General features: G+C 71.5%; 187 protein-coding genes, 2 tRNA genes, 1 rRNA gene and 10 pseudogenes (1 of these 200 running past the window's edge). 120 read left to right on the forward strand and 80 right to left on the reverse strand.

The annotated features are described in order from the left end of the window. Together clpB and N5I75_RS28495 are read left to right on the forward strand one after the other, a co-directional pair. Window positions 1-11 carry the 3' portion of an ATP-dependent chaperone ClpB gene (clpB, locus tag N5I75_RS28490; RefSeq protein WP_476682357.1) on the forward strand. It extends 2,590 nt beyond the left edge of the window, so the window shows 11 of its 2,601 coding nt (coding positions 2,591-2,601); the start codon falls outside the window, past its left edge; it ends in the stop codon at window positions 9-11. Between the two features lie 183 nt (window positions 12-194). Next, window positions 195-737 (forward strand): YbjN domain-containing protein, encoded by a 543-nt coding sequence (locus N5I75_RS28495; RefSeq protein WP_476681988.1) that lies wholly within the window; start codon window positions 195-197, stop codon window positions 735-737. Window positions 738-747: 10 nt separating this feature from the next. Here N5I75_RS28495 and N5I75_RS28500 read toward each other — a convergent pair whose 3' ends face one another. Both N5I75_RS28500 and N5I75_RS28505 read right to left on the reverse strand, forming a co-directional pair. Continuing rightward, window positions 748-1,950, reverse strand: a complete 1,203-nt coding sequence (locus N5I75_RS28500) for a hypothetical protein (RefSeq protein WP_476681990.1) — start codon at window positions 1,948-1,950, stop codon at window positions 748-750. A 78-nt stretch (window positions 1,951-2,028) separates the two neighbouring features. Further along, window positions 2,029-3,213, reverse strand: coding sequence for a pyridoxal phosphate-dependent aminotransferase (locus N5I75_RS28505; RefSeq protein WP_476681992.1), 1,185 nt, complete (start codon window positions 3,211-3,213; stop codon window positions 2,029-2,031). Window positions 3,214-4,006: 793 nt separating this feature from the next. Between N5I75_RS28505 and N5I75_RS28510 the strand changes: the two genes are divergently transcribed. The 10 genes from N5I75_RS28510 (at window position 4,007) to kynU (ending at window position 13,828) form a co-directional block, all read left to right on the forward strand. Next, a complete protein-coding gene (locus N5I75_RS28510) occupies window positions 4,007-4,528 on the forward strand; it encodes a DUF2617 family protein (RefSeq protein WP_476681994.1) in 522 nt (173 codons plus the stop codon). 98 nt (window positions 4,529-4,626) lie between these two features. Then, entirely contained in the window at window positions 4,627-6,183 is a 1,557-nt protein-coding gene (locus tag N5I75_RS28515; protein ID WP_476681996.1) for a polyamine aminopropyltransferase, read from the forward strand. Window positions 6,184-6,468: 285 nt separating this feature from the next. Continuing rightward, the gene (locus tag N5I75_RS28520) at window positions 6,469-7,284 is read left to right on the forward strand and encodes an SRPBCC family protein (protein ID WP_476681998.1); all 816 of its coding nucleotides are present in this window, start codon (window positions 6,469-6,471) and stop codon (window positions 7,282-7,284) included. A 26-nt stretch (window positions 7,285-7,310) separates the two neighbouring features. Beyond that, window positions 7,311-8,111 carry an aldose epimerase family protein gene (locus N5I75_RS28525; protein ID WP_476682000.1) on the forward strand — a complete coding sequence of 267 codons (801 nt, stop codon included), beginning with the start codon at window positions 7,311-7,313 and terminating at the stop codon, window positions 8,109-8,111. A 23-nt stretch (window positions 8,112-8,134) separates the two neighbouring features. Then, the gene (gene pyrE, locus N5I75_RS28530) at window positions 8,135-8,689 is read left to right on the forward strand and encodes an orotate phosphoribosyltransferase (protein WP_476682002.1); all 555 of its coding nucleotides are present in this window, start codon (window positions 8,135-8,137) and stop codon (window positions 8,687-8,689) included. Window positions 8,690-8,850: 161 nt separating this feature from the next. Beyond that, a complete protein-coding gene (gene fbaA / locus N5I75_RS28535; RefSeq protein WP_476682004.1) occupies window positions 8,851-9,882 on the forward strand; it encodes a class II fructose-bisphosphate aldolase in 1,032 nt (343 codons plus the stop codon). Between the two features lie 85 nt (window positions 9,883-9,967). Further along, window positions 9,968-11,146: a MalY/PatB family protein gene (locus tag N5I75_RS28540; RefSeq protein WP_476682005.1), complete on the forward strand. Its 1,179-nt coding sequence runs from the start codon at window positions 9,968-9,970 to the stop codon at window positions 11,144-11,146. Window positions 11,147-11,192: 46 nt separating this feature from the next. Next, a complete protein-coding gene (locus N5I75_RS28545) occupies window positions 11,193-11,606 on the forward strand; it encodes a DUF3151 domain-containing protein (protein WP_476682007.1) in 414 nt (137 codons plus the stop codon). A 160-nt stretch (window positions 11,607-11,766) separates the two neighbouring features. Continuing rightward, a complete protein-coding gene (locus N5I75_RS28550; protein WP_476682009.1) occupies window positions 11,767-12,645 on the forward strand; it encodes a tryptophan 2,3-dioxygenase family protein in 879 nt (292 codons plus the stop codon). Further along, on the forward strand, window positions 12,638-13,828 hold the full coding sequence (gene kynU, locus N5I75_RS28555; RefSeq protein ID WP_476682011.1) for a kynureninase: 1,191 nt from the start codon (window positions 12,638-12,640) through the stop codon (window positions 13,826-13,828). The genes N5I75_RS28550 and kynU overlap by 8 nt, the downstream gene beginning before the upstream one ends. Here the strand turns inward: kynU and N5I75_RS28560 are convergent. Continuing rightward, a complete protein-coding gene (locus N5I75_RS28560) occupies window positions 13,825-14,433 on the reverse strand; it encodes a TetR/AcrR family transcriptional regulator (protein WP_476682013.1) in 609 nt (202 codons plus the stop codon). The genes kynU and N5I75_RS28560 overlap by 4 nt on opposite strands. Before the next feature lie 195 nt (window positions 14,434-14,628). On the opposite strand from N5I75_RS28560, the gene N5I75_RS28565 reads away from it, so the two are divergent. The 4 genes and pseudogenes from N5I75_RS28565 to N5I75_RS28580 all read left to right on the forward strand — a co-directional run bounded on the left by N5I75_RS28565 (window position 14,629) and on the right by N5I75_RS28580 (window position 18,840). Continuing rightward, the gene (locus N5I75_RS28565; protein ID WP_476682015.1) at window positions 14,629-15,504 is read left to right on the forward strand and encodes an alpha/beta hydrolase; all 876 of its coding nucleotides are present in this window, start codon (window positions 14,629-14,631) and stop codon (window positions 15,502-15,504) included. Between the two features lie 82 nt (window positions 15,505-15,586). Next, window positions 15,587-16,936 carry a sensor histidine kinase gene (locus tag N5I75_RS28570; protein WP_476682017.1) on the forward strand — a complete coding sequence of 450 codons (1,350 nt, stop codon included), beginning with the start codon at window positions 15,587-15,589 and terminating at the stop codon, window positions 16,934-16,936. Beyond that, entirely contained in the window at window positions 16,933-17,598 is a 666-nt protein-coding gene (locus tag N5I75_RS28575; protein ID WP_476682019.1) for a response regulator, read from the forward strand. Before N5I75_RS28570 ends, N5I75_RS28575 begins: the two co-directional genes overlap by 4 nt. 19 nt (window positions 17,599-17,617) lie before the next feature. Next, window positions 17,618-18,840, forward strand: a pseudogene (locus N5I75_RS28580) (cytochrome P450). Here N5I75_RS28580 and N5I75_RS28585 read toward each other — a convergent pair. Next, window positions 18,806-19,051 (reverse strand): hypothetical protein, encoded by a 246-nt coding sequence (locus N5I75_RS28585; RefSeq protein WP_476682021.1) that lies wholly within the window; start codon window positions 19,049-19,051, stop codon window positions 18,806-18,808. The pseudogene N5I75_RS28580 and the gene N5I75_RS28585 overlap by 35 nt on opposite strands. 165 nt (window positions 19,052-19,216) lie before the next feature. Here N5I75_RS28585 and N5I75_RS28590 point away from each other — a divergent pair, with 165 nt between their 5' ends. After that, complete coding sequence (locus N5I75_RS28590; protein WP_476682359.1) at window positions 19,217-19,645, forward strand: MarR family winged helix-turn-helix transcriptional regulator; 429 nt, start codon at window positions 19,217-19,219, stop codon at window positions 19,643-19,645. Between the two features lie 31 nt (window positions 19,646-19,676). Here N5I75_RS28590 and N5I75_RS28595 read toward each other — a convergent pair whose 3' ends face one another. Continuing rightward, complete coding sequence (locus tag N5I75_RS28595) at window positions 19,677-20,540, reverse strand: diacylglycerol kinase family protein (protein WP_476682023.1); 864 nt, start codon at window positions 20,538-20,540, stop codon at window positions 19,677-19,679. Between the two features lie 163 nt (window positions 20,541-20,703). Here N5I75_RS28595 and N5I75_RS28600 point away from each other — a divergent pair, with 163 nt between their 5' ends. Continuing rightward, window positions 20,704-21,987: an adenylosuccinate synthase gene (locus N5I75_RS28600; RefSeq protein WP_476682025.1), complete on the forward strand. Its 1,284-nt coding sequence runs from the start codon at window positions 20,704-20,706 to the stop codon at window positions 21,985-21,987. An 85-nt stretch (window positions 21,988-22,072) separates the two neighbouring features. Here N5I75_RS28600 and N5I75_RS28605 read toward each other — a convergent pair whose 3' ends face one another. Continuing rightward, window positions 22,073-23,914, reverse strand: a complete 1,842-nt coding sequence (locus tag N5I75_RS28605; RefSeq protein WP_476682026.1) for a serine/threonine-protein kinase — start codon at window positions 23,912-23,914, stop codon at window positions 22,073-22,075. A gap of 241 nt (window positions 23,915-24,155) precedes the next feature. Here N5I75_RS28605 and N5I75_RS28610 point away from each other — a divergent pair, with 241 nt between their 5' ends. After that, window positions 24,156-25,511 (forward strand): aminotransferase class III-fold pyridoxal phosphate-dependent enzyme, encoded by a 1,356-nt coding sequence (locus tag N5I75_RS28610; RefSeq protein ID WP_476682028.1) that lies wholly within the window; start codon window positions 24,156-24,158, stop codon window positions 25,509-25,511. Between the two features lie 57 nt (window positions 25,512-25,568). On the opposite strand, the gene N5I75_RS28615 is transcribed toward N5I75_RS28610, so the two are convergent. The 3 genes from N5I75_RS28615 to N5I75_RS28625 all read right to left on the reverse strand — a co-directional run bounded on the left by N5I75_RS28615 (window position 25,569) and on the right by N5I75_RS28625 (window position 27,883). Beyond that, complete coding sequence (locus N5I75_RS28615) at window positions 25,569-26,219, reverse strand: hypothetical protein (RefSeq protein WP_476682030.1); 651 nt, start codon at window positions 26,217-26,219, stop codon at window positions 25,569-25,571. An 89-nt stretch (window positions 26,220-26,308) separates the two neighbouring features. Continuing rightward, window positions 26,309-26,983, reverse strand: coding sequence for a GntR family transcriptional regulator (locus tag N5I75_RS28620; protein ID WP_476682032.1), 675 nt, complete (start codon window positions 26,981-26,983; stop codon window positions 26,309-26,311). Between the two features lie 156 nt (window positions 26,984-27,139). Continuing rightward, window positions 27,140-27,883: an SLATT domain-containing protein gene (locus tag N5I75_RS28625; protein ID WP_476682034.1), complete on the reverse strand. Its 744-nt coding sequence runs from the start codon at window positions 27,881-27,883 to the stop codon at window positions 27,140-27,142. 267 nt (window positions 27,884-28,150) lie between these two features. Here N5I75_RS28625 and N5I75_RS28630 point away from each other — a divergent pair, with 267 nt between their 5' ends. The 7 genes from N5I75_RS28630 to N5I75_RS28660 all read left to right on the forward strand — a co-directional run bounded on the left by N5I75_RS28630 (window position 28,151) and on the right by N5I75_RS28660 (window position 34,692). After that, window positions 28,151-28,501 (forward strand): YbaB/EbfC family nucleoid-associated protein, encoded by a 351-nt coding sequence (locus N5I75_RS28630; protein ID WP_394432073.1) that lies wholly within the window; start codon window positions 28,151-28,153, stop codon window positions 28,499-28,501. A gap of 66 nt (window positions 28,502-28,567) precedes the next feature. Next, entirely contained in the window at window positions 28,568-29,167 is a 600-nt protein-coding gene (gene recR, locus N5I75_RS28635) for a recombination mediator RecR (protein ID WP_018529216.1), read from the forward strand. Then, entirely contained in the window at window positions 29,160-29,822 is a 663-nt protein-coding gene (locus N5I75_RS28640) for a DUF5063 domain-containing protein (protein WP_476682037.1), read from the forward strand. Before recR ends, N5I75_RS28640 begins: the two co-directional genes overlap by 8 nt. A 232-nt stretch (window positions 29,823-30,054) precedes the next feature. Further along, window positions 30,055-31,341: an aspartate kinase gene (locus tag N5I75_RS28645; RefSeq protein WP_476682039.1), complete on the forward strand. Its 1,287-nt coding sequence runs from the start codon at window positions 30,055-30,057 to the stop codon at window positions 31,339-31,341. Next, on the forward strand, window positions 31,341-32,414 hold the full coding sequence (locus N5I75_RS28650; protein ID WP_476682041.1) for an aspartate-semialdehyde dehydrogenase: 1,074 nt from the start codon (window positions 31,341-31,343) through the stop codon (window positions 32,412-32,414). Before N5I75_RS28645 ends, N5I75_RS28650 begins: the two co-directional genes overlap by 1 nt. Before the next feature lie 374 nt (window positions 32,415-32,788). After that, complete coding sequence (locus N5I75_RS28655) at window positions 32,789-33,478, forward strand: SigE family RNA polymerase sigma factor (protein WP_361068843.1); 690 nt, start codon at window positions 32,789-32,791, stop codon at window positions 33,476-33,478. Continuing rightward, window positions 33,475-34,692 carry a hypothetical protein gene (locus tag N5I75_RS28660; RefSeq protein ID WP_476682043.1) on the forward strand — a complete coding sequence of 406 codons (1,218 nt, stop codon included), beginning with the start codon at window positions 33,475-33,477 and terminating at the stop codon, window positions 34,690-34,692. The genes N5I75_RS28655 and N5I75_RS28660 overlap by 4 nt, the downstream gene beginning before the upstream one ends. Before the next feature lie 3 nt (window positions 34,693-34,695). Here N5I75_RS28660 and N5I75_RS28665 read toward each other — a convergent pair whose 3' ends face one another. The 3 genes from N5I75_RS28665 to N5I75_RS28675 all read right to left on the reverse strand — a co-directional run bounded on the left by N5I75_RS28665 (window position 34,696) and on the right by N5I75_RS28675 (window position 39,053). Then, the gene (locus N5I75_RS28665) at window positions 34,696-35,514 is read right to left on the reverse strand and encodes an SURF1 family protein (RefSeq protein WP_476682045.1); all 819 of its coding nucleotides are present in this window, start codon (window positions 35,512-35,514) and stop codon (window positions 34,696-34,698) included. A gap of 65 nt (window positions 35,515-35,579) precedes the next feature. Beyond that, entirely contained in the window at window positions 35,580-37,403 is a 1,824-nt protein-coding gene (locus N5I75_RS28670; RefSeq protein ID WP_476682047.1) for a S9 family peptidase, read from the reverse strand. A gap of 303 nt (window positions 37,404-37,706) precedes the next feature. Further along, window positions 37,707-39,053, reverse strand: coding sequence for a helix-turn-helix domain-containing protein (locus tag N5I75_RS28675; RefSeq protein WP_476682049.1), 1,347 nt, complete (start codon window positions 39,051-39,053; stop codon window positions 37,707-37,709). 139 nt (window positions 39,054-39,192) lie between these two features. Between N5I75_RS28675 and N5I75_RS28680 the strand changes: the two genes are divergently transcribed. Next, complete coding sequence (locus tag N5I75_RS28680) at window positions 39,193-40,509, forward strand: M64 family metallopeptidase (RefSeq protein ID WP_476682051.1); 1,317 nt, start codon at window positions 39,193-39,195, stop codon at window positions 40,507-40,509. Between the two features lie 387 nt (window positions 40,510-40,896). Here the strand turns inward: N5I75_RS28680 and N5I75_RS28685 are convergent, their stop codons facing one another. The 4 genes from N5I75_RS28685 to N5I75_RS28700 form a co-directional block, all read right to left on the reverse strand. Continuing rightward, window positions 40,897-41,697: an SDR family oxidoreductase gene (locus N5I75_RS28685; protein WP_476682053.1), complete on the reverse strand. Its 801-nt coding sequence runs from the start codon at window positions 41,695-41,697 to the stop codon at window positions 40,897-40,899. After that, window positions 41,694-43,373 (reverse strand): FAD-binding dehydrogenase, encoded by a 1,680-nt coding sequence (locus tag N5I75_RS28690; protein ID WP_476682055.1) that lies wholly within the window; start codon window positions 43,371-43,373, stop codon window positions 41,694-41,696. Before N5I75_RS28690 ends, N5I75_RS28685 begins: the two co-directional genes overlap by 4 nt. Beyond that, window positions 43,370-43,978: a TetR/AcrR family transcriptional regulator gene (locus tag N5I75_RS28695; protein WP_476682057.1), complete on the reverse strand. Its 609-nt coding sequence runs from the start codon at window positions 43,976-43,978 to the stop codon at window positions 43,370-43,372. Before N5I75_RS28695 ends, N5I75_RS28690 begins: the two co-directional genes overlap by 4 nt. 151 nt (window positions 43,979-44,129) lie before the next feature. Further along, entirely contained in the window at window positions 44,130-44,711 is a 582-nt protein-coding gene (locus N5I75_RS28700; RefSeq protein WP_476682059.1) for a TMEM165/GDT1 family protein, read from the reverse strand. 673 nt (window positions 44,712-45,384) lie between these two features. Between N5I75_RS28700 and N5I75_RS28705 the strand changes: the two genes are divergently transcribed. From N5I75_RS28705 to N5I75_RS28715, 3 genes are all read left to right on the forward strand, one after another. Further along, entirely contained in the window at window positions 45,385-47,439 is a 2,055-nt protein-coding gene (locus tag N5I75_RS28705; RefSeq protein ID WP_476682061.1) for a flotillin family protein, read from the forward strand. Window positions 47,440-47,542: 103 nt separating this feature from the next. Then, complete coding sequence (locus N5I75_RS28710; RefSeq protein WP_476682063.1) at window positions 47,543-52,453, forward strand: DNA repair ATPase; 4,911 nt, start codon at window positions 47,543-47,545, stop codon at window positions 52,451-52,453. Between the two features lie 83 nt (window positions 52,454-52,536). Continuing rightward, window positions 52,537-53,601, forward strand: a complete 1,065-nt coding sequence (locus tag N5I75_RS28715) for a PucR family transcriptional regulator (RefSeq protein ID WP_476682065.1) — start codon at window positions 52,537-52,539, stop codon at window positions 53,599-53,601. 174 nt (window positions 53,602-53,775) lie between these two features. Here the strand turns inward: N5I75_RS28715 and N5I75_RS28720 are convergent. After that, a pseudogene (locus N5I75_RS28720) lies at window positions 53,776-54,507 on the reverse strand (GntR family transcriptional regulator); the annotation flags it as partial. A gap of 163 nt (window positions 54,508-54,670) precedes the next feature. Between N5I75_RS28720 and N5I75_RS28725 the strand changes: the two are divergent. From N5I75_RS28725 to N5I75_RS28740, 4 genes and pseudogenes are all read left to right on the forward strand, one after another. Then, window positions 54,671-54,931, forward strand: a complete 261-nt coding sequence (locus N5I75_RS28725; RefSeq protein WP_476682067.1) for a hypothetical protein — start codon at window positions 54,671-54,673, stop codon at window positions 54,929-54,931. 270 nt (window positions 54,932-55,201) lie between these two features. After that, complete coding sequence (locus N5I75_RS28730) at window positions 55,202-55,852, forward strand: ATP-binding protein (protein WP_476682069.1); 651 nt, start codon at window positions 55,202-55,204, stop codon at window positions 55,850-55,852. Between the two features lie 81 nt (window positions 55,853-55,933). Further along, window positions 55,934-56,264: pseudogene (locus tag N5I75_RS28735) on the forward strand (LacI family transcriptional regulator); the annotation flags it as partial. A gap of 286 nt (window positions 56,265-56,550) precedes the next feature. Continuing rightward, window positions 56,551-57,777: a TerD family protein gene (locus N5I75_RS28740; RefSeq protein ID WP_476682071.1), complete on the forward strand. Its 1,227-nt coding sequence runs from the start codon at window positions 56,551-56,553 to the stop codon at window positions 57,775-57,777. Window positions 57,778-58,118: 341 nt separating this feature from the next. Here N5I75_RS28740 and N5I75_RS28745 read toward each other — a convergent pair whose 3' ends face one another. The 5 genes from N5I75_RS28745 to N5I75_RS28765 all read right to left on the reverse strand — a co-directional run bounded on the left by N5I75_RS28745 (window position 58,119) and on the right by N5I75_RS28765 (window position 65,218). Continuing rightward, a complete protein-coding gene (locus tag N5I75_RS28745; protein WP_476682073.1) occupies window positions 58,119-62,147 on the reverse strand; it encodes an nSTAND1 domain-containing NTPase in 4,029 nt (1,342 codons plus the stop codon). Window positions 62,148-62,577: 430 nt separating this feature from the next. Continuing rightward, window positions 62,578-63,135, reverse strand: a complete 558-nt coding sequence (locus N5I75_RS28750) for a hypothetical protein (RefSeq protein WP_476682075.1) — start codon at window positions 63,133-63,135, stop codon at window positions 62,578-62,580. A 120-nt stretch (window positions 63,136-63,255) separates the two neighbouring features. Continuing rightward, entirely contained in the window at window positions 63,256-63,816 is a 561-nt protein-coding gene (locus N5I75_RS28755) for a hypothetical protein (RefSeq protein ID WP_476682077.1), read from the reverse strand. A gap of 12 nt (window positions 63,817-63,828) precedes the next feature. Beyond that, window positions 63,829-64,542, reverse strand: coding sequence for a hypothetical protein (locus N5I75_RS28760; RefSeq protein WP_476682079.1), 714 nt, complete (start codon window positions 64,540-64,542; stop codon window positions 63,829-63,831). A gap of 226 nt (window positions 64,543-64,768) precedes the next feature. Further along, window positions 64,769-65,218, reverse strand: a complete 450-nt coding sequence (locus N5I75_RS28765; protein WP_476682361.1) for a DoxX family membrane protein — start codon at window positions 65,216-65,218, stop codon at window positions 64,769-64,771. 178 nt (window positions 65,219-65,396) lie between these two features. On the opposite strand from N5I75_RS28765, the gene N5I75_RS28770 reads away from it, so the two are divergent. Both N5I75_RS28770 and N5I75_RS28775 read left to right on the forward strand, forming a co-directional pair. Further along, window positions 65,397-66,623 (forward strand): amidohydrolase family protein, encoded by a 1,227-nt coding sequence (locus tag N5I75_RS28770; protein WP_476682081.1) that lies wholly within the window; start codon window positions 65,397-65,399, stop codon window positions 66,621-66,623. 99 nt (window positions 66,624-66,722) lie between these two features. Next, a complete protein-coding gene (locus N5I75_RS28775) occupies window positions 66,723-67,643 on the forward strand; it encodes an FkbM family methyltransferase (protein WP_476682083.1) in 921 nt (306 codons plus the stop codon). Between the two features lie 131 nt (window positions 67,644-67,774). Here N5I75_RS28775 and N5I75_RS28780 read toward each other — a convergent pair whose 3' ends face one another. The 5 genes from N5I75_RS28780 to N5I75_RS28800 all read right to left on the reverse strand — a co-directional run bounded on the left by N5I75_RS28780 (window position 67,775) and on the right by N5I75_RS28800 (window position 71,521). Further along, complete coding sequence (locus tag N5I75_RS28780; RefSeq protein ID WP_476682085.1) at window positions 67,775-68,536, reverse strand: glycosyltransferase family 2 protein; 762 nt, start codon at window positions 68,534-68,536, stop codon at window positions 67,775-67,777. 3 nt (window positions 68,537-68,539) lie between these two features. Further along, complete coding sequence (locus N5I75_RS28785) at window positions 68,540-69,328, reverse strand: GntR family transcriptional regulator (RefSeq protein WP_476682087.1); 789 nt, start codon at window positions 69,326-69,328, stop codon at window positions 68,540-68,542. A 157-nt stretch (window positions 69,329-69,485) separates the two neighbouring features. After that, window positions 69,486-69,559: transfer RNA gene (locus N5I75_RS28790), tRNA-Pro, on the reverse strand. 52 nt (window positions 69,560-69,611) lie between these two features. After that, window positions 69,612-70,361, reverse strand: coding sequence for a Pr6Pr family membrane protein (locus N5I75_RS28795; protein ID WP_476682089.1), 750 nt, complete (start codon window positions 70,359-70,361; stop codon window positions 69,612-69,614). Between the two features lie 158 nt (window positions 70,362-70,519). Continuing rightward, window positions 70,520-71,521, reverse strand: coding sequence for a metallophosphoesterase (locus N5I75_RS28800; RefSeq protein ID WP_476682091.1), 1,002 nt, complete (start codon window positions 71,519-71,521; stop codon window positions 70,520-70,522). Between the two features lie 77 nt (window positions 71,522-71,598). Between N5I75_RS28800 and N5I75_RS28805 the strand changes: the two genes are divergently transcribed. Further along, window positions 71,599-72,063, forward strand: a complete 465-nt coding sequence (locus N5I75_RS28805) for a GatB/YqeY domain-containing protein (protein WP_476682092.1) — start codon at window positions 71,599-71,601, stop codon at window positions 72,061-72,063. Window positions 72,064-72,142: 79 nt separating this feature from the next. Here the strand turns inward: N5I75_RS28805 and N5I75_RS28810 are convergent, their stop codons facing one another. Further along, a complete protein-coding gene (locus N5I75_RS28810; RefSeq protein WP_476682094.1) occupies window positions 72,143-74,449 on the reverse strand; it encodes a transglycosylase domain-containing protein in 2,307 nt (768 codons plus the stop codon). A gap of 482 nt (window positions 74,450-74,931) precedes the next feature. Here N5I75_RS28810 and N5I75_RS28815 point away from each other — a divergent pair, with 482 nt between their 5' ends. Continuing rightward, window positions 74,932-75,276: a WhiB family transcriptional regulator gene (locus N5I75_RS28815; RefSeq protein WP_394432008.1), complete on the forward strand. Its 345-nt coding sequence runs from the start codon at window positions 74,932-74,934 to the stop codon at window positions 75,274-75,276. A 61-nt stretch (window positions 75,277-75,337) separates the two neighbouring features. On the opposite strand, the gene bagB is transcribed toward N5I75_RS28815, so the two are convergent. Together bagB and bagA are read right to left on the reverse strand one after the other, a co-directional pair. After that, a complete protein-coding gene (bagB, locus tag N5I75_RS28820; RefSeq protein ID WP_476682096.1) occupies window positions 75,338-76,765 on the reverse strand; it encodes an ATPase BagB in 1,428 nt (475 codons plus the stop codon). Then, window positions 76,762-77,772, reverse strand: a complete 1,011-nt coding sequence (gene bagA, locus N5I75_RS28825) for an ATPase BagA (protein ID WP_476682098.1) — start codon at window positions 77,770-77,772, stop codon at window positions 76,762-76,764. Before bagA ends, bagB begins: the two co-directional genes overlap by 4 nt. 108 nt (window positions 77,773-77,880) lie before the next feature. Between bagA and N5I75_RS28830 the strand changes: the two genes are divergently transcribed. The 4 genes from N5I75_RS28830 to N5I75_RS28845 all read left to right on the forward strand — a co-directional run bounded on the left by N5I75_RS28830 (window position 77,881) and on the right by N5I75_RS28845 (window position 80,472). Next, window positions 77,881-78,045: a DUF4177 domain-containing protein gene (locus N5I75_RS28830; protein ID WP_107498797.1), complete on the forward strand. Its 165-nt coding sequence runs from the start codon at window positions 77,881-77,883 to the stop codon at window positions 78,043-78,045. Further along, the gene (locus N5I75_RS28835; RefSeq protein WP_476682101.1) at window positions 78,042-78,509 is read left to right on the forward strand and encodes a RidA family protein; all 468 of its coding nucleotides are present in this window, start codon (window positions 78,042-78,044) and stop codon (window positions 78,507-78,509) included. The genes N5I75_RS28830 and N5I75_RS28835 overlap by 4 nt, the downstream gene beginning before the upstream one ends. A 197-nt stretch (window positions 78,510-78,706) precedes the next feature. Then, window positions 78,707-79,627, forward strand: coding sequence for an NUDIX hydrolase (locus N5I75_RS28840; protein WP_476682103.1), 921 nt, complete (start codon window positions 78,707-78,709; stop codon window positions 79,625-79,627). Next, a complete protein-coding gene (locus N5I75_RS28845; RefSeq protein ID WP_476682105.1) occupies window positions 79,627-80,472 on the forward strand; it encodes an MBL fold metallo-hydrolase in 846 nt (281 codons plus the stop codon). Before N5I75_RS28840 ends, N5I75_RS28845 begins: the two co-directional genes overlap by 1 nt. Here N5I75_RS28845 and N5I75_RS28850 read toward each other — a convergent pair. Beyond that, complete coding sequence (locus tag N5I75_RS28850) at window positions 80,469-81,395, reverse strand: sigma-70 family RNA polymerase sigma factor (protein ID WP_476682107.1); 927 nt, start codon at window positions 81,393-81,395, stop codon at window positions 80,469-80,471. The genes N5I75_RS28845 and N5I75_RS28850 overlap by 4 nt on opposite strands. Before the next feature lie 129 nt (window positions 81,396-81,524). Continuing rightward, window positions 81,525-82,199, reverse strand: coding sequence for a Crp/Fnr family transcriptional regulator (locus tag N5I75_RS28855; RefSeq protein WP_016642758.1), 675 nt, complete (start codon window positions 82,197-82,199; stop codon window positions 81,525-81,527). Between the two features lie 404 nt (window positions 82,200-82,603). On the opposite strand from N5I75_RS28855, the gene nth reads away from it, so the two are divergent. The 3 genes from nth (at window position 82,604) to N5I75_RS28870 (ending at window position 85,659) form a co-directional block, all read left to right on the forward strand. Then, a complete protein-coding gene (nth, locus tag N5I75_RS28860; RefSeq protein WP_476682109.1) occupies window positions 82,604-83,494 on the forward strand; it encodes an endonuclease III in 891 nt (296 codons plus the stop codon). Window positions 83,495-83,568: 74 nt separating this feature from the next. After that, the gene (locus tag N5I75_RS28865; protein ID WP_476682111.1) at window positions 83,569-84,333 is read left to right on the forward strand and encodes an NUDIX hydrolase; all 765 of its coding nucleotides are present in this window, start codon (window positions 83,569-83,571) and stop codon (window positions 84,331-84,333) included. Window positions 84,334-84,459: 126 nt separating this feature from the next. Further along, window positions 84,460-85,659, forward strand: coding sequence for a MarP family serine protease (locus N5I75_RS28870; protein ID WP_476682113.1), 1,200 nt, complete (start codon window positions 84,460-84,462; stop codon window positions 85,657-85,659). Between the two features lie 405 nt (window positions 85,660-86,064). Here N5I75_RS28870 and N5I75_RS28875 read toward each other — a convergent pair whose 3' ends face one another. The 5 genes from N5I75_RS28875 to N5I75_RS28895 all read right to left on the reverse strand — a co-directional run bounded on the left by N5I75_RS28875 (window position 86,065) and on the right by N5I75_RS28895 (window position 93,809). Continuing rightward, window positions 86,065-87,018: an alpha/beta fold hydrolase gene (locus N5I75_RS28875; RefSeq protein WP_476682115.1), complete on the reverse strand. Its 954-nt coding sequence runs from the start codon at window positions 87,016-87,018 to the stop codon at window positions 86,065-86,067. After that, window positions 87,015-87,533, reverse strand: coding sequence for a phage holin family protein (locus N5I75_RS28880; protein ID WP_476682117.1), 519 nt, complete (start codon window positions 87,531-87,533; stop codon window positions 87,015-87,017). Before N5I75_RS28880 ends, N5I75_RS28875 begins: the two co-directional genes overlap by 4 nt. A 65-nt stretch (window positions 87,534-87,598) precedes the next feature. Beyond that, window positions 87,599-89,002 carry a Na+/H+ antiporter NhaA gene (gene nhaA / locus N5I75_RS28885; protein WP_476682119.1) on the reverse strand — a complete coding sequence of 468 codons (1,404 nt, stop codon included), beginning with the start codon at window positions 89,000-89,002 and terminating at the stop codon, window positions 87,599-87,601. Window positions 89,003-89,232: 230 nt separating this feature from the next. Next, window positions 89,233-91,248: an acetate--CoA ligase gene (acs, locus tag N5I75_RS28890; protein ID WP_476682121.1), complete on the reverse strand. Its 2,016-nt coding sequence runs from the start codon at window positions 91,246-91,248 to the stop codon at window positions 89,233-89,235. 146 nt (window positions 91,249-91,394) lie between these two features. Continuing rightward, complete coding sequence (locus N5I75_RS28895; protein WP_476682123.1) at window positions 91,395-93,809, reverse strand: SulP family inorganic anion transporter; 2,415 nt, start codon at window positions 93,807-93,809, stop codon at window positions 91,395-91,397. A gap of 277 nt (window positions 93,810-94,086) precedes the next feature. On the opposite strand from N5I75_RS28895, the gene N5I75_RS28900 reads away from it, so the two are divergent. Next, on the forward strand, window positions 94,087-95,403 hold the full coding sequence (locus tag N5I75_RS28900) for a polysaccharide deacetylase family protein (protein WP_476682125.1): 1,317 nt from the start codon (window positions 94,087-94,089) through the stop codon (window positions 95,401-95,403). Window positions 95,404-95,409: 6 nt separating this feature from the next. On the opposite strand, the gene N5I75_RS28905 is transcribed toward N5I75_RS28900, so the two are convergent. After that, window positions 95,410-96,396, reverse strand: a complete 987-nt coding sequence (locus N5I75_RS28905; RefSeq protein ID WP_476682127.1) for an ATP-binding protein — start codon at window positions 96,394-96,396, stop codon at window positions 95,410-95,412. A gap of 101 nt (window positions 96,397-96,497) precedes the next feature. Here N5I75_RS28905 and N5I75_RS28910 point away from each other — a divergent pair, with 101 nt between their 5' ends. Next, window positions 96,498-97,322, forward strand: coding sequence for a Fic family protein (locus tag N5I75_RS28910; protein WP_476682129.1), 825 nt, complete (start codon window positions 96,498-96,500; stop codon window positions 97,320-97,322). Window positions 97,323-97,703: 381 nt separating this feature from the next. Here N5I75_RS28910 and N5I75_RS28915 read toward each other — a convergent pair whose 3' ends face one another. Continuing rightward, a complete protein-coding gene (locus N5I75_RS28915; protein ID WP_476682131.1) occupies window positions 97,704-98,555 on the reverse strand; it encodes an HAD family hydrolase in 852 nt (283 codons plus the stop codon). A gap of 658 nt (window positions 98,556-99,213) precedes the next feature. Between N5I75_RS28915 and ssd the strand changes: the two genes are divergently transcribed. The 5 genes and pseudogenes from ssd to N5I75_RS28940 all read left to right on the forward strand — a co-directional run. Continuing rightward, window positions 99,214-100,275 (forward strand): septum site-determining protein Ssd, encoded by a 1,062-nt coding sequence (gene ssd, locus N5I75_RS28920; protein WP_476682363.1) that lies wholly within the window; start codon window positions 99,214-99,216, stop codon window positions 100,273-100,275. A 46-nt stretch (window positions 100,276-100,321) separates the two neighbouring features. Then, window positions 100,322-101,485: a TadA family conjugal transfer-associated ATPase gene (locus tag N5I75_RS28925; RefSeq protein WP_476682133.1), complete on the forward strand. Its 1,164-nt coding sequence runs from the start codon at window positions 100,322-100,324 to the stop codon at window positions 101,483-101,485. A gap of 31 nt (window positions 101,486-101,516) precedes the next feature. Beyond that, window positions 101,517-102,404, forward strand: a complete 888-nt coding sequence (locus N5I75_RS28930; protein WP_476682135.1) for a type II secretion system F family protein — start codon at window positions 101,517-101,519, stop codon at window positions 102,402-102,404. A gap of 406 nt (window positions 102,405-102,810) precedes the next feature. Next, window positions 102,811-103,275: a type II secretion system F family protein gene (locus tag N5I75_RS28935; RefSeq protein WP_476682137.1), complete on the forward strand. Its 465-nt coding sequence runs from the start codon at window positions 102,811-102,813 to the stop codon at window positions 103,273-103,275. A 620-nt stretch (window positions 103,276-103,895) separates the two neighbouring features. Further along, window positions 103,896-104,117, forward strand: a pseudogene (locus N5I75_RS28940) (Rv3654c family TadE-like protein); the annotation flags it as partial. 305 nt (window positions 104,118-104,422) lie between these two features. Here the strand turns inward: N5I75_RS28940 and N5I75_RS28945 are convergent. Beyond that, complete coding sequence (locus N5I75_RS28945) at window positions 104,423-107,164, reverse strand: DEAD/DEAH box helicase (RefSeq protein ID WP_476682139.1); 2,742 nt, start codon at window positions 107,162-107,164, stop codon at window positions 104,423-104,425. Window positions 107,165-107,246: 82 nt separating this feature from the next. Here N5I75_RS28945 and bldG point away from each other — a divergent pair, with 82 nt between their 5' ends. The 6 genes and pseudogenes from bldG to N5I75_RS28975 all read left to right on the forward strand — a co-directional run bounded on the left by bldG (window position 107,247) and on the right by N5I75_RS28975 (window position 113,690). Continuing rightward, window positions 107,247-107,588 carry an anti-sigma factor antagonist BldG gene (gene bldG / locus N5I75_RS28950; RefSeq protein ID WP_003975386.1) on the forward strand — a complete coding sequence of 114 codons (342 nt, stop codon included), beginning with the start codon at window positions 107,247-107,249 and terminating at the stop codon, window positions 107,586-107,588. A 152-nt stretch (window positions 107,589-107,740) separates the two neighbouring features. Continuing rightward, window positions 107,741-108,175 (forward strand): ATP-binding protein, encoded by a 435-nt coding sequence (locus tag N5I75_RS28955; protein ID WP_476682144.1) that lies wholly within the window; start codon window positions 107,741-107,743, stop codon window positions 108,173-108,175. Between the two features lie 324 nt (window positions 108,176-108,499). Further along, a pseudogene (locus N5I75_RS28960) lies at window positions 108,500-110,906 on the forward strand (sodium-translocating pyrophosphatase). A 219-nt stretch (window positions 110,907-111,125) separates the two neighbouring features. Further along, the gene (locus N5I75_RS28965; RefSeq protein WP_476682146.1) at window positions 111,126-111,710 is read left to right on the forward strand and encodes a BAR domain-containing protein; all 585 of its coding nucleotides are present in this window, start codon (window positions 111,126-111,128) and stop codon (window positions 111,708-111,710) included. Between the two features lie 109 nt (window positions 111,711-111,819). Then, window positions 111,820-113,376 carry a DUF7059 domain-containing protein gene (locus N5I75_RS28970; RefSeq protein ID WP_476682148.1) on the forward strand — a complete coding sequence of 519 codons (1,557 nt, stop codon included), beginning with the start codon at window positions 111,820-111,822 and terminating at the stop codon, window positions 113,374-113,376. A gap of 116 nt (window positions 113,377-113,492) precedes the next feature. After that, on the forward strand, window positions 113,493-113,690 hold the full coding sequence (locus N5I75_RS28975) for a hypothetical protein (protein ID WP_476682150.1): 198 nt from the start codon (window positions 113,493-113,495) through the stop codon (window positions 113,688-113,690). 159 nt (window positions 113,691-113,849) lie between these two features. On the opposite strand, the gene N5I75_RS28980 is transcribed toward N5I75_RS28975, so the two are convergent. From N5I75_RS28980 to N5I75_RS28990, 3 genes are all read right to left on the reverse strand, one after another. After that, on the reverse strand, window positions 113,850-114,134 hold the full coding sequence (locus tag N5I75_RS28980; protein WP_476682151.1) for a TM2 domain-containing protein: 285 nt from the start codon (window positions 114,132-114,134) through the stop codon (window positions 113,850-113,852). A 317-nt stretch (window positions 114,135-114,451) separates the two neighbouring features. Next, window positions 114,452-114,853, reverse strand: a complete 402-nt coding sequence (locus tag N5I75_RS28985) for a DUF2752 domain-containing protein (protein WP_476682153.1) — start codon at window positions 114,851-114,853, stop codon at window positions 114,452-114,454. Next, complete coding sequence (locus N5I75_RS28990; RefSeq protein WP_476682155.1) at window positions 114,853-115,314, reverse strand: TM2 domain-containing protein; 462 nt, start codon at window positions 115,312-115,314, stop codon at window positions 114,853-114,855. Before N5I75_RS28990 ends, N5I75_RS28985 begins: the two co-directional genes overlap by 1 nt. Window positions 115,315-115,708: 394 nt before the next feature. Here N5I75_RS28990 and topA point away from each other — a divergent pair, with 394 nt between their 5' ends. Beyond that, window positions 115,709-118,528, forward strand: coding sequence for a type I DNA topoisomerase (gene topA, locus N5I75_RS28995; protein WP_476682157.1), 2,820 nt, complete (start codon window positions 115,709-115,711; stop codon window positions 118,526-118,528). A gap of 143 nt (window positions 118,529-118,671) precedes the next feature. Beyond that, the gene (tmk, locus tag N5I75_RS29000) at window positions 118,672-122,004 is read left to right on the forward strand and encodes a dTMP kinase (RefSeq protein ID WP_476682159.1); all 3,333 of its coding nucleotides are present in this window, start codon (window positions 118,672-118,674) and stop codon (window positions 122,002-122,004) included. 24 nt (window positions 122,005-122,028) lie between these two features. On the opposite strand, the gene N5I75_RS29005 is transcribed toward tmk, so the two are convergent. Further along, the gene (locus tag N5I75_RS29005; protein WP_476682161.1) at window positions 122,029-122,487 is read right to left on the reverse strand and encodes a GNAT family N-acetyltransferase; all 459 of its coding nucleotides are present in this window, start codon (window positions 122,485-122,487) and stop codon (window positions 122,029-122,031) included. Between the two features lie 81 nt (window positions 122,488-122,568). Here N5I75_RS29005 and N5I75_RS29010 point away from each other — a divergent pair, with 81 nt between their 5' ends. Beyond that, window positions 122,569-123,774 (forward strand): DNA polymerase III subunit delta', encoded by a 1,206-nt coding sequence (locus tag N5I75_RS29010; RefSeq protein ID WP_476682163.1) that lies wholly within the window; start codon window positions 122,569-122,571, stop codon window positions 123,772-123,774. Window positions 123,775-123,829: 55 nt separating this feature from the next. Here N5I75_RS29010 and N5I75_RS29015 read toward each other — a convergent pair whose 3' ends face one another. Then, entirely contained in the window at window positions 123,830-124,006 is a 177-nt protein-coding gene (locus N5I75_RS29015; protein WP_476682380.1) for a hypothetical protein, read from the reverse strand. On the opposite strand from N5I75_RS29015, the pseudogene N5I75_RS29020 reads away from it, so the two are divergent. From N5I75_RS29020 to N5I75_RS29050, 7 genes and pseudogenes are all read left to right on the forward strand, one after another. Then, window positions 123,999-125,415, forward strand: a pseudogene (locus N5I75_RS29020) (alpha/beta hydrolase). The gene N5I75_RS29015 and the pseudogene N5I75_RS29020 overlap by 8 nt on opposite strands. A gap of 115 nt (window positions 125,416-125,530) precedes the next feature. Next, window positions 125,531-125,604, forward strand: a tRNA-Thr gene (locus N5I75_RS29025). A 358-nt stretch (window positions 125,605-125,962) separates the two neighbouring features. Further along, entirely contained in the window at window positions 125,963-127,477 is a 1,515-nt protein-coding gene (locus N5I75_RS29030; RefSeq protein WP_476682165.1) for a type I restriction-modification system subunit M, read from the forward strand. A 358-nt stretch (window positions 127,478-127,835) separates the two neighbouring features. Continuing rightward, entirely contained in the window at window positions 127,836-128,684 is an 849-nt protein-coding gene (locus N5I75_RS29035; protein ID WP_476682167.1) for a hypothetical protein, read from the forward strand. Between the two features lies 1 nt (window position 128,685). Next, window positions 128,686-131,760 carry a type I restriction endonuclease subunit R gene (locus tag N5I75_RS29040; protein ID WP_476682169.1) on the forward strand — a complete coding sequence of 1,025 codons (3,075 nt, stop codon included), beginning with the start codon at window positions 128,686-128,688 and terminating at the stop codon, window positions 131,758-131,760. Window positions 131,761-132,415: 655 nt separating this feature from the next. Beyond that, window positions 132,416-132,928 (forward strand): SigE family RNA polymerase sigma factor, encoded by a 513-nt coding sequence (locus N5I75_RS29045; RefSeq protein WP_476682171.1) that lies wholly within the window; start codon window positions 132,416-132,418, stop codon window positions 132,926-132,928. A gap of 43 nt (window positions 132,929-132,971) precedes the next feature. Then, window positions 132,972-134,243, forward strand: coding sequence for a hypothetical protein (locus N5I75_RS29050; protein ID WP_476682173.1), 1,272 nt, complete (start codon window positions 132,972-132,974; stop codon window positions 134,241-134,243). A gap of 16 nt (window positions 134,244-134,259) precedes the next feature. Here the strand turns inward: N5I75_RS29050 and N5I75_RS29055 are convergent, their stop codons facing one another. Next, window positions 134,260-135,963, reverse strand: coding sequence for a bifunctional 3'-5' exonuclease/DNA polymerase (locus N5I75_RS29055; protein WP_476682365.1), 1,704 nt, complete (start codon window positions 135,961-135,963; stop codon window positions 134,260-134,262). A 186-nt stretch (window positions 135,964-136,149) separates the two neighbouring features. On the opposite strand from N5I75_RS29055, the gene bla reads away from it, so the two are divergent. The 3 genes from bla (at window position 136,150) to N5I75_RS29070 (ending at window position 141,155) form a co-directional block, all read left to right on the forward strand. Beyond that, window positions 136,150-137,076 carry a class A beta-lactamase gene (gene bla / locus N5I75_RS29060; protein ID WP_476682175.1) on the forward strand — a complete coding sequence of 309 codons (927 nt, stop codon included), beginning with the start codon at window positions 136,150-136,152 and terminating at the stop codon, window positions 137,074-137,076. After that, window positions 137,073-138,191 carry a DUF2786 domain-containing protein gene (locus tag N5I75_RS29065; protein ID WP_476682177.1) on the forward strand — a complete coding sequence of 373 codons (1,119 nt, stop codon included), beginning with the start codon at window positions 137,073-137,075 and terminating at the stop codon, window positions 138,189-138,191. The genes bla and N5I75_RS29065 overlap by 4 nt, the downstream gene beginning before the upstream one ends. A 462-nt stretch (window positions 138,192-138,653) precedes the next feature. Next, entirely contained in the window at window positions 138,654-141,155 is a 2,502-nt protein-coding gene (locus N5I75_RS29070; RefSeq protein WP_476682179.1) for an FUSC family protein, read from the forward strand. 19 nt (window positions 141,156-141,174) lie between these two features. Here N5I75_RS29070 and N5I75_RS29075 read toward each other — a convergent pair whose 3' ends face one another. Next, window positions 141,175-141,687: a hypothetical protein gene (locus N5I75_RS29075; RefSeq protein WP_476682181.1), complete on the reverse strand. Its 513-nt coding sequence runs from the start codon at window positions 141,685-141,687 to the stop codon at window positions 141,175-141,177. A gap of 143 nt (window positions 141,688-141,830) precedes the next feature. On the opposite strand from N5I75_RS29075, the gene rpmG reads away from it, so the two are divergent. Continuing rightward, a complete protein-coding gene (gene rpmG / locus N5I75_RS29080) occupies window positions 141,831-141,995 on the forward strand; it encodes a 50S ribosomal protein L33 (protein ID WP_324770702.1) in 165 nt (54 codons plus the stop codon). Window positions 141,996-141,997: 2 nt separating this feature from the next. Then, the gene (locus tag N5I75_RS29085) at window positions 141,998-142,246 is read left to right on the forward strand and encodes a type B 50S ribosomal protein L31 (protein WP_398200732.1); all 249 of its coding nucleotides are present in this window, start codon (window positions 141,998-142,000) and stop codon (window positions 142,244-142,246) included. Window positions 142,247-142,260: 14 nt separating this feature from the next. On the opposite strand, the gene N5I75_RS29090 is transcribed toward N5I75_RS29085, so the two are convergent. Next, the gene (locus N5I75_RS29090) at window positions 142,261-143,727 is read right to left on the reverse strand and encodes an aldehyde dehydrogenase family protein (protein WP_476682183.1); all 1,467 of its coding nucleotides are present in this window, start codon (window positions 143,725-143,727) and stop codon (window positions 142,261-142,263) included. 111 nt (window positions 143,728-143,838) lie between these two features. Then, window positions 143,839-144,708 carry a helix-turn-helix domain-containing protein gene (locus N5I75_RS29095; RefSeq protein ID WP_476682185.1) on the reverse strand — a complete coding sequence of 290 codons (870 nt, stop codon included), beginning with the start codon at window positions 144,706-144,708 and terminating at the stop codon, window positions 143,839-143,841. 255 nt (window positions 144,709-144,963) lie between these two features. Here N5I75_RS29095 and N5I75_RS29100 point away from each other — a divergent pair, with 255 nt between their 5' ends. Then, on the forward strand, window positions 144,964-145,446 hold the full coding sequence (locus N5I75_RS29100; protein ID WP_476682187.1) for an ATP-binding protein: 483 nt from the start codon (window positions 144,964-144,966) through the stop codon (window positions 145,444-145,446). Between the two features lie 23 nt (window positions 145,447-145,469). Here the strand turns inward: N5I75_RS29100 and N5I75_RS29105 are convergent, their stop codons facing one another. Beyond that, window positions 145,470-145,712: a DUF397 domain-containing protein gene (locus tag N5I75_RS29105; protein WP_394431909.1), complete on the reverse strand. Its 243-nt coding sequence runs from the start codon at window positions 145,710-145,712 to the stop codon at window positions 145,470-145,472. Between the two features lie 257 nt (window positions 145,713-145,969). On the opposite strand from N5I75_RS29105, the gene N5I75_RS29110 reads away from it, so the two are divergent. Then, window positions 145,970-146,506: a DinB family protein gene (locus tag N5I75_RS29110; protein ID WP_476682189.1), complete on the forward strand. Its 537-nt coding sequence runs from the start codon at window positions 145,970-145,972 to the stop codon at window positions 146,504-146,506. A gap of 26 nt (window positions 146,507-146,532) precedes the next feature. After that, complete coding sequence (locus N5I75_RS29115) at window positions 146,533-147,150, forward strand: PadR family transcriptional regulator (protein ID WP_476682191.1); 618 nt, start codon at window positions 146,533-146,535, stop codon at window positions 147,148-147,150. Between the two features lie 34 nt (window positions 147,151-147,184). Here the strand turns inward: N5I75_RS29115 and gad are convergent, their stop codons facing one another. Then, window positions 147,185-148,603 (reverse strand): glutamate decarboxylase, encoded by a 1,419-nt coding sequence (gene gad / locus N5I75_RS29120; protein WP_476682193.1) that lies wholly within the window; start codon window positions 148,601-148,603, stop codon window positions 147,185-147,187. A 48-nt stretch (window positions 148,604-148,651) separates the two neighbouring features. Then, entirely contained in the window at window positions 148,652-149,953 is a 1,302-nt protein-coding gene (locus N5I75_RS29125) for an ion channel protein (protein ID WP_476682195.1), read from the reverse strand. Window positions 149,954-150,149: 196 nt separating this feature from the next. Between N5I75_RS29125 and N5I75_RS29130 the strand changes: the two genes are divergently transcribed. Together N5I75_RS29130 and N5I75_RS29135 are read left to right on the forward strand one after the other, a co-directional pair. Next, on the forward strand, window positions 150,150-150,911 hold the full coding sequence (locus N5I75_RS29130; RefSeq protein ID WP_476682197.1) for a MerR family transcriptional regulator: 762 nt from the start codon (window positions 150,150-150,152) through the stop codon (window positions 150,909-150,911). 170 nt (window positions 150,912-151,081) lie between these two features. After that, window positions 151,082-151,753, forward strand: a pseudogene (locus tag N5I75_RS29135) (DedA family protein); the annotation flags it as partial. 55 nt (window positions 151,754-151,808) lie between these two features. Here N5I75_RS29135 and N5I75_RS29140 read toward each other — a convergent pair. Then, window positions 151,809-153,473 (reverse strand): threonine/serine exporter family protein, encoded by a 1,665-nt coding sequence (locus tag N5I75_RS29140; RefSeq protein ID WP_476682199.1) that lies wholly within the window; start codon window positions 153,471-153,473, stop codon window positions 151,809-151,811. A 175-nt stretch (window positions 153,474-153,648) separates the two neighbouring features. Then, window positions 153,649-154,140: an inorganic diphosphatase gene (locus tag N5I75_RS29145; protein WP_164303342.1), complete on the reverse strand. Its 492-nt coding sequence runs from the start codon at window positions 154,138-154,140 to the stop codon at window positions 153,649-153,651. Window positions 154,141-154,226: 86 nt separating this feature from the next. On the opposite strand from N5I75_RS29145, the gene dacB reads away from it, so the two are divergent. The 6 genes from dacB (at window position 154,227) to folE (ending at window position 161,934) form a co-directional block, all read left to right on the forward strand. Beyond that, the gene (dacB, locus tag N5I75_RS29150) at window positions 154,227-155,729 is read left to right on the forward strand and encodes a D-alanyl-D-alanine carboxypeptidase/D-alanyl-D-alanine endopeptidase (RefSeq protein WP_476682201.1); all 1,503 of its coding nucleotides are present in this window, start codon (window positions 154,227-154,229) and stop codon (window positions 155,727-155,729) included. A gap of 303 nt (window positions 155,730-156,032) precedes the next feature. Next, a complete protein-coding gene (locus N5I75_RS29155) occupies window positions 156,033-157,178 on the forward strand; it encodes a zinc-dependent metalloprotease (protein WP_476682203.1) in 1,146 nt (381 codons plus the stop codon). A 198-nt stretch (window positions 157,179-157,376) separates the two neighbouring features. Further along, window positions 157,377-158,402 carry a tRNA lysidine(34) synthetase TilS gene (gene tilS / locus N5I75_RS29160; protein ID WP_476682205.1) on the forward strand — a complete coding sequence of 342 codons (1,026 nt, stop codon included), beginning with the start codon at window positions 157,377-157,379 and terminating at the stop codon, window positions 158,400-158,402. A 65-nt stretch (window positions 158,403-158,467) separates the two neighbouring features. Continuing rightward, window positions 158,468-159,007, forward strand: coding sequence for a hypoxanthine phosphoribosyltransferase (hpt, locus tag N5I75_RS29165; protein ID WP_476682207.1), 540 nt, complete (start codon window positions 158,468-158,470; stop codon window positions 159,005-159,007). 195 nt (window positions 159,008-159,202) lie between these two features. Then, on the forward strand, window positions 159,203-161,218 hold the full coding sequence (gene ftsH / locus N5I75_RS29170) for an ATP-dependent zinc metalloprotease FtsH (protein ID WP_476682209.1): 2,016 nt from the start codon (window positions 159,203-159,205) through the stop codon (window positions 161,216-161,218). A 110-nt stretch (window positions 161,219-161,328) separates the two neighbouring features. After that, window positions 161,329-161,934: a GTP cyclohydrolase I FolE gene (folE, locus tag N5I75_RS29175; RefSeq protein ID WP_476682211.1), complete on the forward strand. Its 606-nt coding sequence runs from the start codon at window positions 161,329-161,331 to the stop codon at window positions 161,932-161,934. Window positions 161,935-162,013: 79 nt separating this feature from the next. Here folE and N5I75_RS29180 read toward each other — a convergent pair whose 3' ends face one another. From N5I75_RS29180 to N5I75_RS29210, 7 genes and pseudogenes are all read right to left on the reverse strand, one after another. Next, window positions 162,014-162,496 (reverse strand): DUF3180 domain-containing protein, encoded by a 483-nt coding sequence (locus tag N5I75_RS29180; RefSeq protein WP_476682213.1) that lies wholly within the window; start codon window positions 162,494-162,496, stop codon window positions 162,014-162,016. Between the two features lie 66 nt (window positions 162,497-162,562). Continuing rightward, window positions 162,563-163,162, reverse strand: coding sequence for a 2-amino-4-hydroxy-6-hydroxymethyldihydropteridine diphosphokinase (folK, locus tag N5I75_RS29185; RefSeq protein ID WP_476682215.1), 600 nt, complete (start codon window positions 163,160-163,162; stop codon window positions 162,563-162,565). Further along, window positions 163,159-163,518 carry a dihydroneopterin aldolase gene (folB, locus tag N5I75_RS29190; RefSeq protein ID WP_476682217.1) on the reverse strand — a complete coding sequence of 120 codons (360 nt, stop codon included), beginning with the start codon at window positions 163,516-163,518 and terminating at the stop codon, window positions 163,159-163,161. The genes folK and folB overlap by 4 nt, the downstream gene beginning before the upstream one ends. A gap of 211 nt (window positions 163,519-163,729) precedes the next feature. Next, complete coding sequence (locus N5I75_RS29195; protein ID WP_476682219.1) at window positions 163,730-164,287, reverse strand: nuclear transport factor 2 family protein; 558 nt, start codon at window positions 164,285-164,287, stop codon at window positions 163,730-163,732. After that, window positions 164,284-165,147 carry a dihydropteroate synthase gene (folP, locus tag N5I75_RS29200; protein ID WP_476682221.1) on the reverse strand — a complete coding sequence of 288 codons (864 nt, stop codon included), beginning with the start codon at window positions 165,145-165,147 and terminating at the stop codon, window positions 164,284-164,286. Before folP ends, N5I75_RS29195 begins: the two co-directional genes overlap by 4 nt. A 232-nt stretch (window positions 165,148-165,379) precedes the next feature. Further along, window positions 165,380-166,549 (reverse strand): annotated as a pseudogene (locus N5I75_RS29205) (phosphatidylglycerol lysyltransferase domain-containing protein); the annotation flags it as partial. A 162-nt stretch (window positions 166,550-166,711) separates the two neighbouring features. Then, window positions 166,712-167,881, reverse strand: a complete 1,170-nt coding sequence (locus N5I75_RS29210; protein ID WP_476682223.1) for an ABC transporter ATP-binding protein — start codon at window positions 167,879-167,881, stop codon at window positions 166,712-166,714. Between the two features lie 196 nt (window positions 167,882-168,077). Here N5I75_RS29210 and N5I75_RS29215 point away from each other — a divergent pair, with 196 nt between their 5' ends. Genes N5I75_RS29215 through N5I75_RS29225 form a run of 3 tightly spaced genes read left to right on the forward strand, consistent with a single transcriptional unit; the run spans window position 168,078 to window position 170,493 of the window. Continuing rightward, window positions 168,078-168,839 (forward strand): ABC transporter permease, encoded by a 762-nt coding sequence (locus N5I75_RS29215; RefSeq protein WP_476682225.1) that lies wholly within the window; start codon window positions 168,078-168,080, stop codon window positions 168,837-168,839. Then, entirely contained in the window at window positions 168,836-169,504 is a 669-nt protein-coding gene (locus N5I75_RS29220; protein WP_476682227.1) for an ABC transporter permease, read from the forward strand. Before N5I75_RS29215 ends, N5I75_RS29220 begins: the two co-directional genes overlap by 4 nt. A gap of 17 nt (window positions 169,505-169,521) precedes the next feature. Beyond that, entirely contained in the window at window positions 169,522-170,493 is a 972-nt protein-coding gene (locus N5I75_RS29225; protein WP_476682229.1) for an ABC transporter substrate-binding protein, read from the forward strand. On the opposite strand, the gene N5I75_RS29230 is transcribed toward N5I75_RS29225, so the two are convergent. Genes N5I75_RS29230 through N5I75_RS29240 form a run of 3 tightly spaced genes read right to left on the reverse strand, consistent with a single transcriptional unit; the run spans window position 170,480 to window position 173,729 of the window. Next, the gene (locus tag N5I75_RS29230; protein ID WP_476682367.1) at window positions 170,480-171,856 is read right to left on the reverse strand and encodes a pentapeptide repeat-containing protein; all 1,377 of its coding nucleotides are present in this window, start codon (window positions 171,854-171,856) and stop codon (window positions 170,480-170,482) included. The two genes, N5I75_RS29225 and N5I75_RS29230, sit on opposite strands and share 14 nt — an antisense overlap. Next, window positions 171,838-173,190, reverse strand: a complete 1,353-nt coding sequence (locus N5I75_RS29235; protein ID WP_476682231.1) for a PH domain-containing protein — start codon at window positions 173,188-173,190, stop codon at window positions 171,838-171,840. Before N5I75_RS29235 ends, N5I75_RS29230 begins: the two co-directional genes overlap by 19 nt. After that, window positions 173,187-173,729: a PH domain-containing protein gene (locus N5I75_RS29240; RefSeq protein WP_476682233.1), complete on the reverse strand. Its 543-nt coding sequence runs from the start codon at window positions 173,727-173,729 to the stop codon at window positions 173,187-173,189. Before N5I75_RS29240 ends, N5I75_RS29235 begins: the two co-directional genes overlap by 4 nt. Window positions 173,730-173,760: 31 nt before the next feature. Here N5I75_RS29240 and N5I75_RS29245 point away from each other — a divergent pair, with 31 nt between their 5' ends. Beyond that, on the forward strand, window positions 173,761-174,912 hold the full coding sequence (locus tag N5I75_RS29245) for an NADH-quinone oxidoreductase subunit D (protein WP_476682235.1): 1,152 nt from the start codon (window positions 173,761-173,763) through the stop codon (window positions 174,910-174,912). On the opposite strand, the gene N5I75_RS29250 is transcribed toward N5I75_RS29245, so the two are convergent. After that, a complete protein-coding gene (locus tag N5I75_RS29250; RefSeq protein WP_476682237.1) occupies window positions 174,877-175,908 on the reverse strand; it encodes an SAM-dependent methyltransferase in 1,032 nt (343 codons plus the stop codon). The two genes, N5I75_RS29245 and N5I75_RS29250, sit on opposite strands and share 36 nt — an antisense overlap. 166 nt (window positions 175,909-176,074) lie before the next feature. Here N5I75_RS29250 and N5I75_RS29255 point away from each other — a divergent pair, with 166 nt between their 5' ends. Further along, entirely contained in the window at window positions 176,075-177,217 is a 1,143-nt protein-coding gene (locus N5I75_RS29255; RefSeq protein WP_476682239.1) for a sensor histidine kinase, read from the forward strand. 55 nt (window positions 177,218-177,272) lie between these two features. Beyond that, complete coding sequence (locus N5I75_RS29260; protein WP_476682241.1) at window positions 177,273-177,941, forward strand: response regulator; 669 nt, start codon at window positions 177,273-177,275, stop codon at window positions 177,939-177,941. Window positions 177,942-177,952: 11 nt separating this feature from the next. Here the strand turns inward: N5I75_RS29260 and N5I75_RS29265 are convergent, their stop codons facing one another. Next, window positions 177,953-179,059 carry a DUF5937 family protein gene (locus N5I75_RS29265; protein ID WP_476682243.1) on the reverse strand — a complete coding sequence of 369 codons (1,107 nt, stop codon included), beginning with the start codon at window positions 179,057-179,059 and terminating at the stop codon, window positions 177,953-177,955. A 189-nt stretch (window positions 179,060-179,248) separates the two neighbouring features. Between N5I75_RS29265 and N5I75_RS29270 the strand changes: the two genes are divergently transcribed. Beyond that, complete coding sequence (locus N5I75_RS29270; RefSeq protein ID WP_476682245.1) at window positions 179,249-179,473, forward strand: hypothetical protein; 225 nt, start codon at window positions 179,249-179,251, stop codon at window positions 179,471-179,473. 74 nt (window positions 179,474-179,547) lie between these two features. On the opposite strand, the gene N5I75_RS29275 is transcribed toward N5I75_RS29270, so the two are convergent. Beyond that, window positions 179,548-180,720, reverse strand: coding sequence for a threonine aldolase family protein (locus N5I75_RS29275; protein WP_476682247.1), 1,173 nt, complete (start codon window positions 180,718-180,720; stop codon window positions 179,548-179,550). A 134-nt stretch (window positions 180,721-180,854) separates the two neighbouring features. On the opposite strand from N5I75_RS29275, the gene N5I75_RS29280 reads away from it, so the two are divergent. The 10 genes from N5I75_RS29280 to N5I75_RS29325 all read left to right on the forward strand — a co-directional run bounded on the left by N5I75_RS29280 (window position 180,855) and on the right by N5I75_RS29325 (window position 189,050). Then, entirely contained in the window at window positions 180,855-181,790 is a 936-nt protein-coding gene (locus N5I75_RS29280; protein WP_476682249.1) for a Rossmann-like and DUF2520 domain-containing protein, read from the forward strand. Continuing rightward, on the forward strand, window positions 181,787-182,773 hold the full coding sequence (panC, locus tag N5I75_RS29285) for a pantoate--beta-alanine ligase (RefSeq protein ID WP_476682251.1): 987 nt from the start codon (window positions 181,787-181,789) through the stop codon (window positions 182,771-182,773). The genes N5I75_RS29280 and panC overlap by 4 nt, the downstream gene beginning before the upstream one ends. Beyond that, window positions 182,770-184,506, forward strand: coding sequence for an L-aspartate oxidase (locus N5I75_RS29290; RefSeq protein WP_476682253.1), 1,737 nt, complete (start codon window positions 182,770-182,772; stop codon window positions 184,504-184,506). Before panC ends, N5I75_RS29290 begins: the two co-directional genes overlap by 4 nt. After that, window positions 184,503-185,522, forward strand: a complete 1,020-nt coding sequence (nadC, locus tag N5I75_RS29295) for a carboxylating nicotinate-nucleotide diphosphorylase (RefSeq protein WP_476682255.1) — start codon at window positions 184,503-184,505, stop codon at window positions 185,520-185,522. The genes N5I75_RS29290 and nadC overlap by 4 nt, the downstream gene beginning before the upstream one ends. Further along, window positions 185,522-186,319, forward strand: coding sequence for a type III pantothenate kinase (locus N5I75_RS29300; protein ID WP_476682257.1), 798 nt, complete (start codon window positions 185,522-185,524; stop codon window positions 186,317-186,319). Before nadC ends, N5I75_RS29300 begins: the two co-directional genes overlap by 1 nt. Before the next feature lie 133 nt (window positions 186,320-186,452). Beyond that, on the forward strand, window positions 186,453-187,046 hold the full coding sequence (locus tag N5I75_RS29305) for a hypothetical protein (RefSeq protein ID WP_476682259.1): 594 nt from the start codon (window positions 186,453-186,455) through the stop codon (window positions 187,044-187,046). Between the two features lie 13 nt (window positions 187,047-187,059). Then, window positions 187,060-187,245 carry a hypothetical protein gene (locus N5I75_RS29310; RefSeq protein ID WP_394431838.1) on the forward strand — a complete coding sequence of 62 codons (186 nt, stop codon included), beginning with the start codon at window positions 187,060-187,062 and terminating at the stop codon, window positions 187,243-187,245. 127 nt (window positions 187,246-187,372) lie between these two features. Then, window positions 187,373-187,897, forward strand: coding sequence for a BlaI/MecI/CopY family transcriptional regulator (locus N5I75_RS29315; RefSeq protein ID WP_476682369.1), 525 nt, complete (start codon window positions 187,373-187,375; stop codon window positions 187,895-187,897). Window positions 187,898-187,906: 9 nt separating this feature from the next. Then, the gene (locus N5I75_RS29320) at window positions 187,907-188,467 is read left to right on the forward strand and encodes an amino-acid N-acetyltransferase (protein WP_476682261.1); all 561 of its coding nucleotides are present in this window, start codon (window positions 187,907-187,909) and stop codon (window positions 188,465-188,467) included. A 247-nt stretch (window positions 188,468-188,714) separates the two neighbouring features. Continuing rightward, window positions 188,715-189,050, forward strand: a complete 336-nt coding sequence (locus N5I75_RS29325) for a histone-like nucleoid-structuring protein Lsr2 (RefSeq protein ID WP_394431834.1) — start codon at window positions 188,715-188,717, stop codon at window positions 189,048-189,050. On the opposite strand, the gene N5I75_RS29330 is transcribed toward N5I75_RS29325, so the two are convergent. Next, a complete protein-coding gene (locus tag N5I75_RS29330; RefSeq protein WP_476682263.1) occupies window positions 189,029-189,691 on the reverse strand; it encodes an SCO3374 family protein in 663 nt (220 codons plus the stop codon). The two genes, N5I75_RS29325 and N5I75_RS29330, sit on opposite strands and share 22 nt — an antisense overlap. A 441-nt stretch (window positions 189,692-190,132) precedes the next feature. On the opposite strand from N5I75_RS29330, the gene N5I75_RS29335 reads away from it, so the two are divergent. Further along, window positions 190,133-192,664 (forward strand): ATP-dependent Clp protease ATP-binding subunit, encoded by a 2,532-nt coding sequence (locus N5I75_RS29335; protein WP_476682265.1) that lies wholly within the window; start codon window positions 190,133-190,135, stop codon window positions 192,662-192,664. A gap of 70 nt (window positions 192,665-192,734) precedes the next feature. Here N5I75_RS29335 and N5I75_RS29340 read toward each other — a convergent pair whose 3' ends face one another. Beyond that, a complete protein-coding gene (locus N5I75_RS29340; RefSeq protein ID WP_476682267.1) occupies window positions 192,735-195,743 on the reverse strand; it encodes an NACHT domain-containing protein in 3,009 nt (1,002 codons plus the stop codon). A 482-nt stretch (window positions 195,744-196,225) separates the two neighbouring features. Between N5I75_RS29340 and N5I75_RS29345 the strand changes: the two are divergent. Beyond that, window positions 196,226-196,899: pseudogene (locus N5I75_RS29345) on the forward strand (M23 family metallopeptidase). A 16-nt stretch (window positions 196,900-196,915) separates the two neighbouring features. Here N5I75_RS29345 and N5I75_RS29350 read toward each other — a convergent pair. Continuing rightward, window positions 196,916-197,500, reverse strand: coding sequence for a TetR/AcrR family transcriptional regulator (locus tag N5I75_RS29350; RefSeq protein ID WP_476682371.1), 585 nt, complete (start codon window positions 197,498-197,500; stop codon window positions 196,916-196,918). A 147-nt stretch (window positions 197,501-197,647) separates the two neighbouring features. Between N5I75_RS29350 and N5I75_RS29355 the strand changes: the two genes are divergently transcribed. Then, complete coding sequence (locus N5I75_RS29355; RefSeq protein WP_476682269.1) at window positions 197,648-199,237, forward strand: MDR family MFS transporter; 1,590 nt, start codon at window positions 197,648-197,650, stop codon at window positions 199,235-199,237. Between the two features lie 119 nt (window positions 199,238-199,356). Here the strand turns inward: N5I75_RS29355 and cseC are convergent. From cseC to N5I75_RS29380, 5 genes and pseudogenes are all read right to left on the reverse strand, one after another. After that, a pseudogene (cseC, locus tag N5I75_RS29360) lies at window positions 199,357-200,738 on the reverse strand (two-component system sensor histidine kinase CseC). A 130-nt stretch (window positions 200,739-200,868) separates the two neighbouring features. Then, the gene (gene cseB / locus N5I75_RS29365; protein WP_476682373.1) at window positions 200,869-201,597 is read right to left on the reverse strand and encodes a two-component system response regulator CseB; all 729 of its coding nucleotides are present in this window, start codon (window positions 201,595-201,597) and stop codon (window positions 200,869-200,871) included. A gap of 87 nt (window positions 201,598-201,684) precedes the next feature. After that, complete coding sequence (locus N5I75_RS29370; RefSeq protein WP_476682375.1) at window positions 201,685-202,335, reverse strand: hypothetical protein; 651 nt, start codon at window positions 202,333-202,335, stop codon at window positions 201,685-201,687. 44 nt (window positions 202,336-202,379) lie between these two features. Then, window positions 202,380-202,922, reverse strand: a complete 543-nt coding sequence (locus N5I75_RS29375; protein ID WP_394431816.1) for a SigE family RNA polymerase sigma factor — start codon at window positions 202,920-202,922, stop codon at window positions 202,380-202,382. A 341-nt stretch (window positions 202,923-203,263) separates the two neighbouring features. Next, window positions 203,264-204,175, reverse strand: coding sequence for an HhH-GPD family protein (locus tag N5I75_RS29380; RefSeq protein WP_476682272.1), 912 nt, complete (start codon window positions 204,173-204,175; stop codon window positions 203,264-203,266). A gap of 818 nt (window positions 204,176-204,993) precedes the next feature. Here N5I75_RS29380 and N5I75_RS29385 point away from each other — a divergent pair. From N5I75_RS29385 to N5I75_RS29395, 3 genes are all read left to right on the forward strand, one after another. Then, window positions 204,994-205,203 carry a hypothetical protein gene (locus tag N5I75_RS29385; protein WP_476682274.1) on the forward strand — a complete coding sequence of 70 codons (210 nt, stop codon included), beginning with the start codon at window positions 204,994-204,996 and terminating at the stop codon, window positions 205,201-205,203. 62 nt (window positions 205,204-205,265) lie between these two features. Next, window positions 205,266-206,633 carry a sensor histidine kinase gene (locus N5I75_RS29390; RefSeq protein WP_476682276.1) on the forward strand — a complete coding sequence of 456 codons (1,368 nt, stop codon included), beginning with the start codon at window positions 205,266-205,268 and terminating at the stop codon, window positions 206,631-206,633. After that, complete coding sequence (locus tag N5I75_RS29395) at window positions 206,621-207,313, forward strand: response regulator transcription factor (protein ID WP_476682278.1); 693 nt, start codon at window positions 206,621-206,623, stop codon at window positions 207,311-207,313. The genes N5I75_RS29390 and N5I75_RS29395 overlap by 13 nt, the downstream gene beginning before the upstream one ends. A 154-nt stretch (window positions 207,314-207,467) precedes the next feature. Here N5I75_RS29395 and N5I75_RS29400 read toward each other — a convergent pair whose 3' ends face one another. Further along, window positions 207,468-208,142, reverse strand: a complete 675-nt coding sequence (locus N5I75_RS29400) for a phosphatase PAP2 family protein (protein ID WP_476682280.1) — start codon at window positions 208,140-208,142, stop codon at window positions 207,468-207,470. 240 nt (window positions 208,143-208,382) lie between these two features. Here N5I75_RS29400 and N5I75_RS29405 point away from each other — a divergent pair, with 240 nt between their 5' ends. Then, window positions 208,383-209,246, forward strand: a complete 864-nt coding sequence (locus tag N5I75_RS29405) for a hypothetical protein (RefSeq protein ID WP_476682282.1) — start codon at window positions 208,383-208,385, stop codon at window positions 209,244-209,246. Window positions 209,247-209,383: 137 nt separating this feature from the next. Here N5I75_RS29405 and disA read toward each other — a convergent pair whose 3' ends face one another. After that, window positions 209,384-210,508, reverse strand: a complete 1,125-nt coding sequence (gene disA / locus N5I75_RS29410) for a DNA integrity scanning diadenylate cyclase DisA (RefSeq protein ID WP_476682284.1) — start codon at window positions 210,506-210,508, stop codon at window positions 209,384-209,386. A 99-nt stretch (window positions 210,509-210,607) separates the two neighbouring features. Beyond that, window positions 210,608-212,017, reverse strand: coding sequence for a DNA repair protein RadA (radA, locus tag N5I75_RS29415; RefSeq protein ID WP_476682286.1), 1,410 nt, complete (start codon window positions 212,015-212,017; stop codon window positions 210,608-210,610). A 246-nt stretch (window positions 212,018-212,263) separates the two neighbouring features. Here radA and N5I75_RS29420 point away from each other — a divergent pair, with 246 nt between their 5' ends. Further along, window positions 212,264-214,162: a BACON domain-containing protein gene (locus N5I75_RS29420; RefSeq protein ID WP_476682376.1), complete on the forward strand. Its 1,899-nt coding sequence runs from the start codon at window positions 212,264-212,266 to the stop codon at window positions 214,160-214,162. 9 nt (window positions 214,163-214,171) lie between these two features. Here the strand turns inward: N5I75_RS29420 and N5I75_RS29425 are convergent, their stop codons facing one another. Continuing rightward, the gene (locus N5I75_RS29425) at window positions 214,172-214,975 is read right to left on the reverse strand and encodes a DUF3109 family protein (RefSeq protein ID WP_476682378.1); all 804 of its coding nucleotides are present in this window, start codon (window positions 214,973-214,975) and stop codon (window positions 214,172-214,174) included. Window positions 214,976-215,151: 176 nt separating this feature from the next. Here N5I75_RS29425 and N5I75_RS29430 point away from each other — a divergent pair, with 176 nt between their 5' ends. From N5I75_RS29430 to ilvD, 4 genes are all read left to right on the forward strand, one after another. Then, entirely contained in the window at window positions 215,152-216,081 is a 930-nt protein-coding gene (locus N5I75_RS29430) for a Ppx/GppA family phosphatase (RefSeq protein WP_476682288.1), read from the forward strand. 360 nt (window positions 216,082-216,441) lie between these two features. Beyond that, window positions 216,442-217,266 carry a sugar phosphate isomerase/epimerase family protein gene (locus N5I75_RS29435; RefSeq protein ID WP_398200581.1) on the forward strand — a complete coding sequence of 275 codons (825 nt, stop codon included), beginning with the start codon at window positions 216,442-216,444 and terminating at the stop codon, window positions 217,264-217,266. Further along, window positions 217,263-217,889 carry a TetR/AcrR family transcriptional regulator gene (locus tag N5I75_RS29440; protein ID WP_476682291.1) on the forward strand — a complete coding sequence of 209 codons (627 nt, stop codon included), beginning with the start codon at window positions 217,263-217,265 and terminating at the stop codon, window positions 217,887-217,889. Before N5I75_RS29435 ends, N5I75_RS29440 begins: the two co-directional genes overlap by 4 nt. Window positions 217,890-218,047: 158 nt before the next feature. Further along, on the forward strand, window positions 218,048-219,901 hold the full coding sequence (gene ilvD / locus N5I75_RS29445; RefSeq protein WP_476682293.1) for a dihydroxy-acid dehydratase: 1,854 nt from the start codon (window positions 218,048-218,050) through the stop codon (window positions 219,899-219,901). Window positions 219,902-220,374: 473 nt separating this feature from the next. On the opposite strand, the gene N5I75_RS29450 is transcribed toward ilvD, so the two are convergent. Further along, on the reverse strand, window positions 220,375-222,840 hold the full coding sequence (locus tag N5I75_RS29450) for an outer membrane protein assembly factor BamB family protein (RefSeq protein ID WP_476682295.1): 2,466 nt from the start codon (window positions 222,838-222,840) through the stop codon (window positions 220,375-220,377). A gap of 236 nt (window positions 222,841-223,076) precedes the next feature. Here N5I75_RS29450 and N5I75_RS29455 point away from each other — a divergent pair, with 236 nt between their 5' ends. The 7 genes from N5I75_RS29455 to N5I75_RS29485 all read left to right on the forward strand — a co-directional run. Then, a complete protein-coding gene (locus N5I75_RS29455; protein WP_476682297.1) occupies window positions 223,077-223,391 on the forward strand; it encodes an SH3 domain-containing protein in 315 nt (104 codons plus the stop codon). Between the two features lie 30 nt (window positions 223,392-223,421). Continuing rightward, entirely contained in the window at window positions 223,422-223,961 is a 540-nt protein-coding gene (locus N5I75_RS29460; protein ID WP_476682299.1) for an EamA/RhaT family transporter, read from the forward strand. A 465-nt stretch (window positions 223,962-224,426) separates the two neighbouring features. Next, window positions 224,427-225,089 (forward strand): class I SAM-dependent methyltransferase, encoded by a 663-nt coding sequence (locus N5I75_RS29465; protein ID WP_476682301.1) that lies wholly within the window; start codon window positions 224,427-224,429, stop codon window positions 225,087-225,089. Between the two features lie 35 nt (window positions 225,090-225,124). Then, entirely contained in the window at window positions 225,125-226,012 is an 888-nt protein-coding gene (locus tag N5I75_RS29470; RefSeq protein WP_476682303.1) for an ABC transporter ATP-binding protein, read from the forward strand. 27 nt (window positions 226,013-226,039) lie between these two features. Further along, window positions 226,040-226,777: an ABC transporter permease gene (locus tag N5I75_RS29475; RefSeq protein ID WP_476682305.1), complete on the forward strand. Its 738-nt coding sequence runs from the start codon at window positions 226,040-226,042 to the stop codon at window positions 226,775-226,777. 127 nt (window positions 226,778-226,904) lie between these two features. Continuing rightward, window positions 226,905-227,756, forward strand: a complete 852-nt coding sequence (gene proC / locus N5I75_RS29480; protein WP_476682307.1) for a pyrroline-5-carboxylate reductase — start codon at window positions 226,905-226,907, stop codon at window positions 227,754-227,756. Window positions 227,757-228,432: 676 nt separating this feature from the next. After that, window positions 228,433-228,684 (forward strand): 16S ribosomal RNA (locus tag N5I75_RS29485); the annotation flags it as partial.

A 228,684-nucleotide genomic window follows, 5' to 3' on the forward strand; every position in this document is an offset into this window, starting at 1 on the left:
AGACTCTGTAGTGAACCCCGCCCCAGAGATGGCGCACGAAGTGCGCATCTCGGGGGCGCGGGGAACTGCGCGAGCAACCACAACCTGTCCGCACCCGGCGAACAACGAAAACCCGGCAGACGAGGTCCCGGGCTTGCCCCCCAGGGGCCCCGATGGGAGAGGATGGGCCTCAGCCATACGAAGGGACCAAGCGCGTGAGCATCGACCCGTCCTCGATTCCCAATTTCGGGGGACAGCCCGAACCGCAGCAGGGAGCGGGACCGGCAGGCCCCGTCATCCCCGACCAGGACCTCGTCAAGCAGCTCCTGGAGCAGATGGAACTCAAGTACGTCCTGGACGACGAGGGTGACCTCGCCGCGCCGTGGGAGGAGTTCCGTACGTACTTCATGTTCCGCGGCGAGGGCGACCAGCAGGTCTTCTCGGTGCGGACGTTCTACGACCGCCCGCACGGCATCGAGGTGAAGCCGCAGCTCCTGGAGTCCATCGACGACTGGAACCGCCGCACCCTGTGGCCGAAGGTCTACAGCCACACCCACGACGACGGCACGGTCCGCCTCATCGGCGAGGCCCAGATGCTGATCGGCACCGGTGTCTCCCTGGAGCACTTCGTGTCGTCGACCGTCAGCTGGGTGCGCGCCGCGATCGAGTTCGACCGCTGGCTCGTGGAGCAGCTCGGCCTCGAGGCCGAGGTCGACTCGGCGGAGAACCCGGAGAAGCCCGGGGACGACGGGGAGTAGTCTCCGTCCCTCACAGCGGTTTGTGGACGTAGACCAGCAGGTACGTCCCGTACGCCACCGAGAGCCCGGCCAGCCACCCCACCGTCAGGAGGGCGTGCGCGGGCCGGGCTCTCGCCGTACGGGCCAGCGCGCACGCCACCGGGAGCAGCAGCGGGAACGCGGGCAGCAGGAAGCGCGGCTTGGACGCGAAGAAGCCGGAGCCGCCGAGCGTGACGAGGAGCAGGACGCCGCTGTAGACGGCGAGCGGCAGCGGCGGCCGGTCCAGGAGCAGCAGCCCGTACAGGAGCAGCGCCACCACGACGATCACCAGCGTCATGCCGAAGACGAAGCGGTGCCCGTGCTGAAGTACCCGCCAGGCCATCCGCACCGATCCGGCCCCGTAGTCGAACGTCGAGCCCCAGCCGCGCTGCACCGCGAAGTACCCGCCGAGCGGATCGCCTCTTCTGAGCCCGACCCACAGCACGTACGAGAGCCAGCCGGCCGGTGCGAGGAGCGCGCCCGTCCACAGCCTGTGGGAAACGCGCCCGCGCCGCCGGACCAGCTCGTACGCGGCGGTGACGAGGACGGCGGCGGCGACCGCGACCCCGTTCGGCCGGGCGAGTCCGGCGAGGGCGGCCAAGGACCCCGCCCACAGCCAGCGGCCCGTCAGGACGGCGTACAGCGACCAGGCGGCCAGCGCCGTCAGCACCGGCTCCGTGTACGCCAGGGACAGCACCACCGAGTGCGGCAGCAGGCCCCAGACCACGACAAGGAGCGTCGCCGCGAGGCGGCCGTGCAGCAGTTCGCCGATCCGGTAGACGCCGAGGGCGGCGGCGAGCGCGGCGGTCCAGGAGATCAGCAGCGCGCAGAGCGGGGCCCCGGCCGGCGGCAGGACCATGTGCAGGGCGCTGACCAGCGCCGGGTAGAGCGGGAAGAAGGCCAGGTCGCTGTAGACCTGGCCGGTCCCGAACGGCACGGTGCGGCCGTAGCCGTGCTCGGCGATGTGCAGGTACCAGAACGAGTCCCAGGACCGCCCGAGGAGCGTGAGCGGCTGCTTGCCGGTCGCCCACCCGGCGACGGCCACGGCGAGCGCCCCGGTGAGCCGGGCGGCGGCGAAGAGCCCGAGGGCGCGGGCGGCCCCGGTCGCGAGCGGGCGCGGCAGCGACCGGGGTCCCGGGGCGGGGGCGGTGGTGGCTGAGGGGCCGTCCAGGACGGCGGCGGAAGGCTCGGTCACAACCGAACCCTGCGGCGCACCCGCCGGGCCCGCGAGCGGGGAGCCGCCATCCGGGCGGCCCCCGTCGGGCCGGGCGGGTCAGAGCTGCTTCAGCCGCGCCACGGCGTCCGCGAGGACCTCGTCCCGCTTGCAGAACGCGAACCGTACGAACGGGGCCCCGGCCGCGCGGTCGTCGTAGAACACGGCGTTCGGGACGGCGACGACCCCGCAGCGCTCGGGCAGCGCGCGGCAGAACGCGAAGCCGTCGTCGAAGCCGAGCGGGCGGATGTCGGTCGTCACGAAGTACGTGCCCTGCGGGCGGAAGACCGCGAACCCGGCGTCCGCGAGCCCGGCGGCGAGCAGGTCGCGCTTGGCCGTCATGGCGGCCCGGTAGTCGCTGAAGTAGGAGTCGGGGAGCGCGAGGGCCTCGGCGACCGCGTACTGGAAGGGCCCGGCGGAGACGTAGGTGAGGAACTGCTTGGCGGAGCGCACCGCCGTGACCAGCTCCGGTGACGCCGTCACCCACCCCACCTTCCAGCCGGTGAACGAGAACGTCTTGCCCGCCGAACCGATCGTCACCGTCCGCTCGCGCATCCCGGGCAGCGAGGCGAGCGGCACGTGCTCGGCGTCGTCGAAGGTGAGGTGCTCGTAGACCTCGTCGGTGACGACGAGGAGGTCGCGCTCGACCGCCAGCTCGGCGACGGCCTTCAGCTCGGCGCGGGTGAGGACGGTGCCGGTCGGGTTGTGCGGGGTGTTGATCAGCAGGAGCCGGGTGCGCGGGGTGATCGCGGCGCGCAGTTCGTCGAGGTCGAGGCGGAAGGCGCCCTCGTGCGGGCGCAGCGTCACGGGCACGCGCGTACCGCCCGCCATGGCGATGCAGGCCGCGTACGAGTCGTAGTACGGCTCGAACGCGACGACCTCGTCCCCGGGCTCGACCAGCGCGAGCAGCGACGCGGCGATGGCCTCGGTCGCGCCCGCCGTGACCAGGACCTCGCGGTCCGGGTCGAGCGCGATGCCGTACCGGCGCTCCTGGTGCGCGGCGATCGCGGTGCGCAGTTCGGGGACGCCGGGGCCCGGCGGGTACTGGTTGCCGCGCCCCTCGCGCAGCGCCCGGACCGCCGCCTCGCGGACCTGCTCGGGGCCGTCGGTGTCGGGGAAGCCCTGACCGAGGTTGATGGCGCCGGTCCGCACGGCGAGCGCGGACATCTCGGCGAAGATCGTCGTGCCGAACTCGGCGAGCCGGCGGTTGAGCAGGGGGCGCGCGCTGGAGGTCATGGCGGCCATCCTCCGCCGAACCTCTGGAGTTCCTCAACTCCGGCTTGGCCCGCGGCGCGTTCGGGCATCCCCCTGTCACGCCCGCTCGGGGCGCCCCTCGGGGACCGCGGAACGCACGCGGCCCGGGGGGAACGGGGGACGAGAGAGGAGGGCCGGTGATGGGAGCACTCTTCATCATTGCGGTCTCCGGGATCTTCGTGTTCGTGATCGTCATGACCATCGTGCAGGCGGCCAGGGGAGTCAGCCGGGCCGGAGCGCGTATGGCGCCCCAGCGGGGCCGCCGAGGGGGACGGGGGCGCGGGAGCGGCGACAGTTGGTGGGCTGACAGCAGCAGCAGCGGGGGCGGCGGCGCCTCGTGCGGGAGCGACAGCTCCTCCTGCGGCGGTGGATCTTCGTGCGGCGGCAGCTCCTGCGGGGGCGGCGGCTCGTCGTGCGGCGGCGGGGGCGGGTGCGGCGGCGGCAGCTGACGCCGGGCCCGGGCTGCGGCCCGCGCGGAGGCGACTGACACGGGGCAGTCGGTCCGCGCGGGCCGCAGGCACGTGTGTTCCCCTTGACACCCGGCAGAGGGGTGTGGGGCGGGGAAGCCCGCTAAGGCAGTTGAACAGTTGAACTGGGGAGCCCTCGGGGGGATGGAAACCCTCCGAAGTTGGGTAAAAACGCTGTGAGGGCGACGACGCCCATGATTCCCTTTAACCGTCAACTCAGCGCCCTCGTACTGCGTCTCAACGCGTCCGCGTGGGCACGAGCCGGTCCCATCGACACAGCCGGCCCCACCTCCTTTGCGCGCTTGCGGAGCCGACCCATGCTCACGACCCTGAACACCGCGTACACCGACACGAGTGCGGCCGATCTGGCCTGGGCCCTGGGCCGGGAGCCGCTCCCCGCGCTCGCCACCCTCGACCTCGAACTCAGCGGCGCCAAACTGGAGTTGCGGCTCCTCGGCGCCTCCCACCAAGTCCTGCTCGACGAGGAGCACGGCAGCTGCTCCGAGACCGTCGCCTGCATCCCCGGCAGCAGCACCCCGCTCCCGCTCGGCGTCGCCAAGCGCGTCGGCGACTGGGAGTACGAGTTCGCCGCGCACGTCGAGCACCTGACCGAGGGCCAGTTCGCGGGGCGCGCCCAGGAGCTGCTCGCCCTCGTCGCCGACCATCCGAACGGGCTCGCGGGCGTCTTCCCCGGCTCCCCGCACGCCTTCACGGCGATGCTCGCCCAGTACCACGAGGGCCAGGTGCAATGGCGCACCTGGCACGCCTATCCGCAGGACGGCCAACTCGTCGCCACCCGCAGCCGGGTGGGCGTACGGATGCCGGTCGCCGCGCTGTAGAGCGCCATGCCCACATTGGCGGGAGTATGCGTGCCGTGCGCCCGTTCCACACGTGTGGGTGACGAGGAGCGCTCGGACGGTGACGTAGCGTTCCCACCGTGATCGAACCGCACGTGTCCGCGCCGCCCGCGAGGCGCGGAGTGACGACCCGGCCGCCGGGCGGGCACGGCCGGGCCCCGCTCCCGGTGAAGCCGGGCACCGGCCGGTTCCTCGTCCTCGTCTGCGTCTTCGTCTGCGCGGCCTGCGGACTCGTCTACGAGCTGGAACTGGTCGCCCTGGCCTCGTACTTGATGGGTGACTCGGTCACCCAGGCGTCCGTCGTGCTCTCCTTCATGGTCTTCGCGATGGGGCTCGGCTCGCTCGCCGCCAAGCGGCTGCGGCCGCGCGCCGCCGCCGGGTTCGGGCTGGTCGAGGCGGCGCTCGCGCTCGTCGGCGGGTTCAGCGCGATGGCGCTGTACGCCGTGTTCGCGTGGGCCGACGGCGGGGCCGGTGCCGCGGGGATCTGGAGCGACAGCCCGCGATGGCTGCTCATCGGGTTCTCGCTCGCCATCGGCGTCCTCATCGGCGCCGAGGTGCCGCTGCTCATGGTGCTCATCCAGCGGATCCGGCGGCAGGACGCGGGCGGCGCCGTCGCCGACCTGTTCGCGGCGGACTACGTGGGCGCGCTCGTCGGCGGCCTCGCCTTCCCCTTCCTGCTCCTGCCGATGTTCGGGCAGCTCACCGGGGCGCTGCTGACCGGCGCGGTCAACGCGGTCGCCGGGGGCGCGCTCGTGCTCGGGCTGCTCCGGCGGGACCTCAGCGTGCGGGGGCGGCGGGTGCTGCTCGTGGTGAACGTGCTGGTGCTCGGGGTGCTCGCCGCCGCGTTCGTCCGCGTCGACGACTTCGAGCGGGCCGCTCGGCAGGCCATCTACGGGGCGGACGTCCGGGTCGCCGAGCGGACCGCCGTGCAGGAGGTCGTCCTCACCGGCGGTGAGCGGGGACGGCCGCTCGACCTCTACCTCGACGGGCAGTTGCGGGTCAGCGGGCGGGACGAGGCGCGGCGGCATGCCGCGCTGGTCGGGCCCGTGATGCGGGGCGGGCCCCGAGCGCGGGTCCTCGTCCTCGGCGGGGGCGACGGGCTCGCCGTCCGGGAAGTGCTCCGGTGGCCCGGAGTGCGCCAGGTCGACGTCCTCGACACCGATCCCGGGGTCGTCCGGCTCGCCCGTACGGATCCGGGGCTCCGGGCGCTCAATCGGGGGGCGCTCGCCGATCCTCGGGTGGCGGTGCGGACCGGGGACGTGTTCGGGCTGTTGCGGGGTGGGGGTGTGCCGCGGGGGCGGTACGACGTGGTGATCTGTGATCTGCCCGATCCGGGGCGGACGGGGAGTACGAAGCTCTACTCGGTGGAGTTCTACGGGCTGGTGTCGCGCGTGCTGAGCGCTCCGCGGGGGCGGGTGGTGGTGGCCGGCGGGGCCGTCTCCGGGCGGTTCTGGACCGTGGTGTCGTCCGTTCGGGCGGCGGGTCTGCGTGTGGTGGCGTACCGGGGCGAGCGTGGTCCGGCGGCCTTCGTCGCGGCCGGCCGCGTCCTTCCTCGGCTCCCGTCCGTCCGGCCCGTGCCGGGCCCGGCCCACCCGTATCCACCGTCGACCTTGGTGCACCCGCGCTATGGCGACTGACGGCGCGCAGTTCCCCGCGCCCCTGACAAACGGCATCCCGCCGTGGGGAATGGGTGCGTTGCCGGGTGCGCCGTGCGTCGTGGCTGGTCGCGCAGTTCCCCGCGCCCCCGGGACGCGCACTTCGTGCGCCGTCCCAGGGGCGGGCGGGGCTGCGGCGAAGCCGCATGCACCAGGGGCGCGGGGAACTGCGCGACCAGCCACGACGAAGTTGCAGGCAAAACGAATCCGCATCCGCGCCCCCGAACAAGACGCCCACCCCCGACGGAGTCGCTACGCTCGGGTGCCATGGAGCATGAGGTGTTCGTTCCGGTTCCCGCCGAGTCCCTTCGGGCGGTGCTCTGCGATCCGTCCCGCGTGGAGAGGGCCCTGCCCGGGTTCCAGCGCGACACGGCGGGTGAGGGTGGCCGCCTCAAGGTACGTATCGACGGCCACACCATCACCTACCGCGGAGCGGTCCGCGTCGTGGAGGCCCCCGACGGCTCCTACGCGGTCACCGGCGAAGGCGCGGAGGCGCGCGGCACCGGACGGGTCGAGTTCGCGCTGACCGCCCGGGTCGTCGCGGCCGACGGGGGGTCCCTGCTCACGTTCGCCGGTACGGCCTCCGGCGACGGCCGGGTCGCCGAATTCTCGCAGGAGGCGGTCACCTCGGCGGCCAACCGGCTGCTGAACCGTTTCGCTGGGAACCTCGGCGCGGCAGGCCAGGAGCCCGGCTCGGACGACGAGCCGGACGACGCGATGGACGACGACACGGACGACAGCCTGGAAAGCGGCATCGCCGACGCCGACGACGAGGGTGACGACAGCGTGCCCGCGCGCCCCTCCCTCTACGACACCGACGTCCCCCCGTCCGGCCTCGAACCCGCCCCGGACGACGACGACACCGACCTCCCGGCGGAGCCCGCCGCCGCGCACGCCCGGCGCACGATGATCGGGCGCAGCGCCGAGGAGGTCGACCACGCGCCGCCGCGCGGCCGGTACGCGCCCGTGCCCGCGCCCGAGGGCGTCACGGCGAGCGCCACCCTGCGCTGGGCCGCGCCCGCCGCCGCGCTCGCGCTGGCGTCCGCGATCGTGGTGGGGCGGGCCCTGCGCAGGCGGCACTAGCCACCCGCCGCATAGGGTCAGTCGTCGTGACGACTCAGGAGACGACGCTGACCGCGGGCGACGCGGAAGTGACCGTGGCGCCGGGCAACGGCTGCCGGATCAGCAGCCTAAAGATCGCCGGGACCGAACTGCTCCGGCAGGGGGAGCGGTACGGCTGCTTCCCGATGGTGCCCTGGTGCGGGCGGATCAGGGACGGGCGGTTCCGGGACGGCGGGCAGGTCCACCAGATGCCGCTGAACTCGCCGCCGCACGCCATCCACGGCTTCGGCCGCGACGCCGAATGGACCACCGCGCGGGTCAGCGGCTCGGAGGCGGTGTTCACGTACGACCTGACCGACCCGTGGCCCTACCCGGGGCGCGTCACGCAGATCGTCGCGCTGACCGAGGACTCGCTGACGCTGACGCTCGGCATCGAGACGTACGGCGACTCGTTCCCGGCGCAGGCCGGCTGGCACCCGTGGTTCAACCGGCACCTGGAAGGCGTCGACAACAGCGGTGACGTGCGGATCGCCTTCGAGCCCGCCTGGCAGGAGGAGCGCGGCGACGACCACCTGCCCACCGGGCGCCGCGTGGGCATCGAGCCCGGCCCCTGGGACGACTGCTTCGGCATGCCCGACGGGGTCGATGTGACGCTGACCTGGCCGGGTGCGCTGGAAGTGAACGTCAAGAGCCGGGAGCAGTGGGTCGTCGTCTACGACGAGCAGGACGCCGCCGTCTGCGTCGAGCCGCAGACCGGGCCGCCGAACGGGCTCAACACGGAGCCGCGGCTCGTCACCCCGGTGGAGCCGCTGGAGGCCGGCACCACCTGGACCTGGCGGCGCCTGTAAAAGCAGCATCTAAGCTCGTAGCCATGACGACGAACGACGTGCGCGCGGCGCTGCTCCAGCAGATCAAGGACAAGGCCGTGGTGCACGGCAAGGTGACGCTCTCCTCCGGTCTTGAGGCCGACTACTACGTCGACCTGCGCCGCGTCACCCTCGACGGCGAGGCCGCGCCGCTGGTCGGGCAGGTGCTGCTCGACCTGACCGAGGACCTTGAGTACGACGCCGTCGGCGGGCTGACCATGGGCGCCGACCCCGTCGCCGGTGCCATGCTGCACGCCGCCGCCGCCCGCGGGCAGCGGCTCGACGCGTTCGTCGTCCGCAAGGCCACCAAGGCGCACGGCATGCAGCGCCAGGTCGAGGGCCCGGACATCAAGGGCCGCCGCGTGCTCGTCGTCGAGGACACGTCCACGACCGGCGGGTCGCCGCTGACCGCCGTCGAGGCCGTGCGCGCGGCGGGCGCCGAGGTCGTCGGCGTCGCCACCATCGTGGACCGTGCGACCGGCGCCGCGGAGAAGATCACCGAGGGCGCCGGGGTCCCGTACCTGTACGCGTTCGGCAAGGACGAGCTGGGCCTGGACTAGGCCCACACCTCAGCTCCGGCACAAGTCTGGAAAGATGGGGGCGACGATGATGTCACCCCATGGTGCTTGTCACCCCATGGTGCCTGGTGAGGGTCGGACCACCGGTCGGAACACCTGAACTACCCAAACCCGCAATCGCGCGCTTCACGAGGAGTCGGCAGATGGCCATCGCAACCCCGGATCAGTACAACGAGATGCTCGACCGGGCCAAGGCGGGCAAGTTCGCCTACCCGGCCATCAACGTCTCCTCGACGCAGACCCTCAACGCGGCCCTCCAGGGCTTCGCCGAGGCCGAGAGCGACGGCATCATCCAGATCTCGACCGGTGGCGCCGAGTACCTCTCGGGCCAGGGCGTGAAGGACATGGTCGTCGGCGCCCAGGCGCTCGCCGAGTTCGCGCACGTCGCCGCCGCGCGCTACTCGAACAAGATCGCGCTGCACACCGACCACTGCCCGAAGGGCAAGCTGGACGGGTACGTGCGCCCGCTGCTCGACATCTCCGCCGAGCGCGTCAAGAACGGCGGCCTGCCGCTGTTCCAGTCGCACATGTGGGACGGCTCGGCCGAGACCCTCGCCGACAACCTCTCCATCGCCGAGGAGCTGCTCGCCAAGGCCAAGGCCGCGCACATCATCCTGGAGATTGAGATCACCCCGACCGGTGGTGAGGAGGACGGCGTCTCGCACGAGATCAACGACAACCTCTACACCACGGTCGACGACGCGGTCCGCACCGTCGAGGCGCTCGGCCTGGGTGAGAAGGGCCGCTACCTGCTGGCCGCCTCGTTCGGCAACGTGCACGGCGTCTACAAGCCGGGCAACGTCGTGCTCCGCCCCGACCTGCTGGCCGAGCTGAACGCGGGCGTCGCCGAGAAGTACGGCAAGCCGGCCGGCTCCAAGCCGTTCGACTTCGTCTTCCACGGCGGCTCGGGCTCCACCCTGGAGGAGATCCGCACCGCGCTGGAGAACGGCGTCGTGAAGATGAACCTCGACACCGACACCCAGTACGCCTTCACGCGGCCGATCGCGGGCCACATGTTCGAGAACTACGACGGCGTCCTGAAGGTCGACGGCGAGGTCGGCAACAAGAAGACGTACGACCCGCGCGTGTGGGGCAAGAAGGCCGAGGCGAGCATGACCGCCCGCATCGTCGAGGCCTGCGAGAGCCTGCGCTCCACGGGTACCCGCATCAAGTAACACCCGTACCAGTCCGTGCACGGGCCCGGCGCTCCCGCTTCTCCCGGGGGTACCGGGCCCGTGCCATGCCCGGAGGTGCCTTTCAGTGACGAACGACCACACCGGCCCGTACGACTTCGACATCCCGGTCGACCGGCACGGCACCTGGTGCGTGCAGTGGGACGGCATCACGGACCGCTTCCCGGTCCCCGACCTGCTGCCGTTCACCATCTCCGACATGGATTTCCCGTGCGCGCCCGAGGTGCTCGCCGCCCTGAACGCCCGCCTGGCGCACGGCGTGTTCGGCTACACCGACTGGCGCAACGACGCCTTCCGCGGCGCCATCCGTGACTGGTTCCGCACCCGGTACGCCACCGAGGTCGACACCGACCGGCTCGTCTACGGGCCGTCCGTCCTCAACCAGATATCGCAGCTCCTGCGCATGTGGACCGTGCCGGGCGACGGGGTCGTCCTGCACACCCCGCACTATGACGGGTTCCGCAAGGCCGTCACCGGGCTCGGCCGTGACCTGCGCACCGTCGGCCTCGACGACTGGACCGGCCTGGAGCGGGAGCTGGCCAGGACCGACAGCCGCGTGCTCCTGCTCTGCTCCCCGCACAACCCGACCGGGCACATCTGGACCGACGCCGAGCTGCGCCGCCTCGCCGACCTCGCGGGCACCCACGACGTCGCGGTCATCAGCGACGAGATCCACGCCGACCTCACCCACGACGGGTACACGCACCTGCCGTGGACCCGGTACGCCGACGGGCTGCGCTGGGCGCTCGTCACCTCCGCGACCAAGTCCTTCAACTTCCCGGCGCTGAGCGGCAGTTACGGGTTCGTCGGCGATCCGGACGACCACGCCGAGTTCGTGCGCCGCATGGACACCGGTGAGGGGCTCGCCTCCCCGGCCGTGCTCTCGCTCACCGCCCACATCGCCGCCTACCGCGAGGGCGGCGCCTGGCTGGACGCCCTGCGCGCGTACACGTACGGCAACCTGCGGCTGCTCGAGGAACGGCTCGACGCCGCCTTTCCCGAGCTCAAGTGGCGCCCGCCGCAGGCCGGTTACCTGGCCTGGATCGATCTGCGGCCGCTCGGCGTCACCGCCGACGACGAGCTGCAGCGCGTCCTCGTCGAGCAGGAGAAGGTCGCCGTCATGCCGGGCGGGACGTACGGGGCGCCCGGCTTCATCCGGCTCAACGTCGGCTGTCCGCGGAGCAAGGCGGAGGCGGGCGCGGACGCGCTCGTGCGCGCCCTGCGCACCGTCACGGGGCGTGACTGATCACCGGCGTGGAGGACAGCCGCCCCGATGGCGCAGACTGGAAACCATGAGCCTTCACGAGAACCTGCTCGGGGGACCGCCCCCGACCCACCTGCCCGACGACCCGGAGCCGCGCGAGCTGCTCGCCGGCGGCACGCCCCCGGCCGACGTCGCCGCGAAGTACCCGATCTCCTCGCTCGCCTGGGCGCAGCTCGCCGACGCCGCGTTCGAGCGGGGCAGCGTCGTCGAGTCGTACGCGTACGCCCGTACCGGCTACCACCGCGGGCTCGACGCGCTGCGGCGCAGCGGCTGGAAGGGCCACGGGCCCGTGCCGTGGGAGCACGAGCCGAACCGCGGCTTCCTGCGCGCCCTGCACGCCCTCGCCCGCGCGGCCGGTGCCATCGGCGAGCAGGAGGAGTACGAGCGCTGCTCGCAGTTCCTGAAGGACTCGTCCGAGACGGCGGCGCAGACCCTCGGCTAGGGCGGAGGTTCTAGCGGTCACCGTGTGTGAGGCCCGCCTGTGACCAGGCGGGCCTTGCCGTTCCGGGGGACCATTGTGAAGGATGCGAGGTGGGGACCGGGGCCCCGTGCCGGTAACGGCAGGGCGGACCGCTACCCGGAGTACACATCAGGAGACAGCGATGTCCCACGACGCGGATCACGGAGAGCACGCCTCCACGGCGCCCGGCACCTCCTCAGCGGCGGACACCCCCGACGCGCCGCATCTCGACTTCGCGGGCACCACGCCCTACGAGGACTACGTCCAGGCCGACGTCCTCACCCACCTCCAGCACCTGCGCTCGGACGACCCCGGCGAGATGGTCTTCCTCGTGACGACCCAGGTCATGGAGTTGTGGTTCACCGTCATCGTGCACGAGTGGGAGACCGCCGCCCGCGCGCTCACCCAGGACGACGTGCCGACCGCCGTCGCCGCGCTGAAGCGCTCGCGCCGCGAGCTGGAGGCGCTGAACGCCTCGTGGCGACCGCTGGCGGGGCTCACCCCGGCCCAGTTCAACTCGTACCGCTCCTCGCTGGGCGAGGGCTCCGGTTTCCAGTCGGCGATGTACCGGCGCATGGAGTTCCTGCTCGGCGACAAGTCGGCGTCGATGCTGGTGCCGCACCGCGGCGCGCCCCGCGTCCACGACGAGCTGGAGAAGGCGCTGCACGAGCCCAGCCTCTACGACGAGGTGCTCCGCCTCCTCGACCGCCGCGGCCACCGCATCCCGCGCTCCGTCCTCCACCGGGACGTGTCCCAGCGCTACGAGCCGTCGCCCGAGGTGGAGGCCGTCTGGACGGCGCTGTACGCGGGTGACGAGTCGTCCGAACTCGCGCGGCTCGGCGAGGCGTTGACCGACGTCGCCGAGCTGGTGTGGCGCTGGCGCAACGACCATCTGGTCGCCACGCGCCGCGCCATGGGCGCCAAGACCGGCACCGGCGGCTCCGCCGGAGTGGCGTGGCTGGAGAAGCGCGCGCAGAAGAACGTCTTTCCCGAGCTGTGGACGGCGAGGTCCCATGTCTGACCTGTACGAGCGGGCGCGCACCCTGGACGCGGCCGACCAACTGGCGGCCGTGCGGGCCGACTTCGTGCTGGACGATGTCGTGTACCTGGACGGGAACTCGCTGGGCGCGCTGCCCGTCAACGTTCCCGGACGCCTCGACGACGTCGTGCGCCGCGAGTGGGGGCAACTGCGGATCCGGTCCTGGACCGAGTCCGGCTGGTGGACCGCGCCCGAGCGGATCGGCGACCTGATCGCCCCGGTGGTGGGCGCCGCGCCGGGCCGGGTCGTGGTCGGCGACTCCACGAGCGTGAACGTGTTCAAGGCGCTGGTCGGCGCGGTGCGCCTCGCGGGCGAGGGGCGCGACGAGATACTCGTCGACGCCGCCACCTTCCCGACGGACGGCTACATAGCCGCCTCGGCGGCCCGGATGACCGGCTGCACGGTGCGCGCGGTGGCGCCGGGCGAGGTGCCGGACGCGCTCGGTCCCCGTACCGCCGCTGTGCTGCTCAACCACGTCGACTACCGCACGGGCCGCCTGCACGACCTGCCGGGGCTCACCGCGGCCGTCCGCGCGGCCGGGGCCGTCAGTGTCTGGGACCTGTGCCACAGCGCGGGCGCGCTGCCGGTCGGGCTCGACGAGCACGGGGTGGATCTCGCCGTCGGCTGCACGTACAAGTTCCTCAACGGCGGGCCGGGATCGCCCGCCTACCTGTACGTGCGCGGCGAGCATCAGGCCGCCTTCGACTCGCCGCTGCCGGGCTGGAACTCGCACGCCGAGCCGTTCGGGATGCGGCCGGAGTACGAGGCCGCCGAGGGCGCGGTGCGCGGGCGGGTCGGGACGCCGGACATCCTGTCGATGCTGGCCCTGGAGGCGGCGCTCGAAGTCTGGTCGCGGCCGGACGTGTCCGTCGACGCCGTGCGCGCCAAGTCCCTCGCCCTGACCGACTTCTTCCTGGAGTGCGTCGAGCGTTACGTCCCGGCGGGGCGGGTGGAGCCGGTGACCCCGGCCGCGCACGCCGAGCGGGGCAGCCAGGTGGCGCTGCGGTGCGCGGACGCGGGCGCCGTCATGGAGAAGCTGATCGCGGCGGGCGTCGTCGGCGACTTCCGGGCGCCGGACGTGCTGCGCTTCGGGTTCACGCCGCTGTACCTGGGGTTCGCGGAGGTGGAGCGGGCGGCGAAGGTGCTCGCGGAGACGCTCGGCTAGCCGACGTACACGCCCGCCTCGGCCGCCGTCACCGCCGCGGCCACCGCACGGGCCGCGTCCGCCTCTGTGGGCGCGGTCCCGGTCGTGAGGAGGCGGTAGTAGAGCGGCGCGGACACGGCCCGGACGACCTCCGCCGCGTCCGTCCCGGCGGGCAGCTCCCCGCGCTCCACGGCCTCCTCGACGGACGGCGCCCACTCGGCGACCCGGACCTCGTAGAACTGGCGCAGGGCGTCGGCGGTCCGCTCGTCGCAGGTGGCGGCGGCGATCACGGCGCGGAACAGCGGGCCCTGGCGCGGGTCGGACAGGGTCCGCCGGACGAGTTCCGCGTTCGCGGTGAGGTCGCCGCGCAGGGTGCCGGTCGCCGTGCGGGGCAGCGACTCCTGGGCCATCTGCGCGAGCAGGTCGGCGACGAGTCCGGTGGGGGAGGACCAGCGCCGGTAGACCGTGGTCTTGCCGACGTCGGCGCGGCGCGCGATGTCGGCGAGGTCGAGCCGGTCGAAGCCCTCCTCGGCGAGGACGTCGCCGGCGGCGTCGAGCACCGCCGCGCGGACACGGGCGGTGCGGCCGCCGGGACGGAGCGTGCCGGGTTCGGGGTCGCTGCTCATGACAGGCAGGGTAACGGCACAGCAGGACCGTTTATTCGGTCACTGTACGTGTCGGCGCACGTCATCGGCCTGGTAGCGTCCGCTTACTTCCTGGTGCACCAGGGTTTTTCCCGCGGGTTCTCCTGCGGGTTCCCCTGAGGATTTCTCCTGAGGGTTTTTCTTGCACTCACGTCGCGACGTCGAGAGGTTGGGAGCATGCCGGACGAAGCCGCCGCGCACGACGAGGCGGAGGAGGCGTCGGCCTTCTCGCACCCCGCGGTCCCGCCGGACGCCACCGCCGCCTACGGCGACCACCCCGACCAGGTCGTGGACCTCTACACGCCCCGGAACGGCGCGACCGGGGCCCCGCTCGTCGTCGCCCTGCACGGCGGCGCGTGGCGGACCGCGTTCGACCGGGCGCACCTGAGCCCGTTCGCCGACTTCCTGGCCCGGCGCGGGTTCGCCGTCGCCAGCGTGGAGTACCGGCGCGGCCGGCCGCTCCCCCGACAGGGTGCGAAGGCCCCGGCGGCCGGGCGCTGGCCCGAGACCTTCGACGACGTGGCCGCCGCGCTCGACGCGCTGCCCGCGCTCGTCGCCGAGCACCTGCCCGCGGCGGACGCGCGGCGCACCGTCGTCACCGGGCACTCGGCGGGCGGCCACCTCGCGCTGTGGGCGGCGGCGCGGCACGTCCTGCCCGCGGACTCGCCCTGGCGCATCCCGGTTCCGCCCGCCCTGCGCGGCGTCGTGGCGCTCGCGCCGGTCGCCGATCTCGGGCTCGCCCGGAAGCTCGGCGTGTGCGGGGGAGCCGTCGGCGAACTGCTGGGCGGCGAGGACGAGTTGGCCGATGCGCGCCTTCCGTACGCCGATCCGGCGCGGCTGCTGCCCACCGGCATCGCGACGACCCTCGTGCAGGGCCGTGACGACACGACCGTGCCGGTCGCCGTCGCGGAGGCGTACGCGGACGCGGCGGCCAGGGCGGGCGAGGTCGTCGGCGTCACGCTCCTGGAGGGGGTCGGGCACTTCCCGCTGATCGACCCGGCGGCGGACGCGTGCGCGGTCGTCGCGGAGGAGATCGCCCAACTGGCCTGGTGAGCCGTGTAGTCCTCACGGCGGACCCCCGAGACCCGTCTCGCTGGGGACGACCGGCCGCGCGGCGGACCGTACCGTCGATGACATGACCGAGACGACCACCACCTCAGGGGCGCCCAGAGACCGCAGCCCCGAGTTCAGCCTCGCGCAGTCGGCGCTGCGGGGGCTGCGCGAGGACCTGTTCCGCGACGTGCGCGCCTACCGCCCGCTTCCCAGGTCGGCGGCGGACGGGCCGTGGGCCCGGCTCTGCCCGCCCGGCGTGCGCAAGCACCTGGGGCTCTTCCCGCACGCCGTGGTGCTGGCGCTGGCCCTGCTGACGTTCTTCGTGGGCATGGCGAACGGCAGCATGTACAGCGACATGTCCGTGTCCGTCCTGGCGGGGCTCATCGCGGCGGTGCCGGTGGCGCTCACCCTGCTGCGGCCGGTCCTCGCCTGGTGGGTGTCGCTCGCGGCGGCGCCCGTGCTCATCCTGGTGACCAGCGACGACCTGTACCCGTGGTCGGCGGGCAGCATCGTGGGCCACACGGCCGTGATGATGGTGGTCGCGGCGCGCACCCGGCCCCGTACGGCGGCCTGGATGTGGGTGCTCAGCGCGGTGTACTCGGTGGTCGCGGGCGAGCTGATGGGCGGCCTGGACTCCGGGGTGTCGGTCCCGCTGCTGGTGTTCTCCGGCGTCGCGGTCGCGATCGTCACCCTGGTCCAGGTCAACCGCACCACGCGGCGCCAGGTCGTCCAGGAGCGCACGGTGACCGCCGTCGAACGCGACCGGCGTACTTTGCTGGAGGAGCGCACCAACATCGCCCGCGAGCTGCACGACGTCGTCGCCCACCACATGTCGGTCGTCGCGATCCAGGCGGAGGCGGCGCCCTACCGGGTCGAGAACCCGCCGCCCGAGCTGGAGCAGGCGTTCGTCACGATCCGGGAGAACGCGGTGGCGGCGCTGACCGAGCTGCGCCGCGTCCTGGGCGTCGTACGGGCGGAGGACTACGAGGCCCCCGACGCCCCGCAGCCCACGCTCGCCGACCTCGACAAGCTCCTGGAGAACGTGCGCGAGGCCGGGCTGACCGTCACCAAAACCGTCACGGGGGCGGTGCGCGAGCTGCCGCAGGGCGTCGAGCTGTCGGCGTACCGGATCGTGCAGGAGGCGCTCAGCAACGCGCTGCGGCACGCGCCCGGCGCGGACGCGGCGGTCGAGGTGTCGTACGTGCTCGGCGGCCTCGGCCTGCGCGTCGTCAACGGCGCCCCGAGCGCCCTCGCCAAGCCCTCGCCCGGCGCCGGGCACGGCATCACCGGCATGCGCGAGCGCGTCTCGATGCTCAGCGGCGAGATGACGGCGGGGCCGACGGCGGACGGCGGCTACGAGGTCCTGGTCTTCGTGCCGGTCGCGGCGCACAACCCGGCGCAGGCCGACGACACCACCGGGGCGGACGCATGATCAAGGTCCTTGTCGCCGACGACCAGATGATGGTGCGCGAGGGCTTCTCGGTCCTGCTCAACGCGATGCCGGACATCGAGGTCGTCGGCGAGGCGGTCAACGGGATCGAGGCGGTGGCCAAGGTCCGCGAACTCCGCCCCGACGTGGTCCTCATGGACATCCGCATGCCGGAGCTGAACGGCATCGAGGCGACCCGCGAGATCGTCGCCGCCGACGAGGGCGCGAAGGTCCTCGTCCTCACCACCTTCGACCTCGACGAGTACGTGTACCAGGCGCTGCGCGCGGGCGCGTCCGGCTTCCTCCTCAAGGACGCCTCGGCCCGCCAGCTCGCGGACGGCGTACGGGTGGTGGCGAGCGGCGAGGCGCTCCTCGCGCCCTCCGTGACCCGCCGCCTGATCACCGAGTTCTCGCGCCTGGCCGAGACGCCGAAGCTGCCCGCCGTGCAGAACCCGGGGGCGTACGGGGAGCTGACCGACCGCGAGACGGAGGTCCTGGTCCTCATCGCGCAGGGCCTGTCGAACGCGGAGATCGCCGAGCGGCTCGTCGTCGCCGAGTCGACGATCAAGACGCATGTGAGCAGGGTTCTGGTGAAGCTGGGCCTGCGCGACCGCACGCAGGCGGCCGTCTTCGCCTACGAGGCACGTCTGGTCACACCGGGCTGAACGGGGCTAGCGTCCAGCCATGGATGCCATGGATGGAGCCGTCTTCGACCCGTGGTCCCCGGCCTTCGTGGCCGACCCGTACCCGCGTACGCGGCGCTGCGCGAGGCCGGGCGGGTGCACTGGTTCGAGCCCACGCGCCAGTACCTGGTCCCGCGCCACGCGGACGTGTCGGCGCTGCTGCGGGACCGCAGGCTCGGCCGCACGTACCAGCACAGGTACGCGCACGAGGACTTCGGCCGCACCCCGCCGCCCGCGGAGCACGAGCCGTTCCACACCCTCAACGACCACGGCATGCTCGACCTCGAACCGCCGGACCACACGCGCATCCGCCGCCTGGTCTCCAAGGCGTTCACCCCGCGTACGGTCGAGCGGCTGCGGCCCTACGTGGAGAAGCTCGCCGGGGACCTGGTCGCGGGCCTCGTCGCGGACGGCGGCGGCGACCTCCTCACGGCGGTCGCCGAACCCCTCCCGGTCGCGGTCATCGCGGAGATGCTCGGCATCCCGGAGGCGGACCGCCCGCTCCTGCGCCCCTGGTCGGCGGCGATCTGCGGGATGTACGAGCTGAACCCGCCGGAGGAGACGGCGCGGGCGGCGGTGCGGGCGGCGGTGGAGTTCACGGAGTATCTGCGGGCCCTGATCGCGGAGCGCCGCCGCGAGCCCACCGACACGGACCTGGTCTCGGCGCTGATCGCCGCCCACGACGAGGACGACGACCGCCTCACCGAACAGGAACTGATCTCGACCTGCGTCCTGCTCCTGAACGCGGGCCACGAGGCCACGGTCAACTCGACGGTGAACGGCTGGTGGGCCCTGTTCCGCCACCCGGACCAGCTGGCGGCGCTCCGAGCGGACCACGGCCTCGTCCCGACCGCGGTCGAGGAGCTGATGCGCTACGACACCCCGCTCCAGCTCTTCGAACGCTGGGTGCTCGACGACATCGAGTTCGCGGGCACCACCCTGCCCCGCGGCTCCGAGGTCGCCCTCCTCTTCGGCTCGGCCAACCACGACCCGGCCGTCTTCACGGACCCGTCCCGCCTCGACCTGACCCGCGCCGACAACCCCCACATCTCCTTCAGCGCGGGCATCCACTACTGCATCGGCGCCCCCCTGGCCCGCGTGGAACTGGCGGCGTCCCTGCGCGCCCTGCTCACCCAGGCCCCCACCCTCCACCTCACGGCGGAACCGACCCGCAAGCCGAACTTCGTGATCAGGGGCCTGGAGGGGCTCCCCGTCGCGCTCTGAGAAGCCGGTGCAGCAGGACACCGCCGAGGGCGCCGGCCAGGGTGCCGCCGCCCAGGCACACCGGCAGCGCGAGGTAGAACACCCGCCAGTCGGGCCCCGTCTCGAACCGGTTGACGCGCCCTTGCGCCAGCTCCCACCACACCCACAGCCCGGCCGCGATCCCGGCGAGGACGGTCAGACATCCGAGAGCTGCTTCCCTGCGTTGTCCCATGCCCTGGACGGACGTGCGGTCACGGTCAACGGTTGCGCCGCTTGATATACCTGCTGAGCAGGTACGAGGCGGAGAGAGGCGGGCGGGGACGTGGGCGAGGCGGAAGGGGGCGGCCGGGCGACGGACGGGGACGGCGGGACCGCGGGGCGGGTCGAGTTCGAGACCATGCTGCTCAGTCGGCACGGCTACTTGTTCGGGTCCCGTGCCAGATCCGACCGCTGGCGTCTGGACCGCAGCGCGTACATCCTGCTCAGCCGGATCCAGCTGGACGGACCCATGTCGATCGGCCAGCTCACCGAGGCGTTCGGCCTCGACGCCTCGACGCTGAACCGGCAGACGGCCGCGATGCTCCGCGCCGGGCTCGTCGAGCGCATCCCGGATCCGGACGGCGGCATCGCCCGCAAGTTCCGGGTCACGGCGGAGGGCGCCAAGAGCCTCGACGAGGACCGCGGCCTGAACGTCGAGGTCATCGGCGGACTCATGGCGGACTGGACCGAGGACGAGGTCGCCGGGTTCGCGGCGAGCCTGAAGCGCCTGAACCGGGCGATCGAGGATCTTGAGGGCCGTCCGTGGCCCCGGCCCGACGGATCATGAACCCGTAGAACCCGTAGAGCCTCCGCGAGGATCAGGGCAGCGCCAGCCCCCACGCCCCCACCCGTACCGTCCACATCCGCCGCCGGACCGGGCCCGCGATGGCGACCGTGTCCGTGCGGTAGCGGAAGTCGGGGCCCGTCACCGTGATCGTGCGGGCCGAGGCGCGCAGCGGGGGCGCGTCCGGGGTGCGCTGGATCTCGACGCGGGCGAGGCCCGTGCCGGTCGCCGGGCCCACCGAGACGTGCCGCACCGGCTGGTCCAGGTCGAGCAGGGTCGCGCCGTCCGCCTCGATCCGCAGCCGGGCCGGGGGGCCGGGGGCCTGGCCCGTGGGACGGGCGGGACGCGGCGCGAGCGTGCGGACCAGGGAGCGGCAGGTGCGCAGCCACGGCCGGGTGGCGCCCTCCGCGCCGTCCGCGCCGACGGACGGCTGGGTGAGCGGCGGGATGCGCAGCTCGCCGAGGACCACGCCGTCGCTGTCGTCGACGAGGAGATCGAGGCGGCGCTCCGCCCCGTCGAGCGCGGCGCGCGCCGCGGCGACCGCCCCGGACGGAATCCCGAGGGAGCGCGCGAGCGCCACCGCGCCCCCGACCGGGATCATCGAGAGCACCGCTCCGGACAGCTCACGCTCCCGGTGCAGAAGCGAGACGGCGCGCAGCAGCGCCCGGTCGTCGCCGATCACCACAGGGCGCCGCGCACCCCGTCTGGCCAGCGCTTTCGCGAATTCCTCCGGTCCCTCGGGCAGGCACACGCGGGCCGCCGCGCCCGCGCACAGCACATCCTTGGCGATCCGCACGGACTCCCCGTCCGCGCGCCGGGCGAGGGGGTCCACGAGCACCAGAACCTGCCGCGAAAGACCCTCGCCCGTCCGGTCAGCCGGCTGTTCCAAAGCCGCCACCTCGGCCTTGCCTCGCTTCCTCGGGTAGCATCTTTGTGCAAGAGCCCCTTGCGCTATTGCGCCAGGGGCTTCGTCTATTCCGGGGCACCCCAAGGCTTACGCATTCATCAGTGGCTGCGGCCCCTGACCTTGGACATGCCCCGCCCGGAAGGGGTGTACGCCTGTGCCCGCACTTGTGCTGCTCGGTGCTCAGTGGGGTGACGAAGGCAAGGGAAAGGCCACCGACCTGCTCGGTGGATCCGTGGACTATGTAGTGCGCTACCAAGGCGGCAACAACGCCGGCCACACGGTCGTCGTCGGCGACCAGAAGTACGCGCTGCATCTCCTCCCTTCCGGAATCCTCTCGCCGGAGTGCACGCCGGTCATCGGAAACGGTGTCGTCGTCGACCCGTCGGTCCTGCTCTCCGAGCTGAGCGGTCTGAACGAGCGCGGCGTCGACACGTCCAAGCTCCTGCTCAGCGGTAACGCGCACATCATCACGCCGTACAACGTGACCGTCGACAAGGTGACGGAACGGTTCCTCGGCAAGCGCAAGATCGGCACCACCGGTCGCGGCATCGGCCCGACGTACGCGGACAAGATCAACCGCGTCGGCATCCGCGTCCAGGACCTCTACGACGAGTCGATCCTCACCCAGAAGGTCGAGGCGGCCCTCGAGGTCAAGAACCAGCTGCTCACCAAGCTCTACAACCGCCGCGCCATCGAGGCCCAGCAGGTCGTCGAGGAGCTGCTCGGCTACGCGGACCAGATCAAGGGCTACGTCGCCGACACCACCCTGATCCTCAACAAGGCGCTCGACGACGACAAGGTCGTGCTCTTCGAGGGCGGCCAGGGCACGCTCCTGGACATCGACCACGGCACGTACCCCTTCGTGACGTCGTCGAACCCGACCGCGGGCGGTGCCTGCACGGGCGCCGGCGTCGGCCCGACGAAGATCAGCCGCGTCATCGGCATCCTCAAGGCGTACACGACGCGTGTGGGCGCCGGTCCGTTCCCGACCGAGCTGTTCGACGACGACGGTGAGGCGCTGCGCCGCATCGGCGGCGAGCGGGGTGTCACCACCGGCCGTGACCGCCGCTGCGGCTGGTTCGACGCGGTCATCGCCCGCTACGCGACCCGCGTGAACGGCCTGACCGACTTCTTCCTCACCAAGCTCGACGTCCTCACGGGCTGGGAGCAGATCCCGGTCTGCGTCGCGTACGAGATCGACGGCAAGCGCGTCGAGGAACTCCCGTACTCGCAGACCGACTTCCACCACGCGAAGCCGGTCTACGAGATGCTGCCGGGCTGGTCCGAGGACATCACCAAGGCCAAGACCTTCGCCGACCTGCCGAAGAACGCGCAGGCCTATGTGAAGGCCCTTGAGGAGATGTCGGGCGCCCCGATCTCGGCCATCGGCGTCGGCCCCGGCCGCGACGAGACGATCGAGATCAACTCGTTCCTGTAGAGGGCACGTCCCACAGGGCATGCCCCGTACGCCCCGGTCCGCCTCGCGCGGGCCGGGGCGTACGCGTCGGACGGGCCCGGCCGCCTCAGCCCGCCTGGTCGTACACCGCTTCCTTGCCGGTGGTCATGACGCGGTTCAGCTGCCCCGAGGGGAGCACGGTGAGCTTGCTGGCCGCTCCGGGGGCACAGGTGGGCGCGGCGGGGCCGGACACCACGTCGGTCCGGCCGATGTTCAGGGAATCGCCGTCGGCCGACACCAGGCTGCCCTCGAACAGGCAGCGGTAGGTGGTGCCGGACCCCAGCGAACCGTCCGCCGTCATCGACAGGACGGTGTCGCCGGGCCCGCCCTGCCGGATGGTCAGGCGGTACACGGTGCCCTTCTCGTCCGTCCTGTCCCAGCTGCCGAGGAACTGCGTCGGTATCGCGCCCGAGGCCGCCTGCGGGTCCTGCCCCTGGTCGGTGGAGGGCGGCGGACTGGTCGACGGCGCGTCGGGGCCCGGCTGGGCCGACGCCGTGACCGTCCCCGACGGCGACGCCGTGCCGCCGCCCGCCCGCGACCCCGCGGTGCCGTCGTCCTTCATCAGGGCGAAGACCGAGCCGCCCGCGCCGAGAGCCACTATCAGCGCGACCGCGATCAGCGCCGCCGTGGACCGGCCCCGGCGCGGCGGCTCCTGCTGCGGCGAGACGAGCGGGGCCGGACCGTAGGGCGGGGTCTGGCCCCAGCTCCCGTGCGGATAGCCGTACGCGGCCGGCTGCGGCTGGTACGGCGACGGGTAGCCGTAGGCGGGCGCGGCCGGGGCCGGCGTCGGCGGCGCCGCTTCCTGGCCGACGGCCATCGTGGGCAGATGGTCGAGCTGGGCCCTGCCCGGCTGGCCCGGCGGCGGCACCGGGTCCGGGGTGCCCTGCTGCGTAGGCGTAGGCGTAGGCGTGGGCGTGGGCGTGGGCGTGGGTGTCGGCGTGGGCGCGGGTCCTTCGGGGGCGGCCCGCGTCCCCTGGTCCGGGTCCTCCGAGTCCAGCAACTGCACCGCGTGCCGGCCCAGTTGGGCCACGAGCGCGCCGGGCAGCCACGGGTCGCGGGTGCGGCCGCCGTCGCCCAGGGTGTCCTCGGCGCCGGTGCGCTCCAGGATCTCCCGCAGCGAGGGGCGCGCGGCGGGCTGCTTGCGCAGGCAGTCCCGTACGAGATCCTGCAGGCCCTCGGGGACCCGGTCCAGGTCGGGCTCCTCCTGGGCGATGCGGAACATCATCGCGTGCACGCCGCTGGTGGACGTGCCGAACGGCAGCGCGCCCGTCGCCGCGTACGCCAGGACCGAGCCGAGGCAGAACACGTCGCACGCCGGGGTGATCCGGTCGCCGCGCACCTGCTCGGGCGCCATGAAACCCGGTGATCCGACCAGCGCGCCCGTCCGCGTGAGCCCGCCGTCGGTGACGGTCTCCAGGGCGCGGGCTATGCCGAAGTCGATGACGCGCGGCCCGTCGATCGTGACCAGGACGTTCGACGGCTTGAGGTCGCGGTGGATCAGCCCCGCCTCGTGGATGTCCTGCAGCGCGTGCGCGAGACCGGCCCCGAGGATCCGCACGGAACGCTCCGGCAGCGCCCCGTAGTCGTGCGAGACGACCTGCTGGAGCGCGGGCCCCGCCACATATCCCGTCGCCACCCACGGGATCTCCGCGTCCGTGTCCGCGTCGAGCACGGGCGCCGTCCACGCGCCGCCGACCTGCCGCGCCGCCTGCACCTCCTGCCGGAAGCGCGACCTGAACTCCTCCTGCTCCGCCAGCTCCTGGCGGACCAGCTTCACGGCGACGGTACGGCCGCGCTCGGAGCGCGCCAGGTACACCTGTCCCATACCGCCCGCGCCGAGCCGGCCGAGCAGCCGGTACGCCCCGATGCGCTGCGGATCCCCCGCCCCCAACGGTTCGAGCCTCTCCATGTCGCGCCACCCTCCCCCGTACGTGACCAACCCTCTGAGAATAGTGCGGACATACGACAGAGAGGCCCGGAGCGGCTCACACGGTTCCGTAACGGACGCGGAGAGTGATATACGCGCGGAGAGTGACATGCGCGGGGAAAGTGACCCGCGCGCGGCGCACGACAGGGTGTCGTGTCCGGCGCTGTCCCGCAGACAGGACGCCGATAGTGCGCGGGCGGGCGTCGCCCTTACCCTCGGGCCCATGACCCCTCAGCCGAATCCCCAGGTCGGCGCCGCCGTGAAGGCCGCGGACCGTGCGCACGTGTTCCACTCCTGGTCCGCACAGGAGCTCATCGACCCCCTCGCCGTCGCCGGTGCCGAAGGCTCGTACTTCTGGGACTACGACGGCAACCGCTACCTCGACTTCGCCTCCGGGCTCGTCTTCACCAACATCGGCTACCAGCACCCGAAGGTCGTCGCGGCGATCCAGGAGCAGGCCGCGAAGATGACGACGTTCGCCCCCGCGTTCGCCGTCGAGGCCCGCTCGGAGGCCGCACGCCTCATCGCCGAGCGCACCCCCGGCGACCTCGACAAGATCTTCTTCACCAACGGCGGCGCCGACGCCGTCGAGCACGCCCTGCGGATGGCCCGCCTGCACACGGGCCGCCCGAAGATCCTCTCCGCCTACCGCTCGTACCACGGCGGCACCCAGCAGGCCGTGAACGTCACCGGCGACCCGCGCCGCTGGGCCAGCGACACCGGCACGGCGGGCGTCGTCCGCTTCTGGGCGCCGTTCCTGTACCGCTCCCGCTTCTACGCGGAGACGGAGGCGCAGGAGTGCGAGCGCGCCTTGGAGCACTTGGAGTCGACGATCCAGTTCGAGGGTCCGGCGACGATCGCGGCGATCATCCTGGAGACGGTCCCCGGCACGGCGGGCATCATGCTGCCGCCCGAGGGCTACCTCGCGGGCGTCCGCGCGCTGTGCGACAAGTACGGCATCGTCTTCGTCCTCGACGAGGTCATGGCGGGCTTCGGCCGCACGGGTACGTGGTTCGCGGCGGACCTGTACGGGGTGGTGCCGGACCTCATGACCTTCGCCAAGGGCGTCAACTCCGGCTACGTGCCGCTCGGCGGCGTCGCGATCTCCGGCGCCATCGCGGAGACGTTCGCGAAGCGGCCCTACCCCGGCGGGCTCACCTACTCCGGGCACCCGCTGGCCTGCGCCGCCGCCGTCGCCACGATCGAGGTCATGGCGGAGGAGGGCATCGTCGAGCACGCCGCGAAGCTCGGCGCGGACGTCATCGAGCCCGGTCTGCGCGAGCTGGCCGAGCGGCACCCCTCGGTGGGCGAGGTGCGCGGCACCGGCATGTTCTGGGCCCTGGATCTCGTACGGGACCGGGAGACGCGCGAGCCGCTGGTGCCGTACAACGCGGCCGGCGAGGCCAACGCGCCGATGGCCGCCTTCGCCGCCGCCGCGAAGAAGCAGGGGCTCTGGCCGTTCGTGAACATGAACCGGACGCATGTGGTGCCGCCGCTGAACATCAGCGAGGCGGAGGCCAGGGAGGGGCTCGCGGCGCTGGACGCGGCGCTCGGCGTCGCGGACGAGCACGTGGCCTGAGGGCGTAGGGGTGGTGGGGCGCAGGGGGCCGGTGGCCCCCGCGCCCCGTTCGCCGTCTCAGCTGAAGATGATCATTGAGCCCTGGGCCAGGCTGCGCGTCGCCGCCTGGTGCAGGCCCAGCCACACATGGCGCTCCCGGGCGAACGGGCCCTCGCCGGGGGCGACCGGCGCTGCCGGTTCCTCCAGTTCGGTGGGGGCGGCGGGCGGGGCCGGGGGGCGCGGCGGGTTCGCCGGGTCGATGCCGATCGACGGGGCCACGTACTCCAGTTCGCGCAGAAGTGCGTGCGAGGAGCCCAGCGGGCCGCCGCCTTCGAGGAGTTCGTCGTTGGACAGCGGCGCCGGGAAGTCCACGGGGACGTACGCGCCCGCGTGGTCGTAGTGCCACACCAGGTGCGACGCCTGCGCCGTCGACTCGAACATCTCCAGCAACTGCTCGTAGTCGCCGCCCAGTTCGTCCACCGGCTCCACCGCGAGACCGCACATCTGCAGCAGGTACGCGCGGCGCAGGAAGTGCAGCGCGTCGTAGTCGAACCCGGCCACCGGGGCCACGTCGCCGGAGAGGCCCGGCATGTACGCGTAGACCGGGACCGAAGGCAGGCCCGCCTCGTGCAGGGCCTTGTCGTAGAGCGCGAGTTCTTCCGCGAACGGGTTGTCGGGGCTGTGGCACAGCACGTCGACGAGCGGGACGAGCCACAGGTCACAGGCCAAGGGGGCTCCTTAGGGCTCCGGTTGTCAGGTCAGGGTAGTGCGCGGCGGCCCGGCACAGCCCTGTCTTGCGGGTACCCGCTTCCGGGCTCTCAGCGGCCCGCTTCACCGGCGAGGCGTTCGAGGAGGTGGAGCGAGTCCCGGTTGTACCCCGCGATGATCGCCTGCGCGGCCGGGGCGTCATGGCGGGCCAGGGCGTCCACGAGCGCGCAGTGGCCGGACCACAGGACGCCCCGCAGGTCGTCGGCGCGGCGCAGGAGCGGGACCGCGCACATCCAGGACTGGACGCGCAGGCGGTGGAAGAAGTCCGAGAGGTACGGGTTGCCGAACAGGGCGGCCAGTTCGCGCCAGAACCTCAGGTCGTAGCCGATCAGGACGTTCAGGTCGCCCGCGCCCGCCGCGCGGGCCGCCTCCTCGCCCCGGCGGCGGACCCCGGTGAGGGCGCCCTCGGGGATGTCGGGCAGCGCGCGGAAGATGCCGTCGGCGACCAGGGAGCGGGCCTCGACGATCGCGCGGTAGTCGGTCAGGGAGTACTCGTGCACGCGGAAGCCGCGGTGCTGGGCGGAGTCGAGGAGGCCCTTGGCGGTCAGGTCGACCAGGGCCTCGCGGACCGGGGTCGCCGAGACGCCGTAGCCCTCGGCGATCTCCTTCACCGTGAACTCCTGGCCGGGGCAGAGGCGGCCCGCCAGGATCTCGTCCCGGAGTGCGTCCGCGATCTGCTGGCGCAGGGTGGAGCGGGTGACGGCGGGGCCGTCGAAAGCGGGCAAGGCGGGTCCCTCCGGGTCTACCGGGCCGTCAATGTGCCCCGAACTCTATGTCCCTGTACGGAACCCGGCGTTCCCCGCCCACCCGCCCCACAGGGGTTCGAGGGGACTACGTCCCCTCAGACCCCAGCGCCCCGGCCCCGCGCGGCACCCCCGCCCCTACCGCGGCTCCGGTGGCCGCTGCCGCGGCATGTTCGGGCGCGTTCCCGGAGGCAGGGGAAAGCGGGTCGTCGGAGGGTCCTGGGGCGGGCGGGGCGGTGTCGGGATCAGGGGGTGCAGGGACAGCGGCAGCGGGCCCGTGCGGAATTCGAGCATCCAGTCCGCCGTCTCCGCCCGGACCAGCTCCGTCACGTCCTCCGAGAACCGGCGCAGAACGGAGAGGCACCGCTCGGCGGCCTCCCCGGCGGTGCCCTCGGTCGGGCCGAGCACCTCGCGGACGCACTCCGACGCCCAGTCGAACTGGAGCACCTGGAGGCGGCGCTGCACGGCCTGCGCCGTCGCCACGTCCCGCATCCAGCCGGACGTCAGGCCGAACCAGCGGTCGCAGCCGACGCAGGCCACCGCGAGCAGCAGGCCCAGGTAGCCCCAGACCGCGGCGCCCGCCACCGCCCCCGCCAGATCGAGCAGCGGCAGCGCCCCCGCCGCCAGCGCCCCGAGCACCGCCCCGCCACGCAGCGCCCGCGCCACCCGCCGCTTCCACGCCCGCTGGGCCAGGTACCACTCCGCCGTCCGCAGGGCCCCGCGCTCCACCCACCGGTACAGCTCGTCGAGGCGCTCGGCCGGTTCGCCCCAGTCGCCGAGCGGGAACTCCCGGCCGGTGAGGTCGTGGTCGTCCGAGGTGCTGCGGCCCTCGCCCGGCCCCTTCTGGGGCGGTCCTTCGGGCTGCATGTCCGGCTGACTCACCCGGCACTCCTCGATCGGTCACGGTTGGTACGGCATCTTCGGCATCTTCCTACCGCCCAATGGGTGGCCGACGCCCCGGTTCCGCGGCTTTTCCGCTCAGACGTGGGCCCTCATCAGGTAGGGGAAAGCGGCGCATCTCACTCGAAAGAGTGTGGTGCGAGGTGCCGGGGCGGGCACTCCTCGGACCACGTACGCTCGTTTCAGGGACGCGCCCGCGTCCCTGAAACGACGGATGTCGACGATCTTGACGCGGAACAGGAGCTGATCGTGATCCCCGGTGGTGGCCAGCCCAACATGCAGCAGCTGCTCCAGCAGGCCCAGAAGATGCAGCAGGACCTCGCGGCGGCCCAGGAGGAGCTGGCGCGGACCGAGGTCGACGGTCAGGCGGGCGGCGGCCTCGTCAAGGCGACGGTGACCGGCTCCGGCGAGCTGCGCGGCCTGGTCATCGACCCGAAGGCGGTCGACCCGGAGGACACCGAGACCCTGGCCGACCTGGTCGTCGCCGCGGTCCAGGCGGCGAACGAGAACGCCCAGACGCTCCAGCAGCAGAAGCTCGGCCCGCTGGCCCAGGGCCTCGGCGGGGGCGGCGCGAGCGGCATCCCGGGCCTCCCCTTCTAGCCCCGGCGCCGACTACCGTACGAGCCAGAAGCAGACGAGCAGCACCTACCGGAAGGCATCCGACCCGTGTACGAAGGCGTGGTCCAGGACCTCATCGACGAACTGGGCAGACTGCCCGGCGTCGGTCCCAAGAGCGCGCAGCGGATCGCCTTCCACATCCTGCAGGCCGAGCCGACGGACGTGCGCCGGCTCGCGCAGGCGCTGATGGAGGTCAAGGCGAAGGTCCGCTTCTGCGCGACGTGCGGGAACGTGGCGCAGGAGGAGCTGTGCAACATCTGCCGCGATCCGCGCCGCGACCTCTCCGTCATCTGTGTCGTCGAGGAGCCCAAGGACGTCGTCGCGATCGAGCGCACGCGTGAGTTCCGCGGCAAGTACCACGTCCTCGGCGGCGCCATCAGCCCGATCGAGGGCGTGGGCCCGGACGACCTGCGGATAAGGGAGCTGCTCGCCCGGCTCGCCGACGGGACGGTCACGGAGCTGATCCTCGCGACCGACCCGAACCTGGAGGGCGAGGCGACAGCGACGTACCTCGCCCGGATGATCAAGCCCATGGGCCTGAAGGTCACCCGCCTGGCCAGCGGCCTCCCCGTCGGGGGCGACCTGGAGTACGCGGACGAGGTCACCCTCGGCCGGGCCTTCGAGGGGAGACGACTCCTAGATGTCTGACGCCACGCTGCACGCCACCGCCCCGGATCCGGACAGCTTCGCCGTCCAGATCTCCGACCAGATCGAGTCGTTCATCGTCGCGGTCACCGAGATCGCGAAGGGGGACGAGCCCGACTCCGCCATCCCGTTCCTGCTGCTCGAGGTCTCGCAGCTGATGCTGGCCGGCGGGCGGCTCGGCGCGCACGAGGACATCGTCCCCGACGAGCGCTACGAGCCCGATCTCGGACCGGAGCAGGACGTGGACGAGATGCGGGAGCGGCTCGCCGCGATGCTCGCGCCGGTCGACGTGTACTCCGAGGTCTTCGACCCGTACGAGCCCCGCAAGGCCCGGGTCGCGGCGCGGATCTCCGACGACCTGACCGACGTCGTCGCCGATCTGCGCCACGGCATGGCGCACTACCGGGCGGGCCGGGTCACCGAGGCGCTGTGGTGGTGGCAGTTCTCGTACTTCTCGAACTGGGGCTCCACCGCGTCGGCGACGCTGCGCGCGCTGCAGTCCCTGGTCGCGCACGTCCGGCTCAACCAGCCGCTCGACGACCTGGACGGGCTCGACACGGACGAGGATCTCGCCGGTGAGGACGCGCTCGCCGAGGAGGCCGGGCAGGTCATGGTGGAGGAGATCGCCGGTCCGCTGGGCCTGCGACCCGTCAAGTGAACACTCGTATCAGTACGTGACCTGGCACACTTTCCGCTTGCCCGGGTCGCCGTTGGGCATGTGCTTGATCGGGCGGCCGGACCCCGGCCAACAGTTCCCCGGTGATCACGTCGTGAGCGGGACATCTCACGATGCGGTATCGCTGGGGCGGATTTCGGCCGCTCGTTAAACTGAGCCGACCGCAGTACGCATACGTACATGTGGTGACAGACGGACTGAGCGAGGAGCGCACGTGGGCCTTGTCGTGCAGAAGTACGGAGGCTCCTCCGTAGCCGATGCCGAGGGCATCAAGCGGGTCGCCAAGCGCGTGGTGGACGCCAAGAAGAACGGCAACCAGGTGGTTGTCGTGGTGTCCGCGATGGGTGACACGACGGATGAGTTGATCGATCTCGCCGAGCAGGTTTCCCCGATCCCTGCCGGACGAGAGTTCGACATGCTGCTGACCGCCGGGGAGCGGATCTCCATGGCCCTGCTTGCCATGGCGATCAAAAACCTGGGCCACGAGGCCCAGTCGTTCACGGGCAGCCAGGCCGGCGTCATCACCGACTCGGTCCACAACAAAGCCCGGATCATCGACGTCACCCCGGGCCGCATCCGGACCTCCATCGAAGAGGGCAACATCGCCATCGTCGCGGGGTTCCAGGGCGTCAGCCAGGAGGGCAAGAACATCACGACCCTCGGGCGTGGTGGCTCGGACACCACGGCCGTGGCGCTGGCCGCCGCGCTCGACGCCGAGGTCTGTGAGATCTACACCGACGTCGACGGCGTGTTCACGGCCGACCCGCGCGTGGTGAAGAAGGCGCGGAAGATCGACTGGATCTCCTTCGAGGACATGCTGGAGCTGGCCAGCTCCGGGTCGAAGGTGCTGCTCCACCGCTGTGTGGAGTACGCCCGCCGCTACAACATCCCGATCCATGTGCGGTCCAGCTTCAGCGGACTGCAGGGCACCTGGGTCAGCAACGAGCCGATCGAGAAGAAGCAGCAAGGGGACAAGGCCGTGGAGCAGGCGATCATCTCCGGTGTCGCGCACGACACCTCCGAGGCCAAGATCACCGTGGTCGGTGTGCCGGACAAGCCGGGCGAGGCCGCGAAGATCTTCCGCGCGGTCGCGGACGCCGCGATCAACCTCGACATGATCGTCCAGAACGTGTCGGCGGCGTCGACCGGTCTGACCGACATCTCCTTCACGCTGCCCAAGACCGAGGGCCGCAAGGCCATCGACGCCCTGGAGAAGCAGCGCGCCAACGTGGGCTTCGACTCGCTGCGCTACGACGACCAGATCGCCAAGATCTCCCTGGTCGGCGCCGGTATGAAGACGAACCCGGGTGTCACGGCCGGGTTCTTCGAGGCGCTCACCGACGCGGGCGTCAACATCGAGCTGATCTCGACCTCCGAGATCCGCATCTCGGTCGTCACCCGCGCCGACGACGTGAACGAGGCCGTGCGCGCCGTGCACTCCGCCTTCGGGCTCGACTCGGACTCCGACGAGGCCGTGGTCTACGGGGGCACCGGCCGCTGATGGCCGCAGCCGATCCCGCAGGGCGTCCGACGCTCGCGGTCGTGGGAGCGACCGGGAGCGTCGGCGCCGTGCTGTTGCAGATCCTGTCGCAGCACGCGGACATCTGGGGCGAGATCCGGCTCGTCGCCTCGGCGCGCTCGGCGGGGCGCAAGCTCACCCTGCGCGGTACCCAGGTCGAGGTGGTGGCCCTGGAGGAGTCCGTCTTCGACGGGGTGGACGTCGCCATGTTCGACGTGCCCGACGAGGTCGCCGCCGCATGGGCGCCCATCGCCGCGTCCAAGGGCGTCGTGGTCGTCGACAACTCGGCCGCGTTCCGCATGGACCCGGACGTGCCGCTCGTCGTCCCCGAGGTCAATCCGCACGCCGCGCGCGTGCGCCCGCGCGGGATCATCTCCAGCGCCAACTGCACGACCTTGTCGATGATCGTCGCCGTCGGCGCGCTGCACGCCGAGTTCGGCCTGGACGAGCTGGTCGTCTCCAGCTACCAGGCGGTCAGCGGGGCAGGACGGGCCGGCGTCGAGACGCTGCGCGCCCAGCTCTCCCTCGTCGCCGGTACGGAGCTGGGCACCAGCCCCGGCGATGTGCGCCGGGCGGTCGGCGATCAGACCGGTCCCTTCCCGGAGCCGGTCGCGCTCAACGTCGTGCCGTGGGCCGGTACGCCGCGCGAGGACGGCTGGTCCTCGGAGGAGATGAAGGTCCGGGACGAGACCCGCAAGATCCTCGGGCTGCCCGACCTCAAGGTCGCCGTGACCTGTGTACGGGTGCCGGTCGTCACGACGCACTCCGCCACCGTCCACGCCCGCTTCCAGAGCGAGGTCACCGTCGACAAGGCGCGCGAGATCCTCGCGACCGCGCCCGGCGTCGTCCTGTTCGACAACCCGGCCGCCGGGGAGTTCCCCACGCCCGCCGACGCGGTCGGCACCGATCCCACCTGGGTGGGCCGCGTCCGGCGCTCGCTCGACGACCCGAACGGGCTCGAACTCTTCGTGTGCGGGGACAATTTGCGCAAAGGTGCCGCTCTCAACACCGCGCAACTCGCCGAGCTGGTGGCCGCCGAGTTCACCGGGGCCTGAGAAACCCGCGCATATGCCAATGAGTTGTCGATCTCGCTCTTCACATATGCGGATCGCCTCGTAGGATCTGTGAGAGTTCTGTGGAAGGAAGTGGTTCACACCACTTGACGGCACCTCCTGGGCAGAACCCCGGACCGTTCGAAGAAATCCTCCCCGTCCCGCAACCGCAAGCGGGGCGGGGAGCGTCTCTGCGGGCACTTTCGGGGCGTCGTCTTCAGCCGGGGGCCGAACGCAGAGGGCAAATGGGGCGTAGGGGAAGAGCAGGTACGCATGTCGGCATTTGACGGGGCGTCATCGGTGGGGATGACGGAGTCTGTCGCAAATGAGGCGCCACACGCGTACAACCCTGACGGGGGGAAGCGTGTCCAACAGGCGTGGCAGAGGTACTCGACTTCACAGCGGTACAGGCGAGAGGCACGGCCTTGCGGCCCTCCCTCCCGACCCTCGCGCCCCTGGGGACCAGGCGTCCCCGGGGCGGCGCGGCCGGCGGCATGCCGGTGATCGCCCCCATGCCCGCGGCGCGGCCGGCGCAGCTCCCGGCACAACAAGGCGTTGACGACGTGACGGCGGCGGGCACCACAGTCGACCATCTCACCGAGACGTACCGCGCCCACTACCGGTCCCTCCTGGGGCTCGCGGCGCTGCTCCTGGACGACACGGCCTCCTGCGAGGACGTCGTCCAGGAGGCGTTCATCCGGGTCCACTCCGCGCGCAAACGCGTCCGTGACCCCGAGAAGACGCTGGCGTACCTGCGCCAGACCGTCGTCAACCTCTCGCGCTCCACGCTGCGCCGCCGCATCCTCGGGCTGAAGCTCCTCACGAAGCCGATGCCCGACATGGCGAGCGCGGAGGAGGGCGCCTACGACCTCCTGGAGCGCGACGCGCTGAAGGCGGCGCTGCGCGGGCTCCAGCGGCGCCAGCGCGAGGTGCTCGTCCTGCGCTACTTCGCGGACATGACCGAGGCGCAGGTCGCCGACGCGCTCGGGATATCCCTGGGGTCCGTGAAGGCGTACGGTTCCCGTGGCATCGCCGCGCTGCGCGTCGCCATGGAGGCGCCGGCATGAACCCCGCCCCCCGTGACCCCGCCCCCCATGACCCCGAGGACCGGTCCACGGACGCGGACCACCCCACGCACCACCACGAGCACCACCATGAGCACGACTTCGAGCATGACGCTGAGCACCACGCGCAGGACGAGCACGCAGGGAACGCAACTGTGAACGACGCACCCCGTCGTCCGGCCGATGCGGAGGCCGACGACGCGCTGGAACTGCGGCGGATGATGCGGCACGCCGTCGCCGACATCGCGCCCACGGACGAGGCCCTGGAGCGGCTGCGCCGCGCGGTCCCCGCCCGCCGGGCCCGCAAACGGCAGGCCCTGGTCGGCGCGGTCGCCGCCGGGGTGTTCGTCGCCATGGCGGTCCCCGCCGTGCTGCACGTGACGAAGACGGCCTCCTCCGACCACCCTTCCATCGCCGGCCACAGTGAGGCCTCGCAGGGCGGCACCGGCGCCGGCAGGTCGGAGGGCGGCGGCGGCAAGGACACCGGTGGCACGCCCTCCCACGCGGAGGAGGAGCACGAGAAGGCCGACAAGAAGGACAAGGACAAGGGCGGCAAGGAGAAGTCCGGCGGCGCGAGCGACGGGGCGAGCGGTGGCCCGGACCCCGCGGCCACGGCCGCGGCCAAGTCCCCGGTCTGCAACGCGAACGACCTGAGCGACGCGGTCGCCACCGTCGGCCAGCCCCAGGCCGACGGCACGGTCTACGGCGCGTTCCGGGTGTCGAACGGCTCGTCCGGCAACTGCACGGTCGACAGCCCCGGCGCCGTCGTCACCCTCGCCGAGGGCGCGGCCGACCCCACCAGGGTCAGCGTCGTCGACCACACGGCGGGCGACCGCGCGACCGGTCTGCCCGACCCGTCGACCGAGCCGAGCCAGCTCATCCTCGAACCGGGGATGGCCTACGAGGTGCGGTTCGCCTGGGTGCCGTCGGCGACCTGCCCCTCGGCGGGCGGCTCCACCGGAGGCAGCACCGCTCCCAGCAACGGCGGCGGGGAGCCGACGCCCACACCGACGCCGTCCAGCGGCAGCACGGGCGACACGTCCTCCGAGTCGGCGACCTCCGACTCCGGCCTGTCGGCGCAGCTCGGCAGCGAGGACGAGCCGGGCAGCGTGGTCGTGTCGCACACGGCGGAGCCCGGCGCGCCGAGCGCGGCGGCGACGATCCCGGACGCGTGCGCGGGCACGGTGTACCGGACGGGCGTGCTCCCGGCGTCGTAGCCGTCAGACCGTCTTCGCGGGGGCCTCTGTGGGGGCTTCTGTGGCCGCCTCCTCGGCGGCCTCGTCGGTCAGGCCCAGCTCCGCGTCGCGCAGGGCCTCGGCCTCGCGGCGGACCAGGCGGAACCACATGAACAGCACGAAGCCCGCGAAGACGAACCACTCACCGGTGTAGCCGAGGTTCTGGAACGCCTTCAGGTCGAGGCCGCTGCCTTGGGACATGTCGGCCGGGACGGGCTCCATCCTCCCGTCCGCCGTGTCGAGCGTGACCCAGGCGTCGTACACGTCGTACGGGACGAGGTTCACGAGGGACGCCGCGCTGATCATGGAGACCTGGCCCGAGGGCAGGCCGCCCGCGGTGGTCACGCCGTTCGACCCGGCGGACTCGGAGGCCTGGAGCGCGCCGACCACCGTGACGTCGCCCTTCGGCGGGGCGGGGGCCTTGGCCGCGGACGCCGTGCCGGGCAGCCAGCCGCGGACCACGGGGAGCGCCTTGCCGGTGCCGTCGACCTTGAGGAGCGTCACGACGTAGAAGCCGGTGCGGTCGTCGAGGTCGCGGTCGGGGACCAGGAGCTGCTTGTCGTAGTGGCCGGTGGCCGTGGCGCGCCTGCCGGACGTCTTCTGGTCCACGGGCAGCAGGGAGGCGAGCGGCTCGGCGTCCGCCTTCTGGTTGGCGTCGCTCTGCTCGGACGCGGACCGGTGGTCCTGCACCCGGTCCTCGAAGCGGCTGAGCTGCCAGGAGCCCATGAAGACGCAGAAGGGGACCGCGAGCAGGACGAAGATGTTGATCCCCCACCAGCGGGGAGTCAGCAGGAACCGGTACACACCTACACGGTACGGGTCCGATGTAAGGACCGGTCCTGCGACCCCCGCCGTTCACCCGCGGGCTCTCACGGCCTCGGCGGCAGGTGCCGGTTCGCGAAGTCCAGTTCGAGACGGAGCTGCTTGACACGTTCCTCGACGACGAGGGAGCCGTGCCCGGCGTCGTACCGGTACACCTCGTGGACCGCGTCGCGGGCGGCGAGCCGGTCCACATAGTTGTCGATCTGGCGGATCGGGCAGCGCGGGTCGTTGACGCCCGCCGAGATGTAGACCGGGGCCTTCACGTCGTCCACGTACGTCAGCGGCGACGACACCTGGAAGCGGTCGGGGACCTCCTCGGGGGAGCCGCCGAAGAGCGTGCGGTCCATCGCCTTGAGGGCCTCCATCTCGTCCTCGTACGCCGCCACGTAGTCGGCGACCGGCACCGCCGCGAGGCCCACCGCCCACGCGCCCGGCTGGGTGCCGAGGCCGAGGAGCGTGAGGTAGCCGCCCCAGGAGCCGCCCGCCAGGACCAGCCGGTCGGGGTCGGCGAGGCCCGAGTCGACGGCCCAGGCGCGGACCGCCGCGATGTCCTCCAGCTCGATCAGGCCGACGCGGTGCTTGAGGGCGTCGGTCCACGCGCGGCCGTAGCCGGTCGAGCCCCGGTAGTTGACGCGGACCACCGCGTACCCGTGGTCGACCCAGGCCGCCGGGCCCGCCGCGAAGGCGTCCGAGTCGTGCCAGGTGGGGCCGCCGTGGATCTCGAAGACGGTGGGCAGCGGGCCGGTGGCCCCGGCCGGCTTCTGGACGAGGGCGTGGATCCGGCCGCCGGGACCGTCCACCCACGCGTCCTCGACGGGGACGGAGGCCGGGGCCTTCATGCCGGGCGCGTCGAGGACGACGCGGCCCGTGGTGGAGCGCACGGCGGGCGGCTGCTCGGCCGACGACCACAGGAACTCGACGCTGCCGTCGGGCCGGGCGGAGGCGCCCGAGACCGACCCCGCCGGGGTCTCGACGCGGGTGAGCGCGCCGGAGGCGACGTCGTAGCGCCACAGCTCGGAGCGGGCCTCGAACTCGTGGACGACGAGGAGGGCGGAGCCGTCCGGGTACCACTCGGCGGACACGTCGCCCGGCAGGTCGATGGCCAGATCGGTCTGGTCGCCGGAGACGACGTCCCAGATCATCGGCTCCCAGCGGCCGCGCCGCTGGTGCCCGACGAGGAGCCGGGTGTCGCCCTGGACGGGCGCGAAGCCGAGCACTTCGAGGCCCAGCTCCTCCTCACCGCCCTTCGTGTCGTCCAGCTCGGCGACAGTCGAACCGTCGAGCCGGACCACGCGTAGCGCCGAGTGCATCGCGTCGCCGTGCTCGGTGTGCTCAAGAGCGATGAGCCGCCCGTCGTGGCTGAGGTCGCCGACCCCGGCGGACTCGCGGTGGCGGTAGATCTCGGCGGGGCGGCCGTCGCCGTCCGGCCGTACGACGTGGATCGTCGTGCCGTCCTCGTCCGTGGACCGGCCGATCACGGCGGTCCGCCCGTCGCGGCCGAGCGCGAGCCCGGCAGGGTAGGAGGGGGCGAGCCCCGGCACGGCCTCGGTGTCGGGTCCGCCGGTGAACGGCTGGCGCAGCCACACCCCGAACTCGTCGCCGTCGGTGTCGCTGAACCACCAGATCCACGCGCCGTCGGGGGAGAGGACCCCGTCGGTCGTCCCGTTGGCCCGGTCCGTCGCCTGGCGCTGCTCACCGGTGACGCGGTCCCAGGCGTACAGCTCGTACGTCCCTGTCGCGTTCGAGACGAACAAGGAGCGGTCGGGGGCGTCCTCGGCCCAGTCGGGCAGCGACACCCGCGGCGCGCGGAACCGCTTCTCCCAGTCCGGCATGGACGGGCTGGACGGCGTGGACGGCGTGCTCTCAGTCATGGCCCCATAGTGCCTGGCCGACGCACCTGCCTGAAAAGAGACGGCGTGACCCGGCCGGGGTGGTGCCACCGAGGGGAGTGGCCGGGTCCGCCTCGCAGGTGCTCCCGCTGAGCTGTGCCTGCCGTCCGTCGGCGGGCCGGGACGGGGAGGGGGAGTGGATGAGCTGCGCCGACGCGGCTCATCCGGCGCCCCGGATCGGCGACGGTGAGAGGAATGTACGCCCGGAGGCGGCGCCTCGGAATACCTCGCGCATTTATCTACGTATTTCGGCGTGGCCGGGTCGCGGAGCCGGTCCCGGGGGGTTCACAGCGGCGGTCGTGCCGGGGCCGGGCCGAGGGTCGTCGTGCCGGGGGCCGCGCGGTGGCCGAGGCCCGTGCGGTAGGTGTCCAGGGCCGCCTCGATGCGGCCCGTGCGCCGGTACAGGTCGCCGAGCAGACGGCACAGGTCGGCGAGGTCGCCCGCCGCGCCCGCGCGCTCCAGGAGGCTGAGCGCGTTGACGTAGTGCTCCTCGGCCTCTTCCACGGCGTCCGACTCCTGGGCGATCAGCCCGAGCAGCCGGTGCGCGCCCGCCGCGTGCACGGCCCCGCGCTCCGGGTTCAGCTCGCCGAGCAGGGACCGCAGGAGCTGCGCGGCCTCGCGCGGGCGGCCGAGCCTGCGCAGCACGTCGGCGAGTTCGACCTCGACCTGCTGGGTGTAGAGGGCGGCTCGCTTGGCGGAGAGCATGTCGCGCGCCGTCCGCAGCTCGGACTCGGCGTCGTGGAGCCGGCCCGCCTGCGCGTGGACGTAGCCGCGCATCCAGTGGCAGTGCGCCAGCTCCGTACGGATCTGGAGCTGCTGGTAGAGCTCGGCGGCCTTGGCGAGGGAGGCGTCCGCCTCGGTCACCTTGCCCTCGGCGAGCAGCGTACGGGCGACCGAGCGGTGCATCTGGGCGATCAGCGCCGGGTCGCCGACCTGCGGCGCGAGCGCGAGGGCGAGTTCGGCGGCCTGCGCGGCGCGCGCGTGCGCCCCCATGTCCATGTACGGGGCGATGGAAGCGGTGTAGAGCAGGACGAGCGCGTCCGGGTCGTGCAGGCCGCCGGTGTTGAGGCCGTCCAGGGCGGTCTCCAGGAGGTAGCAGGCGTAGCGCAGGGAGCCGGAGAGGTAGTGGGCGACGGCGCGGGCCCGGATGACGGGCGCGCGCTGCGGCAACGGGGCGCCGGCCTCGGTGAGCAGCGCGTCGGCGGTGTCGAAGTGCGTGCGGGCCAGCGCGAGTTCGCCGGTCTCCAGGGCGCATTCGCCGAGTCCGAGCTCGGCGGCGGCGTGCTCGGCGCCGAGCCCGTGCCGGGACGCCTCCGCGCTCAACTCCCGGTACAGCTCGGCCGCTTCGCTGGCCGCGCCGGTCGCGAGTGCCCGCTGCGCCTCGGTCAGCCGGAGGCGCAGACCGGTCGCCAGGTGCGCGGAGCGCCCGGTGGCCAGCTCCTCGTACGTGACGCCGAGGCGCTCGGCGATGTGGCGCAGCGCCGCCTCCGAGGGGCGGACGCGGCCCGCTTCGAGGGTGGAGATGTAGGCGGGCGTGTACGCGGGTTCGGCGACCTGGCGCTGGGTGAGGCCGCGTTCGGTGCGCAGCCGCAGGACGCGGCGGCCGACGGGTTCCTGCGGTTGTTCTGGCATGACGCGGGACGGCCGCCTTTCGGGTGTGGTCCCTGGAGTCTCGCCTCTTGCCCACGGTCCCGCCAACCCCCTAGGTTGAGCGCTCAGTTAAGGCGAGTTAAGTCCGCTTAATCTTCAACTTACTTACTGCGAGGTACCCGTGCGCGTCCGCACCCCCCTGGTCACCGCGATCGCGGCCGGCTGCCTCGCCACCGCCGCGCTCGGCGCCGCCGGTACGACGGCCCACGCGGGGCCCACCGAGGACAGCCGGACCGTCGAGTACTTCCCCGACGCGGGCGGCCCGGGCCGGCACGCCGAGGTCCCCGCCCGTGCCCCGGAGCGGATCACCGGGCCGCGGAAGGCCCCGGCGCAGGCGCCGGACGCCGCCACGGTCACCCCGGGGCAGCGGACGGGCGCCTCCGACGGCCGCCTCGACCTGGTCGTCATCGGCGACGGCTACACGGCGTCCCAGCAGGCCGACTTCCACGAGGACGCGCGGGCCAAGCTGGACGCCATCTTCGCGATAGAGCCGTACAAGAGCTACCGGGGGCTGTTCAACTTCTGGTTCGTGGACGCGGTCTCGCACCAGTCCGGCGTCTCGGGCGACCCGACGCGGGACGTCGTCCGGGACACGGCGGTGAGCAGCTACTTCTTCTGCTCGGACACCGAGCGGTTGCTGTGCGTGGACGAGAAGAAGGTGGACGCGTACGCCCAGCAGGCGCCCGCCTCCGACATCGTCTTCGTCATCTCCCACTCCACGAAGTACGGCGGCGCGGGCTACAGCGGCCTGACCTCGGCGGCCGGCCACACCGGCATCGCCACCATGTCGTCCGACAACGACCTCTCCTACCTCATAGGCGCGCACGAACTCGGCCACTCCATAGGCCTGCTCGCGGACGAGTACCAGTACGAGGGCTACGGGACCTACACCGGGCCCGAACCGGCCGAGCCCAACACCACGAAGCTGACCGCCGACGGTATGCGCGCCTCCCGGGGCAAGTGGTACCGCTGGCTCGGCCAGAGCGATCCCTCGGGCGGGGCCGTGGGGGCGTACGAGGGGGGCGGCTACTACGAGTACGGCATGTACCGCCCCACCCAGAACTCGATCATGCGGGCCCTGAACACGGACGTCTTCAACCTCCCCGGCCGTGAGGCGATGATCGCGGGCTTCTACCGCACGGCGGATCTCCTCACGGCGGCCACCCCGACGACCCGGCCCCTGCGCCCGACCGCCACCCTCCGCGTGGACCTGGCCCCGCTTCCGGAGGGCCTGTCCGACGTGCGGGTGCGCTGGTCCGTGGACGGCAGGCCGGTCCGCGGCGCGGAGGGCCGGACCGCGCTGCGTCCGGGGTCCCTGAAGCTCGGCAGAGGCGAGCACACGGTGACGGCGACGGCCACGGATCGCTCGGCGGCGCTCCGGGACCCGGCCGCACGCCGGGCGGCGACGAACAGTGTGAGCTGGACGATTGCGCCGTAGGGCGTGCGAAGCGTTCCCGGCCGCGGGTTTCGTCGTGGCTGATCGCGCAGTTCCCCGCGCCCCCTGGGCATGCGCGACGGCCCGCCGCGGAGGGTGCGCGTTGTGGTCGACCACCCGTCGCGTCGTGGTTGCTCGCGCAGTTCCCCGCGCCCCTGAGATGCGCACTTCGTGCGCCATCTCAGAGAGGCGCGCGTGACGCGCGCCCTATGGGGCTGCGGCGAAGCCGCATGCCCCAGGGGCGCGGGGAACTGCGCGACCAGCCACGACGAGACGCGCGCTCGCGAACCCGCCTCGGCAAGGACGGCGCTCCAGGGGCGCGGGGAACTGCGCGAGCAACCACGACGCAGCCGGTGATCGACCACGTCGCGCACCCCCACGGCGGGCCGCCTACCTCAGCCCATGGCGCCGGGCCACCATCGACTCACTCGCCCCGCGCGGCAACACCCTCCGCAACGCGAAAACGACCGGCGCGTTACTCCCCACCGCATAGAACGGCCGAACCCGCCGCGCCTCGACGACAGCCACGATCTTCGCCGCGACCTTCTCGGCAGAGATCCCCCGCGCCTCATTCCGGTTCAAAGCGGAGAGCATCGTGTCGTAACCCGCCCGGAACGGCGACGCCGCCCCCACGTACTGCGTACGCCGCTCACTGATCCCGGTGGCGATGGACCCGGGCTCGACCGTCGTGATGCCGACCCCGAACGCCGCGTACTCCCGCCGAGCCGCACTCGCGAACCCCTTGATCGCGGCCTTGGAGGCGACGTACGACGACCGGTACGCCAGCGGAAAGCTGGCCAGCATGGACCCGACCATGACGACCCGCCCCCGCCCGCGCTCCCGCATCCCGGGAAGCACCAACTGGCTGAGCCGCACGGCCCCGAAGACGTTGAGCTGGAACAGCCGCCGGACCGCGTCCATGGGCAGCTCCTCGAACGGCCCGCTCTGCGATTCACCCGCATTGTTGATCAGCACATCGACGGCCCCCGCCGCAGCGGCACAGGCCTCGATGCTCCCCTCGTCGGCAAGATCGAGCGCGAGGTAAGTGACGCCCGCCACCGGGGACTTGACCTTCTCCGGATCACGGCTGGTCCCGAACACCCCGTACCCCCGCCGCACCAGCGCGGCAGCGACCGCCGCCCCGATCCCCGACGACGCCCCGGTCACCAGGGCCGTCCCGCGCGGGCTCACGCGAGGCTCCTGGCGAGCGCCCGCCCGGCCGCCCGCCCGGAGAAGATGCAGCCCCCGAGGAAGGTCCCTTCGAGCGCGTTGTAGCCGTGCACGCCGCCACCGCCGAACCCGGCGACCTCCCCGGCCGCGTAGAGCCCGTCGAAGACGGACCCGTCGGGCCGGACGACCTGGGAGTCGAGCGTGGTCTCCAGGCCGCCCAGCGTCTTGCGGGTCAGCACATGCAGCCGTACGGCGATGAGCGGGCCCTGCGCCGGGTCCAGGAGGCGGTGCGGCTTGGCGACGCGGGTGAGGCGGTCGGGCAGGTAGGCGCGGGCGTTGCGCACGGCCATGAGCTGGAGGTCCTTGCCGTACCCGTGCTCGGCCTCCCGGTCCCGCGCGACGATCTCCCGCTCGACCTGCTCGTACGCGACGGGCGTCTCGGGCGTCAGCGCGTTCATCCCGGCGACGAGGTCCTTCAGGTTCCGCCGGACGACGAAGTCCTCCCCGCGGTCGAGGAACGCCTGCACCGGCCCCGGCGCCCCCTTCTTCACCCGCTGCAGCACGAGCTTGAGGTCCTTGCCGGTGATGTCGGGGTTCTGCTCGGACCCGGAGAGCGCGAACTCCTTCTCGACGATGGCCCGCGTCAGCACGAACCACGTGTGGTCGTACCCGGTCCCGGTGATGTGCTTCAGCGTGGCGAGCGTGTCGTGCCCGGGGAAGAGCGGCGCGGGCAGCCGCCTGCCGGTGGCGTCGAGCCACAGCGACGACGGGCCCGGGATGATCCGGATGCCGTGACCGGGCCAGATCGGGTCCCAGTTCTTCAGGCCCTCGGTGTAGTGCCACATCCGGTCACGGTTGACGATCGACGCGCCCGCGCCCTCGCTGATCTCCAGCATCCGCCCGTCGACGTACGCGGGCACGCCGGTGACCATCGACTCGGGCGGCTGCCCCATCCGCTCGACGGGCCAGTTCTTGCGGACCAGTTCGTGGTTGCCGCCGATACCGCCCGAGGTGACGACGACGGCCTGCGCGCGCAGCTCGAAGTCGCCGACGGTCTCGCGCGAGGAGGCGACGCCGCGCCCCGCGTCGGAGGGCTCCAGGAGTGCGCCCCGCACCCCGACGGCGGCCCCGTCCTCCACGATCAGCTCATCGACCCGGTGCCGGTGCTTGAAGGTGACGAGCCCGCGCGCGGCCGCTTCGAGCACCGGCTCCCGGAAGACGCGGACGACCTCGGGCCCCGTACCCCACGTGATGTGGAAGCGGGGCACGGAGTTGCCGTGCCCGGTCGCGGTGCCGGAGCCGCGCTCGGCCCAGCCGACGTTCGGGGTGACCTTGAGCCCGAGCCCGTAGAGGTAGTCGCGCTTCTCACCGGCGGCGAACCCCACATACGCCTCGGCCCACTTGCGGGGCCACCGGTCCTCGACCTCACGGTCAAATCCGGCGGAGCCCATCCAGTCGGCGAGGGCGAGTTCATAGCTGTCCTTGATGCCCATGCGGCGCTGCTCGGGGCTGTCGACGAGGAAGAGGCCGCCGAGCGACCAGAAGGCCTGCCCGCCGAGGTTGGCCGCGTTCTCCTGGTCGACGAGCACGACGCGCTTGCCCGCGCGCGTCAGCTCGTAGGTGGCGACGAGCCCGGCGAGCCCGGCCCCGACGACGATGACATCCGCACTGGCTCCGGTGCCCTTGGTCTCGCTCATGCGCTCTCCATGGGGGTGCTGTAGGCGTCGAGTACGTTCATGAACAGGGCCTCGCGACGGGCGCGCACGGCGTCGTCGTCCGGCTGGAGCAGAACCTGCACGGCGGTCCCGTCGTGCACGGCGACCAGCGCGTCCCCGAGGGCCCGCTCGTCGCCGACCTGCCGTCCGAGGCGGCGCAGCGCGCTCACGCAGACCGGCAGGATCGCGTCCCGGATCGCCTGCTCGCGGGCGGCCATCACGCGGCGCAGGCCGGGGTTGCGCAGGGCGTGCACCGTGAACTCGGCGGTGATCCGGTACCAGGCGTCGTCCACCGGGGCCGCGGCGATCGCGGCCCGCACGGCGGTCTCGGGGTCGGCCGGGTCGATGCCGGCAAGGGCGCGGCGCACATCGCCGAGCATCCGCGCGGAGCGCTCCTCCCACAAGGCGAGAAACAGCTCGTCGAGGGAGGAGAAGTTGGAGTAGAAGGCGCCGCGGGTGAATCCGGCCCGGTCACAGACCTGCTCGACGGTGGAGCGGCCGAACCCCACCTCGGCGAACACGTCGAGCGCGGCGTCGAGCAACCGCTGCCGCGTACGGGCACGGCGCTTGGTCACGGTGCCGGGCATCATCGCCTCCTGCGTCGGCCGCGTCGGATACAGGAACGTATTCGATACGTTCCTGTATCGACAAGGGCCGCGTCATACAGGGCGGCGACCTACAGGGGCGGCGACCTACGGGGGCCGCGTCCTACGGGGGCCGCGTCCTGCAGGGGCCGGGTCAGACGAAGATCTCTACGACCGTCCACACGGCGAGCAGCAACATGCACGCCCCACCGATCCGCTGCACGGTCTTCAGCGGCACCCGCTTGGCGATGAACCGCCCGGCGATCAGCGCGAGCGCGGAGACGGACATCAGGGCGGCGGCGGAGCCGATGGCGGTGGACCAAGTGCCGTTGGTCGCGGCGAGGTTGGCGGTGGTGATCTGGGTCAGGTCGCCCCACTCGCTGATGAAGACGGCCATGAACGCGGTGCCGAACACCGGCCAGAACCCGGTGACGGTCTTGGCACCCGCCTCGTCGTCGTCATCGTCGTCGCCCCCGCGCAGCAGCATGAACGCGCCGAACGCGAAGAGCAGCGCCGAGACGACCTTCACGATCCAGTCCGGCAGGAGCCCGAGCAGCGAGCCGGCGCCCACCGCGATGGCCACGTGCACGATGAACGCGGCGGACGTGCCGAACCACACGTACAGCGGCTTCATCCGGGTGCCCATCGCCAGCGAGGCGAACATGGTCTTGTCCGGCAGCTCGGCGAGGAAGATCAGCCCGAAGGCGGTGACGATCGCCAGGGGGTCGAGATGCATGAGCGGGTGCTTTCTGTGCGGGCCGGGGCGTGCAACCCACCCGCCGCGCGGAGAGGACCACTCGACCCGGCAGCGAGACACGTATGACCTACATGCCTGTGACGACACGTATCCCTACGCGTCCGTCGTTCTGCCTGGTCGAAGGTCTCGCCCACCCGAACCGCCACACGGCCCGAGCCCGGCCACCGGGAACCCGGGGGTTCCAGTGTGTCGACGACCGGTTCGCGGGGCTACTCCCCTTCGCTTGCGTGTCCAGGATAACCCGCCGTCCGTGCTCCCCGCCGTCACAGCCAGGCATCAAGAACGCATAAAGATTGCCGTAACCCGGCAATGCGCGGAGCGAAGGCCGTGCGCCAGGATGGCCACGGCAGAAACGGGGGCCAAGCCCCGGTGCCGGGCCCCGGAAACCGGGGGCGGGTGCCGGGGTGGAGCCGAGCCGGCGGCACGGTGGAGGGGGCGGGGACATGGGGAAGCGCCTCGCCGGGCCCGCCGGAACCCCGTACGCGGCCGTGTGCCCTCAGGGCCGGCCGGCCCCTGACGAACGTTAGGCCCGCGCGGCAGCAGACACGCGGGCGGCCGGGCGCGCCCTTCGCGCCCTCCCTTTCATCTTCCTTTTCTTCTTCCTTCATTGGCTCGGGGTCTCGATTCACCCCTGGAACCAGAGGACTTCACCATGGATGCCACCACTGTGGGCATCGGCGTGTCCGTCGCCGCTGTCCTGCTCGTCGCCGTCGTGCTGCTGCTGATCTTCACGCGCTTGTTCCGCAAGGTGGAGCAGGGCAAGGCGCTCATCGTCTCCAAGATGCGCAAGGTGGACGTCACCTTCACCGGGCAGGTCGTGCTCCCGGTGTTGCACAAGGCCGAGGTGATGGACATCTCGGTGAAGGCCATCGAGATCACGCGGGCCGGCAAGGACGGCCTGATCTGCAAGGACAACATCCGGGCCGACATCCGTATCTCGTTCTTCGTGAAGGTCAACAAGACGACCGAGGACGTCATCAAGGTCGCCCAGGCCGTCGGCACGCAGCGGGCCAGTGACAAGACGACGTTGCAGGAGCTGTTCCACGCCAAGTTCTCCGAGGCGCTGAAGACCGTCGGCAAGCAGATGGACTTCACCGACCTCTACACCAAGCGCGAGGAGCTGCGGTACCGGATCATCGAGGTCATCGGCGTCGACCTGAGCGGCTACCACCTCGAGGACGCGGCGATCGACTACCTGGAGCAGACGCCGCTCAGCCAGCTCGACCCGCACAACGTCCTCGACGCCCAGGGCATTCGCAAGATCACCGAGCTGACCACCATCGAGCACGTGCGCACCAACGAGTTCCAGCGCACGGAGGAGAAGGAGATCACCCGGCAGAACGTCGACGCCCGCGAGACCATCCTCGAACTGGAGCGCCGCCAGGCCGACGCCGAGATCAAGCAGAAGCGGGAGATCGACACCGTCCGGGCCCGTGAGGAGGCCGAGACCGCGCGGGTCGTGGAGGAGGAGCGGCTGCGGTCGCAGGGCGCCTTCCTCGCCACCGAGGAGAAGCTCGGGGTGCAGCGCGAGAACCAGGCCCGCGAGGTCGCCGTCGCGCAGAAGAACCGCGAGCGCGTCATCGCCGTCGAGAACGAGCGCATCGAGAAGGACCGCCTGCTCGAAGTCATCGCCCGGGAACGCGAGACCCAGCTGACGAAGATCGCGGCCGAGAAGGAGGTCGAGGCGGAGCGCCGGGACATCGCCGAGGTCATCCGTGAGCGCGTCGCCGTGGACCGTACGGTCGCCGAGCAGGAGGAGTCGATCAAGAAGCTGCGCGCGGTCGAGGAGGCCGAGCGCGGGCGGCAGGCCGTCATCATCGCGGCCGAGGCCGAGGCGCAGGAGAAGCTCGTCAAGGACATCAAGGCCGCCGAGGCCGCCGAGCAGGCCGCCACGCACCGCGCCGCCGAACAACTCACGCTCGCCGACGCCCAGTTGAAGGCCGCCGATCTCGAGGCCAAGGCCAAGCTGCGGCTCGCCGAGGGCATCCAGGCCGAGAGCGCCGCGGCCGGCCTCGCCGAGGTGCAGGTGCGCGACAAGGAGGCCGAGGTCATCGAGAAGGCCGGGCGCGCCGAGGCCGGGGCCACCGAGGCCCGGATGCGCGCCGAGGCGCTCGGCGCCCGCGAGCAGGCCCTCGCCGAGGCCACCGCGATCGAGGCGAAGCTCAAGGCGGAGGCCGAGGGCATCACGCAGAAGGCCGCCGCGATGGCCGCACTCGACGAGGCGTCCCGCGGCCACGAGGAGTACCGGCTGCGCCTCCAGGCCGAGAAGGAGATCCGGCTCGCCGGGCTCGACGTGCAGCGCCAGGTCGCCGAGGCGCAGGCCACGGTCCTCGCGACCGGCCTGGAGAGCGCCGACATCAGCATCGTCGGCGGCGAGTCCGCCTTCTTCGACCGGATCGTCTCCTCGATCGCGCTCGGCAAGGGCGTCGACTCCTTCGTCCAGCACTCCGACACCGCGCAAGCCCTCGCCAAGCCCTGGCTCGACGGCTCGGCGGACTTCACCGAGGACCTGACCACGATCCTCGGCTCGTTCTCCACGGGCGACGTCCAGAACCTCACCGTCTCCGCGCTGCTGATGAAGCTCATGAAGGGCGGGGGGAGCGAGCAGGCGGGCCGGCTGAAGGAACTGCTCGACAAGGCGGGCCAGTTGGGCGTGGCCGACCTGCCTCTCGGCCAGCTGAAGCTGAACGGTTCCGCGCGGGTCTGACCGCACGAGCGCGGCACCGCACAGACCGGCCGGGGACGCCGTACGGGGGTCGGCGGCCCCGGCCACCACATCTGACAGGGGACAGGAGAGGACGTTGGGGGACATGGAGACCGGTGCGGGTACGGGTACGGGTGCGGAGGCCGGCGCGGGTGCCGGGGCCGGTACCGGCCCCGCCCTGGACGCGGGAACGTACGACGTCCTCCGCGCCCGCCTCACCACCCAGGCCCGCCACCTGGCAACGCACGCCGCCGAGCTCAACGCACGCCGCACCGCCGCCTTCGGCTCCGTCGGCCTCACGCTCGCCGGTACGGGCAGGCTGCGCACCGACGAGCCGCGCCTGGCCCGTGACGTCGTGGCCGTCGGCGGCGCCCTGCTGCTCGGCCTGCGCGACGTCCTCGCCACCGGCACCCCCGCGGTCGGCGACATCTTCACCCTGCACACCCCGGACCGGGCCCTGGAGCGCCTGCCCGACAGCGCGGTGCCGGGCCTGCTCGACGACCCGGCGTTCGTCGCCGAGTTCACCGCGCTGTTCCGCTACTACCGGCAGAGCCGCCTGCTGCGACTCCGTGTCCTGGACGGCAAGCTCCTGGCCGTCTTCCAGACCGGCGACCGCGCCACTGACCTGCGCGTCCTGCGTTGGGAGCTGGCCCCGGACGGCAGCGCCGCCCGCTTTCTCGACGCGCGCGGCGACCGCGACGACGTGACCCCGCCCGCGCACGACCTGACCTGGCGGGAGGCGACCCGCGAGGACCACGTCCTGGGCCGCCACCCGCACGTCACCGTCGCCGACGGGCTCTACGTGTCGACGGTCGGCGGCGCCCTGACGGTGAAGCTGGAGAACGACACCGAGACCGCCGACGGCATCCACACGGAGCCCGTCGACGAGCCGCTGCAGTCCCTCGCCGACGCCGACATCGCGCACGCGCGCGTGGGCGCGCTCCTCATCGTCCGGGTCCGCCCGTACAAGGAGGACACCTGGCGCCACCTCGTCTTCAGCACCCTCACGCAGACAGTGGTCCGGCTCGACGGCATCGGCCAGGCGTGCCGGACGCTCCCCGACGAGCAGGGCGTCGTCTTCGCCGGCGGATACTGCCTGGTCACCGGCGCGCACAAGACCTTCGACGGCCTGGACACCACGCACCTCACCTACGAGCGCACCGTACGGTCGCCCAACGGCGAGGACGTGCTCTACGCCTTCCACGCGCGCGTGGAGGGCCGCACGGTCCTCCTGCCGTACAACCTGATCCGCAAAGAGATCACCGCTCCGCTCACCGGCCGCGGCCACGCCCTCTTCGACGACGGCACCCTCGTCCTGCTGCGCGACGAGCCGGCGACCGCCGGGAGCGGCGAGCCCGCGCGCGTGCACCCGGCACAGATCTGGTCGACCCCGTTCACGGCGGACACCTACGTGCCCGAAGCGGGCGCCGCCGCCGACGACGACCCGGACCTGACCCGCATCGGCAACGCCGACCTCGTCCGCGGCATCTCCGACTGCCTGGCCCTGACCCGGACGGCCGAGGAGGCGGCGGCGACCCCGACCACGACGGCGTACGAGGCGCTGGCCGCCGCGTGCGAACGGGCCGCTGACTCCTCCCCCTGGCTCGGCGAGGACGTGGGCGCCGGCCTGCGCCGCGAGATCGACGGGCTGCGGGCGACGGCCGAGCAGATCCTCGCCGAGTACGAGACCGTCCGCACCCTCACCCGCCAGGCCGCCGACGCGCTCGCGGAGGCGGAGGCGCGCGCCAACGCCCTGGTCCGCCGCATCCGCGGGGAGGCGCCCCGCACCGCGACCGAGTGGGTGGAGCGGCTGACCGGGCTGCACCGCGCGCAGGGCCACCTGCTCACCCTCAAGGACCTGCGCTACGCCGACACCGGGCGTATCGACGCCCTCGCCGAGGACCTCGCCGCGGACATCGCGGCGGCGGGCGCCCGTGCCGTGACGTTCCTGGCCCGCCCGGACTCGTTCGCCGCCCACCACGCCGACCTCGCACGGATCGAGGCGGAGGCGGAAGAGACCGGGACGGCCGCCGAGGCCGCCCCGCTCACCGCCCGCGTCACCGAACTCGCCGACCAGCTCGCCGCGGTGACCGACGTCCTGGGCGGCCTGGACATCGACGACGCGACGGTCCGTACGAACGTCCTGGAACGCATCGCGGAGGTCGTCGCGGGCGTCAACCGCGCCCGCGCCACCCTCGACGCCCGCCGCCGCGAACTCTCCGCGCACGAGGGCCGCGCCGAGTTCGCGGCCCAGTTCTCCCTGCTCGGCCAGGCGGTGACGGGCGCCCTCGCGGTGGCCACGACCCCGGACGCCTGCGACGACCAGCTCGCCCGCCTTCTCCTCCAAGTGGAGAACCTGGAGGGCCGGTTCGCCGAGTCGGACGAGTTCCTCGCTGACCTCGACACCAAGCGCATCGCGATCCACGAGGCGTTCGCCGCCCGCAAGCAGACCCTGGCCGACGCCCGCGCCCGCCACGCCGAACGCCTCGCCACGTCCGCGGACCGCATCCTCGACTCGGTGGCCCGCCGCCTGTCCGCGCTCGGCAGCCTCGACGCCATCAGTACGTACCTGGCGTCGGACCCGATGGTCGCGAAGGCCCGCCGCACCGTGGCCGACCTGCGCGAACTCGACGACCAGGTCCGCGCCGAGGAGCTGGAGAACCGCCTCGGCACCGTCCGCCAGGACGCCCTGCGCGCCCTGCGCGACCGCACCGACCTCTTCACCGACGGCGGCACCTCGATCCGCCTGGGCCGCCACACGTTCCCGGTCAACACCCAGCCGCACGAGCTGACGCTGGTCCCGTACGGCGCGGACGGGATGGCGTTCGCGCTGACGGGGACGGACTACCGGGCCCCGGTGGACGACCCGGACTTCGCCGCGTACGCGCCCTACTGGGGCCAGTCCCTCCCCTCCGAGAACGCGGACGTCTACCGCGCCGAACACCTGGCCGCCCGCCTCCTGGCGGAGCACGGCCCGGACCACCTGGCGGCGGCCGACGACCTCTCCGCCCTGGTGCGGTCGGCGGCGGAGGAGTCCTACGACGAGGGCTACGAACGCGGCGTCCACGACCACGACGCCACCCTCATCCTCACGGCCCTGCTGCGCCTGCACGCGGACGCCGGGGTACTGCGCCACACGCCGGGGGCGCGCGCCGCGGCCCAGCTCTTCTGGGCGCACGACACGACGGAGGAGGAGCGCGAGCAGTGGACGAGGCGTGCGCGGTCGCTCGCGCGCGCCCGGGACGCGTTCGGCCCCGCGCCGGCGATCGACGCCTGGTGCGAGGAGCTGGCGCGGCGGGTGGGAGCCGGGGCCGCGAGGTACCTCTTCGAGGAGCTGACGACGGGGCCGGAGGGGTTCGCGGTGTCGGCGGGGGTGCGGACGTTTCTGGACAAGTTCCGCCGGGCGGTGGGCGGTTCGGCGGGGTACGAGGCGGACCTGACGTCCGTCACAGCTCTGCCGGCGCGCAAGTCCCTCGTGGAGGCGTGGCTGTCCGCGTACGCGACGACGGCGGGCGACCCGGGTGACGCGGTGGATCTCGCGGAGGCGGTGGCGGTGGAGCTCTGCCCCGACGTGGCGCACTACGACTGCGAGGCCGAGCTGACGGCGACGGTGGACGGCTTGCTGGGCACGCACGCCAGATTGGACGGCCGCCGCCTGCCGCTCCGCCTGGACGACTTCCTCGCCCGCACCACCCACTTCCGTACGGACGTGATGCCGGGCTTCCGCGCCTACCAGCGCCTGCGCACCGACCTGGCGGCCGCCGAACGCGCGCGCCTGCGCGTGGACGACCACCGCCCGCACGTCCTGCCGTCGTTCGTCCGCAGCCGCCTGATCGACGAGGTCTACCTCCCGTTGATCGGCGACAGCCTGCACAAGCAGCTCGGCACGGCGGGCGGCCTGCTGATGCTGACGTCGCCGCCGGGCTACGGCAAGACGACGCTGATCGAGTACGTGGCGGACAAGCTCGGCATGCTCCTGGTGAAGATCAACGGTCCCGCGCTCGGCCACACGGTCACGTCCCTGGACCCGGCGGAGGCACCGAACGCGGCGGCGCGCAGGGAGGTCGAGAAGATCAACTTCGCCCTGGAGGCGGGCAACAACGTCCTTCTCCACCTGGACGACATCCAGCACACCTCCCCCGAGCTGCTGCAACAGTTCATCTCGCTCTGCGACGCGCAACGCCGCATGACCGGCGTGTGGAACGGCGAGCCCCGCACGTACGACCTGCGCGGCAAGCGCTTCGCCGTCTGCATGGCGGGCAACCCGTACACGGAGTCCGGCGCCCGCTTCCGCATCCCCGACATGCTCGCGAACCGGGCCGACGTGTGGAACCTGGGCTCGGTCCTGACCGGCAAGGAGGACGCGTTCGCGCTCAGCTTCGTGGAGAACGCGCTGACGGCCAACGAGCACCTGGCGCCGCTGGCGGGCCGCGACAGGGCCGACGTGGACACGTTCGTACGCCTGGCGACCGGCGACCCGACAGCCCGCCCGGACCACCTGGCGCACCCGTACGCGGCGACGGAGGTGGAGCGGATCACCGCGGTGCTGCGCCACCTTCTGCGGGCCCGCGAGACGGTCCTGGCGGTGAACGCCGCGTACATCGCGTCGGCGGCGCAGAGCGGCGACGCGCGCACGGAGCCGCCGTTCCAGCTCCAGGGCTCCTACCGCAACATGAACAAGATCGCGGCACGCATCGACCCGGCGATGAACGAGGCGGAACTCTCCGCGCTCATCGACGACCACTACAAGGGCGAGGCCCAGACCCTGGCGACGGGCGCGGAGTCGAACCTGCTGAAACTGACGGAGCTGCGCGGCACGCTGTCGCCTGCCCAATCGACGCGCTGGACGGAGCTGAAGCGCGCCTACGTCCGCGCCCGCACGCTGGGCGGGACGGACACGGACCCGGCGGTACGGGCGGTGGCGGCGCTCGGCCTCCTGGCGGACCGGATGGCGGCGATGGAGGCGACACTGAGGCGAGCGCTGCCCGCCCCGGAAACGGGCCGGCCGTGCCCGTGACCCCCCACACCGGCCCCTTCCCGATCCGTGCGCTAGAAATGCAAGAGGGGCGGCGGCGATATCGGAGACCGGGGGTGACGGCCATGACGGACGAGACCACGGCCGTCGACACCTACCTGACCGGTTTCGCGACCCTGGTGGCGGAGGCGTCGTCGACGGGCCGCCGCCTGACCCGCGACGAACTGGACTCCCGCCGCACGCTCGGCCAACGGGCGGCCGAACGGGGCGTGCGCCTGCGGCCGCTGATGACGGCACACCTGGCGGAGGCCCGCACGAACTGGCCGACGGCGGCGGGCGTGCACGCCGCGAACGTCATGGCAGCGGTGGAACAAGCCCTGGACGCCTTCGTCGAAGGCTACGAACGCGCCCAGCGCCAGGCGATGCGCCAAGAGGTGACGGCCCGCCGCGAGTTCATCGACGACCTCCTCTACGGCCGCAGCGACCTGGGCCAGCTCGCGCAACGCGCCGAACGCTTCGGCCTGCGCCTCTCCCACGCCCACGCGGTCGCGGTGGCCCAGGGGGACGCGGCGTACGACGAGGGCGACGAGGTCCCGAGGGCGGTCGAGAGCGCGATGATCTCCCGCTTCGGCGACAGAGACGTCCTGCTCACGACGAAGGACGGCCGCCTGGTCTGCATCGCCCCCGGCGACCAGCCCGACATCCTCCCCTTCTTCGCCAAGCACGCCCACGTCACGACGGACGGCGGCCAGGTCGCCATAGGCCGCTCCCAACCGGGCCCGAACGGCGTCGTCCAGTCCTACGAGGAGGCCCTGAGCACCCTGGACCTGGCCACCCGCCTGGACCTGACGGACCCGGTCCTCCGCGCCGCCGACCTCCTGGTCTTCCCCGTCCTGACCCGCGACCGCCAGGCACTGATCGACCTGGTGGTGAACGTCCTGGGCCCACTACGGGGCGCCCGGGGCGGCGCGACCCCCCTGCTCTCGACGCTCTCGGCGTACTTCGACGCGGGCTGCGTGGCGGCGGAGGCAGCCCGCCGCCTGTCCCTCAGCGTCCGCGCCCTCACCTACCGCCTGGAACGCATCCACACCCTGACGGGCACGGACCCGTCGGACCCGGGGGACAGATACACGCTGCAGACGGCGGTGATCGGCGCGAGACTGCTGGACTGGCCGGATCAGCCGCTCTAGATCGACTCAGAGCCCGCGGAGCGCCTGGTACAGGTCACTGTAGGCGCCCCAGCAGTCGACACTTCCGTCGTCGTACAGGCTGCCCATGTACCAGTCGTCGTCGTCCACGGGCTTCACGATGCACAGCCCGTGAAACCCGAGAAACGATCTCAGCCGGGACACCGAATCCGTAACGCTCACTTCCCAACGGGCGTCGGGCACGACGACGTCAGCGGTCTCAACGGCCCGCCCTTCGGTGTCGTAATAGGTGCGCTCGACGGTGAGCAGCAGGTCACCCGGACTGATCCCCAGAAGGTTCGCCTGCTCCTGCGTGGCGCGGCCGGGCCGAGGCACCTCGACGACACGCACGACATCGACCCCGATGGACCGCATCCGCGCGACGACCCCGGCCCCGGCGAGCGGCCCCATCTCGGGCAGCACGACGGGAGTCCCGTCGGTCACGGCCATGGGTTCCCAGGACTCGGAGAGCTGGACGGGCTGCCCGTCGGCAAGAAACTCGTAACGCGTGTACACACACGGCTCACCAGACTCAGTCCCGAGTCGCTCGGCGATACCGGGAGGCGCCGGCTGCCGGGCCTGACTGTGCGACTCCCACCCTCCGGTGACACCACGTTCGCGCATATCAGCGCGGAACGGCGACCCACCCCGGTCCTCCTTGCGCCGCGTCCGCACCATGCGCAGACGCTCACGCGGCCGCCGCACATACGTCCCCGACCCGGCACGCCCCTCCAACAGCCCCTCGGTGATGAGCCGGTCCATGGCGCGCTGCGTGACGTTGCGCCCGACCCCGTACTCCTCGGCGAGCCGCGCCCGCGACGGCAGCCGCGCACCGACCTCCCACTCACCCGCGTGGATACGAGCGCGCAGCGACTCGGCGACTTCGAGGTAGGGCGCCTCACGGGGCATGGGCGGCTCTCCGGGGTTCTCGACGGCGTCCAACTACTCAACAGCTCGCTGCCTCAGCGACATTGACAAGCTACTGCATCAGGTAGAAGCTACTGGAGTAGAAATACTCTCCGCGTTCACACGACTACGGAGCACGCCTGTGTGCCTGACGAGATCGAGAGCGGTGTCGCTGGCCGCACGGCTCACGGCGCTGACGGGGGACGAGGCGCACTTCAAAGAGGCGGCCGATCGGATCCGCATCACCTGCGCGCTGCCCCCACGCCTCACAGAACAAAGCCGCCGACTCCTGATGCTCGCTTTGGCCGAGGCGGACCGCTACGGCCACGACGTGACGGCGCGGGGAGCGCACATCTGGGCCGAGATCGCCGCTGGAAGCGATCGGGAGAGGTCCACATCCATGAAGCCGAAGACGAAGGGAAATTGAACCGATGGGCGTGCGACTACGGCGGCTGCTGCAGTGGCCGAGAAGCTTCCTGCACCCGACGGGCCGGCACCGGTTGGGTACCGACCCACCGTCGGCGCCGACGTCATACGAACCGCCACATCTGACGCCGCGCCTTGCTGCCACGGTCCGCGCTTGGCACACGCCCATCGACGGAACAAGTACGCGCCTCGTGCGCCCGCACCTCGTAGCTCACGAACTCCTCTCCGACACCACGCACGGCGACGTGAACGACGTGGCACGGGCGGCCTGATGGACTACAACTCGCTGCCGCTGTTCCGGCACGCCGACGCGATGGACGAAGTGCAACTCGCGCTGGCGAGCCGCCTCCTGGCACGCACTGGAAGACCAACGGCAGCGCGACCAGTAACAAGCGCGCACCGGCCGCCAACGACAACGGACTTGGCGAACGCGCTGAGGGACGTCCTACGCATCGCGAGATCACGCGACACCGAACCACTCTGCCTGGCAGAGAATGTCCGGTCCTGCACGATGATCCGCATCCCGGGCGAGGACTATTCAGCCGCACGAAGCGCCCGCCACCACGTACGCAACACAGCGCACGCATGGCAACTGAGCCCCGCTACCACTGACGACCTGGTGACGGTGGCCGGAGAACTGGTGGCGAACGCACTCGAGCACGGCGGAGGCGGCACGATCACACTGTCCTGCGCCCTGACCGCAGACACCGTCAACCTCACAGTGGCCAACGAGGCCGAGCCCGGTACCCAGCGCCCCTTGCCATCCGCAACGCCGCGCCTCCCCTCCCCGGACGCGGAGCATGGCCGTGGCCTGCTGATCGTGGAGGCTCTGGCAATGCGCTGGGGAAGCGTCCGAGCAGCAACGGGCCTGAGAGTGTGGGCCGAGATTGGCACAGATTGCGAGGAATCCGTTACTGGCTGAGGCGAGTCACCGGCAGACACGCATGACGCCAGCGGACCATGAGTGTGAATCAGGCGTGGCGTCACGCCCGCCATTGTGTAACTCGGCTACGTGCAAGCCAGCCGAGCGGGTACTTCCGCAGCGCGCTGGAGGCGCAACGACTTCGCCACGTGGCTGCTCCAGCCCGCAGCACGGGGTGGTATCCGACGAAGGCGCCGCAAGAGTCGCGTCCGGTACCGGTGAGCGCGAGGCCCTAGCCGGGAAGCCCGGTCCGTGGCAGGGGTGCGACCGGTCGCGCCGAAGCGTGCTGGCTGCCGATCGTCCGTGGCCCACGCCGCACGGACTCGGGCACGCTCACAAGAACGTGGTGGAGGACATGGGCACACCACCGAAGCTCATCAACGAGCGCCTCGGCCGCGAGGACGGCTCCGTTTAGTCCCGATACACGCACATCACGGCCGCCATGCGGCGATGAAAAGGGAAAGGTTGCCCACCAGGTACCGGGTAGCAGCCTCTTCTTGCGTTCTGACCCTACGCACCGCGGCATGGCCGGCCCGGTTGAGCTAGCTGCCCTGAAGCGACGGACGGACTGTTTGACGTCTGCGTACTCCCCAGCAGAGAAGGCCGCTGAGGGAGATCAGCCGCAGGAAATCCTTGTTTGTACTACATGCAACAGCCCGAGGTACCACCATGTACGGATCCCGGAGAGAGGCCATCTCATGACTACTACCCTCGCTAAAGGCGGCAATATCGTCCTGCCTGCCGTGACTTGCCGCGTCACTCTCAGCTCCCCTACGACCGGCATCGATGTGTCCGCTGTCCTGCTCGGACCGGACGGCAAAGTGCGGAGCGACGATGACTTGATCTTCTACAACCATGCTTCGCAGGACGGGGTAAAGCTGAGCGGGCAGACCATCGCTGCCGATCTTGCTGCAATCCCAGAGATGGTTGATCGCGTCGCCATCGTCGCCAGCATCGATCCCGAATTGCGGGTTACTCATTTTGACGCGAGCAACACTCCGCATGCCGTCATCGAATGCGGCAGCGCTCGGATCGCCTTTGAGCCGCCGCCGCTCATGCATCAAGAGACGGTGGCTCTTCTCGTCGAGCTGTACCGCCGTGCAGGAAGCTGGAAGGCGAGAGCGGTAGGCCAGGGATGGGACACGGGACTGGCGGGCTTGGCGTCGGACTTCGGCATCGTTGTTGATGACCCGGGTCCCTCTGCGGCGGCGCCTTCGACCGCCGCACCCGCACCGAGCCGACAGCCGTCAGCTGCTGCGTCTCCGTCGAGGCCGGTAACGGCACCAGTTCAGTCCCGTGTACCGCTGGGCAAGGTAGTCCTCACCAAGGCCGGCCAAGCGACCATCGACATGCTTAAGGAGGACCCGAACCTCGTAGTGACGGCCACGCTTGAGTGGAACGGCGGAAGCGCGGCACGAAGGCAGGCTGGCGCCGACTTGGATCTTTACGCCCTCTACGTCCCCCGAAGTCTGGTCACCGCACCTGGGCAGCGCCCGATCAAGACGGATGAGGTCGTTTACTACCGGGAGCTTGGATCGTCAGTCGCGTATCCGTACATTTCGCTGGACGGCGACTCCAAAGTGCCGGGTCGCGAAACGATCACCATCCGCCGCCCGGACCTTCAGGGCTACGTTCTTCTATGCGCTTACAGCGCGGTGGAGAACGGCACCGGTTCTTTCAAGTCCTACGGTGCTCGAGCAGTCGTCACGGATGGGCGCGGCTCAACCGTGACGGTGCCTCTGTTCAACAACCGCAATCTGTCCTACTGGGTCGCCATCGCCCTGATCGACTTCACTGTTCCGGGCGGTGCCGAGATCCGGCACGTGGAGAAGTACAGCGGGAACCATGTTGAGGCCCGCCCCACGCTGTACTCGAGTGGCAACTTCCGGATGAGCACCGGGAAAGACGAGTTCAAGACGAGGTAAGTCAGACTCAGGCTGGAAGAGTAGGGAGGCGAGCGCACGCCTCTGCCGCTGGAGCCCAGCTGGAGGCCAACGAAGGCGGAGACGTGTAACCGGATACGCCGGCCTCGCCCCGATTTCCGAAGCACATCCCGCAGGAGACGACTCGGTAGCGGGCAACCCAATGATGAAACCGCAGCGAGCCCACGAAAAACCCGACCGCTGACGACGGGGGATGCATCAGCGATCGGGCTGTGGTCAACGGTACAAGCGGTTCCGGGTGTTGCGGCAGGGGTGACCAGCTCGGATGGCTTGATGTGATCGGTATCACCCGTTCTGCGGGGCGGGACGGATGGTGCCGGGTGTCAGTCGTCGCAGGGCGGGTCGAACGAGAGGCGGGGCAGGTACTCGTCCCACTTCTCCCGCGTCAGAACGCCCCGCGTCGTCGTGCAGATGTGGTGGATCGCCGCCTCGGTGTCCAGGTTCCAGAGCCGGACGGTGTCCGTGCCGCTCGACACCCCGAGCATGTTGCTGTGAGGCCGGAAGGAGAGGAAGCTGCCCGTTTTGGCGTTCGGGCTCATCGATTGGCCGATGGGGGACGCTTCCGAGGGGCGCTCGACGTCCCAGAGCCGGACCGAGTTGTCGTTGCCGCCACTTGCGAGGCTGCGGCCGTCCGGGCTGAAGGTCAGGGAGACGACCGCGTCGGTGTGGCCGGTCAGGGGTGAGCCCAGGGGGGACGGCCCACGCGGCTTCGTCACGTCCCAGAGGCGGACCGTGCCGTCGTCGCTGCCGCTGGCCAGCGTGTTCCCGTCCGGGCTGTAGGCAATGGTGTTGATGGCCCCCAAGTGGCCTGTGAGGGGTGCGCCGAGGTGGGTGGCGCGGGCCGGGACCGAGACGTCCCAGAGCCGGACCGTGCCGTCCGCGCTGCCGCTGGCCAGGGTTCGCCCGTCGGTGCCGAACGCGAGGGCGTTGACGTAACCCTTGTGGCCGGTCAGCGCATGGCCGAGGCGGCGCGGGCGCGACGGGTCGCTCACATTCCAGAGCTGGACCGTGCGGTCGGTCCTGGCCGTGGCCAGGGTCCGTCCGTCCGGGCTGAACGCGAGCGCTCGGGGTCCCGCGAACCGTGTCGCCAGTTCCATCGGTGCGCCGTAGGGAACCGGACGCGCCGGGTCCGTGACGTTCCACAGTTGCACCGCGTGCGTGCCGGTCAGCACCGCGAGCGTGCGGCCGTCGGGGGAGAAGACCAGCGAGCGCGGGTCGCCCTCCCCGGGGTTGAACGGCCGGCCCATCGCCACGGGCCGGTCAGGGCGCTCCACGTTCCACAGCCGGACCTTGTTGTCGGCCGCCGCCGTGGCGAGCAGCTTCGCGTCGGGGCGGAAGGCTCCGATACGGCCGATCACGTCCGACGTCGGGACCGACCACAGGCGGACCTTGTTGTCACCGTTGCCCGTGGCGAGGGTCTTGCCGTCCGGGCTGAAACCGAGGGCGTACATCTCCCCGCTGCCGCCCGCGAGAGGCTCGCCCACCTGCGAGGGGCGGGACGGATCGCTGACGTTCCACAGACTGGCCTTACTGTCCGCGCTGCCGACCGCGAGCATGGTCCCGGCCGGGTTGAAGGCGACGGACCATATGGGGCCGGTGTGTCCGGTGACGGGTGCGCCGAGCGACCTCGCGTGGCGTGGGTCGACGACGCTCCAGAGGCGGACGGAGCGGTCCGCGCTGCCGCTGGCGAGGGTGCGGCCGTTGGGGGAGAAGGCCACCGAGTGCACCGTCTCGGTGTGGCCGGTCAGCACGGGGGAGAGTGGTCGTGCGTGACGGGGGTCGTCCGTGTTCCAGAGTCTGATCGTTCCGTCGTCGCCTCCTGCCGCCAGCGTGCGTCCGTCAGGGCTGAAGGCCACGGAGCGTACGGCCGCGGTGTGGCCGGTCAGCGTGGCGAGCGGCTCGGGCCTCCGCGGGTCGCCGACCGCCCACAGACGTACGGTGTGATCTTCGTTGGCGGAGGCGAGGGTGTGGCCGTCGGGGCTGAAGGCGAGGAGGTAGACGGCGCCGCCGTGGCCGGTCACGGGCGCGCCCAACGGCCGGGGGCGGGCGGGGTCCCGTACGTCCCACAGGCGGATCGTGCCGTCCTCGGAAGCGCTGGCCAAGGTGGTGCCGTCCGGGCTGAAGACCGCGGTGCTCACCCAGCTCGTGTGGCCGGTGAGGGGCTCGCCCACCGGCTTGGGCCGCGTCGGGTCCACGACGTTCCAGAGGCGGACCGTCCGGTCGTAGCTGGCGGTGGCCAGGAGCCTGCCGTCCGGGCTGAACGAGGTGAGGTAGACGGCGCCGGTGTGGCCGAGCAGCGGTGAGGCCAGCGGTGCGTTCACGATGGAGAGCAGCCGGTTCTTCGTGTCCTCGTCGTCCGGCCGCAGACGGTGGGCGACCAGGTCGAGCTGCGCGGACAAGGACGGATCGGAGTCCTGCGCCCGGTCGGCTTCCGCGATCACCTGCTGGAACACGGCGTCGTTGCGCTGCTCCCAGGCGATCACCGCCGCGGTGACGGCCAGCAGCGCCAGGGCGACCAGCGCCGACACCGCGCCACGCCTAAGGAGGACCGTGCGCTTGCGCAGCTTGGCCGAAGCCCGCAGGAAGTCGGTCGCGACCCGGGTGAGGTAGGTGTCGCTGGCGGACCGCGCCCAGCCGCGGGCATGGTCGAGCCGGGACCCCCGGTAGAGGAGCGCGGAGTCGCGTGCGGACTCCTCCCAGGCCCGGCCGTCCTCCTCCAGGCGCTGACGCAGCAGGTGATCGCTCTTGCCCTCGTCGATCCAGCCGCGCAGGCGCGGCCAGGCGTGGAGCAGCGCTTCGTGCGTGATCTCGACGGTCTCGGCGTCGAGGGTGACCAACCGGGCGCGCACCAGGGACTCGAGGGACTCCTCCGTCTTCGCGGGGTCCGTCGACTCCTCCGCCAACTGGCGCCGACTGCCCCGCCTCCTGGTGGCCTGCGTGTCCTCGCCCAGCTTCACCAGCCTGAGCAGGAGCAGCCGCGCGGCGGTGCGTGCCGCCGGGTCCAGCTCGGACCAGGCACGCTCGGCGGTCGCCGCCACAGCGCCCTGGATTCCGCCCGCCGCCCGGTAGCCGGCCAGGGTCAGCTTCCCCGACTTGCGCCGCTGCCAGGTGGCGAGCATGGCGTGGGAGAGGAGCGGCAGCACGCCGGCGTCGTGTGCTCCGCGCGGCCGGTCGGCGTTCACTTCCCGGACGATCAACTCCGCGAGCCCCGGTTCGAGCTCCAGGCCCACCGCTTTGGCCGGGCCTGTCACGGCGCGGCGCAGGTCGCCGGTGGTCAGCGGGCCGAGCACCATGTGCTGGTGTTGCAGCGCATGGGCAAGTTCGGGGTGATCGAGGCATTCCTCGTAGAAATCGGCGCGTATGCCGAGGACGACGAGGGCCGGAGCGCTCTCACCGTTGTCACCGGGGGAGCAGGCGGCGTGGAGCATCTGGATGAAGCCGCGCCTGATCCCCTCATCCGGGCAGAGGGCGAACACCTCCTCGAACTGGTCCACGATGATGACCGGCCGGGCCGAGGGGGCTGTCGTACTTCGTGCCCATGCGGAGACGGCCTCGCGCACCGCGTCAGCGAACCGGGCCGGGTCGTTCAGGTCCATGGGGGAGGCCGCGCCCGCCACGGCCACGGCGACGTGCGGCGCCAGCTCGGGGATCCGGTCGGCCAGCTCCGCCAGCGGGTCGGCCCCCGGTACGAGCTGAAGCACGTGGCGGCCCGGAGCGCCCTTGCCGCCGCCCGGTTCGCCGTTCTGCAGCGAGGGTGCCAGGCCGGCGTTCAGGAGCGAGGACTTTCCCGCGCCCGAGGCGCCCACGAGCATGACCAGGCCACCGTCCGAGGCCTCCGCCGCCCGCAGCAGGTCGATGAGGCGCTCGGTGCTCCGTTCCCGGCCGAAGAACCACTGGGCGTCCTGCTGGCGATACGACGCGAGGCCCCGGTACGGGCACACGTTCGGGGTGCTCGACGCTTCGGCCCCGGGGTGGTGGTGGTCGTCGTCGGCCGACGACGCGTCGCGGCGGTCGTCGCTGACCGGGTCGGCCACCGCGCCCTCCCACAGGCGCTGCCAGTGGGCCAGGTCGTACAAGCCGGCGGACACCGGTACGGGCCGTTCGCGCCGTGCCTCGGGGATCAGTACCTGCAGCACCGCCGCCAGGGCGGTGAACTGGGCGGGGACGTTCTTGGCGCGTCGCCAGTCGCTGATCCGCTGCGCGGAGACCCGTACGGGGCGCCCGCGTTCGTCGACCCGCTGAAGCCGGACCACGGCCTCGGAGACGCGCTTGAGCGGCGGGTTGCCGGCTTCTCCGTACAGGAGGGCGAGATGCTCCGCGAAGGCCTTACGGGTCCCTGACTCGGAACTCACGGCCTCCTCCTCTGAACCCTGCCGCACCTGTGCATCCGGACCGGAAAACTCACCTTATCGCCCTGACCAGCGGTTATGTAGTCCGGACGAGAAGCGCTCTCCTCACGCGGGCGACGCGGATGGCAGGATCGCAGAGCAGTAGCGAACCCATCACGCTGCGTCCGAACAGATCACCTTCCCAGTGTTCGGAGAGGCCATTCATGGCGTCGCACGTTCTGTTCTCGGTTCTGGTTCTCGCCGGGGCAGGCGGAAGTGTCGCCTCCGCTGAAGACCTCATGCAGCCATGCGCCGGACCGCTCTCGCACTGACGGCGGATCCGGAGGGTGCTCGTCCCGCGTCGCTGCGCCGATGGACCGCGGGCAGCACAGTCCGCGTCGTTCGGTTCCGGTCCGCACGAGGGGAGGGACCGGCACCGATACGACGCAGCCGCTCACAGGTGCAGCATGGACATCATTTCCGGGCTGCGTACGCCGGTCGCCATGCCAGGGACCTTCTCGCCGGGGACGATCCACCCCGCGTTCTCGGCTGCTGCGACAGCAGCCTTTTCCGCCTCGTCGGCCGCGGCGTTCAGCGCGGCGTCGGCGCCCAGGTGCTCGGCTCCGGCCGCTGCCGCGGCGGCTTGCGAGGCCCGGAGAGCGGCTTGAGCGGCCTGAACGGAGGAGGCGGCGTCGGCATCGACGCCCTGCCCCATCTGTGACGCCTGCGCGGCTGCCGCTGCCGCGTTCCTAGCGCACCGCGCATCCGCGGCCGGGTCGGGGCTGCTCTCCGCGAGGACGGCCAGGGCCTGGGCCGCCACACGGCCGGCGTGAGCGGCTTTCCAGACGGCGTTCGCATCGTCGGCGCCGTGCTTCTCGACGTAGTGGCTGAGGGCCGCGGCCCGGGCGGCGGCGCTCTCGGCGCGAGCGGCGTGGACGTTCTGGAGAGCCGCCTCTGCCTCGGGTGCCTCGTCCTCCTGGCCGTGCCCGTCCTCGTGGCTGTCCTCGTTCACCGGCATCTCCTGTCCGCGTGGGCGACAGACGTGCCGGGCAGGGTGCCACGTCGCCCCACAACAGGCCATAGGCGCGCTCGAAGCCCGGCGCAGGAAACACCGCCGACGCGCGCGGAGCGATCAGGCGTCAGCGGCGCTGCGAGACGGCGGAAGCCGCAGATCCCGCTCCGGGTGTCGCTGCCCGGTGACGCTGCCGCTCACGCCGAGGTCCTGGCGAGCGGAGTCGTGGAAGGCGTTGATGGCCCTGAACACCACTCGATTCCGATCACGCCAGTCGGCGAGCGTGCCTGTGATCTTGCCCATGGCCTGCCAGTCCACCTGTGCGGCCGCGTCATTGAGATGGTGGGCAGCCTCTACGACGTCGTCCTCGGCCAGGAGCATGATGCGCTCGAAGGCGCGACCGCGAAGACGCCCGGCCTCGGTCATCTCGGCGAGGATCTGGCGTTCGTCCTGGTCGCTCTCCCGGAGGCCTTCCTTGACCTCATAGAGCTGGACGGCAAGGAAGATGCAGGTGCGGACCGTGTCGATGTAGTTCTCGTACGCGCTCAGCTTCCGCTCGTCCCAGCGGACGGAGCGCTCGTGCTTCTTGCGGCCGCGCTCCATGAGGAAGTTCGTCAGATGGGTCGTCAGCGCTCCGAGGAGCACGGCCGCAACCGTGACGATCTGTTCGCCCGTTCCCACCGATCCCCCTGGTCAGCAGTGCTCCTGAAGATGACGGGTCGATCGTAGGCGCGACGGCATGTACGTGGGGGAGGAATGCTGGAACATGATCCGACGCTGGACGCCCCGTCCGCGCCGAACGGGCTGCTCGCCGCTGGGCCGCTCGCCGCTGGGCCGCTCGCCGCTGGGCCGCTCGCCGCAGGGCTGCTCGCCGCAGGGCTGCTCGCCGCAGGGCTGCTCGTCGAGCCGGCCGGATGACGAGACCACCACACCGTCGGGGCGCACACTGATCCGCACACTGGAGGACCGCACGGATCGACCGGTCGGCTCCAGATCGGCCTCGTCGAAATCCTCGGTCTCGTCCTGCCCGTCGACATGGACGGCGTAGAACCAGGTCCTGCGGGCGGGATCCACGTCGCCGTCGTAGTCGTGTCCGGCAGTCCTCACCTCCGCGCCGACCAGGCCGAGCCGACGGGCTTCGGCGCAGTCACGGACCCGCACGACGGAACCCCTCTCGAACCGAGGGGCGGCTGCCGCTTCCACCTCGACGGCCTGCGCGCCGTACACGGCAGGGTGCAGAAACACGCCGCCGTTGACCGGACGCTCCCATTCGCCGTCCCAGCCGAAGTCGTCCGACCAAGGGAAGCCGAGAGCGCGAAGGCAGTCGGGTGCGGACCCGTACGGCGTGATGTCGATCTCGAAGTGCAGCATCTCCGGGGTGCGGTGGAAGGGTCCGTGAGCATGCACGACCACCTCCCCGCGCGACGCGAGCGTCGTACGGAAGTGTTCGGAGAGCGCCGCCTCTTCCTGAGGCGTGGCTTCCACCCAAAGGGCCAGCCAGACCCTCCGGTAGGGCGCCGGCCCCAAGGGCACCCGCTCCCTGCCACGCACGTCATCAAGATCACCGGTCATGGGACCGGTGTACCTCATGGTGACCGGCACTCTCCTCCTGGGTCCGCAGGCGGGGAGACCTCTATTGGAACAGCCCGAGCGCGGCGTCCACCGACCAGGCCTGCCACCCCATCCCGAGCAGTGCGACGAGCGCGATCAGGCTCATCATCAGGTTCTGGCCCTGTTCGCTCACGTCATGGATCATCAGCACCAGGTAGATCAGGCTGAGCACGAGCCCGCACACCAGGGCGATCGGCGTGAGGAAGCCGACGATCAGCCCGAGCCCGAGCGCCAGCTCCGCGTACGCGACCACGTACGCCATCACGCGCGGTCGGGGTGTGACCACGACGGCGAAGCCCGACTGTACGAAGGACCAGCGGTGCTTGTCGGCGATGTCGGCGGCCCACTGGATGCCTCCGCCGTCGAACCAGGTCCTCTTGTCCTTGTGGCGCCAACTCTCCAGCCACCACAGACCGAGGCCGATGCGGAGCACGGCCAGCCACTCGGCACCGCTGAGCCACATCGTCCGCATCCGCGCCTCCATGAGCCCGCTCATCGCCTGACGGAGCGTCAGTTCAGCGGACCGCGGTCGTTCCCGCAAGGGGTGCGGCGGCAAGGAGCCCTTGTCGTCGATGGTGTCGGGTTCTACGCTCCATCTGATGGCCCGTCAGATATGGGCCGGGAAACTGGCAGGCAGCAGGGGGTAAAGCGTGACGAGCAGCGAAAGCGGCATCAAGGAGCTACCCCGGGTCATCAGCGTGGACGACCACGTGATCGAGCCCGCGCACCTCTTCGAGACATGGCTCCCGGGCAAGTACCGCGACCGGGGACCGAAGCCGTTCACGGCGGGCATCGGCGACCTCGCCTACGTCGGCGGGAAGTACAAGTTCACCACCGACCCCGAGGGGCAGATCACGGACTGGTGGGAGTACGAGGGCGAGATCTTCCCGTACAAGCGCATCATCGCGGCCGTCGGGTTCTCACGGGACGAGATGACGCTGGACGGCATCACGCGCGAGCAGATGCGGCGCGGCTGCTGGGACCCCGAGGCCCGCCTGGAGGACATGGACCTCAACCACGTCGAGGCGTCCCTCTGCTTCCCCACCTTCCCGCGCTTCTGCGGCCAGACGTTCGCCGAGGCCAAGGACAAGGAGGTCGGGCTCGCCTGCGTGCGGGCGTACAACGACTGGATGGTCGAGGAGTGGTGCGGCGACAGCGGCGGTCGGCTGATCCCGCTCTGCCTGATCCCCCTCTGGGACATCGACCTGGCCGTGGCGGAGATCCGTCGCAACGCCGCTCGCGGCGTGCGGGCGGTCACGTTCTCGGAGATCCCGACGTACCTCGGCCTCCCGTCGATCCACTCGGGCTACTGGGACCCGTTCTTCGCGGTCTGCGAGGAGACGGGGACCGTCGTCAACATGCACATCGGCTCGTCGTCGCAGATGCCGGCCGCGTCCCCGGACGCACCGCCCGCGGTCCAGGCCTCGCTGAGCTTCAACAACGCCATGGCCTCCATGATGGACTTCCTCTTCAGTGGCGTACTGGTGAAGTTCCCCCGGCTGAAGCTCGCGTACAGCGAGGGGCAGATGGGCTGGATCCCGTACGCGCTCGAACGCGCCGACGACGTGTGGGAGGAGCACCGCGCCTGGGGCGGCGTGAAGGACCTGATCCCCGAGCCCCCGTCGACGTACTACTACCGGCAGATCTTCTGCTGCTTCTTCCGTGACAAGCACGGCGTCGAAGCCATCGAGACCGTCGGTGTGGACAACGCGACCTTCGAGACCGACTACCCGCACGTCGACTCGACCTGGCCGCACACGAAGCAGGTCGCGGCCGACCACGTCGGGCACCTCCCCGAGGACGTGGCATACAAGCTCCTGCGAGGCAACGCCATTCGCATGCTGGACCTGCCCTTCGACCGAGCGCCGAGGCTCTGAGGGAGAGCCTGAGGTCCTGAGGGGGAGCCTGAGGGGAAAGGAGGCGTGCCGGGCCCGGGCGGAAGCTACCGTGACCGGGGCCCCACGGAAGGCGAACGCATGACGATCACCGTGTCCGACATCGCGACCACCCTCGGCCGGCGCTACGTCCGCCATGCGCCGGGCAGTATCGGCAAGGGCCGGCTGTCCGCCCGGTACCTCAACCCGCGGTTGCGGGACTTCCCGAGGCAGCGGGTGGTCGAGTCCCTTCAGGGTGACCGTTTCGCGCTGGACACGCGGGACTTGATCCAGCGCTACCTCTACCTCTTCGGTGCCTGGGAACCGCACATGACCCGGTGGCTGGAGACCCGCCTGCGGCCCGGTGACGTGTTCGTGGACGTCGGCGCCAACATCGGCGTCTTCTCCGTGCTCGGCTCCCGCCTCGTCGGCAGCGCGGGCCGCGTCGTCTCCATCGAGGCGTCGCCCGCCTTCCATCGCCGACTTCTGCAGCACGCCGCGCTGAACCACTGCGACAACATCCGCTCCGTCAACACAGCGGTCTCCGACGAGCGCAGGACGCTGACGTTCATCCTCGCCAGCTCACAGAACATGGGCGCCAACTCGATCGTCCCGTACGACGGGCCGGCCGAGTCCACCTTCGAGACGGAGGCGGTTCCGCTGGCGGAGGTGCTGACGCCCGACGAGGTGACCCGTGCCCGGGTCATCAAGATCGATGTGGAGGGCGCCGAGGGAAGCGTCGTCCGCGGCCTGGCACCGCTGCTCGGCGAGCTGCGCCCCGACGCCGAGATCGCCGTGGAGATCACCCCGGAGCGCATGGAGCAGCTCGGCGATTCCGCGGAGGAACTGCTGGACACGATGCGCAAGCACGACTTCCACGTCTACCGGCTGCCCACCGACTACTCGGCGGCCGGATACCCGCGCGCGGTCCGGTGCCCCCTGCCTCCCCGTCGCTGGCGGGAGCCCATCGTCGGCGAGACCGAGTTGGTCTTCTCGCGCATCGACGCCGAGGAACTCGTCTGACGAAGCACTCCTCTGACGAAGCACTCCTCTGACGAAGCACTCCTCTGACGAAGCACTCCTCTGACGAGGCACGGCCCGGGTGCGAGCCGGCGCGGCAGCAGGTCTCCGCGAGATGGTCTACGAGCTCCAGGTCAGCCCCGACCGTCCGGGTACCGCCACTCGAAGTGGTCCAGCGCCCGCGCCCTGGCCTCCACCACGGCCATCCGCGCATCCCGCTCGGCGTCGTCCACGTGTGCCGCCTGCCCGGTGACCTGCCCCTCCCACTTGCGGTAGAGAAGCCCGACCTCGGACGAGAACCAGCCGCGCGCAACGGAGTTGAGAGCCAGGAGGAGGCCCGTGTCCTCCGACGCCGGCAGGGCCATCCAGCCGCCGAGCGCGAGGAGCAGGTCCCGGCGGACGAAGAGGGTCGCGGGGTGGACCTGGGCGCGGTAGTCGTGCGACGCCCAGTACTCGACGACCTCCTGGCGCTCGATCGGCCCGTCCTCGGGGTCTCCGGGGAAGCCCACCGTCGATCCGTCCGGCAGGAAATCGAGAACGCGTGAGGTGGCCCAGCCGATGCTCGGGTCGGCCTCCAGCACCGCCAGATCCCGGGCGAGGGAACCCGGAGCGAGCTGGTCGTCGGCGTCCAGGATCTTGACGTACTCGCCGTCCGCGTGCGCGAGGGCGATGGTGCGCGCGACGCCGGGGCCACCGGGGCGGCCCTGACGGAAGGAGACCCGCTCGTCGTCCGGTACGTGGGGCGCGACCCGGTCGGTCTTGCCGTCTTCCTGGATCAGCCAGTGCCACTCCCAGCCCTCGGGCAACTCCTGTTGAAGGAGCGACTTGTAGGCGTCGGCCAGGAAGTGCGCCGACGGGGCGTGGACGGCCGTGACGATGATGATGCGCCGGCTCACGGCTCACCACCTTTCCAAGTGAGTCGTGAAGAGCAGTTCCGTGCGGTCTCCGGGGAGCGTGACCAGGGACATCTCGACGACGCGGCCCTCAGTGTCGTACTGCGTCTTGCGGAGCACGAGCACCGCGGTGCCGGGCGGCAGGCCGAGCTCCTCGGCTTCCTCGGACGTCGGCGGGCGGGCGGTGACGCGTTCCTCGACACGGTCGACCTCGATGCCCACGGTGTGGAGCTGGTTCTGCGTGCCGCCGGGCCACGGCTCCTTCGTCTCGTCGAGAAGGTCCGGATTGGCCGCGACGAGGCCGTGGACCAGGTACGACGTCACGAGGTTGAAGGGCGCGCGCTCGGCGCTGTACCTGGTCCGGTAGGTGCGTTCGAGGAGCGATGTCCCTGCGGCGACCCCCATCGCCGCGGCGGCCTCGTCGCTCGCCTCGATCTCGCGGTACGAGGCTTCGAAGACGAGGTCGTCGACCTCCAGCCCGGTGTCCCGCTCGGTGACCCCGGTCCTGAGCCGCTGCTGTTCGGTGGCGCGGGCGCGGTTCTTCTCCCACTGGTGCCGTGCGTTGTCGCGCAGGACGGGGGTGCGCGGCCGGCGTACGAAGGTGCCGACGCCGTGCCGCTTCTCGATGAGCCCCTCGGCCTGAAGGACACGCAGGGCCTGCTGGACGGTCGGGCCGCTTCGGCCGCTGCTCCTGATGAGGTCGGCCTCGGAGGGCAGGCGATCGCCGGGCCCGTACCGGCCCGCGCGAATCTGCTGGCGCAGGCCATCGGCGATCTTCTCGTACGCCTTCGCCATCTGTGCCCACCGTTCCGTCCGCTCGACGCGCCCCAGCCTACGACTCCTCAAGAGGACTTGAGGACAACATCTCCCAGGGAGTCGAGTGCCCGGACGCAGAACGGGTCAGGCCCGGTTCCCTCGGAAGGAAACCGGGCCTGACCTGGTGTTTCAGCTGTCGGGGTGGCGGGATTTGAACCCACGACCTCTTCGTCCCGAACGAAGCGCGCTGCCAAGCTGCGCTACACCCCGATGTCATTGCTCCGCTTCCCGGGCCTGTTCGGGCCGGTCGCGGCGACATCGATTACTTTAGCGGACTGGTGGCCTGAGACGAAATCCGGTTTTCGGGGCCCCGGATCTCGGGGCGGAACCGGTCGGCCGTGACGAGGAGCAGGGCCAGGGCGTAGAAGGCCAGAGCGAAGATCACGGCGTTGCCGAGGACACCCGCGTAGCCGTGCTGGTCGACGTCCAGGAACGGGTACGGGTAGCGCGCCGGTGTGCCCGGCGTCATGATCGCGCCGCGGATCAGGGCGAAGCCGAAGTAGGCCAGCGGGTAGATCATCCAGGTTGCCGCGTGACGGAGGCGCAGCGTGCCCGGGCGGGTCAGGAGCAGCCAGTCCAGGACCGCGCCGATCGGGGTCACCGTGTGCAGGAGCTGGTTCGAGAGCTGACGGGCGCCCGTCATCGCGTGGTCCGGGTCGTCCGTCATCGAGAAGCCGCTCGCGTCGTTCGCCAGGATCACGTGGTAGACGAGGCCCGTGATGCAGATGAAGAGCAGCGCGCCGCCCGTGAGGAGCGGAGGGAGGGGGCGGGCCGCCGTCCACGCCCGTACCGCCGATGCGGCCAGGACCACCGCCAGCAGGATGTTCGACTGGATCGTGAAGTAGCTCAGGACGCGCAGCGCGCTGTCGCTGATGGCCAGGTCGATGACGATGCCCGTCGCCGCCGCCAGGGCGATCAGGGCGCGGAAGAGGGCGGCCAGCGGGCGGCGGCGTCGTGGGACTACTGCTTCCGCCGGTACCGAGCGGGCGCTGGAGGCACGAGGGTCGATCATCCACCCACCGTAGGACGGCATACGGGGAGGGGCGAAGGAAGGACCCGCCCCTGCCGCAAGCCGTGCCGCTCGCGCCGCACCCTGCGCCCCGCACCCCGGCCCCGCACCCCGGCCCCGCACCCCGGCCCCGCGCCCCGGCCCCCGCACCCGCGCCCGCGTCAGCGCCCCTTAGGCGCCCCCGCCGGCACCAGCGTCAGCAGCGACGCCTCCGGCGGGCACGCGAACCGTACCGGCGTGTAGCGGTTCGCACCGCAGCCCGCCGAGACGTGGAGGTATGAGGTCTTGCCCTCGGCCGAGTGCGTGGAGAGGCCCTTCACGCGGTCCGTGTCGAGGTCGCAGTTGGTGACGAGGGCGCCGTAGAAGGGGATGCAGAGCTGGCCGCCGTGTGTGTGGCCGGCCAGGACCAGGGGGTAGCCGTCCGCGGTGAAGGCGTCCAGGGCGCGGAGGTACGGGGCGTGGACCACGCCGAGCGAGAAGTCGGGGCCCGGGAGCGGGCCGCCCGCCACCTCCGCGTAGCGGTCGCGCTTGATGTGCGGGTCGTCCAGGCCGGTGAGGCCGATCTCGACGCCCGCCACCTTCAGGACGCCCCGCGTGTTCGTCAGGTTCAGCCAGCCCGCCTCGTCGAAGCCGTCGCGCAGGTCCGTCCACGGGTTGTGGATGGCGTGGACGACGGGCGCGTTGCCGTTCAGGCCGTGCCTGCCGCGCGTCTTGTTGACCAAGTAACGCGCCGGGTTGAGGAGTTTGGGGCCGTAGTAGTCGTTCGAGCCGAAGACGTACGCGCCCGGGAACTCCATCAGCGGGCCGAGCGCGTCCAGGACCTCGGGGACGCCCTCCGTGTCCGACAGGTTGTCGCCCGTGTTGATCACGAAGTCGGGGCGCAGCCCGGCCAGCGAACGCAGCCACCGCTGCTTCTTGCGCTGGCCGCTCACCATGTGGATGTCCGAGACCTGGAGCACGCGCAGGGGGCGCATGCCCTGCGGCAGCACGGGGACCGTCACCCGTCGCAGCCGGAAGGAGCGGGCCTCGAACCCGGCCGCGTAGGCGACACCGGCGGCTCCCACCGCCGCGACACCGGCCGACACTTTCAGGGAGGTCTTCAGGCCCCGCCGGAGAGCGGTCTGGACAGAGGGCTGCACAAGAGCTTCGTTTCGCACGCGCATGTGGCCCATCGTCGCAGACCCGCGGGGCCCCGGAAATCGGCGGGCGCCGCACCCCGCGTACCTGCGACAATCAAGGCATGACCACGCTCAAGTCGAAGCTGCAGGACGACCTCAACGCCGCGATCAGGGGGCGCGACGAGCTGCGCTCCTCGACGCTGCGGCTGACCCTCTCCGCGATCACGAACCAGGAGGTCGCGGGCAAGGAGAAGCGGGAGCTCTCCGACGACGAGGTGCAGAAGGTGATCGCCAAGGAGGCGAAGAAGCGCCGCGAGGCCGCCGACGCGTTCGAGAAGGGCGGCCGCGCCGAGTCCGCCGCCCGCGAGCTCGCCGAGGGCGAGATCCTCGCCGTCTACCTGCCGCAGCCGCTGAGCGACGCCGAGCTGGAGCAGATCGTCGCGCAGGCCGTCGAGGAGGCCAAGGCGGCGGGTGCCGAGGGGCCGCGCGCCATGGGCCAGGTCATGAAGATCGTGAACCCGAAGATCGCGGGCCGCGCCGAGGGCGGCCGCGTCGCCGCGACAGTCAAGCGCCTGCTGGCGGGCTAGCAGCCCCTGAACGGCCCGAAGGGGCGCCCCCTTGCCGAGGGGGCGCCCCTTTCCTGTGGACCGAACGGCTACCGGAACCTCAGCGGCCCCAGCCGCCCCCGTTCCCATTCCCACCGTTCCCGTTGTTCCCGCCGATCAGCCCCGGCGGGATGGAGAACCCGGGCAGCGGATCGTCGTCGTCACCGCCGCCGTTCCCACCGGCGTCGCCACCGCCACCGCCACCGCCGCCGTTGCCGCCGCCCCCGTTACCTCCGGGTTTGCCGTCGCTCCGGCCCTCGTCCCCGCCCTTGTCCTTGTCCTTGTCGTGGTTGGGGATGTCGACCTTGGTGAACTGCGGGGCGGGCCGTCCCGACAAGGCGCCGGTCATGGCGCTGCGCCAGATCGGCCCCGGGGTGTCGGCGCCGAAGACCTTCTCGTGGTAGCGGCCGCCGATGTAGATGTCGGTCATCTCGACGTTCTGCTGCGGGCTGCCGACCCACACCGCGCCCGCGAGGTTCGGCGTGTACCCGACGAACCAGGCGTTCTTGCGGCCGTCGGTCGTACCCGTCTTGCCCGCGTTGTCCCGGCCGTCCTGGAGGCCGGCCTCCTTGCCCGTACCGGAGTCGGTCACCCCGCTGAGCAGCGTGTTGATCTTGTCCGCGGTCTGCGTCGACATGGCGCGCGAGCACTTCGTTTTCGGCACGGCGAGCGACTTGCCGTCGGGGCCCTTGACGGAGTTGATGGCGACCGGCGTGCAGTAGGTGCCCTCGTTCGCGAACGCGGCGTACGCGGAGGCGATCGTGAGCGGCGACAGACCCGTCGAACCGAGCGTCATCGACGAGGGCACCTCGTCGACCTTGGTGCCGTTGCCCTGCACCACGCCCAGCTTGTCGGTCATCTTGACGACGGGGCACATGCCGATGTCGCCGACCATCTGCACGAAGTACGTGTTGATGGACTTCTCCATCGCCTCGTTGAGGCGGTAGGGGCCGACCTCCGACTCGTTCTCGTTCTCCACCTTCGTGCCGTCGGTGTTGCGCCACGGCTTGCCGCTGCACGTCTGCACGCTGCTCGGGTACGGCATGTCGTACGGCGCCGGATACTCCTGGTCGATCGGCGTGCCCTGTTCGAGCGCCGCCGCCGCGAGGAACGGCTTGAACGTCGAACCCGTCGGGAAGCCGTACCCCGACCCGTTGTACGCCGCGTTGACCGAGTAGTTGAGGACCGTCTCGTTCTTGTCGTTGTCGGTGCCGTACGGCTTCGACTGGCCCATGCCGAGGATCTTGCCGGTGCCCGGCTCGACGAGCGTGACGGCGGTCGCGACCTTGTCCGTCTTGTTGACGTTCCCCTTGATGGCGGCCTGCACCGAGGTCTGCGACTGCGGGTCGAGCGTGGTCCGCACCGTGAGCCCGCCGCGGTCCCACACCTTGGCGCGGGCCTCCTTCGTCTTGCCGAAGACCGGGTCCTTGAGGAACACCTCGCGGACGTAGTCACAGAAGAAGGACGCGCCCTTGACCGCCGTGATGCAGCCGTTCTGCGGCGTGCTGACCTTGAGGCCGAGCGGCGTCTTCTTCGCCTTCTCCGCCTCCTCGGGGGAGATGTCGTGCACCTGCGCCATGCGGGTCAGGACCACGTTGCGCCGCTTGGTCGCCTCGGTCGCGTCGTTGACCGGGTCGTAGCGGCTCGGGGACTGCACGATGCCGGCGAGGAGCGCCGACTCCTGGAGGTTGAGGTCCTTGGCGTGCTTGGAGAAGTAACGGCGGGCGGCCGCCTCGACGCCGTACGCCTGCTGCCCGAAGTACGTGATGTTCAGGTAGTTGGCGAGGATCTTCTTCTTGCCCAGCTCCTCCTCGACCTGGATCGCGTACTTGAGCTCCTTGACCTTGCGGCCGAGGGTCTGCTGGGTGGCCTGGGCGACCTTGGTCGCGTCGTTGCCCGCTTCCTCGATGAAGACGTTCTTCACGTACTGCTGCGTGAGGGTGGAGGCGCCCTGGGAAACGCCGCCGTCGCGCGCGTTGGCGTTGATGGCGCGCAGGATGCCCTTCGCGTCGACGGCCCCGTGCTCGTAGAAGCGCGAGTCCTCGATGGCGACGAGCGCCTTCTGCATGAAGGGCGAGATCTTGTCGAGGGCGACCACGGTGCGGTCGCGGGAGTAGACGGTGGCGATCTTGCCGCCCTGGTTGTCCAGGATCGTGGTGCGCTGGCTCAGCGGCGGCGTCTTCAGGTTGGCGGGGATCTCGTCGAATCCCTCGACGGAACCCTTGGCGGCGAGGCCGAGCGCGCCCGCGGCGGGCAGTGCGATTCCGGCGAGCACGGCTCCTGCGAGCACGCTGACGCCGAGGAACTTGGCGGCCTGCTGAGTCGGCGACAGTCCGCCGCCGCTACCGGCCGAGCGCTTCTTTCCCATGCGGGGCAGCCTACGTGTCGATTCTCCGGACAGGCGTATATGCCTTGGCCTAAGCTGCACTCAACTGTCACAGCAGTGCGGTCTCGTATCAAGACGTGGGACGAACCCGAATAGTTCCCGGTGTCTTCGCGAAGCCGTCCGGGACGGTCTGGGACGGGCTGGGATGGTCCTCTAGTCATTCCAGTGCCCTTTGAGGGGCTACCCGCGCGGGGCCCAGCGGGTGTCCGGAATCGCCTTGAGTGTCATCGGCCGTCCCTTGTGGCGCGTGTGAACTGCCCCGCTTTGCCGGGGTTATTACGCATGTCCTTCGGTCACTCCGTCGGGTGATCTGCCGCTTACGCATAGTCCGTTCGGACCATTCAAGATTGGGCCCGAAGGGGGTGTTGCGCTGTGCCCACCTTCCGTAACGTCCTCAACTGGCGGCGGTGAATATGCCGCTGCCGCCGTGGGGGAGCCTCGATTCGGGAGAGGACGGCGCCGGTATGGGCTGGGTAGTCGACTGGAGTGCGCAGGCGGCCTGCCGCACTACCGATCCGGATGAACTGTTCGTTCAAGGAGCAGCGCAGAACCGGGCCAAGGCGGTGTGCACGGGCTGCCCCGTGCGGACCGAGTGCCTGGCGGACGCGCTGGACAATCGCGTCGAGTTCGGCGTGTGGGGTGGCATGACGGAGCGGGAGCGCCGCGCACTGCTGCGCAGGCGTCCGACCGTCACCTCATGGCGCCGGCTCCTGGAGACGGCGCGGACGGAGTACGAGCGTGGCGCGGGCCTGCTGCCCGCGGAGTTCGAGGACGACGAGACGTACGAGCGGTACGCGGCCGTCGGGTAGCCGCGTCGGGCAGCCCCGTCGGGTAGTCGGCCACCGCGCACCACCAGGATTCACGTACGGCTCACGCAGCTCCGGCCGGAGTCTCCCCGGCCGCGAGCCGTTCCCCGATGTCCCTGAGGCCCGCCAGATCGTGTACGTCACCGGGCAGCGCCGCGACCTCGGCCACGGCGACCTCGGGATGCAGCGCGGTGAAGCGGTCACGTGTGCGCTGTTCCCGCGCGACCACCTGCATCCGCTCGGCGTGCAGACGCAGCAGACCGGCGGTCAGCTGATGGGCGGTCGGTGGCCGGCCGGTCGGGTCGGACGGGGTGTCCGCTGACGGGGTGTCCGCTGCGGCGGGGGAGCCTGTCGCGGAAGCAGTACGACGTGCGGAAGTAGTACGACCGTCTTCTTTCCCTCCCGACTGATCCACAATGCGAGCCGCCTCAAGATTTTCGCCGGGAACCTCGGAAAGCCCCTCCCCACGGGCCCCGGCCAGATCGTCCCCACGGGCCCCGGCCAGATCGTCCACGCGAGCCTCGTCCAGGTCGTCCACGCGAGCCTCGTCCAGGTTCTCCGCGGCGGCCAGGGCGCGTTCGGCCGAGAGCGCGTCGGCCCCGCTCCCGTGCACCCGGTTCAGCACCAGACCGGCCAGCGGCATCCGCTCCGCGGCCAGCCGCTCCACGAAGTACGCGGCCTCGCGCAGCGCGTCCCGCTCGGGCGCGGCGACCACGAGGAACGCGGTGCCGGGCGCCTGGAGCAGCTTGTACGTGGCGTCCGCGCGGGTGCGGAACCCGCCGAACATGGTGTCCATCGCGGCGACGAACGTCTGCACGTCCCGCAGGAGTTGGCCGCCGAGCAGTTTGCCGAGGGCGCCCGTCATCATCGACATTCCGACGTTCAGGAACTTCATGCCCGCGCGCCCGCCGACCTTCGCGGGCGCCATCAGGACGCGGATCAGCTTGCCGTCGAGGAACGAGCCGAGCCGCTTGGGCGCGTCCAGGAAGTCGAGCGCGGAGCGCGACGGGGGAGTGTCGACCACGATCAGGTCCCACTCGTCGCGGGAGCGCAGCTGCCCCAGCTTCTCCATCGCCATGTACTCCTGCGTGCCCGCGAAGCCCGCCGAGAGCGACTGGTAGAAGGGGTTGGAGAGGATGGCGCGCGCCCGCTCCTCGTCCGCGTGCGCCTCGACGATCTCGTCGAAGGTCCGCTTCATGTCGAGCATCATGGCGTGCAGTTCGCCGCCCTCGGCGCCTTCGCCGGTGACGATGTCCTTCACCCGGCGGGGCGTGTTGTCCAGCGAGTCGATGCCCATGGACTGGGCGAGCCGGCGGGCCGGGTCGATGGTGAGCACCACGACCTTGCGGCCGCGCTCGGCGGCGCGCAGGCCGAGGGCTGCGGCGGTCGTCGTCTTGCCGACGCCGCCGCTGCCGCAGCAGACCACGATGCGGGTGGCCGGGTCGTCGAGCAGCGGATCGATGGCGAGCGTGCTCTCAGGATCAAGCGTCATCGAAGCGGTCCCCCCATGCTCGTCCCACCCTTCCCCTTGTCGTCCGCGGAGATCCCCTGCCGCCGCAGGTCCTTGGCCAGCTTGTACAGGCCCGCGACGTCCAGGCCCTCGGTGAGCAGCGGCAGTTCGTGCAGCGGAAGGCCCGCCTCGGCGAGCAGTTCGCGCTGGGTGCTCTCCAGCGCGTACCGCTCCGCGTACTCTCCCGCCTGGTCGAGCAGTGGCCCTACGAGCCTGTCGGCGCCGCCGAGACCGGCCGCGGCCAGGGCCTCGGTCACCTCGGGGCGCACGGAGGCGTCGCGGGTCAACGCCAGGGCGGGTTCCCCGAGAAGCGCGGGACGCACCATGTTCACCATGATCCGTCCCACCGGGAGGTGCGCGGCGCGCAGTTCGCCGACCCCGTCGAGGGTCTCCTGCACCGGCATCTCCTCCAGGAGCGTCACCAGATGGACGGCGGTCTCCCGGGACTTGAGGACCCGCATGACCGCCTGTGCCTGGTTGTGTATCGGGCCGATCTTGGCGAGCCCGGCGACCTCGTCGTTCACGTTGAGGAAGCGGGTGATGCGGCCCGTCGGGGGCGCGTCCATGATCACGTGGTCGTAGGCGTAGCGGCCCTGCTTGTCCTTGCGGCGCACCGCCTCGCACGCCTTGCCGGTCAGGAGTACGTCCCTGAGGCCCGGGGCGATGGTGGTGGCGAAGTCGATCGCCCCCAGTTTCTTCAGGGCGCGGCCCGCGCCGCCCAGCTTGTAGAACATCTGGAGGTAGTCGAGCAGCGCCAGTTCGGGGTCGATGGCGAGCGCGTACACCTCCCCGCCGCCCGGGGCGACGGCGATCTTGCGCTCCTCGTAGGGGAGCACTTCCGTCTCGAAGAGCTGTGCGATGCCTTGCCTGCCCTCCACCTCCACAAGGAGAGTGCGCTTGCCCTCGGTCGCGAGGGCTAGCGCGAGTGCGGCGGCGACCGTGGTCTTTCCGGTACCGCCCTTGCCGCTGACGACCTGGAGCCTGCTCACGTATTCGAGCCTAACCAGAGAGCGCCGCGATCACGCAGGAGCCCGGAGATCGGCCGACGCCGGGCCTGGCGAACGGGACGGCCCGCTCCGGCGGATACAGTCGCCCTCATGGCTAAGAAGTGGGAATACGCGACCGTGCCGCTCCTCGTGCACGCGACGAAGCAGATCCTCGACACCTGGGGCGAGGACGGCTGGGAGCTGGTGCAGGTCGTACCGGGCCCGAACAACCCGGAGCAGCTGGTGGCGTATCTGAAGCGGGAGAAGGCGGCGTGAGCGCCGTCGAGGACAAGCTGGCGTCGCTCGGCCTGACCCTGCCGCCCGTGGTCCCGCCGGTCGCGGCGTACCAGCCGGCCGTCCAGTCCGGGGTCTACGTGTACACGGCCGGGCAGCTGCCCATGGTCGACGGCAAGCTGCCGCTGACCGGCAAGGTCGGCGACGAGGTCACCCCCGACCAGGCCAAGGAGCTGGCCCGCACCTGCGCGCTCAACGCGCTGGCCGCGGTGAAGTCCGTAGCCGGTGATCTGGACCGCATCGCGCGCGTGGTGAAGGTCGTCGGGTTCGTGGCCTCCGCCACCGACTTCACCGGCCAGCCCGGTGTCGTCAACGGCGCCAGCGAGCTGCTCGGCGACGTTCTGGGCGACAAGGGCGTGCACGCCCGCAGCGCCGTCGGCGTGGCCGTGCTGCCGCTGGACGCGCCGGTCGAGGTCGAGATCCAGGTGGAGCTCACCGAGGCGTAGGGCTGTGGGCCGGTACGGGCCGGTACGGGCCGGTGCGGGCAGGCACGGCCGTTGCGGCCCGTACGGGCTTCCGGTGGGCGGGTGGGCTCAGGGCTCAGGGCGCAGGGCTTCCGGTAGCCGAATGGGCTCAGGGCCCAGGGCCTCCGGTGGGCGGGTGGGCTCTCGAACATCTGCCCTCCACCGGATAGCCTCCGGCCATGGCAAACGGGCAGTGGTACCCCCCTGAGTGGCCGGAACGCATCCGCGCCCTCGCCGCCGGCGCCCTGGTGCCCGCGGAGCCCCGGCGCGCCGCGACCGTGCTGCTCCTGCGGGACGCCGCCGACAGCCCCGGCGGCCCCGGTGGCCCCGGCGGCGCTGCCGGTGTCGAGGTGCACATGCTGCGCCGCCGTACGTCCATGGCCTTCGCCGCCGGCGCGTACGCCTACCCCGGCGGCGGTGTCGACCCCCGTGACGACGACCGTCAGGTCCGCTGGGCCGGTCCCTCGCGCCAGGAGTGGGCCGCGCGCCTCGGCGTGCCCGAGAAGGACGCCCAGGCGGTCGTCTGCGCCGCCGTGCGCGAGACGTTCGAGGAGGCGGGCGTGCTGCTCGCCGGGGAGACCCCGGACACCGTCGTCGACGACACGACGGGGGCCGACTGGGTCGCCGACCGGCAGGCGCTGATCGCCCGCGACCTGTCCTTCGCCGAGTTCCTGCAGCGCCGCGGCCTCGTGCTCCGCTCCGATCTGCTCGGGGCGTGGGCGCGCTGGATCACCCCGGAGTTCGAGCCGCGCCGCTATGACACCTGGTTCTTCGTCGCCGCGCTGCCCGAGGGCCAGCGCACCAGCGACGACTCCACGGAGGCCGACCGCACTGTGTGGATCCGCCCCGAGTCGGCCCTCGACGCGTACGACCGCGCCGAGTTGTCGATGATGCCGCCGACCGTCGCGACCCTGCGCACTTTGGCGACGTACGCGCGCGTGGACAGCGCGCTCGCCGGTTCGACGCAGCACGACCTGACGCCCGTACTGGCGCGTGCGCGCATGGAGGGCGACGAGCTGGTGCTGTCCTGGCCGGGGCACGAGGAGTTCACCAAGCACGTTCCGGCCGTCTCGCAGCCGCAGACCGGGGGGACCCGCTGATGACCGAAGCCGCCGCCCTGCCGGGGCAGCCGCGCGGCGGGGTGCTCACCGGCCCCGCCACCGCCCGCGCCGTCAACGTCCTGGCGCCCAACGCCTCCGCCATGACGCTCGACGGCACCAACACCTGGATCCTCGCCGAGCCGGACAGCGACCTCGCGGTCGTCATCGACCCGGGCCCGCTGGACGACGCGCACCTGGCGCACGTCATCGACACGGCCGACAAGGCGGGCAAGCGCATAGCGCTCACGCTGCTCACGCACGGGCACCCCGACCACGCCGAGGGCGCGGGCCGGTTCGCCGAGCTGACCGGTACCAAGGTGCGCGCCCTCGACCCCGCGCTCCGCCTGGGCGACGAAGGGCTCGCCGCCGGGGACGTCGTGACGACCGGCGGCCTGGAGCTGCGCGTCGTGCCCACTCCGGGCCACACCGCGGACTCGCTCTGCTTCCATCTCCCCGCCGACCAGGCCCTCCTGACCGGCGACACGATCCTCGGGCGCGGCACCACCGTGGTCGCCCACCCGGACGGCCGTCTCGGCGACTACCTCGACTCGCTGCGCCGCCTGCGCTCCCTGACGGTCGACGACGGCGTGCACACCGTGCTGCCGGGCCACGGCCCCGTCCTGGACGACGCGCAGGGCGCGGTGGAGTTCTACCTCGCGCACCGCGCCCACCGCCTCGCCCAGGTCGAGACGGCGGTCGAGAACGGCCACGTGACGTCCTCCGACGTCGTCGCGCACGTCTACGCGGATGTGGACCGCTCCCTGTGGCCGGCCGCGGAGCTGTCCGTCCTGGCCCAGCTGGAGTACCTGCGCGAGCACGGCCTCATCCAGAGCGGAAGCCTCTAGAGACCGTCCTCGCGCGGCCGCAGGGGCCAGGTGACGCCCATGGCCGCGAGCCGCCGCGGGTCGGCGATGATGTCGACGCCGCTGACCCTGCCGTCCGTGAACGACAGGGCGAGGACCGAGACGACCTGGCCGCGCGGTGCCTGGACGATGCCGACGCCGTCGCCCACGTACGCGGCGGACGCGGTGTCGACCAGCCGCCCGAAGTACGTCGCCTGCCCGGCCACGTCCACCGCGCCCCGTACGAGCTTGGACGCCGTGCCCGGGCCCGCGTCGACGCGCAGCAGCACGTCCGGGTCGAGGAGTGCGAGCAGCGCCTCGAAGTCCCCCGCGCGCGTGGCGGCCAGCCAGGCGTCGACGACCTCGCGCTGGCGGGCCAGATCGGTCGGCGCGGGCACGGTGGAGCCCTGCACGCGGCGCCGGGCGCGGCTCGCCAGCTGCCGGGTCGCGGCGGGTGTGCGCTCGACAATGGGCGCGAGGTCCTCGAAGGGCACGGCGAACATGTCGTGCAGGACGAACGCGAGCCGCTCGGCGGGCGCCAGCGTGTCGAGCACGATGAGCAGCGCCAGACCGACGGAGTCCGCGAGTTCGGCCTCCTGGCCCGGGTCGGCGGGCCGCACCACGACGTCCGGGACGTGCGTCTCGGTCGTCCCCGGCTCCAGCGGGTCCTCGCGGCGGGACGCGCGCGTGCGCAGCATGTCCAGGCAGATCCGCCCGACGACGGTGGTGAGCCAGCCGCTCAGGTTCCGTACCTCCGCGCTGTCGGCGCGCTGCAGCCGCAGCCAGCTCTCCTGGACGGCATCCTCGGCCTCGCTGAGCGACCCGAGCATGCGGTACGCGACCGACCGCAGCCGCCCACGCTCGGCCTGGAACCTGGCCACCAGGTCGTCATCCGCCGACGGCGACTGGGCCTCGGAGTGCGCCATGCGGGTCCCCTCCGGGGTGGTCGAGTGATGGTGGGCGGGCCCGCTACGGGAACGGGTCCCGCCACGATGTCGTGGTGGGACCCGTCTCCGTAACGGTGTGCGGCCCTGAGAACCCGATGGCCCAGCGGCTCAGCGCGAACGCTTGGCCAGGCGCTCCACGTCGAGCAGGATCACGGCGCGGGCCTCCAGGCGGAGCCACCCGCGGCCCGCGAAGTCGGCGAGCGCCTTGTTCACGGTCTCGCGGGAGGCGCCGACCAGCTGGGCCAGCTCTTCCTGCGTGAGGTCGTGCACGACGTGGATGCCCTCCTCGGACTGCACGCCGAAGCGGCGCGACAGGTCGAGCAGCGCGCGGGCGACACGGCCCGGCACGTCGGAGAAGACCAGGTCGGACATCTGGTCGTTGGTCTTGCGCAGCCGCCGGGCGACGGCGCGCAGCAGGGCGGCGGCCACCTCCGGGCGGGCGTTCAGCCAGGGCTGGAGGTCACCGTGGCCGAGGCCGAGCAGCTTGACCTCGGTCAGCGCGCTGGCGGTCGCGGTGCGCGGACCGGGGTCGAACAGCGACAGCTCGCCGATCAGCTCACCCGGGCCGAGCACGGCCAGCATGTTCTCGCGGCCGTCGGGGGATGTGCGGTGAAGCTTCACCTTGCCTTCGGTGACCACGTAGAGGCGGTCGCCGGGGTCGCCCTCGTGAAACAGGGCATCGCCGCGCGCGAGGGTCACCTCACTCATGGAGGCGCGGAGCTCCGCGGCCTGCTCGTCATCGAGCGCCGCGAAGAGCGGGGCGCGCCGCAGAACGTCGTCCACGAGTTTCTCTCCTATGTCGCCTGCACTGTGGGGACGGGTGTTTCCCGCCGCCCATTTTGCCGGACGGTCCAAACAGTGTGATCAGTCACTCAGACACAAGTCTGCCGCACCTGCGTCACAACCCGACGGGGAGGGGGCCAATCGGGGGCCGATCGACCTGCGTCGGGGCGGATGTCAGTACCGGGCTTTAGGCTGGCCGAGTATCCAAAAAGCCGGGGACGACGCAGGCGGAGGGGGCTGGAAGGGTGGCGGCCGACCGGGATTCCGCTGTGGGCGAACACGGCGAAGGCGCTGCCCGCACGGCCCTGCCCCTGCCGCCTGGGTCCGTACCGTTCGGCTCCGGACCGTCCGGGTCCGTACCGGTCGGCTCCGTACCGTCCGTGCAGGGAAAGGCCGCATAGCTCATGCCCGCGAAGAAGCGATCCGCCGCGACGACCGGTACGAGTACAAGTGCGAGTACGACTACGAGTACGGGTGCGGGCAAGGGCACGAGTGCGGCCAAGCCCGAGTCGCGTACGGCGCTGGTCCGCCGGGCGCGGAAGATCAACCGGGTCCTCGCGGAGACGTACCCTTACGCGCACCCGGAGCTGGACTTCGAGAACCCCTTCCAGCTCGTCCTCGCCACGGTGATGTCGGCCCAGACGACGGACCTGCGGGTCAACCAGACGACCCCGGCGCTGTTCGCGAAGTACCCGACGCCCGCGGATCTGGCCGCCGCCAACCCGGAGGAGGTCGAGGAGCTGATCCGGCCGACCGGGTTCTTCCGGGCCAAGACGAAATCGATCATGGGGCTCGCCAAGGCCCTTGAGGAGGACTTCGGCGGCGAGGTGCCGGGACGGCTCGAAGACCTCGTCAAACTGCCCGGCGTGGGCCGCAAGACGGCGTTCGTCGTGCTCGGCAATGCGTTCGGCCGCCCCGGCATCACCGTCGACACGCACTTCGGAAGGCTCGTACGGCGCTGGAAGTGGACGGACGAGACCGACCCGGACAAGGTCGAGAAGGCGGTCGGCGAGCTCTTCCCGAAGAGCGACTGGACCATGCTCAGCCACCACGTGATCTTCCACGGCCGCCGCATCTGCCACTCCCGCAAACCGGCCTGCGGCGCCTGCCCGGTCGCCCCGCTCTGCCCGGCGTTCGGCGAGGGCGAGACGGACCCGGAGAAGGCGCAGAAGCTCCTCAAGTACGAGAAGGGCGGCTTCCCCGGCCAGCGCCTCAAGCCCCCGCAGTCCTACCTCGACGCGGGCGGCAGGCCCGCCCCGCCGCTGGGCGGCACCCCGGGTGACACGACCGGGTGACACATCGTCGGGCCGGAACGAATCGGGGACGGCCAGGCGTTGGGCGAGGGACGGACGGGTACGGGGGCGGCGAGATGAAGCACGTGAGCGAGATCGAGGGTTCGAACGGCGTGACCGGTGAGGCGGCCGGATCCGGTGGTACGGCTCCGGGCGGTGGCATCCCGCACGTCCCGGACGTCACCCTGCGCGCCGACGGCCTGCCCGGCTGGCTCACCCCCGTCGCCGACGCCCTGCGCACCGTGCGCGGCGAGCAGCTCAGCCGCTTCCTGCCCCCGGCGGACGGCGCGGGGCGCCAGTCCGCGGTGCTCATCCTGTTCGGGGAGGGCGCGCGCGGGCCCGAGCTGCTGCTGATGGAGCGGGCCGGATCGCTCAGATCCCACGCGGGGCAGCCGTCCTTCCCCGGCGGCGCGCTCGACCCGGAGGACGGGGACCCGCGGACCGAGGGCCCGTTGCGCGCCGCTCTGCGCGAGGCGTGGGAGGAGACGGGGCTCGACCCGAGAGGCGTGCAGCTCTTCGGCGTGCTGCCACGGCTCTACATCCCGGTCAGCGGCTTCGTGGTGAGCCCGGTCCTCGGCTGGTGGCGGCGGCCCACGCCGGTCACGGCGGTCGACCCGGCGGAGACGGCCCGCGTCTTCACGGTCCCGGTGGCGGATCTCACGGACCCGGAGAACCGGGTGACGACCATTCACCCCAGTGGCCACAGAGGCCCCGCGTTCCTGGTGGAATCCGCCCTCGTATGGGGGTTCACGGCCGGCGTGATCGACCGGATCCTGCACTACGCCGGGTGGGAGCGCCCCTGGGACCGGAAGAAGACGGTGCCACTCGACTGGCGCACATGACAGGGTGGCCCCCGTGCCGTGCCGTCCCGGGGACCGCCCCCGGAACTCCGGCGCGGAAGTGGACCTCACGATGACAGCCGCGACACCCGCGAGGACATCGGCGATGCGAGGCGAGGCAGGAATTCGGTGAACGTGCTGGACATCCTGCTGCTCGCGGCCGCCGTCTGGTTCGCCATCGTCGGCTACCGGCAGGGCTTCGTCGTCGGCATCCTGTCGGTGGTCGGCTTCCTCGGCGGCGGCCTCGTGGCGGTCTACGCGCTGCCCGCCATCTGGTCCGCCGCGACCGGCGACGCCCAGGTGACGACCACCGCGGCGATCGTGGCCGTCGTCGTCGTGATCGTCTGCGCCTCCATCGGCCAGGCCTTCACCACGCACCTGGGCAACAAGCTGCGCCGGTACATCACCTGGTCCCCGGCGCGCGCGCTCGACGCGACGGGCGGCGCCCTGGTCAACGTGGGGGCGATGCTCCTGGTCGCCTGGCTGATAGGTTCCGCGCTCGCCGGTACCGCCCTGCCCACGCTCGGCAGCGAGGTCCGCTCCTCGAAGGTGCTGCTCGGCGTGGCCCGGGTACTGCCCGGGCAGGCGGACACCTGGTTCGCCGACTTCTCCTCCACGCTCGCGCAGAACGGATTCCCCCAGGTCTTCAGCCCGTTCGCCAACGAGCCGATCGCCGAGGTCCAGCCGCCCGACCCCGCGCTCGCGCAGAGCGCCGCCGCGCGCACGGCCAAGCGTTCGATCGTCAAGGTCGTCGGCCAGGCGCCCAGCTGCGGCAAGGTCGTCGAAGGCACCGGCTTCGTCTTCTCCGACCGCCGTGTGATGACCAACGCGCACGTGGTCGGCGGCGTCGAGGAGCCCACCGTCCAGATCGGCGGCGAGGGCGTCAAGTACGACGCGAAGGTCGTCCTCTACGACTGGAAGCGCGACATCGCCGTACTGGACGTGCCGCAGCTCAAGGCGCCCCCGCTGCGCTTCACGTCGACGGACGCGCAGCGCGGCGGCGGTGCCATCGTCGCGGGCTTCCCGGAGAACGGCGCGTACGACGTGCGCCCCGCGCGCTTGCGCGGCCGCATCACCGCCGACGGCCCGGACATCTACCACCGCGGCAAGGTGCAGCGCGACGTGTACTCGCTGTACGCGACGGTCCGTCAGGGCAACTCCGGCGGACCGCTGCTGACCCCGGACGGCCGGGTGTACGGCGTCGTCTTCGCCAAGTCCCTGGACAACGCGCAGACGGGCTACGCGCTGACCGGCGACGAGATCCGCACCGACATCGACCGAGGCCGCACAGCGGTCCAGCAGGTCGACACGGACGCCTGCGCGCTCTGAGGGGCCCCGGAGACTTCCGAGGAACCGGGAGAACTGTCAGCCGCGCCCGCTGTGGCGCAGCCGGGCCGACACCCACCGGGCCCGCCGCCGCAGGATGCGCGAAATGCCCAGATGGGGATCGTGCGTCGCGTGTCCTTGCGGCGCGCCCCTCTGGGGAGAGCCCAGCGTCATCGCTGGGCGGCGATTGCGTGCTGCGTCACTGTAGTCGTGCGTCCAGCCCATACCCCGACGTCTGCCCGGGCCCCATGGTCGGTAACCGCCCCCACAGCCCCAAATTGGCCTATGCGGCAGGCAATTGGCTGTTCGTAGGACAGGTGTTCCCGTCCGGACACCGGACGCTCACCGTCCACGCACCGCCCGCTCACGGACAGCTCCCGACGGCCCCCTTCGCGGCTCGCCGACGGCTCAGCGATCGGGCTCGGAGTCCTTCAGCCAGCTCACCAGTTCCTTGGAGAACGCGGCCGGATCCTCCTCGTGCGGGAAGTGGCCGAGACCGTCGAACAGACGCCAGCGGTACGGCGCTTCGACGTACTCGCCGGAGCCCGCGGCGCTGCGCGTGCGCATCACCGGGTCGAGCGAGCCGTGCAGATGCAGCGTCGGTACGCGGACGGGCCGCTTCATGCGCCGGTTGAACTGGATGCCGTCGGGCCGGGCCAGCGAGCGCACCATCCACCGGTACGGCTCGATCGAGCAGTGCGCGGTCGAGGGGATGGACATGGCGCGCCGGTACGTCTCGACCGTCTCGTCGTCGGGCTGGCGGGGCCCGGACCAGTCCCGGATCAGGCGTCCGACCAACGCCGCGTCGTCGGCCGCGAGCTGACGCTCCGGCAGCCAGGGCCGCTGGAAGCCCCAGACGTAGGACCCGGCGGTGGTCTGCTTGAGGTCCGAGAGCATCGCCGAGCGCCAGCGGCGCGGGTGCGGCATCGAGGACACCGCGAGCCGCCGGACCAGCTTCGGCCGCATCACGGCCGCCGTCCAGGCGAGGTAGCCGCCGAGGTCGTGGCCGACGAGCGCCGCGTCGGGCTCGCCGAGCGAGCGCACCACCCCGGTGATGTCGAGCGCGAGGTTGGCCGGGTCGTACCCGCGCGGAGTGCGGTCGCTGCCGCCCACGCCCCGCAGGTCCATGGCCACGGCCCGGAACCCCGCGTCGGCGAGCGCCACGAGCTGGTGCCGCCACGTCCACCAGAACTGCGGGAAGCCGTGCAGCAGCAGCACCAGCGGCCCGTCACCCGCCTCCGCGATGTGGAACCGCGCGCCGTTGGCCGCGACGTCCCGGTGGATCACCTCTTTGGCACCGGGTACGTCGAGACGTACGACAGAGGAAGGCGGCTGGGCCGAAGGAGTGGCGGGGTCCGTCATGAAGACGAGCGTGCCACAGCCTCGATGGCCTCGGGGACACGGTCTCCGGCCGTCACCGGACGGGGGTGCGGCTTGGCGTTCTGCAGGACGCCCGCGGTCTCCTTGACGGAGGCGGCGACCTTCTGCGGGCCCTTGCTCTTCTTGGCCTTCTTGGCGAAGACCACACCGATCAGGCCGACCAGACCGGCGACGATCAGGCTCGCGGCGAAGGAGAGCAGGAAGCACCAGGCGAGGTTCCAGCCGCCGTTGCCGTTGTGCCCGCCGGTCCAGGCGTTGATGCCGTACGCGAGAGCGAAGCTCAGCATCGGCAGCGAGAAGAGCGCGATCGTCAGCGCCGCCGTGAAGGCGCCGCCGCTCACCGCTCCCTTCTTCACGTCCTGCTTGAGCTGGACTTTCGCAAGGGCGATCTCGTCGTGCACCAGTGCGGACATCTCGGCCGTCGCCGAGGCGAACAGCTGGCCGATGCTGCGCTCGGCGCCGACCGCGCCGACCGTGCTGCCGTCGGGTGCGCTCATCGCGTTCTCCCTGTTCTCCTGTAGGAGCCCTGTGGCTCTGTCGGTTGTGCGGGCTTGCTGTCAGATCATGCCGGACGCTCGCCCTCGCCGCCTTCCCCGCCCGTCGCTTCGGCAAGCCGCCGGTGTTCCGCGGCCTTCTTCTCGTGGAGCGCGGCCATCCGCAGGTGGTACGCCGGGTCGCCCTCCTCGTAGATGTCGGGGACCCCGTCGAGGTCCTCGTCGCGCTCCTCCGCCTCCCACAGGGCGCGGTACTTCGCGTTGCGGACGCGCAGCAGTACGCCGCTGAGCACGGCCGCGATCAGCGAGCCGATCAGGACGGCGGCCTTGACCTCGTCCGTGAGCGCGGCGTCGCCGGTGAAGGCCAGTTCGCCGATGAGGAGCGAGACGGTGAAGCCGATGCCGGCGAGCGCGGAGACGGCGAAGAGGTCCGGCCAGGTCAGCTCGGAGGAGAGCGACGCCCGGGTGAACCGGGCCGTCAGCCACGTACCGCCGAAGACACCGATGGTCTTGCCGACGACGAGACCGAGGACGACGCCGAGCGTCTCGGGCCGGGCGAACACATCGCCGAGCGCGCCGCCCGACACCGCCACACCCGCGCTGAACAGGGCGAACAGCGGGACAGCCAGTCCGGTGGAGAGCGGGCGCACGAGGTGTTCGATGTGCTCGCCGGGGGACCGCTCCTCGCCGTCGCGGCGCGTGCAGCGCAGCATCAGGCCCATGGCGACACCCGCGACGGTGGCGTGGACGCCGCTGTTGTACATCAGGCCCCAGATGACGAGCGCGAGCGGCACGTAGACGTACCAGCCGCGTACGCCCGTCCGCAGGAGCACCCAGAAGACGACGAGGCCGGCGAAGGCGCCCGCGAGCGCGGCGAAGTTCAGGTCGCTGGTGAAGAAGACGGCGATGATCAGGATGGCGAGGAGGTCGTCGACGACGGCGAGGGTCAGCAGGAAGGCGCGCAAGGCGCCCGGCAGCGACGTGCCGAGGACGGCGAGGACGGCGAGCGCGAAGGCGATGTCGGTGGCGGTCGGCACGGCCCAGCCGCCCGTCGAGCCGCCGCCGACCAGGTTGACCAGCGTGTAGACGAGGGCGGGCGCGGCCATGCCGCAGACGGCGGCGACGACCGGAAGTGCGGCGGCCCGTGGATCGCGCAGGTCGCCCGCGACGAGCTCGCGTTTGAGTTCGATGCCCGCGACGAAGAAGAAGATCGCGAGGAGGCCGTCGGCGGCCCAGTGTTCGAGGGAGAGGTGCAGGCCCAGCGAGCCGGGGCCGAGGTGCAGGTCGCGGACGGTCTCGTAGCTGTGGCTGAGCGCCGGGACGTTCGCCCAGACGAGGGCCGCGACGGCGGCGACGAGGAGCAGGACCCCGCCGACGGTCTCGGCGCGCAGCGCGTCGGCGAGGAAGTTCCGCTCGGGCAGGGACAGGTGTCCGAACGCTGTGCGGTCGTTCTTGCGGGGGGCGGCGCTCACGCGGGGGACCTCCGGTCGGGTACGGCTGATCGCTTCGCCGACCAGACTTCCCGGCACACCCTGTGACGTCCTGACGCGTTCTTGACGCGTCCGTCACCCTACCGGGTGGACGCGGGAGCGTGTCTGGTGGTCATCGCCATACGTGCCGCCGTGCGTACCACCACGATACGTACGAAACGGGCACCCGGCGCGTTCGCCGGATGCCCGTTTCGTACGGTGCCGTACCGCGATCAGTCCTCGCTGGGCGCCGCGGGCAGCTTGTCCTGGATCAGGTCCATGACGGAGGAGTCGGCGAGCGTGGTGACATCGCCCACCGCCCGGTTCTCCGCCACGTCGCGCAGGAGGCGGCGCATGATCTTGCCGGAGCGCGTCTTGGGCAGCTCGGCGACCGGCAGGACCCGCTTGGGCTTGGCGATCGGGCCGAGCACGGAACCCACGTGGTTGCGCAGGTCGGCGACGAGCTTCTCGTCCTCGGCGTCCGCCGTGCCGCGCAGGATCACGAAGGCGACGATGGCCTGGCCGGTCGTGGCGTCGGCGGCGCCGACGACGGCGGCCTCGGCGACGGCCGGATGGGAGACGAGCGCCGACTCCACCTCGGTGGTCGAGATGTTGTGGCCGGAGACGAGCATGACGTCGTCGACCCGGCCGAGCAGCCAGACGTCGCCGTCCTCGTCCTTCTTCGCGCCGTCACCGGCGAAGTAGCGGCCCTCGAAGCGGGACCAGTAGGTGTCGATGAACCGCTGGTCGTCGCCCCAGATGGTGCGCAGCATGGACGGCCACGGCTCGGTCAGGACGAGGTAGCCACCGCCGCCGTTGCCCACCTCGTTCGCCTCGTCGTCGACGACGGTCGCGGAGATGCCGGGGAGGGCGCGCTGGGCCGAGCCCGGCTTGGTCTCGGTGACGCCCGGCAGCGGCGAGATCATGATCGCGCCGGTCTCGGTCTGCCACCACGTGTCCACGATCGGGCAGCGGTCGCCGCCGATGTTCTTGCGGTACCAGACCCACGCCTCGGGGTTGATCGGCTCGCCCACGGAGCCAAGGACGCGCAGGCTGCTGAGGTCGAACTTCGCGGGGATGTCGTCGCCCCACTTCATGAACGTACGGATCGCGGTCGGCGCCGTGTAGAGGATCGTGACGCCGTACTTCTGCACGATCTCCCAGAACCGGCCCTGGTGCGGGGTGTCCGGGGTGCCCTCGTAGATGACCTGCGTCGCACCGTTGGAGAGCGGGCCGTACGTGATGTACGAGTGCCCGGTGACCCAGCCGATGTCGGCCGTGCACCAGTACACGTCCGTCTCCGGCTTGAGGTCGAAGACCGCGTGGTGGGTGTAGCTGGCCTGCGTCAGGTAGCCGCCCGAGGTGTGCAGGATGCCCTTGGGCTTACCCGTCGTGCCGGACGTGTACAGGATGAACAGCGGCTGCTCGGCGTCGAACGCCTGCGGCGCGTGCTCGGCGGACTGGCGGCCGACGACCTCGTGCCACCACTGGTCGCGCCCCTCGGTCCAGGCCACGTCCTGCTTCGTGCGCTGCACGACGAGGACCGTGCTGACGCCCTCGACGCGGGTCAGCGCTTCGTCGACGGCCGGCTTGAGCGCGGAGGGCTTGCCGCGGCGGTAGCCGCCGTCGGAGGTGATGACGACCTTGGCGTCCGCGTCCTCGATGCGCTTGGCGATGGCGTCGGCGGAGAAGCCGCCGAAGACCACCGAGTGCGCGGCGCCGATGCGCGCGCAGGCCAGCATCGAGATGACCGCCTCGGGGATCATCGGCAGGTAGACGGCGACCCGGTCGCCCTGCTGCACGCCCAGCTCGGTCAGCGCGTTGGCCGCCCGGCTGACCTCGTCCTTCAGCTCGGCGTAGGTGATGGCCCGGCTGTCGCCCGGCTCGCCCTCGAAGTGGATCGCGACCCGGTCGCCGTGGCCCGCCTCGACGTGCCGGTCGACGCAGTTGTACGCGACATTGAGCTTGCCGTCCTTGAACCACTTGGCGAACGGCGGGTTCGACCAGTCCAGCGTCTCGGTCGGCTCGGTGTCCCAGCTCAGGCGGCGGGCCTGCTCGGCCCAGAACCCGAGCCGGTCAGCCTTGGCCTGCTCGTACGCCTCGGCCGTGACGTTGGCGTTCGCCGCCAGCTCGGCGGGCGGCGCAAAACGACGCTCCTCTTTCAAGAGGTTGGCCAGGCTTTCGTTGCTCACGACATCTCCCTTACGGTGCTTCGCCGGGCGACCGTTGTGTCCCAAACCACAGCTCATCAGACGGCGCCCCCTGGTGACAAGGGGGGTCGGCGAATTGGTTTAGACCTGTAGACGGCCCTGGTGGACGAGCGAACGGTTCCCGGCCACAGCGGCCGGGAACCGTCACGCTCTCACCCGTTGCACGCGGAAGGGTGCCCGCGGGTTCAGGCCCGCGTGGCGGGCGTGTCTCTGACCTCGCCCGCGGTCGCGGCGGCGACGTGCCCGAAGACGGGGTCGGCCTCGGCGGAAGCGCCGGCCACTTGTCCGAAGACGGGATCGGCCTCCGCGGACGCGCCGGCGACCTGCCCGAAGACCGGGTCGGCCTCTTCGAGGAGGTACGCCTGTGCCTCGCCGACGTGGAAGTACATGCCGTGGAGCTGGAGCGTGCCCTCGTCGAGGGCGCGGGCCACCGCCTCGTGCGCCCGGAGATGCTCCAACTGCTGGACCACATTGGTCAGGCAGAGCTGCTCGACCGCGTCGGCGGGTGCCCGCAAGGCGAGCCGCGCGTCAGGAACACCCTGGTCGCCGAGGCGCTCCAGACTCGGGACGCCGTGCCGCAGCCACCGCTTGAGCGGCGTGAGCGCCCCGGCCCCGGACGGCGGGCTGCTCATGAGCGCCTGCATGGCTCCGCACCCGGAGTGCCCGCACACGGTGATCGACTGCACCTTCAGCACGTCGACCGCGTACTCGATGGCCGCCGCGACGGAGTCGTCCCCGCTCTCGGCGCCCGGCAGGGGCACCAGATTGCCCACGTTCCGTACGACGAAGAGGTCGCCAGGCCCGCTCGATGTGATCATCGAGGTGACGAGCCGTGAATCCGCGCAGGTCAGGAAGAGCTGCGTCGGCTGCTGCCCCTCCTTGGCGAGCCGCGCCAGCTCCCCGCGCACCAGCGGCGCCGTATTGCGCTGGAACGCGCTGAGCCCGCTGGCCAGATGGTGCCCGCCGCGCGGCGCGACGGTCTCGGGCGCCGGGTCGGAAGGCCGGTCGCAGTGGTGGTTGCGCCACGGCGTCCAGGGCCGGCAGCACGAGTGGCTCGCGCTCGCGGGCTCGGCGATCCGCTGCCCGCCGCGCCCGGCCAGCTCGACCTCACCACCTTGCGCGGTGTGCGTCTTCTCCCAGTCCTGCAGCGCCTCGTACGCGGCGTGGTCCATGAAGGAGCCGTCCAGCTCGACGACGCACCGCGCCCGGTGCGGGATCTGATGCAGCACCCGGCTGAGCCGGGGCACCGCGAGGAACGTCAACTGCCCCCGCACGCGCACGTGGTGGACGCCGCGAGCGTCCTCCTCGTGCGTGATCCGGGTCCGCGTGAGGCGGTGCAGCGCGACGCCGACGGCCACCGCGACCCCGAGCCCCACGCCTTCGAGGACGCCGAAGACGACGACGCCGAGAGTGGTCACCACGTACACCAGGACCTCGCGGTGGCGGGTGACCGTGCGGATGTGGAGCAGGGAGACCATCTTGAGGCCGACCGCCATGACCAGCGCGGCGAGCGAGGCCAGCGGGATCAGTTCCAGGGCCGGGACGAGCAGCAAGGTGGCCGCGACGACCCAGAGGCCGTGCAGCATCGTGGAGTTGCGGCTGACCGCCCCCGCGTTCACGTTCGCCGTCGAGCGCACCGCCACGCCCGCGACGGGGAGCCCGCCGAGGGTGCCGGACACGATGTTCGCGGCGCCCTGGCCGAGCAGCTCCCGGTCCAGGTGGGAACGGCGTGAGGCAGGCGGCAGTTCGGGCCGCGCGGAGGCCAGTTTGTCGACGGCCACGGCGCCGAGCAGGGACTGCACGCTGCACACCAGGGTGGTCGTCAGGACGGCGGCGGCGATGCCGAGCACCGGCCCGTCCGGCAGCCCGGCCAGCGCGTGGCTGCTCCAGGACGGCAGGTCCACCTTGGGGAGCGTCAGGCCGCACAGCGCGGTGACCGCGGTCGCGGAGGTGACGGCGACGAGCGCCGCGGGCACCGCGCGCGTGAACCGGCCGATCCGGCCCGGGATGCGCGGCCAGCAGTAGAGGAGGGTGAGCGTGAGGGCGCTGACGCCGAAGGCGGCCACGCGCGCGTCGGCGAGCTGGGCGGGCAGGGCCGCCACATTGGCGAGCACCGAGCTCTCGGGCGTGCCGCCGAGCACGATGTGCAGCTGGGCGACGGCGATGGTGATGCCGATACCGGCGAGCATGCCGTGGACGACGGCGGGGCTGACGGCGAGCGCCGTGCGGGCCACCCGCAGGCAGCCGAGCCCGAGTTGGGCGATCCCGGCGAGAACGGTGATCGCGCAGGTGGTGCGCCAGCCGTAGCGCTGGATCAGCTCGGCGGTGACCACGGTGAGGCCCGCTGCCGGGCCGCTGACCTGGAGCGGGGCGCCGCCCACCAGACCGGCCACGAGTCCGCCGACGGCGGCGGCGACGAGGCCCGCTTCAAGAGGGGCGCCGGTCGCGAGGGCGATGCCCAGCGACAGCGGAAGGGCGATGAGGAAGACCGCGACGGACGCCGACAGATCGGCTCCCGCGATTCGGAAGCGGCGACGCGGCGGCGGTGGGGGACTGTGCGCGTTCCGGGCGTCGGGGCGAGTGGGAAGGCAGGCTGTCATGTCCCGTCTCCTTGGCACGTAGCGGCGGGATGAATTGCAACACTCGGTAAATGAACGGTAATGCAGAGTAAAGATTGTGGCTGGATTAAACGGGCAAATAGCCTACTTATTCACCTGGAGGAGTGAATAAGAATATTGGTCGGCTTGTCGTATAAATCAGGGGCGAATCTCGTGCGACGTTGACGGCGGCCGCCCGCGCGCAAGCGGGCGCGCTCGCGCATGCCCGTTGCGCATGCGCGGCCTCGCAGCCGACCCCAAGGAAGCAGGTGGGCGGAAGATGGCCGCCACCCAGAGGACCGTCACACAGACAAGCTCCCCCCGGCAGTTCGCCGCCCTGAGGATCACCACGGCCGTCGCCGCGGCGGCGGCGTGCGCCGCCACTCTCGCGGGGTGCGGACACGACGACACCGGCGCCACCCGCGACCAGGGCGCCCCCGGTGCCAAGAAGGCCGCGCCCGCCGCCCCGCACCGCACGGTCCGGCTGATCGGCGACGGCTCGACCGCGTACACCGGCAGGCAGCCGCACCTGCCGAAGGCGGAGCGTCTCAGACCGGGCCACAGACCCCCGCAGTTCGTGGTCTTCTCCTGGGACGGGGCCGGCGAGGACAGCCAGAAGCTGTTCTCGCACTTCCGCAAGGTCGCCAAGGAGAACGACGCGACCATGACGTACTTCCTCAGCGGCGTCTATCTGCTCCCGGGCGCCAAGAAGGAGCTGTACGACCCGCCGCAGCACGCGCCGGGCCGCTCGGACATCGGCTTCAACGACGCCGAGGGGATCCGCGACACCGTCGAGCAGCTGCGCGGCGCCTGGCTCGAGGGCAACGAGATCGGCACCCACTTCAACGGCCACTTCTGCGGCAGCGACGGCGGCGTCGGACAGTGGTCGGTCGAGGACTGGAAGAGCGAGATCCGGCAGGCCAAGTCCTTCGTGCGCACCTGGAAGAGCAACACGGGCTCGAAGACGGCGGCCCCGCTGCCCTTCGACTACGACAAGGAGCTCGTCGGCGCCCGCACCCCCTGCCTCGAAGGGCAGAAGAACTTCATGCGCGCGGGCCGCGAGATGGGGTTCCGCTACGACACCAGCGGCGTCAACGACCAGGTGTGGCCCAAGAAGAAGCACGGCCTGTGGGACCTGTCCATGCAGCTCGTCCCGTTCCGCGGGCACTCCTACGAGCAGTTGACCATGGACTACAACTTCATGGTCAACCAGTCGGGCACCGTGCATGGCGACCCGGCCAGGCGTACGTACTGGGGCGACCAGATGCGTGACAGCCTGGTGGCCGGGTTCGAGCGCGCCTACAGGGGCAACCGGGCCCCGCTGATCATCGGCAACCACTTCGAGTCCTGGAACGGCGGCGTCTACATGCGCGCCGTCGAGCAGACGGTCCAGAAGGTGTGCGGCAAGCCCGAGGTCCGCTGCGTCTCCTTCCGGCAGCTCGCCGACTGGCTCGACGCCCAGGACCCCAGGACGCTGGAGAAGCTCACCGACCTCAAGGTCGGCGAGGCGCCGAAGCGGGGCTGGAAGTCCTACCTCGACGACGCGCCCGCCCCGGCGCCCAAGGGGGCGCCGGGCGCACCGGCCGACGCGTCGTGAGCCCTCTCAGACGGGCGCGGTGACGCTCTCCCGCAGCACGTAACCGGGGTCGACCTGCGCCACCAGGTCGGCCCCGGTCCGCTCGTTGCCCCAACTGCGCGCGTTCTTCTCGTGGAAGTGCACCATCTGGCGCGTGTAGCGCTCCCAGTCGCGCGCCTCGTACGTGGCGTCGGCGGCGTCCTGGAGAGTCCGCAGGGCGGCCCTGGTGGACTCCTCCAGGAGGTCGAAGCGCGGCGGGAGCCCCTTCTCCATGGCGCGCACCCAGTCCGACTGCCCGACGGTGACGAGCAGGTCGTCGCCCACCTCGGAGCGCAGGAAGTCGAGGTCGGCGTCGTCGTCCCCGCGCACCTTGTTGCCCACGACCTTCAGGGCGATGCCGTAGTCCTGGGCGTACTGCTTGTACTGGCGGTAGACGGAGACCCCCTTCCGCGTCGGCTCGGCGACGAGGAACGTCATGTCGAAGCGGGTGAACATGCCCGAGGCGAAGGAGTCGGAACCCGCGGTCATGTCGACCACCACGTACTCGTCACGGCCGTCGACGAGGTGGTTCAGGCACAGCTCCACCGCTCCGGTCTTGGAGTGGTAGCAGGCGACACCGAGATCGGCCTCGGTGAAGGGTCCGGTCACCATCAGACGCGCGGCGCCGCCGTCGAGTTCCACCGGCCGCGCACAGGCGTCGTACACCGGGTTGTTCTCGCCGACCCGCAGCAGCCGCGAGCCCTGCCCGGGCGGCGTCGTCTTGATCATCGTCTCGGCCGACGCGATCCGCGGGTTCGAGCCGCGCAGGTAGTCCTTGATGAGCGGCAGCCGCGCGCCCATGGCGGGCAGTTCGGCGGCCACGTCGTCGTCGAGCCCGAGCGCGGCGCCGAGGTGCTGGTTGATGTCGGCGTCGACGGCGACGACCGCGGACCCGGTGGTGGCGAGGTGGCGGATGAACAGCGAGGACAGCGTGGTCTTGCCGCTGCCGCCCTTCCCTACGAAAGCGATCTTCATGTTCACCTAGCGTAGTGCGACGACCGCGCAGGGTGTCGTACCCGCGTGAAGAAGACCACTCCATCGTGGGGCGCGGGCCCGGGGCCCGTAGGGTCGTACTCATGAGTACGTCAGCCGATCCCCTTGCCGCCCTCGGCACGCTCCCCGGCGTGAGCGACACCGTGGACTCCGTGCGCAAGGCCGTGGACCGGGTCTACGGGCACCGGGTCATGCGGCGCCGCAGCAACGAGGTCACTTCCGAAGCCGCCCTGCGCGGCGCACGCGGCAGCGCGGCGCTCTCCGGCGCCGACTGGGCGCTCGAAGAGGTGCGCAGGCGCACCGACTTCAGCGGCGCGGACGGTGACGGCGAGGCGCCCATGGTCGGCGCGGCCCTGCGCCTCACCGCCGAGGCCGGGCAGCTACTGTCCATCTGGCGGCAGTCCCCGCTCCGGGTCCTCGCGCGGCTGCACCTGGTGGCCGCCGCCGACCGCGGGGACGCGGTGGGCCGCCCGCGCAGCCCCGGCGAGCCCGTCGACGAGCCGCTCATCGAGCTGCCGCTGCCGAGCGCCGACGAGGTGGCGGGCCGCCTGGAGGGCCTCTCCCAGCTGATCATCAGCGGCAGCTCGGCGCCCGCCCTGGTGAGCGCCGCCGTCGTGCACGGCGAACTGCTCGCCCTGCGCCCGTTCACGTCGCACAACGGCCTGGTCGCCCGCGCCGCCGAACGCATCGTCCTGATCGGCAGCGGTCTCGACCCGAAGTCGATCTGTCCGGCCGAGGTCGGCCACGCGGAGCTGGGGCGGGCGGCGTACACGGCCGCGCTCGAGGGCTACGTCTCCGGTACGCCGGAGGGGATGGCGGCCTGGATCGCGCACTGCGGCAAGGCGGTCGAGCTGGGTGTCAGGGAGTCGACGGCGGTCTGCGAGGCGCTGCAGCGCGGCGCGGCCTGACCGGTGGCCCACGCGGCAGAGTGGCCGCGATTGCGTCTGAAAAGGGTTGCGGCGGTACGAGATCTCGTACCGCCGCTCACATGACGCGCCGGGTTACCAAGCGTCCTCGATATATGCCCATCAGGTCGGGACTTTGCCCGTCACCTGGTGCGGCTGGCCCGTAATCGACGGGTCGACGTCGCGTGGGTGCCCGGTGTTCATGCTTCGGTCCGTGGGGCCTGGTTGCGGTTAAAGGTGATCCTCTCGGATGTCCCTGGTCTCGCGGGCCGTTGACTCCTTTGTACTCCTCCCGTAGGAGAAGCGGAAGCCCTGGCCGCACTTCTTTACTTCTAGGGACGGAAAGGGACTTTCTGGACGGCTCTTTCCAGGCGCCCCCAGGCCCTACCGGGAGGCGGCGAGCGCCCGGCGCCGACTGGCGTACCAGACCAGGCCCGCCGTGGCCGCGGCGGCGCCCACCGCGGCCGCCGCGACCAGAGCGGGGCGCGAGGGCGCGGAGAAGTCCGGCAGCCGCTGCTTGAGCCTGACCGGCTTGTGGAAATCGAGAATCGGCCACGCGCGCGTGAGCGCCTCGCGCCGCAGCGCCCGGTCCGGATTGACCGCGTAGGGGTGCCCCACGGAGCACAGCATCGGCACGTCCGTCGCCGAGTCGCTGTACGCGTAGCAGCGCGCGAGGTCGTACCCCTCGGACCGGGCCAGGTCCTTGATCGCCTCGGCCTTCGTCGGTCCGTACGCGTAGTACTCCACCTCGCCCGTGAAGCAGCCGTCGTCGCCGACGACCATGCGCGTGGCCACCACCCGGTCCGCGCCGAGCAGCTCGCCGATCGGCTCGACGACCTCCGCGCCCGACGTGGAGACGATCACGACGTCCCGCCCGGCGGCGTGGTGCTCCTCGATGAGGGACGCCGCCTCGTCGTAGATGATCGGGTCGATCAGGTCGTGCAGCGTCTCGGCGACGATCTCTTTCACCTGTTCCACGTTCCACCCTCGGCACAGCGCCGAGAGGTACGCGCGCATCCGCTCCATCTGGTCGTGGTCGGCGCCGCCGGCGAGGAAGACGAACTGCGCGTAGGCGGTGCGCAGCACCGCCCTGCGGTTGATCAGCCCGCCTTGGTAGAACGACTTGCTGAAGGTGAGCGTGCTCGACTTAGCGATGACCGTCTTGTCCAGGTCAAAGAAGGCCGCTGTGCGCGGCATGGAGTGGGTCAAGGACTGGATTTCCACGAGTTTGAGCATAGGCGCCCACCATTCGGCGTAAGCTGTGGCGCGTGGGTTTGCTTGAGAAGGCTCTCGGGTACACCATGGAAGTCACGGATCGTTCGCGACCGTGCTAACCCCGGTCTGGCTCCTCCCCCCCCGAGTCAGACTGTGGGGACGACCCCCGCTCTCCCCCCCGGCGGGGGTCGTCGCATGTCCGGACCCGTTTTCGGGTCCATTTTTTGTGCCTTCGCCCACATGATCACGGCCCCGGGCCGCATGCTCTGATCTGCGATGAACCGGTCACCGTGGGTGACTGCCGACTGATGCTGGAGCCATCTTCGGGCTGCCCTGTGGAAGTTCTGACTCAACTTCACTGTGTCACTGGTATGGGTGATGGGGATATTCACAACCCTTCTCAGGTCCACAGTTATTGACCAAGATCCCCACGATTTCCGGGATCGATGCACGGTGATTCCGCAGGCGAAGTTCGGCATCGGTGTTCATGGCCGGTTCGTTATGGCCGAGCTGTGCCGGGGCGGCTGGTATTCGACGCCCCGGTTCCGGACTTCGCGGCGGCCGGTGCGGCCCGCGCTTCCCGTATGCGTACGGCGGATGCGGGCGTGTGCCGGCGGGCCAGGTGAGTCATACGGGTGCGGGTGTGCGGGGAGAAGGGGGCCGGATCGTGGCGGAAACCATGACGTGTGAGGTGCGGGGCGTGCGGCGCGTTCCGTTGATCGTGACGGAGGACGTGGATCTCCTCGACGACCTCCTGCGGCTGTGCGCCGCGGCAGGCGTCCGGCCCGAGGTCGGGCACGGGCCGCCCGCGACGCGGGGCAGTTGGGAGGCGGCGCCGCTGGTGCTGGTCGGGGACGACGCCGCGCGGCGGCTGCGCGGACTGGCGCGAAGGCGCGGAGTCGTGCTGCTGGGGCGCGACCAGGACGACCCCGGGGTGTGGCAGCGGGCCGTGGAGATCGGCGCCGACCACGTCCTGATGCTGCCCGACGGGGAGCAGTGGCTGATGGACCGGATCGCCGATGTCGCCGAAGGCGTGGGGCGGCCCGCGGTGACCGTCGGAGTGATCGGCGGCCGGGGCGGCGCCGGTGCCTCGACGCTGGCGTGCGCGCTGGCGGTGGAGGCGGCACGGGCCGGGCGGCGCACCCTCCTGGTCGACGCGGACCCACTGGGCGGCGGGCTGGACGTCCTCCTCGGCGGGGAGGCGGTGGACGGTTTGCGCTGGCCGGCCTTCGCCCACTCCAGGGGCCGCGTCGGCAGCGCCGCGCTCGAGGAGTCGCTGCCGCGGATGCACGACGTGCGGCTGCTCAGCTGGGACCGGGGCGACCTCGCCGCGGTGCCGCCCGAGGCGGTACGGGCGGTGCTCGCGGCAGGCCGGCGCAGAGGCGGCGCCGTCGTGGTGGACCTGCCGCGCCGCGTCGACGCCGGATCGGTGGAGGCGCTGGCCCAGCTCGACCTCGGGCTCCTCGTGGTGCCACCGGAGCTGCGGGCGGTCGCGGCGGCCCGGCGCGTGGCCGGGGCGGTGGGGATGGTGCTGCGGGATCTACGCGTGGTGACGGCGCCGACGCCCGGCCCGGGGGCGCTGGAGGGGGACGAGGTGGCCCGCTTGCTGGGACTGCCGCTCGCGGGCGAACTGCCGTGGCAACGACCGGCGCTGGAACAGCCCGGCGCGGGCGGTCCGCTCGGGCGGTTCTGCGCGGAGTTCTGGGGGCGGATGCCGGTGGGGTCGGAGGAAGTGGCGTGACCGGGGTGCGCGGCAGGTGGAGCGAGGCGGGAGCGAGGGGATCGCGATGAGTGCGGTGGTGGGGGCGCGGATGCTGGACGGCGTACGCCAGTGGCTCGCGGAGAACGGGGCGGAGGCGACACCCGCCCGGGTCGCCGAGGCGTTGCGGGCCCAAGGACGGATTCTGGGCGACGCGGAAGTGCTGGGCGCGGCCGGGCAGTTGCGGTCGGAGCTGGTGGGCGCCGGACCGTTGGAGCCGCTGCTCGCGGATCCGTCGGTGACGGACGTCCTGGTGTCGGCGCCGGACCAGGTCTGGGTCGACCGGGGCGGCGGCCTGGAGCAGGCAAAGGTGGGTTTCGAGAACGCGGCCGCCGTACGGCGGTTGGCGCAACGGCTCGCCGCCGTGGCGGGTCGGCGTCTCGACGACGCGCGTCCCTGGGTGGACGCGCGGCTCCCCGACGGGACCCGGCTGCACGCGGTGCTGCCACCGGTCGCGGTGGGCTGCACGTGTCTGTCGCTGCGGGTCGTGCGGCCACGGGCCTTCACCCTGGACGAGCTGGTGGCGGCGGGGACCGTGCCGCCGGGCGGCGACCGGGTGCTGCGGGCCCTCCTGGACGCGCGCCTCTCCTACCTGATCAGCGGCGGGACGGGCAGCGGAAAGACGACGTTGCTGAGCGCGCTGCTCGGCCTGGTCGGGCCGCACGAACGCATCGTGCTGGCCGAGGACTCCGCGGAACTGCGGCCGGACCATCCGCACGTCGTGCGCCTCGAAGCGCGGCCCGCCAACCAGGAGGGCGCGGGCGCCGTCGACCTCGCGGATCTGGTGCGCCAGGCGTTGCGGATGCGCCCCGACCGGTTGGTCGTCGGCGAGGTGCGCGGCGCCGAGGTCGTCTCGCTGCTCGCCGCGCTGAACACCGGACATGAGGGCGGCTCCGGAACTCTGCACGCCAACGCGGCGAGCGACGTCCCGGCCCGCCTGGAGGCGCTGGGAACGGCGGCGGGCCTCGACCGGGCAGCGCTGCACAGCCAGCTGGCGGCTGCGGTCTCCGTGGTGCTCCACCTCGTACGGGACCGGAGCGGGCGGCGCCGGATCGCGCAGGTGCGCGTACTGGAGCGGGACGCGGAGGGCTGGGTGCGGGCGGTGCCGGCGTTGGAGTGGGGCGAGCGGGGCTTCGTACCGGGCGAGGGGTGGAGGCGGCTCGGCGAGGTGCTGGGGGTGCGGGCGTTGTGACGCGCGAGGCGACGGGTGAGGGGAGCCGGGGATGCGGGGCGAGGTGTTGATGTCGGTCGGGATGTTCGTCATGGGGGTGGTGGCGGTGTCGGGGGCGGTCATGGGGTTGTGGGCCGATGGGACGTGGCGGGGCGCGGAGGCGCGGCGGGCCCGGGTGGTGCTGGGTGTCGGGCCCGGGAAGGTGCCGGCGTCCGGGTGGCGGCGGGTGGCCGAGGAGTGGTGGAGGCGGGGCCGGGCGCGCCCCGAGTGGGGGTGCGTCGCGGTCGGGCTGGTGATCGGGCTCGTCGGGGCCTCGGTGGTGCCGGTCGTGCTGGGGGTGTGCGCCGTACCGGGCGTGGCGCGGGCGCGGCGGGCCCGGGAGGCGCGACGGGAGCGGGAGCGGCGCGGGGACGCCGTGATCCGGCTGTGCGGGCTGATGGCGGGCGAGGTGCGGGCGGGGAAGCAGCCCGGAGAGGCGCTGGTCGTCGCCGTGCGGGAGTCCGGGGCGTTGCCCGATGCCGGGGGAAGCGCGGCCGTGGTCGCGGCGGCGCGGTTCGGCGGGGACGTCTCCGGTGCGTTGCGGGAGGCGGCGGGCCGGCCCGGGGCCGAGGGCCTGCACGGACTCGCGGCGTGCTGGCGGGTGGCGGTGGACCGGGGCGCGGGGCTGGCGTCGGGGCTCGAGCGTCTGGCGGGCGCGTTACGGGCTGAGCGCGACCAACGGGCGGACCTGAGAGCTCAGTTGGCCGGTCCCTGGTCGACGGTGGTGATGCTCGCCGCGCTGCCGGTGCTCGGCTTGCTGCTCGGCTCGGCGCTGGGCGCCCAGCCGTTGCGGGTGCTGCTGCATACGGGGGCCGGGGTGGGGTGCCTGGTGGTGGGCGGGGCGCTGGAGGCGGCGGGGATGTGGTGGGCGGTGCGGATCGTGCGGGGTGCGGAGGCGTGAGTGGTGCGGAGATGTGAGCGGTGCGGAGGCGTGAAGGGTGCGGAGGCGTGAGCGGTGCGGGACGGGGAGGTGCGGGGCGATGGAAGTTGTCCACAGGGTGGGGGTAGTGCTGTGCATGACCGTGCTGGTCGCGTCGCTGGTGAGCGAGGTCGGGGCACGGCGCCGGGAGCGTGCGATACGGCGACGGGTCCGGCTCGTGTGCGCGGTGAGCGGGGCGCGGGCGAGGCGGCGCTCGTGGGGCGCGCCTGTCGCGGTCCGGCGTTGGGCGCTGGTGGCCGGGGCGGTGAGCGCCGGGTATGTGTGCGTCGGGGGCATGGCGGGGTTGGTGGCCGGTGGGGTCGCGGGCGGGGCCGTGTGGCGGTGGCGGCGAGGCATGGCTGGTGCTGACGTAGGTCCGCCTGGCTCGGTGAGTGCGCGGACGCGCGCCGACGCGGAGCGGCAACTCCCGCTGCTGGCAAACCTGTTGGCGGCGTGCCTGGCGGCTGGTGCGGAGCCGGTGGGGGCCGCGCGGGCCGTGGGCGACTCGGTGGGCGGGCCGGTCGGGCAGGCGATGGCACGGGGCGCCGCGCAGGTGCGGCTCGGTGGTGAGCCCATCGCGGCCTGGCGGGAGCTGGCCGCGATACCGGGGGCTGCGGCGCTGGTCCGGCTGCTGGAGCGGGCCGGGGAGTCCGGGGCGCCGGCGGCGGGGCCGGTCGCACGCTTCGCCGCGGAGTGCAGAGCGGAGCGGGGCCGCAGGGCGACGGCCGTGGCGAGACGGGCCGCAGTGCTGATCACGGCACCGGTCGGGCTGTGCTTCCTGCCCGCGTTCCTCGTGATGGGGGTGGTGCCTGTGGTGATCGGACTGGGGGAGGGGGTGCTGGGCGGACGTTGAGGCCCGTGCGGTCGTACGGGAGCTGTGTGAACAGGGTTCGTGAAAGGGGGTTGTGGTTGTGAGCGGATCACGAGTAAGGCGGCGCGGGTACGATGGTCGGGCGGTCCGGTCGGTGCGGGGAGGCATGGTCAGTGCGATACGCGGGGGTGATCGCGGGTGGGGTTCGCGGGCTCTGTACAGTGGTGCGAGCGATTCGTGCAGCGCGTTGCTCCTGGGCGAAGCGCTCATGGTCTCTGAGGCGCCGCCCGGGCCGTGTGACGGGGCATGACAGCCGAGGCGGCGTAGTACTCCCGGTCCTTTGGCGTACGGGGTCTGGTCTGGGCGCTGCTCGCGGCGTCGGCGCAGATCCGGTGCGTGACGCGCGCGACGGGGCAGCGGTGGCCGGAGAGCCCCGGTACGCCGGGTGCACCGCCGCGGCGCCGGAGGGCCGGCCGGGGTCGATACAGCGACTGTCGGTGACGGTGCGGTGCGCGCCGCCGGACCGGGCCCGCTCGGGGTGGACCTGAGCGCGCAGGCCGTGGCGGCGGCGGAGGAGGGGGAGATGACGTGAGGCGGAGATGGAGGGGCGGCTCGGGCGGGCGGCGCGTTCGGACCGCGGGTCGGCCACGGTGTGGGTGGCCATGGCGCTGGCCGCGATCGGGGTCGTCTTCGGCGGCGTCCTGACCATCAGCCGCGCGGTCGAGGCCCGGCACCGGGCGGGCGGCGCGGCGGACCTGGCGGCGCTCGCGGCGGCGGATCACTGGCTGGAGGGAGACGGAGCGGCCTGCGCGCTGGCGGAACGGGTCGCCCGGGCGCAGGGAGCCAGGGTCACGCGGTGCGCGCTGCAGGCCCGGATCTCCGACGTGACGGTGTCGGCGGGGAGGGGTCCGTTGGAGGCACGGGTCAGATCGCGGGCGGGCCCGGTGAGTTCGGTGGGTGCACCGGGGGCGGTGGGTCCTGTGGGTCCGCCAGGCCCGGTGAGTCCTGTGGATCCGGTGGGTCCACCAAGCGCAATGGGCCCGGTGGGTCCGGTGAGTCTGGTGGGTCCGCTGAGTCTGGTGAATCCGGTGGGGGCAGCGGGGGCGGTAGGGCCGGGGGGTGTGACGGGGCGGTGCGGACATCTCCGGTCACCGGAGCGGCTGCGACGGCTTACCCGTGCCGCGAACGGCTACGACGCCGCCTCCGGCGCCCCAGACGCCGAACCCCGTTCGGGCGGATCCGGAACCGTCACCGCAGGCCTGGTGCTCGTCTCACCCGGCACCGTTTCCCCGGCCGCGCGGTCCCGCCCGGCTTCCGCGGTCGCCTCCGACCCGGAGTTCGTCCTACCCAGCAAAGGCTCCTCGGCCGCACGCTCCCGCCCGGACCCCCCAGTCACCGCCGACCCAGCGCCAGTCCCCGCCGACCCGGCACCCACCCCACCCGCCACCATTCCCTCAGCCGCGCGACCCCGCTCAGACCCAGACATCGCCGCCCCCCGCAACAACACCGACAGCAGCCGTACGGCTCCTCGTTTGTGCAGCGGATCGTTGCCGTTGCCGCACTTGGGGGACTGGATGCAGGAGGGGCAGCCGGCCTCGCATTCGCAGGAGGCGATCGCTTCGCGGGTGGCGGTCAGCCATTCCTCGGCCGTGTGGAAGGCGCGTTCGGCGAAGCCCGCGCCGCCGGGGTGGCCGTCGTAGACGAAGACCGTGGGGAGGAGCGTGTCGGGGTGGAGGGGGATGGAGACGCCGCCGATGTCCCAGCGGTCGCAGGTGGCGAAGAGGGGGAGCAGGCCGATGGAGGCGTGTTCGGCGGCGTGCAGGGCACCGCCGAGGATCTCGGGGTTGATGCGGGCGGCGTCGAGCTGGTCCTCGGTGACCGTCCACCAGACCGCGCGGGTGCGCAGGGTGCGGGGAGGGAGGTCGAGCTTGGTCTCACCGAGGACCTCGCCGGTGATGAGGCGGCGGCGGAGATAGCCGACGACCTGGTTGGTGACCTCGACGGAGCCGTAGCAGAGGCGGCCGTCGCCCCAGGGGACCTCGACGTCCGTCTCCAGGATGGAGATGGCCGTGGTGTCGCGGGCGGTCGTGGAGTAGGTGGGGTTGCCGGGTTCGACGAGGGCCACGTCGTCGTCGAGGTCCAGGTGCTTCACCACGTACGTACGGCCTTGGTGGAGATGGACGGCGCCGTCGTGGACGGTGGTGTGGGCGGAGGCCGCGTCGACCGTGCCGAGGAGCCGGCCGGTGGCGGCTTCGACGATCTGGACGGGGTTGCCGCCCGCGCCGCGGATGTCGGCGAGGTCGGCGGCGGACTCGCGGCGCGTCCAGTGCCAGGCCCTGACCCGGCGGCGCAGCAGCTTCGCCGCCTCCAGCTGCGGGAGGAGGTCGGTCGTCGCGGGGCCGAACAGCTCCAGGTCGGACTCGGTCAGCGGCAGCTCCGCCGCGGCCGCGCACAGGTGCGGGGCGAGGACGTAGGGGTTGTCGGGGTCCAGGACCGTCGACTCGACCGGCTGGTCGAAGAGCGCCTCGGGGTGGTGGACGAGGTAGGTGTCCAGCGGGTCGTCGCGGGCGACGAGGACGGCGAGCGCGCCCTGCCCGGCGCGCCCGGCGCGGCCCGCCTGCTGCCACAGGGACGCACGAGTGCCGGGGTAGCCGGAGATCAGGACGGCGTCGAGGCCGGAGACGTCGATGCCGAGTTCGAGGGCGGTGGTGGCGGCGAGGCCGAGGAGTTCGCCGGAGTGCAGCGCGGCCTCCAGGGCGCGCCGCTCCTCGGAGAGGTAGCCGCCCCGGTAGGCGGCGACACGCCGGGGCAGGAAGCGGTCGACCTCGGCGAGACGTTCCTGCGCGATCACCGAGATCAGCTCCGCGCCCCGCCGGGACCGTACGAAGGCGACCGAGCGGACGCCCTGCACGGTCAGGTCGGTGAGCAGGTCCGCGGTCTCGGCGGTGGCGGTGCGGCGCACAGGGGCGCCCTTCTCGCCCTGCATCTCGGTGAGCGGGGGCTCCCAGAGGGCGAAGACGAGCTCACCGCGCGGGGAGGCGTCGTCGGCGACCTCGACGACCGGCAGGCCCGTCAGACGCCCCGCGGCGACGGCCGGCTCGGCGGCCGTCGCCGAGGCGAGCAGGAAGACCGGGGAGGAGCCGTAGCGGGCGCAGAGGCGGCGCAGCCGCCGCAGCACTTGGGCGACGTGAGAGCCAAAGACGCCCCGGTAGGTGTGGCACTCGTCGATGACGACGTACTTGAGCGCCTTCAGGAACGACGACCAGCGGGGGTGGGAGGGCAAGATCCCGCGGTGCAGCATGTCCGGGTTGGTCAGGACGTAGTTGCCGTACTGCCGCACCCATTCGCGCTCTTCGAACGGGGTGTCGCCGTCGTAGACCGCGGGGCGTATCGCGGAGCCCAGGGGTTGTGAAAGTTCCTTCACAGAGCGGCACTGGTCCGCGGCGAGCGCCTTCGTCGGGGCGAGGTAGAGCGCTGTCGCGCCGCGCCCGTTCGGGGCCTCGGATCCGTCCAGCAATGTCGACAGGACGGGGGCGAGGTAGGCCAGCGACTTGCCGGACGCCGTGCCCGTGGCGACGATCACCGACTCGCCGTCCAGAGCGTGCTCCGCCGCGCGTGCCTGATGTGCCCACGGGTGTTCGATCCCCGCCTGCTGGACAGCGGCGATGACCTCGGACCGGATCCGGTCCGGCCAGACTGCATGACGACCTGGACGACGGGGCAAGTGCTCCGTATGAGTGATGCGCGCAGCCCTGTTCGGCCCCGAGGCGAGCCGCTCCAGAACCGCCCCGGGAGAGGGGCGGGAGGCAGCGGACGGCTGGGGATGATCGGGTCGGTGTTTCTTGGCCATCGGCATCGAGTGTGTCACTGGCGTGACGGACAATGCTTCCAAGGCGTCGTGCACGCCTGCCGGTAAGTGATTGAATGCCATCGCGGCTGGCGAACCGTCCCGGGGGATCAAGCCGAGGTATCCCCAAGGGGCGACCGCTCGATAGCAAGGTGCTGGAGGATCCGTGGACCTGTCCCTGTCGACCCGTACCGTCGGCGATCGTACGGTCGTCGAGGTCGGTGGCGAAATCGATGTATATACCGCGCCCAAGCTGCGCGAGCAGCTGGTCGAGCTGGTGAACGACGGCAGTTTCCATCTTGTCGTCGACATGGAGGGCGTGGACTTCCTCGACTCCACCGGGCTCGGCGTGCTGGTCGGCGGTCTCAAGCGGGTGCGTGCCCATGAGGGCTCGCTCCGTCTGGTCTGCAACCAGGAGCGCATTCTGAAGATCTTCCGGATCACGGGCCTGACCAAGGTGTTCCCGATCCACACCTCGGTCGAGGAAGCCGTCGCGGCCACCGACTGAGCCGACTGAGCAGACGGCGCCGCTGGATCGTGCCGCCCGCCGGGTTCCCGGACCCGTCGCGGCGGCCGGTCCGGCGGGGCCGGCAGATGGTGGGGATCGGTCCTTGGCCGGTCCGGTCCCCGAGAGCACGCCCGTACGTCCGAGGGGGATGCATGGCCACCGTCGAACTCCGCTTCAGCCCTCTGCCCGAGCACGTCAGGACCGCCCGTCTCGTGGCGGCCGCGGTGGCGCGCAGGGCGGGCGTGGACGAGGCGGTCCTCGACGAGGTCAGGCTGGCCGTCGGCGAGGCGTGCTCCCGCGCCGTGGGGCTGCATCAGAGCAGCGACATCACGGCGCCGGTGCGGGTAGCGCTGATCGAGGAGGAGAAGCAGTTCTCCATCGAGGTCGGTGACGAGGCGCCCCGTACGGTCGCCGTCCCCGCCGCGCCCGGCGTCGCCGGCAGCGGTGACGAACTGGAGGCCGAGGGCGAGGACGAGATGGGCCTCGCCGTCATCAGCGGCCTCGTGGACGACGTGGAGGTCACCGCGGACGAGTCCGGAGGTCTCCTTCGGATGACATGGCCCACCACGCCGTTGACGCTCCCGTAGCCGTCACGTCCGGGACAGTCCAGCGCGGCCCTGCTCACCACCCCGGTGAACAGGGCTTTTTTCATGCCTTCTTTTCCGTGATCCGCATAAGCGATCACCAAGAGGGATCTTCGACGTTTTCCCTGTGATCTTTGATAATGCCTCAAAGGCGTTATCCCCATACCCAGTGCGTATGGCGCGAAATGTGTTTCCCGATCATTCGCCGGGTAGGCAGAACACGGCAACAGAAGAACATCGACGGCTGCGGCGTACTGTTTTGATCAGGTTCCGCTCCCTACAATCCGTCCACAATCTTGAGCTCTTCCCAAGCGTCAAGGAGGACGAATGGCGGAGCCCTCAACCATCGCGGCCGCAGTCCTGACGGACGACAACCGTCTGATCGTGATCGTCATCGCCGTCGTCGCGCTCGCGGCGCTCGCCGTCGCCGGAGTCCTGGTGCGCCAGGTGCTCGCGGCCGGCGAGGGTACGGAATCCATGAAGAAGATCGCGGCCGCGGTCCAAGAAGGCGCGAAAGCCTATCTGGGCCGCCAGCTGCGCACCCTCGGCGTATTCGCCGTCGTGGTGTTCTTCCTGCTCCTGCTGCTTCCCGCGGACGACTGGAATCAGCGTGCCGGGCGCTCGGTCTTTTTCTTGATCGGCGCTCTGTTCTCGGCGATCACCGGCTATATCGGAATGTGGCTCGCGGTGCGCAGCAATGTGCGTGTCGCCGCCGCTGCCAGGGAAGCGACTCCGGCGGAAGGCGAGCCGGAAAAGGATCTCACCGCTGTCTCGCACAAAGCCATGAAGATCGCTTTCCGCACGGGTGGCGTCGTCCGTTCACGGTGGGGCTCGGTCTGCTCGGCGCCTCCTGTGTCGTGCTCGTCTACGCGGCCGACGCGCCCAAGGTCCTGGAGGGTTTCGGGCTCGGCGCGGCGCTGATCGCGATGTTCATGCGCGTCGGCGGCGGCATCTTCACCAAGGCCGCCGATGTCGGCGCCGACCTGGTCGGCAAGGTCGAGCAGGGCATGGGCATCCCCGGAGGACGACCCGCGCAATGCCGCGACCATCGGCGGACAACGTGGGGGACAACGTCGGGGACTGCGCCGGAATGGCCGCCGACCTGTTCGAGTCCTACGCCGTCACGCTCGTCGCCGCGCTGATCCTCGGCAAGGCGGCCTTCGGCGACGCCGGACTCGCGTTCCCGCTGATCGTGCCCGCGATCGGGGTCCTCACGGCGATGATCGGCATCTTCGCCGTCGCCCCGCGCCGCGCCGACCGCAGCGGGATGACCGCCATCAACCGCGGCTTCTTCATCTCCGCGGTGATCTCCCTCGCCCTGGTGGCCGTCGCCGTCTTCGTCTACCTGCCGGGCAAGTACACCGAGCTCGACGGGGTCACCGACGCCGCGATCCGCGTCAAAGACGGCGACCCGCGCATCCTCGCGGTCGTCGCCGTGGCCATCGGCATCGTCCTCGCCGCGCTCATCCAGCAGCTCACCGGCTACTTCACCGAGACGACCCGGCGCCCGGTCAGGGACATCGGCAAGACGTCGCTGACCGGCCCCGCCACCGTCGTCCTCGCGGGCATCTCCATCGGACTGGAGTCCGCGGTCTACACGGCGGTGCTGATCGGGCTCGGCGTGTACGGGGCGTTCCTGCTCGGCGGTACGTCGATCATGCTCGCCCTCTTCGCGGTGGCGCTGGCCGGTACCGGGCTGCTCACCACCGTCGGCGTCATCGTCGCCATGGACACCTTCGGCCCGGTCTCCGACAACGCGCAGGGCATCGCCGAGATGTCTGGCGACGTCCAGGGGGCGGGCGCGCAGGTCCTCACCGACCTGGACGCCGTCGGCAACACGACGAAGGCGATCACCAAGGGCATCGCCATCGCCACCGCCGTGCTCGCGGCCTCGGCGCTCTTCGGCTCGTACCGCGACGCGATCCTCACCGCCGCGCGGGACGTGGGAGAGAAGGTCGGCGAGGGCGGGCCGATGAACCTCGTCATGGACATCTCCCAGCCCAACAACCTGGTGGGACTCGTCGCCGGGGCCGCGGTGGTGTTCCTCTTCTCCGGGCTCGCCATCAACGCCGTGTCCCGGTCGGCCGGTTCGGTGGTCTACGAGGTGCGCAGGCAGTTCCGCGAGCGCCCCGGGATCATGGACTACACGGAGCAGCCGGAGTACGGGCGCGTCGTCGACATCTGCACCAAGGACGCGCTCAGGGAACTGGCCACGCCGGGGCTGCTCGCCGTGATGGCGCCGATCGCGATCGGCTTCACGCTCGGCGTCGGCGCACTCGGCGCCTACCTCGCCGGGGCCATCGGCACCGGCACCCTGATGGCCGTCTTCCTCGCCAACTCGGGCGGCGCCTGGGACAACGCGAAGAAGCTCGTCGAGGACGGGCACCACGGCGGCAAGGGCAGCGAGGCCCATGAGGCGACGATCATCGGCGACACGGTCGGCGACCCGTTCAAGGACACCGCCGGGCCCGCCATCAACCCGCTCCTGAAGGTGATGAACCTCGTCGCGCTGCTCATCGCGCCCGCGGTCGTCAAGTTCAGTTACGGGGACGACGCGAGCGTGCCGGTGCGGGTCGTGATCGCCGTCGTCTCGCTCGGTGTCATCGTCGGGGCGGTCTACGCGTCCAAGCGGCGGGGCATCGCGGTCGGCGACGACGAGGACGGGAACGGCGAACAGGGTCCGGGGCGCGTGCCGAAGCCGGCCGACCCGGCTGTGGCACCGTCCCGTACGTAACGCGCGTCTCAGTCAGTCGCGGGTGTGTGCAACGAGTGGGCGGGCAAAGGTTCCTGACACCTTGTCCGCCCACTGACGTGTCCCCCTTCTGCAGGGCTTTGTCCGTGAGCCTTCTCTCCCTTGGTGCAAATGGCTGCTAAACGTGAATAAAGCGGTCATATAGTGCGTCTGACGGGCGAGAGACGTGTGCTCGGCGTGTAAGTTCCGGGGCCGAGAGCCATGGAAGGGACCGATCCGGTGAACAAGAAGCTCGCAGCCGCACTGTCCGGCGGTGCGGTACTGGTACTGGCCTTGTCGGGTTGCGGTGACGACAGCAACGACAAGCTGAACTCCTGGGCCAAGCAGGTCTGCGACGCGGTCCAGCCGCAGGCCAAGAAGATCGAGTCGGCCAACGCCGCGATCCAGAAGCAGACCTCGGACAACAGCTCGCCCGCCGACGTCCAGAAGACGGACTCCAAGGCGTTCCAGGACATGTCCGACGCGTACAAGGCGATCAGTGACGCCATCGACGAGGCGGGCGCTCCGAACGTGGACGGCGGCGAGAAGAAGCAGCAGAACGCCGTCAAGGAACTGGACAAGATCTCCACCTCGTACGCCGACCTGAAGACGCAGGTCGACAAGTTGGACACCAAGGACCAGGGCAAGTTCGCCGAGGGCCTCAAGAGCGTCGCCGGTGAGCTGAGCAAGCTGAGCCAGTCCGGCAGCGACGCGCTGAAGAAGCTCGAGGAGGGCGACGTCGGCAAGGCGATGTCCGAGCAGGAGAGCTGCAAGAGCGCGTCCGCCACGCCTTCGGCCTCCTCCTAGCCCCGACAGGCCCGGGCGCCGACCCGCGTCGGCCCCGGCTGCCTCCGGCTGATCCGACAGGCCCCGGGTGGGGGCGGTGCCGGGAGGCTCGAAGCGTCACAATGGACGCGTGAGTTCTCCCGCCTCCCCCGCCCTGCCCGCCGCCGACCGTGACGACGTCGCCGCCGCGCTGCGCGACGCCCTGATCGCCGCCGAGTTCACCGCCGACGGGCTGCTCGACCTGCTCGGGGCGCCCGCCTACGCGGCGCTCGCGCGCAGCGAGACCGTGCCCGCCCTGCGCGCCACCCGGGGGGACACGCCCCTGGAGACGCTCGTCCGGCTCTTCCTGCTGCAGCAGCCCGCTTCGCGCGAGCGCGTCGCCGCCGTGCTGCCCCTTGAGGCGTGCCTGGAGAGCGGCTGGCTGCGCGAGAGCGGCCAGGACCACACCGCGGTCGTCGCGACTGTCGACGTACGGCCCTACGGCGGGCCCGACGACGAGGACTGGTTCATCGTCTCCGACCTGGGCTGCGCCGTCGGCGGCGCGGGCGGCATCGGCAGCAATGACGAGGGCGTCGTCCTCGGCGTCGGCGGCGCGTCCACCACGCTCGCCGGGATCACCGTCCGCACCCCCGTCGCGTCCGCCCTCGACCTCGGCACAGGATCCGGGATCCAGGCGCTGCACGCGGCACGGCACGCCACCCGCGTCACCGCGACCGACCTCAACCCGCGCGCCCTCCACATCACCGCGCTCACCCTCGCCCTCTCCGGGGTGCCCGCCGCCGACCTGCGCGAAGGCTCGCTGTACGAGCCCGTGGGCGACGCCACGTACGACCTGATCGTGTCGAACCCGCCCTTCGTCATCTCGCCCGGCGCGCGGCTCACCTACCGCGACGGCGGGATGGGCGGGGATGATCTGTGCCGCTCGCTCGTCCAGGGCGCGGGAGAGCATCTGAACGAGGGCGGATACGCCCAGTTCCTCGCCAACTGGCAGCACGTCGAGGGCGAGGAGTGGACCGAGCGGCTGCGCTCCTGGGTGCCGCGCGGCTGCGACGCCTGGATCGTGCAGCGCGAGGTGCAGGACGTCACGCAGTACGCCGAGCTGTGGCTGCGCGACGCCGGTGACCACCGCTCCGACCCGGCCGCGTACGCCGCCCGCTACGACGCCTGGCTCGACGAGTTCGAGGCGCGCAAGGTGACGGCCGTCGGGTTCGGCTGGATCACCCTGCGCAAGTCGTCGGCCGCTGAGCCGAGCATCGTCGTCGAGGAGTGGCCGCACCCCGTCGAGCAGCCGCTCGGCGACACCGTGCGCGCCCACTTCGAGCGGCTCGACTGGCTGCGCAGCCACGACGACGCGGCGCTGCTCGAATCCTCCTTCCTGCTCGCCGGTGAGGTCGTGCAGGAGCAGGTCGGGCTGCCGGGCGCCGAGGACCCGGAGCACGTCGTGCTGCGGCAGGGGCGCGGGATGCGCCGGGCCACGAAGGTGGACACGGTCGGCGCCGGGTTCGCGGGCGTCTGCGACGGGACGCTCAGCGCGGGCCGGATCCTCGACGCCATCGCCCAACTGGTCGGCGAGGAGCAGGTGTTGCTGCGCGACCGCACGCCCGCGCAGATCCGCACCCTGGTCGAGCAGGGCTTCCTGGAGCCCGGCGGTGTGCCCGGGAACCCCGGCCCCGGACAGGTCGGATAGCTGCTCTTCGCCTTGTGCTGCCCGGGAGTTCACCCCGGGTTCCCCCGCCCGTGCCAGCGTCACCGGACCGGGCGGCGGGGGCCGCCCCGGTATCGGGGAGTCCGGGAGGCATGGCGATGGAGAGTGCACCTGCGTTGTTCGCGGGGACGGTGTTCGCGCTGTTCGGCGCGGGGCTCGTGGTGTGGACGGGCGCACGCACGGCACACCGGCAGCCCGTCGTGTACGGGGCCCGGCCGGTGGCGGCGGCGGTGGTCACCGGTGCGGCGGGGGTGGCCTGCCTGGCGCTGGCGGCGTGGTGTTTCGGCCAGGTGTGACGGGGCGTTATACGTACGACTTGGTGTGCCTGGATGCCGTTATACGTACGACTTGGCGCTGCCCTGCGAAGCCCATAACCGTTATACGTACGACGACGCCCGCCTCCGGAGGAAACCGGGGCGGGCGTCGGCACGTTCGGGCTGTTGCGGATCCGCGCGTCAGCGCAGCGGGCGGCCCTGCGCGTCCGTGCGGTCGTTGCTCGTGAGGAACAGGATGCCGTCGATGAAGCCCCACAGGCCACCGGCGCCGCAGGTCAGGATCGAGACGACGAGCTGCCAGACACCGATCTTGGTGTCACCCACGTAGAAGCGCCCGACGCCGAACGAGCCGAGGAAGATACCGAGCAGGCCGGCGACCAGCTTCTGCTTGTCGGAGTACGGGCGGCCCTGCGGGTCGACACCGAACGGGGCCTCGGGCGTGGCGCCGGGGAAGGGCTGGGACATGGGAGTTGCTCCTAGGGACGCGAAAAAGCGGCACGGCGGGGCCGGGCCTGTGAGCGGAAGGTTCCGAGAGCGACGCACCGGTGGGGACACGGCGTGGCCTCGGAAGTCCGAAGCGTAGAGGGGGAGATGCGGGTCCCACCTGGTCGGGGCGCCGATCGTGGCGTGTTCGTGACCTTGCGCGGCCTCAGATGACGCGCTATCAGGGGCAGGGCCGACGGCACGCGGTCGGGAGCCGCCCGGGGCCGGGCGCGTGACAACAGGTGAGCCGCCGCTCGCCCGGCGCGTCAGAACAGGTGGGCCGCCGCTCGCCCGGCGCGTCAGAACATGTTGCGCACGACGCCCCAGACAACCGCCACGCCGAGCAGCGCCAGCTGCGTACGCGCGCTCAGGGCAGGGCGCCAGCGGCGTCCGCGCAGGCCCTCGTACAGCCAGCGGCCGAGCAGGTAGAGGAGGAACGGGGACACGGCGAGGAGCAGGGCGTTGTCGTGCCAGGCGGTCGCGACGTGGCCGTGCAGGACGTCGTAGACCATGCGGGTGCCGCCGCAGCCGGGGCAGAGTAGCCCAGTGAGCGCGCGGAACGGGCAGCCGGGCAGCAGGTGGCCCGGCTCGTGCGGGTTCGTGCCGTAAACGTACGCCGCCCCGGCGGCCCCGGCGGCGAGCACCGCGAGGGGTGCGGCGGCCGGGGCGCGGGATGCGGCGGTGCGCGGAGGGGTCGCCACTATGACCGCAGGATGCGGCCCTGCGCGTCGGTCGTGTTGCTGCCGGCGAGCATGACGATGCCGTCAATGAAGCCCCACATACCGCCGATGCCGCAGGTCAGCACGCCGACCAGGAGCTGGCCGACGGCCAGGCCCGTGTGTCCGGTGTAGAAGCGGCCGACGCCGAACGTGCCGAGGAAGATGCCGAGCAGGCCGGCCGTCATCTTCGACTTGTCCGAGTACGGGCGGCCGTACGGGTCGTAGCCGTAGGGCGCCATCGGGTCGTAGGCGGCGGGCGTGCCGGGCTGCGGCTGGGGCGGGTAGCCGCCGCCCGCCGGGGCGGAGCCCGGGTAGGGGTAGCCGTAGGTGGGCTGGCCGCCGGGCGGCGGGCCCTGCGGGGGCTGCTGCGGGTAGCCGTACGGGTTGGCGCCGCCCGGCTGCTCCTGCGGGGGCTGCTGGCCGTAAGGGTTGCTGTCGGACATCGGGAATGCTCCTGGGTCGGGATGCCGGTGGGGACGGACCGGGGGCCTCCCTTGGTCATCCATGTCACCCATGGGCTCCCCCCAGCCGTCCGCCATCTTGTCAGGAGCAGATAAGGGAGGGGAGCGAGGGAGCGGGAATGGCAGCGGGACGGGGACGGTCGTGACAGGAACGTGGCACGGGAGGCCGCTGGGCGGCACACGCAGTGATCTTGCGGCTACGCGGAGGCGGGGCCTCCGCTCTCCGGTCCGGGGGCAGGATCACGAGGAGTCGGGTTACCGTTCCGAGTGGCTGCTGCGCGCTTTTCCCGTTTGACACACCGGCGGGAGGTACCGTCACACTCCGCAGCAGTGTCATGGAAGCAGCCACAACCGCCGACCGGAGAGAAGAGCGAAGTTGTCCCCGACCAGCGAGACCGCACAGGGCGGCCGCCGACTCGTCATCGTCGAGTCGCCCGCCAAGGCGAAGACGATCAAGGGCTATCTCGGTCCTGGGTACGTCGTCGAAGCGAGCGTCGGGCACATCCGCGACCTCCCCAACGGCGCGGCCGAGGTCCCCGAGAAGTACACCGGCGAGGTGCGCCGTCTCGGCGTGGACGTCGAGCACGACTTCCAGCCCGTCTATGTCGTCAACGCCGACAAGAAGGCGCAGGTCAAGAAGCTCAAGGACCTCCTGAAGGACTCCGACGAGCTCTTCCTCGCCACCGATGAGGACCGCGAGGGCGAGGCCATCGCGTGGCACCTCCTCGAGGTCCTGAAGCCCAAGGTCCCCGTCCACCGGATGGTCTTCCACGAGATCACCAAGGACGCGATCCGCAGCGCCGTCGCCAACCCGCGCGAGCTGAACAAGCGCATGGTCGACGCCCAGGAGACCCGCCGCATCCTCGACCGTCTGTACGGCTACGAGGTCTCGCCGGTCCTGTGGAAGAAGGTCATGCCGCGCCTGTCGGCGGGCCGCGTGCAGTCCGTGGCGACCCGGCTCGTCGTCGAACGGGAGCGCGAGCGCATCGCTTTCCGCTCCGCCGAGTACTGGGACCTGACCGGCACCTTCGCGACCGGCCGCCCCGGCGACCCGTCCGACCCCTCGTCCCTCGTCGCCCGGCTCAGCGCGGTCGACGGCAAGCGCATCGCGCAGGGCCGCGACTTCGACTCCGTGGGCCGCCTGAAGTCGGACACGCTCCACCTGGACGAGGCGAACGCCCGCGCGCTGGCCGCCGCCCTCCAGGACACGCGGTTCGCCGTCCGCTCGGTCGAGTCCAAGCCGTACCGGCGCTCCCCGTACGCCCCGTTCCGTACGACGACGATGCAGCAGGAGGCCTCCCGCAAGCTCGGCTTCGGCGCCAAGGCGACCATGCAGGTGGCGCAGAAGCTGTACGAGAACGGCTTCATCACCTATATGCGTACGGACTCCACGACGCTGTCGGACACGGCGGTCGCGGCGGCTCGTACGCAGGTCACGCAGTTGTACGGGGCCGACTACCTGCCGGACAAGCCGCGCACGTACGCGGGCAAGGTGAAGAACGCGCAGGAGGCGCACGAGGCGATCCGCCCCTCCGGCGACCGCTTCCGCACGCCCGCCGAGACCGGTCTGACCGGTGACCAGTTCAAGCTGTACGAGCTGATCTGGAAGCGGACCGTCGCCTCCCAGATGAAGGACGCCGTCGGCAACTCGGTCACTGTGAAGATCGCGGGCCGGTCGAGCGACGGCCGGGACGCCGAGTTCAGCGCGTCCGGCAAGACGATCACCTTCCACGGCTTCCTCAAGGCCTACGTCGAGGGCGCCGACGACCCGAACGCGGAGCTGGACGACCGCGAGCGGCGCCTGCCGCAGGTCTCCGAGGGCGACCCGCTGACCGCCGAGGAGCTGACGGTCGACGGCCACGCGACCAAGCCGCCGGCCCGCTACACCGAGGCCTCGCTCGTCAAGGAGCTGGAGGAGCGCGAGATCGGCCGCCCGTCGACGTACGCGTCGATCCTCGGCACGATCCTCGACCGCGGCTATGTCTTCAAGAAGGGGACCGCCCTGGTCCCGTCCTTCTTGTCGTTCGCCGTCGTGAACCTCCTGGAGAAGCACTTCGGGCGCCTGGTCGACTACGACTTCACGGCCAAGATGGAGGACGACCTCGACCGCATCGCGCGCGGTGAGGCGCAGTCCGTGCCGTGGCTGAAGCGTTTCTACTTCGGCGAGGGCGACGGTTCGGGCTCCGCCGCGGAGGCGGGCAACGGGGACGGCGACCACCTCGGCGGCCTCAAGGAGCTCGTCACCGACCTGGGCGCGATCGACGCGCGCGAGGTCTCGTCCTTCCCGGTCGGGAACGACATCGTGCTCCGTGTCGGCCGCTACGGCCCCTACATCGAGCGCGGCGAGCGCGACTCCGAGAACCACCAGCGCGCGGACGTCCCCGAGGACCTCGCCCCCGACGAGCTGTCCGTGGAGTACGCCGAGGAGCTGCTCGCCAAGCCGAGCGGCGACTTCGAGCTGGGCACCGACCCGGCCAGCGGCCACCAGATCATCGCCAAGGACGGCCGTTACGGTCCCTACGTCACCGAGGTGCTCCCCGAGGGCACCCCGAAGACCGGCAAGAACGCAGTGAAGCCGCGGACGGCCTCGCTGTTCAAGACCATGTCGTTGGACACAGTGACGCTCGACGACGCCCTGAAGCTGATGTCCCTCCCGCGCGTGGTGGGCGCCGACGCCGAGGGCATCGAGATCACCGCGCAGAACGGGCGGTACGGGCCGTACCTGAAGAAGGGCACGGACTCGCGCTCCCTCACGAGCGAGGAGCAGCTCTTCACGATCACCCTCGAAGAGGCGCTGCAGATCTACGCGCAGCCCAAGCAGCGCGGGCGCGCGGCCGCCAAGCCGCCGCTCAAGGAGCTGGGCGAGGACCCGGTCAGCGGGAAGCCCGTCGTCGTGAAGGACGGCCGCTTCGGCGCGTACGTCACCGACGGCGAGACGAACGCCACACTGCGCTCCGGTGACTCCGTGGAGGAGATCACGCCCGAGCGCGGCTACGAGCTGCTCGCGGAGAAGCGGGCGAAGGGCCCCGCCAAGAAGACGGCGAAGAAGGCCGCCAAGAAGGCGCCCGCGAAGAAGACGGCCGCCAAGAAGACCGCTGCCAAGAAGACGGCCGCGGCCAAGACGACGACCGCCGCCAAGAAGACGGCTGCCAAGAAGGCGCCCGCGAAGAAGGCGGCTCCGGCGCCGGTCGAGTAAGCCGGGCAAGCGGTACGGCCGGGCCGTACGTCCAGGTGGGACGCCGCATATGTGGAGGGGATGCCTCCGGGACTCGTACCCGGGGGCGTCCGTTTGTTCGGGTGGGCCCCCGGAGTGTCGGCGCTCCCCGATAGGCTGGACGAATGACCCCTGCCGAGCAGCCAACGGCCCCCCACGCGGCCCCAGACGACGCCCTGGTAGCGGACTCCCGGGAGCGCGCCGTCCGCGCCCTCCTGCGCGAACCCCAGTTGAAGCGACTGTGGTCCGCGCAGCTCGTCGGAGGGGTCGGTGATGTGCTCGGGCTGCTTGTGCTCGTGGTGCTCGCGCTCCAAGCGGCCATCGTTCAAGGGTCGTTCGGCGGCGGTTACCGGGGCGTGGCCTTCGCCGTCACCGCGGTGTTCGGGGCGCGCATCCTCTCCACCCTCCTCTTCGGCGCCGTCCTGCTCGGACCGCTGACCTCGCTGACGACGCCGGGCGGCCCCCTCGACCGGCGCTGGACCATGGTCGGCGCCGACGGGCTTCGGGCGGCCCTGCTGATCGTCGCCCCGCTCTGGATCGACTGGACGCCGGACAACGCCCTGGCGCTGCTCCTCGTCACGGCGTTCGTCGCCGGTGTCGCCGAGCGGTTCTGGACGGTCGCCAAGGAGAGCGCGGCACCGGCCCTGCTGCCCGCGCCGCCCATCGAGGGCGCGGCCGTGCGGCCGCTGCCTGACCACATGGACGCGCTGCGCCGCCTCTCGCTGCGCACCGGCTTCGTCGCGATCCCGCTCGCCGCCGCCGTCCTCGTCGTCATCACGCTGGTGCAGAACCTGATCGGCGCGGGCGTCGACTGGTTCGCCCAGCACCAGGTCGCGCTCGCCTCCTACGTGGGCGCGGGCCTGTTCGCCGCCGCCCTGTCCGTCGTCTACTTCCTCGAACTGCCCGGCGTGCAGACCCCGCGCGCGCGGTCGCCGCTCGAAGGGCTGCGCCGCCCGAGGACCGCGGGCACCGTCGACAAGGGCCGTACGAACGCGATCCCGCTGCTCGTCCTCGCCTGCGCCGCCGTCGCCGGGGCCGTCGCGGCCGCCGTCGCCGTCTCCGTGCTGCACGCCAAGGACCTGGGCGGCGGCCCGGTCACCTTCGGCCTGCTCGTGCTCGGCCTGACCGGCGGCACCGTCATCGGCATCCGCACCGCGCCGACCGTGCTGCCCGCGCTGTCCCGGCGCCGCCTGCTCGCCCTCGCCATCGCCCTCACCGGCATCGCGCTCCTTGCCGCCGGTCTCGTCCCCGACGTGACCACGGTCCTCCTGGTCGTGACGATCGCCGGGGTCACCGCGGGCATCGCCGCAAACACCGGCCACACCCTGCTCGACCAGGAGAGCGAGGAGTACCGGCGCGCCCGCGTCACCGAGCACCTCCAGGCCGTCGTACGGGTCAGCGTCGCGCTCGGCGCCCTCATCGCGCCGCTGCTCGCCGCGCTGATCGGCCCGCACCGCCTGGAGAACGGCAAGTTCGTCTTCGCGCACGGCGGCGCCGCGTTCACGCTGATGCTGGTCGGCGCGCTGCTGCTGCCCGTCGCCGCGCTCGTCCTCGCCAAGACCGACGACCGCAGCGGCGTCCCGCTCCGCCACGACCTCAAGGACGCGCTGCTCGGCGGCAACGACCCGGTGGCGGCCCCCGCCGCCTCCGGCTTCTTCATCGCCCTGGAGGGCGGCGACGGGGCGGGCAAGTCGACGCAGGCCGAGGCGCTCGCCGAGTGGATCCGCGGCAAGGGCCACGAGGTCGTCGTCACGCGTGAGCCGGGCGCCACCCCCGTCGGCAAGCGACTGCGCTCGATCCTGCTCGACGTCTCCTCCGCCGGCCTCTCGCACCGCGCCGAGGCGCTCCTGTACGCCGCCGACCGCGCCGAGCACGTCGACACCGTCGTACGGCCCGCCCTGGAGCGCGGCGCCGTCGTCATCTCCGACCGCTACATCGACTCGTCCGTCGCCTACCAGGGCGCGGGCCGCGACCTGTCGCCGACCGAGGTCGCCCGCATCAACCGATGGGCCACCAGCGGGCTCGTGCCGCACCTGACCGTGCTGCTCGACGTCGACCCGCAGGCCGCCCGCGAGCGGTTCACCGAGGCGCCCGACCGCCTGGAGTCGGAGCCGGTGGAGTTCCACGCGCGCGTGCGCTCAGGTTTCCTCACCCTGGCCGCCGGTGACCCCGGCCGCTACCTCGTCGTCGACGGGGGCCAGGAGCCCGAGGCCGTCACGACCGTGATCCGCCACCGCCTAGACGTCCTCCTGCCGCTCTCCGAGGCCGAGATCAAGGCCCGGGAAGAGGCCCGCAAGGCCGCCGAGGAAGAAGCACGCCGCAAGGCCGAGGAAGAGGCCGCGCGCAAGGCCGAGGAAGAGCGCATCGAGCGCGAGCGCCAGGAGCAGCTCGCCAAGCTGCGCGCCGAGGAGGAGGAGCGCAAGCGCCGCGAGCTGGAGGAGGCGCAGCGCATCGAGGCCGAGCGCCAGGCCGAGGAGGCCAGGCAGCGCGCCGAGGAGGCCCGCAAGAAGGCCGAGGCCGAGAAGGCGCGCCTCCTTGCCGAGGAGAAGGCCCGCGCCGCCGAGGAGGAGCGCCGCCGCAAGCAGGCCGAGGAGGAGGCCCGGCTGCGGGCCGAGGCCGAGGAGCGGCGCCTGGAGAAGCAGCGCAAGGCCGAGGAGGCGCTGCTGCGCGCGGAGGAGGCGCGACGGCTCGCCGCGCAGGCGGCTCAGGCCGCGCAGGCCGCGCAGGCGGCGCAGGCGCCTCGGGCGAGTGCGCCGGCGCCGGCGCCGGGTGGGTCTGCGCCGACCGGGTCGGCCTCTGCTGGGTTCGCCTCTACCGGGTCGGCCTCGACCGGTGCCGCTGATCTTCGTAAGGGCGAGCCGTCCGGGCAGTCGGGACCGTCTGGACGGGCCAAGTCGTCCGAGGTGCCCGAGTCGGACAACGAGCAGACGCTGCAGACCCCGATAGTGCGGCCTCAGGAGCCGTCACCGTCGTCGCCGTCCAACGCCGAGGAGACCGCGGTCCTGCCGCCCGTACGGGAGCCGGTCCGGGAGCCGGTCCGTGAGCCTGTCCGGGACGCGGAGGAGACCGCGGTGCTGCCACCCGTTCGGGAGCCGGTCCGGGAGCCGGTCCGGGACGCTGAGGAGACGGCTCAGCTGCCGCGCCCCCACGCCGGTGCGGCCGACGAGACGGCCGTGCTGCCCCGGATCCCCGACCCCGCCGAGGACCGGGTGCCACAGGGGTACTTCCGCGACGAGCGGCCCGCGCCGGCCCCGGAGAGCGCCGCCGACCGTACGGCCGAGCTGCCGCAGATCGACGAGGAGGGCCGGCCGCGCCGCCGCCCCCGCCCCGACTGGGCGGAGGAGACCCCGCTGGACGACCTCCCGACGCTCGCCGACGAACTGCTCGGCGGTCGTGAGGACGACGAGGACGACCCCGCCGAGGGCGGCGACGGAGGCCGGAAGCGCCGCCGCCGCTGACCGCGGGGTGGTGATGGGTGGGGTTCAGGCCAGCCTGAGCTCCACCCAGTCCACCGTGTCCCCGTCGAGGCGGTAGCGGTCGACCTCGACGATGAACCCGGCGCGCTCGGCGAAGCGCGCTCCCGCCTCGTTCGAGGTCAGCAGGACCGTCTCGATGTGCTCGGCGCCCAGCGCGCGTGCCGTGGCGAGGCCGCGCTCGTACAGCGCCCTGCCGAATCCGCGTCCCCGGTGCTCCGGAAGGACCCGCGCGATCACCGCGGACACCCCGTTCTTCGGAGTGCGCACGGTGGAGCAGCCGACGAGGACGTCCCCGGCGTAGGCGACCTCCAGGACGTTGCGCCCGGCGCGCTCGCGCACGTCGTCGAGGGAGAGGTACGCGGACGCGGCGGGGACGATCGTGTTGTGCGCGTGCTGCCAGTCGGCGACGAGGCCGCTGTCCTCACCCGCGCCACCCGCCAGGGTCACGATGCGGAGATCAGTCATGCGCGTAGCCAAGCGGGTGCGCGGGGTGTTGTCAGTGGCGCCCGGCACAATGGCGGAAGTACGAGAAAGGGCGGTGTCCCCATGGCCGTATGGGACGACCTGGTGGGTCAGGAGCGCGTGGTCGCGGAGCTGGGCGCGGCCGCGCGGGACGCGGACGCCCTGGTGACGGCCGCCGCTGCCGGCGCGGCGCCGCCCGAGGCGTCGAAGATGACGCACGCCTGGCTGTTCACCGGGCCGCCGGGCGCGGGCCGGGTCACCGCGGCGCGGGCGTTCGCGGCGGCGCTGCAGTGCGTGTCGCCGGACCGGGCGCTCGGCGGCGCCCCCGGCTGCGGGTTCTGCGACGGTTGCCACACCGCGCTGCTCGGCACGCACGCGGACGTCACGGCCGTGGCGGCGGTCGGCACCCAGATCCTCGCCGAGGACATGCGCGACACCGTCCGCAAGTCGTACACCTCTCCGGCGACGGGCCGCTGGCAGGTGATCCTCGTCGAGGACGCCGAGCGGCTGAACGAGAAGTCGGCGAACGCGGTACTGAAGGCCGTCGAGGAGCCCGCCCCGCGCACGGTGTGGCTGCTCTGCGCGCCCTCGGTGGAGGACGTGCTGCCCACGATCCGCTCCCGCTGCCGTCTGCTCACGCTGACCACGCCCGCCGTGGACGCCGTCGCCGACATGCTCGTACGACGTGACGGCATCGAGCCGGGCGTCGCCGCGAGCGCCGCCCGCGCCACCCAGGGCCACATCGACCGGGCCCGGCGCCTGGCCACCGACCCGCGCGCGCGGGAGCGCAGAGCCGCCGTGCTCAAGGTGCCGCTGCGCGTCGAGGACGTCGGCGGCTGCCTCAAGGCGGCGCAGGAGCTGGTCGACGCGGCGGCGGAGGACTCCAAGCAGCTCGCGGAGGAGGTCGACACCAAGGAGACCGACGAGCTGAAGGCGGCGCTCGGCGCGCAGAGCGGCGGCCGGATGCCGCGCGGCACCGCCGGCGTGATGAAGGACCTGGAGGACAAGCAGAAGCGGCGCAGGACGCGTTCGCAGCGCGACTCCCTCGACCTGGCGCTCACCGAACTGACCGGCGTGTACCGGGACGTCCTCGCGCTCCAGCTCGGCTCCCGGGTGGCGCTCGCCAACACGGAGATCCACGACACCCTGGAGCGCCTCGCCCGCTCCACCTCCCCGGAGTCGACGCTCAGACGCATCGAGGCGATCGGCGCGTGCCGGGTCGCCCTGGACCGCAATGTGGCGCCGCTGCTCGCGGTGGAGGCGATGACGATGGCGCTGCGGGCGGGCTAGGCCCAGAAGGAAGCGGCTCCCGAGCTACGTAAAGTGACGTGCCCCGCGCGGAGCGTTACGCTCGCCGGATGTACTCCAGGCGCCACCCCTCCTCCGCCCGCCGCCGTGCCGCCCTGATCGCCGCCGCCGGATTGCTGCTGGTCGGCATCCCGGCCTGCTCGTCGAAGAGTTCGCAGGCCGCGGGGGGCACCCTCGCCGCGCTGCCCAGCTCCGACGAGGCACGGCTGAGCACCTACTACGACCAGGACCTGAAGTGGCGCGAGTGCGGCGCGCCCGGGTTCGAGTGCGCCACGCTCAAGGCGCCCCTCGACTACGACAAGCCGTCCGCGGGCGACATCGACCTCGCCGTCTCCCGCAAGAAGGCCACCGGACCCGGCAAGCGGCTCGGCTCCCTCCTCGTCAACCCGGGCGGTCCGGGCGGCTCCGCGATCGGCTACCTCCAGGCGTACGCGGGCATCGGCTACCCCAAGCAGGTCCGCGCCCGCTACGACATGGTCGCCGTCGACCCCCGCGGCGTCGCCCGCAGCGCGCCCGTCACCTGCCTCGACGGCAAGCAGATGGACACGTACACGCAGACCGACGTGACGCCGGACGACGCGGGCGAGCAGAAGCGGCTCTCGGCGGCCTTCGACACGTTCGCGCAGGGCTGCGAGACGAAGGACCGGCCTGCGGCGGGACGTCCTGGGCACGCCCACCGTCGAGGCGGCCCGCGACATGGACCTGGCCAGGGCCGCCGTCGGCGACGAGAAGCTGAACTACGTCGGAGCCTCCTACGGCACGTTCCTCGGGGCCACGTACGCGGGCCTGTACCCGGAGCGGGTGGGGCGGCTCGTCCTCGACGGAGCCATGGACCCGTCCCTGCCCGCCCGCGAACTCAACCGGCAGCAGACCGCCGGCTTCGAGACCGCGTTCCAGTCCTTCGCGAAGGACTGCGTGGCCCGCTCCGGCTGCCCCCTCGGCACCGGCACCCCGCAGCAGGCGGGGCAGCGGCTGAAGTCCTTCTTCACCCAGCTCGACGCGGCGCCCATCGCCACCGGCGACCCCGACGGCCGCAAGCTCGGCGAGTCCCTCGCCACGACCGGCGTGATCGCCGCGATGTACGACGAGGGTGCCTGGCCGCAACTGCGCGAGGCGCTCACCGCCGCCATGACCAAGAAGGACGGCGCGGGCCTCCTCGCCCTCTCCGACAGCTACTACGAGCGCGACCCGGACGGCAGCTACGCCAACCTCATGTTCGCCAACGCGGCCGTGAACTGCCTCGACCAGCCGCCGGCCTTCAGCTCCCCGAAGGAGGTCGAGGAGGCGGTGCCCTCCTTCGAGAAGGCGTCCCCCGTCTTCGGCGCGGGCCTCGCCTGGTCCGCCCTGAACTGCGCGTCCTGGCCGGTGAAGCCCACCGGCGAGCCGCACCGCATCACGGCGGACGGCGCCGCCCCCATCGTGGTCGTCGGCACCACCCGCGACCCGGCCACCCCCTATCCCTGGGCCAAGGCCCTCGCCGCCCAGCTCTCCTCCGGCCACCTCCTCACCTACGACGGCGACGGCCACACGGCGTTCGGCCGCGGCAGCACCTGCATCGACGGCGCGATCAACACCTACCTCCTCTCCGGCACCCCTCCGAAAGACGGAAAGCGCTGCTCGTGACGGGTGCGCCCGGCTGAGCCCGGGCGATCCGCGCCCGTAAAAGGGTGGGCAGAGCACCCCCCGGAAGCGTGTAGGATTGGCGATGTTGCTGACGCACTCCCGTGCGCGCGGCGGCGCCGCCTTAGCTCAGATGGCCAGAGCAACGCACTCGTAATGCGTAGGTCTCGGGTTCGAATCCCGAAGGCGGCTCAGGCGAAGCCCAGGTCAGACCTATTCTGACCTGGGCTTTTTCTCTTTCGCGTGTTGGTTGGCGGGGCTTGATGCTTGATCGTTTTCGGTCCGCGTGAGCGGAGGTGGCCAAGGGGTGGCCATTTGAGCAGCGAGCGTGCAAGCGGGTGGCCACGGTGTGCCGTGGGGCGTCACGGTGTGCTGTTGGGGCGGTTGTTCAGTGGCCACAAAATACGGGTGGGCGGTGCGTGCGAGGACCGCAGCCCCACGCGTCCTGACTGTGTTGGTGCCGTTCGCTCCCGAGGGTGTCACCGCGCTGCGAGAATGTACGCGGGCTCCGATTTGAAGAAGACCACCCGACGGAAAGAAGCACGCACCTGTGACGATCACCCAGCAAGAGCTCGAATCCCGGCTGTGGGCCGCTGCGAATGCGCTCCGTGGCCCCGTCGACCCGGCCGACTTCAAGACATACGTCTTTCCAATGCTGTTCTGGAAGTGGATCTCGGATACCTGGGTCTACGAACACGACGCGGCGATCGACGAGCTTGGAGACGACCTGGATGACGAGGTCGAGGCGGACTACCACCGCTTCGAGATGCCCGAGGGCACGCTGTGGAGCGAGGTCACCGGGAAGGTCGTCAATCTCGGGGCCGAGATCGCGAAGACGTTCCAGCGGATCGAGAAGGCGAACCCGAAGTCCCTGGCTGGTGTGTTCGGTGACGCTTCCTGGGGCAACAAGGAGCGCATCCCCGAGTCGGCGCTGTTGGGCCTCATCCAGGCGTTCAACCAGATCCGCCTCGACCCGTCGACGGTCTCCCACGACCTGCTTGGTGCGGGCTACGAGTACCTGCTGAAGAACTTCGCCGATGAGTCGGGGAAAAAGGCCGGAGAGTTCTTCACGCCCCGCGAGGTCGTGAACCTTCTCGTCGGGATCCTTCACCCGGAGCCTGGCGAGTCCGTCTACGACCCCACCTGTGGTTCGGGCGGCATGCTGGTGGCGACGATCAACCAGTTGCGGGAGTCCGGCAAGGACTACCGCACGTTGCGGGTGTACGGCCAGGAGATCAACCTGACCACCGCTTCGATCGCCCGGATGAACCTGTTCCTCCACGAGATCGAGGACTTCGACATCAAGCGCGGCGACACCCTTCGAGCGCCGGCATTCAAGAGCTCTGCCGGCGCTGTCCGCACCTTCGATGCGGTGATCGCCAATCCGCCGTTTTCCTTGGAGAACTGGGGTGCAGACCGTTGGCCGGCCGACCCGCGGGCCTTCTGCGGCGTGCCGCCGGCGAAGAACGGCGACTTCGCCTTCGTGCAGCACATGGTCTCCTCGATGAACCCCGGTACAGGCCGCGTGGGTGTCGTTATGCCGCACGGTGTGTTGTTCCGCGGCAGGGCCGAGGCGAAGATCCGGCAGTGCCTCATCGAGAGAGATCTCCTCGAAGCCGTCATCGGGCTGCCACCGAACCTCTTCTATTCGACGCCGATCCCTGCGTGTCTGCTGATCTTCCGTGACCAGAAGCCAGCCGCACGCAAGGACCATGTGGTCTTCATTGATGGGTCCGCCCGGTTCGAGAAGGGCAAGAATCAGAACCGGATGTCGGGCCGCGACGTCGACGCACTCATCGATACATACCGGACTGGTGAGGCCCCTGAAGGGGAAGGCGGCACAAATGTCCGCTCGGTGCCGTTCGAGGAGATCAAGAAGAACGACTTCGATCTCAACATCGGTCGCTATATCAAAGTTGCGGCCGAGGAGACCACAGATCTCGGCACCGCGCTTGTCGCCTACGCGGACGCTCGACGGCGGCGCATTGACGCTGAAGAGGCCATGTTCCAGCGCCTGGCCGCGGCAGGCATCGACCTGAGAATGTTCGAGGCATCCGATGAGTGAGTGGGCATTGACGCGACTGGGAGAAGTCACGTCGCAAGTCCAGGAAATTGTCAAGGTAACTCCAGGTAGGGAGTACCCACTCCTAGGAGTGAAGTGGTACGCCGAGGGCCCATTCCTCCGTGAAGTAGTGACATCGGAGTCCTCTAAGGCAACACGGTTCTACCGTGTTCAGCCCGGACAGTTCATCTACAACCGTTTGTTTGCCTGGAAGGGATCATTCGGGCTCGTTGGCGATGAACTGTATGGTTCCTTTGTCTCCAACGAGTTTCCGCTTTTCTGCTGCGACCGCTCGCGGCTACTACCGGAATTCTTGCACCTTCACTTTGGGCAGAAGTCTGTGTGGTCATATGTTGAGCGCGTGAGTACCGGTACGACCGCCAGTCGAAGTCGGTGGAAGGAGTCGCAATTCAATGATTACGAACTCGCGCTCCCACCGCTGGCCGAGCAGCGCCGCATCGTCGACGTCATGGCTGCGATGGACGCGCAGATCGAGGCGTTGGCGGAGGAAGTTGGACGTGGCTCTGCCGTACTGGCGGGGCTGCAAGCTGAGTGGCTCAGCGAGCGTGAGGGGATGCGACTGGCGAGGCTCGATGAGATTGCGCAGATCGATGTCGGGTACGCGTATAGAAGTGCGCAATTTACTGATTCGCCGGAGGGTATCCGGCTGCTTCGAGGCGATAACATTGCGCCAGGTCGCCTTCAGTGGGAGGGGGCGAAATACTGGCCGACTCAGATCTCGGACGACGACCGCTACCGCCTGCAAGTGGGAGACGTGGTTGTCGGCATGGATCGTACGTGGATCAAGGCTGGTCTAAGGGTAGCTACTGTTCGAGAGCATGACTTGCCATGCCTCCTTGTGCAACGAGTCGCGCGACTTCGGGCCAAGGCCGGGAACGATCAGCGTCTGATTGAGTTTCTGGTCAACTCAATGGCATTCAAACAAATGATCCTGAGTCATCAGACGGGGACTTCCGTTCCCCACATCAGCGGTAAGCAGATCGCCTCCTTTGAGGTCTGGGTACCCGCGGACGAACCTGGCCAGAGGCGCTTGGGCAGTGTCCTGTCGCAAGTACGGGAGTCCGAAGACTCAGCACTGGCCGAGCTCTCTCACCTTCGCACCTTCCGCTCCGCACTCCTGGGCTCCCTGCTCAGCCAAGAGATCGAGATCCCCGAGTCTTACGAAGCTCTGCTTGAGGGGGTGTCCTGACATGGGATGGACCGAAGCAAGCACGATCCAGCGCTCCTTGCTCGAGTGGGCCGAGGAAGCCGGGTGGGAGCACATCCCAGGTGACGAGCTGCCGCGCGACAATCACGATGTCGCTATTGAGGCCTGGGTGCAGGAAGCGCTGCTCGCGCTGAATCCGGAGCTCGTCAACGACTCAGAATCGGCCGAACTGGTTCTGCACGAGATTAACCAGGCCATCTTGGATGCCCACAACGGCTTGGTGGCTGCCAACGAGCGGCTGACCGTCATGCTGCGAGGTGACCACTCGTTCCCGACTATCGACGGCAAGCATGTGCCTCGTCGTCTCATAGATTTCGCGAACCTCGACAACAACCGGTTCACCGTTGCCGATGAGGTCACGATCGCCGGTGCCGTGAAGCCCCGCAGATTCGACGTTGTCTACTACGTCAACGGGTTCCCGCTCGTCGTCGCCGAGACGAAAACCCCGGTGAAGCACCAGGTGTCGTGGGTGAACGCTGCGAAGGACATCTACGGGACGTACGAAGAGGAGTACCCGAACTTCTTCGCCACCAACGTCTTCAACGTGGCGACCGAGGGCCTCGACTTCCGTATGGCTCCGATTCGAGCCGTGCCGGATCCCGACTCGGAGATCTGGGCACCGTGGGGATCAACGGAGGACGACCCGAAGAAGGTGACCGGCCCTGCGCGCGTACAGCGCGCCGCAAGGCTGCTGCTGCGGCCGGAGACCGTGCTGCCCATCCTGAAGGACCTGGTGATGTACCGGCATGCCCGGGACGCCTCCGAGGTCGACGTGAAGTTCCTGCCGCGCTATCCGCAGTTTGAGGCGGCGCTCGCGATCCACGCGAAGGTGCTCGCGGACGGGCCTGGTGGTCTGATCTGGCATCACCAGGGATCGGGTAAGACTGAGTTGATGGCCTTCGCTGCAGCGCGGCTGCTGCGCGACGACACGGTGATCGACATGTACGGCGGTGCGCCGACCGTGATCGTGATCGCCGACCGGAAAGACTTGGTGCGGCAGACCGCGGAGATGTTCGAGACCGCTGGCATGCCGCGCATGAGCGTGCCGAAGATCCGGCGTGAGCTGTTCACTCTGCTTCGTAGCGGCGAGCCCGGGGTCATCATCACCACAGTGAACAAGTTCGCCGAGGCTGGCCATCTCAACGACCGGTCGAACATCATCGTCCTGGTGGATGAGGCCCACCGATCCCAGGAGGGCAAGTTCGGGAAGGCGTGGCGCGCAGCGGTCCCGAACGCGAAGTTCTTCGGCGCGACCGGCACGGCGATCGAGGACAAGGACCGGTCCACGTTCCGGCTGTTCGGGGACCCCAACGACCCGAACTTTGTTATGTCCCGGTACACGCCCGAGCAGTCGATCGCTGACGGGTTCACCAAGCCGGTGATCGTGGAAGGCCGTTCCGTCGGGTTCGATCTCGACAAGGGCGACCTCGACGAGGCATTCGACCAGTTCGCTGAGGAGGAGGACCTCGACGAGGACGAGAAGGTCTACCTGTCCGGGAAGGCTTCGCACATCGAGACCATCCTCTCCAACCCTGAGCGGGTTGCCGCGGTGTGCGCCGACATCGTCGATCATTTCCTGACGTTCGTCGCACCGCTGGGGCAGAAGGCCCAAGTAGTGGCGTTCAACCAGAAGCTCGTCATCGCCTATGCACGCGCGCTTCAGGCGGAGCTGGAGCGCCGGGGCGCGGTGATGCCGGACGGCCTGGCGCGCGAAGTGGGCGTTGTCATGCACGTCGCCGACTCCAAGGACACTCCGAAGGAGCACAAGAAGTACCTGCTCACACCGGAGCAGGAGGAGGGCCTGAAGCGGAGGTTCAAGAAGGTCGACGACCCCATGTCGTTCGTCGTAGTGACAGCGAAGTGGATGACCGGCTTCAACGCGCCCATCGAGGGTGTTCTGTACCTCGACAAGCCAGCCAAAGGCGCGAACCTGTTCCAGACGATCACGCGCCCGAATCGGCCGTGGAAGAACCCCATCACGGGGCAGCGCAAGGACTATGGACGCGTCGTTGACTACATCGGTCTCGCGAAGGCCATCGGCGCGGCTATAGCCGGCCCGAAGGCCAAGGCGGAGGAGGAGTCGGGGCTCAATGTAACCGACTCCTCCCAGCTGGCCGGGAAGTTCGTTTCCGACCTGACGCGCCTCTTGGCGCTATTCGATGGCATCAGCACAGCCGACTCGTCGTTCGAGGGGCTCGCCGAGGCACACGAGCGAATCGTCGAGGGCAGTCCGCAGCGGACCCAGTTCATTGAGACGTACGTGGCCCTTCAAACGGTGTGGGAGTTCCTCGATCCCCACCCGATGCTCGCCCCGTTCCGGCAGCAGTACTACTGGCTGGCGAAGGTGTACGAGTCGATCCGGCCCAAGGACGTGTCGAAGGCGTTCCTGTGGGACCGTCTCGGCGCGAAGACGACCGAGTTGATCCATGGACACATGACCGACGTGCGTGTGCGGTCGATGCCCTCGAAGACCGTCACCCTCGACGCCGCGGGCCTGGAACTGGTCAAGAAGATCGCCGAGCAGCTGAATCTTCCGGAGGCCGACTCGCCGGAAAACGAGCCTGGCGACGTCTACCAAGAGGTGCTCGACTCGATCGAGGCGCGACTGAAGCGCCGGCTCGCCGAGACGGACATCCCGGCATACCGGTCGTTGGCGGACCGGATAGAGAAGCTGCGCACCAAGGCGATCGAGAACGTCGAGGACTCGCTGGCGTTCCTGGAGCAGGCGTTGAAGATCGCTCAGGACGTGGTCGCCGCCGACCGAGCCGCGGCGGCTGGCGACGAGGAGACGCTGAAGAGACTGGCAGACCCGAAACGCGGTGCACTGACGCAGATCGTTGAGCAGAACACACCGCCAGGGCTGCACAAGATCGTCCCCGACATCGTCGACAGGATCGACTCGATCGTCGCGGAGGTCGCCTACACCGGGTGGGTAGAAAGCGATGCCGGCGACAAGCGCGTCCGCCGCGAGCTCCGAACCGCGTTGAAGGAGTACAGCCTCCCGATCAAAGGCGACTTGTTCGACAAGACGTACGAGTACGTCCGGGAGAACTATTAGATCGGCCGTGGTCAAATGCCTGCTGAGCGCTCAACACGCTGGGTCGGCACCCAGGGCCAGCGCGTTGCATAGAACGCCCTGGGCCACGCCAGCAGGGCAGCGTGCTGAGCTTCGAGGCAGCCGGTGGGTTTCTGGTAGGCGCACGACGAGCGGCTGGATCATCTGGCCGCAGTCAAGAGCACGCTCGCCGAGAGCCAGGTCCGCCCGGGTTCGAGACCCTGCAGGCCCGCCGCGCCCGATTCGTGCGCGAGGTCCGGATGAGGCACCGCCCCACCCGGAACGGAGGAGGGGTGACGCTGGTCTTTGCCCTTCTGCGTGAGCGCTGCGTGAGCGGACTGGGCGGCACTAAGGGAGACCCAGCGTCATGCTGACCACATCCAGATGTCTCCGACCAGGGGAAACCGGATTCTGAGACATCGTGCGGCACCTTCCGTCACGATCTTGCAGGCCCTCGTAATGCGTAGGTCTCGGGTTCGAATCCCGAAGGCGGCTCAGCCTGAAACCCCAGGTCGGAACTTTCCGACCTGGGGTTTTCTCGTTCAGCGGGCCTGGTGCGCGAGCGGTGGGCGGGAGCCGTTCCGGAGCGCGTGCAACATTTCCCGGGGGTCACCGCATTCATTCAGGTGTAGGTGAGGCAATGGGGGGGACGCCGGGGATGAGACGGTCGCTGGAGGGTGCGTTCCGGGAGTTCGCGGAGGCTCGCACGGGGCAGCTGTTCCGGTCCGGGTGCCTGCTGACCAGCGGTGACACTCATCTTGCCGAGGATCTCGTGCAGGAGACCCTCGGCAAGATGTACGTGGTCTGGGGGCGGGCCGCGGTCCGGCGGGGCAATCCGGCGGCGTACGCGCAGACCGTGCTGGTGCGGGCGTTCCTCGCGCACCAGCGGCGCCGCTCGGCGGGGGAGCGGCCCTCGGACGAGCTGCCGGAGACGGTGGCCGCCGGGGGCGGTGATCCGTCGCTGCGGCTGACGCTGCTCGACGCGCTGCGGCGGCTGCCGCCCAAGGACCGGGCGGTCGTCGTGCTGCGCTACTGGGAGGACCGCTCCATCGAGGAGACCGCGGACGCGCTGCACCTCAGCTCGGCCGCGGTGCGCACCCGCAGCAGCCGGGCCCTGGCGCGGCTGCGCGAGCAACTGGGCGCTTCCCTCAGCGAGTTCGCCGCGCATTGACGCGCCTACTGACCGTACGAACAGGCAGAGAGGAGTGGTCGGGGTGTCCGGAGCGGACGACGGCCGGGACGACAACGGGTTCGAGGACGGCCTCGCGGCGGCGCTGCGGCGTACCGGAGAGGGCTTCAGTGCGGAGGGGCGGACGCTGGTGGGCGGCGGGGTGCTGCGTGGTCGCCGGAGGCTGCTGCGCAGGCGTGTCGGGGCGGTCACGGGAAGCGTGACGGCGCTGGCCGTCGTCGGGCTGGGATCGTCGTACGCGGCCGGGGCCTTCGGCACCCGCCCCGACGACGTCATGAGCAGCGTGGCGTCATCGAGCCCCACGCCCCAGCGGAGCGTCAAGAGCACCGCGCAGGGTGCCGGACCGCAGCTCAGCAAGGACGAGGTCATCGGCATCCTCGAAGGGCTGCTGCCCAAGGGGAAGGTGAGCGGGCGGGACGGGCGGGGCACCGACGACAACCCGTACGCGCACCTCGTGTACGACGACGGGGGCGGCGAGAGCGCCATCGGCGTCAGCGTCGGCGCGGTCGACCCGGACGGGACCTCCGCTGACGAGCAGCTCACCTGCCCCGACAAGGCGTTCGTGCCGTACGACTCGTGCACGGACCGGAAGATGCCCGACGGCTCACGGCTGCTGCTCATCCGTGGGTACGAGTATCCGGACAAACGCGTCGACACCAAGATGTGGCGCGGCGTCTACATGTCCCCCGAGGGGTACACCGTCGACGTCGGCGAGTGGAACGCCGCCGCCGAGAAGGACGCTCCGGTCACCCGGCCCGAACCGGCGCTCAGCATGCAGCAGTTGAGAGCGCTCGTCACCTCCTCGAAGTGGCGGCCCGTCATGCGGGCCATCGGCGAGGCCCGGCCCGAGAAGGCCGCGCCGCCGGCGGCGGCCGGGCTCGGCAAGGCAGCGGTCCTGAAGAAGCTGAGGTCGCTGCTGCCGAAGCGGGTGGGGGTCACCGGCGAGGGCGGCCAGGACGGCGGCTACGCGTACGTGGTCGTCGACGACGGCAAGGGCGAGTCGTTCGTCCAGATCAATCTGCAGTCCGGCATGAAGGACGTGGAGGGCGATCTGTTCGACGCGGGGGACGAGACGCTGCCGGACGGCACGCGCGTGGCGACCCGCAAGGGTCCCGGTGACGACAAGGGCGGCTCGGGCATCGTCATGTGGACGGCCGACGTACTGCGCCCGGACGGATTCCGGGTCGTCGTCTCGGCCTTCAACTCCGCTTCGCAGCGGACGGACGCGACACGCGAGCGGCCCGCCTTGTCGCTCGCCGAGCTGAAGAAGATCGCGCTCTCGGAGAAGTGGCGGTAGCAGGCGGCGCCGGTGCCTACTTGGCGTCGGCGTAGCACTCCACCACCGCCACCGTGAACGGGAAACGGACCGGTGTCTCGCCGAACGTGAGACGCCCGGCCCGCTCCGAGGCCGACCTGATCGCCTCGCAGACCCGCGGCGCCTCCTCCTCGGGGCAGTGCACGATCACCTCGTCGTGCTGGAAGAAGACCAGTTCCGCCGTCATCCCGGCGAGGGACTGACGCAGTGCGCCGAGGAGCAGCAGGGCCCAGTCGGCGGCGCTGCCCTGCACCACGAAGTTGCGGGTGAAGCGGCCACGGGCGCGCGAGTTCGAGGACGCGTACCCGTAGCCGTACCCCTGCGCCGCGCCGCCGCCGTCGGAATCCGGATCGCCCGGCGCCTCCTGCGGCAGGCCCGCCTCCTCCGCCTCGGCCGCGCCCACGGCGGGCGGGCAGGTGCGGCCCAGCCAGGTGCGCACGAGGCGGCCCTCCTCACCGGCGCGGGCGGCCTCGTCCACGTAGGCGACCGCCGTCGGGAAGCGGCGGCGCAGCGCGGCGAGGTTCTTCAGGCCGTCGCCCGCCGTCTGCCCGTATATGGCGCCGAGCACGGCGATCTTGGCCCGGTCGCGGTCGCCGGAGAACGCGCGGTCCGAGATCGACTGGTACAGGTCGCTGTCCTGGCCCGCGACCTCCATGAACGCCCGGTCGCGGGAGATCGCGGCGAGCACGCGCGGCTCCATCTGCGCGGCGTCGGCGACGACGAGCCGCCAGCCGGGGTCGGCGACGACCGCGCGGCGGATGACCTTCGGGATCTGCAGCGCCCCGCCGCCGTTCGTCGTCCAGCGGCCGGACACCGTGCCGCCCGGCAGGTACTCGGGTCTGAACCGGCCCTCCCGCACCCAGTCCTGCAGCCAGGACCAGCCGTGCGCGGTGTAGATCCGGTACAGCTTCTTGTACTCGAGCAGCGGGCGCACGGCCGGGTGGTCGATGTTCCTGATCTCCCAGCGCCGGGTCGAGGACACCTTGATCCCGGCCTCGGCGAACGCCTTCACCACGTCGGCGGGCAACTCGGGGCGCACGCGTCTGCCGAACGCCGCAGACACCTCGTCCGCCAGCTCCGCGAGGCGGCGCGGCTCGCCCCCACCCGCGTACCGCTCGCCGAGCAGCTCGTGCAGGAGCTCCCGGTGGACGTCGGCGCGCCAGGGCAGACCGGCCGCGCGCATCTCTGCGGCGATCAGCATGCCCGCCGACTCCGACGCGGTGAGCAGCCGCATCCGGTCCGGCAGGGCCGTCGCCGCGTGTCTGCGCTGCTGGTCCGCGTACACGTCGACGAGATCGGTCAGGGGCACGTCGACCGGCGGGCGCGGCTCGAACAGGGACGACTGGGAGCCCGGCTCGGCGACCCGGGGCGGCGGGTCGGGCGGCACCGGCAGCGACCGGAGCCTCGCGAGCGCGGCGGCGGCCGAGCGGGGCTCGCCGTGCCGCCCCTCGTGCGCGAGCAGCAGGTTCTCCGCCGCCTCGATGTCGTAGCAGCGCTCGACCACGACCCCCGCCGCGAGCAGGCGCGGGTACACCGCGTGCGTGTCCCGCCACACCCAGCGGACCACGTCCGGTCTGCTCCGCACCGCCTCCACCAGGTCGGGCTCCCTGGTGACGGGCGCGGCGGGCAGCCCGTCCCGGTCCAGCGGCACGACGTCGGCGCCGCCGTGCTCGGTGGGGGCGAGGGCCCAGCGCTCCTTCACATGGCTGAGTGTCACACCCGGCACTGACAATTGCCGTGCGAGCTGTTTCACTCGGCAGGCCTCAGCAATGACACCAGCGACCTATCAGTACTGACACCCAGCGGCCGACCAGTGATGACACCCGGCCGCCTACCAGTGATGACACCCAACGACCTATCAGTACTGACAACCAGCGACCTATCAGTAATGACAACCAGCGACATAGAGGACGGGAAGAACGTGCGCATCAGCCGCCGCACCCTGCTCACCACCGGCTCCGCCCTGGGCGCGACCGCTCTCGTCGGGGTCGGCGGGGCAACGCACGCGCAGGCCGTGGGCGGGGACGGCCGCCGGCTCGCCGCCCTGGAGCGTGAGCACGGCGCCCGCCTCGGCGTGTTCGCGCTGAACGTCCGCACCGGCGCCGTGGTCGCGCACCGCGCCGACGAACGTTTCCCGCTCTGCTCCACCTTCAAGACCCTCGCCGTCGCGGCGGTCCTGCGCGACCTCGACCACGACGGCACGTACCTCGCCCGCCGCGTCCACTACACGCAGGCCGACATCGACCGGGCGGGCGGCGCGCCCGTCACCGGCAAGCCCGAGAACCTCGCGCACGGCATGACCGTCGCCGAGCTGTGCGGCGCAGCGATCTCCTTCAGCGACAACACCGCCGCCAACCTCCTCCTGCACCGGCTCGGCGGACCCGGTGCCGTCACCCGCCTCGCCCGCTCGGTCGGCGACCGCGTGACCCGGCTCGACCGCATCGAGCCCGAGCTGAACTCCGCCGAACCCGGACGGCGCACCGACACCACGTCGCCGCGCGCGATCGGGACGACGTACGCGCGTCTCGTTCTCGGCCGCGCCCTTCAGCGGGGCGACCGGGCGCGGCTCGCGCAGTGGCTGCTCGCCAACACCACCAGCGACAAGCGGTTCCGTGCCGGGCTGCCGGACGGGTGGGTGCTCGGCGACAAGACCGGGACGGGGTCGTACGGCACGGCCAACGACGTGGGCGTCGCATGGGCCCCGAACGGCGACCCGGTCGTGCTCTCCGTGCTCACCACCAAGTCCGCGCGGGACGCGACGCCCGACGACCGGCTCGTGGCGCGGGCCGCCGAGATCATGGCCTCCGTGGCATGAGCGCCGGATCCGCCGTCGAGCGCGCCTTCGCCGCCGCGCTGTTCACGGCCGACGCCGACCTCGACCTCGACACCGGGGCGTCCCTCCTCGCGGCTGACCCGTCCGCCGACGCGGAACTCGCGCTGCGCGGGCGGGAATTCGTACGGCGGGCCTGGGAGCGGGGCTGGCAGCCCGCCGACGTGATCCGGATGGTCGTCCGCGAACTGTCCCCCGAGCACGCGGGGCTCGCCGCCCGGCTGATCCGCGCCGAGACCGGGCGGTACGAGGCGCTGCCGCCGCGCTGGGCGGAGCAGATCGCCGCGCTGCCCGGCGACAAAGCATCGCGGCGGGACCGGTTCTCCGCCGCCACGACCACCCTCGAGCTGTACCGGCTGCTTGTGCGGCTGCCCGCGATCGAGGCCGTCGGGCCGGTGCCGGGGGAGTCCGTCACGGTGCCCGTCGCCGGTGAGCCGCGCGCCCTCGCCCGGATCCGGGCGCTGCTCGCCAAAGCGGAGGCGACCGGGTATCCGCCGGAGGCCGAGGCGCTCTCCGCCAAGGCGCAGGAACTCATGGCCCGGCACTCGGTCGACGAGGCGGTCCTCGCCTCTCGTACGCGGGCCGCGGACGCGCCCGGCGCCTGCCGCGTCGGGGTCGACGCGCCCTACGAGACGGCGAAGGCGGTTCTCCTCGACGCGGTCGCCTCCGCGAATCGGTGCCGGGCCGTGTGGAACAGTGCGTTCGGCTTTTCCACGGTGGTCGGGTTCGAGCCCGATCTCGAGGTGGTCGAGGTTCTCTATACGTCGCTGCTTGTGCAGGGGTCCGCTGCCATGACCCGGGCCGAGGCGGAGCAGCGGGCGGCTGGGCGCAAGCGGACGAAGACGTTTCGGCAGTCCTTCCTCGCCGCGTACGCGCAGCGCATCGGTGAGCGGTTGTCGGCGGTCGCGGAGGAAGTGGTGGGGGAGCGGGGGGAGTTGCTGCCGGTGCTGGCCGCGCGGGAGGTGGCTGTCGCCGGGCGGGCGGAGGAGATGTTTCCGGAGACGGTGAGTACGCGTATGCGGGGGGTCTTCGACGAGGCGGGGTGGGTTGAGGGGGCTGCGGCGGCTTCGCGAGCGCGGGTTCGGGGGGCGGGTGCATAGCGGGGCGGGGTGTTGTCGGCTCGGGCTCGATTGAGCCGCCTGGGCGACGTGGGTGGTGGGGCTCTCGTCGGCGGACGCGGGTGCGTCGTGGCTGGTCGCGCAGTTCCCCGCGCCCCTGAGCGCCGCGGGTGCGGGGCTTGGTGGTCAGGTGCGGGTGCGTCGTGGCTGGTTGCGCAGTTCCCCGCGCCCCTGAGCGCCGCGGGTGCGGGGCTTGGTGGTCAGGTGCGGGTGCGTCGTGGCTGGTTGCGCAGTTCCCCGCGCCCCTGAGCGCCGCGGGTGCGGGGCTTGGTGGTCAGGTGCGGGTGCGTCGTGGCTGGTCGCGCCGTTGCCCGCGCCCCTGAGATGCGCACTGCGTGCGCCATCTCAGCGCCCCGCTCCAGGGGCGCGGGAACCGCGCGACCAGCCACGGCGGAGCGTGCGGCTGGGTGAACGGTTTGGGTGGGATGACCCTATTCTGGCGGAGTGAGTTGGTTTCGGGCGTTGAAGGACACCACCCGCTCGGGGCTGACCGTCGAGCGGAAACGGCTGGAACCCCTGATCGCCCTGCGCGGCGCAGCCGGACTCGCGGTCGTGATCGCCGTCAGCCTCACCCTGTTCGGCCCCGCGGCGGCGGCCGGCTCCGCGTTCGGGGGGTTCCAGGCGGCGATCGCCACGTTCCAGCGCAGCTGGCGGCCCCGGCCGGAGCTGGCGCTGGCCTCGGGCGCCAGTCTTGGCGTCTCCACCTTCCTGGGGTACCTGACCGGTTCCCACCTGGCCCTGTTCCTGCCCCTCCTCGGGCTCTGGACCTTCCTCGCCGGGCTCTCCTGGGCGGCGGGCCCGACCATCGGCATCATCGCGTCGTCGAACGTGGCGATGATGCTGGTCACCATCACCCTGCCGACGACGGTCGCGGAGGCGGCGGGACACGCGGCGATCATGGCCTTCGGCGGCCTGGTCCAGGCGGCGCTGGTGATCCTCTTCCCCGTACGCCGCTGGGGAGCCCACCGCGACGCACTGGCCGACGCGCTCGCCGCCGAGGCCGACTACGCGCGCCGCCTGCGCCACGACCCGGTCGCCGAGTTCGACCCGGCGCCGCTGATGCTGGCCCGCAACGCCGCCTCGCTCACCCCGCGCCAGGCCCGCACCCGCCCCGCGCAGCTGCACGGCACGCGCGGGGTCGCCGAGCGCATCCGGCCGGTCCTGGCGTCGCTCGCGGACCCGGCGGTCGGCGTCCCGGCCGAGGGGCCCGAGCGCGACCGGGCCCGCGAGCTGCTGGCCGCCGCCGGTTCGATCCTGGACGCGGCGGCCCGCGCCATCCGGCAGGGGACCCCGGTCGACATCCCGCCGGGGGCGGTCGCCGCGTTCCGCAGCCCGGACGTCGACCACGTCCTGTCCGGCCCGGCGAAACGCGCAGCGACCCGCCTGGGGCCCCTGCTCAGAGACGTGGTGGAGACCGCCGGCGGCACCCCGCCCCGGGAACCACCGAACACACGGGCGACACCCTTGCGCCGCCGCCTGCTCCCCGCTCGCCGCCCCGCAACGACACGCCTGCGCCGCCGCCTGCTCCCTGGCCTTCGCCCCGGAGCGACACGCCTGCGCCGCCGCCTGGTCCCTGGCCGTCGCTCCGGAGTGGCACCCTTGCGACACCGCCTGGTCCCCGGCCGCCGGCCCAGAGCGACACCCTTGCGCCGCCGCCTGCTCCCCGGCCGCCGGCCCGGAACGACACCCCAGCCCGCGCCATCGGTGCCATCGATGCCATCGGTGCCGGACTCCGGCCGACGCCCCGAAACCACACCCCCGCCCACCCCCAAGACCCCGGACCCCGGTCGCCCCCTGCGCCGCCCCACCCTCTTCCAGCTCCTCCCCGTCGCCGTACGGGCGATGCGGCGGGAGGCGCGGCCAGGGTCGCCGGTGCTGCGGCACGCCACCAGAATCTGCGCGGTGGCGGTCGCCGGATACCTGATCGGCGACGCGCTTCCGCTGGGGCACGGCTACTGGGCGCCGATGTCCGCCGTGATGGTGATGCGGCCGGACTTCTCACAGACGTACTCCCGTGCGGTGGCCCGTTTCGGCGGAACCCTGGTCGGGGTCGCCCTGGCGACCGGCGTCGTGCAGCTCGCGCATCCGGGCACGGGGCTGTCCGCCGCCCTGGCCGTCCTGTGCGCGGGCCTGATGTACCTGCTCATGCGCACGGGCCAGCTCGCCTCGCAGGCGTGCGTCTCCGCGTACGTCGTGTTCCTGCTCGGCATGGGCGGCGAGGGCTGGGGACAGACGGTCCCCGAACGGCTCGTGCTCACCCTCGCGGGCGGCCTCCTCGCCATGCTGTCCTACGCCCTCTACCCGGCGTGGGAGACCCCGCGCCTGCGCACCCGTCTCGCGGACTGGCTCGTCGCGCTCGGCGAGTACGCGGCCGTCGTCGTCGACCACTACGCTCACCCGGCGGGCAAGACGTGCCCGGACGTCCGCGAGGCGCTGCTCAAGGCGCGGGACGCGCACATCGCCTGGCAGGAGGCCGCCGCCCGGGCCGGGACCGAACCCGTACGCCACCGGGGCCTGTCGAACGCCGCCGCCGACGACGCCGCGCACGCCCTGCAGCGCCTGGGCCGCGTGGCCATGCTGATGGAGGCCCACCTCCCCGAGCGCGACGCCACCCCCGTGCCGGCCGCGGACGCGCTCGCCGACGCCCTGCGCGCCGCGACCCGCGACGGCGCCCGCGCCATCCGCGAACGCCGGGTCCCCGCGTGGGGTTCGGTCCGCGCCGCCCTCGACGCCTGGGACGAGGAGGGCGTCCCCGACCGGGTCGTCCGGCGCGGCGCGCACATGCTCGTGGAGAGTCTCCAGGAGCTGTCCGACGCGCTCGACACCGACGACCCGCCGATGACCGTGAAGCCGCAGGAGGCAACCGGGGGCTCAACCGGGGAATCAACCGAGGCATCAACCGAGGCATCAACCGGGGCATCAATCCGGGAGTCACCCAGGGAATAGGGGAGCGCGCCGGGGCGGTTCAGCCCGTCGGCAGGCCGCTGGGCAGGCCCGTCGGCAGCTTCCCGTCCGTCGACTTCGTGAAGGAGTCCTCGGTCCCGTCCGTCCAGGACACCTTCATCGTCGAACCGTCGTTTGACTCGATCGTGCCCTTGGTCCGGTCGGTGTTCCCGTCCGCGCACGTCAGGTCCAGGGCCGGCTTGCCGGTGCCGGACACGGTCCCGTTGCACAGGTGCCCGTCGCCAGTGCTCAGGGCCGCCTGCTCGCCGCCCACCACCAGGACGACGGCCTTGCCGTCCGTCGTCGCGCTCCAGATGCCCTCGGTGGCCTTCGCGGACCCGCCCGAACCGGACGGCGCGTCGGACGCCGAGCCGGATGCCGAGCCGGACGACGAGCCGCCGTCGGGCGCCGCCGAGGACGTCGCCGCGCCCTCGTCCCTGCCGCCGCCGTCACCGTCGTCACTGCTGCAGCCCGCCACGGCCAACGCCGCCACGGCCACCGCGACGCCCGCCACGATCCGCTTCCTGATGCGCACACCATCCCCCTATGTCCCTGCCGCCGACCTGGATTGCGCCAGAAGTTACCAGCCGTCAACCAGGACAGTCGGCGTGACGCATCTCTCAGCGCGCCGGGCCTCCACCCTATTGAAAATGGCTCCCATTTTCATATACTGCCTGCATGGCACGAAACGAACTCCGCCCAGTGATCAAGCTCAGGTCCACAGCGGGGACCGGCTACACCTACGTGACCCGCAAGAACCGCAGGAACGACCCCGACCGGGTCACCCTGCGCAAGTACGACCCCGTCGCCGGCCGCCACGTCGACTTCCGAGAGGAGCGCTGACCATGAACAACGCCATCCACCCCGCCTACGGCCCGGTCGTGTTCCGCGACCGCGCCGCGAACCACGCCTTCCTCACCCGCTCGACCATGACGAGCGAGCGGACGATCGAGTGGGAGGACGGGAACACGTACCCGGTCGTCGACGTCGAGATCTCCGACGTCAGCCACCCCTTCTACACGGGCAACCAGCGCGTCCTGGACACGGCGGGCCGCGTCGAGCGCTTCGAGCGCCGCTACGGCACCGCCTCGTAAGCCCGTCCGGGGGACTAGAACGGGAAGCGGCTCCGGCCGTGCTGCACGGAGATCCACTTCTGCGTCGTGAAGGCCTCCACGGTCGCCTCCCCGTTGAGGCGGCCGAGCCCGGAGCGCTTCTCCCCGCCGAAGGCGACGAGCGGCTCGTCGTGCACGGTGCCGTCGTTGACGTGGATCATGCCGGTGTCGATGCGGTGGGCGAACGCCACGCCCCGCTCGATGGAGCCGGTGTGCACGGCCCCGCTCAGCCCGTACGGGGTGTCGTTCGCGATCCGCACCGCCTCCTCGTCCCCGTCGAAGGGGATGAGGAGCGCGACCGGGCCGAAGATCTCCTGGCGCAGCACCGGTGAGTCGGCGGGCAGCCCGGTCAGGACCACCGGTTCGACCACGTTGCCGTCGACGCCGCCGCGCAGCAGTACCGTCGCCCCTTCCCGCACCGCCTGCTCGACGACGCCCGTGACCGCGTCGGTCTGCGTCGAGTTGATGAGCGGGCCGATGACGGTCTCGGGGTCGCGCGGGTCCCCGGCCTTGAGCGTCGCCACCTTCGCGACGAACTTCTCCGTGAACTCCGCCTCGATCCCGCGGTCCACCAGGATGCGGTTGGCGGCCATGCAGACCTGGCCCTGGTGCACGTACCGGCTGAAGACGGCGGCGTCGACCGCGTAGTCGATGTCGGCGTCGTCGAGGACGGTCAGGGCGCTGTTGCCGCCGAGTTCCAGGATCGCGTGCTTGAACTGCGAGGCGCAGACCGTGGCCACATGCCGGCCGGTCGCGTCCGAGCCGGTGAAGGAGATGACCTTCGGCACCGGGTGCGTCAGGAGGGCGTCGCCGATCTCGGCGAGGTCGGTGATGACGACGTTCAGGAGGCCCGGCGGCAGGCCCGCGTCCTCGAAGAGCTTCGCGACCAGCGAGCCGCCGACGATCGGCGTGCACTGGTGCGGCTTGAGCACGACGCCGTTGCCGAGCGCCAATGCGGGCGCCACCGACTTCAGCGACAGCAGGAACGGGAAGTTGAACGGCGAGATGACCCCGACCACCCCGACCGGCAGCCGGTGGACCCGGTTCTCCTTGCCGTCCTCGGGGGAGGGGATGACGCGGCCCTGCGGGCGCAGCGCGAGCTGGGCCGCCTCGCGCAGGAACTCCTTGGCGAGGTGCAACTCGAACCCGGCCTTCACGCGGGTGCCGCCGAGCTCGTCGATGATCGCCTCGGATATCGCGTCCTCGCGCTCCTCGAGGAGGCGCAGGGCCCGCTCGAAGACGAGGCGGCGCGTGTACGCGTTGGTGGCCGCCCACTCCTTCTGCGCCCGCTCGGCCGCCCGATACGCCTCGTCGACCTCCTCGACGGAGGCGACGGTGATGGAGGCGAGCTTGTCACCGCTGTACGGGTTGAGGTCGAGGATGTCCCACGAGCCGCGCCCGGTGCGCCACGAACCGTCGATGTACTGCCGGTCGAGATCCGTGAAGTACGCGTGTGACGTCATGGACGAGATCCCTTGCTGCCGCGCCGGACACCTGAATGGGACGTCATCGTAGGCCGGTTACTCGTCAGTTGTGGTCGAACTCTCTACAACACACGCACACAACTGGCGTGCTCACCGAGCGAATTCGGCCGCAATACGCTCAAGCAGCCGCAGGCTCTCCTCCGGTGAGGGGCACTCCTCCTGCAGCCGCGCCATCGCCTGCTCGTACTGCGCCACGTCCTCGGCCTTGTCCAGGTAGAGGGCGCTGGTGAGCTGTTCGAGGAAGACGACGTCGGAGAGGTCGGACTCCGGGAACGACAGGAGCGTGAAGGTGCCGGACTCGCCGGCGTGCCAGCCGAGGCTGAACGGTACGACCTGCAGCGTGACGTGCGGCATCCGCGCCACCTCGACGAGGTGGTCGAGCTGCCCGCGCATCACCTCGGGGCCGCCGTGCACCCGGCGCAGCGCGGCCTCGTCGAGGATGAACCGCACGTCCGGCGCGCGCTCCGCGACCAGCACCTTCTGCCGCGCGAGCCGCAGGGCGACGCGCCGCTCGACGTCCTCGCGGGACGCGCCGCGCATGCCGCGCTCGACGACCGCGTGCGCGTAACGCTCGGTCTGCAGCAGGCCGTGCACGAACTGGGCCTCGTAGCCGCGGATCACCGAAGCGGCTCCCTCGAGGCCCACGTATGTCTGGAACCAGCCGGGCAGCACGTCCGAGTAACTGTGCCACCAGCCCGCGACGTTGGCCTCCTTGACGAGGGAGAGCAGTCCTCCGCGCTCGGCCTCGTCGGTCACCCCGTACAGGGTCAGCAGGTCCTCGACGTCCCTCGCCTTGAAGCTCACCCGTCCCAACTCCAAGCGGCTGATCTTGGATTCCGAGGCGCGGATCGAGTATCCGGCGGCCTCGCGGGTGATGCCCTGCGATTCCCTCAGGCGCCTCAGCTGCGAGCCCAGGAGAATGCGCCGCACCACCGAGCCGCTCGGATCCCCAGCGGTCACGTCTCTGCCTCCCCATCGGTTCAAGGGCCGAAGTCTGCCATTAAAACGCGGCTGGCTGTATGCGTTCGGTTACAGAAACGGAGAGATCGCGAAAGACCTGCGCAAGAAGTCGTAGGGAGAAATGAGCAAGAAGCGGTACGGGAAGGTCCAAGTCCGGCGCGTGCACGTGCATCTGCCCTTGCATCCGTAGTACGCATTCGGAACGATGGTCGCCACCACCGCTCGCTACGCACGCGAATCTGGGGAGTGCCTCGCATGGGGACGAATGGATCGACCATGCTCGAGCCGTTACGGCAGGGGCTTCCTCCCATCGACCCCTCGGCCGTCTCCAGCGCCGCCTCGTGCGCGCTGCCCGCGCGGTTCGAAGCGGTGCGCTGCGCACGGAAGTTCACGCGCGCGACGCTGACCGAGTGGGACGTCCCCGAGCGTTTCGAGGACATCTGTCTGGTCGTCTCCGAACTGGTCACCAACGCCCTGCGGCACGCGCTGCCCGCGGACGCCGCGGACGATCAGGAGCCGCCCGTACGCCTGCACCTGATGCGCTGGGCGACGCGGGTGGTGTGCGCGGTCCGCGACCCCAGCAACGACAGCCCCGCGGCCGGTGAGCCGCAGGACGACTTCTCCGCCGAGTCCGGGCGCGGTCTCTTCCTCGTCGAGTCCTTCAGCGACGGCTGGGGCTGGCACCCGCTGGCCGGCACGCTCAGCGGCAAGGTGGTCTGGGCGCTGTTCCGGGTCTGACCGGCCGCCCGGCCCGGACCGTGTCAGGCGCCGGCCACGAGATGGTCGAACTCGCCGTCCTTCACGCCGAGCAGCATCGCCTCGATCTCGGCGGGCGTGTAGACGAGGGCGGGCCCCTCCGGGTAGTTGGAGTTGCGCACGGCCACGCGGCCGCCGGGCAGTTTGGCGAACTCCACGCAGGAGCCCTGCGAGTTGCTGTGCCTGCTCTTCTGCCAGACCACTCCGTGCAGATCCGTGGCCGCCATGCCGTTGTACACGTGGTGCACGGTTCGCTCCCCGGTGGTGATCAACTGTCCCAACTGTGCGAGAGCATAGCTGCGTTCACGTGCTGCTGCATGGGCAGATGCACGTGCACGCGGGGTGTTCCGTTGGTTACAGCTCCCTGTGCATCTGCCCTTCCCGGAGCCGCCCATGCAAGCGCTCCCCATGGCGGCCAGAATCTGACCTACATCGCCTCTACGTTTCTCCTGTCACCCGGAATCACCCGGGAACGAGTGCCACTCCGACCTGAGAGGCGGCCGTCATGGTCATGCACGTGAACCCCGAAGCCCCCGGCGACGAGCGCGGGGCGCTGCTCGCCTTCATCGCCGAACAGCGCGGCGGCATCCGCCGGGCCCTCCTCGGCCTCACCGACGAGCAGGCCGCGACGACGCCCAGCGCCAGCGAGCTGTCCCTCGCGGGCCTGCTCAAGCACGTGGCCGAGACCGAGCAGGGCTGGGTCGCGCGGGCCCAGCAGATCGCGCCCGATCTCCAGCGGTCCGAGGAGAACTGGGGCGACAGCTTCCGCCTCGTCGGCGACGAGACGGTCAAGCAGCTGCTCGACTACTACGAGGACGTCGCCCGCCGCACCGAGGAGTTCTTCCGCGCCGCGCCCAGCCTGGACGACACCTTCCCGCTCCCGTCCGACTGGTGGTTCTTCGGCTGCCCCGCCGTCTCGGTGCGCTGGCTCGGCCTGCACCTGATCCGCGAGACGGCCCGGCACGCGGGTCACGCCGACATCATCCGGGAGTCCCTGGACGGGAAGACCGCCTTCGAACTGGTCGCCCTCGCGCAGGGCTGACCGGCCCGGGGCCCTACGCTGGCCGCATGTCAGCGATCCGCCTCCTGGTCCTCGGAGCCGTGCGCCAGCACGGCCGCGCGCACGGCTACCAGGTGCGCAGCGACCTGGAGTACTGGGGCGCCCACGAGTGGTCGAACGCCAAGCCGGGCTCGATCTACCACGCCCTCAAACAGATGGCGAAGGAAGGGCTCCTGGTCGCGCACGAGACGGAACCGTCCACGGCCGGCGGCCCGCCGCGCACCGAGTACGAGATGACGGAGCGGGGCACCGAGACCTACCTCAGCCTGCTCCGGGAGGCGCTCACCGCCTACGACCAGCGCCCCGACAACCTGACGGCCGCGCTCGGCTTCATGGTCGACCTGCCGCGCGCGGAGGCCGTCGCGCTGCTCGGGGAGCGGGTGCGCCGCATCGAGGAGTGGCGCACCTCCGTCACCGAGTACTACACGCCCGAGGGCGGCCCCGGGCAGCTCGGCCACATCGGCGAGATCATGGACTACTGGACGTACTCGGCCGACACGGGCGCGGAGTGGACCCGCGCCCTCATCGGCCGCATCGAGGGCGGCGCCTACACGTTCGCGGGCGAGGGCGAGCCGTTCGTGGGCGTGCTCGCGGAGGGCCAGGAGAACCCGTACGCCCGGTCCTGAGCGCCAGGTCCTCTCGGACAGGCCCTGGTGGACCTTAGTGGTGGAAGCTCGTCGCCGCTCCCCGGTCCTGGGTGAACGGGTGCGGCTGGCGGCGCAGCTCCGGGAGGAGCCGGTTCAGGTCCTCGATCAGGAGCTCGGCCAGGTCCGCCGAGAAGCCGTTGCGGCACACGATCCGGAGCACCGCCAGGTCCTCGCGGTGCGCCGGGAACGTGTACGCGGGCACCAGCCAGCCGCGCTCCCGCAGCCGCCGGGACACGTCGAACACGTCGAAGGCGGTCACGTCCGGCGCCGTCGTGAACGCGAAGACGGGCAGTTCGTCGCCGCGCGTGATCAGGCGGAAGTCGCCCAGCGCCTCGATCCGTTCGGCGAGGCCGCGCGCCACGTCGCGGGACGCCTGCTGCACGGCGCGATAGCCCTCCCGGCCGAGCCGCAGGAACGTGTAGTACTGGGCCACCACCTGCGCACCGGGCCGCGAGAAGTTGAGGGCGAACGTCGGCATGTCGCCGCCCAGGTAGTTCACGCGGAAGACCAGCTCTTCGGGGAGCGCGTCCGCCGTGCGCCACAGGGCCCAGCCGACGCCGGGGTAGACCAGGCCGTACTTGTGGCCCGAGGTGTTGATCGACGCCACGCGCGGCAGCCGGAAGTCCCAGGCGAGGTCCGGGTCGAGGAAGGGCGCCACCATCGCGCCGGACGCCCCGTCCACGTGGACGGGGATGTCGAGCCCGGTCCGCTCCTGGAGGGCGTCGAGCGCGGCGCACAGGTCGGCGACCGGCTCGTACGACCCGTCGAAGGTGGAGCCGAGGATGCCGACGACGCCGATGGTGTTCTCGTCGCACAGCTCGGCTGCCGCCGCCGGGTCGAGGTGGAAGCGGTCGCCCTCCATCGGCACCTGCCGCGCCTCGACCTCCCAGAAATTGCAGAACTTCTCCCAGCAGACCTGCACGTTCACGCCCATGACGAGGTTGGGCCGGGCCTCCCGCGAGGGGTAGCGGTCGGCGTTCTTCCGGGCCCAGCGCCGCTTGAGTGCCATCCCGGCGAGCATGCACGCCTCGCTGGACCCGGTCGTCGAACAGCCGACGGCGGCCGACGGGTCCGGCGCGTTCCACAGGTCGGCGAGCATCGCCACGCAGCGCTTCTCCAGCTCGGCGGTGCGCGGGTACTCGTCCTTGTCGATCATGTTCTTGTCGCGGCACTCGCCCATCAGGATCCCGGCCTGCGGCTCCATCCACGTGGTGACGAAGGTGGCGAGGTTGAGGCGGGCGTTCCCGTCGAGCATCAGCTCGTCGTGCACGAGCTGGTACGCGGTCATGGGCGCGAGCGGCCGGTCGGGCAGGCGGTGCTTGGGCGGCGCCTCGACCATCCCGGCGGTCGGGTTCGCCTCCCCGACGAGCGGGTTGACGGACAGGTGCGGTTCGCCGGGTTTGTCGGACGGACTCTGATGCAGCGGAGACATGCCATCAACTCCTGTGCGAGACGGGATTTTCCAGGACGGGCAGAGGTGTCAGCGCATGGACGTTCCGTCCTCCGAGAGTTGCATCTGGGCCCGCCCCGTCACCAGGAGCCAAGCGGGCAAAGAAGCTACGCACATGAGGGCGAGGATCGCGGGCGAGGCGACGAGCACGGCGGCGGTGAAGAGGCTGACCCAGCCCTGCCGGGTGATCGCGAGCAGCATTCCGAGGACGCCCGCCGCGACCCCGACCGAGACGTGGACGCCGGGGACGAGCGCGTGCGCGCACAGTCCGAACGCGGCGCCGACGAACACCGCCGGGAAGATCCGCCCGCCCCGGAACCCGCAGGACGCGGCGATCAGCAGCGCGGCCAGCTTCACCACGGTCATCACGGCGAACCGCCCCGCCGACCAGCCCTCGGGGTCGGCGGCCAGCTCGCCGACCTCCTCCAGGCCCTTGAACAGCGTCAGATGGCCGCCGAGCGCGCCGAGGAGGCCGAGCACGAGCCCGCCGAGCGGCAGCATCAGCAGGGGGTGCCGCAGGCGCCCGAACGCGCCATGGACGTAAGGGAAGGCGAGGACCGCGAGCATGCCGAGGAGGGTCGCGGCGCAGGCCACGACGATCGCGGCGAGCAGGTCGCCCCAGCCCGGCCGGTCGAAGCGGGGCAGGCCCAGGTCGAAGGAGGGCGAGGCGAGGAGGGTCGTGGTCAGCGCGCCCGCGGCGGCGGCGAGCAGCGGCCCGAAGAGGTTGTCCCAGAGCGAGCCCTTGATCGGCATCGGCTTGCCGGCCAGCGCCTCGGAGACGACGAGCGCGGCGGCGACCGGCGTCCCGAACAGCGCGCCGAGCGTCGCGGCCGAGGCGAGCGACACCCACAGCGCGCCGGGCGCCTTCGGCACCACCTTGCGGCCGAGCCAGAACGCCAGCGCGACATTGGTGGCGATGATCGGGTTCTCCGGGCCGAGGCTGGGCCCGCCCGCGAGCATCAGCGCCGCCGCGACGACCAGGCCCGGCAGGACGTACGGCGGCAGCGGCTCCTCGCCGCCGAGGCCGAGCGTCGCCGGGTCGGGGCCCGCGTGCCCGGGGGCCTTCCAGACGACGAGCCCGACGAGGATGCCGGTCGCCGTCAGCATGACGATCATCCAGAGCGCGGAGTACCGGCCGACACCGAGCGCGTCGGGCAGGTCGCTCCACAGCACGTCCTGGAGCCGCTCGGCGGCCCCGCTCACGGCGAGGAACAGCAGACTGCAACCGACGCCGACCACGAGCGCGGGCAGGACGAGCGGCAGCAGGGTGCGAGCGGAGACGGCGGGCTGGGCGGCCGGAGGCGGCGCGACGACGGCTTCATCAGGGCTCACGGCGACACTGTAAACGGACAATCAACGCATAACACCCGGACGCGGGGTCCGTGACCCCCGGAGTGCGGGCAGGGCTTGCACCTCACGCGGCGTGAGGACCCAGGCTTGCCACCACGGACGACAGCGGGAACGCGACGACGACGGCGGGAACGCGACGACGACGGCGGGAACGCGACGACGATCAGGAGGACCGGCGATGAGCTACCCCGTGGGCCAGGTGGCCGGATTCGCCGGTGTCACGGTGCGCACCCTGCACCACTACGACGAGATCGGCCTGCTCGCGCCGAGCGGGCGCAGCGGCGCGGGCCACCGCCGCTACAGCGACGCCGACCTCGACCGGCTCCAGCGCATCCTCTTCTACCGCGAGCTGGGCTTCCCGCTGGACGAGGTGCGCACCCTGCTCGACGACCCGGCGACGGACCCGCGCGAGCACCTGCGCCGCCAGCACGAGGTCCTCGTTGCCCGTATCGAACGACTGCAGAAGATGGCCGACGCCGTCGAACACGCCATGGAGGCAGAGAAGATGGGAATCCAGCTCACGCCCGAGGAGCGCTTCGAGGTCTTCGGGGACAAGGACCCCGAGAGGTACGCCCAGGAGGCCGAGGAGCGCTGGGGCGGCACGGAGGCGTACGCCGAGTCGCAGCGCCGGGCCGCCGGCTACACCAAGGAGGACTGGAAGCGGCTCCAGGCCGAGACCGACGACTGGAGCGCGCGCTACGCGGCCCTCGTCGCCTCCGGTGCCCCCGCGACGGGCGAGGCGGCGATGGACCTGGCGGAGGAGCACCGCGCGCACATCACGGGCTGGTTCTTCGAGTGCCCGTACGCGATGCACGTCTGCTTCGGCGACATGTACGTGGCCGACGAGCGGTTCAAGGCGTTCTACGACGCCATGGGCGAGGGCGTCGCGGAGCACCTGCGGGACGCCATCCACGCGAACGCCGCACGGCACGGTGGCTGACCGACAGGTTTGCCACAGTTGGGGCACAGTGCATCCTGAAGGGGCCACTGGAACCTGGCACAGGTGATGGGCGTTGATAACTTTGCATCACCATTGCCTTGCCTGACCTTCGACCTCCGTGTCGGTCTGTTCCGTATCGTTTCCCAAGCCCCCAGGAGCCCGGACCCGTGATGACGCTTGCTCTCGGACCAAGCTGGCTGGACCCGGACTATCTGCTGAACACGTTCGGCATCTGGGGACTGCTGCTGATCGTGTTCGCCGAGTCGGGGCTCCTGATCGGCTTCTTCCTGCCGGGCGACTCGCTCCTCTTCACCACGGGTCTGCTGATCACGGCGGGCACCCTGGACTTCCCGCTGTGGGGCGCGGTCGCGCTGATCTGCGTGGCGGCGATCCTGGGCGACCAGGCGGGCTACCTCTTCGGCAAGAAGGTCGGCCCGTCGCTGTTCCGGCGCCCCGACTCCAAGCTGTTTAAGCAGGAGAACGTGCAGAAGGCGCACGAGTTCTTCGAGAAGCACGGGCCGAAGTCGCTGGTCCTGGCCCGCTTCGTGCCGATCGTCCGCACGTTCACGCCGATCATCGCCGGTGTCTCCGGCATGAAGTACCGCTCGTTCATCACGTACAACGTGATCGGCGGCATCCTGTGGGGCGCGGGCGTGACGCTGCTCGGCTCCTGGCTCGGCAACATCGAGTTCGTGCACAAGAACATCGAGGCGATCCTGATCCTGATCGTCCTGATCTCGGTGGTGCCGATCGCGATCGAGTTCCTGCGGGCGCGCAGCAAGTCCAAGAAGGCGGCCCAGGAGGGTCCTGGCCCGGCCGGTGACCAGGCGCAGCCCCCGGCGCAGGGCCAGCGCGGCCGCCACGCCAAGCGGTAGCGGAACTCCGGTAGCAGAACCTCTAGAAGCCGCGCGTCCGCTTGGCCGCGCGGCGGTTCGCCGCCCCCGGCGAGCGCAGGAAGAGCCGGGAGATCTCACCACCGAGGTTCACCCCGATGGCGATGGCCAGGGCGAGCGCGGCCGCCTTGGACAGCGAGACGAGGCCCTGGTTCACGTCGTTGTGGGCGATCGCGAGCAGCCCGAAGTACGTGGCCGAACCGGGCAGCAGCGGGCCGATCGCGGCCGTGACGTAGGGCAGCGCCGACGCGAACCGGTAGCGCGAGAACAGCTGGCCGAACAGGCCGACGAGCCCGGCCGCGGCGGCGGTGGAGGCGACCGGCGAGATGCCGCCCGCGTCGTGCATCGCCCCGTAGACCACCCAGGCGACCCCGCCGTTGAGCGTCACGGCGAGCACGGTCGAACGTTCCTGCTGGAGCAGGACGGCGAAGGCGAGCGACAGCGCCATCGACGCGGCGATCTGCCAGTACGGCCGGTGGACGGGGTGCAGCGCCGCCTCGGGGTTCAGCTCCGCGTGCAGCTGCACACCCACGTAGAGCATGATCAGTACGCCGATGACGATGCCGACGAAGAAGTACATGACTTCGAGCAGGCGCGCCGAGGCCGTGATGTAGAAACCGGTCAGACCGTCCTGCACGCCCGCCACGAGGGCCCGTCCCGGCAGCAGCGCGAAGAGTCCACCGGTGATCACCGCCGACGCCTTCACGTCCACATGGGCGAGCGTGAGCACCAGGCCGATCGCGGCGGGCGGCATCGCGGCCACCGTGAACTGGTAGAACTCCGGGAATCCGCGGCCCGCGCACAGCCAGGCCAGCCGGTCGCCGAGCATCGCGCCGACCGCCGCCGCGATGAAGACGAGCAGGTCACCGCCGACGAGGATCGAGGCGGACCCGGCGAGCAGGCCGTTCGCGCCGGTCAGCGCCCAGCCGGGGTAGGGGTGGCGGTTGCGGCGGATCTCCGCGAGGCGCCGGTAGGCCTCCTCCAGGGTGACGACGACCTCGTCGTCCTCGTCGCTGATGTCGTCGACGAGCCGGAAGACGGCCGCGAGCCGGTTGTAGTCGGTGCCGCGACGGCGCACGGTCCGGGAGGCGGTCACCGGGTCGTCGACGAGCGACGGCTGGAAGGTGATCGACAGGAGCGTGAAGGTGACGGTCGGCTCGCAGCGGTCGAGCCCGTAGGAGCGGCAGACGGCGAACATCGCCGCCTCCACGTCCTCGGCGCCCTCGCCGCCCGCGAGCAGCAGCTCCCCGATACGCAGCGTCAGGTCGAGCACGCGCGGCACGGCGGGTCCCGCGTCGTCCTGCTTCTGCGCCGCCTCGGGCGCGGGCCGGTCGGCGACCGGCATCCGCAGCATCGTGCGCATCCGGTCCTGCCAGGGCGCCTCCCGGGTCAGCTTGACCATGGGGATGCCGTGCGCCGGGGTGAACGCGGGCGGGGACTGGCGCGAGCTGTAGGTGGCCGGCGGGGTGAAGGCGGAGCCCTCCGTGTCGGACGGTTCGGGCGCCTGGTAGCTCAGACCCTCGGGAAGCGCGAACTCCGAGGTGGTCGACGACTCCTCGTCCACCGGCGCAGGCGCCGACACCACCCCGATGGGCTGTGTGAACTGACTGCGGGCCTCGTCGGACTGCGGTTTGCGGTCCTCCAGGGCCTCCGTCTCCCGGTCCGTCACCTCTGTGACACCTCTGTGCTTTCCTCGCCCGACGTACGCCGCCTACGCACGTCTACGTACTAAGCGTCTGCCTCCCGTACGCCTCAGTATGCGCATGACTACACGAACGGGCCGCCCGACCCCGGCTGAGGTCGTGCGGCCCGTACGTGAACGCTTCGGTGAGTGACCGCTCGGGTCAGTGACCGCCCTGGTCCTGGGCGCGCTTGTAGGAGCGCTCGATCTCGGCCTCGGCCTCGGTGCGGCCCACCCAGTCGGCGCCCTCGACGGACTTGCCGGGCTCCAGGTCCTTGTAGACCTCGAAGAAGTGCTGGATCTCCAGGCGGTCGAACTCGGAGACGTGGTGGATGTCGCGCAGGTGCTCCATCCGCGGGTCCGTCGCGGGGACGCACAGCAGCTTGTCGTCGCCGCCGGCCTCGTCCGTCATCCGGAACATGCCGATGGCGCGGCACTTGATGAGGCAGCCCGGGAAGGTCGGCTCGTCCAGGATGACCAGGGCGTCCAGCGGGTCGCCGTCCTCGCCGAGGGTGTTCTCGACGAATCCGTAGTCCGTCGGGTAGGCGGTCGAGGTGAACAGACGACGGTCCAGACGGATCCGGCCGGACTCGTGGTCGACCTCGTACTTGTTCCGCGAACCCTTCGGAATCTCGATCGTGACGTCGAACTCCACCGGTGGCTCCTCCATGATCAACACATACGACTGGTGGTTAAGTGTCCCTCACGCAGGTGTGTGATCGCGAAAGGGGCTGGTCCGCGGTGCCGGAGCCGAAGGCTTCGCAGCTCTTGACGAGCGCGGCGAAGACCGCTGCCACAGCGGTGGTACGAGCGAGGACCAAGCACGTCGCGGCGGGCGCGACGGCGGTGGGCCTTGCCCTCGCCGCCGTCGTGGTGGCCACGACCGGTCCCTGGGACGCTTCCGGCCAGCGTAAGGCCGAGGCGGACCGGGTGGTCTCCCAGGCGGCCGGGGGTGGCGCAGATCACGGCGGCGCCCCGGGCACGCGCCCCGGCCTGCCGCCCGCCGCGCCGAGCGCCCCCGCGGTCCTCGCCGCGCCGGGCGCGACCGTGCCGGCGCCCACCCGCTCCGCCCTCGCCGACGTACTCGACCCGCTCCTGGGGGACCCCGCGCTCGGCACGCACCGCACGGCCGCGGTCGTCGACGCGGTCACCGGCAAGCGGCTCTACGGGAAGTCCGCGGGCGACGTCCTCACCCCGGCGTCCACGACCAAACTGGCCACGGCGGCCGCGGCCCTGTCGGCGGCGGGCCCCGATCACCGCATTGCGACCCGTACGGTCCTCGACAAGGCGGCCAAGAAGGTGGTTCTCGTCGGTGGCGGCGACCCCACCCTGACAGCACGTCAGAAGAATCCTTACGGCGCCGCCAGCCTGCGCACACTCGCCGACAAGACGGCCGCGTCGCTCAAGGCGGCCGGCACCACCGAGATCACCCTCGCCTACGACACCTCGCTCTACTCCGGGCCCGCCACCCACCCCATCGGCTTCAACGAGAACCTCGCCCAGGTCACCGCCCTGATGGTCGACGAGGGCCGTACCGACGACTCCACCAGCGGGCCCGCCACGCGCGCGGAGGACCCCGCCGCGTCGGCCGCCCGCACCTTCGCCGAACTGCTGCGTGAACGCGGCATCAGGACCAAGGGCGGCGACCCGCGCGCGGGCAAGGCACCCGGCAAGGCCGAGGACGTCGCCAAGGTGGAGTCGCCCCCGCTCTCCGCCCTCGTCGAGCGCATGCTGACGCACAGCGACAACGACATCGCCGAGGCCCTCGCCCGGCAGGCCGCCATCGCCGCGCACGAGGACCACTCCTTCGACGGCGCGGGCCGGGCCATAAGGAAACAGCTCGGCAAGCTCGGCCTGCCGCTCAAGGGCGTCCGCTTCGCCGACGGCAGCGGCCTCGACCGCGCCGACAAGATCTCCGCCGACCTCCTCACCGGCCTGCTCGCCGAAGCCGCCGAACCCGGCCGCCCCGAACTGCGCTCCCTGCTCACCGGGCTGCCCGTCGCGGGCTTCACCGGCACGCTCAGCAGCCGCTACGCCGACGCCGCCGACGCCTCGGGAACGGGCCTCGTCCGCGCCAAGACCGGCACCCTGACCGGCGTGAACACCCTGGCCGGCACGGTCGTCGACGCCGACGGCCGCCTCCTCGTCTTCGCCTTCATGGCCCAGGGCGCCCCCGGCCCCCAGTCGGCCCAGGCGGGCCTGGACCGCATGGCGTCCTCGGTCGCGAACTGCGGTTGCCGTTGACCAGGTAGGGAGCGATGCGCCGCGGGCGGACACCGGTCCGCTCGCCCGACGGGCGTCAAAAGCGGCTCCTGCGTCCGCGTAGCCCTTCGTGGACTCCACCGGAATCCGCGCCGGTGACCCCGCCGCTGCGGCAGGCATCCCCCGGAACCGGTCCCGTCGGTGCCGGGCCGGCGTGGACCCGTCCTGGGTCGGCTCGGGCGCCCCCGGATCCCGCTCGCCCGGCGGACGCCGATCGCGGCTGCCGCTGAACACAGCCGGGCGCAACCCCCTCCGTGTGCGGAAGGGGTCACGTACCGTTGACGCATGACGAGCATCGGCGGTGCTGCCAGTTCAGGGATGGTCGACTGGAACCTCGCGGTGGCGACCGCGACCCGACTCGTACGACCAGGTCCGGAAGTCAGCCGCGACGAGGCACGGGCCATCGTCGCGGAGCTGCGCCGGCACGCCAAGTCCTCCGAGGAGCACGTACGCGCGTACACGCGCATGGCGACCGAGGACGCGCACGACACTCCCGTCCTCGTCGTGGACCGGCCGGGCTGGGTGCGGGCCAACGTCGAGGGCTTCCGCGAGATCCTGCGGCCCCTCCTCGACAAGATGCAGGAGCGGCGCTCGGGCGCGGGCGGCGCCGTGCTCGGCGCGGTCGGCGGCAAGGTCACCGGCGTCGAACTCGGCATGCTCCTGTCGTTCATGTCCTCCCGCGTCCTCGGCCAGTACGAGACCTTCGCCCCGGCCTCGCGCGACCTGCCCGCATCGCCGACCGGCGGTGGCCGCCTCCTCCTCGTCGCGCCGAACATCGTGCACGTCGAGCGCGAGCTGGAGGTCGACCCGCACGACTTCCGGCTCTGGGTCTGCCTCCACGAGGAGACGCACCGCACCCAGTTCACCGCCGTCCCCTGGCTCCGCGACCACCTCGAGGGCGAGATCCAGTCCTTCCTCGCCGAGACCGAGGTCGACCCCTCCACGTTCCTGGAGCGCATCAGGGAAGCCGCCCAGTCCCTCGCGGGCGGACGCCCCGAGGGCGAGGAGGACGACGGCGGACGCTCCCTCGTCGAGCTCGTGCAGTCCCCGGCCCAGCGCGAGATCCTCGCCCGCCTCACCGCCGTCATGTCCCTGCTCGAAGGCCACGCGGACTTCGTGATGGACGGCGTCGGACCCGCCGTCGTGCCGACGGTCGCGGAGATCCGCGAGAAGTTCCAGCAGCGCAGGCAGAAGGGCGCCTCCCGGCTCGACCTCGCGCTGCGCAAGCTCCTCGGCCTCGACGCCAAGCTGCGCCAGTACCGCGACGGCGAGCGGTTCGTGCGCGCCGTCGTCGACCAGGTCGGCATGGACGGCTTCAACCGCGTCTGGACGTCGCCCAACACGCTCCCCACCAAGGCCGAGATCGCCAAACCCGCGGACTGGGTCGCGCGGGTGCACAACAAGGCGGACGGGGCTCACGACGCCGAGTGAGTGGCGTCCGGTATTGCTCAGGATCACCCATCCGAGGGACCGTGGCCCGCGGGTAGGCGTGCGATGCTCAGGGAATGGCTCGGCTCTGTCACCATCGAGGCACTCTGCGTGACCGAACCCACCGGACAAGCGTTGAGCGACTGAGCCAGCTCTCTTTCTGGCGCCCACCTCCCAGACACGGAACGAAGGGAACCGGACATGGGTCCCCATCCTGCGGTCGCGGCGATACGCCTGGCGGTCCGCCGCGTACTCCACGACATCCTCAGCTCACAACCCCAGCCCCCCGGCACCGAGCAGCCGCACGGCCCCCTCGTGCTCGTCGCCTGCTCCGGCGGCGCCGACTCCATGGCGCTCGCCTCCGCCCTCGCCTTCGAGGCGCCCAAGCTCGGCGTCCGCGCCGGCGGCATCACCGTCGACCACGGTCTGCAGCCCGGCTCCGACGCCCGGGCCGAGGATGTCGTCCTGCGTCTGACCGCCCTCGGCCTGAACCCCGCCGAGTCCGTCGCCGTCCGGGTCGGCCGCGAAGGCGGCCCCGAAGCCGCCGCCCGCGACGCCCGCTACGCCGCCCTCGACGACGCCGCCCAGCGCCACGGCGCCGCCGCCGTCCTGCTCGGCCACACCCGCGACGACCAGGCCGAAACCGTCCTGCTCGGTCTCGCCCGCGGCTCCGGCATCCGCTCCCTGTCCGGCATGGCCCCCGTCTCCGGCCGGCCAGGGGCCGAACGCCGCTACCGGCGCCCCTTCCTCCAGCTCGACCGGCAGACCGCCCGCAAGGCCTGCCTCGTGCAGCACCTGCCCGTCTGGGACGACCCGCACAACACCGACCCCGCCTACACCCGCTCCCGGCTCCGCCACGAAGGACTGCCCGCCCTGGAGAAGGCGCTCGGCAAGGGCGTCGTCGAGGCGCTCGCCCGTACGGCCCAGCTCTCCCGGGACGATGCGGACGCCCTCGACACCTGGGCCAGAGAAGCCGCCGACTCCGTACGGGACGCGGCAGGGCTCCTGGAATGCGCCAAGCTCTACGCGCTCCCGCCCGCCGTACGCCGCCGCATCCTGCGCAAAGCCGCCATCGAGGCGGGCGCCCCGGCCGGCGCGCTCTTCGCCCGGCACATCGAGGAAGTCGACCGTCTGATCACCGGCTGGCGCGGCCAGGGAGAGATCAACCTCCCGGGCAAAGTCCTCGCTCAGCGGCAGGGTGGCAGACTGGTCATCCGGCAAGGCTGACACCGCGGCTCACGTCGCGGCGGCCGGTGGGACGACCGAAAGTGATGCGGGTGGACGCGAAAGACATGAGCACCGACCTCAAGTCGGTGCTCATCACCAAGGAAGAGATCGACGCGAAGCTGGCCGAACTGGCCGGCAAGGTCGACGCGGAGTACGCGGGCAAGGACCTGCTGATCGTCGGGGTCCTCAAGGGCGCCGTCATGGTCATGGCGGACCTGGCACGCGCCCTGTCCACCCCCGTCACGATGGACTGGATGGCCGTGTCCTCGTACGGCGCGGGCACCCAGTCCTCCGGCGTCGTGCGGATCCTCAAGGACCTCGACACCGACATCAAGGGCAAGCACGTCCTGATCGTCGAGGACATCATCGACTCCGGGCTGACCCTGTCCTGGCTGCTCACCAACCTCGGCTCGCGCGAGCCCGCCTCCCTCGAGGTCTGCACGCTGCTGCGCAAGCCGGAGGCGGCCAAGGTCGCGATCGACGTGAAGTGGGTCGGCTTCGACATCCCGAACGAGTTCGTCGTCGGGTACGGCCTGGACTACGCGGAGAAGTACCGCAACCTGCCGTTCGTCGGCACGCTCGCGCCGCACGTCTACGGCGGCTGAGCACCCGCGAGGCGGCCGGGAACCCTTCCGGGCTCCCCGCCGTTGGAGCATGCGAAGGGTCGTTTGTCGGTCGTCCCCTGCGGCGTCGGGTGACAATGCTGGGGTACCGTCCGAAGAACAGTTCTTCAAACAGCTTCAAACAGCCTTATCAAACTCACTATGGCAGGAGGGACGGGGCGTCATCGCTCCGTATGGATGGACGTGAAGCGATACTTCCGTGGGCCGGTCATGTGGATCGTGCTGGCCGTCCTTGCCGTGGTCGTGTTGATGCAGGTCGTCGGTTCGTCCGGCGGCTACAAGACGGTGGACACCGGCCAGGTCATTCAGGCCATCAACGACAACAAGGTGGAGTCGGCCAAGCTCACCACCGGCGATGAGAGCACCATCAAGGCCGAGCTGAAGGACGGCCAGAAGGTCGACGGCTCGAGCAAGATCCAGGCCAGCTACATCGGCGACCAGGGCGTCGACGTGGCCAAGAGTCTGCAGGCCAAGTTCGAGGACAAGCAGATCCCCGACGGGTACACCGTTTCCCCGTCGAAGCAGAACCCCTTCGTGGGCATCCTGCTCTCCCTGCTGCCGTTCGTCCTCATCGTCGTCGTCTTCCTGTTCCTGATGAATCAGATGCAGGGCGGCGGCTCCCGGGTCATGCAGTTCGGGAAGTCCAAGGCCAAGCTCATCACCAAGGACACCCCGAAGACGACCTTCGCCGACGTGGCCGGATCGGACGAGGCCGTCGAGGAGCTCCACGAGATCAAGGAGTTCCTCCAGGAACCGGCCAAGTTCCAGGCCGTCGGCGCCAAGATCCCCAAGGGCGTGCTGCTCTACGGCCCGCCCGGAACCGGCAAGACGCTCCTCGCGCGCGCCGTCGCCGGTGAGGCCGGGGTCCCGTTCTACTCGATCTCCGGTTCCGACTTCGTCGAGATGTTCGTCGGTGTCGGCGCCTCCCGCGTCCGTGACCTCTTCGAGCAGGCCAAGGCGAACGCCCCGGCGATCGTCTTCGTCGACGAGATCGACGCGGTCGGCCGCCACCGCGGCGCCGGCCTCGGCGGCGGTCACGACGAGCGCGAGCAGACGCTCAACCAGCTGCTCGTCGAGATGGACGGCTTCGACGTGAAGGGCGGCGTCATCCTGATCGCCGCCACCAACCGGCCCGACATCCTCGACCCCGCGCTGCTGCGCCCCGGCCGCTTCGACCGGCAGATCGCCGTCGACCGCCCGGACATGCAGGGCCGCCTCGAGATCCTCAAGGTGCACCAGAAGGGCAAGCCCGTCGCGCCCGACGTCGACCTGTCGGCCGTCGCCCGCCGCACCCCCGGCTTCACCGGTGCCGATCTGTCGAACGTGCTGAACGAGGCCGCGCTGCTCACGGCCCGCTCGGACCTGAAGCTGATCGACAACAAGATGCTGGACGAGGCGATCGACCGCGTGGTCGCGGGCCCGCAGAAGCGGACCCGGATCATGTCGGACAAGGAGAAGAAGATCACCGCGTACCACGAGGGCGGACACGCCCTGGTCGCGGCGGCCTCCCCGAACTCCGACCCGGTCCACAAGATCACGATCCTCTCGCGCGGCCGTGCCCTCGGCTACACGATGGTGCTCCCGGACGAGGACAAGTACTCGACCACGCGCAACGAGATGCTCGACCAGCTCGCCTACATGCTGGGCGGCCGCGCGGCCGAGGAGCTCGTCTTCCACGACCCGACCACGGGTGCCGCGAACGACATCGAGAAGGCCACCGGTACGGCCCGCGCGATGGTCACGCAGTACGGCATGACCGAGCGGCTCGGCGCGATCAAGTTCGGCGGTGACAACACGGAGCCGTTCCTGGGCCGTGAGATGGGTCACCAGCGCGACTACTCGGAAGAGGTCGCGGCGCTCGTCGACGAAGAGGTCAAGAAGCTCATCGAGACCGCGCACAACGAGGCGTGGGAGATCCTCGTCGAGAACCGCGACGTCCTGGACAACCTGGTCCTCGCGCTGCTCGAGAAGGAGACGCTGAACAAGGAGGAGATCGCCGAGATCTTCGCCCCGATCGTGAAGCGCCCGGCCCGCCCCGCGTGGACCGGCTCCTCCCGCCGCACCCCCTCGACCCGCCCGCCGGTGCTCTCCCCCAAGGAGCTGTCGCTGACGAACGGGGCGAACGGATCGGCACCCGCCATCGAGACCACCACCCCGGTGGACACGGTGAAGGAAGACCGCCCCGAGAGCTGACCCGAGTCGACACAAGGCCCGGAATGCAGGCCGCGTCCCCCACGCTTTACGGTGTGGGGGACGCGGCCTTTTGCGCTGCCGCGCCTGCACATGACGAGAAGAGGCACCTCATGACCGACCCGGTGACGCTGGACGGCGACGGCACGATCGGCGAGTTCGACGAGAAGCGCGCCGAGAACGCCATACGCGAACTGCTCATCGCCGTCGGCGAGGACCCGGACCGCGAGGGCCTCCGGGAGACCCCGGGCCGGGTGGCACGCGCGTACAGGGAGATATTCGCGGGGCTGTGGCAGAAGCCCGAGGATGTCCTGACGACGACGTTCGACCTCGGACACGACGAGATGGTCCTGGTCAAGGACATCGAAGTGCAGTCGAGCTGTGAACACCACCTGGTGCCGTTCGTGGGTGTCGCCCACGTCGGCTACATCCCGTCCTCCGACGGCAAGATCACGGGCCTCTCCAAGCTGGCCCGCCTCGTCGACGTCTACGCCCGCCGTCCGCAGGTCCAGGAGCGCCTGACCACGCAGATCGCGGACTCCCTGATGGAGATCCTGGAGCCGCGCGGCGTCATCGTCGTCGTCGAGTGCGAGCACATGTGCATGTCGATGCGGGGTGTCCGCAAGCACGGCGCCAAGACGATCACCTCGGCGGTGCGGGGGCAGATGCGGGACGCGGCGACCCGCAACGAGGCAATGAGCCTGATCATCGGGCGCTGAGCCTGATCCATCGGGTGCTGAGCCCGGACTGCCGGGTGCTGAGCCCGGACTGCCGGGCGCTGAGCCCGGTCCTGGTCGGTCAGGCCGCCGTGGCTGTGCCCTCTGTGTCGTCGTCCTCGGGGAGTTTGCAGATGCGCTCCAGGAAGAGGGCCGCCGCTATCACCGCGATGCCGGCGAGGACCGAGAAGCCGGCGTAGATGGCCTGATCGCGGCGGGCCGGGACCTCCAGCCACTCCAGGAGGAAGGCTCCGGTACCGCCGTACATCCCGGCCACGAGGGCCGCGACCAGCGCGCTGGCCTGGCCGAAGACGAGTGCCCGGGCGGCCATCATCGGGTTGACGCCCTTCGCCTCGGGGCGGCGCTCGCGCTGGGCCTTCAGCCGGGAGCGGATGGACAGGGCCGTCGCGAGCAGCACGGCGGCGATCACCGCCAGGACGATCGGTGCGGCCAGCGGGACCTTCGGCAGCGTGCCGAGGGAGTCCCAGAGCCGGGCGCCGGCCCAGGACAGCACCCCGGCGGCCAGGAACAGGCCCGCCAGCGTCCTGATGCGCAGTTGCTTCATCCCCGTACGTCGCCCCTCATGTGTCCTGGGCCTCGTGTTCTCGGCCTGCCCGCACGACCTTAACGATTACTCGGGCAGCCGGAGTTCCAGGTCGCCGCGCGGCGCCACGCCGTCCCTGGCCACGCCGGAGAGCAGGGTGGCGACCGGGCCGCGGCCGGGCAGCTGGGCGTCCGGCTCCACGTCGTGCCAGGGGGCGAGGACGAAGGCGCGCTCGTGGGCGCGCGGGTGCGGCAGCGTGAGCACCGGGTCGTCGGAGACCTCCTCGGCGTACGCGACGATGTCGACGTCGATGGTGCGCGGGCCCCAGCGCTCGTCCCGGACGCGGTGGAACGCCTCCTCGACGGCGTGGGCGCGCTCCAGGAGCGAGGCGGGCGGCAGCGTCGTCTTCAGCACCACCACCGCGTTGAAGTACGAGGGCTGGCTGCCGGGCTCGACGCCCCACGGCTCCGTCTCGTACACCGGCGAGACCGCTTTGACGCGGACGCCGGGGGTGTCCTCCAGGGCGTCGACGGCGCCCTGGAGCGTCTCCAGGCGGTTGCCCAGGTTGGCGCCGAGGGAGAGGACGGCGCGCTGGGGGTTGGAGAGGGTGGTGTCGGCGGCGTCGACCTGTTCCGTCACGGAGGTCGGCACCGGCTGGACGGTCGGGTCGAACTGAGTCTGGTTCATACTCGGCTCCGGGTGATGGTGACGGTCACGTCGTCGAAGGGCACGGTGATCGGCGCGTCCGGCTTGTGGACGACCACCTCGACCTCCAGTACCCCGTCGTGCTTCAGGCAGGTTCGGGCGATGCGCTCCGCGAGCGTCTCGATGAGGTCGACCGGCTCACCTGCGACGACGGCGACGACCTCCTCCGCCACGATGCCGTAGTGCACGGTCTTCGCCAGGTCGTCGTCGGCCGCGGCCGCCCGGGTGTCGAGTCCGAGCACCAGGTCCACGATGAAGGTCTGGCCCTCTTCGCGTTCCTTGGGGAAGACGCCATGGTGCCCGCGGGCCTTGAGGCCGCGCAGCGCGACACGATCCACGCGAATCACTCCTGCAGTCGTCGGTGAAGGCCGGTCCCGCCGATGTGCGGTCGACGTGACGGCCTCTGGCGAATCTACCTGCGAGCACTGACAGCACTCGCCCGCGGGGGCTATGGACAGTGGGGCCCGCGGCTGGTAGCCGCCCATACCCAGCGAGCCGGGAAACCAACCCCGGGAAGGGATTCCGCGGTTCCGCAAGAGCGATTACCACTCAGGCGAGTGGTCCGCCGTCCTCGGGGTTGTCGGGGAAGCCTTCGTCACCGGCGCTGTCGGCGAGGCGCGCGCCGTCCGTGTCGTCGTCCGACTCCGCGAGCACCGGCGACGCGTGGTGGGACCACAGTTTCCAGCCGTCACGGGTGCGCCGGAACACGTTCGTGGCGACGACGAGCTGGCCGACGAGCGGGCCCAGCTCGTCGGAGTCGGCGGGGGCGGGGCCGCCGCTGAGGATGTTCTCCGTGCAGGTCACGAGGGCCGTGTCGGCGACGACGCTGATCCGTACGTCGGTCAGGAAGAACTGGATGTACTCGGTGTTCGCCATGATCAGCGCGTAGGAGCGGAGCACCTCGCCGCGTCCGGTGAGGACCGGCCAGCCCGGGTGCACGCAGCTGATCGAGGTGTCCTCGGCGTCGTCCGGATCCGCGTCCTCGGCGTAGGAGACGTCCTCGGGCGCCAGCCACAGGGACGTCAGCTCCTCGAAGTCGCCGCGCTCCATCGCCTCGTAGTAGGCGCGGTTCGCGTCCTCGACGGCCTGGGTGTCGGTGCTGGTCACCGGGCTCCCTCGACGGCGCGGGCCACCCGGACCGCGTCGGCGGTGGCCCGGACCTCGTGGACGCGCACCGCCCAGGCGCCGGTGTGCGCGGCGAGGGCCGAGACGGCGGCGGTGGCCGCGTCGCGCTCGCGCGCGGGCGGCGGGGCGCCCTCCTGGCCGGCCAGGACGTGGCCCAGGAACCGCTTGCGGGAGGCCGCGACCAGGACCGGGTGGCCGAGGGCGCGGAGTTCGCCGAGGTGGGCGAGGAGGGCGAGGTCGTGCGCGGGTTCCTTGGAGAAGCCGAGGCCCGGGTCGACGACGATGTGCTCGGGGGCGACGCCGCCCTCGATGATGGCCTCCACGCGCGCGTGCAGTTCGCTCACGACCTCGGCGACGACGTCCTGGTAGCTGCCGCGGATGGTGGCGCCCTCCAGGAAGCCGCGCCAGTGCATCACCACGAAGGGCGCCCCTGCGGCGGCGACGACCGGGATCATCGCCGGGTCGGCGAGACCGCCGCTCACGTCGTTGACCAGGACCGCGCCCGCCGCGAGCGACTGCTCGGCGACGCTGGCGCGCATGGTGTCGACCGAGACGGTGACGCCCTCGCCCGCGAGGCCGCGCACGACGGGGATGACGCGCTTGAGCTCCTCGTCCTCGTCGACCCGGGTCGCGCCGGGCCGGGTGGACTCGCCGCCGACGTCCACGAGGTCGGCGCCTTGCGCCACCAGGTCGAGGCCGTGCTTGATCGCCGCGGTGGTGTCGAACCAGCGGCCCCCGTCGGAGAACGAGTCGGGCGTCACGTTGACGACGCCCATGACCGCGCAGCGGTCCCAGACGGGGAGGTGGGCTACGTGGCCGCGGTGGACCTGCGACGTGCTCATGGCTTCCAGCCTAGAGCCGGACCCGGTGGGCCCGCGCCGGGGTGGGCGACTGACGGGGGAGGGCAGCGACGTGCGTCGCCGGGCGCGGGCTCGTCGTGGTTGCCCGCGCCGTTCCCCGCGCCCCTGCGGCATGTCTGTGCAGCCCGTGTTCTTTGTTCCCGGCGGGCGTGGGCGCAGGGGCGGGGCTGCCGGCGCGGGTGGAACGTGGCGTTGAACCTGTGCAGCGACTCCATAGGCCACGGATGCGCCGCACCCGCACCTTGTAGCCGTGGCGCTCGATCCGCCTGACCATCTGGCGCACAGTGCGCATCGCGCGCCCGGCCAGGGTGAGGTCCGCGACGTCCACCACCGCCTCGTCACCCGGTTCGAGCGCGGTCAGGCCGGTCTCGCGGGTCCAGACCTCGCCGCCGGTCTCGGAGCAGCCCGTGACGGCGGGTGTCCAGGAGCGGGCCCGCGCCTCGTCCATGAAGTGCTCGATGGCGCCGGGCCAGGCCTCCACGTCGCCGACAGGGTCACCGCCCGCGAGCATGACGCCGGAGACGACGCGGTAGCGGACGGCCGCCTTGCCGCTCGGCGAGAACACGACGCCCTTGTCGCGGCGGAGCGCGAAGTGGCCCGGAGAGTCGCGCGCGCCGTGCTTCTCCAGGAGGGCGCGCAGTCGCGTCTCGTCCTCCGGGCTGAGGCGCGCGGCCGGCTGCGCGGGGCGGAACACGAGGTAAATGGTGGTGAGCGCGGTGACCATGCCGAGCGCGCCGAGGGAGACCGCGACCGTGCGCGAGGTGGTGCCCGTGTAGTCGAGCGGCCCGTCGACGCCGAACAGGCCGTACAGGACGTGCTCCAGGCGCTCGGCGAGACTCGGACTGCCGACCATTTTGCGCGGATGGACGCTGACGATCACCAGGCCGATCAGCAGCGAACCGGCGCCCATGAGCACGAAGTTGGTGAGCGCGCGCCAGCGGCTGCGCGGGTCGGGCGGGGCGTCGAACTCGCCGTGGTGCCTGGCGAGCAGCCACAGGAGGAGCAGCGGGATGACGACGCCCAGGACCGAGTGCCGGTACGCGAACTGCGCGCAGGCGCCGAGCGGCAGCAGCACCACGGCCGCCCGCCAGGCCCGCCGCTTGCGGCGCCGCAGGCCGTGCGCGAGCAGGAGCAGCAGGACGCCGCTGCTCAGCGCGAGGGCCGCGGCGAACGGACCGAGCGTGCCGGGGATCACCTCGGCCAGGGCGTGCATCCGGCTGTGCCGGAACCGCGGGAAGACGCCGGCGGCGATGTCGAGGAACCCGGCGAGGACGCAGGCCCTGGCGATCAGGGGCGGCACGGCCTCCGGCCGCGGACCGCGCGGGACGCGCCACACCCGGCCCGGTGCCCCCGGAGCGGATTCACCCTTTTTCCTGACGGACATCGCATTCCCGTAGTTCCGCGAGAAACGTGAACGCGGTGCCATACCGGGCATCCGCGACGTGCGCCCTCTAGGACGGGACGACAGGGAGCCTGGTTCACTCCCTGTCGCAAAGTCACCGCAAACAGCGAAGCGGTGTGCTTTGGGCCGTACGTCACCGGTGCCTCACTTGGCGAGCGGGGCCACCGTCTCCAGCTCGACCTCCGCGCGCGTGATGTCGCGGGCGTCCGCCGCCGTGGAGCGGCGCAGCGCCTCATGCAGCCTGGCCGGGGTCAGGACGCCGAGGAAGCGGCCCTCGGAGCGGGCGTCGATGACCGCGATCCAGCCCGCGTCGTGCTGGAGCATCGTCGCGAACGCCTGCTTGAGCGAGGCGCCGACCGGCAGCCATGCCTCCATGCGACGGGCATGGTCGCGCACGGTGCCGCCCCCGCCCTGCGCCGCCGCCGCGCGCGTGTGCTCGGCGGAGATCCAGCCGTGCAGGTTGTTGTCATGGTCCAGGACGACGGCCCAGCGGGCGTCGAGCTCCGTGGGCAGCGGGTCGTCGAGGTGGACGACGGGCGGCTGCTCCAGGTCGCCCTCCTCGATGGGCGTGACGGACAGCCGCTTGAGGCCCCGGTCGGCACCGACGAAGTCGGCCACGTACGGGGTCGCGGGGGCGCCCAGGACGGCCGAGGGGGTGTCGAACTGCTCGATGCGGCCCTGCCCGTACACGGCGATGCGGTCGCCGAGGCGGACGGCCTCCTCGATGTCGTGCGTGACGAAGAGGACGGTCTTGTTGAGCGTCTGCTGGAGCCGCAGGAACTCGGTCTGCAAATGGTCGCGGACGACCGGGTCGACGGCGCCGAACGGCTCGTCCATCAGCAGGACCGGCGGGTCGGCGGCCAGGGCGCGGGCCACGCCGACCCGCTGGCGCTGCCCGCCCGAGAGCTGTTCCGGGTAGCGGTCGCCGAACGTCTTCGGGTCCAGGCCCACCAGGTCGAGCAGTTCGGCCGCGCGCTCGCGGGCGGTGGCGCGCTTGACGCCGAGCAGGTGCGGCACGGTCGCCGTGTTGTCGAGCACCGTCTTGTGGGGGAAGAGGCCCACCTGCTGAATGACGTAGCCGATCCGGCGCCGCAACTGGACGGGGTCGATCGCGGATATGTCGTCGCCGTCGAGGAATATCCGGCCCTCGGTGGGCTCGATCAGCCGGTTCACCATTTTCATCGTCGTGGTCTTGCCACAGCCCGAGGGGCCGACGAGGGTGACCAGTTCGCCCTCGTTCACCTCGAAGGACAGGTCGTCGACGGCAGTGGTGCCGTCCGCATACCGCTTGCTGATGTGCTCGAACCGGATCATGAGACCCCATTCTGCCGCGCCGCGGCGCCGACGGACACGGCCCGGCAAGGCAGTCGTGTGAAGGGAATGTTGCGGGGAGGGGACGGGTATCGGCCATTGTCAGTGCTGCCCGCTAGGGTCGTCGACAGTCAGAAAAGGTGCGTGCGCGTGTACGGATCACTGACATACGTTCGGGGAAGCGGGGGAGGTGGGCGGGGTGAGCGAGCAGAACTGCCTGGTGGCCAATGACTGGGTGTGCGGGGAGTATCTGCGCACCCGCAGCCAGGAATTGGTGGACGCGACCGTCCAGCACATCGGGATCACCGTGGCATCGGTGCTGATCGGGGTCCTGATCGCGTTCCCGCTCGCGCTGCTCGCCCGGCACAAGCGGGCTTTCGCCGGCCCGGTGCTCGGGCTGACGACGGTGGTCTACTCGATTCCCTCTTTGGCGATGTTCTCGCTGCTGCTGCCCCTTTTCGGGCTCTCGGCCGCGCTGGTGGTCACCGGGCTCGTCCTGTATTCGCTGACGATTCTCGTGCGCAACATTCTGGCGGGGCTGCAGGCGGTCCCCGAAGAGGCGAGAGAGGCCGCGCGCGGCATGGGGTACGGGTCGCTGCGGCTGCTGTGGGAGGTCGAACTGCCGCTCGCGCTGCCCGCGTTGCTCGCGGGCGTGCGGATCGCGACGGTCTCCACGGTGGCGCTGACGACGGTCGGCGCGATCGTCGACTACGGCGGCCTCGGCACGCTGATCCTCGACGGCCTCGACAGTGACTTCAAGGCGCAGGTGCTGACCGCCTCGGTGCTCTGCGTGGTGCTCGCGATCCTCGCGGACCTGCTGCTCCTCGGCGTGCAGCGGTGGCTCACCCCGTGGACGCGGGCGACGCGGGCGACGCGGACGGCGGCCGGGCGCTCCGCGCGCGGGAGCCGAATACGTGACAGCGCGGCCGCGGCCTCGGTGGAGCCGGAGAAGGTGGCATGAACGCGATATCGGGGGCCTGGGACTGGCTGAGCACGGGAGCCAACTGGCAGGGCGAGAAGGGGGTGTGGCACCGCCTCGCCGAGCACCTGTACTTCAGCGGTGTCGCGCTCGCCGTGGCCTGCCTGATCGCGCTGCCGCTCGCCCTGTGGCTCGGGCACATCGGCAAGGGCGGCGCCCTCGCGATCAACGTGTCGAACGTGGGGCGCGCGGTGCCGACGCTGGCCGTCCTCGTCCTGCTGACTCTGACACCGCTGGGCCGCCACGGTGACGTGCCGACGCTGATCGCCCTGGTCCTGTTCGCGGTGCCGCCGCTGCTGACCAACGCGTACGTGGGTATGCGCGAGGTCGACCGCTCGGTGGTGGAGGCGGCGCGCGGCATGGGCATGAGCGGCCGCCAGGTCTTCGCCCGGGTCGAGCTGCCGCTGGCGTACCCGCTGGTGATGACCGGGCTGCGGTCGGCGGCGGTGCAGGTGATCGCGACGGCGACGCTGGCGGCGATGGCCGGCGAGGGCGGTCTCGGCCGGATCATCACGGCCGGGTTCAACCTCCAGGACACGCCCCAGGTCGTGGCGGGAGCCGTACTGGTGGCCGCCCTCGCGCTGCTCGTGGAGGGCGTTTTCGTGGCGGTGGGACGGGTGCTCGACCCCATGCGGGGCCGGGCGTGAAGGCAACGAGGAGAGCGATGAACAGCAGGACGCGTCGAATGGCTCTGGCCGCCGTGGCGGTCGCGGCGCTGACCGCGGGCGTCACCGCGTGCGGCGGCGACAGCCTGGAGGGCAAGGACGATTCGAACGGCTCAGGTGGCGACACCGGAAAGAAGGGCAAGGTCGTCATCGGCGCGGCCAGCTTCACCGAGGCCAAGGTGCTCGGCGAGCTGTACCGGCAGATCCTGTCCGACGCCGGGTACGACGCCTCGGTGAAGACGGTCGAGAACCGGGAGATCTACGAGCCGCAGCTCGCGAAGGGCGCCATCGACGTGGTGCCCGAATACGCGGCGACGCTCGCCGAATTCCTCAACCTGAAGAAGAACGGCTCCGACGCGAAGCCCGTCGCCTCCAGCGATGTCGACGCCACCGTCGCGGCGCTGCGCAAGCTCGCCGAGCCGGAAGGGCTGAAGGTTCTCGACCCGGGTGAGGCCGTCGACCAGAACGCGTTCGCGGTGAGCGAGAGCTTCGCGGAGAAGCACAAGCTCAAGACGCTTTCCGATCTCGGCAAGTCCGGCGAGAAGGTCAAGATCGCGGCCGGTGACGAATGCGAGGAGCGGCCGTTCTGCGCGCCGGGCCTGGAGAAGACGTACGGCATCGACGTCGCGGGGATCGACCCCAAGGGCGTCGGCACCACGCAGTCCAAGCAGGCCGTGAAGAACGGCCAGGACCAGCTCGTCCTGACGACCACGACCGACGCGACGCTGAAGAACTTCGGCCTCGTTCTCCTGGAGGACGACAAGAAGCTGCAGAACGCGGACAACATCATTCCGGTTGTGAACGCGAAGGACGCGGGCGACAAGGGGATATCCGACGTTCTCGGGAAGCTGACGAAGACGCTCACCACGGATGACCTCATCGAGTTGAACCGCAAGGTCGACGCCGAACGCCAGAAGGAAGCGGATGTCGCGACGGACTATCTCGAGTCCAAGGACCTCATCGGTAAATGATCTTGAAGGCCCTTCGGAGATGCGGGAGGGAACGGAACGGGTGGTCCGGGCGTCTTCCGGTGTGAGTCCGGTGCTTTCTGTGCCGCCTGTGCCCGAATTTTGCCGGGCGGGGCTTCGGGATTCGCCTACGCGCGGTAAGTTTCTGGCCATGCCACGTGGACGTCACCGCCATTCCCCACCCCTGCACCGACTGCTGCCCCCTTCGGTGATCGCCGGTGTGCCCCTCGTCTGCGCGGGCGGCGTCTGGCTGTCCGACGACCCGCTCGTGCTCCGCGGGATCACCGCGGCCGCCGCGGCCGCCGCCGTGATCGGCGCCGTGGTGATGCGGCGCTGGGACCGGCTCGCGGGCAAGCAGGTCGCCGAGCTGACCCGGGGTGCCGCCAGCGAGCGCTGGCGGCACGAGGAGGCGGTGGCCGAGCTGGAGGGCGACCTCGAGGAGTCCCGCGAGCTGCGCTCCCGGCTCGAGGCCAAGCTCCGCGCGAAGCGCTCCGAACTGGCGGGCCTGCGCAACGAGCACGCGGCGCTGCTGCGCCGGTACGCCAACGCCGAGACGGAACGGGCCAGCGCCCTGGAGGGCCGGCGCCGCCTCGCCATAGAGGCCACCGCCCCGGCGAAGGCGCTGCCCGCTGTGGCCAGTGGCCCGGGCGGCACGGCCACCCCGGTCCTGTACCTGCGGGCCAACGCGGCGCTCGACCGCCTCGCCCGGCCCGAGCCGAAGCCGGCCGCGGAGGCCGATTCGCAGGGGAAGTCCCGCGCGGCGTCCGGCCACTACACCGTGCCGGCCGCCGCGGCGGTGGTGCCCCCGGCGCCCGCGCGCAAGGTCCCGCAGGGCGGCTTCGACTTCTTCGGCACGAGCGGCTCCGCGACGGACGGCTCCGCCGGGGAGCCGGACGAGGACCTGGCCGACGTCATCGGCGACGAGGTGCTCGCCGAGCACGAGGCGCTCACGGAGCAGGGGCAGGCGCAGGGGCAGCAGACGGCGCAGGCCCAGCAGCAGGAGCCCGCCGCGCCGGACACCGCCGACCAGGCCGTCGTCGGCAAGGACGACCCGGCCAAGGACAGCACCGACAAGGTCAGCACCAGCAAGAACGGCACCGACAAGGTCAGCACCGGCAAGGTCAGCACCGGCAAGGTCAGCACCGGCAAGGTCAGCACCAGCAAGAACGGAACCGGCAAGGACAGCGCCGACAACGACGTCACCGAGCAGGAGGTCATCGACCTGACCGCTCACGACGAGACCGAGCAGATCGACGTCGGTGACCTGAGGTCGGCCCTGCGAGCCTGACCCCCGTACCCGTGATCCCCAGACGTGCGCACAGGGCGCCCTACTCCTCGTAGGGCGCCTTACTTCTGGCTCATCCACCGGTCGGGCCGCGCCGCCCGGCGCCCCGTGCGGGACCGGTCCGCCTGGGCGCGCAGCAGCTCCGACGCCTCCTGCACGTCCCGCAGGCGGGCCGTCACCGTCTTGTTGGCGCCGGTGTCGAGGTGCAGGTTGGCGACGCGCAGACACCGTTCCCACGGCCCCTGGGTGAGGCGGACGCTCTGCACCTTGGCGTGCGGGACGAGGGAGACATGGCGCCGCAGCAGCCCGTGGCGCGCCGCGAACGCCGTCTCCGTGACGGCGACCCCGTACGCCCGCCACCACAGCGGTACGCACCAGCGGCCGCGCCGGGGCGCGGGCACGAACTCGGCGGGCTTGGGCACGGCGACGCCCGGCAGGATCCGCGCGACGACGTCCTCGGCGTGCCCGCGCGGGGCGACGGGCACAAGGACGGAGTTGGCGGACCCGGCGACGTGCAGCTCGACACGGACCCAGCCGCGCCGCCGCCACAGCAGCGGCTCCACGAGGCGGACGGTCTGCACGCGGCCCGGCGGCACCGTCTCGTGCGCCCGGTCGAGCAGCCCGTGGTCGATGCGGAGCCCGTCCTGGGACTCGCCGACCGTCCAGTCGTACTCCGAGATGAAGCGGCCCGCGCTGTGCGTGAACGCGGCGCCGGCCAGCGGCACCCCTGCCGCGATCACCGTCCACAGGTTGTGGGTGACGAACCAGAGGAAGGACGGCACGACGAGCGCGGCGAGCAGCATCGCCCAGGGCGCGCCCGTCAGGAGCAGGGACACCGCGAGCGTGCGCGGGGGCGTGTGCAGGAGCTGGCGCGCGGGCGCCTCGCCCACTTCGTGCGCCGACTCGGGGGCGAAACCGGCCGCCCTTGCGAGCAGTTCGGCCCGCAGGTCGCGCGCCTCCTTCTCGCCGAGGAAGGAGAGTTCGTCCTTCTTGTCGGCGCCCACCACGTCGAGCTTCAGCTTGGCGACGCCGAGGAGGCGGGCCGCGAGCGGCTGGGTGATGTCGACGGCCTGGAGCCGGTCGAGCCGGATGTGCGCGGTGCGGCGGAACAGCAGGCCCGTGCGGATGCGCAGTTCGGTGTCGGTCACCGCGAAGTGCGTGAACCACCAGGTGAGGAAGCCGTACAGGGCGGCCGCGGGCACCAGGACGGCGAGCCCGATGAAGAGGGTGGCCCCGGTCAGGTGCGCGAGCTGGCGCTGCGCCTGGTCCATGTCGTGCACGGCCCAGCCGAGCAGCACGGCTATCGGCGCCCAGGCCCGCCGGAACGGGGTGACGGGGTGCAGCCGCCGCTCCCGCAGCGGTGGCCCCGCGGGTGCCGCGGCCGTCACGTCCTCGGTGCCGGGCCCGCTCGTCACAGCCCCGCCGATCGGGCCTCGCCCAGCTCCGTGAGGCGGTCGCGAAGGCGTTCCGCCTCGGCCGGGCTCAGGCCGGGGATCGTCGCGTCGGTGGCGGCGGCCGCGGTGTGCAGTTGCAGGCTGGCCAGGCCGAACTTGCGCTCCAGAGGGCCCGAGGTCACTTCGACGAGCTGCATGCGCCCGTACGGCACGATCGTTTCCTCACGCCACAGCACGCCGCGGCTGATGAGCAGGTCGTCGGCGCGCTCGGCGTAGCGCCACGAGCGCCAGTTGCGGCCGAGCATCGGCCAGCCCCAGGCGAGGACCGCGAGCGGCAGCAGCGCGAACGCCGCCCAGGGCGGGCCCGCGAAGAGCGCGAGCAGGACGCCGATCGCGACGGCCGGTGGCAGCAGCCACAACACGAGCAGCAGTCTGCGCAGCTTGAGCAGCCCCGGCGGAAGGCCCGTCCACACCGGCTCGTCGCCGGGCGCCCCGGACCGTGCAGGACCCTCGCCCGAAGGGCCCATGGCGCCCGTGGTCCCCGTCATCCCCGTTTCCATACGTCCACCCTACGTAGGAGAGACTGTCCGCATGACGCCCACGACTCAGGCCACGGTCGGCATCGGTGGTGCCGCGGAGAGCACCGACATGGTGCTCAACATCGGTCCGCAGCACCCCTCCACCCATGGCGTGCTGCGCCTGCGTCTCGTGCTCGACGGCGAGCGCATCCAGCACGCGGAGCCGGTCATCGGCTATATGCACCGCGGTGCGGAGAAGCTCTTCGAGGCGCGCGACTACCGGCAGATCGTGATGCTCGCCAACCGCCACGACTGGCTGTCCGCGTTCTCCAACGAGCTGGGCGTCGTGCTCGCCGTCGAGCGGATGCTGGGCATGGAGGTCCCCGAGCGGGCGGTCTGGCTGCGGACCCTGCTCGCCGAGCTGAACCGGGTCCTGAACCATCTGATGTTCCTGGGTTCGTACCCGCTCGAACTGGGCGGAATCACCCCGGTCTTCCATGCCTTCCGTGAGCGCGAGGAGCTCCAGAACGTCATGGAGGAGGTCTCCGGCGGCCGCATGCACTACATGTTCAACCGGGTCGGCGGCCTCAAGGAGGACCTGCCGCTCGGCTGGACGACCCGCGCGCGTGAGGCCGTCGCCTCGGTGCGCTCCCGGATGGACGTCTACGACCGCCTCGTCCTCGGCAACGAGATCTTCCGGGGCCGCACGCGCGGCGTCGGCGTCCTGTCCGCCGAGGCCGCGCACGCGTACGGGGTCAGCGGCCCGATCGCCCGCGCCTCCGGCGTCGACTTCGACCTGCGCCGCGACGAGCCGTACCTCGCCTACGGGGAGCTGCGGGACACCCTGAAGGTCGTCACCCGGCAGGAGGGCGACTGCCTGGCCCGCTTCGAGTGCCTGCTCGAACAGTCCCACAACGCGCTCGACCTCGCCGACGCCTGCCTCGACCGGCTCGCCGACCTTCCGCCGGGCCCGGTCAACCAGCGCCTCCCGAAGGTCCTCAAGGCGCCCGAGGGCCACACGTACGCGTGGACGGAGAACCCGCTCGGCATCAACGGCTACTACCTCGTCAGCAAGGGCGAGAAGACGCCGTACCGGCTCAAGCTGCGCTCGGCGTCGTACAACAACATCCAGGCGCTGGCCGAACTCCTGCCCGGGACGCTGGTCGCCGACATGGTGGCGATCCTCGGGTCACTGTTCTTCGTCGTCGGCGACATCGACAAGTAGCCTCGCCGCCGGTTCCGGGACGCCCACGGGTTCGAGCAGCCAGCCGAAGTCGCCGAGCCCGCCGCGGGCGGTCAGCTCGGACGCCTCTCCCGCCCGTGTGAGCGCCCGGACGTACGCCGCCGGGTCCTGGGACGCCAGAGCCAGCGGCGGGCGCCCCGAGGCGACTCCGAGGGCGCGCAGGGCGGCACGCTGCGACACGACGCGGGCCCCCGGCGTCACGGCGCACGCGTCGAGCGCGACGTGGGCCGTGAGGTCGCAGGAGCCGTTCGGCACGGGAGCGGTTTCGCGGCCGTCCCGGAAACCGGTGAGCGTGCCGAACAGGGGGCGCGCCCCGCGCGCGTGGGCGTAGTCCACGGCGACCGCGAGGCCGCGCTCCAGGGTGCGTACGGCCGCCGCCCACGCCTTGTCGCGGGGCTGCCCGACCTCGGCGCGCAGCCCCGGCTCGGCCGGCAGCGGCCACCAGGCGTCCAGCCAGCGCCGCGTGGCCTCGTCCAGGGGCGCGGTGTCGAGGTGCTCCTCGCCGTCCTCCCGTACGCGCACGAGCCGGGCCGCGCCGTCCTCGTCTGTCTCGACGACGTCCAGGGGCACGTTGTCGAGCCACTCGTTCGCGAAGAGGAGGCCGGTGATCCCGGCGGGCGGTTCGGCGTGCCACTCGATCCGCTCGTCGAGCCCCGCGGGCCGGTCGGCCTTCTCCACCGCGCAGGCACGCACGCGTGCGGCCACTTTCTCCGGAAGCGCCGCAAGGACGCCGGAGACGAGTTCGCCGCGCCCGGCCGCCATGTCGACGAACGTCAGGCCGTCCGGTGCGCCGAGCGCCGCGTCGACCCGGCACAACAACTCGGCCACCGCGCCCGCGAACAAGGGCGACGCGTGGACCGACGTACGGAAGTGCCCGGCGGGCCCCTCCGGCCTGCGGTAGAAGCCGTGCGGGCCGTAGAGCGCCTCGTCCATGGCGGCGCGCCAGCCGCGTCCCACGCCCTCAGTTGCGTTGCTCACGCCCGAAGGCTATGCGCAGGGGGCGCATGCGCCTCCACCTTGCGGAGTACGCGCGCCCGCTCCGGATCGGCCCTCCGGTTGACCCCGGCACCCCCGGCCTGCCTACCCTCGGCGCCTCTACGACTTCCTCCGCAGACACCCGACGTGGGTCGACGGCTTCTGGGCCGTGATCCTGCTCGGGATCTCGGTGGCGAGCGGCACCACCGCGAACGGCTCGCCGCCGCGCGGGAACGAGGCGGTGTCGATCGGCTGCGCCGTCGTCCTCTCCCTGGTCGTGGCGTTGCGCCGGCGCATGCCGGAGAAGATGCTCGTGCTCGCGATCGTCGCGGGCCTGGCCCAGCTGGTGTTCGACGCGCGGACCAACCCGTCCGACTTCGCCATGCTGGTGATCATCTACACGGTCGCGGTGAGCGGTGCCCGCTGGGCGTCCCGGCTCGCCCTGATCGGCGGCCTGTGCGCGGCCCCGCTCGCCGAGCTGCGCTGGCCCACCATGTCCTCCAGCGGCGCCGGGCACATCGCGGTCACCGTCTTCCAGATGGTGCCCTTCGCCCTCGCCTGGGTCCTCGGCGACTCGCTGCGCACCCGCCGCGCCTACCTGGAGCAGCTGGAGGAGCGCGCGGCCCGCCTGGAGAAGGAGCGCGAGGCCCAGTCGAAGGTCGCGGTCGCGGCGGAACGGGCGCGGATCGCCCGCGAGTTGCACGACGTCGTCGCGCACAACGTGTCGGTGATGGTGGTGCAGGCCGACGGCGCCGCCTACGTCCTCGACCAGGCGCCCGACCAGGCGAAGAAGGCCCTGGAGACCATCTCGGGGACGGGCCGCCAGGCGCTCGCCGAGATGCGCAGGCTGCTCGGTGTGCTGCGCACCGGCGAGCACGAGGAGGGCGGCGAGTACGTGCCGCAGCCCGACGTCGAGCAGATCGAGGACCTCGTCGAGCAGGTGCGCACCGCGGGCCTCCCCGTCGACTTCAAGGTGGAGGGCACCCCGCGCCCGCTGCCCAGCGGTGTCGAGCTGACCGCGTACCGCATCGTGCAGGAGGCGCTCACCAACACCCGCAAGCACGGCGGCCCGAACGCGGGAGCGAGCGTCCGCCTCGTCTACTTCGACGACGGCCTCGGCCTGCTCGTGGAGGACGACGGCAAGGGCGCCCCGCACGAGCTGTACGAGGACGGCGGCGCCGACGGCCGCGGCCACGGCCTCATCGGCATGCGGGAGCGCATCGGTATGGTCGGCGGCACGCTGGACGCGGGCCCGCGCCCCGGCGGTGGCTTCCGTATCAGCGCACTGCTGCCTCTGAAGTCCGCTCATTGACACGTACCAGCAACTGAGTTCACATAAGTCGCCACGAGAGGTGAGGACCCGCCCGATGCCGATCAAGGTCATGCTCGTCGACGACCAGGTGCTGCTGCGCACCGGCTTCCGGATGGTCCTCGCCGCGCAGCCGGACATGGAGGTCGTCGCCGAGGCGGGCGACGGCGTCGAGGCGCTGGAGGTGCTGCGCGCGACAGCGGTGGACGTGGTCCTCATGGACGTCCGCATGCCGAAGCTCGACGGTGTGGAGACCACGCGGCGGATCTGCGCGGACCCGAACCCGCCGAAGGTGCTCATCCTGACCACGTTCGACCTCGACGAGTACGCGTTCTCCGGCCTCAAGGCGGGCGCCTCCGGGTTCATGCTCAAGGACGTGCCGCCGGGTGAGCTGCTGACCGCGATCCGCTCCGTGCACAGCGGCGACGCCGTCGTCGCGCCCTCGACGACGCGCCGCCTGCTCGACCGGTTCGCGCCGATGCTGCCCAGCTCCACCAAGGAGCCGCAGGCCGCCGAGCTGGACCGGCTCACCGAACGCGAGCGCGAGGTCATGATCCTCGTCGCCCAGGGCCTGTCGAACGGTGAGATCGCGGCGCACCTGGTGCTCTCCGAGGCCACGGTGAAGACGCACGTCGGCCGCATCCTCACCAAGCTGGGCCTGCGCGACCGCGTCCAGGTCGTCGTCCTCGCGTACGAGACGGGGCTGGTCCGCGCGGGCGGGCGCTGAGCCCCGGCGCCTCAGCGCAGGACGCCCTCGATGAAGTCGCCGCCCAGGCGCGAGACCACGCCCAGATCCAGCATGTGCTGCACATAGCGCCCCTGACGGCGCGTCGCTATGAGCCCCGCCTTCTTGAGCACCGTCAGGTGCCGGGATATCTCCGGCGCCGACATCCCGTGCGCGTCGGCCAGCTCGCTCGTCGTGTACGAGCCGCGCGCCAGGTGGCGGCACAGGCGCATCCGCACCGGGTGGGCGAGGGCGGACATGCGCAGGGTCAGCTGCTCGACGGAGGGCGGCGCCGTGAGCCCCGGTGCCGAGACCGGGTAGGTGATCACCGGCTGCCAGCCCGCGCGGTGCAGGACCCACAGGTGCGGCCAGCCCATGCTGGTCGGGATCAGGACCAGGTCGCCGTCCCCGACCGTGGCGACCCCGACGCTGATCTTGTCCACGACGAGGGTGCGCCCCGTCCGGTCGAGCGAGACGGCGGAGGAGGTGGCCTTCAGGGCGTCCCCGAGGCCCTTGCGGCGGATCAGCTCCGTCTTGTGCCGGGCGTCCGCCGCGAGCTGGTGCTGCACCCGCGCCCACACGTCCGCGAAGAACGCCTCCTCGCAGTCGCGCAGCAGCTCGCGGAACCAGCTCCGCACGCCGGGCGGGTCGTCGAGGAGGCGCTGCGTGAAACGGACCTGGTGGGCTCCGCGCGCGGCGGCGAGGTCGAGCGCGCGCTCGCGGGTGCGCGGGTCGTCGAGCCGGCTGACGGAGCGGCTCGCGTAACTCGACTGGCAGGTGAACTCCAGGGCCGCGTCCACGAACTGCTCGTCGGACAGCTTGTCCAGGAGGTCCAGCTCCTCGGTGAGCGTGGCCCCGGGGCGGGTGCGGCGTCCGGCGATCGCCGCGGAGGGCGTGAACACGTCCGAGAACGTCGTCCGCCACAGGAAGTCCGCCTCGCACATCCGGTCGGCGAGGCACGGGTCGAGGCGCGTCGTCACGCTCGTCGTCCACCCCTGGAGCCCCGGGTGGTGCGCGGGCTCGGCCAGCGCGTGCAGCGCCATGCCGAGCTCGGCCAGGGGCGAGGGCACGACGCCGATGCGCTCGGGCGTCAGGCCCGTGATGTCGATGCTCACGCTCATGGCCCCATGGTGCCCGCCGCCACTGACAACCGGGGCGCCGATTGACGGCTCCCGTCAATCGGCGTGACCAAGGCCCGCGGCCCGGCGCAGCCTCGTGGTCGTCGGCCCCGAACCGCGACAGCCCGGCCCCTGTCGGGCCAAGTCGCAGGAAAAGCCATGATCCGGACCTGATCGAGCGAGGTGTTCGCCATGACCGTCAGCCAGCAGTACGCCCTCGACGTCTACCGAGCCGCCCGGCGCGGCGAGCCCGCGGGGCCCGTCCCCGGCACGCACGACCTGGCCGCCCTCCGCGCGCTGCGTGACCACCGCCGCTTCGAGGCGGTCCTGGCCGGGCGCCCGGCCCGCGGCCGCGTCCGCGCGGCGCTGACCCGCCGTCTCGCGGGCGTCCGCGGGCGGTCCGCGGCCGGGTGCTGAACCACCCCCCCCCGCGGCCGGGTGCTGAACCACCCCCTCGTGGCCGGGTGCTGAACCACCCCCGGGTGCCGCCGCTAAGCCCGGCCCGGCAGCCGCCGCACGAAGTCCGCGACGGCCGCGCGGACGTCGTCGGCGCTCCACTCCAGACCCGGTTCCGCGACCGTCACCTCGCCGACCGAAAGCCCCGGCACCTTGTCCGTCGCCCACCAGCGCCCGAACAAGGACACCTTGGTCTCCTCCGCCTGTGCCACCCCGGCCTCCGTGAGCGCCTCGGCGTCGTAGGGCAGCCACACCCGGAACTCGTGCGTGTGCGGCACCTCCGGATGGATCCCCGCCCAGGCCACGCCCGCCTCCGCGAAGCCGTCCCGCAGCGCCCGCGCGACCACGCGCGCGTGCCGCACGTACGACGGCAGCTTCGGCAGCTCCCGCTCCAGACCCGCGAGGGCGGCGATCACCTGCGGGAACTGCTGGTAGATCTGCCCGCCGTAGCGGTGCCGCCAGGCCCTGGCCTCGTCGATGAACGTCCGCGGGCCCGCGAGCGCCGCGCCGCTGAGCCCGCCGAGCGTCTTGTAGAACGACACGTAGACGCTGTCCGCGAGCGCCGCGATCTCGTCGAGCGGGCGGCCGAAGTGCTCCGTGCACTCCCACAGGCGGGCCCCGTCGAAGTGCACGACGGCGTCACGCGCGCGTGCCGCCTCGCACACCTCCTCCAGCTCCGCCCAGTCCGGGAGCACGAAACCGGCGTCCCTGAGCGGCAGTTCGAGCATCAGCGTCCCGAACGGCTCGTCCAGGTCCGCCACCTCCTCGGCGGTGGGCTGGCGCGGCTCGCGCGTGGGGTGCACCGTGCGCAGGCCGGTCAGCGCGGAGAGGGCGTCGCGCTCGTGCACCTCCGGGTGGGCCAGCGGGTGCAGCGCCACGGCGGGGTTCCCGGTCCGCCCGGCCCAGCAGCGCAGCGCGACCTGCTGCGCCATCGTGCCGCTGGGGAAGAACGCGGCCGCCTCCTTGCCGAGCAGCCGGGCGACCTTCTCCTCCAGGCCGGCGACGACCCCGTCACCGTAGAAGTCGGGGTCGCCCGCGAGGTCGGCCACCGAGGACGCGTCCTCGGTCAGCCGCGCGAGCCGCTCGCCGAGCGTCGCCTCGCTCGGCCGCCGCGCCAGCCTGCGCTCCGCACCCCGCCAGGCCGCGAGGCGCCGCGCGGCCTGCTTCTCTTCCCCGGTCCCGAGGTCGCTGTCACCGTTGTCGGTCATTCCCGGATGATCTCGCACGCGCGTGCGCTTGCCCACAGCCTGTGGACAGCCGAGGCCCGCCCGCCCAGATAGCGTTAACATGACGAGAAATCGTCCGGTACCCCGAGCGGACTGGAACGGAAGGCCATCGTCCCGTGTCACTTCCCCCGCCGAACGCCCCCTCCGAGCCCACCGATCCCCGGGACCGGCCGGCCCGCCTCACCGTGGGCGTCGTCGGCGCCGGCCGCGTGGGCCCCGCGCTCGCCGCGTCGCTGCAACTGGCCGGGCACCGCCCCGTGGCCGTCTCCGGAGTCTCCGACGCCTCCCAGCGGCGCGCCGCGGCCCTGCTGCCCGACGTGCCCCTGGTCGAGCCCGCCGAGGTCCTCGCCCGCGCCGACCTCGTGCTGCTCACCGTCCCCGACGACGCCCTGCCGGGTTTGGTCGAGGGGTTCGTCGAGACGGGCTCGATCCGCCCCGGGCAGCTGCTCGTGCACACCTCGGGCCGGTACGGCGCCAGGGTCCTCGACCCCGCCACGCGCGCGGGCGCGCTGCCGCTCGCGCTGCACCCCGCCATGACGTTCACCGGCACCGCCGTCGACGTCCAGCGCCTGGCCGGCTGCTCGTTCGGCGTGACCGCGCCCGAGGAGCTGCGCCTGGCCGCCGAGGCCCTCGTCATCGAGATGGGCGGCGAGCCCGAGTGGATCGCCGAGGAGAAGCGCCCGCTCTACCACGCGGCCCTCGCCCTCGGCGCGAACCACCTGGTCACCCTGGTCGCGGAGGCCATGGACCTGCTGCGCGACGCGGGCGTGGGCGCCCCCGACCGGATGCTCGGCCCATTGCTCGGCGCCGCGCTCGACAACTCGCTGAGGTCCGGTGACGCGGCGCTCACGGGCCCGGTCGCGCGCGGGGACGCGGGCACGGTCGCCGCGCACGTCGCCGAACTGCGCAAACACGCCCCCCAGACCGTCGCTGGCTACCTGGCGATGGCCCGCGCCACCGCCGACCGCGCCCTCGCGCACGGCCTGCTGAAGCCGGAGCTCGCCGAGGACCTGCTCGGCGTCCTCGCGACCGGAGCGGAGGACCCCCGATGAGCACGGCCCTGCTGCACAAGGGCGAGGAACTGCGCGCGCGCACGCGGGGCGGGCAGCGCGTCGTCGTCATGACGATGGGCGCCCTGCACGAGGGCCACGCCACCCTGATCCGCACCGCGCGCGAGCGCGCGGGCACCGACGGCGAAGTCGTCGTCACCGTCTTCGTGAACCCGCTCCAGTTCGGCGCGGGCGAGGACCTCGACCGCTACCCGCGCACCCTGGACGCCGACCTCAAGATCGCCGAGCAGGCGGGCGCCGACGCCGTCTTCGCGCCCTCAGCCGACGAGGTCTACCCCGGCGGACAGCCCCTGGTCCGCATCGCGGCGGGCCCCATGGGCGAGCGCTACGAGGGTGCTTCGCGCCCCGGCCACTTCGACGGCATGCTCACCGTCGTCGCCAAGCTGCTGCACCTCACGCGCGCGGACGTCGCCCTGTTCGGCCAGAAGGACGCGCAGCAGCTCGCCCTGATCCGCCGCATGGTGCGCGACCTGAACTTCGACGTGGAGATCGTCGCCGTACCCACGGTGCGCGAGGCCGACGGCCTGGCGCTCTCCTCCCGCAACCGCTACCTCTCCCCGGAGGAGCGGCGCAGCGCCCTCGCCCTGTCCCGCGCCCTGTTCGCGGGCCGCGACCGGCACGCCGCGCAGGAGGCCCTCCGCGCGCGTGGCGCCGAGAACCCCTCCACGCTCGCGCGCGCCCAGGCGCTCGGCGCGCTCGGCGAGGCCCGCGCCGCCGCCGACGCCCACGCCGTCGCAGCCCCGGGCGGCCCGGCGGGCGTCCTCGCCGCCGCCCGCCTGGTCCTGGACGAGGCCGCGCGCCTCAAGCCACCGGTCGAGCTGGACTACGTGGCCCTCATCGACCAGGCCGACTTCAGCGACGTACGGGACGGCTTCGAGGGCGACGCCGTCCTCGCCGTCGCCGCGCGCGTGGGGACGACCCGGCTGATCGACAATCTGCCCCTCACATTCGGAGCCCGCCCATGAGCGCCTCTGCAGGAACCAGCGCGTCCGCAGCGACCGGCATACGACTGCACGCCCCCGCCCCCGGCTGGTCCATCGAGGCCGACGTCGTGGTCGTCGGCTCGGGCGTCGCGGGCCTGACCGCCGCCCTGCGGTGCGAGGCCGCGGGCCTGAGGACCGTCGTCGTCACCAAGGCGCGCCTCGACGACGGCTCGACGCGCTGGGCCCAGGGCGGCATCGCCGCCGCGCTCGGCGACGGCGACACCCCCGAGCAGCACCTCGACGACACCCTCGTCGCGGGGGTGGGCCTGTGCGACACGGAGGCGGTCCGCACCCTCGTCACCGAGGGCCCCGACGCCGTACGCCGTCTGATCGAGACCGGCGCCCGCTTCGACGAGACCCCCGACGGCGCGCTCGACCTGACCCGCGAGGGCGGCCACCACCGCCGCCGCATCGCGCACGCGGGCGGCGACGCGTCGGGCGCGGAGGTCTCCCGGGCGCTGGTCGAGGCGGTACGCGCGCGTGGAATGCACACGGTCGAGAACGCGCTCGTCCTGGACCTCCTCACGGACGCCGAAGGACGCACGGCCGGTGTCACCCTGCACGTCATGGGCGAGGGCCAGCACGACGGAGTCGGCGCCGTCCTCGCGCCCGCCGTCGTCCTCGCGACCGGCGGCATGGGCCAGGTCTTCTCCGCGACGACCAACCCGCACGTCTCCACCGGCGACGGCGTCGCCCTCGCCCTGCGCGCGGGCGCCGAGGTCAGCGACCTGGAGTTCGTCCAGTTCCACCCCACCGTGCTCTTCCTCGGCGCCGACGCCGAGGGCCAGCAGCCGCTCGTCTCCGAGGCCGTACGGGGCGAGGGCGCCCACCTCGTGGACGCGGACGGCGTGCGCTTCATGGTGGGCCAGCACGAACTCGCCGAACTCGCCCCGCGCGACATCGTCGCCAAGGGCATCACGCGCCGCATGCAGGAGCGCGGCACGAACCACATGTTCCTCGACGGGCGGCACTTCGGCGCCGCCATGTGGGAGCAGCGCTTCCCGACGATCCTGGCCGCCTGCCGCGCCCACGGCATCGACCCCGTCACCGAGCCGGTCCCGATCGCCCCGGCCGCGCACTACGCCTCCGGCGGCGTCCGCACCGACCTCCACGGCCGCACCACCGTGCCCGGCCTGTACGCGTGCGGGGAGGTGGCCTGCACCGGCGTCCACGGCGCGAACCGGCTCGCCTCCAACTCCCTCCTGGAGGGCCTGGTCTACGCGGAGCGCATCGCCGACGACATCAAGGAGCAGCACGCCGGACAGCAGCTCCACGCGCGCGTGCCCGCGCCCGTCCCGCAGCCGCCGACCCCGACCCACCCCCTCCTGCCGTCCGAGGCGCGCTTCGCCATCCAGCGCGTGATGACCGAGGGCGCGGGCGTCCTGCGCTCCGCCGACTCCCTCGCCGAGGCAGCGGCCCGCCTCGGCCGCATCCACGCCGAGGCCGTCAACTCCCTGGCCGAGGACGGCAAGACGGCCGAACCCGGCGTCGACACCTGGGAGGCCACCAACCTCCTGTGCGTCGCCCGCGTCCTGGTCGCCGCCGCCCGCCGCCGCGAGGAGACCCGCGGCTGCCACTGGCGCGAGGACTTCGCCGACCGCGACGACACGAACTGGCGCCGCCACATCGTCGTGGGCCTCAAGGCCGACCGCACCCTGGCGACGCACACCACCCCGACCGCAGACTTCCCGGCAACGACCCCTCAGGAGCAGTGACCGACGTGAGCGCCACCCCCGACCTCCCCCTGGCAGCCGCCGACAGCGGCGGCTGCGGCGACAACTGCGGCTGCGCGCAGGCCACCTCCGACGACGCCACGGACGCCATGGAGTGCGGCCTCGACCCGTCGCTCGCCCAGCTCCTGCTCGACGCGGGCCTGCACCCCGTCGAGGTCGAGGACATCGCCCACATGGCGATCGCCGAGGACCTCGACGGCGGCGTCGACGTGACCACCGTCGCCACCATCCCCGAGGAGGCGGTCGCCACCGCCGACTTCACCGCCCGCGAGGCGGGCGTCGTGGCCGGACTGCGCGTCGCCGAGGCGATCATCTCCGTGGTCGCCACCGACGAGTTCGAGGTCGAGCGGCACGCCGAGGACGGCGACCGCGTCAGCGCCGGCCAGAAGCTCCTGTCCGTCACCACCCGCACCCGCGACCTGCTCACCGCCGAGCGCAGCGCGCTCAACCTGCTGTGCCGCCTCTCCGGCATCGCCACGGCCACGCGCGCGTGGGCGGACGCCCTGGAGGGCACCAAGGCCAAGGTCCGCGACACCCGCAAGACCACGCCCGGCCTGCGCTCCCTGGAGAAGTACGCGGTCCGCGCGGGCGGCGGCGTCAACCACCGCATGTCGCTCTCCGACGCGGCGCTCGTCAAGGACAACCACGTGGTCGCCGCGGGCGGCATCGCCCAGGCGTTCCAGGCGGTCCGCGACCGCTTCCCCGGCCTGCCCGTCGAGGTCGAGGTCGACACCCTGCACCAGCTCCGCGAGGTCCTGGACGCGGGCGCCGACCTGATCCTCCTGGACAACTTCACGCCCAGCGAGACCGAGGAGGCCGTGGCGCTCACCGACGGCCGCGCGCTCCTGGAGTCCTCCGGCCGGCTGACCCTGGAGAACGCGGCGACGTACGCCAAGACGGGCGTGGACTTCCTCGCAGTCGGCGCCCTGACCCACTCCTCGCCGATCCTGGACATCGGCCTCGACCTCCGAGAGGCCGACCGAGAGGCCGACGTCTGATGCTGCTCACCATCGACGTGGGCAACACCCACACCGTCCTCGGCCTGTTCGACGGCGAGGAGATCATCGAGCACTGGCGCATCTCCACGGACGCGCGCCGCACCGCCGACGAACTCGCCGTCCTGCTCCAGGGCCTCATGGGCATGCACCCGCTGCTCGGCGACGAACTCGGCGACGGCATCGACGGCATCGCCATCTGCTCGACCGTCCCCTCGGTCCTGCACGAGCTGCGCGAGGTCACTCGCCGCTACTACGGCGACGTGCCCGCCGTCCTGGTCGAGCCCGGCATCAAGACCGGCGTCCCGATCCTCATGGACAACCCCAAGGAGGTCGGCGCCGACCGCATCATCAACGCGGTCGCCGCCGTCGAGCTGTACGGCGGCCCGGCGATCGTCGTCGACTTCGGCACGGCGACGACGTTCGACGCGGTCTCCGCGCGCGGGGAGTACACCGGCGGCGTCATCGCCCCCGGCATCGAGATCTCCGTGGAGGCGCTCGGCGTCCGCGGCGCGCAGCTCCGCAAGATCGAGCTGGCCCGGCCGCGCAGCGTCATCGGCAAGAACACCGTCGAGGCCATGCAGTCGGGCATCGTCTACGGCTTCGCGGGCCAGGTCGACGGCGTCGTGCACCGCATGGCGAAGGAGCTGGCGGCCGACCCGGACGACGTCACGGTCATCGCCACCGGCGGGCTCGCGCCCATCATCCTCGGCGAGGCCTCGGTCATCGACGAGCACGAACCGTGGCTGACGCTGATCGGACTGCGACTGGTGTACGAGCGCAATGTCTCCCGGCTCTAGACGGCTCTAGACGGCTCTGAACGGTTCCAGTCGGTTACGGACGGGGGCGGTGCTCATAGCCGGGGCGGGAACAGCCACGCCGTGAATTGCCGGTTAAGCCGATTTTGTCGGTTATGGAACGTATCGTCTTTTCATGCCCACGCCTTACGGAAACCGCGGCGGCCTGGCGTTCGGTGCAGAAGAGCTGCGTGTGCTCCGACGCGCCCTCGCCCTCGCCCTCCATCCCAGCCCGGCATCGGACACCGACGTACGGGACTGCCTCCGACTCGCGGAGTCGGTCGACGCGGCCGCGCAGGAGAGCGCCCGTATGCGGGCCTTCCTCCTCGCCGACCTCGACCGCTACCGGGCCGCCCTGCCCGGCTCCGCCAGCGGCTATCTGAGCCTCCTCGCGGACGCCCTGGCCGCGGGGTACCGGCCCGGCGCCGACGACCTCGCGGGACTGCGCGCCCTGCGGGGCAACCCGGCAGCCGCCGCGCTGCTCGGCCACTGCCGCGCCCTCGCCGAGGAGGGCGTGCGCGAGCGCCTGGCGGCCCGGCAGCGCCCGCGCGTCCCGGCCTCCCGGTCGCATCTGCTCGCGCTGCCCGGCGGCCTCACGGCGGGCGACAAGGAGCCCGCGAAGCCCCGGCCGGCCCCGCCGAAGCCGATGCCGACCCCCGCCGAGGTCTTTCCGCCGAAACGGCGGCCCGCGCGTCCCGCGGCCCCGTCGCAGCGACTGGCCGCGGGCTAGCTACTCTGGAGCCATGGACTACGTCTCCGCGCTCGTGCCCCCCGTCGTGATGGCCGTGTTCTTCATCGGCCTCATCGTGACGATCGTGAAGTCGCAGGGTGGCGACAAGAAGGCCAAGGAAGACGCGGCTGTCGACGCCGCCCTCGCCCGCGCCGAGGCCGCCCGCCAGAGCGGCGGCGCGCACGAGGCCGGGGCCTGACAGCACCGCTGTCACACTGGCCGTGGCAGGTTCAGGGGCGCCCACCGGGCGCCCCTTTTGCTGTTGATCGCAGCAGTTAGCCACGTTTCGCGTTGAATTACCGTCTTCTCCCACTATTGTGCTGTTCGTGCCCCGCCCCTTGGGAGAACTCGAAGACGCTGTGATGACACGGGTGTGGAAGTGGAACCGCCCCGTGACGGTGAGGGAAGTCCTGGAGGATCTCCAGCAGGAACGCTCCATCGCGTACACGACGGTCATGACCGTATTGGACAATCTCCATCAGAAGGGCTGGGTCCGCCGCGAGGCGGAAGGCCGGGCCTATCGATATGAGGCCGTCTCCACCCGCGCCGCCTACTCGGCCGCGCTGATGAACGAGGCATGGGGACGCAGCGACAACCCCGCCGCCGCGCTCGTCGCCTTCTTCGGCATGATGTCGTCCCAGCAGCGCGAAGCGCTCCGCGACGCCATGCGCATCGTTCAGCCCGAAGTGCCTGCCGAAGTGCCTGCCGAAGTGCCGGGCGAAGTGTCCACCGAAGTCCCGGCCGAAGAAGCGCCCGAAGTCCGGGCCGAAGTGGACCGCGAAGTCCCGTCCGAAGTACCCGCCGAAGTGCCGCCCGGACCCGGGGAAGCGGACCGGGACCCCGGGCGATAGCGTCCGCTCATGCCAGCAGAGCCCCCCGAAGTCTTCCCCCGCTCCGATTCATCCGCTAAAGCGGTCAGCGTCCGCCGGGCCAGGACCGCCGATGTGCCGGCGGTGCGCACACTGCTCGACGCGTACAGCCGACAGGGGATCCTGCTCGACAAAGCCACCGTGACGCTTTACGAGGACATCCAGGAGTTCTGGGTGGCGGAACGGGACGACAACGCGGAGGTCGTCGGCTGCGGCGCCCTGCACGTCATGTGGGAAGACCTGGCGGAGGTCCGCACGCTGGCGGTGAACCCCAAGGTCAAAGGCGGCGGCGTGGGCCACCAGGTCCTCGACAAGCTGCTGCAGACCGCGCGCTGGCTCGGCGTTCGCCGGGTTTTCTGTCTGACCTTCGAAGTCGAGTTCTTCGCCAAGCACGGCTTCGTGGAGATCGGCGAGACACCCGTCGATACGGTCGACACCGATGTCTACAGCGAGCTACTGCGTTCCTATGACGAGGGCGTCGCGGAGTTCCTCGGTCTCGAACGAGTGAAACCGAACACCTTGGGCAACAGCCGGATGCTTCTGCATCTGTGATCGTCCCGTCCGGTATTCCGGCAACGGGCGTGCCCGGGTGCCCTATGTCCGAAACGCGCATGTTTACTGCCCGGCCGGGCAGCGTACAACTCCGGGGATCTCTCCCGATCTCAGCCAGGGGTTTGTGTTTTTCCCGGAAAAGCGGTTTGCTTTCCGCGTACTGCAGTAGTGCATATAACAAGGGGACGGCGAATCGGCGGCCGTGGTCGCGTGGTCGGCCCTTCGGATATCGATGAAAGGAAATCCGGTGGCACAGAAGGTTCAGGTCCTTCTTGTCGATGACCTCGACGGTGGCGAGGCGGACGAGACTGTGACGTTCGCGCTCGACGGCAAGACCTACGAGATCGACCTCACCACCGCCAATGCGGACAAGCTGCGCGGTCTTCTCGACGCGTACGTGAAGAGCGGCCGGCGCACCGGTGGCCGTGCCGCGAGCGGCCGGGGCAAGGCGCGCGCCGCGTCCGGTGGCAACCAGGACACCGCTCAGATCCGCGCGTGGGCGAAGGAGAACGGCCACGACGTGAACGACCGCGGCCGTGTTCCCGCCGCGATCCGTGAGGCCTACGAGAAGGCCAACGGCTGAGCGCTCGGCGATGCCGATGCGCGGCGCAGCCGGGCCCGGTGGCAGCACGTCGCCGCCGTGTCCACGAGACGTACGAGATCGGGGGCGCCCCCACCGCCCCCCACGACCGGGCAGGTCGACACGGCCGTCAGGGTCGTCAGGGCCGGCAGGACCGGTTCCACCTCGCGTCCGGGCTCGGGGGGCCGCACCCACACGGCGGCCTCCTGCGCGCCGGTCCACCCCGGCGGGGTCGGCGCGTCGATGAACCCGCCCGCCCCGACCGTGACGAGGTCCAGGGGCAGCGCCCCCCATTCCAGCCAGTCGAGCAGCCCCGGCACTTCGTCGGCGCTGCCCGCCGCGAGCAGCAGCCGCATCGATTCCCCCCGCACGGCCACCGGCGAGCGGGGATCCAGCCTGCGCAGCATCGCGAACCCGGCGTCGGCCGGCACCTCCAGGACGTCGAACCGGAGCCCCGTACGCAGCAGGGCACCCTCCGGGCCGCTCGTCGTGGCCCAGCCGAGCTCGTCCTCGTACCACTGGCGGACGCGCTCGGATCCGGCCACATCGGCTGATACCCCCGCGTCGAGCGGGCGCCGCGGCTTCGGCAGCGCGGCGTCGGAACCACGGGAGGGCGGTGTCGGTGCGGGCGAAGGAACGACCATGCCAGGAGCAACCCGCAAAAACGTTCCGGGGTTACGCGCTGTGCCGCCGCAAACGCGGTGCGTGTCCGAAATAGGGGCGTACGGGAGCGTTGAGCGGCGCAATGGTGTTCGCCCATAGCGGAGGGAACCGGCGTGCGCCGCATGGAGTGTCAGTCCTTGCGGGTAAGACATCCCTAGTGGGAGGGGCGACACGGAAGGGCCGGGCCGCCCGCGTTCGCCATCGGCGTAGCGATGGTGGTCGTATCTGCCTGGCCTGCGGGAACATCGTCTCGCACCATCGGGTTGGAGCAGGTGTCGGCGTTCGGGGACGGGAGACTGTCCAAGGAAGGGTCCGGGTGTCGGCAGATGGAATGAGCGGTCCCCGCTTACGGGACTAAGCTGCGGAAGGACAGGGAGGGGACAGCCCCCTTACTGCCTGACCGCTCTGAGGAGCGATTAACGATGTTCGAGAGGTTCACCGACCGCGCGCGGCGGGTTGTCGTCCTGGCTCAGGAAGAAGCCCGGATGCTCAACCACAACTACATCGGCACCGAGCACATCCTCCTGGGCTTGATCCACGAGGGCGAGGGTGTCGCCGCTAAGGCCCTGGAGAGCCTCGGGATTTCGCTCGAGGCGGTCCGCCAGCAGGTGGAGGAGATCATCGGCCAGGGCCAGCAGGCCCCGTCCGGCCACATTCCCTTCACCCCCCGTGCCAAGAAGGTCCTGGAGCTCTCGCTCCGCGAGGCCCTTCAGCTGGGCCACAACTACATCGGCACGGAGCACATCCTGCTCGGCCTGATCCGCGAGGGCGAGGGCGTCGCCGCCCAGGTCCTCGTCAAGCTGGGCGCAGACCTCAACCGGGTGCGGCAGCAGGTCATCCAGCTGCTCTCCGGTTACCAGGGCAAGGAGACCGCCACCGCCGGCGGTCCTGCCGAGGGCACGCCCTCCACGTCCCTGGTGCTCGACCAGTTCGGCCGCAACCTGACGCAGGCCGCTCGTGAGTCCAAGCTCGACCCGGTCATCGGGCGCGAGAAGGAGATCGAGCGCGTCATGCAGGTCCTGTCGCGCCGTACCAAGAACAACCCGGTCCTGATCGGTGAGCCCGGCGTCGGCAAGACCGCCGTCGTCGAGGGCCTCGCCCAGGCCATCGTCAAGGGCGAGGTGCCCGAGACCCTCAAGGACAAGCACCTCTACACCCTCGACCTCGGCGCGCTCGTCGCCGGTTCCCGCTACCGCGGTGACTTCGAGGAGCGCCTGAAGAAGGTCCTCAAGGAGATCCGCACCCGCGGCGACATCATCCTGTTCATCGACGAGCTGCACACGCTCGTCGGCGCGGGTGCCGCCGAGGGCGCCATCGACGCCGCTTCGATCCTGAAGCCGATGCTGGCCCGCGGTGAACTCCAGACCATCGGTGCGACCACGCTCGACGAGTACCGCAAGCACCTGGAGAAGGACGCGGCCCTTGAGCGCCGCTTCCAGCCCATCCAGGTCGCGGAGCCGTCGCTGCCGCACACCATCGAGATCCTCAAGGGTCTGCGCGACCGCTACGAGGCCCACCACCGTGTCTCGATCACGGACGAGGCCCTCGTGCAGGCGGCCACGCTCGCCGACCGCTACATCTCGGACCGCTTCCTGCCGGACAAGGCGATCGACCTGATCGACGAGGCCGGTTCCCGGATGCGCATCCGCCGGATGACCGCGCCGCCGGACCTCCGCGAGTTCGACGAGAAGATCGCGGGCGTCCGTCGCGACAAGGAGTCGGCGATCGACTCCCAGGACTTCGAGAAGGCGGCGTCTCTCCGCGACAAGGAGAAGCAGCTGCTCGCGGCGAAGGCCAAGCGCGAGAAGGAGTGGAAGGCTGGCGACATGGACGTCGTCGCGGAGGTCGACGGCGAGCTGATCGCCGAGGTCCTCGCGACCGCCACCGGCATTCCCGTCTTCAAGCTGACCGAGGAAGAGTCCTCGCGACTCCTCCGCATGGAGGACGAGCTCCACAAGCGGGTCATCGGCCAGAAGGACGCCGTCAAGGCGCTCTCGAAGGCGATCCGTCGTACGCGCGCCGGTCTGAAGGACCCGAAGCGTCCGGGTGGTTCGTTCATCTTCGCGGGCCCGTCCGGTGTCGGTAAGACGGAACTCTCCAAGGCTCTGGCCGAGTTCCTCTTCGGTGACGAGGACGCGCTGATCTCCCTCGACATGTCGGAGTTCAGCGAGAAGCACACGGTCTCGCGTCTCTTCGGTTCGCCCCCCGGCTACGTGGGCTACGAAGAGGGCGGCCAGCTCACCGAGAAGGTCCGCCGCAAGCCGTTCTCCGTCGTCCTCTTCGACGAGGTGGAGAAGGCCCACCCGGACATCTTCAACTCGCTGCTCCAGATCCTGGAGGACGGTCGACTGACCGACTCCCAGGGCCGCGTCGTGGACTTCAAGAACACGGTCATCATCATGACGACCAACCTTGGTACGCGTGACATCTCCAAGGGGTTCAACCTGGGCTTCGCCGCCCAGGGCGACACGAAGTCCAACTACGAGCGCATGAAGAACAAGGTGTCGGACGAGCTCAAGCAGCACTTCCGCCCCGAGTTCCTCAACCGTGTCGACGACGTCGTCGTCTTCCCGCAGCTCTCGCAGGACGACATCCTCAAGATCGTCGACCTGATGGTCGGCAAGGTGGACGAGCGCCTCAAGGACCGCGACATGGGCATCGAGCTCTCGCAGTCCGCGAAGGAGCTCCTCTCCAAGAAGGGCTACGACCCGGTGCTCGGCGCGCGTCCGCTGCGTCGCACGATCCAGCGCGAGGTCGAGGACACCCTCTCGGAGAAGATCCTCTTCGGCGAGCTGCGTCCGGGCCACATCGTGGTCGTCGACACGGAGGGCGAGGGCGAGAACAAGACCTTCACCTTCCGCGGCGAGGAGAAGTCGGCGCTGCCGGACGTTCCCCCGATCGAGGACGCGGCGGCCGGTGGCTCCGCCGGTCCCAACCTGTCCAAGGAGGCGTAGCCCCTCCGGGGTGAGCCTGTGAGGGTGGGCCCGAACCGTTCCTTCCGGACGGTTCGGGCCCACCCTTTTTTCAGCGGGGTCGGACCGTGATCTCGGCGGTCGGGAAGAGCGCGGCGTACGAGGTCGGGTCCGGGGACGCCGCCTGGCCCGGGAAGATCTCCACAGCCTGGACCGACGGGAAGCACGACGCGTACGGGGCGAACTGGGCGGGCCCTTCGGGCAGGTGCAGGGCGAGGCGGGTGATGTGCGGGAGCTCCGGCAGCGGCGGCGGGGGAAGGGTTTCGCCTTCCAGGTAGAGCCCCCTGAGCCCCGTATGGTCGGCCAGCTCTTCCCAGTCGGCGGCCCGCAGAGGGTTGGCGCTCACGCTGAGAAAGGTGAGGCCGGACAGGATGGGCAGGGCGCGCAGGCCGGTGTGGGCCGCCGCGCCCCGCGCCAGATAGAGGGAGCGCAGCCGGTCCGAGAACGGCAGCTCGTCCATGAGCGCCTCCCCGGGCAGGGCGTAGCCGATGAACAGGGACGACAGCCGCTTCAGCGTGGACAGGCCGCGCGTGCCCGGCACCTCGATGAGGCCCAGGTGCTCCAGTCCGGTGCCGGCGAGCGGCGTGAGGTCCAGCGTGTGCGGGCTGCGGCGCAGGGTCAGGGTCCGCAGCGCGGGCAGATCCCGTAGCGGGCCCAGATCGTCCACGGCGGCGTTGTCGGCGAGCGCGAGGGCTTCCAGCCGCTCCGGATCCGTCGCCGCGAAAATCTCCTCCCACGCGTACGCGCCCGTCAGATCGAGGCGCCGCCACGGCGCCATCGTCCGCGCCGCCTCCCACTGCTCGCGGCTGCGCACCGTCAGGTCCAGCTTGTCGCGGTCCAGGTGGGCCAGGACGTCGTCCGCGTACTCCTGGGCGGGGAAGCGGTGCCAGGTGCCGACCAGTTGGCGGCGTACCTCCAGCGATGGGTGCGTGCGGTACTTCTTCAGGACCGGGAGCGAGCCCTCCTCGCCCAGCAGGGAGGCGGTCACGGTCACCGCGTGCGCCTCGTCGTCCGACAGGCCCTGCGGCCCGGGCAGGAGTTCGAGGACGAGGCGGCCCGCCTGGGCCAGCTGATGCGCCTCTGTCACGCTCCGCGGCGGGATCAGGGCCGCGGCCCGCCCCCGTACCTCCTCCGCGACCTCCTGGTCGACCGACGTCGCGTCCTGGAGGCAGGCCAGCGCGAGCAGGGTCATGCGCGGGGTGCCCGCGGCAAGGAGGCCGCGCAGCAGATGGCCGCGTTCGCGGGTGCGGGCGTGGGCGACGGCCATGCGCAGGACGTCCTCCCACTGGGTGTCGTCGGCGCGGCCGAGGAGGACGTCGAAGTGGCCCTCCTCGACCGCGTACCGGGCGGCGAGGTGGTCGAGGAAGGTGCGGTGCGTGAAGTCGACGACACCGGTGGCCGGGGAGCGCAGGACGCCGCTGCGGAGGAGGAGGTGGCGCAGGATCGCGGTCGCGTCGCCCTGGGAGGCGGCGGCGGGGACGGAGGGGAGCGCGCGTTCGAGGAGGGACAGCGCGGTGTCCTCGTCCATCTCGCTGCGGCCCGCGAGGACGAGGGCGTAGGCGAGGCGCTGGAGGAGTTCGACCTGGTCCTCGGTCTCCAGGTCGATGCCGTCGAGGTTGCCCATGCCGCGCTGGCGGTCGCGCTCGGTGAGGATCATCTGGAGCGCGGCGTCGTAGAGGGCCTTGCGGCGGGGCGGGAGGTAGCCGCGGCGGGCCCGGTGGAGGGCGCAGATGAGGCCGCACATCAGCGGGTTCGCCGCGAGGCGGGCGAGGTCGGGCTTGGTGCGCAGGGCGTCGAGGAGGGGCTCCTCGTGCTCGGGGGCGCGGGCGGCGGTGTGCCAGCGGCGGACGAAGGCGGTGACGCGGGCGCCGTCCATCGGGGCGAGGGTCAGTTCGGCGAAGCCGTCGTCGGCCAGCCATTCCGGGCGGACGGCGGTGGGGCGTGCGGTGAGCAGCCAGCGGTTGCCCGGGTAGCCGCGGACGAGGGCGAGGAGCCAGTCCCGTACGCGGAGCCGGTCGGCGGCGGGGACCTCGTCGAGCCCGTCGACCATGACGAGGGCCCGGCCGTCGGTCAGGACGCGCTCGGCCCAGCCCTCGGGCGGGGTGTGCGGGCAGTCCGTACCGGCGAGGAAGTCGGCGGGGGAGGGCAGCCGGGGCGCGCGGGCCAGGGTGCGCAGCGGCAGGACGTAGGGGACGCGGTCCTCGGTGGTGGTGGCCAGCCACTGGATCAGGGTGGTCTTGCCGGAGCCCGCGCCGCCGCGCAGCAGGACGCGGTCGTGGGCGGCGACGGCGTCGGCGACCGCGAGGCGCACGGTGACCGGAGCGGGTTCGGGGGAGCCGGGTCCCGGCGGGCCCTCGTCGGTCGTGGTCGCTTCGAGGCCGAGGTAGGCGAGGTCGAGCGGCCAGGTGTCGGAGGTGTCGCGGGGGTCGAGGCCGAAGATCGTCAGGCGGTTGTGGCGCAGGGCCAGATAGCTCCGGTAGCGCTGTTCGAAGGCGCGGTCGGCGGCGCTGCCCGGGGCTCGCGCGAGCAGGGCGTCCAGCTTGGCGATGGTCTCGGCCTGCCCGCGGCTCTGTTCGACCAGGGTGCGGGCGACGAAGGTCGACCGCTGGGTGAAGAAGTGCAGGATGTGCAGGCACGCCCACTCGGTGAGGGAGTCGAGGAAGTAGGCGGCGTCCGTGGAGAGGCCGGGGGCGGGGGCGGCCGCGCGCAGGGCGCGGGCCAGCTCGCGGTGGCCGAGACGGACGGCCTGGACGTCGTCCATGGACAGGTCGCCGAGGGAGCGCAGGGTGCGGGCGAGCGCGAGGACGACCGCTTCGCCCTCGTCGTACGGGAACGGGGGCTCGCCGGGGCCTTCGAGCGCGGCGGTGACGAGCTTCCTGGCCAGGCGTTCGACGTCCTGTTCGGTGAGTGTGCGCTTCTCGCCCTTGAAGGAGACGAGGCCGGAGATGCGGACGGGGCGGTCGGTGAGACCTGCGCCGGGGCCCTCCTGGACGAGCAGTCTGCGGAGCGCGGGGACGATCAGGCTCGAGGCCAGCCGGGTGCCGAGGACAGCGGGATCCATGGCTCGGGAGCGTAGCCCCGATCACACTCGGCGCGGGTTGGATCTTGAGCGCCGGTGACAAGCCGCACAGGCGTTTTGTCCGGTACTACCTGAAATAGTGGGACGTTGTTCCTGCGGGGCGGCTGTTACGCGACCGATGGCTGCCGTTGTTTTGTCTGTTTTGAGAACAAAGAGGCGGGTCGAGCGGGAGAGCCCCGGGACCAGGTGCGCCATGTGGGGCTAAACCATCGATCAGCGGATAAATCAGGCACTTGGCCACCGGTTCGCAGGGGGTGTCAAGAGACCGCCATCACCCCGCCCGTGTACGACCTGTCGTAGTAATTCGGGACATTGAACCGAGGGCAGGGCGGGGGTTACCAAGGGATGGCCGACCCGGCGACACGAGGACGTGAGCCGGGTCCCTTCACGCCCACCGGAGACCGCTTCAGGTTCCAGGAGGGCGACCGGACCCGAACGTCCCCAAGCTCGAAGAGGTCTCCCGCATGTCGAAGCGCACCATGTCCCACCGTTCCAGCACGTCGGTCTTCCGCAAGCGCGCCACCGTCGTGGCCGCCGGTTTCGGTCTGTCCGCCGCGCTGGGCACCGGGATCGCGCTCGCCGCCGACTCCGCCAGGGCCCGCTGCCCGCCGTCTCCGCCGCGTCCGTGCAGGCGCAGGCCGACGCCCAGGCCAAGGCCGCCGCCTCCGCCAAGCAGGCCGCCGCGAAGGCCAAGGAGGCCGCCGCGAAGAAGGCCGCCTCCTGGATCGACCCGGTCACGCACTACAAGCTCTCCGCCGGCTACGCCCAGGGCGGCTCCATGTGGTCCACCGGCAAGCACTCCGGCCAGGACTTCGCCGTGCCGATCGGCACCGACGTGATGGCCGTGCACGGCGGCACCGTCGTCAAGACCGGCGGCAACGGCGCCGGTGACGGCCCCGCCTACGGCAACGCCGTCGTCATCAAGCACGGCAACGGCACGTACTCGCAGTACGCGCACCTGTCCCGGGTCGACGTCCACGTCGGCCAGACCGTGACCACGGGCCAGCACATCGCCAAGTCCGGCAACACCGGCAACTCCAGCGGCCCGCACCTGCACTTCGAGATCCGCACGACGCCGAACTACGGCTCCGCGGTGAACCCGGTCGCCTTCATGCACTCCAAGGGCGTGAAGGTCTGATCCACCGGGGGCCGCGTCAGCCCTTGTGGGCCTGAACGATCAGGTCCGTGGCGGCCTCGAGGATGGCCTCGCGCTTCTCCTCGGGGTCGCCTTCGACGTCCTTGAGGACGAACATCCCCGCGTGCATCGAGAACAGGGCGCTGAAGCAGCGCACCCGGTTGGTCATGGTGGCGTTCTCGGGCAGCAGGTGGTCGAGGAGGGTCGTCATCCGCTCCTTGACGTTCTCGCCGATGCTCAGCTCGCGCATCGTCGCCTGGTTCTCCTGCATGAAGCGGAAGAGCCGGGACGCGTTGGTGAGCGCGATGCCGTAGCGGGTGAGGATCTCGCGCTTGGTGTCCAGGGTCGGCGGCTGCCCGTCCGCCCAGACGATCAGCTCGTCGATCGGGGTGATCAGGTCGTCGAAGAGGCTGACGACGATGTCTTCCTTGGTCTTGAAGTGGTAGTACAGCGCGGCCTTGGTGACGCCCAGGCGCTCGGAGATCTCCCTCAGCGAGGTCTTCTCGTAGCCCTGTTCGGCGATGAGTTCGAGGGCCACGTCCTGGATGCGCTGGCGGGTGTCCCCGCGCCGCTGCTGCGGCTTGTTGCTGCTGCCCGTGACCATCGCGTGCCCCTCGTGCTCCTTGAAGTTCTCTTGGGAGAAACTTACTTGACGCCCGGCTAGTTGGCGCTCTACCTTCCCCATTGTAAGTAACTAGCCGGGCGGCAAGTAAGCCCCGGCGGGACTCGTCTTCTGGGGGAGCTGGGGATCATGGCGACAGCAGCGATACAGGAAAAAGAGCAGGGGAAACAGCCGCGCAGCGTGCGCGTCGTGCTGATGGCGCTGATGATCGCCATGCTGCTCGCCATGCTCGACAACATGATCGTCGGCACCGCGATGCCGACGATCGTCGGTGAGCTGGGCGGACTCGACCACCTCTCGTGGGTCGTCACCGCCTATACGCTCGCCACCGCCGCCTCCACCCCCATCTGGGGCAAGATCGGCGACATGTACGGCAGGAAGGGCGCCTTCCTGACCTCCATCGTCATCTTCCTGATCGGCTCCGCGCTCAGCGGCATGGCGCAGGACATGGGCCAGCTCATCGGCTTCCGGGCCGTCCAGGGCCTCGGCGCCGGCGGTCTGATGGTCGGCGTCATGGCGATCATCGGTGACCTCATCCCGCCCCGGGAGCGCGGCAAGTACCAGGGCATGATGGCCGGCGTCATGGCCCTCGCCATGATCGGCGGACCGCTCGTCGGCGGCACCATCACCGACCACCTCGGCTGGCGCTGGGCCTTCTACATCAACCTGCCGATCGGCGCCGTCGCGCTCGTGATGATCACCGCGGTGCTGCATCTGCCGAAGAAGCGTTCCTCCGGGAAGATCGACTATCTCGGCGCGGCGCTGCTCACCGTCGGCATCACCGCGATCGTGCTCGTCACGACCTGGGGCGGCACCGAGTACGCCTGGACCTCCGCCGTGATCATGGAGCTGGCCGGTATCGGCGTCGCCGCGCTCGTCGGCTTCGTCTTCTCCCAGACCAGGGCCGCCGAACCGATCGTGCCGCTGCACATCTTCCGCAGCCTGAACTTCACGCTGATGTCCCTGATCGGCTTCATCACCGGATTCGTGATGTTCGGCGCGGTGCTCTTCCTGCCGCTGTACCAGCAGGCCGTGCAGGGCGCGTCCGCGACCAACTCCGGGCTCCTGCTCCTGCCCATGCTGCTCTCGATGATGGTCGTCTCGCTGGTCGCGGGGCGGGTCACCACGAACACCGGCAAGTACAAGGTCTTCCCGATCGCCGGCAGCGTGCTGATGGTGGCCGGGCTCTTCCTCCTCGCCCAGATGGACACCGGCACCTCCCGCTTCACCTCCGGCCTCTACATGGCCGTGCTCGGCGCCGGTATGGGCTGCCTGATGCAGATCACGATGCTGGTCGCGCAGAACAGCGTCGAGATGAAGGACATGGGCGTCGCGTCCTCGTCGACGACGCTCTTCCGCACCCTGGGCTCGTCGTTCGGTGTCGCCATCATGGGCGCGCTGTTCAACAACAAGGTGCAGGACGTCATGGCGCAGAAGGCGGGCGCGCTCGGCGGCAAGATCACCGAGCAGTCGGCGCAGCTCGACGCGGCGAGCCTGGCGAAGCTTCCGGCGCAGGCCCGCGAGGCCTACCAGGACGCGGTCTCCTCCGGCACGCACTCCGCGTTCCTGCTGGGCTCGATCGTGGCGATCGGCGCGCTGATCGCGGCGTGGTTCGTCAAGGAGGTCGCGCTGCGGGGGGCCGGGCCGCAGAAGCCGGCCGAGGATGGTGCGGCTGGGGACGCCGCGCGGGGCGGGAAGACGGTCGCAGAGTCCGTCTGAGCGGACCGCTCCCTCATCCACCCTCGGCTGTGAACGGCCCCGGCGCTGCGAAGCGTCGGGGCCGTCGGCCGTTGCGATCCGTGACGCGGGCGGAGCCCCCGGGACCGTCCACCGGCCGCCTACTTGCTGTCGGGCAGGCGCAGCATCGGGAAGCTGCCGGTGTTGGTCGGTGCGTGCTCGGGGAGCCAGAGGACGGCGACCGCGCCCTCGGCGGGGGTGTCGGGCCCGGCCCCGGCGGACGTACGTTGCGGAAGGTGAGCCGGGCGCCGAGGACCTGGGCCTGACCTGCCGCGATCGTCAGGCCGAGCCCGTGCCCGTGCCCCGCGCGGTCGGCGGCGCCGGTGCGGAACCGGCTCGGTCCCTCCTCCAGAAGCTCCTCGGGGAAGCCCGGCCCATGATCGCGGACCCGGATGACGCGGCCCTCGACGCTGACCTCTATGGGCGGACGGGCGTGCTTCGAGGCGTTCGCCAGCAGGTTGATGAGGATGCGCTCCAGGCGGCGCGGATCGGTCGTCACCTCGGACTCATGGACGACCTGCACGGAGACGCCGTCGGCCGCGCGGGCCGCGATCCGGCGCTCCACGAACTCGCCCAGCATGATGTCCTGCAGCTCGGCCCGCTCGGCGGCACTGTCGAGGCGTGCCACTTCGAGCACGTCCTCGACGAGGGTGCGCATCGCCTGCGCCCGGTCCTTCACCAGCTCGCTCGGCCGCCCCTCGGGCAGCAGCTCCGCCGCCGTCAACAGACCGGTGACCGGCGTACGCAGCTCATGCGCGATGTCCGCCGTGACCCGCCGCTCGGCCTCCAGACGCTGCTGAAGGGCGTCCGCCATCGCGTCGACCGCACGGGCGAGATCATCGGTCTCGTCCCGTACGACACCGCCGATCGCCTCCCGTACGCGGACGTCGGTGCTGCCCTGCGCGACCTCGCGGGCCGCGCCCGCCGCCTTGCGCAGACGGCGCGAGAGCTGCCCGCCGATGAGCACGCCGAGCGCGCTGCCGCCGAGGACCACCGAGATGGAGCCGATGAGCAGGGCCTGGTCCAGGTCCTTCATGACGGTCGCGCTGCGATCGGTGAAACGGGTGTGCACCGACAGCAGGTCGCCGTTGCCGAGCGGAACCGCGGCCCAGATGTCGGGCACGCCGTTGGACGGCTCGGAGATGTAGGTGGCGCGGCGCCCGGACAGCGCCTTCTGCCGCAGGTCACGCGGCATGTCAGGGTCGTTGACCTTGAACCCGACCGGCAGGTTGCCGCCGCGCGCCGCGTACTGCCGCTGCACGAACTGGATCCGCTCGTCCTGGACGTCGCGGGCGTTGTCCAGCATCGAGACCCGCGCCGCGTTGTGCACGACGAGACTCAGCGCGACGGCGACCAGCGCCCCCACCGAGGCGATGGCCACACTGATCTTCCACCGCACCCCGGACCGCAGGCTGCGCCGCAGCCGACGGGGGAGGAGGGTGCGCAGGGACACCCGGGCACGCGACGACCGGGGCCCGGTCATATCCCCACCCACATCAGGCACGTAGACAACATCGGCGTCGGTCCAGATACACGCATCGGCGTCGGCAGAGGCAGAGGCAGAGGCAGAGGCATCGGCATAGGCATCGGCATAGGCATCGGATATGGCCCGCTCAGGCCTTGAGCTTGTAGCCGAAGCCGCGGACCGTCTCGATGCGGTCCTGCCCGATCTTCGTCCGCAGCCGCTGGACGTGGACGTCGACGACACGGGTGTCCCCGCCCCAGCCGTAGTCCCAGACGCGCTCCAGAAGCTTGTCGCGGGAGAGGACGGTGCCGGGGGCGGCGGAGAACTCCAGGAGGAGCCGCATCTCGGTCGGCGTCAGGGCGACCGGCACGCCGTCCTTCCTGACCTCCATGCCCTCGGTGTCGATCTCCAGGTCCCCGAAGTGCAGCACGCCGCCGTCGGGCCCGGCCGACTCCTCCGCGGCGCCGGTCCCGGCCGCCGACGGCCCCCCGGCATGTCCGAAGCGGCGCAGCACCGCACGGATCCGGGCCACGAGCACGGCCCCGTCGAACGGTTTCGTCACGTAGTCGTCGGCCCCCGCCTCCAGGCCCAGTACGACATCGATGGAGTCGGCGCGCGCGGACAGCATGATCACGGGGACCGTCGACTCGTCGCGGATACGACGGCACAAGGAGACCCCGTCGAGCCCGGGGAGCATCACGTCGAGGAGGGCGATGTCCGGCTGGTCCGCGCGGAACGCCTGGAGACCGGCGAGCCCGTCGGGCATGGCGGTGACCGCGAAGCCGTCCCGCTCCAGAGCGAGCTGTGTCGCCTCGCGGATGACGTCGTCGTCCTCGACGAACAGCACGTGGGTCTGCTCACCCTTGCGCTCACCCATGGCGCTCATTGCCCTCTCCATCCGACGCTCTGGCCGTGTCTGTCCATGTATGTACGTGATAGGTACGCGTGACTGTATGTGGGTGTCTCAGCCGTCGTCCGCGGGGGCGGGCGACGCCCCGTCCACGGCGTGGCTGTAGTCGTTGTGCGTACGGCTCTCCTGCGCGAAGCCGTTCCCGCTCCAGCGATAGGTGAGGATCTCCTCGCCCGACGGGGATGAGACCGAGTCGCCCTTCTCGTACACCTGCTTGGTGACCACGAGATCACCCCGGTCGATCTCCGCGTAGACCGGGGGTTCCTCGGCCTGGAACACGTTCCGGTACGAGCCCGCGTCGTCCTGGTACACGTACGTCCCGATGCCGACGGCATCGCCGCACGTCATCACGTTCACGAGAACATCGTCGGAGCCACCGCCGGTCAGATTCCCGTAGCTGACGTCGACCGGGTACTCGTCGGCGACACACGGCTTCAGATCGCGCTTGATGTCCGCGCTGACCTTGGGATCGTCCTTGAGCAGCCGGACGGCGTCGACCGAGTCCGGGGTCTTGGCCGCGGACGGGGCCGACGGCGACGCCTTCGCGGTGGCGGCCGACTCGGTCGACCCGACCGGATCGGTCCGGGCGGGGCCCTCGTCACGGGCGCCCGTACCACCGGCCGAACACGCCGCGAGGAACCCGACGAAAAGCCCGACGGCGGCGAGCCCGGCGATCGCCGAACTCCCCGCCTTCAAGACCCACAGGGCCCTGCGGATCCGTGCCCCACGGATCCTGGAGGCACGTGTGCCTAGGCCGCGCAACGCTCCCGCTCCTCACGCTCGAGCGCGCGTGCATCGAGGTCCCGGCTCTCCAGCTCCTCACGGAGGCGGGCGAGGGCCCGGTGCAGCGTGCTCTTCACGGTTCCGGCCGACATTCCGAGCGCGGCGGCCGTCTCCTCGGTGGACATCTGCTCCCAGTGTCGCAGCACGACGACGCTGCGCTGCTTCGGAGCCAGCACCTTCATGATGTCCATCAGGAGCGCGCGGTCGGCGTGCTGCTCCGTGGAGTCGTCCATCGAGGACTCGGGAAGCTGCTCGGTGGGCACCTCTTCCAGCTTCCGGGCGCGCCACCACTCGGTCCGCGTGTTGATCATGACGCGCCGCAGGTAGGCGTCGGCCAGGCGCTTGTCGGCTATGCCGTCCCACCGCCCGTACGTCCGTACGAGCGCGGTCTGCAGCAGGTCCTGGGCGTCCACGGGGTCCGGCACCAGGCGCCGGGCGCTGCGCAACAGGGCGTCCTGTCGCGTCCTGACGTACTCCTCGAACTCGAGCACCTCGCCGCCGTGCGCCATGATCAACCGCCTCCCGCTTCCCGCAAGCCCCGTGTGTGTCGTCCGCACCGGTCATGTGCGGTCACGAGGAAGAAGTTACGGAGGGGTTGTCACGGCGTTGTCCGTTCCAGGCGTCGGAGACCGCACGGCTGTCCGTCGGTTGTGTAACGAACGCAAGAGCGAACTCTCAACTCGCACGACGCGCTCCGGGTCGGGCGGCTGCCCGCCGCCAGGGAGGCGGTCGCGGAAGGTGCCCGTCAGCCGGCCGGGAGGCGGTCGCGGAAGGTGTCCGTCAGCTGGCCGGGAGGCGGTCGCGGAAGGTGTCCGTCAGCTGGCCGGGAGGCGGTCGCGGAAGGTGTCCGTCAGCCGGCCGGGAGGCGGTAGAAACCACCTCCGAGCGGTTCCACCAGGCCGTCGTCGACGAGGCCGTCCAGGGCGCGGGCGCGCTGCACCGGCTCGTGCCACACCCGGTCGAGCGCCGCCTGCGGTACGGGGGCGACGGCGTCCCGCAACACGGCCAGCAACTTGCCCCGCACCTGACGGTCGGTCCCCGCGTACGTCTGCCCGCGCCGCGGCGGCCCGTCATGCGCGGGCTTGCCCGCCAGGCGCCACGCGCACATCGCCGCGATCGGGCACCGGTGGCACTCCTCGTTCTTCGCGGTGCACACCAGCGCGCCCAACTCCATCGACGCCGCCGCCCACTTCGCCGCGGTCTCCTCCTGCTCGGGGAGGAGGGCGCGGGCGAGCTTGCGCTCCGCGGCGGTGGTGGCGTTCGGCGGGTACTGCACGCCGGTGACGGCCCGCGCGAGGACGCGCCGCACGTTCGTGTCGAGCACCGCGTGGCGCTGGCCGTACGCGAACGAGGCGACCGCCGCCGCCGTGTACTCGCCGATGCCGGGCAGGGCGAGCAGCTGCGCGTGCCCGGTCGGTACGTCGCCGCCGTGCCGTTCCGTTATGGCCACGGCCGCGCCGTGCAGCCGCAGGGCCCTGCGCGGGTAGCCGAGGCGGCCCCACGCGCGTACGGCCTCGCCCGGGGCGTCCTTCGCGAGGTCCGCGGGGCGGGGCCAGCGGGCGATCCACTGCTCGTACACGGGCAGGACCCGGCTCACCGGGGTCTGCTGCAGCATGAACTCGCTGACCATCACGGCCCACGGGCCCGCGTCGGGGTGGCGCCAGGGGAGGTCTCTGGCGTGTTCGCCGAACCAGTCGATGACGGGTTCGTGCAGATCGGAGCGGCCGGGGACGTTCTCGGGGGTCTCAATGAGCGCAGTCATGGCACCCACGATGGTGCCACGCCCCCCGCCCCGGCAGGCCCCGACCCGCGCGCGGCCTCATCTGGGTGGCCGGGCAGCGGGCCGTTTGCACGAGCGTGCCGGGGTGTGTGTGGGGGTGGCTCCGCCCGGGGCGGGGAGGGAGGGGGCGGGCCGCTTGAGGTGGGGCGGGTTCTTGTGCGGGCCTGTTAGGGCGGTGCCCCGGCGCTGGGGTGCCGCCTTGCCCACCCTGCCGCCCTGGGGGTCCCCCCGTACGGAGTCTGGGGGAGGCAGATTGCCCAAGGCGGTGTGGCTCCGCCCGGTGCGGGGAGGGGACGGGCCGCCCGGGGCGGGGCGGGTTCTTGTGCGGGCCTGTTTGGACGGTGCCCCGGCGCTGGGGTGCCGCCTTGCCCACCCTGCCGCCCCAGGCGGCAGATTGCCCAAGGCGGGGCGGGGTGGGGAGGTGCGGGGAGCGGCAGGTTGCCCGAGGCGGGGTGTATGGCGCTCGGGGTGGCAGATTGCCCAAGGTGGGGTGGGATGTGCGGGGAGCGGCAGGTTGCCTGAGGTGGGGTGCATGGCGCCCGGGGTGGGCGGCGCAGGTTCCGGGGAGGGGCGTCAGGCGTCCGGGGTGGGCGGTGTTTGGGGAGGGGCACCGGTCCGCACTCGCGAGTCGGCCGGAGGGGACGCGTCGGGGTGCCCCCGCAGGACTCCGCTGGAATGGAGTGCAGGGTGACTCGCCTATGGCGGACCGTGGGGGATGAGGCCTATCCGGCCGAGGAGGCGCCCCGGCGCGGCCCCGCCCCACCATCCAGCGATGCGCGCAACACCGTACCGTCGAGCGGATGAAGCGCAGAGGTTGTCGTACCGCCGGGCCGGACCTGGCGCTCTGGGTGGCGCTCGGGCTGCCCGTGCTCCTCGTGGACCGCCTCCACCTGCACGAACCCAGCGCCGCCTGGCAACAACTGGCCGGCCTCGCCGCGATCGCCGCCGCCACGGCCACGCACCGCCGCCGCCCGCCACCGCCTTCCTCCTCGCAGCCATCCCGGCCCTAGCCACCGCCCCCTCCCTCTTCACCCTCTCCTACGGCCCCGCCCTCGCCGCCTTCGCCTACCTGATGGGCCTGCGCTCCACACCCGTACGCCCGTCGCTGCTCGCGTTCGCCGCCGTCGCCCTCACCGGCACCGCGAGAATCGCCGCACGCCAGGTCGACCCCGCCGCGGAGTGGCTCGTCCTCATGGGCACGCTCCTGTTCGGCGCGGTCTTCCCATGGCTCATCGGCCGCTACTGGCGACAGAGCCGCGAGCTGACCGCCGCCGGCTGGGCCAGAGCCGAGCAGCTCGAACGAGAGCACCGCATCGTCGCCGACCGCGCCCGCCTCCTCGAACGGTCCCGCATCGCCCAGGACATGCACGACTCCCTCGGCCACGAGCTGAGTCTGATCGCGGTACGGGCGGGCGCCCTGCAGGTAGCCCCCGACCTGGCGGAGCCCCACCGCAGGGCCGCCGCCGAACTGCGCGCGGCCGCGTCCGACGCCACCGACCGGCTGCACGAGATCATCGGCCTGCTCCGCGAGGAGGACGACGAACCGGCCCCGCTGGCCCCGCCCGGCGAGAGCGTCGCGGAGCTGGTGGAGCGGGCGGCGGAATCGGGGATGCCCGTACGACTCCTGGGACCGCGGGCCCCGGACGACCGGACCGCGTACAGAGTGGTGCAGGAGGCGCTGACGAACGCGGCGAAACACGCCCCGGGCGCCCTGGTCACCGTAGAGACGACAGAGACGACAGAGACGACAGGGACGGCGCCCCCGGCCCGCCCCGCGCTGACGATCACCGTCACGAACGGCCGCCCTCCGCACCCACTCCCCGACCCCCTCCCACCCAGCAGCAGCGGCACAGGCCTCCTCAACCTGCGCACCCGCATCACCGCCCTGGGCGGCACGTTCGAGGCGACCCCGCACGAGGACGGCTTCCGAGTCACGGCCCACTTGCCCGCGCCAGGAGCACCAGGAGCACCGGAAGCACCAGGAGCACCGAAACCGGCCACGCACAGCACCCCGACCGGCTTCGCGACCGCGCGCCGCAGCGCCCGCCGCCGCGTAGCCCTGGCGTTCACGGCGGCAGCGGTAGCGGGAACCGTTCTGATCGGCGCGGCGTTCACCTGGTACGCGTACACGAAGACGCACGCCGTCCTCTCCCCGCAGGCGTACGCCCAGTTGCGCACCGGCACACCGTTCGCCGAGGCGGCATCCCGGCTGCCCGACCGCACGATCGGCGACCCGCCGGTGGAGCGGGCGCCCACGCCGCCGCCCGCGCACGCGGACTGCCGCTATTACCGTGCGAGCGGTGAACTGTTCGTGCCGGTCGAGCACTTCAGGCTCTGCTTCGACGACGACGCGGCGCACACCCTCATCGACAAGGCGGTGATCCCGAAGGCGGGCACGGCCGAGCAGGTACAGGAGGAGGAAGAGGAATGGGCCCGCTGAACGACGACGACGTCCCGGAGAGCCGGCGCATCAGCGTCCTCCTCGCCGACGACGAGGCGATGATCCGCGCGGGCGTGGGCGCGATCCTCGCGGCGGGCGGCGACTTCGAGGTGGTGGCGGAGGCGTCGGACGGCCGCGAGGCGGTGGCACTGGCGCGGGCGCACCGCCCGGACGTGGCGCTGCTCGACATCCGGATGCCCCGCCTGGACGGCCTGGCGGCGGCCGAGGAGATCACGGCGACGGTGCCGGGCACGGCGGTGGCGATGCTGACGACGTTCTCCGAGGACGCGTACGTGGCGCGGGCGCTCGGCGGCGGGGCGACGGGTTTCCTGCTCAAGTCGGGCGACCCGCACGAACTGATGGCGGGTGTACGGGCGGTGGCGGACGGCGCGGCGTTCCTGTCGCCGAAGGTGGCGCGGCACGTGATCGACGGCATGGGCGGCGCCGGAAGGCTCGCGCGCGAGGCGTCGGCACGTGAGCGCGTGGCGCGGCTGAGCCCGCGGGAGCGGGAGGTCCTCGGCCTGGTCGGCGCGGGCCTGTCGAACCCGGAGATCGCGGGCCGCCTGCACTTGGTGGAAGGGACGGTGAAGGCGTACGTCAGCGCGGTGCTCGACCGCCTGGAGGTCAAGAACCGAGTACAGGCGGCGATCGTGGCGTACGAGGCGGGTCTACTGGCGTAAGGCTGCGGCGGAACGGGGGCCACCCCACAAAGCTGCGGCGGAACGGGGGCCACCCCACAAAGCTGCGGCGGAACCGGTGCCACCGCACAAAGCTGCGGCGGAACCGGTGCCACCCCACAAAGCGGGTCCCAGCCCCCCGGCAGCCCCGCCCCGCCTACCGTCGATGCGCTCCACCCCGCGCCCGCCGCCCCCCGGACGCCACCACATACCCGCCACCGGCACCCGCAGGGCCCGGCCCCGCGAACCACCGGGCGAGCCCGTTCCCGGACCCCCGCATCGCCTCGGTCACCCGCGCCCCCGGACGCGTGAGGAGGCGTACGGCGAGGAACGTGACCAGGGTGCCGAGGACAAGACCCGTGGCGACGTCGTGCGGGTAGTGCACGCCGACGAAGACGCGGGAGAACGCCATGAGGATCGCCATCGGCACGGTGAGGAAGCCGAGTCTGGGCCAGGCGAGCGCCAGCCCCACCGCGGCCGCCGCGGCGATGGTGGCGTGGTTGCTGGGGAAGGACCAGTCCCCGTAGACGGGACAGTCCACGAGCGGAGGCAACGCACCGGAGACGGCCCGGCAGGGCCGTTCCTCATCGATCCCCGATTTGGCCAACTCGCTGCACACGTACGCCACCGCGGTGGCCAGCGGCGCGAGGACCGCGACGGCGAAGGCCCGCGGATCACCGCGCCGCGCCCGCCCCCAGGCGACGACGAACAGCACGGCGAAGAGCAGCAGCCCCAGTTCGGTCCACACCTCCATCAAGTGCTGAAACCAGGAAGGGGTGTCGTGCGCGAACTGGAGGATGGAGCGATAGAGATCGGAGTCGATGGTTCCCATGGTGACGGACAGTACGCAATGACGGGGCCCCGTCACATCTCGCGATGGTCGCGGACGGCACCTGACGAAAGACAGGGGTGCGCTCACACCGAGCTCACACCGCGCTCAGCCCGCTCTCACGCCCGCGGCACGCCTACGGCACGCCTACGGCACGCCTGCGTGATGATGATCCGGAAAACTTGACGCGTGGGGCGGCGGGTGAGCGCTGGACAACGCCCGTTCGGTCGTAAGGTTTGGGGCGTGGGATCTCTGCGCAATCCGATCGGGCCGCTTCCCTCCTCCATCTACTGGCGCAGGAGGGTGGTTCTGGCGTCCATTGTCGTGCTCCTGGCGCTGCTCGTCGTATGGATCGTCAACTTGGGCGGCGGGGGCGGGAACAACGGCGCCGACGGTTCCAACGGCAAGCACCCGACGGACGTCATCACGCCGGGCCCGTCCGGTACGGGCCCCGCGATCACCGAACACCCGGGCGGCCGCGACGAGTCGGGCGGATCGTCCTCGGGCGGCGGCTCCGGCTCCGGCGGCGGATCGGGCGACGACGCGGGCGACGGTGACGGTGCGAGCGGCGGCGCGGGCGGCGCGGGCGGTTCGGCGGGCGGCAGCGCGGCCGGTGCCGGCGGCAGCGGCAAGGGCGGCGGCAACGGCTATGGCGGCGGCTCCACTTCGACCTCCGGCGACGTGGTCCCGGCCGGCTCGACCCTGCCCGACTGCACGACCGGCGGCGTGACCCTCGCCGTGCGCAGCATCCACAACTCGTACGGCCCCGGCGCCAAGCCGAAGCTCGAACTGGCCGTCAAGAACACCACCGACAAGGACTGCAAGGTCGATCTCGGCCCGAAGACGGCGGTCGTGACGATCACGAAGGCGGACGACGACGACGCGTACTGGTCGTCCGAGGACTGCCCGACGGGTACGGGCGGCATCGTGCTCAGGGTCCCGGCGGGCGGCAAGGTCACGCAGACGCTGACGTGGGACCGCGAGCCGAGCGCTCCGCGGTGTGCGACTCCTGCGGCGGGGGCGGCGGGGCCGGGCACTTACCTGGTCGAGGTCAAGGGGGCCCAACTGGCGGCCGCCCGGGCGTCGTTCGTCCTGAAGTCGGACTGAGCTGAGTCCTGGGGCGGGGCTCGGCTCACCGCCACGGGGCTCCGCCCCGGACCCCGCTCCTCAATCGCCGGAGGGGCTCAGATCGGAGGGGCTCAGATCAGGGGGGCTGGGGTCAGAGGAGCTGAAGAGCGGCACCGTCAGACGTACCGCTCCAAGATCGACGACTCCGCCAGCCTGGACAACCCCTCCCGGACGCTCCGCGCCCGCGCCTCCCCGACCCCGTCCACCGTCTGCAGGTCGTCCACGCTGGCGGCGAGCAGCTTCTGCAGGCCGCCGAAGTGCTCGACGAGGCGGTCGATGATCGCGCCGGGCAGCCGAGGCACCTTCGCGAGGAGGCGGAAGCCGCGCGGCGACACCGCCGAGTCGAGCGCCTCGGGGGAGCCGGTGTACCCCAGGGCCCGCGCCACGGTCGGCAGTTCGAGGAGTTCGCCGTGGTGCAGCGCGTCCAGTTCGACGAGCGCCTCGTCGACCGTGCGGGACCGCTTGGCCGTCGGCTCGGGCACGTAGTCCCGTACGACGAGTTCACGCTCGGGCTCGACGCCCGCGATCAACTCGTCGAGCTGGAGCGCGAGGAGGCGTCCGTCGGTGCCGAGCTCCACCACGTACTCGGCGATCTCGGTGGCGATGCGGCGCACCATCTCCAGGCGCTGGGCGACGGCCGTGACGTCCCGGACGGTGACGAGGTCCTCGATCTCCAGCGCGGAGAGCGTGCCCGCGACCTCGTCGAGGCGGAGCTTGTAGCGCTCCAGGGTGGCGAGGGCCTGGTTGGCCCGCGACAGAATCGCGGCCGAGTCCTCGAGCACACGCCGCTGCCCGTCCACGTAGAGAGCGATCAGCCGCATCGACTGCGAGACCGACACGACCGGGAAATTGACCTGCTTGCTCACGCGGTCCGCGGTGCGGTGCCGGGTGCCGGTCTCCTCGGTGGGGATCATCGGGTCCGGGACCAGCTGGACACCGGCGCGCAGGATCTTGTCGAGGTTGGAGGAGACCACGATGCCGCCGTCGAGCTTGCACAGCTCACGCAGGCGCGTGGCCGTGAACTCCACGTCGAGGACGAAACCGCCGGTGCACATCGACTCGACCGTCTTGTCGGAGCCGAGGACGATGAGCCCGCCGGTGTTGCCACGGAGGATCCGCTCCAGACCGTCCCGCAGGCCCGTCCCGGGCGCCACGGCGCTCAGCGCGGCGCGCATCGAGGCGTCCGCGCCGGAGCTCCCTCCGGACTTGCCGGGAGCTGCCGCCCGGTCGTTGGCTGCCACTGCACTCCTCCGGATCGCAGACTCTGGGGCGCCGCCCTTGCGTTTGCCGCGTTCGTACGGTTGTCGCGTTCGCACGCACAGGCGAGACCAGGGCAAAGTCTACCGGCGCTCCTCCGTCTCCCGTGGGGCCTCTCGCCGACGGCTCTTGGGCAGTACCCGCAGCGCGTCCCCTATATCGGCGACTTCCAGGACCTTCATACCGGCGGGGATCTTGCCCGGATCGCCCGGAACCAGCGCGTGGGTGAAGCCGAGACGGTGCGCCTCGGCCAGTCTGCGCTGCACCCCGGTGACCCGCCTGACCTCGCCCGCCAGGCCCACTTCTCCGATCGCCACCAGGTTCTTCGGCAGCGGGGTGTCGCTCGCGGCGGAGGCGAGCGCGAGGGCGACGGCCAGGTCGGCGGCGGGTTCGGTGAGCTTCACGCCGCCGACCGTCGCCGAGTAGATGTCCCTCTTGCCCAAGGCGCTGATCCGGCCCCGCTGTTCGAGGACGGCGAGCATCATCGACACGCGGGACGTCTCCAGGCCCGACGTCGTCCGGCGCGGCGAGGGGATCTGCGAGTCCACCGTGAGCGCCTGGACCTCGGCCACCAGCGGGCGGCGGCCTTCGAGGGTGACGGTCAGACAGGTGCCGGGGACCGGCTCGTCGCGGCGCGTCAGGAACAGGCCCGACGGGTCGGCGAGGCCGGTGATGCCCTCGTCGTGCAGCTCGAAGCAGCCCACCTCGTCCGTCGTCCCGTACCGGTTCTTCACGCCGCGTACCAGGCGCAGGCGCGCGTGCCGGTCGCCCTCGAAGTTCAGGACCACGTCCACGAGGTGTTCGAGGAGGCGCGGGCCCGCGATCGCGCCGTCCTTCGTGACGTGTCCCACGAGCAGCGTGGACATGCCGCGCTCCTTCGAGGCCCGGATCAGCGCGCCCGCGACCTCGCGGACCTGGGCCATGCCGCCGGGCGCCCCGTCGATCTCGGGCGACGCCACCGTCTGCACCGAGTCCATGATCAGCAGGGACGGCTTGACCGCGTCCAAGTGGCCGAGCACCGCCGACAGGTCCGTCTCCGCCGCCAGGTAGAGGTGGTCGTCGATCGCCTTGATGCGGTCGGCCCGCATCCTGACCTGCGACGCCGACTCCTCGCCCGTCACGTAGAGCGTCCTGTGCTCCGCGTCGGCCGCCTTCGCCGCCACGTCCAGGAGCAGCGTGGACTTGCCGACGCCCGGCTCGCCCGCGAGCAGGACCACCGCGCCCGGTACGAGGCCGCCGCCGAGCACCCGGTCCAGCTCGGGCACGCCCGTGCTGCGGGCCGTCGCCTGCTTGCCGTCGACCTGGCCGATGGGCAGCGCGGACGTCGTGACGCGGCCGGGGGCGGTCGTGCGCACCGCGGGCGCGCCATACTCCTCGATCGTCCCCCACGCCTGGCACTCGGCGCAGCGGCCCAGCCACTTGGCCGTCTGCCAGCCGCATTCGGTGCAGCGGTAGGACGGGCGGTCCTTCGCGGATTTCGTACGGGCAGCCATGGAGGGAACCGTAGCGGGCGCCACTGACAGCGCCCCGCCGGGCCGTGCGCGGAGGCGAACCGCCGGGCCGTGCGCGGGGGCGGGTATCCAAGGTGACCTTGCCCCTGGCCGTTGCCCCGCGTAGCCGTGCTGGCCACGGAATAAGGGGTTCCTGTCCCCTTTTGAGGGATCGTTTCACCCGTAAGGATTAAAAGTGTGCAAGGGGGCGTAAGAGGTTCGCGCCCGCCGCCTACGGTCGCACGGGTGATGAGCAGCAGGCCGGAAACCCCCACCCAGACCACCGGCGCACACCGGGCCCAGCGCACCGGGGCGAGGCGGCCGGTGCCGCGCGCCGTCCCGCAGCGCCCGCCCGCCCGCTACGAGCCATGTCTCGACGGCCTGTTCACGTACTGCCTCTCCGTCCTCTGCGACCACGACGAGGCGGTCACCGCCCTCGGCGACGCCCTCGCCCTCGCCGAGCGCCGCGGCTCCCGCGCCCCCGCCGCCGACTCCGACACCGACCGCAGAGCCTGGCTCTACGCGCTCGCCCGCTGGTCCTGCCTGCGGCGGCTCGCCGAGGCCAAGCGGCAGCGGCAGGCCACGCACGGCGCGGGCAAGAACGGTGCGGGCAAGAACGGCGACGCGGGGAAGATCCGTCCCGCCGAGCCCGCGCCCGCAGCCGCCCCCGGCGCCGCCGCCCCCGCGCCCGGCACCAGCGGCTCCGGGCCGGGCGAGGACGCGCTCCTCAAGCAGGAGCGGCGGCGGCAACTCGCCCTCCTCGCCTGGCCCGAAGCCGCCGGCACCACCCCCGAGCAGCGCGAGGCCCTCGAACTCGCCGTCCGCCACCAGCTCTCCCCGCGCGAGGTCGCCGCCGTCCTCGGCTCCGACCCCGGCGCCACCCGCGAGCTCCTCGCGGCCGCCGCCTGCGAGGTCGAGCGGACCCGCGCCGCCCTCGCCGTCGTCCAGACCGGCACCTGCCCCAGCGTCGCCCGCCTCACCGGCGACAACCAGCTCCTGCTCTCCTCCGCCCTGCGCCGCGAACTCGTCCGGCACGTCGACGACTGCCCCCGCTGCCGCCGCACCGCCGAGCGCGCCGCCCCCGGCACCTGGCCCGGCACCTCCGTCACCCCCGCCGCCCTGCCCCTCGTCGACGCCCCGCGCGCCGCCCTCCACCACGCCATGCACGCCCCGCGCCGGCACGGTGCCGCGCCCCGCTTCGACCGGCTCGGGTTCCCCATGGACCCCAAGGACCGCGCCGCCCGGCGCGACCGGCTCCGCGCGCGTGCCGTCACCACGACCGTCGTCGCCACCGTCGTCGCCGCCCCCGTCATCGCCCTCTGGGCCGCCTACCGGGGCGCGCCGCTCACCGGCGAGGGCACCGACGGGCGCTCCGTCAGCGCCGGTGAGGCCGGGGACCCGGGCGGTCCGGCCGGTGAGCGCAGCGGTGACACGTACGAGAACGCGGGCAACGCCCGGACCACCCCGGACCCCCGCTTCGGCCGCGACCCCAAGCACGCGGCCGACGACGTCTCCGTCGAGGTCATCTCGCCCCCCACGCGCGCGGGCGGCACCGGGCCCGGGCGGCTCACCGTCGAGGCGCAGCCCAGCGGCGGCACCACCCTCATCACCCTCACCGCGTCCGGCAGCTCCGCCGTCCACTGGGCCGCGCACACCCCCGCGTCCTGGCTCCGCCTCAGCCAGACCTCCGGGACGCTCCAGCCCGGGGCGTCCGTCACCCTCCAGGTCTACGTCGACCAGAGCCGCGAGCCGTACGGGCACTGGAGCGCGCGCGTCGGCATCGATCCGTCCGGGGCCGTCATCTCCATCGAGGGGTACGGGCGGTGGGGGAGTTCGCATCCCGGGCACGGGGGCGGGCACGGGTCCAGCCATGGGCCCGGACACGGGCATGGGCATGGGCCCGGGTCCGGCGGGGGGACCGGGCCCAGTGATCCGGGGCCCAGTGACCCTGGGACGAGCGATCCCGGGCCCAGTGACCCGGGGCCCAGTGATCCCGGGCCGAGTGACCCCGGGCCGAGTGATCCGGGGCCCAGCGATCCCGGGCCGAGTGACCCGGGGCCCAGCGACCCCGGGCCGAGTGATCCCGGCGGGACCGATCCGTCGACCGTGCCTTCCGACCCGGCCGGGTCCGGGAGCGCCACGCCGTAGGCGTGCGGGCTATGCGCGCGGGTCCGCCGGGTGCGCCGCCGGCAGCGGGCGGCCCTTCGGCGCCGCCGCCAGGCGCTCCTCGCAGAGCTCCACCAGCTTGTCGTAGCCGTCCTTGCCCATCAGCTCGATCAGCTCCGGACGGTACGAGACGTACACCGGGTCCCCCGCGCCATGGGCAGACGTCGCCGACGTGCACCACCAGTGCAGGTCATGGCCGCCCGGGCCCCAGCCCCTGCGGTCGTACTCGCCGATCGAGACCTGCAGCACCCGCGTGTCGTCCGGGCGGTCGATCCACTCGTACGTCCTGCGGACCGGCAGCTGCCAGCACACGTCCGGCTTCGTCTCCAGCGGCTCCCTGCCCTCCTTCATCGCCAGGATGTGCAGGGAGCAGCCCATGCCGCCCGCGAACCCCGGGCGGTTCTGGAAGATGCACGAGCCCTTGTACGGGCGCGTCTGGCGCTCGCCGTCCTCGTCCTCCGACACCCAGCCCGTCTTCGTGCCCACCGCGTGGTGCTGCCAGATGTCGGGCGTCAGGCGTGCCACGTGTTCCGCCACCCGCTTCTCGTCGTCCTCGTCCGAGAAGTGCGCGCCGAGCGTGCAGCAGCCGTCGTCCGCGCGGCCCGCCTGGATGCCCTGGCAGCCGCTGCCGAAGATGCAGGTCCAACGAGAGGTCAGCCATGTCAGATCACAGCGGAAGACCTGCTCGTCGTCTGCCGGGTCCGGGAACTCGACCCACGCGCGCGGGAAGTCGATTCCCTTCTCGTCCGGCGCCGCCTCCAGCTCTCCTGCCGCCCTTGGAGGGGTCGGCTGGATCTGGAGGAGCTGTTCCGGCTGGTTCTTTCGCTTCGCCGACTTCTTGTCAGCTTTGTCTGCCTTGTCGGTCTTGGCCTTTTTCGTCTTTGGCACCGTTCCAGAGTAAGCGCGCCGAGGGGGACGAGATGACCTCTGCGGCCCATGAGCGGGCACGTGTGCGCAGTAGCGTTCCTTATATGAGACTCGGTGTCCTCGACGTGGGTTCGAATACGGTCCATCTGCTCGTGGTGGACGCGCACGGGGGTGCCCGGCCGCTGCCCGCGCACTCGCACAAGGCGGACTTGCGCCTCGCTCAACTCCTCGACGACCGTGGGGCGATAGGCGCCGAAGGGGTCGAGCGCCTCGTTCGTACCGTCCTCGACGCCCTGGAGGCCGCCGAGGACAAAGGCGTCGAGGATCTGCTGCCCTTCGCCACCTCCGCCGTGCGGGAGGCCAGCAACGCGGACGAGGTGCTTGCCCGGGTCAAGGAGGAGACCGGGGTCGAGCTGCGGGTGCTGAGCGGGGAGGAAGAGGCGCGGCTCACCTTCCTCGCCGTGCGGCGGTGGTTCGGGTGGTCCGCCGGGACCCTGCTCGTCCTCGACATCGGGGGCGGGTCCCTGGAGATCGCGTACGGGATGGACGAGGAGCCCGACGCCGCGGTGTCGCTGCCGCTCGGGGCCGGGCGGCTGACCGCCTCCTGGCTGCCCGGGGATCCGCCGGATCCCGCCGACGTGAAGGCGTTGCGACGGCATGTGCGGGCGGAGATCGCGCGGACCGTGGGGGAGTTCAGTCGGTTCGGGGCGCCGGATCATGTGGTGGCTACGTCGAAGACGTTCAAGCAGTTGGCGCGGCTGGCCGGGGCGGCTCGCTCCGCTGAGGGTGTGTATGTGCAGCGGGAGTTGAAGCGGAAGTCGTTGGAGGACTGGGTGCCTCGGCTCGGGGCGATGACTGTCGCGGAGCGGGGGGAGTTGCCCGGGGTTTCCGAGGGGCGGGCCGGGCAGCTGCTCGCGGGGGCGCTGGTGGCGGAGGGGGCGATGGATCTGTTCGGGGTCGAGACGCTCGAGGTCTGTCCGTGGGCGCTGCGCGAAGGGGTCATCCTGCGGCGGCTCGATCATCTGCCTGGTTGATCTTGTGCGCGGCTTTCCGTCTTGGGCCGACAGGTGTGTTCACGGGTCCGGGGCCGGTCGGGGCATGTCCGTCCTCGCCATCTTGATGGCATCGCCGGTTGCTTCGGGCCTCGTCACCGCGTGCTGATGTGCTGCGGGCGGGCATGCCCCGACCGGCCCCTCCCGTCGCGACTCATCTGACCGCTGTCGCCGCTGAACCGAGGCCCCCAGTTCCAGCCCCTCCGGCGTTTGAGGAGGGGGTCCGGGGCGGAGCCCCGGGGCAGGTGGCCGGCGCGCAGCACTGTGAAGAGCCGCACACGGTAACCCCCGGGGGCACGAACCACCTCCCCCCGCCCGGCAAGGGCCCCGTACTCTGTCTGCGTGGCAGAACCAGTGGTGCGCATCCCGGATGCGAAGGTCGCCCTGTCGACCGCCTCGGTGTATCCGGAGTCGACGGCGACGGCCTTCGAGATCGCCGCGCGCCTGGGCTACGACGGCGTCGAGGTCATGGTCTGGACCGATCCCGTCAGCCAGGACATCGAGGCGCTGCGGCGGCTGAGCGACTATCACCGCATTCCGATCCTGGCCGTGCACGCGCCATGTCTGCTGATCACGCAGCGGGTGTGGTCGACCGATCCCTGGGTGAAGCTGCAGCGCGCCAAGGCCGCGGCGGAGAAGCTCGGGGCTTCGACCGTCGTGGTGCATCCGCCCTTCCGGTGGCAGCGCAATTACGCCCGGGACTTTGTCAGCGGTATCTGGCGCATGGCCGATGAGACGGATGTGCGGTTCGCCGTCGAGAACATGTATCCGTGGCGGTACCGGGATCGCGAGATGCTCGCCTATGCGCCTGACTGGGATGTCACGAAGGACGACTACCGGCACTTCACCGTGGATCTGAGCCATACCGCCACCGCCCGTACGGACGCCATGCAGATGATCGACCGCATGGGGGACCGGCTCGGTCATGTGCATCTGGCCGACGGGAACGGGTCCAACAAGGATGAGCATCTGGTGCCCGGGCGGGGCACGCAGCCTTGTGCCGAGTTGTTGGAGCGGCTTGCCGTCAGCGGGTTCGACGGGCATGTGGTGATCGAGGTCAATACACGGCGGGCCATGTCCAGCGCCGAGCGTGAGGCCGATCTCGCGGAGGCCCTCGCCTTCACGCGGCTGCAACTGGCCTCCGCGGTGCGAGTGCCGCGTTCATGAGCGAGCCCGTTCGGCGGCGGGGGCGGCCCTCCCGGAGTGAGAGCGGTGCGGCTGGCGAGCCCGGGACCCGCGAGCGGATTCTCCATGCCGCTCGGGAGGAATTTGCCGAGTGTGGGTACGAGAAGACCTCCGTACGCGGGATCGCCAAGGCCGCCGGGGTCGACTCCGCCCTCGTGCATCACTACTTCGGGACCAAGGAGCAGGTGTTCGCCGCCTCGGTGGAGACCGCCCTCGCCCCCGCCTTCGAGGCGCCCTCTGCCCTGGCCGACGGGCCGCTCGACGGCATCGGTGAGCAGTTGACCCGGTTCATCTTCGGTGTCTGGGAGTCCCCTGTGACCAGGGCGCCCGTCCTCGCCGTCGTGCGGTCCGCCGTCAACAACGAGGTCGCCGCGGGCGTGTTCCGGCGGCTCGTCGCCGCCCAGTTGCTGGCTCGTATCGGGCAGCGTCTTGACGTGGGTGAGCAGGAGGCCGAGTTGCGGGCCTCGCTCGCCGCCGCGCAATTGGTGGGGACCGCCATGCTCCGGTATGTGATCAAGGTCGAGCCGTTGGCCTCCGTTGACGTCGAGGTGCTCGTCGCGCGGCTCGCGCCCGTCGTGCAAGGACATCTGACCGGGGTTCGGTAGCGGCAGCGGCAGCGGTCGTGGTCGTGGTTGTAGTTGTCGTGAGACGGGCGTCCCGGCATTCGGACGCCATGTCCGGATCTTGGAGGGGCGGCGTAGGGTCGGACGCAGTCTTTTATGTCTGAAGACGCTGACTTTTCCGTCTGAAGGAGCGAGCGACGATGCCCGAGCTGAGGTCCCGCACAGTCACCCACGGCCGCAACATGGCGGGCGCCCGCGCCCTTATGCGCGCCTCCGGTGTACCCGGTGCGGACATCGGCCGGAAGCCGATCATCGCCGTGGCCAACTCGTTCACCGAGTTCGTGCCCGGGCACACGCACCTCGCCCCCGTGGGCCGCATCGTCAGCGACGCCGTGCGCGCCGCGGGCGGTATCCCCCGCGAGTTCAACACCATCGCCGTCGACGACGGCATCGCCATGGGGCACGGCGGCATGCTCTACAGCCTGCCCTCGCGCGACCTCATCGCCGACTCCGTCGAGTACATGGTCGAGGCGCACTGCGCGGACGCCCTGGTCTGCATCTCCAACTGCGACAAGATCACTCCGGGCATGCTCAACGCCGCCCTGCGGCTCAACATCCCGACGGTCTTCGTCTCCGGCGGCCCCATGGAGGCCGGCAAGGCCACCCTCGTCGACGGCACCGTGCGGAAGCTGGACCTCGTCAACGCCATCAGCGACGCCGTCGACGAGAACGTCTCCGACGAGGACATCCTCCGTATCGAGGAGAACGCCTGTCCTACGTGCGGGTCCTGTTCCGGCATGTTCACCGCCAACTCCATGAACTGCCTGACCGAGGCCATCGGCCTGTCCCTGCCGGGCAACGGCTCCGTCCTTGCCACCCACACCGCCCGCAAGGCCCTGTACGAGAAGGCGGGGGAGACGGTCGTCGACATCGCCAAGCGGTACTACGACGGTGACGACGACTCCGTGCTGCCGCGCTCCATCGCCACCCGCGCCGCCTTCGACAACGCCATGGCGCTCGACATCTCCATGGGCGGCTCCACCAACACGATCCTCCACCTGCTGGCCGCCGCGCAGGAGGCCGAGCTGGACTACACGCTCGCCGACATGGACGCCGTCTCGCGCCGCGTCCCCTGCCTGTCGAAGGTCGCCCCGAACGTGGCGCCCGGCGGCACGTACTACATGGAGGACGTCCACCGCGCCGGCGGCATCCCCGCGATCCTCGGCGAGCTGTACCGCGGCGGTCTGCTCCACGAGGACGTGCACACCGTCCACTCCTCCTCCATCAAGGAGTGGCTGGGCACCTGGGACGTGCGCGGCGGTTCGCCCTCCGAGGAGGCCGTCGAGCTGTGGCACGCCGCCCCGGGCTGCAAGCGCTCCGCCGAGGCCTTCTCGCAGTCCGAGCGCTGGGACACTCTCGACACGGACGCGGCGAACGGCTGCATCCGCGACATCGCCCACGCCTACTCCGAGGACGGCGGCCTCGCCGTCCTCAAGGGCAACATCGCCGAGGACGGCTGCGTCGTGAAGACCGCCGGCGTCGACGAGTCCATCTGGACCTTCGAGGGCCCGGCCGTCGTCTGCGAGTCGCAGGAGGAGGCCGTCGAGAAGATCCTGCTCAAGCAGGTCAAGGAGGGCGACGTCGTCGTCATCCGCTACGAGGGCCCCAAGGGCGGCCCGGGCATGCAGGAGATGCTGTACCCGACCTCGTACCTGAAGGGCCGCGGCCTGGGCAAGGCCTGCGCGCTCGTCACGGACGGCCGCTTCTCCGGCGGCACGTCGGGCCTGTCCATCGGCCACGCCTCGCCCGAGGCCGCCGCCGGTGGCGCCATCGCCCTCGTCGAGGACGGCGACCGCATCCGTATCGACATCCCGGGCCGCTCCATCGAGCTGCTCGTGCCGGAGGAGGAGCTGGCCGCGCGCCGCGAGGCCCTGGGCGGCGTCTACGCCCCCAAGTCCCGCCAGCGCAAGGTCTCCGCCGCCCTCCGCGCCTACGCCGCCATGGCCACCAGCGCGGACCGCGGCGCCGTCCGCGACGTCTCAAAGCTCGGCTGAGGAGAGAGAAGAGTCGAGCGCCGAGGGTGGTGAGCGAGGGGAGGCTGGGCGCGGAGTGTGGTGAGGGAGGGGGAGGCTGGGCGCCGAGGAGGGTTGGGCGCCGAGTGCGCTGGGCGCGGAGGAGGCTGGGCGTCGAGTGCGTCGAGTGCGTCGAGTGCGTCGAGTGCGTCGAGTGCGCTGCGGGCCGAGGAGACTGGGCGCCGAGTGCGTTGAGCGCGGAGAAGGCTGGGCGCCGAATGCGGCTGAGCGCGGAGTGCGCCGAGTGCGCTGAGGGCCGAGAAGGCTGAGCGCCGAGTGTGCCGAGCGCCGAGGATGCTGGGCGCCAAGAGCGCTGAGCGCTGAGAAGGCTCAGCGCCGGGTGCGCTGAGCGCCGAGAAGTCCGAGCGCCGAGCGCGCCGAGCCTCACGAACGCCGAGCGCCCAGCGCTGCGCGCCCAGCGCTCAGACGCACGTACTCGGCCGTCCGCCCGGACCTCACCAGTCCTGCGGGCGGCCGCCGTCCGCTGCGAAGACCGTGCCGTCGGGCGCGCTCGCGTAGACCCGGCCACCGGCCGTCACAGGGGACGGCAGGTCCGCCACCACCCGGTCCGCATGGGCTCCCGGGCGGGGCCGCGTCTGGCCCAGAGGACGGCCCGTGTCCGGGGCGAGGGCCAGGAGGCGGCCGTCCGGGGCCGTCGCGTAGACGTGCCCCCGGCTGTCGACACTCGGCGCCGAACCCCTGCTCACCGACGTCTCCGAGCGCCAAAGCTGCTTCCCGGAGGTCAGGTCCTGGGCGACCAGCGCCCCGCCCGCCGCGAGCAGATACGCCTTGCCGGCATGGACCGACACCGTCGCCTGGGACAGCGGCAGGGTCAGGCGGACGCGCCGGGTGACCGTTCCGTCGGAGAGGCGGTGTCCGGTCAGGCCCACCGTCGCCCCGTCCGGCCCGCGCCGCGCGCACCACACCACGTCGCCGCTCACGCCCACCGGAGTCGCCGAACCCGGCGACTCGCGCTGCCAGCGCACCGCCCCCGTCGCCGGATCCACCGCGCTGACCTGCGTATTCACCCCGTCAGCTGCCATCGTGACGACGTAGGCCAGGGCGCCGCCGGGGTACGAGAGCACCGGCTGCGGCGTCGGCAACGTGTGCCGCCAGCGCTGCTCGCCGGTTCTCGCGTCGAGCGCGGCCAGCGTGCCGTCGGGGGCCGCGAGCAGGACCGTATCGCCTACCGGCTGCACCTGGCTTTGGTACGCCGACACCTCCTTCGACCAGCGGGTTCTGCCGGTCTCCGGGTCGAGCGCGAGCAGCCGTGCGCCGTCCGCCGAGACGACCTGGAGCAGGCCACCCGCGAGTACGGGCGCGGGCGCGTTGCCGTCGGCGGGGCCGGACGCCTTGCGCAGCCATAGCACCGTGCCGTCGCGCGGGTCGAGCGACGCGGCAAGCACCCCGGGCGCCGCACAGCGCAAGGCCCCTTCCCCGTACGAGCACGCCGTCCCGGGGCCCGAACCGACCTGCCGGTTCCAGGCGTGCGACGCGACCTCCGCCGTACGGGGCGCGGGCGCCTCCTCGGCGGCGTGCGGCACCAGGGCCAGAACCGCCGCGGCCAGGGCGCCGCAGAGCGCGAGACCGCCTATGACGGCGGCCCGGACACGAGTACGAAGACGGCCGCCGGACGCCTTCCCCTGCGCCCCGGCCCCGGACGCGGATTCGAGTACGGGTACGGGTACGGGTCCGGACCCGGGCCGCGACTCCTGCGCGGGCTCGGGCGCGGACTCCAGGCCGGGCCCGGGGTAACTGACCGGCTCCAACGGCCCCCGCTGCGCCGGTATCAGCGGCCGACCCGCCGCTGAGCCTTCCGAGTAGCCCTCCGCTGAGACCACCGAGACATCCGCCGCTGAGCCCGCCGAGTAGCCCTCCGCTGAGCCCGCCGAGAAACCCGCCGGTGAGTCCGCCGAGAAGCCCCCCGCTGAGCGCCCCGAGTAGCCCTCCGCTGAGCCCGCCGAGAAGCCCTCCGCTGAGCGCCCCGAGAAGCCCTCCGCTGAGCCCGCCGAAAAACCCGCCGAGGCCCCCGCCGAAGAACCCGCCGACGAGTCCGTAAAGAACCCCGCCGCAAACGACTGCGTGTCATACCTGGCGGACAGCGCCCGCATCTCCGCCATCAACTCATCCGGCGTCGGCCGATCCTCCGGCTCCTTCGCCAGGCAGCGCAGCACCAGCGGCGCCAGCTCCTCGGGCACCCCGGTCACATCCGGCTCGTCGTGCACGACCTGGTACGCGACGAGGTACGGGCTGTCCGAGTCGAACGGCCCGCGCCCGGTCGCCGCGTGCACGAGCACCGAGCCGAGCGCGAACACGTCCGCCGCCGGACCGACCTCCCGCGGCCGCCGGAACTGCTCCGGCGCCATGAACGGCGGCGTGCCGATCAGCTTCCCGGTCTCGGTGCGCAGCTCACTGTCCTTCGGCCGCGAGATCCCGAAGTCGATGACCTTCGGGCTGTCCTCGGCGAGCAGCACATTGCTGGGCTTCAGATCCCGGTGCACCACACCCACCCGGTGGATGTCGCGCAGCGCCTCCGCGAGCCCCGCCGTGACGTGCCGCAGCTGGGCGGGCGTCAGCGGACCGTTCCGTTTGACGTGGTCGGCGAGGGTCGGGCCGGGGATGTACAGGGTCGCCATCCAGGGCCGCTCGGCGTCCGGGTCGGCGTCCACCACGGACGCCGTGAAGGCCCCGCTGACCCGCCGCGCCGCCGCCACCTCCTGCCGGAAGCGGCCCCTGAACTCCGGGTCCTTGGCGAACTCCGTGTGCACCACCTTCACCGCGAGCGGCAGCCCGGTCGCCGAACGCGCCAGATGCACCACACCCATGCCGCCCGCGCCGAGGCGCTCCTCCAGACGGTAGTGCCCGGCATACTCCGGAACTTCCGCTTCCGCGTCGGGCCCGATGCTCGGCCGTGACGGCATGTCCACCCCCGTGGATGTCGTCGTGATCGTCGTGCCCGATCCCGTCCGACGTCGTACGTGATCTCCGTGTGCGCGCGACGCACGGAGCCTAGTCGAAGGTTCGTCCGGGACCGGCGAGGCTTGCTAGCCTCCGCCCACACACCATCGCAACGGGGGCTCAACAAACGCTGAACGACCCCTGTTCGATGATCGGGACTTCGAAGTTTCATGATCGACGATCGACGGGGGAGACGGACATGGCGATCGAGAACGCACCGGCGGCGGACGACGCGGCGGTGGCGGCGGAGGGGCTCGCGGCGGCCGCCGCCTCCTACGCGGTGGCCCCGGGCTACAACGTGAACGTGCGCAGCGGCCCCGGCACCCAGTACCGCGTGGTCCGCCGCCTGCCGCTGGGCGCGCGCGTCACCATCAACTGCCAGAAGCCCGGCCAGTGGGTCACCGGCCCTTACGGCACCACCAACATCTGGGACTGCATCGGCGTCGGCGAGTACATCTCCGACTCCTACGTGCACACCGGCAGCGACGGCTACGTGGCCCCCCGCTGCGCCTGACCTCACCCGCCGCCCGGCGATAATCGACCCGTGAGCGACGAAACCGGCACCGGCACAGGCACCACCGACACGGGTACAGGCACCACCGATACAGGTACGGGCGGCCCCCGTCCCGAAGAGATCCGTTTCTTCGGGACGACCTGGGTGGACCACAGCGGCGGCTACGCGCTGCGCCGCGCCGCCGTCGGCGTGGGCGCGCTCGTCGCCGCCGCGGCCGGGTGCCTCGTGCTGCGCCTCGCCTATCAGGGGCTCGCCATCGCGGACGTCGGCTCCTTCGTGAACGTCCTGGTCGTCGTCATGTTCGCGGTCTGCAGCGCCTTCGCCTTCACCCGCACCTGGAGCGGCTTCACCCAGCGCCCCGACCCGGAGCGCCAGGCGTCCCTGCGCGGCTTCATGACCATCGGCTTCGTCGGCGTCCTCGTCGCCCACGCCCTGCGCTGCCTGACCGAGGCCCCGGGCGAGAAGCTCCGCAGGCAGGAGTACGAGACCGCTCGCGACCAGTACGAGCGCCGCACCGCCCGCCGCGCGGGCAACCCGGCCAAGAAACCCCGGAACAAAAAGAAGCGCTGAGCCACCCGGTAGCTGCCCCGGGGACCCCGGCGCGACCATGGCCCCCATGACGAACCAGCCGCCGAACGCCTCCGACCCGCCGAACAAGACGGACAGCCCAGGGACGCCGGACACCACGGACAGCCCAGGGACGCCGGACACCACGGACAGCCCGCGAAGGCTGGGCGCCGCTGACGCTCCAGGGACGCGGGACGCCGCAGGTACCTCAGAAACACCGGCCGCCCCCGACACCCCGAGCCCCGCAGGCCCCCCGAGCCCCGCAGGCACCCCGAGCTCCGCAGGCACCCCGAGCCCCCCAGGCACTCCGAGCTCCCCAGACCCCCCGAGCCCCGCAGACACCCCGAGCCCCCGGCCACCCCCAACACCCCCGCCCCCGACTTCGCCCTCTCCTTCGACACCGTCGCCGCCCAGTACGCCGCCGCCCGCCCCAGCTATCCGCCCGAGCTGTTCGACGCGGTGCAGGAGTTGGCCGCGCTGGACCTGCGCGGTGCCCGCACCCTCGACATCGGCGCCGGCACCGGCATCGCCACCCGTCTCCTGCGCGACCGCGGCGCCCGCGTCACCGCCGTCGAGCCGGGCCCCGGCATGGGCGCCGAACTCCGCCGCGCCCTGCCCGACGTCCCCCTGGTCCGCGCCGACGGCGACGCGCTGCCGTTCGCTGACGCCTGCGTCGACCTCGTCACGTACGCCCAGTCCTGGCACTGGACCGACCCGGCCCGCTCGGTCCCGGAGGCGTTGCGCGTGCTGCGGCCGGGCGGCGCGCTCGCCGTCTGGTGGAACGTGCCGGACCCGGACGCCGAGTGGACCGTCGCCCAGGAGGCCCGCCTCCAGGAGGCGCTCCCGGGCTACCACCGCCACGGCGTCGCCACCGACGCACCCGCCCTCATCGACGCGCTCGGCCTGCCCGCCACCCCGGTCTTCCGCCGCCTGCACTGGTCCCGCCGCATCCCGATGGACCTGCACCTGGACCACCTGAGCAGCCGCTCCTACTTCGCGGTCCTCGGCCCCGAACGCTCCGCCCCGATCCTGGCGGCCGAACGCGCCCACCTCCTCACCCGCTTCCCCGACGGCATCGTCGACGACGCCTACGCCCTGGAGCTGACGGTCCTCCGCAACCCGACCTCTTGACCGGGCGGCGTCGACGGGAGCATATTCACCATGTGATGAATAAAAACTCCAGCTCCTCCGGGACGGGCGCCGGTACCGGCACGGGTACTGGCACCGGCACAGGTGCTGGCACCGGCACAGGTACTGGCACCGGCACAGGCACCCGGGAAGCCGTCACCCCCGCCGTCCACGCCACGGGCCTCACCGTCGTCCGCGGCCCCCGCACCGTCCTGCACGGCCTCGACTTCACCGTTCCGCGCGGCCGGATCACCGGCCTCCTCGGCCCCTCCGGCTGCGGGAAGTCGACCCTGATGCGCGCCCTGGTCGGCACCCAGGCCAAGGTCACGGGCGCGCTCGAGGTCCTCGGCAAACCGGCGGGCCATGCCTCCCTCCGCGACCGCGTCGGCTACGTCACCCAGGCCCCGTCCGTCTACCTCGACCTGACCGTGCGGCAGAATCTGGACTACTTCGCCGCGGTCCTCGAACCCGGCCGCGCCGCGGCCGCACGCCGCCGCACGGACATCGACCGCGTCCTGAGCGACGTAGACCTCACCACCCACGCGGACGCCCTCGCCGGCAACCTCTCCGGCGGCCAGCTCAGCCGCGTCTCCCTCGCCGTCGCCCTGCTCGGCACCCCCGAACTCCTCGTCCTCGACGAGCCGACGGTGGGCCTGGACCCGGTCCTGCGCCGCGACCTCTGGAACCTCTTCCACGATCTGGCGACCAGCCGCGGCACGACGATCCTGGTCTCGTCCCACGTCATGGACGAGGCCGAACGCTGCCACCGCCTCCTCCTCATGCGCGACGGCGAATTCCTGGCCGGGGGCACCTCCCGGCCGGAGGCCGGGGGAAGCACCCCCGAAGCCCTGCGTACGAGCACGGGCTCGCCCACGGTCGAAGAGGCGTTCCTGCACCTGGTCGACGCGGCGAACGCCACCCCCTGACCCGCTCACCCCCGGGACGGACCCACCATGAACGCGTACCGCACCACCGCCACCGCCACCCGCGTCCTGCGCCAGCTCAGCCACGACCCGCGCACCATCGCGCTGATGCTCCTGGTCCCCTGCGTGATGCTCTTCCTTCTCCGTTACGTGTTCGACGGCAGCCCCGGCACCTTCAACTCCATCGGCGCCTCGCTCCTCGGCATCTTCCCGCTGATCACGATGTTCCTGGTCACCTCCATCGCGACCCTCCGCGAACGCACCAGCGGCACCCTCGAACGCCTGCTCGCCATGCCGCTCGGCAAGGCCGACCTGATCGCCGGGTACGCCCTCGCGTTCGGCGCCCTCGCCATCGTCCAGTCGACAATGGCCACCGGCCTCGCCCTCTGGGCCCTGGACCTGCACGTCACCGGCTCGGCCTGGCTCCTGCTCCTCGTCGCCCTCCTGGACGCACTGCTCGGCACCGCCCTCGGCCTCTTCGTCTCGGCGTTCGCGGCCTCGGAGTTCCAGGCCGTCCAGTTCATGCCAGCGGTGATCTTCCCCCAGCTCCTCCTCTGCGGCCTCTTCACCGCCCGCGACAGGATGCAGCCGGCCCTGGAGGCGATCTCGAACGTCCTCCCGATGTCCTACGCGGTCGACGGCATGAACGAGGTCCTGCGCCACACCGACCTCACGGCCCTCTACGTCCGCGACGCCCTGATCGTCGCGGGCTGCGCCGTCCTCGTCCTCGCCCTCGGCGCGGCCACCCTCCGCCGCCGCACGGCCTGACCCACCCCGTACGCCGTCCGGGCGAACCGTCCGTCCACCGGACAAGCCCCGACCGCCGGGCCCGCCCGATGCGAGGATGCGACCGGACGACGCAGCAGTACACGCGCACACGGAAGGCCCGAGCCGAATGAGCCAGACGCCCCAGACGAGCCAGACGAGTCAGAGCCCGCGCCACAAGCTCGCCGTACTCGGCACCGGCAAGATCGGCGAAGCCCTGCTCAGCGGCATGATCCGCGGCGGCTGGGACCCCGCCGACCTCATGGTCACGGCCCGCCGCCCCGAACGCGCCGAAGAACTCCGCACCCGCTACGGCGTCACCCCGGTCACCAACCAGGAGGCCGCGAAGCAGGCGGACACCCTGATCCTCACGGTCAAGCCCCAGGACATGGGCACCCTGCTCGACGAACTCGCGCCGCACCTCCCCGCCGACCGCCTGGTCATCAGCGGCGCGGCCGGCATCCCGACGACGTTCTTCGAGGAGCGCCTGGAGTCCGGCACCCCGGTCGTCCGCGTCATGACGAACACCCCTGCCCTCGTCGACGAGGCCATGTCCGTCATCTCCGCCGGCACGCACGCGACCGCCGCCCACCTCACCCACGCCGAGGAGATCTTCGGCTCGGTCGGCAAGACCCTCCGCGTCCCCGAATCCCAGCAGGACGCCTGCACCGCCCTCTCCGGCTCGGGCCCCGCCTACTTCTTCTACCTGGTCGAGGCGATGACGGACGCCGGCATCCTGCTCGGCCTGCCCCGCGACAAGGCCCACGACCTCATCGTCCAGTCCGCCATCGGCGCGGCCACGATGCTCCGCGACAGCGGGGAGCACCCGGTGAAGCTCCGCGAGAACGTCACCTCCCCGGCCGGTACGACGATCAACGCCATCCGCGAGCTCGAGAACCACGGCGTCCGCGCGGCCCTCATCGCCGCCCTCGAAGCGGCCCGCGACCGCAGCCGCGCCCTGGCCTCCGGCAACAACAGCTGACCGCCCGACGGGCCGAGGCACCAAGTTGACACGCCCCGGCCCGGTACGTAGTGTGCTCCGAGTTGTCCGACGTGAGCGCCGCCTCTGGTCGGCCCCGGACAGCCATTCCGCAGGACCTACTCAAACGCTCGACGCTTATCGTCGCGCCGTTCGCGTACGCCTTTACGGAATGAGGAATCCACGTTCGAAAGAGCGGGACCCCGATTAGGTCGGGGGCCGGGATTCCGCTAAAGTCTCACCAGTCGGAACGACCGAAAGGCCGGGAAGACAAACCCGGTTGACAGGGAATCAGGCCCGAAAGGATCTGATAGAGTCAACACCGCAGGAAGGCCGAAAGGCCGGAAAGCGAAAGAAGTACCGAGCAAGACCCCGAGGAAATCGGATCGGAAAGATCTGATAGAGTCGGAAACGCAAGACAGCAAAACAGCAAGACCGAAGGGAAGCGCCCGGAGGAAAGCCCGAGAGGGTGAGTACAAAGGAAGCGTCCGTTCCTTGAGAACTCAACAGCGTGCCAAAAGTCAACGCCAGATATGTTGATTACCCCGTTTCCGGCCGTCATCTGATGGTTGGGACGAGGTTCCTTTGAAACAAAACACAGCGAGGACGCTGTGACCGGACGGGACTATTCCTCCCGCCCGGTCCGCTCTCGTGGTGTCACCCCGAGTACGGGGAAACATTCACGGAGAGTTTGATCCTGGCTCAGGACGAACGCTGGCGGCGTGCTTAACACATGCAAGTCGAACGATGAACCACTTCGGTGGGGATTAGTGGCGAACGGGTGAGTAACACGTGGGCAATCTGCCCTTCACTCTGGGACAAGCCCTGGAAACGGGGTCTAATACCGGATAACACTTCCGTCCTCCTGGACGGTGGTTAAAAGCTCCGGCGGTGAAGGATGAGCCCGCGGCCTATCAGCTTGTTGGTGAGG

Source organism: Streptomyces sp. R818 (assembly GCF_056172735.1).

Bases quoted from the DNA above. Each gene is read 5' to 3' on its own strand.
- N5I75_RS28505 (WP_476681992.1), bottom strand. From the start codon at position 3,213: ATGGCCGCCATGACCTCCAGCGCGCGCCCCCTGCTCAACCGCCGGCTC.
- N5I75_RS28510 (WP_476681994.1), top strand. From the start codon at position 4,007: ATGCTCACGACCCTGAACACCGCGTACACCGACACGAGTGCGGCCGAT.
- N5I75_RS28520 (WP_476681998.1), top strand. From the start codon at position 6,469: ATGGAGCATGAGGTGTTCGTTCCGGTTCCCGCCGAGTCCCTTCGGGCG.
- pyrE (WP_476682002.1), top strand. From the start codon at position 8,135: ATGACGACGAACGACGTGCGCGCGGCGCTGCTCCAGCAGATCAAGGAC.
- fbaA (WP_476682004.1), top strand. From the start codon at position 8,851: ATGGCCATCGCAACCCCGGATCAGTACAACGAGATGCTCGACCGGGCC.
- N5I75_RS28545 (WP_476682007.1), top strand. From the start codon at position 11,193: ATGAGCCTTCACGAGAACCTGCTCGGGGGACCGCCCCCGACCCACCTG.
- N5I75_RS28550 (WP_476682009.1), top strand. From the start codon at position 11,767: ATGTCCCACGACGCGGATCACGGAGAGCACGCCTCCACGGCGCCCGGC.
- kynU (WP_476682011.1), top strand. From the start codon at position 12,638: ATGTCTGACCTGTACGAGCGGGCGCGCACCCTGGACGCGGCCGACCAA.
- N5I75_RS28560 (WP_476682013.1), bottom strand. From the start codon at position 14,433: ATGAGCAGCGACCCCGAACCCGGCACGCTCCGTCCCGGCGGCCGCACC.
- N5I75_RS28565 (WP_476682015.1), top strand. From the start codon at position 14,629: ATGCCGGACGAAGCCGCCGCGCACGACGAGGCGGAGGAGGCGTCGGCC.
- N5I75_RS28570 (WP_476682017.1), top strand. From the start codon at position 15,587: ATGACCGAGACGACCACCACCTCAGGGGCGCCCAGAGACCGCAGCCCC.
- N5I75_RS28575 (WP_476682019.1), top strand. From the start codon at position 16,933: ATGATCAAGGTCCTTGTCGCCGACGACCAGATGATGGTGCGCGAGGGC.
- N5I75_RS28585 (WP_476682021.1), bottom strand. From the start codon at position 19,051: ATGGGACAACGCAGGGAAGCAGCTCTCGGATGTCTGACCGTCCTCGCC.
- N5I75_RS28590 (WP_476682359.1), top strand. From the start codon at position 19,217: ATGCTGCTCAGTCGGCACGGCTACTTGTTCGGGTCCCGTGCCAGATCC.
- N5I75_RS28605 (WP_476682026.1), bottom strand. From the start codon at position 23,914: ATGGAGAGGCTCGAACCGTTGGGGGCGGGGGATCCGCAGCGCATCGGG.
- N5I75_RS28610 (WP_476682028.1), top strand. From the start codon at position 24,156: ATGACCCCTCAGCCGAATCCCCAGGTCGGCGCCGCCGTGAAGGCCGCG.
- N5I75_RS28640 (WP_476682037.1), top strand. From the start codon at position 29,160: ATGTCTGACGCCACGCTGCACGCCACCGCCCCGGATCCGGACAGCTTC.
- N5I75_RS28650 (WP_476682041.1), top strand. From the start codon at position 31,341: ATGGCCGCAGCCGATCCCGCAGGGCGTCCGACGCTCGCGGTCGTGGGA.
- N5I75_RS28660 (WP_476682043.1), top strand. From the start codon at position 33,475: ATGAACCCCGCCCCCCGTGACCCCGCCCCCCATGACCCCGAGGACCGG.
- N5I75_RS28670 (WP_476682047.1), bottom strand. From the start codon at position 37,403: ATGACTGAGAGCACGCCGTCCACGCCGTCCAGCCCGTCCATGCCGGAC.
- N5I75_RS28675 (WP_476682049.1), bottom strand. From the start codon at position 39,053: ATGCCAGAACAACCGCAGGAACCCGTCGGCCGCCGCGTCCTGCGGCTG.
- N5I75_RS28690 (WP_476682055.1), bottom strand. From the start codon at position 43,373: ATGAGCGAGACCAAGGGCACCGGAGCCAGTGCGGATGTCATCGTCGTC.
- N5I75_RS28695 (WP_476682057.1), bottom strand. From the start codon at position 43,978: ATGCCCGGCACCGTGACCAAGCGCCGTGCCCGTACGCGGCAGCGGTTG.
- N5I75_RS28700 (WP_476682059.1), bottom strand. From the start codon at position 44,711: ATGCATCTCGACCCCCTGGCGATCGTCACCGCCTTCGGGCTGATCTTC.
- N5I75_RS28705 (WP_476682061.1), top strand. From the start codon at position 45,385: ATGGATGCCACCACTGTGGGCATCGGCGTGTCCGTCGCCGCTGTCCTG.
- N5I75_RS28710 (WP_476682063.1), top strand. From the start codon at position 47,543: ATGGAGACCGGTGCGGGTACGGGTACGGGTGCGGAGGCCGGCGCGGGT.
- N5I75_RS28715 (WP_476682065.1), top strand. From the start codon at position 52,537: ATGACGGACGAGACCACGGCCGTCGACACCTACCTGACCGGTTTCGCG.
- N5I75_RS28730 (WP_476682069.1), top strand. From the start codon at position 55,202: ATGGACTACAACTCGCTGCCGCTGTTCCGGCACGCCGACGCGATGGAC.
- N5I75_RS28740 (WP_476682071.1), top strand. From the start codon at position 56,551: ATGACTACTACCCTCGCTAAAGGCGGCAATATCGTCCTGCCTGCCGTG.
- N5I75_RS28765 (WP_476682361.1), bottom strand. From the start codon at position 65,218: ATGCGGACGATGTGGCTCAGCGGTGCCGAGTGGCTGGCCGTGCTCCGC.
- N5I75_RS28775 (WP_476682083.1), top strand. From the start codon at position 66,723: ATGACGATCACCGTGTCCGACATCGCGACCACCCTCGGCCGGCGCTAC.
- N5I75_RS28785 (WP_476682087.1), bottom strand. From the start codon at position 69,328: ATGGCGAAGGCGTACGAGAAGATCGCCGATGGCCTGCGCCAGCAGATT.
- N5I75_RS28795 (WP_476682089.1), bottom strand. From the start codon at position 70,361: ATGATCGACCCTCGTGCCTCCAGCGCCCGCTCGGTACCGGCGGAAGCA.
- N5I75_RS28800 (WP_476682091.1), bottom strand. From the start codon at position 71,521: ATGCGCGTGCGAAACGAAGCTCTTGTGCAGCCCTCTGTCCAGACCGCT.
- N5I75_RS28805 (WP_476682092.1), top strand. From the start codon at position 71,599: ATGACCACGCTCAAGTCGAAGCTGCAGGACGACCTCAACGCCGCGATC.
- N5I75_RS28810 (WP_476682094.1), bottom strand. From the start codon at position 74,449: ATGGGAAAGAAGCGCTCGGCCGGTAGCGGCGGCGGACTGTCGCCGACT.
- N5I75_RS28815 (WP_394432008.1), top strand. From the start codon at position 74,932: ATGGGCTGGGTAGTCGACTGGAGTGCGCAGGCGGCCTGCCGCACTACC.
- bagB (WP_476682096.1), bottom strand. From the start codon at position 76,765: ATGACGCTTGATCCTGAGAGCACGCTCGCCATCGATCCGCTGCTCGAC.
- N5I75_RS28830 (WP_107498797.1), top strand. From the start codon at position 77,881: ATGGCTAAGAAGTGGGAATACGCGACCGTGCCGCTCCTCGTGCACGCG.
- N5I75_RS28840 (WP_476682103.1), top strand. From the start codon at position 78,707: ATGGCAAACGGGCAGTGGTACCCCCCTGAGTGGCCGGAACGCATCCGC.
- N5I75_RS28845 (WP_476682105.1), top strand. From the start codon at position 79,627: ATGACCGAAGCCGCCGCCCTGCCGGGGCAGCCGCGCGGCGGGGTGCTC.
- N5I75_RS28850 (WP_476682107.1), bottom strand. From the start codon at position 81,395: ATGGCGCACTCCGAGGCCCAGTCGCCGTCGGCGGATGACGACCTGGTG.
- nth (WP_476682109.1), top strand. From the start codon at position 82,604: ATGCCCGCGAAGAAGCGATCCGCCGCGACGACCGGTACGAGTACAAGT.
- N5I75_RS28865 (WP_476682111.1), top strand. From the start codon at position 83,569: ATGAAGCACGTGAGCGAGATCGAGGGTTCGAACGGCGTGACCGGTGAG.
- N5I75_RS28875 (WP_476682115.1), bottom strand. From the start codon at position 87,018: ATGACGGACCCCGCCACTCCTTCGGCCCAGCCGCCTTCCTCTGTCGTA.
- N5I75_RS28880 (WP_476682117.1), bottom strand. From the start codon at position 87,533: ATGAGCGCACCCGACGGCAGCACGGTCGGCGCGGTCGGCGCCGAGCGC.
- acs (WP_476682121.1), bottom strand. From the start codon at position 91,248: ATGAGCTGTGGTTTGGGACACAACGGTCGCCCGGCGAAGCACCGTAAG.
- N5I75_RS28895 (WP_476682123.1), bottom strand. From the start codon at position 93,809: ATGACAGCCTGCCTTCCCACTCGCCCCGACGCCCGGAACGCGCACAGT.
- N5I75_RS28900 (WP_476682125.1), top strand. From the start codon at position 94,087: ATGGCCGCCACCCAGAGGACCGTCACACAGACAAGCTCCCCCCGGCAG.
- N5I75_RS28905 (WP_476682127.1), bottom strand. From the start codon at position 96,396: ATGAAGATCGCTTTCGTAGGGAAGGGCGGCAGCGGCAAGACCACGCTG.
- N5I75_RS28910 (WP_476682129.1), top strand. From the start codon at position 96,498: ATGAGTACGTCAGCCGATCCCCTTGCCGCCCTCGGCACGCTCCCCGGC.
- N5I75_RS28915 (WP_476682131.1), bottom strand. From the start codon at position 98,555: ATGCTCAAACTCGTGGAAATCCAGTCCTTGACCCACTCCATGCCGCGC.
- ssd (WP_476682363.1), top strand. From the start codon at position 99,214: ATGACGTGTGAGGTGCGGGGCGTGCGGCGCGTTCCGTTGATCGTGACG.
- N5I75_RS28925 (WP_476682133.1), top strand. From the start codon at position 100,322: ATGAGTGCGGTGGTGGGGGCGCGGATGCTGGACGGCGTACGCCAGTGG.
- N5I75_RS28930 (WP_476682135.1), top strand. From the start codon at position 101,517: ATGCGGGGCGAGGTGTTGATGTCGGTCGGGATGTTCGTCATGGGGGTG.
- N5I75_RS28945 (WP_476682139.1), bottom strand. From the start codon at position 107,164: ATGGCATTCAATCACTTACCGGCAGGCGTGCACGACGCCTTGGAAGCA.
- N5I75_RS28955 (WP_476682144.1), top strand. From the start codon at position 107,741: ATGGCCACCGTCGAACTCCGCTTCAGCCCTCTGCCCGAGCACGTCAGG.
- N5I75_RS28965 (WP_476682146.1), top strand. From the start codon at position 111,126: ATGGAAGGGACCGATCCGGTGAACAAGAAGCTCGCAGCCGCACTGTCC.
- N5I75_RS28975 (WP_476682150.1), top strand. From the start codon at position 113,493: ATGGAGAGTGCACCTGCGTTGTTCGCGGGGACGGTGTTCGCGCTGTTC.
- N5I75_RS28980 (WP_476682151.1), bottom strand. From the start codon at position 114,134: ATGTCCCAGCCCTTCCCCGGCGCCACGCCCGAGGCCCCGTTCGGTGTC.
- N5I75_RS28990 (WP_476682155.1), bottom strand. From the start codon at position 115,314: ATGTCCGACAGCAACCCTTACGGCCAGCAGCCCCCGCAGGAGCAGCCG.
- tmk (WP_476682159.1), top strand. From the start codon at position 118,672: ATGACCCCTGCCGAGCAGCCAACGGCCCCCCACGCGGCCCCAGACGAC.
- N5I75_RS29005 (WP_476682161.1), bottom strand. From the start codon at position 122,487: ATGACTGATCTCCGCATCGTGACCCTGGCGGGTGGCGCGGGTGAGGAC.
- N5I75_RS29010 (WP_476682163.1), top strand. From the start codon at position 122,569: ATGGCCGTATGGGACGACCTGGTGGGTCAGGAGCGCGTGGTCGCGGAG.
- N5I75_RS29040 (WP_476682169.1), top strand. From the start codon at position 128,686: ATGGGATGGACCGAAGCAAGCACGATCCAGCGCTCCTTGCTCGAGTGG.
- N5I75_RS29045 (WP_476682171.1), top strand. From the start codon at position 132,416: ATGAGACGGTCGCTGGAGGGTGCGTTCCGGGAGTTCGCGGAGGCTCGC.
- bla (WP_476682175.1), top strand. From the start codon at position 136,150: ATGACAACCAGCGACATAGAGGACGGGAAGAACGTGCGCATCAGCCGC.
- N5I75_RS29065 (WP_476682177.1), top strand. From the start codon at position 137,073: ATGAGCGCCGGATCCGCCGTCGAGCGCGCCTTCGCCGCCGCGCTGTTC.
- rpmG (WP_324770702.1), top strand. From the start codon at position 141,831: ATGGCACGAAACGAACTCCGCCCAGTGATCAAGCTCAGGTCCACAGCG.
- N5I75_RS29085 (WP_398200732.1), top strand. From the start codon at position 141,998: ATGAACAACGCCATCCACCCCGCCTACGGCCCGGTCGTGTTCCGCGAC.
- N5I75_RS29090 (WP_476682183.1), bottom strand. From the start codon at position 143,727: ATGACGTCACACGCGTACTTCACGGATCTCGACCGGCAGTACATCGAC.
- N5I75_RS29100 (WP_476682187.1), top strand. From the start codon at position 144,964: ATGGGGACGAATGGATCGACCATGCTCGAGCCGTTACGGCAGGGGCTT.
- N5I75_RS29110 (WP_476682189.1), top strand. From the start codon at position 145,970: ATGGTCATGCACGTGAACCCCGAAGCCCCCGGCGACGAGCGCGGGGCG.
- N5I75_RS29115 (WP_476682191.1), top strand. From the start codon at position 146,533: ATGTCAGCGATCCGCCTCCTGGTCCTCGGAGCCGTGCGCCAGCACGGC.
- gad (WP_476682193.1), bottom strand. From the start codon at position 148,603: ATGTCTCCGCTGCATCAGAGTCCGTCCGACAAACCCGGCGAACCGCAC.
- N5I75_RS29130 (WP_476682197.1), top strand. From the start codon at position 150,150: ATGAGCTACCCCGTGGGCCAGGTGGCCGGATTCGCCGGTGTCACGGTG.
- N5I75_RS29155 (WP_476682203.1), top strand. From the start codon at position 156,033: ATGACGAGCATCGGCGGTGCTGCCAGTTCAGGGATGGTCGACTGGAAC.
- tilS (WP_476682205.1), top strand. From the start codon at position 157,377: ATGGGTCCCCATCCTGCGGTCGCGGCGATACGCCTGGCGGTCCGCCGC.
- hpt (WP_476682207.1), top strand. From the start codon at position 158,468: ATGAGCACCGACCTCAAGTCGGTGCTCATCACCAAGGAAGAGATCGAC.
- ftsH (WP_476682209.1), top strand. From the start codon at position 159,203: ATGGACGTGAAGCGATACTTCCGTGGGCCGGTCATGTGGATCGTGCTG.
- folE (WP_476682211.1), top strand. From the start codon at position 161,329: ATGACCGACCCGGTGACGCTGGACGGCGACGGCACGATCGGCGAGTTC.
- N5I75_RS29180 (WP_476682213.1), bottom strand. From the start codon at position 162,496: ATGAAGCAACTGCGCATCAGGACGCTGGCGGGCCTGTTCCTGGCCGCC.
- folK (WP_476682215.1), bottom strand. From the start codon at position 163,162: ATGAACCAGACTCAGTTCGACCCGACCGTCCAGCCGGTGCCGACCTCC.
- folP (WP_476682221.1), bottom strand. From the start codon at position 165,147: ATGAGCACGTCGCAGGTCCACCGCGGCCACGTAGCCCACCTCCCCGTC.
- N5I75_RS29210 (WP_476682223.1), bottom strand. From the start codon at position 167,881: ATGATCCGGTTCGAGCACATCAGCAAGCGGTATGCGGACGGCACCACT.
- N5I75_RS29220 (WP_476682227.1), top strand. From the start codon at position 168,836: ATGAACGCGATATCGGGGGCCTGGGACTGGCTGAGCACGGGAGCCAAC.
- N5I75_RS29225 (WP_476682229.1), top strand. From the start codon at position 169,522: ATGAACAGCAGGACGCGTCGAATGGCTCTGGCCGCCGTGGCGGTCGCG.
- N5I75_RS29240 (WP_476682233.1), bottom strand. From the start codon at position 173,729: ATGGAAACGGGGATGACGGGGACCACGGGCGCCATGGGCCCTTCGGGC.
- N5I75_RS29245 (WP_476682235.1), top strand. From the start codon at position 173,761: ATGACGCCCACGACTCAGGCCACGGTCGGCATCGGTGGTGCCGCGGAG.
- N5I75_RS29260 (WP_476682241.1), top strand. From the start codon at position 177,273: ATGCCGATCAAGGTCATGCTCGTCGACGACCAGGTGCTGCTGCGCACC.
- N5I75_RS29265 (WP_476682243.1), bottom strand. From the start codon at position 179,059: ATGAGCGTGAGCATCGACATCACGGGCCTGACGCCCGAGCGCATCGGC.
- N5I75_RS29270 (WP_476682245.1), top strand. From the start codon at position 179,249: ATGACCGTCAGCCAGCAGTACGCCCTCGACGTCTACCGAGCCGCCCGG.
- N5I75_RS29275 (WP_476682247.1), bottom strand. From the start codon at position 180,720: ATGACCGACAACGGTGACAGCGACCTCGGGACCGGGGAAGAGAAGCAG.
- panC (WP_476682251.1), top strand. From the start codon at position 181,787: ATGAGCACGGCCCTGCTGCACAAGGGCGAGGAACTGCGCGCGCGCACG.
- N5I75_RS29290 (WP_476682253.1), top strand. From the start codon at position 182,770: ATGAGCGCCTCTGCAGGAACCAGCGCGTCCGCAGCGACCGGCATACGA.
- N5I75_RS29300 (WP_476682257.1), top strand. From the start codon at position 185,522: ATGCTGCTCACCATCGACGTGGGCAACACCCACACCGTCCTCGGCCTG.
- N5I75_RS29305 (WP_476682259.1), top strand. From the start codon at position 186,453: ATGCCCACGCCTTACGGAAACCGCGGCGGCCTGGCGTTCGGTGCAGAA.
- N5I75_RS29310 (WP_394431838.1), top strand. From the start codon at position 187,060: ATGGACTACGTCTCCGCGCTCGTGCCCCCCGTCGTGATGGCCGTGTTC.
- N5I75_RS29320 (WP_476682261.1), top strand. From the start codon at position 187,907: ATGCCAGCAGAGCCCCCCGAAGTCTTCCCCCGCTCCGATTCATCCGCT.
- N5I75_RS29330 (WP_476682263.1), bottom strand. From the start codon at position 189,691: ATGGTCGTTCCTTCGCCCGCACCGACACCGCCCTCCCGTGGTTCCGAC.
- N5I75_RS29335 (WP_476682265.1), top strand. From the start codon at position 190,133: ATGTTCGAGAGGTTCACCGACCGCGCGCGGCGGGTTGTCGTCCTGGCT.
- N5I75_RS29340 (WP_476682267.1), bottom strand. From the start codon at position 195,743: ATGGATCCCGCTGTCCTCGGCACCCGGCTGGCCTCGAGCCTGATCGTC.
- N5I75_RS29350 (WP_476682371.1), bottom strand. From the start codon at position 197,500: ATGGTCACGGGCAGCAGCAACAAGCCGCAGCAGCGGCGCGGGGACACC.
- N5I75_RS29355 (WP_476682269.1), top strand. From the start codon at position 197,648: ATGGCGACAGCAGCGATACAGGAAAAAGAGCAGGGGAAACAGCCGCGC.
- cseB (WP_476682373.1), bottom strand. From the start codon at position 201,597: ATGGGTGAGCGCAAGGGTGAGCAGACCCACGTGCTGTTCGTCGAGGAC.
- N5I75_RS29375 (WP_394431816.1), bottom strand. From the start codon at position 202,922: ATGGCGCACGGCGGCGAGGTGCTCGAGTTCGAGGAGTACGTCAGGACG.
- N5I75_RS29380 (WP_476682272.1), bottom strand. From the start codon at position 204,175: ATGACTGCGCTCATTGAGACCCCCGAGAACGTCCCCGGCCGCTCCGAT.
- N5I75_RS29385 (WP_476682274.1), top strand. From the start codon at position 204,994: ATGAAGCGCAGAGGTTGTCGTACCGCCGGGCCGGACCTGGCGCTCTGG.
- N5I75_RS29390 (WP_476682276.1), top strand. From the start codon at position 205,266: ATGGGCCTGCGCTCCACACCCGTACGCCCGTCGCTGCTCGCGTTCGCC.
- N5I75_RS29395 (WP_476682278.1), top strand. From the start codon at position 206,621: ATGGGCCCGCTGAACGACGACGACGTCCCGGAGAGCCGGCGCATCAGC.
- N5I75_RS29400 (WP_476682280.1), bottom strand. From the start codon at position 208,142: ATGGGAACCATCGACTCCGATCTCTATCGCTCCATCCTCCAGTTCGCG.
- radA (WP_476682286.1), bottom strand. From the start codon at position 212,017: ATGGCTGCCCGTACGAAATCCGCGAAGGACCGCCCGTCCTACCGCTGC.
- N5I75_RS29420 (WP_476682376.1), top strand. From the start codon at position 212,264: ATGAGCAGCAGGCCGGAAACCCCCACCCAGACCACCGGCGCACACCGG.
- N5I75_RS29430 (WP_476682288.1), top strand. From the start codon at position 215,152: ATGAGACTCGGTGTCCTCGACGTGGGTTCGAATACGGTCCATCTGCTC.
- N5I75_RS29440 (WP_476682291.1), top strand. From the start codon at position 217,263: ATGAGCGAGCCCGTTCGGCGGCGGGGGCGGCCCTCCCGGAGTGAGAGC.
- ilvD (WP_476682293.1), top strand. From the start codon at position 218,048: ATGCCCGAGCTGAGGTCCCGCACAGTCACCCACGGCCGCAACATGGCG.
- N5I75_RS29450 (WP_476682295.1), bottom strand. From the start codon at position 222,840: ATGCCGTCACGGCCGAGCATCGGGCCCGACGCGGAAGCGGAAGTTCCG.
- N5I75_RS29455 (WP_476682297.1), top strand. From the start codon at position 223,077: ATGGCGATCGAGAACGCACCGGCGGCGGACGACGCGGCGGTGGCGGCG.
- N5I75_RS29470 (WP_476682303.1), top strand. From the start codon at position 225,125: ATGAATAAAAACTCCAGCTCCTCCGGGACGGGCGCCGGTACCGGCACG.
- N5I75_RS29475 (WP_476682305.1), top strand. From the start codon at position 226,040: ATGAACGCGTACCGCACCACCGCCACCGCCACCCGCGTCCTGCGCCAG.
- proC (WP_476682307.1), top strand. From the start codon at position 226,905: ATGAGCCAGACGCCCCAGACGAGCCAGACGAGTCAGAGCCCGCGCCAC.